This window comes from Kurthia sp. 11kri321, assembly GCF_001534765.1.
Lineage (GTDB): Bacteria > Bacillota > Bacilli > Bacillales_A > Planococcaceae > Kurthia > Kurthia gibsonii.
Genome location: NZ_CP013217.1, coordinates 2382647 through 2613332, shown reverse-complemented (window position 1 = coordinate 2613332; position 230686 = coordinate 2382647). Strand labels below are relative to the sequence as shown.

Annotated in this window: 214 protein-coding genes, 2 pseudogenes and 2 riboswitches (2 of these 218 cut by a window edge); of the genes and pseudogenes, 167 read left to right on the top strand and 49 right to left on the bottom strand. The window is 37.4% G+C overall.

Annotated features, from left to right (window positions below):
• The 3 genes from ASO14_RS13075 to ASO14_RS13065 form a co-directional block, all read left to right on the top strand.
• On the top strand, nucleotides 1–247 hold the end of the coding sequence (locus ASO14_RS13075; RefSeq protein WP_068456228.1) for an ABC transporter ATP-binding protein. 1571 nt of this gene lie to the left of the window's left edge; only the last 247 of its 1818 coding nucleotides appear in the window; its start codon lies beyond the left edge, outside the window; it ends in the stop codon at nucleotides 245–247.
• Nucleotides 248–362: 115 nt separating this feature from the next.
• Entirely contained in the window at nucleotides 363–1226 is an 864-nt protein-coding gene (locus ASO14_RS13070) for a GNAT family N-acetyltransferase (protein WP_068456225.1), read from the top strand.
• Nucleotides 1227–1246: 20 nt separating this feature from the next.
• On the top strand, nucleotides 1247–1852 hold the full coding sequence (locus ASO14_RS13065; protein ID WP_068456222.1) for a GDSL-type esterase/lipase family protein: 606 nt from the start codon (nucleotides 1247–1249) through the stop codon (nucleotides 1850–1852).
• A 60-nt stretch (nucleotides 1853–1912) separates the two neighbouring features.
• Here the strand turns inward: ASO14_RS13065 and helD are convergent, their stop codons facing one another.
• Nucleotides 1913–4135 carry an RNA polymerase recycling motor HelD gene (helD, locus tag ASO14_RS13060; RefSeq protein WP_068456219.1) on the bottom strand — a complete coding sequence of 741 codons (2223 nt, stop codon included), beginning with the start codon at nucleotides 4133–4135 and terminating at the stop codon, nucleotides 1913–1915.
• 205 nt (nucleotides 4136–4340) lie between these two features.
• Between helD and ASO14_RS13055 the strand changes: the two genes are divergently transcribed.
• Nucleotides 4341–5066 (top strand): glycerophosphodiester phosphodiesterase family protein, encoded by a 726-nt coding sequence (locus ASO14_RS13055; RefSeq protein WP_068456216.1) that lies wholly within the window; start codon nucleotides 4341–4343, stop codon nucleotides 5064–5066.
• Between the two features lie 48 nt (nucleotides 5067–5114).
• Here ASO14_RS13055 and ASO14_RS13050 read toward each other — a convergent pair whose 3' ends face one another.
• Nucleotides 5115–6143, bottom strand: a complete 1029-nt coding sequence (locus tag ASO14_RS13050) for a DUF2804 domain-containing protein (RefSeq protein ID WP_068456213.1) — start codon at nucleotides 6141–6143, stop codon at nucleotides 5115–5117.
• 115 nt (nucleotides 6144–6258) lie between these two features.
• Entirely contained in the window at nucleotides 6259–6882 is a 624-nt protein-coding gene (locus tag ASO14_RS13045) for a TetR/AcrR family transcriptional regulator (RefSeq protein WP_068456209.1), read from the bottom strand.
• 120 nt (nucleotides 6883–7002) lie between these two features.
• Between ASO14_RS13045 and ASO14_RS13040 the strand changes: the two genes are divergently transcribed.
• From ASO14_RS13040 to ASO14_RS13030, 3 genes are all read left to right on the top strand, one after another.
• Complete coding sequence (locus tag ASO14_RS13040) at nucleotides 7003–9204, top strand: MMPL family transporter (protein ID WP_068456206.1); 2202 nt, start codon at nucleotides 7003–7005, stop codon at nucleotides 9202–9204.
• A gap of 147 nt (nucleotides 9205–9351) precedes the next feature.
• Nucleotides 9352–9909, top strand: coding sequence for a nitroreductase family protein (locus ASO14_RS13035; RefSeq protein ID WP_231727011.1), 558 nt, complete (start codon nucleotides 9352–9354; stop codon nucleotides 9907–9909).
• Between the two features lie 178 nt (nucleotides 9910–10087).
• Nucleotides 10088–10489 carry a hypothetical protein gene (locus tag ASO14_RS13030; RefSeq protein ID WP_068456199.1) on the top strand — a complete coding sequence of 134 codons (402 nt, stop codon included), beginning with the start codon at nucleotides 10088–10090 and terminating at the stop codon, nucleotides 10487–10489.
• A gap of 48 nt (nucleotides 10490–10537) precedes the next feature.
• Here ASO14_RS13030 and ASO14_RS13025 read toward each other — a convergent pair whose 3' ends face one another.
• Nucleotides 10538–11920 carry a dipeptidase gene (locus tag ASO14_RS13025; protein WP_068456196.1) on the bottom strand — a complete coding sequence of 461 codons (1383 nt, stop codon included), beginning with the start codon at nucleotides 11918–11920 and terminating at the stop codon, nucleotides 10538–10540.
• A 155-nt stretch (nucleotides 11921–12075) separates the two neighbouring features.
• Here ASO14_RS13025 and ASO14_RS13020 point away from each other — a divergent pair, with 155 nt between their 5' ends.
• From ASO14_RS13020 to ASO14_RS12995, 6 genes are all read left to right on the top strand, one after another.
• The gene (locus tag ASO14_RS13020) at nucleotides 12076–13212 is read left to right on the top strand and encodes a PucR family transcriptional regulator (protein WP_165442643.1); all 1137 of its coding nucleotides are present in this window, start codon (nucleotides 12076–12078) and stop codon (nucleotides 13210–13212) included.
• A gap of 95 nt (nucleotides 13213–13307) precedes the next feature.
• Nucleotides 13308–14201: a DMT family transporter gene (locus ASO14_RS13015; RefSeq protein ID WP_068456190.1), complete on the top strand. Its 894-nt coding sequence runs from the start codon at nucleotides 13308–13310 to the stop codon at nucleotides 14199–14201.
• Between the two features lie 121 nt (nucleotides 14202–14322).
• Nucleotides 14323–15504, top strand: coding sequence for a phosphoenolpyruvate hydrolase family protein (locus ASO14_RS13010; RefSeq protein ID WP_068456187.1), 1182 nt, complete (start codon nucleotides 14323–14325; stop codon nucleotides 15502–15504).
• Nucleotides 15505–15593: 89 nt separating this feature from the next.
• Entirely contained in the window at nucleotides 15594–16802 is a 1209-nt protein-coding gene (locus ASO14_RS13005) for a Tm-1-like ATP-binding domain-containing protein (RefSeq protein ID WP_068456185.1), read from the top strand.
• A gap of 14 nt (nucleotides 16803–16816) precedes the next feature.
• The gene (locus ASO14_RS13000; protein ID WP_068456182.1) at nucleotides 16817–17641 is read left to right on the top strand and encodes a phosphoenolpyruvate hydrolase family protein; all 825 of its coding nucleotides are present in this window, start codon (nucleotides 16817–16819) and stop codon (nucleotides 17639–17641) included.
• A 215-nt stretch (nucleotides 17642–17856) separates the two neighbouring features.
• Nucleotides 17857–18405, top strand: coding sequence for an RNA polymerase sigma factor (locus tag ASO14_RS12995; RefSeq protein ID WP_068456179.1), 549 nt, complete (start codon nucleotides 17857–17859; stop codon nucleotides 18403–18405).
• A gap of 197 nt (nucleotides 18406–18602) precedes the next feature.
• Here ASO14_RS12995 and ASO14_RS12990 read toward each other — a convergent pair whose 3' ends face one another.
• Together ASO14_RS12990 and spx are read right to left on the bottom strand one after the other, a co-directional pair.
• Complete coding sequence (locus ASO14_RS12990; protein ID WP_068457568.1) at nucleotides 18603–19031, bottom strand: MarR family winged helix-turn-helix transcriptional regulator; 429 nt, start codon at nucleotides 19029–19031, stop codon at nucleotides 18603–18605.
• A 31-nt stretch (nucleotides 19032–19062) separates the two neighbouring features.
• Nucleotides 19063–19467, bottom strand: coding sequence for a transcriptional regulator Spx (gene spx / locus ASO14_RS12985; RefSeq protein WP_068456177.1), 405 nt, complete (start codon nucleotides 19465–19467; stop codon nucleotides 19063–19065).
• A 369-nt stretch (nucleotides 19468–19836) separates the two neighbouring features.
• Between spx and amaP the strand changes: the two genes are divergently transcribed.
• The 3 genes from amaP to ASO14_RS12970 are packed head-to-tail and all read left to right on the top strand — an operon-like array spanning nucleotide 19837 to nucleotide 21103.
• Complete coding sequence (gene amaP, locus ASO14_RS12980) at nucleotides 19837–20388, top strand: alkaline shock response membrane anchor protein AmaP (protein ID WP_068456175.1); 552 nt, start codon at nucleotides 19837–19839, stop codon at nucleotides 20386–20388.
• Nucleotides 20389–20399: 11 nt separating this feature from the next.
• A complete protein-coding gene (locus ASO14_RS12975; RefSeq protein WP_068456172.1) occupies nucleotides 20400–20612 on the top strand; it encodes a DUF2273 domain-containing protein in 213 nt (70 codons plus the stop codon).
• Between the two features lie 17 nt (nucleotides 20613–20629).
• On the top strand, nucleotides 20630–21103 hold the full coding sequence (locus ASO14_RS12970) for an Asp23/Gls24 family envelope stress response protein (RefSeq protein ID WP_068456169.1): 474 nt from the start codon (nucleotides 20630–20632) through the stop codon (nucleotides 21101–21103).
• 43 nt (nucleotides 21104–21146) lie between these two features.
• Here the strand turns inward: ASO14_RS12970 and ASO14_RS12965 are convergent, their stop codons facing one another.
• Both ASO14_RS12965 and ASO14_RS12960 read right to left on the bottom strand, forming a co-directional pair.
• Nucleotides 21147–22703, bottom strand: a complete 1557-nt coding sequence (locus tag ASO14_RS12965) for an ABC-F family ATP-binding cassette domain-containing protein (RefSeq protein WP_068456164.1) — start codon at nucleotides 22701–22703, stop codon at nucleotides 21147–21149.
• 60 nt (nucleotides 22704–22763) lie between these two features.
• The gene (locus ASO14_RS12960) at nucleotides 22764–22949 is read right to left on the bottom strand and encodes an SE1832 family protein (protein ID WP_068456161.1); all 186 of its coding nucleotides are present in this window, start codon (nucleotides 22947–22949) and stop codon (nucleotides 22764–22766) included.
• 214 nt (nucleotides 22950–23163) lie between these two features.
• Here ASO14_RS12960 and ASO14_RS12955 point away from each other — a divergent pair, with 214 nt between their 5' ends.
• The 11 genes from ASO14_RS12955 (at nucleotide 23164) to ASO14_RS12915 (ending at nucleotide 33563) form a co-directional block, all read left to right on the top strand.
• Nucleotides 23164–23721: an NADPH-dependent FMN reductase gene (locus ASO14_RS12955; protein WP_068456156.1), complete on the top strand. Its 558-nt coding sequence runs from the start codon at nucleotides 23164–23166 to the stop codon at nucleotides 23719–23721.
• Nucleotides 23722–24035: 314 nt separating this feature from the next.
• Nucleotides 24036–25043, top strand: a complete 1008-nt coding sequence (locus ASO14_RS12950; RefSeq protein ID WP_068456153.1) for a hypothetical protein — start codon at nucleotides 24036–24038, stop codon at nucleotides 25041–25043.
• Nucleotide 25044: 1 nt separating this feature from the next.
• A complete protein-coding gene (locus ASO14_RS15065) occupies nucleotides 25045–25203 on the top strand; it encodes a hypothetical protein (protein ID WP_156422377.1) in 159 nt (52 codons plus the stop codon).
• 137 nt (nucleotides 25204–25340) lie between these two features.
• Nucleotides 25341–25808: a hypothetical protein gene (locus tag ASO14_RS12945; RefSeq protein ID WP_068456150.1), complete on the top strand. Its 468-nt coding sequence runs from the start codon at nucleotides 25341–25343 to the stop codon at nucleotides 25806–25808.
• A gap of 122 nt (nucleotides 25809–25930) precedes the next feature.
• On the top strand, nucleotides 25931–26068 hold the full coding sequence (locus tag ASO14_RS15140; RefSeq protein ID WP_197409923.1) for an RAxF-45 family protein: 138 nt from the start codon (nucleotides 25931–25933) through the stop codon (nucleotides 26066–26068).
• Between the two features lie 93 nt (nucleotides 26069–26161).
• Entirely contained in the window at nucleotides 26162–27784 is a 1623-nt protein-coding gene (abc-f, locus tag ASO14_RS12940) for a ribosomal protection-like ABC-F family protein (protein ID WP_068456147.1), read from the top strand.
• Between the two features lie 61 nt (nucleotides 27785–27845).
• On the top strand, nucleotides 27846–30029 hold the full coding sequence (locus ASO14_RS12935) for a DNA topoisomerase III (protein WP_068456144.1): 2184 nt from the start codon (nucleotides 27846–27848) through the stop codon (nucleotides 30027–30029).
• Between the two features lie 421 nt (nucleotides 30030–30450).
• Nucleotides 30451–30918 carry a hypothetical protein gene (locus ASO14_RS12930; protein ID WP_068456141.1) on the top strand — a complete coding sequence of 156 codons (468 nt, stop codon included), beginning with the start codon at nucleotides 30451–30453 and terminating at the stop codon, nucleotides 30916–30918.
• A gap of 12 nt (nucleotides 30919–30930) precedes the next feature.
• Nucleotides 30931–31413 carry a Cys-tRNA(Pro) deacylase gene (gene ybaK / locus ASO14_RS12925; RefSeq protein WP_068456139.1) on the top strand — a complete coding sequence of 161 codons (483 nt, stop codon included), beginning with the start codon at nucleotides 30931–30933 and terminating at the stop codon, nucleotides 31411–31413.
• 135 nt (nucleotides 31414–31548) lie between these two features.
• Nucleotides 31549–32202, top strand: coding sequence for a YczE/YyaS/YitT family protein (locus ASO14_RS12920; RefSeq protein ID WP_068456136.1), 654 nt, complete (start codon nucleotides 31549–31551; stop codon nucleotides 32200–32202).
• Between the two features lie 161 nt (nucleotides 32203–32363).
• Nucleotides 32364–33563, top strand: coding sequence for a glycine C-acetyltransferase (locus tag ASO14_RS12915; RefSeq protein ID WP_197409961.1), 1200 nt, complete (start codon nucleotides 32364–32366; stop codon nucleotides 33561–33563).
• A 256-nt stretch (nucleotides 33564–33819) separates the two neighbouring features.
• Here the strand turns inward: ASO14_RS12915 and ASO14_RS12905 are convergent, their stop codons facing one another.
• From ASO14_RS12905 to ASO14_RS12890, 4 genes are all read right to left on the bottom strand, one after another.
• A complete protein-coding gene (locus tag ASO14_RS12905; RefSeq protein WP_197409922.1) occupies nucleotides 33820–34488 on the bottom strand; it encodes a methionine ABC transporter permease in 669 nt (222 codons plus the stop codon).
• Nucleotides 34475–35500 carry a methionine ABC transporter ATP-binding protein gene (locus tag ASO14_RS12900; RefSeq protein ID WP_068456123.1) on the bottom strand — a complete coding sequence of 342 codons (1026 nt, stop codon included), beginning with the start codon at nucleotides 35498–35500 and terminating at the stop codon, nucleotides 34475–34477. The genes ASO14_RS12905 and ASO14_RS12900 overlap by 14 nt, the downstream gene beginning before the upstream one ends.
• A gap of 29 nt (nucleotides 35501–35529) precedes the next feature.
• The gene (locus tag ASO14_RS12895) at nucleotides 35530–36351 is read right to left on the bottom strand and encodes a MetQ/NlpA family ABC transporter substrate-binding protein (protein ID WP_068456119.1); all 822 of its coding nucleotides are present in this window, start codon (nucleotides 36349–36351) and stop codon (nucleotides 35530–35532) included.
• 81 nt (nucleotides 36352–36432) lie between these two features.
• Nucleotides 36433–36547: riboswitch (SAM riboswitch) on the bottom strand.
• Nucleotides 36548–36635: 88 nt separating this feature from the next.
• A complete protein-coding gene (locus ASO14_RS12890) occupies nucleotides 36636–37826 on the bottom strand; it encodes a pyridoxal phosphate-dependent aminotransferase (protein WP_068456116.1) in 1191 nt (396 codons plus the stop codon).
• Between the two features lie 113 nt (nucleotides 37827–37939).
• Here ASO14_RS12890 and ASO14_RS12885 point away from each other — a divergent pair, with 113 nt between their 5' ends.
• Both ASO14_RS12885 and ASO14_RS12880 read left to right on the top strand, forming a co-directional pair.
• Nucleotides 37940–38728, top strand: a complete 789-nt coding sequence (locus tag ASO14_RS12885) for a carbon-nitrogen family hydrolase (protein WP_068456113.1) — start codon at nucleotides 37940–37942, stop codon at nucleotides 38726–38728.
• A gap of 59 nt (nucleotides 38729–38787) precedes the next feature.
• A complete protein-coding gene (locus ASO14_RS12880) occupies nucleotides 38788–39276 on the top strand; it encodes a tetratricopeptide repeat protein (protein WP_068456110.1) in 489 nt (162 codons plus the stop codon).
• A gap of 4 nt (nucleotides 39277–39280) precedes the next feature.
• On the opposite strand, the gene ASO14_RS12875 is transcribed toward ASO14_RS12880, so the two are convergent.
• Nucleotides 39281–39724: a hypothetical protein gene (locus ASO14_RS12875; RefSeq protein ID WP_068456107.1), complete on the bottom strand. Its 444-nt coding sequence runs from the start codon at nucleotides 39722–39724 to the stop codon at nucleotides 39281–39283.
• A 69-nt stretch (nucleotides 39725–39793) separates the two neighbouring features.
• A complete protein-coding gene (locus tag ASO14_RS12870; RefSeq protein WP_068456104.1) occupies nucleotides 39794–40456 on the bottom strand; it encodes a hypothetical protein in 663 nt (220 codons plus the stop codon).
• A 245-nt stretch (nucleotides 40457–40701) separates the two neighbouring features.
• Between ASO14_RS12870 and ASO14_RS12865 the strand changes: the two genes are divergently transcribed.
• From ASO14_RS12865 to ASO14_RS12850, 3 genes and pseudogenes are all read left to right on the top strand, one after another.
• Nucleotides 40702–41652: an L-threonine 3-dehydrogenase gene (locus ASO14_RS12865; RefSeq protein WP_068456101.1), complete on the top strand. Its 951-nt coding sequence runs from the start codon at nucleotides 40702–40704 to the stop codon at nucleotides 41650–41652.
• 147 nt (nucleotides 41653–41799) lie between these two features.
• Nucleotides 41800–43794 (top strand): TcaA NTF2-like domain-containing protein, encoded by a 1995-nt coding sequence (locus tag ASO14_RS12860; RefSeq protein ID WP_068456098.1) that lies wholly within the window; start codon nucleotides 41800–41802, stop codon nucleotides 43792–43794.
• Nucleotides 43795–44025: 231 nt separating this feature from the next.
• Nucleotides 44026–44936: pseudogene (locus ASO14_RS12850) on the top strand (AMP-binding protein).
• Nucleotides 44937–44985: 49 nt separating this feature from the next.
• On the opposite strand, the gene ASO14_RS12845 reads toward ASO14_RS12850, so the two are convergent.
• On the bottom strand, nucleotides 44986–45474 hold the full coding sequence (locus ASO14_RS12845) for a QueT transporter family protein (protein WP_411257889.1): 489 nt from the start codon (nucleotides 45472–45474) through the stop codon (nucleotides 44986–44988).
• Between the two features lie 6 nt (nucleotides 45475–45480).
• Nucleotides 45481–45525, bottom strand: a riboswitch (PreQ1 riboswitch).
• Between the two features lie 246 nt (nucleotides 45526–45771).
• Here ASO14_RS12845 and ASO14_RS12840 point away from each other — a divergent pair.
• From ASO14_RS12840 to ASO14_RS12830, 3 genes are read left to right on the top strand one after another with little or no spacing between them, the layout of a single operon-like run.
• A complete protein-coding gene (locus ASO14_RS12840) occupies nucleotides 45772–46761 on the top strand; it encodes an ABC transporter substrate-binding protein (RefSeq protein WP_068456086.1) in 990 nt (329 codons plus the stop codon).
• Between the two features lie 16 nt (nucleotides 46762–46777).
• On the top strand, nucleotides 46778–47809 hold the full coding sequence (locus ASO14_RS12835; protein ID WP_068456084.1) for an ABC transporter permease: 1032 nt from the start codon (nucleotides 46778–46780) through the stop codon (nucleotides 47807–47809).
• Nucleotides 47802–48599 (top strand): ABC transporter ATP-binding protein, encoded by a 798-nt coding sequence (locus tag ASO14_RS12830; RefSeq protein ID WP_068456081.1) that lies wholly within the window; start codon nucleotides 47802–47804, stop codon nucleotides 48597–48599. The genes ASO14_RS12835 and ASO14_RS12830 overlap by 8 nt, the downstream gene beginning before the upstream one ends.
• Nucleotides 48600–48735: 136 nt before the next feature.
• Here the strand turns inward: ASO14_RS12830 and ilvA are convergent, their stop codons facing one another.
• Complete coding sequence (ilvA, locus tag ASO14_RS12825) at nucleotides 48736–49998, bottom strand: threonine ammonia-lyase IlvA (protein ID WP_068456078.1); 1263 nt, start codon at nucleotides 49996–49998, stop codon at nucleotides 48736–48738.
• Between the two features lie 178 nt (nucleotides 49999–50176).
• Between ilvA and ASO14_RS12820 the strand changes: the two genes are divergently transcribed.
• The gene (locus ASO14_RS12820; RefSeq protein WP_068456075.1) at nucleotides 50177–52411 is read left to right on the top strand and encodes an ATP-dependent helicase; all 2235 of its coding nucleotides are present in this window, start codon (nucleotides 50177–50179) and stop codon (nucleotides 52409–52411) included.
• Nucleotides 52412–52467: 56 nt separating this feature from the next.
• Here the strand turns inward: ASO14_RS12820 and ASO14_RS12815 are convergent.
• The 4 genes and pseudogenes from ASO14_RS12815 to ASO14_RS15060 all read right to left on the bottom strand — a co-directional run bounded on the left by ASO14_RS12815 (nucleotide 52468) and on the right by ASO14_RS15060 (nucleotide 55254).
• Nucleotides 52468–53835 (bottom strand): annotated as a pseudogene (locus tag ASO14_RS12815) (DHA2 family efflux MFS transporter permease subunit).
• Nucleotides 53836–53960: 125 nt separating this feature from the next.
• On the bottom strand, nucleotides 53961–54656 hold the full coding sequence (bshB2, locus tag ASO14_RS12810; RefSeq protein WP_068456072.1) for a bacillithiol biosynthesis deacetylase BshB2: 696 nt from the start codon (nucleotides 54654–54656) through the stop codon (nucleotides 53961–53963).
• Between the two features lie 13 nt (nucleotides 54657–54669).
• Nucleotides 54670–55023 (bottom strand): YojF family protein, encoded by a 354-nt coding sequence (locus ASO14_RS12805; RefSeq protein ID WP_068456069.1) that lies wholly within the window; start codon nucleotides 55021–55023, stop codon nucleotides 54670–54672.
• A gap of 81 nt (nucleotides 55024–55104) precedes the next feature.
• A complete protein-coding gene (locus ASO14_RS15060; RefSeq protein ID WP_156422376.1) occupies nucleotides 55105–55254 on the bottom strand; it encodes a hypothetical protein in 150 nt (49 codons plus the stop codon).
• A gap of 145 nt (nucleotides 55255–55399) precedes the next feature.
• Here ASO14_RS15060 and ASO14_RS12800 point away from each other — a divergent pair, with 145 nt between their 5' ends.
• Complete coding sequence (locus tag ASO14_RS12800; protein ID WP_068456066.1) at nucleotides 55400–55618, top strand: hypothetical protein; 219 nt, start codon at nucleotides 55400–55402, stop codon at nucleotides 55616–55618.
• A gap of 59 nt (nucleotides 55619–55677) precedes the next feature.
• Here ASO14_RS12800 and thiD read toward each other — a convergent pair whose 3' ends face one another.
• Entirely contained in the window at nucleotides 55678–56529 is an 852-nt protein-coding gene (gene thiD, locus ASO14_RS12795) for a bifunctional hydroxymethylpyrimidine kinase/phosphomethylpyrimidine kinase (RefSeq protein WP_068456062.1), read from the bottom strand.
• A gap of 118 nt (nucleotides 56530–56647) precedes the next feature.
• Here thiD and ASO14_RS12790 point away from each other — a divergent pair, with 118 nt between their 5' ends.
• From ASO14_RS12790 to ASO14_RS12770, 5 genes are all read left to right on the top strand, one after another.
• Nucleotides 56648–57259, top strand: coding sequence for a DUF4230 domain-containing protein (locus ASO14_RS12790; RefSeq protein WP_068456059.1), 612 nt, complete (start codon nucleotides 56648–56650; stop codon nucleotides 57257–57259).
• A gap of 7 nt (nucleotides 57260–57266) precedes the next feature.
• Entirely contained in the window at nucleotides 57267–57974 is a 708-nt protein-coding gene (locus ASO14_RS12785) for a uracil-DNA glycosylase (RefSeq protein ID WP_068456056.1), read from the top strand.
• Nucleotides 57975–58189: 215 nt separating this feature from the next.
• The gene (locus tag ASO14_RS12780) at nucleotides 58190–58459 is read left to right on the top strand and encodes a DUF5327 family protein (protein ID WP_068456052.1); all 270 of its coding nucleotides are present in this window, start codon (nucleotides 58190–58192) and stop codon (nucleotides 58457–58459) included.
• Nucleotides 58460–58474: 15 nt separating this feature from the next.
• Nucleotides 58475–58858 (top strand): DUF423 domain-containing protein, encoded by a 384-nt coding sequence (locus ASO14_RS12775; protein WP_087680850.1) that lies wholly within the window; start codon nucleotides 58475–58477, stop codon nucleotides 58856–58858.
• A 793-nt stretch (nucleotides 58859–59651) separates the two neighbouring features.
• Nucleotides 59652–60419: an HAD hydrolase family protein gene (locus ASO14_RS12770; protein ID WP_068456049.1), complete on the top strand. Its 768-nt coding sequence runs from the start codon at nucleotides 59652–59654 to the stop codon at nucleotides 60417–60419.
• Nucleotides 60420–60460: 41 nt separating this feature from the next.
• Here ASO14_RS12770 and hemQ read toward each other — a convergent pair whose 3' ends face one another.
• Nucleotides 60461–61231 carry a hydrogen peroxide-dependent heme synthase gene (gene hemQ, locus ASO14_RS12765; RefSeq protein WP_068456045.1) on the bottom strand — a complete coding sequence of 257 codons (771 nt, stop codon included), beginning with the start codon at nucleotides 61229–61231 and terminating at the stop codon, nucleotides 60461–60463.
• A 202-nt stretch (nucleotides 61232–61433) separates the two neighbouring features.
• On the opposite strand from hemQ, the gene ASO14_RS12760 reads away from it, so the two are divergent.
• The 5 genes from ASO14_RS12760 to abc-f (ASO14_RS12740) all read left to right on the top strand — a co-directional run bounded on the left by ASO14_RS12760 (nucleotide 61434) and on the right by abc-f (ASO14_RS12740) (nucleotide 66417).
• Nucleotides 61434–62273, top strand: a complete 840-nt coding sequence (locus tag ASO14_RS12760) for an octanoyl-[GcvH]:protein N-octanoyltransferase (RefSeq protein WP_068456042.1) — start codon at nucleotides 61434–61436, stop codon at nucleotides 62271–62273.
• Between the two features lie 68 nt (nucleotides 62274–62341).
• Nucleotides 62342–62617 (top strand): YuzB family protein, encoded by a 276-nt coding sequence (locus ASO14_RS12755; protein ID WP_068456039.1) that lies wholly within the window; start codon nucleotides 62342–62344, stop codon nucleotides 62615–62617.
• A gap of 133 nt (nucleotides 62618–62750) precedes the next feature.
• Nucleotides 62751–64040, top strand: a complete 1290-nt coding sequence (locus ASO14_RS12750) for an HD domain-containing protein (protein WP_068456036.1) — start codon at nucleotides 62751–62753, stop codon at nucleotides 64038–64040.
• 14 nt (nucleotides 64041–64054) lie between these two features.
• On the top strand, nucleotides 64055–64549 hold the full coding sequence (locus tag ASO14_RS12745) for a YwgA family protein (protein ID WP_068456033.1): 495 nt from the start codon (nucleotides 64055–64057) through the stop codon (nucleotides 64547–64549).
• Nucleotides 64550–64821: 272 nt separating this feature from the next.
• Nucleotides 64822–66417, top strand: a complete 1596-nt coding sequence (gene abc-f, locus ASO14_RS12740) for a ribosomal protection-like ABC-F family protein (protein ID WP_068456029.1) — start codon at nucleotides 64822–64824, stop codon at nucleotides 66415–66417.
• Between the two features lie 51 nt (nucleotides 66418–66468).
• On the opposite strand, the gene ASO14_RS12735 is transcribed toward abc-f (ASO14_RS12740), so the two are convergent.
• The gene (locus ASO14_RS12735) at nucleotides 66469–66654 is read right to left on the bottom strand and encodes a 2-hydroxymuconate tautomerase (RefSeq protein ID WP_068456025.1); all 186 of its coding nucleotides are present in this window, start codon (nucleotides 66652–66654) and stop codon (nucleotides 66469–66471) included.
• A 67-nt stretch (nucleotides 66655–66721) separates the two neighbouring features.
• On the opposite strand from ASO14_RS12735, the gene ASO14_RS12730 reads away from it, so the two are divergent.
• Nucleotides 66722–67243 (top strand): YwhD family protein, encoded by a 522-nt coding sequence (locus ASO14_RS12730; protein WP_068456024.1) that lies wholly within the window; start codon nucleotides 66722–66724, stop codon nucleotides 67241–67243.
• A 268-nt stretch (nucleotides 67244–67511) separates the two neighbouring features.
• The gene (locus ASO14_RS12725; protein ID WP_068456022.1) at nucleotides 67512–67700 is read left to right on the top strand and encodes a hypothetical protein; all 189 of its coding nucleotides are present in this window, start codon (nucleotides 67512–67514) and stop codon (nucleotides 67698–67700) included.
• A 42-nt stretch (nucleotides 67701–67742) separates the two neighbouring features.
• Here the strand turns inward: ASO14_RS12725 and ASO14_RS12720 are convergent, their stop codons facing one another.
• Nucleotides 67743–68858 carry a diguanylate cyclase gene (locus tag ASO14_RS12720; RefSeq protein ID WP_068456020.1) on the bottom strand — a complete coding sequence of 372 codons (1116 nt, stop codon included), beginning with the start codon at nucleotides 68856–68858 and terminating at the stop codon, nucleotides 67743–67745.
• A 190-nt stretch (nucleotides 68859–69048) separates the two neighbouring features.
• Here ASO14_RS12720 and ASO14_RS12715 point away from each other — a divergent pair, with 190 nt between their 5' ends.
• The 25 genes from ASO14_RS12715 to ASO14_RS12600 all read left to right on the top strand — a co-directional run bounded on the left by ASO14_RS12715 (nucleotide 69049) and on the right by ASO14_RS12600 (nucleotide 96302).
• The gene (locus ASO14_RS12715; RefSeq protein WP_068456018.1) at nucleotides 69049–69492 is read left to right on the top strand and encodes a YwiB family protein; all 444 of its coding nucleotides are present in this window, start codon (nucleotides 69049–69051) and stop codon (nucleotides 69490–69492) included.
• On the top strand, nucleotides 69489–71156 hold the full coding sequence (argS, locus tag ASO14_RS12710; protein WP_068456016.1) for an arginine--tRNA ligase: 1668 nt from the start codon (nucleotides 69489–69491) through the stop codon (nucleotides 71154–71156). Before ASO14_RS12715 ends, argS begins: the two co-directional genes overlap by 4 nt.
• A gap of 709 nt (nucleotides 71157–71865) precedes the next feature.
• The gene (locus tag ASO14_RS12705) at nucleotides 71866–72543 is read left to right on the top strand and encodes an adenosylcobinamide amidohydrolase (protein WP_068456014.1); all 678 of its coding nucleotides are present in this window, start codon (nucleotides 71866–71868) and stop codon (nucleotides 72541–72543) included.
• The gene (cbiB, locus tag ASO14_RS12700; RefSeq protein WP_068456011.1) at nucleotides 72540–73514 is read left to right on the top strand and encodes an adenosylcobinamide-phosphate synthase CbiB; all 975 of its coding nucleotides are present in this window, start codon (nucleotides 72540–72542) and stop codon (nucleotides 73512–73514) included. Before ASO14_RS12705 ends, cbiB begins: the two co-directional genes overlap by 4 nt.
• Complete coding sequence (locus tag ASO14_RS12695; protein ID WP_068456008.1) at nucleotides 73492–74577, top strand: pyridoxal phosphate-dependent aminotransferase; 1086 nt, start codon at nucleotides 73492–73494, stop codon at nucleotides 74575–74577. The genes cbiB and ASO14_RS12695 overlap by 23 nt, the downstream gene beginning before the upstream one ends.
• Nucleotides 74550–75128 (top strand): bifunctional adenosylcobinamide kinase/adenosylcobinamide-phosphate guanylyltransferase, encoded by a 579-nt coding sequence (locus ASO14_RS12690; protein WP_068456006.1) that lies wholly within the window; start codon nucleotides 74550–74552, stop codon nucleotides 75126–75128. The genes ASO14_RS12695 and ASO14_RS12690 overlap by 28 nt, the downstream gene beginning before the upstream one ends.
• Entirely contained in the window at nucleotides 75129–75893 is a 765-nt protein-coding gene (cobS, locus tag ASO14_RS12685) for an adenosylcobinamide-GDP ribazoletransferase (protein ID WP_068456003.1), read from the top strand.
• Nucleotides 75866–76459, top strand: a complete 594-nt coding sequence (locus ASO14_RS12680) for a histidine phosphatase family protein (RefSeq protein ID WP_068456000.1) — start codon at nucleotides 75866–75868, stop codon at nucleotides 76457–76459. Before cobS ends, ASO14_RS12680 begins: the two co-directional genes overlap by 28 nt.
• The gene (locus tag ASO14_RS12675) at nucleotides 76411–76812 is read left to right on the top strand and encodes a bifunctional adenosylcobinamide kinase/adenosylcobinamide-phosphate guanylyltransferase (RefSeq protein ID WP_068455998.1); all 402 of its coding nucleotides are present in this window, start codon (nucleotides 76411–76413) and stop codon (nucleotides 76810–76812) included. Before ASO14_RS12680 ends, ASO14_RS12675 begins: the two co-directional genes overlap by 49 nt.
• 16 nt (nucleotides 76813–76828) lie before the next feature.
• Nucleotides 76829–77440: a cob(I)yrinic acid a,c-diamide adenosyltransferase gene (locus ASO14_RS12670; protein WP_068455995.1), complete on the top strand. Its 612-nt coding sequence runs from the start codon at nucleotides 76829–76831 to the stop codon at nucleotides 77438–77440.
• The gene (locus ASO14_RS12665) at nucleotides 77427–77918 is read left to right on the top strand and encodes an ECF transporter S component (protein WP_068455992.1); all 492 of its coding nucleotides are present in this window, start codon (nucleotides 77427–77429) and stop codon (nucleotides 77916–77918) included. Before ASO14_RS12670 ends, ASO14_RS12665 begins: the two co-directional genes overlap by 14 nt.
• Nucleotides 77915–78592: a hypothetical protein gene (locus tag ASO14_RS12660; RefSeq protein WP_068455988.1), complete on the top strand. Its 678-nt coding sequence runs from the start codon at nucleotides 77915–77917 to the stop codon at nucleotides 78590–78592. Before ASO14_RS12665 ends, ASO14_RS12660 begins: the two co-directional genes overlap by 4 nt.
• A gap of 234 nt (nucleotides 78593–78826) precedes the next feature.
• Complete coding sequence (locus ASO14_RS12655) at nucleotides 78827–80980, top strand: heterodisulfide reductase-related iron-sulfur binding cluster (RefSeq protein ID WP_068455986.1); 2154 nt, start codon at nucleotides 78827–78829, stop codon at nucleotides 80978–80980.
• A gap of 160 nt (nucleotides 80981–81140) precedes the next feature.
• Nucleotides 81141–82325 carry an acetyl-CoA C-acetyltransferase gene (locus ASO14_RS12650; protein WP_068455984.1) on the top strand — a complete coding sequence of 395 codons (1185 nt, stop codon included), beginning with the start codon at nucleotides 81141–81143 and terminating at the stop codon, nucleotides 82323–82325.
• A gap of 14 nt (nucleotides 82326–82339) precedes the next feature.
• Nucleotides 82340–83191 carry a 3-hydroxybutyryl-CoA dehydrogenase gene (locus ASO14_RS12645; RefSeq protein WP_068455981.1) on the top strand — a complete coding sequence of 284 codons (852 nt, stop codon included), beginning with the start codon at nucleotides 82340–82342 and terminating at the stop codon, nucleotides 83189–83191.
• An 88-nt stretch (nucleotides 83192–83279) separates the two neighbouring features.
• Complete coding sequence (locus tag ASO14_RS12640; RefSeq protein ID WP_068455978.1) at nucleotides 83280–84410, top strand: acyl-CoA dehydrogenase family protein; 1131 nt, start codon at nucleotides 83280–83282, stop codon at nucleotides 84408–84410.
• Between the two features lie 18 nt (nucleotides 84411–84428).
• Nucleotides 84429–85565 (top strand): acyl-CoA dehydrogenase, encoded by a 1137-nt coding sequence (locus ASO14_RS12635; RefSeq protein ID WP_068455975.1) that lies wholly within the window; start codon nucleotides 84429–84431, stop codon nucleotides 85563–85565.
• Nucleotides 85566–85666: 101 nt separating this feature from the next.
• Entirely contained in the window at nucleotides 85667–88897 is a 3231-nt protein-coding gene (icmF, locus tag ASO14_RS12630; RefSeq protein WP_068455972.1) for a fused isobutyryl-CoA mutase/GTPase IcmF, read from the top strand.
• Between the two features lie 124 nt (nucleotides 88898–89021).
• Nucleotides 89022–89180: a hypothetical protein gene (locus ASO14_RS15135; protein WP_165442706.1), complete on the top strand. Its 159-nt coding sequence runs from the start codon at nucleotides 89022–89024 to the stop codon at nucleotides 89178–89180.
• 76 nt (nucleotides 89181–89256) lie between these two features.
• The gene (gene rpoE / locus ASO14_RS12625) at nucleotides 89257–89826 is read left to right on the top strand and encodes a DNA-directed RNA polymerase subunit delta (RefSeq protein ID WP_068455969.1); all 570 of its coding nucleotides are present in this window, start codon (nucleotides 89257–89259) and stop codon (nucleotides 89824–89826) included.
• Between the two features lie 348 nt (nucleotides 89827–90174).
• On the top strand, nucleotides 90175–91767 hold the full coding sequence (locus ASO14_RS12620; protein WP_068455965.1) for a CTP synthase: 1593 nt from the start codon (nucleotides 90175–90177) through the stop codon (nucleotides 91765–91767).
• Between the two features lie 361 nt (nucleotides 91768–92128).
• Entirely contained in the window at nucleotides 92129–93598 is a 1470-nt protein-coding gene (locus tag ASO14_RS12615) for a DUF6583 family protein (RefSeq protein WP_068455962.1), read from the top strand.
• 18 nt (nucleotides 93599–93616) lie between these two features.
• A complete protein-coding gene (locus tag ASO14_RS12610) occupies nucleotides 93617–94756 on the top strand; it encodes an ABC transporter permease (protein ID WP_068455959.1) in 1140 nt (379 codons plus the stop codon).
• The gene (locus ASO14_RS12605) at nucleotides 94753–95637 is read left to right on the top strand and encodes an ABC transporter permease (RefSeq protein WP_068455956.1); all 885 of its coding nucleotides are present in this window, start codon (nucleotides 94753–94755) and stop codon (nucleotides 95635–95637) included. Before ASO14_RS12610 ends, ASO14_RS12605 begins: the two co-directional genes overlap by 4 nt.
• Nucleotides 95634–96302 (top strand): ABC transporter ATP-binding protein, encoded by a 669-nt coding sequence (locus tag ASO14_RS12600; RefSeq protein ID WP_068455953.1) that lies wholly within the window; start codon nucleotides 95634–95636, stop codon nucleotides 96300–96302. The genes ASO14_RS12605 and ASO14_RS12600 overlap by 4 nt, the downstream gene beginning before the upstream one ends.
• Before the next feature lie 50 nt (nucleotides 96303–96352).
• On the opposite strand, the gene ASO14_RS12595 is transcribed toward ASO14_RS12600, so the two are convergent.
• Nucleotides 96353–96871: a DUF2529 family protein gene (locus tag ASO14_RS12595; RefSeq protein WP_068455950.1), complete on the bottom strand. Its 519-nt coding sequence runs from the start codon at nucleotides 96869–96871 to the stop codon at nucleotides 96353–96355.
• Between the two features lie 110 nt (nucleotides 96872–96981).
• Here ASO14_RS12595 and ASO14_RS12590 point away from each other — a divergent pair, with 110 nt between their 5' ends.
• The 36 genes from ASO14_RS12590 to fabZ all read left to right on the top strand — a co-directional run bounded on the left by ASO14_RS12590 (nucleotide 96982) and on the right by fabZ (nucleotide 130782).
• Nucleotides 96982–97341 carry a response regulator gene (locus ASO14_RS12590; RefSeq protein ID WP_068455947.1) on the top strand — a complete coding sequence of 120 codons (360 nt, stop codon included), beginning with the start codon at nucleotides 96982–96984 and terminating at the stop codon, nucleotides 97339–97341.
• A 94-nt stretch (nucleotides 97342–97435) separates the two neighbouring features.
• On the top strand, nucleotides 97436–98290 hold the full coding sequence (locus ASO14_RS12585; RefSeq protein WP_068455944.1) for a class II fructose-bisphosphate aldolase: 855 nt from the start codon (nucleotides 97436–97438) through the stop codon (nucleotides 98288–98290).
• A 96-nt stretch (nucleotides 98291–98386) separates the two neighbouring features.
• Nucleotides 98387–99034: a fructose-6-phosphate aldolase gene (gene fsa / locus ASO14_RS12580; protein ID WP_068455941.1), complete on the top strand. Its 648-nt coding sequence runs from the start codon at nucleotides 98387–98389 to the stop codon at nucleotides 99032–99034.
• 16 nt (nucleotides 99035–99050) lie between these two features.
• Nucleotides 99051–100331, top strand: a complete 1281-nt coding sequence (locus tag ASO14_RS12575) for a UDP-N-acetylglucosamine 1-carboxyvinyltransferase (RefSeq protein WP_068455938.1) — start codon at nucleotides 99051–99053, stop codon at nucleotides 100329–100331.
• A 110-nt stretch (nucleotides 100332–100441) separates the two neighbouring features.
• A complete protein-coding gene (gene glpX / locus ASO14_RS12570) occupies nucleotides 100442–101410 on the top strand; it encodes a class II fructose-bisphosphatase (RefSeq protein ID WP_068455935.1) in 969 nt (322 codons plus the stop codon).
• A gap of 141 nt (nucleotides 101411–101551) precedes the next feature.
• Entirely contained in the window at nucleotides 101552–102835 is a 1284-nt protein-coding gene (gene rho / locus ASO14_RS12565) for a transcription termination factor Rho (protein WP_068455932.1), read from the top strand.
• 205 nt (nucleotides 102836–103040) lie between these two features.
• On the top strand, nucleotides 103041–103241 hold the full coding sequence (gene rpmE, locus ASO14_RS12560) for a 50S ribosomal protein L31 (RefSeq protein ID WP_068455929.1): 201 nt from the start codon (nucleotides 103041–103043) through the stop codon (nucleotides 103239–103241).
• Between the two features lie 964 nt (nucleotides 103242–104205).
• Complete coding sequence (locus tag ASO14_RS12545) at nucleotides 104206–104805, top strand: thymidine kinase (RefSeq protein ID WP_068455919.1); 600 nt, start codon at nucleotides 104206–104208, stop codon at nucleotides 104803–104805.
• A 148-nt stretch (nucleotides 104806–104953) separates the two neighbouring features.
• Nucleotides 104954–106033, top strand: coding sequence for a peptide chain release factor 1 (prfA, locus tag ASO14_RS12540; RefSeq protein WP_068455916.1), 1080 nt, complete (start codon nucleotides 104954–104956; stop codon nucleotides 106031–106033).
• A complete protein-coding gene (gene prmC, locus ASO14_RS12535) occupies nucleotides 106017–106877 on the top strand; it encodes a peptide chain release factor N(5)-glutamine methyltransferase (RefSeq protein ID WP_068455912.1) in 861 nt (286 codons plus the stop codon). The genes prfA and prmC overlap by 17 nt, the downstream gene beginning before the upstream one ends.
• Nucleotides 106878–107105: 228 nt before the next feature.
• Nucleotides 107106–108131 (top strand): L-threonylcarbamoyladenylate synthase, encoded by a 1026-nt coding sequence (locus ASO14_RS12530; protein ID WP_068455909.1) that lies wholly within the window; start codon nucleotides 107106–107108, stop codon nucleotides 108129–108131.
• 205 nt (nucleotides 108132–108336) lie between these two features.
• Nucleotides 108337–108774: a low molecular weight protein arginine phosphatase gene (locus ASO14_RS12525; protein ID WP_068455906.1), complete on the top strand. Its 438-nt coding sequence runs from the start codon at nucleotides 108337–108339 to the stop codon at nucleotides 108772–108774.
• 3 nt (nucleotides 108775–108777) lie between these two features.
• The gene (locus ASO14_RS12520; protein ID WP_068455903.1) at nucleotides 108778–110064 is read left to right on the top strand and encodes a methyl-accepting chemotaxis protein; all 1287 of its coding nucleotides are present in this window, start codon (nucleotides 108778–108780) and stop codon (nucleotides 110062–110064) included.
• Nucleotides 110065–110389: 325 nt separating this feature from the next.
• Nucleotides 110390–111559, top strand: coding sequence for a YhgE/Pip domain-containing protein (locus ASO14_RS12515; protein WP_068455891.1), 1170 nt, complete (start codon nucleotides 110390–110392; stop codon nucleotides 111557–111559).
• Between the two features lie 26 nt (nucleotides 111560–111585).
• Nucleotides 111586–112128, top strand: coding sequence for a PadR family transcriptional regulator (locus tag ASO14_RS12510; RefSeq protein ID WP_068455888.1), 543 nt, complete (start codon nucleotides 111586–111588; stop codon nucleotides 112126–112128).
• 362 nt (nucleotides 112129–112490) lie between these two features.
• Nucleotides 112491–112934 (top strand): ribose 5-phosphate isomerase B, encoded by a 444-nt coding sequence (gene rpiB / locus ASO14_RS12505; RefSeq protein WP_068455885.1) that lies wholly within the window; start codon nucleotides 112491–112493, stop codon nucleotides 112932–112934.
• A gap of 25 nt (nucleotides 112935–112959) precedes the next feature.
• Nucleotides 112960–113505, top strand: a complete 546-nt coding sequence (locus tag ASO14_RS12500) for a TIGR01440 family protein (protein WP_156422375.1) — start codon at nucleotides 112960–112962, stop codon at nucleotides 113503–113505.
• Between the two features lie 25 nt (nucleotides 113506–113530).
• Nucleotides 113531–114769, top strand: a complete 1239-nt coding sequence (gene glyA / locus ASO14_RS12495; protein WP_068455879.1) for a serine hydroxymethyltransferase — start codon at nucleotides 113531–113533, stop codon at nucleotides 114767–114769.
• Between the two features lie 732 nt (nucleotides 114770–115501).
• A complete protein-coding gene (gene upp, locus ASO14_RS12490; RefSeq protein WP_068455876.1) occupies nucleotides 115502–116131 on the top strand; it encodes a uracil phosphoribosyltransferase in 630 nt (209 codons plus the stop codon).
• A gap of 28 nt (nucleotides 116132–116159) precedes the next feature.
• Nucleotides 116160–117272: a non-hydrolyzing UDP-N-acetylglucosamine 2-epimerase gene (gene wecB / locus ASO14_RS12485; protein WP_068455873.1), complete on the top strand. Its 1113-nt coding sequence runs from the start codon at nucleotides 116160–116162 to the stop codon at nucleotides 117270–117272.
• 516 nt (nucleotides 117273–117788) lie between these two features.
• Nucleotides 117789–118157 carry an ATP synthase subunit I gene (locus ASO14_RS12480; protein ID WP_068455870.1) on the top strand — a complete coding sequence of 123 codons (369 nt, stop codon included), beginning with the start codon at nucleotides 117789–117791 and terminating at the stop codon, nucleotides 118155–118157.
• Nucleotides 118158–118195: 38 nt separating this feature from the next.
• Nucleotides 118196–118909 (top strand): F0F1 ATP synthase subunit A, encoded by a 714-nt coding sequence (gene atpB, locus ASO14_RS12475; protein WP_068455867.1) that lies wholly within the window; start codon nucleotides 118196–118198, stop codon nucleotides 118907–118909.
• Between the two features lie 85 nt (nucleotides 118910–118994).
• Nucleotides 118995–119213, top strand: coding sequence for a F0F1 ATP synthase subunit C (gene atpE / locus ASO14_RS12470; RefSeq protein WP_068455864.1), 219 nt, complete (start codon nucleotides 118995–118997; stop codon nucleotides 119211–119213).
• A 169-nt stretch (nucleotides 119214–119382) separates the two neighbouring features.
• Nucleotides 119383–119904: a F0F1 ATP synthase subunit B gene (gene atpF, locus ASO14_RS12465; protein ID WP_068455861.1), complete on the top strand. Its 522-nt coding sequence runs from the start codon at nucleotides 119383–119385 to the stop codon at nucleotides 119902–119904.
• Nucleotides 119901–120437, top strand: coding sequence for a F0F1 ATP synthase subunit delta (locus ASO14_RS12460; protein ID WP_068455859.1), 537 nt, complete (start codon nucleotides 119901–119903; stop codon nucleotides 120435–120437). Before atpF ends, ASO14_RS12460 begins: the two co-directional genes overlap by 4 nt.
• Nucleotides 120438–120471: 34 nt before the next feature.
• Complete coding sequence (gene atpA, locus ASO14_RS12455; RefSeq protein ID WP_068455854.1) at nucleotides 120472–121995, top strand: F0F1 ATP synthase subunit alpha; 1524 nt, start codon at nucleotides 120472–120474, stop codon at nucleotides 121993–121995.
• 48 nt (nucleotides 121996–122043) lie between these two features.
• A complete protein-coding gene (gene atpG, locus ASO14_RS12450) occupies nucleotides 122044–122901 on the top strand; it encodes an ATP synthase F1 subunit gamma (RefSeq protein ID WP_068455851.1) in 858 nt (285 codons plus the stop codon).
• 49 nt (nucleotides 122902–122950) lie between these two features.
• The gene (gene atpD / locus ASO14_RS12445; RefSeq protein ID WP_068455847.1) at nucleotides 122951–124375 is read left to right on the top strand and encodes a F0F1 ATP synthase subunit beta; all 1425 of its coding nucleotides are present in this window, start codon (nucleotides 122951–122953) and stop codon (nucleotides 124373–124375) included.
• 24 nt (nucleotides 124376–124399) lie between these two features.
• A complete protein-coding gene (locus ASO14_RS12440; RefSeq protein ID WP_068455844.1) occupies nucleotides 124400–124807 on the top strand; it encodes a F0F1 ATP synthase subunit epsilon in 408 nt (135 codons plus the stop codon).
• Nucleotides 124808–125118: 311 nt separating this feature from the next.
• Nucleotides 125119–125361 carry a DUF1146 family protein gene (locus ASO14_RS12435; protein WP_082701482.1) on the top strand — a complete coding sequence of 81 codons (243 nt, stop codon included), beginning with the start codon at nucleotides 125119–125121 and terminating at the stop codon, nucleotides 125359–125361.
• A gap of 395 nt (nucleotides 125362–125756) precedes the next feature.
• Entirely contained in the window at nucleotides 125757–127058 is a 1302-nt protein-coding gene (gene murA / locus ASO14_RS12430) for a UDP-N-acetylglucosamine 1-carboxyvinyltransferase (RefSeq protein ID WP_068455841.1), read from the top strand.
• Between the two features lie 243 nt (nucleotides 127059–127301).
• A complete protein-coding gene (locus ASO14_RS12425; protein ID WP_068455840.1) occupies nucleotides 127302–128294 on the top strand; it encodes a rod shape-determining protein in 993 nt (330 codons plus the stop codon).
• Between the two features lie 51 nt (nucleotides 128295–128345).
• The gene (locus ASO14_RS12420) at nucleotides 128346–129185 is read left to right on the top strand and encodes a flagellar hook-basal body protein (protein WP_068457562.1); all 840 of its coding nucleotides are present in this window, start codon (nucleotides 128346–128348) and stop codon (nucleotides 129183–129185) included.
• A 12-nt stretch (nucleotides 129186–129197) separates the two neighbouring features.
• The gene (locus ASO14_RS12415) at nucleotides 129198–130028 is read left to right on the top strand and encodes a flagellar hook-basal body protein (protein WP_068455837.1); all 831 of its coding nucleotides are present in this window, start codon (nucleotides 129198–129200) and stop codon (nucleotides 130026–130028) included.
• Nucleotides 130029–130052: 24 nt separating this feature from the next.
• Nucleotides 130053–130337, top strand: a complete 285-nt coding sequence (locus tag ASO14_RS12410; RefSeq protein ID WP_068455834.1) for a DNA-directed RNA polymerase subunit beta — start codon at nucleotides 130053–130055, stop codon at nucleotides 130335–130337.
• 10 nt (nucleotides 130338–130347) lie between these two features.
• On the top strand, nucleotides 130348–130782 hold the full coding sequence (fabZ, locus tag ASO14_RS12405; RefSeq protein ID WP_068455831.1) for a 3-hydroxyacyl-ACP dehydratase FabZ: 435 nt from the start codon (nucleotides 130348–130350) through the stop codon (nucleotides 130780–130782).
• A 623-nt stretch (nucleotides 130783–131405) separates the two neighbouring features.
• Here the strand turns inward: fabZ and ASO14_RS12395 are convergent.
• Nucleotides 131406–131837, bottom strand: a complete 432-nt coding sequence (locus tag ASO14_RS12395; protein WP_325921864.1) for a YwpF family protein — start codon at nucleotides 131835–131837, stop codon at nucleotides 131406–131408.
• Between the two features lie 191 nt (nucleotides 131838–132028).
• Between ASO14_RS12395 and ASO14_RS12390 the strand changes: the two genes are divergently transcribed.
• Complete coding sequence (locus ASO14_RS12390; RefSeq protein ID WP_082701481.1) at nucleotides 132029–132418, top strand: single-stranded DNA-binding protein; 390 nt, start codon at nucleotides 132029–132031, stop codon at nucleotides 132416–132418.
• 113 nt (nucleotides 132419–132531) lie between these two features.
• Here the strand turns inward: ASO14_RS12390 and ASO14_RS12385 are convergent, their stop codons facing one another.
• Together ASO14_RS12385 and ASO14_RS12380 are read right to left on the bottom strand one after the other, a co-directional pair.
• Nucleotides 132532–135291 (bottom strand): DEAD/DEAH box helicase, encoded by a 2760-nt coding sequence (locus ASO14_RS12385; protein ID WP_068455822.1) that lies wholly within the window; start codon nucleotides 135289–135291, stop codon nucleotides 132532–132534.
• Complete coding sequence (locus ASO14_RS12380) at nucleotides 135288–136868, bottom strand: hypothetical protein (RefSeq protein WP_068455820.1); 1581 nt, start codon at nucleotides 136866–136868, stop codon at nucleotides 135288–135290. Before ASO14_RS12380 ends, ASO14_RS12385 begins: the two co-directional genes overlap by 4 nt.
• A gap of 226 nt (nucleotides 136869–137094) precedes the next feature.
• On the opposite strand from ASO14_RS12380, the gene ASO14_RS12375 reads away from it, so the two are divergent.
• The 11 genes from ASO14_RS12375 (at nucleotide 137095) to ASO14_RS12325 (ending at nucleotide 149552) form a co-directional block, all read left to right on the top strand.
• The gene (locus ASO14_RS12375) at nucleotides 137095–137550 is read left to right on the top strand and encodes a transcriptional regulator (protein WP_068455817.1); all 456 of its coding nucleotides are present in this window, start codon (nucleotides 137095–137097) and stop codon (nucleotides 137548–137550) included.
• Between the two features lie 850 nt (nucleotides 137551–138400).
• Nucleotides 138401–139243 (top strand): flagellin N-terminal helical domain-containing protein, encoded by an 843-nt coding sequence (locus ASO14_RS12370; protein WP_068457559.1) that lies wholly within the window; start codon nucleotides 138401–138403, stop codon nucleotides 139241–139243.
• A gap of 156 nt (nucleotides 139244–139399) precedes the next feature.
• Entirely contained in the window at nucleotides 139400–140233 is an 834-nt protein-coding gene (locus tag ASO14_RS12365) for a transporter substrate-binding domain-containing protein (protein ID WP_068455814.1), read from the top strand.
• An 80-nt stretch (nucleotides 140234–140313) separates the two neighbouring features.
• Nucleotides 140314–140982: an amino acid ABC transporter permease gene (locus ASO14_RS12360; RefSeq protein ID WP_068455811.1), complete on the top strand. Its 669-nt coding sequence runs from the start codon at nucleotides 140314–140316 to the stop codon at nucleotides 140980–140982.
• 16 nt (nucleotides 140983–140998) lie between these two features.
• Nucleotides 140999–141727: an amino acid ABC transporter ATP-binding protein gene (locus ASO14_RS12355; RefSeq protein WP_068455808.1), complete on the top strand. Its 729-nt coding sequence runs from the start codon at nucleotides 140999–141001 to the stop codon at nucleotides 141725–141727.
• 1015 nt (nucleotides 141728–142742) lie between these two features.
• The gene (locus tag ASO14_RS12350) at nucleotides 142743–143900 is read left to right on the top strand and encodes an aminotransferase class I/II-fold pyridoxal phosphate-dependent enzyme (protein WP_068455805.1); all 1158 of its coding nucleotides are present in this window, start codon (nucleotides 142743–142745) and stop codon (nucleotides 143898–143900) included.
• Nucleotides 143901–143965: 65 nt separating this feature from the next.
• Nucleotides 143966–144679 carry an IspD/TarI family cytidylyltransferase gene (locus tag ASO14_RS12345; RefSeq protein WP_068455802.1) on the top strand — a complete coding sequence of 238 codons (714 nt, stop codon included), beginning with the start codon at nucleotides 143966–143968 and terminating at the stop codon, nucleotides 144677–144679.
• Nucleotides 144679–145704: a ribitol-5-phosphate dehydrogenase gene (locus ASO14_RS12340; RefSeq protein WP_068455799.1), complete on the top strand. Its 1026-nt coding sequence runs from the start codon at nucleotides 144679–144681 to the stop codon at nucleotides 145702–145704. The genes ASO14_RS12345 and ASO14_RS12340 overlap by 1 nt, the downstream gene beginning before the upstream one ends.
• A 1-nt stretch (nucleotide 145705) precedes the next feature.
• A complete protein-coding gene (locus tag ASO14_RS12335) occupies nucleotides 145706–146830 on the top strand; it encodes a CDP-glycerol glycerophosphotransferase family protein (RefSeq protein ID WP_082701480.1) in 1125 nt (374 codons plus the stop codon).
• Between the two features lie 10 nt (nucleotides 146831–146840).
• Nucleotides 146841–148004: a CDP-glycerol glycerophosphotransferase family protein gene (locus ASO14_RS12330; RefSeq protein ID WP_068455793.1), complete on the top strand. Its 1164-nt coding sequence runs from the start codon at nucleotides 146841–146843 to the stop codon at nucleotides 148002–148004.
• A gap of 15 nt (nucleotides 148005–148019) precedes the next feature.
• Complete coding sequence (locus tag ASO14_RS12325; RefSeq protein ID WP_068455789.1) at nucleotides 148020–149552, top strand: glycosyltransferase; 1533 nt, start codon at nucleotides 148020–148022, stop codon at nucleotides 149550–149552.
• A 1073-nt stretch (nucleotides 149553–150625) separates the two neighbouring features.
• Here the strand turns inward: ASO14_RS12325 and tagD are convergent.
• Both tagD and ASO14_RS12315 read right to left on the bottom strand, forming a co-directional pair.
• Nucleotides 150626–151021, bottom strand: a complete 396-nt coding sequence (gene tagD, locus ASO14_RS12320; protein WP_068455786.1) for a glycerol-3-phosphate cytidylyltransferase — start codon at nucleotides 151019–151021, stop codon at nucleotides 150626–150628.
• A gap of 64 nt (nucleotides 151022–151085) precedes the next feature.
• On the bottom strand, nucleotides 151086–152237 hold the full coding sequence (locus ASO14_RS12315; RefSeq protein ID WP_068455784.1) for a CDP-glycerol glycerophosphotransferase family protein: 1152 nt from the start codon (nucleotides 152235–152237) through the stop codon (nucleotides 151086–151088).
• Nucleotides 152238–152447: 210 nt separating this feature from the next.
• Here ASO14_RS12315 and ASO14_RS12310 point away from each other — a divergent pair, with 210 nt between their 5' ends.
• The 6 genes from ASO14_RS12310 to ASO14_RS12285 all read left to right on the top strand — a co-directional run bounded on the left by ASO14_RS12310 (nucleotide 152448) and on the right by ASO14_RS12285 (nucleotide 160402).
• Nucleotides 152448–153644 carry a CDP-glycerol glycerophosphotransferase family protein gene (locus ASO14_RS12310; protein ID WP_082701479.1) on the top strand — a complete coding sequence of 399 codons (1197 nt, stop codon included), beginning with the start codon at nucleotides 152448–152450 and terminating at the stop codon, nucleotides 153642–153644.
• A 187-nt stretch (nucleotides 153645–153831) separates the two neighbouring features.
• Complete coding sequence (locus tag ASO14_RS12305) at nucleotides 153832–154641, top strand: ABC transporter permease (protein WP_068455780.1); 810 nt, start codon at nucleotides 153832–153834, stop codon at nucleotides 154639–154641.
• 20 nt (nucleotides 154642–154661) lie between these two features.
• Nucleotides 154662–155453: a teichoic acids export ABC transporter ATP-binding subunit TagH gene (gene tagH / locus ASO14_RS12300; RefSeq protein WP_068455778.1), complete on the top strand. Its 792-nt coding sequence runs from the start codon at nucleotides 154662–154664 to the stop codon at nucleotides 155451–155453.
• An 18-nt stretch (nucleotides 155454–155471) separates the two neighbouring features.
• Nucleotides 155472–157019, top strand: a complete 1548-nt coding sequence (locus ASO14_RS12295) for a glycosyltransferase (RefSeq protein WP_068455775.1) — start codon at nucleotides 155472–155474, stop codon at nucleotides 157017–157019.
• Nucleotides 157020–157780: 761 nt separating this feature from the next.
• On the top strand, nucleotides 157781–158674 hold the full coding sequence (locus ASO14_RS12290) for an NERD domain-containing protein (RefSeq protein WP_068455772.1): 894 nt from the start codon (nucleotides 157781–157783) through the stop codon (nucleotides 158672–158674).
• Between the two features lie 177 nt (nucleotides 158675–158851).
• Entirely contained in the window at nucleotides 158852–160402 is a 1551-nt protein-coding gene (locus ASO14_RS12285; RefSeq protein ID WP_068455770.1) for a glucosaminidase domain-containing protein, read from the top strand.
• 991 nt (nucleotides 160403–161393) lie between these two features.
• Here the strand turns inward: ASO14_RS12285 and ASO14_RS12275 are convergent.
• On the bottom strand, nucleotides 161394–161864 hold the full coding sequence (locus tag ASO14_RS12275; RefSeq protein WP_068455764.1) for a GNAT family N-acetyltransferase: 471 nt from the start codon (nucleotides 161862–161864) through the stop codon (nucleotides 161394–161396).
• A 146-nt stretch (nucleotides 161865–162010) separates the two neighbouring features.
• Here ASO14_RS12275 and ASO14_RS12270 point away from each other — a divergent pair, with 146 nt between their 5' ends.
• The 11 genes from ASO14_RS12270 to ASO14_RS12220 all read left to right on the top strand — a co-directional run bounded on the left by ASO14_RS12270 (nucleotide 162011) and on the right by ASO14_RS12220 (nucleotide 177973).
• Nucleotides 162011–164557 carry a glucosaminidase domain-containing protein gene (locus ASO14_RS12270; protein WP_068455761.1) on the top strand — a complete coding sequence of 849 codons (2547 nt, stop codon included), beginning with the start codon at nucleotides 162011–162013 and terminating at the stop codon, nucleotides 164555–164557.
• A gap of 469 nt (nucleotides 164558–165026) precedes the next feature.
• Complete coding sequence (locus ASO14_RS12265) at nucleotides 165027–167762, top strand: hypothetical protein (RefSeq protein ID WP_068455759.1); 2736 nt, start codon at nucleotides 165027–165029, stop codon at nucleotides 167760–167762.
• Between the two features lie 572 nt (nucleotides 167763–168334).
• Nucleotides 168335–168664, top strand: coding sequence for a hypothetical protein (locus tag ASO14_RS12260; protein WP_068455757.1), 330 nt, complete (start codon nucleotides 168335–168337; stop codon nucleotides 168662–168664).
• Nucleotides 168651–168932: a hypothetical protein gene (locus ASO14_RS12255; protein ID WP_068455755.1), complete on the top strand. Its 282-nt coding sequence runs from the start codon at nucleotides 168651–168653 to the stop codon at nucleotides 168930–168932. The genes ASO14_RS12260 and ASO14_RS12255 overlap by 14 nt, the downstream gene beginning before the upstream one ends.
• Nucleotides 168933–169215: 283 nt before the next feature.
• Nucleotides 169216–170085, top strand: coding sequence for a tyrosine-type recombinase/integrase (locus ASO14_RS12250; RefSeq protein ID WP_068455753.1), 870 nt, complete (start codon nucleotides 169216–169218; stop codon nucleotides 170083–170085).
• Between the two features lie 385 nt (nucleotides 170086–170470).
• Nucleotides 170471–172402, top strand: coding sequence for a DUF927 domain-containing protein (locus ASO14_RS12245; RefSeq protein WP_068455751.1), 1932 nt, complete (start codon nucleotides 170471–170473; stop codon nucleotides 172400–172402).
• Nucleotides 172403–173341: a tyrosine-type recombinase/integrase gene (locus ASO14_RS12240; RefSeq protein WP_068455749.1), complete on the top strand. Its 939-nt coding sequence runs from the start codon at nucleotides 172403–172405 to the stop codon at nucleotides 173339–173341.
• A gap of 273 nt (nucleotides 173342–173614) precedes the next feature.
• Entirely contained in the window at nucleotides 173615–174499 is an 885-nt protein-coding gene (locus ASO14_RS12235; RefSeq protein ID WP_068455747.1) for a tyrosine-type recombinase/integrase, read from the top strand.
• Between the two features lie 12 nt (nucleotides 174500–174511).
• Nucleotides 174512–175237 carry a hypothetical protein gene (locus ASO14_RS12230; protein ID WP_068455745.1) on the top strand — a complete coding sequence of 242 codons (726 nt, stop codon included), beginning with the start codon at nucleotides 174512–174514 and terminating at the stop codon, nucleotides 175235–175237.
• Between the two features lie 234 nt (nucleotides 175238–175471).
• Nucleotides 175472–177457, top strand: a complete 1986-nt coding sequence (locus ASO14_RS12225; protein WP_068455742.1) for a hypothetical protein — start codon at nucleotides 175472–175474, stop codon at nucleotides 177455–177457.
• A 210-nt stretch (nucleotides 177458–177667) separates the two neighbouring features.
• Nucleotides 177668–177973, top strand: coding sequence for a hypothetical protein (locus ASO14_RS12220; RefSeq protein WP_068455739.1), 306 nt, complete (start codon nucleotides 177668–177670; stop codon nucleotides 177971–177973).
• Between the two features lie 456 nt (nucleotides 177974–178429).
• Here ASO14_RS12220 and ASO14_RS12215 read toward each other — a convergent pair whose 3' ends face one another.
• The gene (locus tag ASO14_RS12215; RefSeq protein ID WP_068455736.1) at nucleotides 178430–179044 is read right to left on the bottom strand and encodes a hypothetical protein; all 615 of its coding nucleotides are present in this window, start codon (nucleotides 179042–179044) and stop codon (nucleotides 178430–178432) included.
• Nucleotides 179045–179465: 421 nt separating this feature from the next.
• Between ASO14_RS12215 and ASO14_RS12210 the strand changes: the two genes are divergently transcribed.
• A complete protein-coding gene (locus ASO14_RS12210; RefSeq protein WP_068455733.1) occupies nucleotides 179466–180635 on the top strand; it encodes a hypothetical protein in 1170 nt (389 codons plus the stop codon).
• A gap of 245 nt (nucleotides 180636–180880) precedes the next feature.
• On the opposite strand, the gene ASO14_RS15260 is transcribed toward ASO14_RS12210, so the two are convergent.
• Complete coding sequence (locus ASO14_RS15260; RefSeq protein WP_257720776.1) at nucleotides 180881–181009, bottom strand: hypothetical protein; 129 nt, start codon at nucleotides 181007–181009, stop codon at nucleotides 180881–180883.
• Nucleotides 181010–181518: 509 nt separating this feature from the next.
• Between ASO14_RS15260 and ASO14_RS12200 the strand changes: the two genes are divergently transcribed.
• From ASO14_RS12200 to ASO14_RS12190, 3 genes are all read left to right on the top strand, one after another.
• The gene (locus tag ASO14_RS12200; RefSeq protein WP_068455727.1) at nucleotides 181519–181998 is read left to right on the top strand and encodes a sigma-70 family RNA polymerase sigma factor; all 480 of its coding nucleotides are present in this window, start codon (nucleotides 181519–181521) and stop codon (nucleotides 181996–181998) included.
• 192 nt (nucleotides 181999–182190) lie between these two features.
• Nucleotides 182191–183537 carry a pre-peptidase C-terminal domain-containing protein gene (locus tag ASO14_RS12195; protein WP_068455724.1) on the top strand — a complete coding sequence of 449 codons (1347 nt, stop codon included), beginning with the start codon at nucleotides 182191–182193 and terminating at the stop codon, nucleotides 183535–183537.
• Between the two features lie 709 nt (nucleotides 183538–184246).
• Complete coding sequence (locus tag ASO14_RS12190; protein ID WP_156422374.1) at nucleotides 184247–185611, top strand: Ig-like domain-containing protein; 1365 nt, start codon at nucleotides 184247–184249, stop codon at nucleotides 185609–185611.
• 864 nt (nucleotides 185612–186475) lie between these two features.
• On the opposite strand, the gene ASO14_RS12185 is transcribed toward ASO14_RS12190, so the two are convergent.
• Nucleotides 186476–187075, bottom strand: a complete 600-nt coding sequence (locus tag ASO14_RS12185; protein WP_068455718.1) for a hypothetical protein — start codon at nucleotides 187073–187075, stop codon at nucleotides 186476–186478.
• A gap of 253 nt (nucleotides 187076–187328) precedes the next feature.
• On the opposite strand from ASO14_RS12185, the gene ASO14_RS12180 reads away from it, so the two are divergent.
• On the top strand, nucleotides 187329–188261 hold the full coding sequence (locus ASO14_RS12180; RefSeq protein ID WP_068455714.1) for an IS30 family transposase: 933 nt from the start codon (nucleotides 187329–187331) through the stop codon (nucleotides 188259–188261).
• A 4-nt stretch (nucleotides 188262–188265) separates the two neighbouring features.
• Here the strand turns inward: ASO14_RS12180 and ASO14_RS14870 are convergent, their stop codons facing one another.
• Both ASO14_RS14870 and guaD read right to left on the bottom strand, forming a co-directional pair.
• Nucleotides 188266–188439, bottom strand: coding sequence for a DUF4017 family protein (locus ASO14_RS14870; protein ID WP_082701478.1), 174 nt, complete (start codon nucleotides 188437–188439; stop codon nucleotides 188266–188268).
• A gap of 279 nt (nucleotides 188440–188718) precedes the next feature.
• Nucleotides 188719–190050, bottom strand: a complete 1332-nt coding sequence (gene guaD, locus ASO14_RS12175; protein ID WP_068455711.1) for a guanine deaminase — start codon at nucleotides 190048–190050, stop codon at nucleotides 188719–188721.
• A 557-nt stretch (nucleotides 190051–190607) separates the two neighbouring features.
• Here guaD and ASO14_RS12170 point away from each other — a divergent pair.
• On the top strand, nucleotides 190608–191855 hold the full coding sequence (locus tag ASO14_RS12170; protein ID WP_068455708.1) for an MFS transporter: 1248 nt from the start codon (nucleotides 190608–190610) through the stop codon (nucleotides 191853–191855).
• A gap of 494 nt (nucleotides 191856–192349) precedes the next feature.
• Nucleotides 192350–192931, top strand: coding sequence for a DUF1643 domain-containing protein (locus ASO14_RS12165; protein WP_068455705.1), 582 nt, complete (start codon nucleotides 192350–192352; stop codon nucleotides 192929–192931).
• A 9-nt stretch (nucleotides 192932–192940) separates the two neighbouring features.
• Here ASO14_RS12165 and ASO14_RS12160 read toward each other — a convergent pair whose 3' ends face one another.
• A complete protein-coding gene (locus tag ASO14_RS12160) occupies nucleotides 192941–193420 on the bottom strand; it encodes a GreA/GreB family elongation factor (protein ID WP_068455702.1) in 480 nt (159 codons plus the stop codon).
• Nucleotides 193421–193506: 86 nt separating this feature from the next.
• Here ASO14_RS12160 and ASO14_RS12155 point away from each other — a divergent pair, with 86 nt between their 5' ends.
• Both ASO14_RS12155 and ASO14_RS12150 read left to right on the top strand, forming a co-directional pair.
• A complete protein-coding gene (locus ASO14_RS12155) occupies nucleotides 193507–194535 on the top strand; it encodes a helix-turn-helix transcriptional regulator (protein ID WP_068455699.1) in 1029 nt (342 codons plus the stop codon).
• A 60-nt stretch (nucleotides 194536–194595) separates the two neighbouring features.
• Nucleotides 194596–194781 carry a DUF3955 domain-containing protein gene (locus tag ASO14_RS12150; protein WP_068455695.1) on the top strand — a complete coding sequence of 62 codons (186 nt, stop codon included), beginning with the start codon at nucleotides 194596–194598 and terminating at the stop codon, nucleotides 194779–194781.
• 670 nt (nucleotides 194782–195451) lie between these two features.
• Here ASO14_RS12150 and ASO14_RS12145 read toward each other — a convergent pair.
• Nucleotides 195452–196384: a LysR family transcriptional regulator gene (locus ASO14_RS12145; protein ID WP_068455692.1), complete on the bottom strand. Its 933-nt coding sequence runs from the start codon at nucleotides 196382–196384 to the stop codon at nucleotides 195452–195454.
• A 129-nt stretch (nucleotides 196385–196513) separates the two neighbouring features.
• On the opposite strand from ASO14_RS12145, the gene ASO14_RS12140 reads away from it, so the two are divergent.
• The 6 genes from ASO14_RS12140 to ASO14_RS12115 all read left to right on the top strand — a co-directional run bounded on the left by ASO14_RS12140 (nucleotide 196514) and on the right by ASO14_RS12115 (nucleotide 202203).
• Nucleotides 196514–196771 carry a YhdT family protein gene (locus tag ASO14_RS12140; RefSeq protein WP_068455689.1) on the top strand — a complete coding sequence of 86 codons (258 nt, stop codon included), beginning with the start codon at nucleotides 196514–196516 and terminating at the stop codon, nucleotides 196769–196771.
• The gene (panF, locus tag ASO14_RS12135; RefSeq protein ID WP_068455686.1) at nucleotides 196771–198216 is read left to right on the top strand and encodes a sodium/pantothenate symporter; all 1446 of its coding nucleotides are present in this window, start codon (nucleotides 196771–196773) and stop codon (nucleotides 198214–198216) included. Before ASO14_RS12140 ends, panF begins: the two co-directional genes overlap by 1 nt.
• Before the next feature lie 1386 nt (nucleotides 198217–199602).
• Complete coding sequence (locus tag ASO14_RS12130) at nucleotides 199603–200220, top strand: LysE family translocator (protein WP_068455683.1); 618 nt, start codon at nucleotides 199603–199605, stop codon at nucleotides 200218–200220.
• A gap of 119 nt (nucleotides 200221–200339) precedes the next feature.
• The gene (locus ASO14_RS12125; protein WP_068455680.1) at nucleotides 200340–200951 is read left to right on the top strand and encodes a DUF1643 domain-containing protein; all 612 of its coding nucleotides are present in this window, start codon (nucleotides 200340–200342) and stop codon (nucleotides 200949–200951) included.
• A gap of 68 nt (nucleotides 200952–201019) precedes the next feature.
• Complete coding sequence (locus tag ASO14_RS12120; RefSeq protein ID WP_068457549.1) at nucleotides 201020–201451, top strand: universal stress protein; 432 nt, start codon at nucleotides 201020–201022, stop codon at nucleotides 201449–201451.
• Nucleotides 201452–201579: 128 nt separating this feature from the next.
• A complete protein-coding gene (locus ASO14_RS12115) occupies nucleotides 201580–202203 on the top strand; it encodes a hypothetical protein (protein WP_068455674.1) in 624 nt (207 codons plus the stop codon).
• A 69-nt stretch (nucleotides 202204–202272) separates the two neighbouring features.
• Here ASO14_RS12115 and ASO14_RS12110 read toward each other — a convergent pair whose 3' ends face one another.
• Nucleotides 202273–202602 (bottom strand): hypothetical protein, encoded by a 330-nt coding sequence (locus ASO14_RS12110; RefSeq protein ID WP_068455671.1) that lies wholly within the window; start codon nucleotides 202600–202602, stop codon nucleotides 202273–202275.
• Between the two features lie 108 nt (nucleotides 202603–202710).
• Between ASO14_RS12110 and ASO14_RS12105 the strand changes: the two genes are divergently transcribed.
• On the top strand, nucleotides 202711–204096 hold the full coding sequence (locus tag ASO14_RS12105; protein ID WP_068455668.1) for a S41 family peptidase: 1386 nt from the start codon (nucleotides 202711–202713) through the stop codon (nucleotides 204094–204096).
• Here the strand turns inward: ASO14_RS12105 and ASO14_RS12100 are convergent.
• Complete coding sequence (locus ASO14_RS12100) at nucleotides 204093–204500, bottom strand: PaaI family thioesterase (RefSeq protein ID WP_068455665.1); 408 nt, start codon at nucleotides 204498–204500, stop codon at nucleotides 204093–204095. The two genes, ASO14_RS12105 and ASO14_RS12100, sit on opposite strands and share 4 nt — an antisense overlap.
• A 78-nt stretch (nucleotides 204501–204578) precedes the next feature.
• A complete protein-coding gene (locus ASO14_RS12095) occupies nucleotides 204579–204980 on the bottom strand; it encodes a PaaI family thioesterase (protein WP_068455663.1) in 402 nt (133 codons plus the stop codon).
• 213 nt (nucleotides 204981–205193) lie between these two features.
• Here ASO14_RS12095 and ASO14_RS12090 point away from each other — a divergent pair, with 213 nt between their 5' ends.
• Both ASO14_RS12090 and ASO14_RS12085 read left to right on the top strand, forming a co-directional pair.
• Complete coding sequence (locus tag ASO14_RS12090) at nucleotides 205194–205646, top strand: hypothetical protein (protein ID WP_068455661.1); 453 nt, start codon at nucleotides 205194–205196, stop codon at nucleotides 205644–205646.
• Nucleotides 205634–205924, top strand: coding sequence for a DUF2653 family protein (locus ASO14_RS12085; protein WP_068455658.1), 291 nt, complete (start codon nucleotides 205634–205636; stop codon nucleotides 205922–205924). The genes ASO14_RS12090 and ASO14_RS12085 overlap by 13 nt, the downstream gene beginning before the upstream one ends.
• Before the next feature lie 40 nt (nucleotides 205925–205964).
• Here ASO14_RS12085 and ASO14_RS12080 read toward each other — a convergent pair whose 3' ends face one another.
• Nucleotides 205965–207566: a tetratricopeptide repeat protein gene (locus ASO14_RS12080; RefSeq protein ID WP_068455655.1), complete on the bottom strand. Its 1602-nt coding sequence runs from the start codon at nucleotides 207564–207566 to the stop codon at nucleotides 205965–205967.
• 719 nt (nucleotides 207567–208285) lie between these two features.
• Between ASO14_RS12080 and ASO14_RS12075 the strand changes: the two genes are divergently transcribed.
• Nucleotides 208286–210814 carry a hypothetical protein gene (locus tag ASO14_RS12075; protein ID WP_068455652.1) on the top strand — a complete coding sequence of 843 codons (2529 nt, stop codon included), beginning with the start codon at nucleotides 208286–208288 and terminating at the stop codon, nucleotides 210812–210814.
• Between the two features lie 260 nt (nucleotides 210815–211074).
• Here the strand turns inward: ASO14_RS12075 and ASO14_RS12070 are convergent, their stop codons facing one another.
• Nucleotides 211075–211803, bottom strand: coding sequence for a WecB/TagA/CpsF family glycosyltransferase (locus tag ASO14_RS12070; RefSeq protein WP_068455649.1), 729 nt, complete (start codon nucleotides 211801–211803; stop codon nucleotides 211075–211077).
• A 290-nt stretch (nucleotides 211804–212093) separates the two neighbouring features.
• Between ASO14_RS12070 and ASO14_RS12065 the strand changes: the two genes are divergently transcribed.
• Nucleotides 212094–213578: a S1C family serine protease gene (locus ASO14_RS12065; protein WP_068455646.1), complete on the top strand. Its 1485-nt coding sequence runs from the start codon at nucleotides 212094–212096 to the stop codon at nucleotides 213576–213578.
• Between the two features lie 217 nt (nucleotides 213579–213795).
• Here ASO14_RS12065 and ASO14_RS12060 read toward each other — a convergent pair whose 3' ends face one another.
• From ASO14_RS12060 to brnQ, 4 genes are all read right to left on the bottom strand, one after another.
• Nucleotides 213796–214488, bottom strand: coding sequence for a C40 family peptidase (locus tag ASO14_RS12060; protein ID WP_068455643.1), 693 nt, complete (start codon nucleotides 214486–214488; stop codon nucleotides 213796–213798).
• Nucleotides 214489–214840: 352 nt separating this feature from the next.
• Nucleotides 214841–215926, bottom strand: a complete 1086-nt coding sequence (locus tag ASO14_RS12055) for a C40 family peptidase (protein WP_068455640.1) — start codon at nucleotides 215924–215926, stop codon at nucleotides 214841–214843.
• A 535-nt stretch (nucleotides 215927–216461) separates the two neighbouring features.
• Nucleotides 216462–218060, bottom strand: coding sequence for an FMN-binding glutamate synthase family protein (locus tag ASO14_RS12050; RefSeq protein WP_068455637.1), 1599 nt, complete (start codon nucleotides 218058–218060; stop codon nucleotides 216462–216464).
• A gap of 199 nt (nucleotides 218061–218259) precedes the next feature.
• Nucleotides 218260–219582, bottom strand: coding sequence for a branched-chain amino acid transport system II carrier protein (brnQ, locus tag ASO14_RS12045; RefSeq protein ID WP_068455634.1), 1323 nt, complete (start codon nucleotides 219580–219582; stop codon nucleotides 218260–218262).
• Between the two features lie 310 nt (nucleotides 219583–219892).
• Here brnQ and ASO14_RS12040 point away from each other — a divergent pair, with 310 nt between their 5' ends.
• Together ASO14_RS12040 and ASO14_RS12035 are read left to right on the top strand one after the other, a co-directional pair.
• A complete protein-coding gene (locus ASO14_RS12040) occupies nucleotides 219893–221569 on the top strand; it encodes a methyl-accepting chemotaxis protein (protein ID WP_068455630.1) in 1677 nt (558 codons plus the stop codon).
• A 285-nt stretch (nucleotides 221570–221854) separates the two neighbouring features.
• Complete coding sequence (locus tag ASO14_RS12035) at nucleotides 221855–222892, top strand: glycosyltransferase family 4 protein (RefSeq protein WP_068455627.1); 1038 nt, start codon at nucleotides 221855–221857, stop codon at nucleotides 222890–222892.
• A gap of 263 nt (nucleotides 222893–223155) precedes the next feature.
• Here ASO14_RS12035 and ASO14_RS12030 read toward each other — a convergent pair whose 3' ends face one another.
• Nucleotides 223156–224358 (bottom strand): LCP family protein, encoded by a 1203-nt coding sequence (locus tag ASO14_RS12030; protein WP_082701474.1) that lies wholly within the window; start codon nucleotides 224356–224358, stop codon nucleotides 223156–223158.
• A gap of 133 nt (nucleotides 224359–224491) precedes the next feature.
• Nucleotides 224492–225118 (bottom strand): YigZ family protein, encoded by a 627-nt coding sequence (locus ASO14_RS12025; RefSeq protein WP_068455624.1) that lies wholly within the window; start codon nucleotides 225116–225118, stop codon nucleotides 224492–224494.
• Nucleotides 225119–225309: 191 nt separating this feature from the next.
• Between ASO14_RS12025 and ASO14_RS12020 the strand changes: the two genes are divergently transcribed.
• From ASO14_RS12020 to ASO14_RS11990, 6 genes are all read left to right on the top strand, one after another.
• Nucleotides 225310–226458 carry a sensor histidine kinase gene (locus ASO14_RS12020; protein ID WP_068455621.1) on the top strand — a complete coding sequence of 383 codons (1149 nt, stop codon included), beginning with the start codon at nucleotides 225310–225312 and terminating at the stop codon, nucleotides 226456–226458.
• Nucleotides 226459–226499: 41 nt separating this feature from the next.
• Complete coding sequence (locus tag ASO14_RS12015; RefSeq protein ID WP_068455618.1) at nucleotides 226500–227174, top strand: response regulator; 675 nt, start codon at nucleotides 226500–226502, stop codon at nucleotides 227172–227174.
• A 168-nt stretch (nucleotides 227175–227342) separates the two neighbouring features.
• Complete coding sequence (locus ASO14_RS12010; protein ID WP_068455615.1) at nucleotides 227343–228110, top strand: nuclear transport factor 2 family protein; 768 nt, start codon at nucleotides 227343–227345, stop codon at nucleotides 228108–228110.
• Nucleotides 228111–228211: 101 nt separating this feature from the next.
• The gene (locus ASO14_RS12005; protein ID WP_068455612.1) at nucleotides 228212–229054 is read left to right on the top strand and encodes a DegV family protein; all 843 of its coding nucleotides are present in this window, start codon (nucleotides 228212–228214) and stop codon (nucleotides 229052–229054) included.
• Between the two features lie 203 nt (nucleotides 229055–229257).
• Complete coding sequence (locus tag ASO14_RS11995; protein ID WP_068455606.1) at nucleotides 229258–230637, top strand: ATP-dependent helicase ComFA; 1380 nt, start codon at nucleotides 229258–229260, stop codon at nucleotides 230635–230637.
• A protein-coding gene (locus ASO14_RS11990) for a ComF family protein (protein WP_068455604.1) crosses the window boundary here: on the top strand, nucleotides 230637–230686 show its beginning. 535 nt of this gene lie beyond the right edge of the window; 50 of the gene's 585 nt are visible here — the first part of the coding sequence; the start codon lies at nucleotides 230637–230639; its stop codon lies off the right edge, out of view. Before ASO14_RS11995 ends, ASO14_RS11990 begins: the two co-directional genes overlap by 1 nt.

Sequence of the window (230686 nt, the reverse complement as noted above, 5' to 3'; positions counted from 1 at the left end):
GTTATTAGATGAGGCAACTTCAAGTATTGATACCGTAACGGAACTGCATATTCAACGTGCATTAAATCATTTAATGAAGGGCCGTACAAGCGTTGTTATTGCGCATCGTCTCAATACAGTGAAAAATGCAGATCGAATTTTTGTTATGGAAAAAGGACAATTAGTCGAACAAGGTACGCCGAAAGAGTTAATCGAGAAGCAGGGAATTTATTACGGTATGTTACAACAAGGGAAAGCAATTGAATAAAAGATATGAGGAGAATCGAAAATTATCCGATTCTCCTTTTCCATTTTCTTGAAAGTTGAACGAAAGGCGAATAGGACTTACAATAGGAGATATTCTATAAGGTAACGGTGATAAAATGAATGTATTTGCGATGAAGGCAACGTATCCACTCGATACATTGACACAACAAGAGCTAACTCAATTATGTGAAGATGCAGCGCTAACTGATGGTGTAAATTATTTGGAATGGATGCATGAACAAGATTGGAATGAGTGGGATACACGTGGTTTTTTTGTTTTTATCTATGACGAGGACCATGACCGCTTAGTAGCAGCATTGAGCGCTTTTGATGCATTTGGTTTACATGCATACGAATGGTCGATGGTCATTGAACCTTTATATCGTTCAATTGGTTTAGAAGAAGTATTAATTGATGGATTAAAACATGGACTAGAAGAAAGACAAGCGACAGGTGAAATGGCAGTTGTCGATCAGCGTCAAGAGATGAAACAAGTTCTTGAACAACAGGGGTATGTATATAGTTCATCAAAGCTTCAAATGATGACTGCCGCGCAACAAGAAAATGACGTGGAATTCAATGTACGTCCGTATCAACCAGATGATTTGCAAGTTGTTCAACAAATGATGTCAGATGGTTTTGGTGACTTACCTGAAGAAACAGAAGAATTTATTGCGCTCATGGATGAGGAATCGAGTAGTCACGTTTTTGTGGCAACACAACAAGATGAAGTCGTTGCGATGGTTACAACAGCAGTGTTGGAACGACAATTATGGATTACATCTTTTACAACACTAGCTTCCAAACGTCGTCAGGGCATCGCTTCAAATTTAGTGAAGTGGGTAAAGAATGAAGCATATAGACAACAACTTGAAAGTGTTAGATTAGAAGTAGAAACTGAAAATATCGAAGCACTTACTTTTTATAAACAAGCTGGTTTTGAAGTAGTGGAACAAGTCGATTATTACATTGTGAAATAAGCAGCAAAGAAGGGTGACATATGAAAATAGTTTGTTTTGGCGATAGTTTAACTGCTCGAAAAGAAGGTTATCCTAAGCCAATGTTGACGATGATGTTATCGGAAAAGGTAAAAGGGCATATATATGTGAATATCGGACTTCCTGGGAATACGACGGTGTCTGCGCGAGAGCATTTAAAGTCAGAAGTTTTGGAAGAGCATCCAGATGTCGTAACGATTCTTTTTGGGTCGAATGATTGTTCTGAAACGAAACAAATCCCTTTATCCATTTATGAAGAAAATCTCGCATTTTTTGTGAAAAAAATCGGTCCTAAAAAAGTCATTTTGATTACGCCACCTCCTGTAGACGAGCATAAACAAAAATATCGTACGAATGCACGCATTCACGAATATGCAGATGCGGTACAACGCGTAGCCGCACAGTATCAATGTACATGTATTGATTTTTTTGAACATGTTTATACACAACCGGATTATGAAAAATTACTCGTTGGAAAAAGTGACGATGGCTTACACTTCGGTGAAAAACTCTATGATCAACTCAGTGACTTAATTGCAGATGAGCTGAGAAAACGTGAACGTGAAGCAGAAAAATCACTTTGGCGAAAAATGATGGATAAGTTGTAAAAATAGATTACTAAAAGTAAAAGGAATCGTGCCACAAATAGCGCGATTCCTTCTTTTAATTTAATCCAATAAAAAATATTGTTTCGTCGGTGCTACAAGATGTAATTCGTGCATGGCACGTGTTAACGCAACATAGAGTAATTTACGTTCTAGTGGTGTATCTTCAAAAGGTTCTTCACTCGCTACGAGAATTACTGCATCGAATTCAAGTCCTTTTGCGAGATGACTTGGTACGACAAGTATAGCATCTTGGTCAATTTCCGATGTTTCATCTAATAGTAATGCAGGAACCTCAGCTTGTTGTAACTTCTGTGTTAGTATTTTTGCTTCTTTTGTCGATTTACAAATACATGCGATTGAGCGATGTCCATTGGCGCGAATTTGTTCATTTATTGTATGAATCAACTGTGGATCAATTCCATGCATTTCATGGAATTCAGGAATAAGTCCATGACGTACAACCGGTTCGACAAGTGGTAAATCTTCCTTCATTCCTTGAAGAATTGTATTCGCAACGTCCATAATTTCAATTGTTGTACGATAGCTTTTTTGAAGTGTCTTATAAGAGGCACGAGGGAATAGTTCACGGACAGGTCCCCAATTTGTGAGCGAACGGTAACTATGAATCCCTTGCGCTAAATCACCAACCATCGTGAATAAATCTGTATCGAGTCCATCTCTTAAAGCTGCTAATTGGAAAAGACTATAATCTTGTACTTCATCAATGAAGATAGCGCGCATTTTCCATTCATCTGAAATTCCTTTAATTTTCGCATGCAAGTAATAAAGTGCTGCTAAATCTTCTGTCGCATAACGCTCTTTTTGATGGAATGTTAAAAATGTATGACGTTCTTCTTCTGACCAATTGGGTGTTAATTTAGCTAGAAGTATGTCATCAGTTAAAAGTTGGCGATAGATTTTTTTAATATTTTGTTTTGAGAAAGGCTTCATGTAACGTGTAACAAGTGTTTTTGCTTCTTTTTCAATTGCGGGGATACGTATATCACGTTCATCAATCCAGCGCGTTACTTCTGCTTTTCGCTTTACTGGGTCAATGATGTTTAGCGCACGTCCTAAAATATCATCGTATTTACGATTCAAATCGTACAAAATCTTCTTCTTTTTCATCTGTACGGTACGTTGTACAACAGCTTTAATCTTTTGAATTCGTTTTTCAATTGGCAAGTAAGCATACTCCGTACGGAATAGTTTTAATAATTTTGTACCACGTAGTAGACGGTATTTTTCAAGAAAGACATCTGTAAAGTGTTGTTCATATTGCGCATTCATTTCAGCAATTAATCCGTCCATTAAATCACGATATTCGAGTGAACCTTTTAACTTGGTAATCCAGAGTACATCATCTTTTGCTTTTTGTTCGATAAGAGATTCAAGTAATTCATTCGGAGCAGTTAGTTTTAAAGAGAGTCCAATTGCTTTTTGTACATATTCTTCATATGTTGTTTGACAAATTGCGCCGACACCAAGTTCTGGAAGTACATCCGAGATATAATCGATAAAAAGTTTATTCGGTGCTAAAATCATTAATTTTTCTGCTTCGAAATGTTCACCCATTGTGTAAAGGAAGTAGGAGATTCTGTGAAGGGCAATCGTCGTCTTCCCAGATCCAGCCGCTCCTTGTACGATAATCGGTTGTTTTAAATGCGCACGAATAATTTCATTTTGTTCAGCTTGAATGGTTGAAACAATTTCAGTTAATCGAACGTCAGCTTTCCCAGCAAGTGCATCTTGTAGTAGCGCATCATTCGTCGTTAAGTCAATGTCTCGTACATCAAGTAATTCACCATCTTCAATTTTATATTGGCGTTTAGAATAGAGGTGACCTTTGTTTTCGACATCATTCACCATATACGTTAAGTCGCCTAAACGCCCATCATAATAAACATTTGCGACTGGTGAGCGCCAATCGACAATGACGGGTTCTTGCGTTTCTTTATCGAATAGTGAGGTTTTCCCGATATAGAGTTTTTCATCGGGCTCGCCTTCTTTTTCAAAGTGAATACGCGCAAAATAAGGCTTCGATTTAATTGCTTCGAGCCCTTCTTGTTGATTACTCGCCATATCAAAAAAGCGAGTATTCGTTAAAATATTTAAGTATCCTAAGCTGGAATCTAAGTAGTCGAGGTCTGCAATGGAGTTTCGAATGATTTCTTGTGCATTAGCTAAATCTTCTTCTGATTCATGCAGTAATTTTTCCATAAAGTTTTTCACATAGGTGAGATGTTGTGCTTCCTGTTGAAAATCAGGATGTTGTTCAGACATAAAAAAATCCTCCCATCGAAATATCGTTTTTGAAACGTAATGGAATGCTTGACACGGCCCTTCATACTGCTTCAATCCCTTTAATAAAAGGACAAAAACGGCTTTCTTTGGTAGAGTGACAAATACTATCATACGTTTTTTAAAAAAGATTTGCAAAAACGAGGAATACCTTTCATGATGTAATGGAAGATAGGAGAGAAAAGACATGAAAATTTTTGCCCATCGAGGTTTCTCAGGTGACTATCCTGAAAATACATTACCTGCTTTTGAAGCAGCATCAAAACTTCCGGTAGAAGGAATCGAATTTGACGTACAGCGTACAAAAGATGGTGTACTTGTTGTTCATCATGATGAAAAAATTCATCGTACATCGAATGGTAAAGGACATTTGAAAGACTATACATTTTCAGAGCTTCGTGAGCTTGATTTTGGTAGTTGGAAAGATAAAAAATTTAAAGGGATACAAATTCCGACACTTGGAGAAGTATTACGTGTATTCAAAGATACACATCATCTCTTAAATATTGAGATTAAAACAGATGTGGTGGATTATCCTGAAATTGAACAAGCGATTATGGAACAAGTCGATTACTTAGATATGACAGATCGTGTCATCTATTCATCATTTGACCATGTGATGGTCGAAAAATTATTGCGTGTGGCACCGAATAATACAACAGCTGCGCTATTTGAAAAAATTTTAGTGAACCTACATGAATATGGTGAAAAAATTGGCACGAAGCATTTACACATTTCATTGAATGCGGCTAAAAGAGGTGTAATTCGTGAAGATATTCAAAAGGGAAGTATATTCCGCGTATATACAGTGAATAAAATAGAAGACTACGATGCAATGGAGAAATTAGGGGTGGAGGCTGTATTTACAGATGTCCCAGATGTGTTATTAAAGCATCGGAAAAATAAATCATAATAAAAGAGTCACACTGTTTTTAAAATTCAGTGTGGCTCTTCATATATATTACCATTTCGCTTTATGCACTTCTGAAGCACCGAGCATTTGTCGAATCGGAAGAATTTGTCCGTTTTCAAACTTAACGAAGCCTTCAAAGTATCCGAATAGTTGGTGGACAGTTGATTGGACAAGTTTTGCATCGGATTTTGCAACACGTTCAAAAAACGGTTTGAACGTTAAGCGTACGTCATTTGAAAACTTGGTTTGAATCGTCCACGGCTTCATCAAGTCTTGCTCATCATATTTGAAAATGACATCTTCATGTATTTTAGTCATTTTTCCGTCAAAGAAAAAAGCATTCTCTGTCATACCTGTGCCATCTGTCCATTGTCCACCAAAGTTTAGCCCAACACGATGATTACGACAGCGCTGTGATGCCATCGCCCAGTTCCAAGTCGATTCTCTCGGCCATACACCGCGACCGTAGTCGAGTACAGCATAAGAATCGCGACGATCGAACGCATAGCGACGATCACCAATTTTCACATAACCTTCTGTTGGTAATGTATGATGTTTTGCGGTGAATTGGAATGTTTGGCGATTCCAAGGAATGACAACATTGAGTGATTCATCTTCCTCTAAATGGTGAATGGTCAAATCAGCATGCAGTAGCTCACCATCAAAATCAGGAATTGTAACGGTTACTTGTGTTTCTTGATAGCCATCATAGAGAAACTGAATTTTCATTTCACTATGATTGCAAATCGTTGTATCGAGTACGTGTTCAGACATCTTTGGTTTTTTACCGAGTGGTGACATCGTAATTGTTTTTTCGAAAAAACGTTGCGTTTCATAATCTAATACATAAACAAAGCAAACGGTTGCATAATCAAGATGACTAATAGCTGCTGAGAACATTAAATCATCCCCATACACACACCAATAATTCCACTTTTTCTTACGCATGAAGTGGCCCTTTAAATTACTTTGAATTAAAGGTTTTCGTGCATAACCAATCGCAGCAGGATTTAAATTTCCTTTTGCGTCACATAATTTAATTGTGTCTAAAATTTCATTCTCTGCATGCTGAACCACTTCATAACATCCTTTCCTAAAAAATTATTCCGTACAATTTAGTTGTTACTTGTATTGTATCAAAAATTAATTAAAAAAAATGATTTCGTGAAAAAAATAAAGGAATTTTTTTCAATTATTTGCTACTATGAACGCCATTCCAGAAAAATGTTGTAATTTCATGTGCAGTTTCTTCAAGAGTGTTGAAAAAACCTTGCCCATTTGAATCGGTAAACTTACTTAAATTAAGAAGTGATAAAAATAAATGTGCCATAAATTTCGTACTCTTATTCGGGAGAACACCATTTTCTACTTCTTTTGCAAAACAAGCTTCAATTGCGTCATGCATGGCATCTTCAGAGGCTTGAATTCTTTTTAATTGGTCTTCTGATAGGCTAGATGATGCTTCGCGAATAAATGTGTGAATATCGATATCGACAGTTGCGCGTGTAAAAACAATAATTAGTTGTTCAAGTCGCTCTTGAAAGGGTATATGTTGAGATAGAATCTTTACTGAACTTTGACGTACCGTCGTCATTAAAGATTCAACAGAAGCTGTAAATAATTCAGCTTTTGTTTTGAAATAATAGTAAACTGTCGCTTTTGTAATATTACATTTGAGTGCTACTTCATCCATTGATGTATTTTTATAACTATATTGTAAAAAAAGTTGGATTGCCGTATTTAAAATATGCGTTTTTGTAGGGATTACACGATCTTCTTGCTTAGGGCGACCTAAATTTTTAGGTGAAACTGACATAGTGAAGCCCTCACTTTCTAATAGAATTTAGAGGTTATTATATCATATTTTAAAATTTTATTTGATTAATTAACTCTCGAGTATATATAATGAGAGAGAATAAAAAAGGAGTGAGAAAATATGCGAAAGCATCCATTAGAACAATGGGGCGCGTTAGTAGCAGGTAAAAAAGGACGCTGGATTACATTAGCTTTTTGGGTTCTACTCGTAGCGGTATTATCATTTACACTTCCCCAAATTAATAGCGTAGAAAGCAACAACGCAGAAAATTTACCTTCAAACGCAGCTTCAAAAGAAGCGGAAAAAGTTATTAAAGAACAATTTCCAAATGATTCAGGTATTCCATTATTACTTGTTTGGCACCGCGAGGGTGGTTTAAATCAAGAGGATTACGCAAAAATTCAAAAATTATATAAAGATTTGGAGAGCAACCCTGTACCTCATCAGGCAACAATTCCTCCATTTGGTAAATTACCACCACAAGCTTTAATGAAATCAGCTTCAGAGAATGGGTCTACACTTGTTACACCTGTATTCTTTGATCAAAAATCAACAACGGAGCAATTACAAGTTGGTTTAGATGACATTAAAAAGCAAGTAAAAGATTTAGATGTTAAAACAACAGGTAGTTATGACAATAAAGACGAACTAAACCTTCGTTACTCAGGTCCTGTTGGAATTGCGATTGACGCAACAGGTCTATTCAAAAATGCAGACTTTAAATTATTAGCAGCAACTGTATTACTTGTATTAGTATTATTAATTTTAATTTATCGTTCACCATTATTAGCGATTATTCCATTAATTGCAGTAGGTCTAGCATATGGTGTGATTTCACCATTACTTGGACTGATGGCGGAGCAGGGATGGATTGATAAGGACGACCAAGCAGTGTCCATCATGACCGTTCTATTATTCGGGGCAGGAACCGATTACTGTTTATTCCTGATTTCAAAATATCGTGAAGTATTATTAAAAGTAGAAAATCGTTTTGAAGCGATGAAGATTTCGATGAAGGAATCGGGCGGCGCGATTATGATGAGTGCTTTAACAGTTGTAATCGGTCTTGCAACATTAGGTTTAGCACACTATGGTTCATTCCATCGATTCGCTGTACCATTTAGTTTCGGCGTTCTAATCATGGGAATTACAGCACTAGTTGTACTACCAGCCATCTTAGTAATCATTGGTCGTGTGGCATTCTTCCCATTCATTCCGCGTACAGAGAAAATGGCGCAGGAAGTAGCAGCGAAAAAAGGCAAAGCACCAAAGCAACATGCACCACAACACCGTATCGGTAAGAAGATTGCACATCTTGTAACAGGTAAACCATGGGCAATCATTATTATCACAGTTGTATTCTTAGGTGGTCTTGCAGCATTCACACCAAAGATTAACTATACGTTTGATTTACTATCATCATTCCCAGATGATACAAACTCACGTGAAGGCTTTAAATTAATTGAGGATAACTTCTCAGCTGGTGAACTTGCACCAATGAAAGTCGTTGTCGATACAAAAGGCAAAGATGTTAACTTAAAAGAGGATCTTGAAAAATTAAGTTACGTTGGTGAAGTAGCAGCACCACAACAAAGTGAAAAAGATAAAAACATTCAATTATATGAGGTAAGTTTAAAAGATAATCCTTACTCAGCAGAAGCTCTAGAAACTGTACCGAAGATTACAAAAGCAACAGAAGGTTTCTTGAAAGATGCAAAAGTAGAAGACGGTAAAGTATGGGTAGGCGGCGAAACAGCTTCACAATATGATGAGAAAGAAACAATCTCTCGCGATGAATCTGTGATTCTACCAACGATGATTGCATTAATCGCATTACTATTACTTGTATATCTTCGTTCGATTACAGCAACAATCTACCTTGTCGGAACCGTTGTATTATCATTCGTTGCAGCGCTTGGTGCAGGTTGGATTGTTCTACACTATGTTTTAGGTTTCGATGCAATCTCTGGTTCAATTCCGTTATATGCATTCGTATTCTTAGTAGCACTCGGGGAAGACTATAATATCTTTATGATTTCTGAAATTTGGAAGAATCGTAAAGAGGGTAAACCACATAAGTTGGCCATCCAAGAAGGTGTTATTCATACAGGAAGCGTTATTACATCAGCAGGTTTAATCTTAGCTGGTACGTTTGCGGTATTAGGGACACTACCAATTCAAGTACTTGTACAGTTTGGTATTGTAACAGCTATCGGTATTTTAATGGATACATTCATCATTCGTCCGTTACTTGTACCAGCACTAACAACAGTTATGGGACGTTACGCTTACTGGCCAGGAAAGTTATTTAAGAAACAATAAATAGTAGGGTAGCTAGGGGAAATATTATATTTGAACCTAGCTGCTTTTCTAATTTACAACGATTTTACATAATGGTTATCATATGCAACTTCTTATTTTTTTCAGCATATGATACAGTTAAATTACATGAAAGTGAAGGAGTTGGACATTATTCTTACTGTTAAAGAAGTTATTCGCAATCGTCGTTCAATTAAATTATTCAATGGTAAACCTGTTTCAAAAGAAGCACTATTAACCATTTTTGATGATGCTAAATGGGCTCCAAACCATGGTAACCGTCAACCGTGGCGTATTGTATTAGCTACAGAAGATGGATTACAACGATTAAATACGGTTATTCGTGATGTTGTTGTACCAAACTGGGAAGAACTATCTGTAGAAGAATTAGCGAAAAAGATGGTGAAGTTTACAACACCAGGTGCTGTCGCTTTTGTCATCATGCCAGAAGATTTGCGTCAAAAAGAACGCCTAGAGGATTTTGCGGCAGCAAGTAGCTTTATTCAAAACATTCAATTGCTTGCGTGGGATGAAGGAATTGGTTGTTGCTGGAAAACACCAGGTTGGTTAGAGAAACCGGAGTTCTTGAATAAATTAGATGTAGAAGCAGGCGAAAGACCGATTGCGATGTTGCAATTTGGTTACTTTGATACAATTCCTGCTGAAAAACCAAAAAAATCTATTGAGGAATTTGTGACATTCTTTTAATAAAAATCTTGTGAATTTGAAGTTATTTCTAAAGTAGAACGAATATTTTCCGAATGTATAAGTAGGAAGATACAACGTCTATGGAGGAAATAGCTTCCTTTTTTTATATCTATATACTCGTTTTCTACTTGTAAAAGAACATTTGTTCGTATAGTATAAAAATAAGGAGATGAGAAGGATGATTCAATTGAAGTCAATTTGCGAGATTCGTACGAATAATTTCCATGATCCGGATATGGCGATGAAGTTCGACCAATTATGGAATGAGGCTACACCTTACAAGCTAGATGGCACTGTTCTTTATGGTGTATATAGTCAATATGAGAGTAATTATAAAGGTGATTATACAGTAGGTGTATATCGCGAAAGCCAAATTGGTGACTTGAATATTGATGTCAATACAGCCTATAAAAGCTATGTAGTGGATCATCATGATCCGATGGGTGTATTCAAAACATGGCAAAAGATTTGGCAAGAAGAAGATGATGGCGTCATTAATCGTGCTTATACATACGACTTTGAAAAATACGAAGCAGATGGTACGATTACAATCCATATTGCGATTGATACATGTTTATAATGATAAAAAAGAAACAGCCCGTTAGAATCGAGCTGTTTCTTTTTTTATTTATTTTTTGTAATCTTTGATTTCGTGGAAGTAATCACTTACGACACGTAGACCTTTATCAAAGTTTTCTAAGTGGAAGTGTTCGTTAGGTGCGTGAATGTTTTCTGTTGATAGTGCGAAGCCCATCATAACAACAGGTGCGCCTAAAATTTCATCAAATGTTGAGACGATTGGAATCGAACCACCTTCACGTACATAAGCTGTTTTTGCGTCATATTGCGTTTCATATGAACGACCAGCTGCTTGAATGAGTGGGTGATCCATCGGTGTGATGAACGGTTTACCTTTATCAAATTCAGCTACTTCAACGTCTACACCAGCAGGTTTGTTCGCTTCAATATGTTTACGAAGAAGACGAACGATTTCGTCTGGATCTTGGTCTGGAACAAGACGACATGTAATTTTTGCGCCAGCTTGAGCAGGAAGAACTGTCTTAATTCCTTCACCTGAGAAGCCACCGAATACACCGTTTACTTCAAGTGTTGGACGTGCAGAAGTTTGTTCTAAATAGGAGAAGCCTTCCTCACCGAATAATTCTTTTACGCCTGTTTCTTCTTTAATATCTTCTTCAGAGAAGTCTAGTTCTGCATAAGTTGCGCGTTCTTCATCTGTTAATGGACGAACAGAATCGTAGAAACCTTCTACAGAAATCGTACCATGCTCATCATGGAATGAAGATAATAAATCAGCTAATGCATGGATTGGGTTTTGTACACCGCCACCATAAACACCAGAGTGTAAGTCGCGTTTTGAACCTTTTACTGTAATTTCGATACCTGCTAAACCACGAAGTGCATAACATACAGCTGGTTTACCAGGACCGTATAGTGCTGTATCTGAAATTAATACAACATCTGTTGCTAATTCTTCTTTATGGTCAGCGATGAATTGATCTAAATGAACGCTACCGATTTCTTCTTCACCTTCAAAGATGACTTTCACATTAACAGGTAATTTTCCTTCTGTTTGTAATAAAGCTTCAAGTACTTTGACATGCATGAATACTTGACCTTTATCATCACTTGAACCACGTGCATATATCTTGTTGTCACGAATTTCAGGCTTAAATGGTTCTGTATCCCATAGTTCAATTGGGTCAACAGGTTGTACGTCATAGTGACCGTAAACAAGAACGGTTGGACGACCTTCAGCGTGTAACCATTCAGCAGTTACAACAGGATGTCCTGGTGTTGGTTGTACTTGTACATTTTCCATACCTGCTTTTTCAAGCAAGTTTGCTAAATAATCAGCAGCTGTTTGCATATCTGGCTTATGCTCAGAAAGTGAACTAATACTTGGAATGGCTAAAAATTCTTTCATTTCTTCTAAATGCTTTTCACGATGATTTGTAAAATATTGATCGACTTGTTGTAATTGATCCATTTAAAATCCCTCATTTCTAACGTAATTAGCTCTAGTATAGCATATGTTTCGATAGACGGAATATTTTGAACGTTCATAGATATAATTGGAATACTGTTTAAGTTAAAAAGTATAATAAAAAAGGGAAAAGTTAGTTGGGGGTGGAAGAAATGGTCATGACCGTTCAGAATTTTTTAGAATTACCGATTACAAAGGATTTTGAGGTTGTAGCAGGGGAAGATTTTCTACACAAAAAGATGAAGAACGTTGAAATTTTAGACTTTGAGTTTATTAAGGGGTTTGAAGGAACGCGTGAAAAGATGTTCACAGAGGATAGTTTGGTGTTAACAAGTTTGCTATTTGCACAACATGAACCGGAACTACTGATGGATATGGTAGAACGATTTGCGGACCTACATATTAGTGCATTCGCTTATAAGCCAGTGATTTATAAAGATTTACCATCTGAAGTTTTAGAATTAGCAGTGGAAAAAGAGATTCCTGTTTTAAAATTCGGCGGGGATGAGTTTTTTGAAGATATTATTTTTCAGGCGATGAATTATCGTACACGTGCTTCACAAGTCGAATTTTTAGAGACAACGGTTGCTCGTTTAATTGAAGATGATTTAGACCGCGAAACACAATCTACACTTATGCGCCAATTGAACCGACCTTTTGAGACATATGCATATGTAGTGAGTATTTCAAGTCCGCACATTGCTTCATATAATTTATTTCGTTTAGAACCTTTTTTACGTACAGGATTAATTACCCGTTATAAACAGCAAATGATTATGGTCATGACGAATCATAGTTCATCAGCGCCTTTTCATGAACGGATGATGGAGATCTTACAAATTTGTAAAAAGGAATTAGCACCAATCCAAATTGGTATGAGTAATGTTCATGAAACAGAGCAAGATTTAGCGAAGGCATTACAAGAAGCGTGTTACGCTAATATTTTTGCGAATCTTTATAACCAAGCAATTTTTTCATACGATACATTGAAAACAGAGAAATTATTAATTGAATTAATGAAAAAACAGCCTTCTTTCGTCAAAAGATATATAGATGAATGGATTGAACCGTTAGAGGAATGGGATCACTTTTTAGAAACAGCTATCTCATATGTTTTACAAGAGGGGAATATTAAAGCTGTTGCGGAGTTACACTATTGCCACCCGAATACGATTCGTTATCGCATTACAAAGATGAAGACGATTTTATCGCCAGAAGTAAATGAAATGCAGTTTTTTGAGCAATTATCGGTTGCAATTAAGTTATATCTGTTAAAAAAACATTTAGATTTGTAAAAAATACAAAAATAATTTAATTTTTTTAGAAAGTACATGAAACATTTTGTTCTCTTTACATGATATGCTTACAAAAGCTAAAAGGAGGAGAACGAATGAAACAACATATAGGTGTACTTATGTTGATGGTAACAGCAGTTGTTTGGGGCAGTGGATTTGTTGTCACAGATATCGGTTTGGATTACCTCAACGCCTATCAATTAATGGCTGGGCGATTCATATTAGCCGCTATTCTACTAATTATTTTATTTGGTTATAAATTTAAAAAAATAACGAAACGTGTCATTTGGAAGGGAGCGATTTTAGGCGCTATTCTTTATACAGGTTTCGTGTTACAAACAGTGGGTCTTGAATATACAACACCGTCTAAAAATGCTTTTTTAACAGCTGTGAACGTATTAGTTGTTCCGTTAATTGCCTATGCAGTGTACAAGCGTAAAGTTGATCGTTTCGAAGTGATTGGGGCAGTTACAGCATTAATCGGGATTGCGCTACTCTCATTGCAAAGTTCATTCACAATGAATATTGGCGATATTTTAACGCTATTATGTGCGGTTGCTTTCGCGTTTGATATTTTTTATACGAATAAATTTGTTCAAAATGAAGATGCTATTTTATTAACGATTATTCAATTTATTTCAGCAGCAGTAATTAGTGCTTTATTCGTTCTAGTAAGAGGTGATATCCCAACAAGTATAGAAAGTATCGGAACAGGCGGTTTATTCTCGATTGTTTATCTCGCTGTATTCTCTACAATCGTGGCATACTTATTCCAAAACATTGCTTTCAAATATACGTCTGCAACACAGGGAGCCATCATTTTATCAATGGAATCATTCTTTGGTATGGTTTTCTCGGTCGTATTTTTGCATGAAGTATTAACAGGACGTATGGTAATGGGCGCTGCGCTTATTTTAGCAGCTATTATTTTCTCAGAAGTAAAACCGACATTCGGTAAAAGACAGCCAAAATTATTAAAGCCAGATTAGTTATGAAGAAATCTCGTTATACGGGATTTCTTTTTTTATTGTAAAAATAAGGGGCTTTGCATGGTGTAGTTCGTCACAATCTACTAAACTAAAAAGAGAGGAAAAGATAAGGGGCGATTGTATGCGTGATTTAGTCACACATTTAAAGCAAAAAGTAGCGCAACATGAACCGATTATTGCAGCGGCAGTTGGTGGTGGACTTGTTGCTAAAAGTGCAGTAAAAGGTGGCATTGACTTTTTATTAGCACTAAGTGCAGGGAAGTATCGGCAAATGGGTGTAGGTTCTCTTGGCAGTTTTTTAGCCTATGATAATAGCAATGAACTTGTCATGGAATTTGCGACGCGTGAGCTACAAAAAGTAGCGCAGAATATTCCGGTCGTTTTAGGTGTTCAAGCAACCGATCCTACAATTAATTTACATGCGTATATAGATAAAGTAGCGGCACGAGGCTTTCAAGGAATTAATAACTTTCCAAGTGTTGGCTTAATTGATGGGCAGTTTGCGGAAGCTTTAGAAGAAGCAGGTATGAGTTATGAACAAGAAGTTGAAGCGATTCGTTACGCACATGAGAAGGGGTTATTCACAGTCGCGTTCGTTTTTAATGAACAGCAAGCGATGGAGATGTTGGCTGTCGGTGCAGATATTATTTGTGTTCATCTTGGTTTAACGGTCGGTGGACATCTCGGCGCAAAACGTATTCAAAATTTACAAAGCGCTAAACAGATGGCACAGCGTATTTTTGAACGTGTAATCGAACAAAAACCACATGTGATTCGCATGATTTATGGAGGGATCATTAATAAGCCCATCGACGCGCAGTTTATGATGACAGACCACTTAATTCAAGGCTATATTGGCGGCTCTACATTTGAACGTATTCCAACCGAATACATTGTAGAGGAAATTACAACTTCTTTTAAACAGTTACAAGACTTCCAATATGATGATGTCACACAGAAAGTAATTGATGGTATTAATCATGCGCATGACTATGTAAATACAGCGAAGAAGTATATTGCACTCTACTATGCACAACCCATTACGCTCGAAAGAATGGCACAGCAATTGAACATTAGTAGCACGCATTTAAGTAAACAATTTAAAAAAGTGGTCGGCATCTCCTTTCAGCGATATTTAATCGAATACCGTATGAATCGTGCAGTTGATTTAATGAAAGACCCACAACTTCCGTTATTCTTAATTGCCGAAATGGTTGGTTATATGGATTATGCTCAATTTAGTAAAATGTTTAAAAAAGTAAAAGGAATAGCACCAAAGGAATATATAAAGACAACTTTGTGATTGATAAACACATGTAGTTGTCTTTTTTCTTTCGATATAATCAAGATAACAACAATGAAAGTGCTTACATCTCAAAGGGGGATATCCAAATGAAAACAATTGCTTTAATTGGAACATTTGATACAAAGGGAAAAGAATTTTTATTTGTCAAAGAGTTAATCGAGTCACTGGGTTTTAACACATATACGATTCATACAGGTGTTTTTGAACCTACATTTACACCGGATTGCTCCAATTGTACAGTGATGGAATATGCAGGAGAACAATTGGAAAAGGTTCAACAAAAGAATGACCGCGCATTTGCAACAGAGGTTTTAGCGAATGGAATGGAAAAGCTCTTACCACAATTATTTAAAGAAGGAAAATTCGATGGTGTTTTATCATTTGGTGGATCGGGTGGCACATCGATTGCAACACCAGGTATGCGTCAACTACCAATCGGTGTACCTAAAGTGATGGTATCAACCGTTGCATCAGGCAATACAGAGCCTTATGTCGGTACAAGCGATATTATGATGCTACCTTCTATTGTCGACGTAGCTGGATTAAATTCCATCTCAACAAAAATTTTCACGAATGCTGTTTTTGCGATTGCAGGTATGTTGCAATTTGAGAATAAAGTGGAATTAGAACAAAAATCATTAGTCGCGACAACGATGTTCGGTGTTACAACACCATGTGTACAATTTGCAACAAGTTACTTAGAGGAACGTGGCTATGAAGTATTAATTTTCCACGCAACAGGTGTCGGTGGTCGCACGATGGAACAATTAATTGAAGATGGTTACATTGAAGGGATATTAGATTTCACAACGACAGAATGGGCAGACGAACTCGTTGGTGGTGTCTTGAATGCAGGACCGAACCGACTTGAGGCAGCAGGTCGAAAAGGGGTTCCACAAGTTGTCTCATTAGGTGCGCTTGATATGGTGAACTTTGGACCAGTCGATCAAGTGCCAACGAAATTTAAAGGACGTAAATTTTATCGCCATAATCCAACGGTGACATTAATGCGTACAACAATTGAAGAAAATGAGCAGTTAGGTAAAATCATCGCAGAAAAATTGAATCTTGCAACAGGTCCAACAACTTTAATGATTCCATTACAAGGTGTTTCGGCACTCGACGCAGTCGGACAAGACTTCCATGGACCATGTGAAGACCGTACATTATTTGAGGCAGTGAAGCAGGGAGTCAATCCACAACAAGTTACCATCTATGAAGAAAACCTTCATATTAATGAACAAGCATTTGCAGAAAAAGCTGCAGAACAATTAATTCAAATCATGAAAAAATAAAAGGAGTGTTTCAAATGAATCAACAATCACGTCAAGAAATTATGGAACAATTCAAGCAAGAACTAGCAAACGGGAATGTGTTACTGGGGGTAGGTGCAGGCACAGGGATTACAGCGAAAAGTAGTGAAGCAGGCGGAGCAGATATGCTAATTGTCTACAATTCAGGTCGTTACCGCATGGCAGGTCGCGGTTCTTTAGCAGGCTTACTTTCTTACGGTGACGCGAATCAAATCGTTGTTGAGATGGGGCAAGAAGTGTTACCTGTCGTTAAAGACATTCCAGTATTAGCAGGTGTGAACGGTACAGATCCATTCCGCGTAATGGATATATTTTTAAAACAATTAAAAAATCAAGGCTTCAAAGGTGTGCAAAACTTCCCAACAGTAGGTCTAATTGATGGCGTCTTCCGTCAAAATTTAGAAGAGACAGGTATGGGGTATGATTTAGAAGTTGAGATGATTAAAAAAGCACACGAATTAGATTTACTCACAACACCCTATGTATTTAATGAAGAACAAGCGGCTGCGATGGCAAAAGCAGGGGCAGATATATTAGTAGCGCATATGGGACTTACAACAAAAGGTGCAATTGGCGCAAAGACAGCTTTAACATTAGACGACTGTGTTGAGCGTATTGAAAAAATTGTTCAAGCAGGTCGAAGTGTGAACCCGGACATTTTAGTTATTTGTCATGGTGGTCCAATTGCAGAACCTGAAGACGCAGCGTATGTTATTGAGCGTGTAGAAGGCGTATGTGGCTTCTTCGGAGCATCAAGTATCGAACGCTTTGCTGCTGAAGTAGGCATTCGCGAACAAGCGAAAGCATTTAAGTCAATTTAAAAATCGAATCGATTCTATAAAAATAAACGAACCTCTGATGTAAAATCGGGGGTTCGTTTTTTGGTTATACAAGGAGTAAGTTCTTATTCTTACATAAATTGCACAAAAACCTTACACGTTTGTAATGAAAGTGAAAGCAAAACCGATAGAGCGTAAGGTTGTTTTCACAGATAATAAGAGTATAACAAAGAAAGCAATATTTGGAGGTTTTAAAAATGACAATTCAACTTGAAGAAGTTTATGAAGAATATAATCGCTACATATATCATTTATGTTTAAAATTAACACGTAATAAAGCAGAAGCAGAAGACTTAATGCAAGAAGTATGGGTGAAAGTTGTCCGCTATGAATCATACGTTGCACAAGTCGACCACTTAAAAGCATGGTTAACAACAATTTGCATGAATACATTCCGCGACCGCTATCGCAAAAATGTACGTCGTAGCAAATACATGATGAACCAACCTGATACATTAGACGTACCTGTTTTAGATTTGGTTCCCAACAATGAACCAACAACAGAAGAATTAATTGAGCAAGAAGATGTAGCGCAATTAGTACAAGCAAAAATCAATCAACTAGACGGTATTTACCGCAATACACTACTTTACTTTTATGTAAAACAATACTCATTAGTTGAGATTGCAGAATTAATGAAAGTATCAATCGGTACAGTAAAATCACGTCTTTTCCGTGCAAAACAACGTCTAAAAGAAATGATGTTACAAGATGATACAACAGCTACCGCAATCCTACCAGCATAATTAATATAAAATATTGTATAAAACTGTCCCCCTAATCTCACAATCGTCATTGTGAGTTCATATAGATTGGAATCGTATATAAACAGATATACGATTCCTCTACATATAAAAAAAAAGCCATCTTAAACATGTAAAAACCCACATCTGAAAATGTGGAAGGCATGTAAAAGATGGCTTTTGAACATGACTGTGTTCAATTAACCAAGTAAGAGTTTAGAGAATATTTTGCGAAGTGTATCCACTTCATCTTCTGTAAGCATACCGAACATACGCTGAACCATTAACTCAATATGCGCATAGGCATTATCGAGCAACTCGATTCCTTCATCAGTAATTTCAATCTGATAAGCGCGTCGGTCGGCTGCATTCTTTGTTTTTTTGATATAACCTGCGTTGATGAGCTTCGTAGTTAGAACGGTTACACCGCCAGTCGTGACATGTAGCTTTTCAGCTAAATCAGATGGGCGAACAGGGCCATTCGATTCTAAAAGATCGAGTAATAAAATATGGGTTTTTGAAAGGCCCATATTATTATGGCTATTCCATTCGTTTGCCCATTTTCTTTCAAGAGCTGCAGCAATCTCGAAAAGAGACGAGATGCTGTGCTCTTTTTCTTTATTATTCATCATAGGGTAACTCATCTCCAACGTGATTCATTTAGAAATCATTTGATAAGCGTTGCATTTCAAATAATTCATATGCACGTACTTTACGCGGAATAAAACGACGAATATCCATCTCGTTATATCCAACTTGTAGGCGCTTGTCGTCAATTAAAATCGGGCTACGCAACATTTTTGGGTGGTCTTTAATAATACTATAAAGTTCTTGAATTGATAACTGATTAATATCGCAATTTAAGTTTTTATAGTCTTTTGAATTCGTTGAAATAATTTCATCTGTACCGTCTTCAGTCATACTTAGAACTTGTTTGAACTCAGCAAGTGTTAACGGATCGGATGTAATACGTTTTTCTACATATGGAATTTCGTTCTCCTCTAACCATTGTAGAGCCTTCTTAGATGATGTACAGCTAGTTTGTGTATAAATTGTAACAGTCATGTTCATTACCTCTTTCTCTCTTGTTAATATATTTATATCTTACCAATAAGATATTTATAAGTCAATTACATTTTCGTGACAAAAAGATGAAAAAACGAGCATTAAATAGAAATATTACACGATTGTAAGGTTTATTTACGAAACCATTAACTGTATTAATGCGTAATGCAATCTGTTTCATTTCTATTACAATGTATGACGAGAATGTAACGGGAAAGTTCGTTAATCAAGCAAGAAAAATATAAATTCGAACTATTTGTAAAACAATTTAAGTGTTTGTATGGAGAATAAGCTGGGTAAATAATTTAAGTAAGTCAATTTTTAAAGAATAAGTTTTAAATACCTTGGTTATAGGCTGGAGGTTAAAAAATGAATATGGGCTTGAGATGGATTTTTGGTATCTATGCTTTATTAACATTTTTACTATCACTTGGCATCATTCTTATGCTGACAGAAGTATATGATTCAGTAGCATATGTACTTGAATTCCCAAAGAATGACTCTTTCTTCATTGTAGTCATTTCACTTGTATCATTTCTTGCATTAGTGTCGCTTATTTTATTCTTTAGTAGTTTTAAGTCGTCACCTAGTACACGAAAAGATTTAAATATTGATACAAGTTTAGGTGAAATCAGTATCTCTAAAAAGTCAATTGAATCCATGGCGTATAATATTGCGAAAAAATTTGATGGCATTCGCTCACTTGAAGTTGAGGCTGATATTTTTTCAAAAGCTGAAAAAATTAAACTTATTGTTACATTTTCAGTTTTTAAAAATAGTGCCGTACAACAAACAGCGAAAGAGATGCAGCAGAGGTTGAAAGATGATTTAGAGAGAATGTTAGAAGTACAAGTAAGTGAAGTGCAGATTTATGTAATTGATTTAGAAGGCAAAACAAACAAAAAACAACGCGTCGTATAAGGAGGAGCGTCATGAATAATAAAGAAGTATTCATACGCTATCGTGGGCGTATAGTAGGCTTAATTGCAGCAATCATTTTTAGTGTGTTATTTTTAACAGTTGGTTTTGGATATGCAGTCATGGTTTTAGTATTTCTACTTATTGGGTATCTCATTGGTAAGTGGGCAGACCATGACTTGGATATTGCATCTTACATTGATGCACTATTTAATAGAAGATCATAAAAAATGGGAGTGATTTCATGTCAAATCAAAATGTACGTTCAACAGAAAAAACACCAGAGGAAGTAGAATTAGAAAAAAAAGAACAGGAAGAACAACATAAAAGTCATCTAACATATGATGATGAAGTAATTAAAAAAATTGCAGCACTTGCAACAACGGATGTAAAAGGGATTCTAGGAATGAGTGGTAACCTATTCCAAGGTCTACAAAAAACATTAACAGGCAATGAAAATTTAACAGCAGGTATTCAAGCCGATATTGGTGAGAAACAAGTTGCAATTGATGTTTCAGTCTATGTTGAATATGGATTGAGCGTACCAGAAATTTATCGCACTGCTTATCAAAATGTAAAAGCGAATATTTCGCAAATGACAGGACTTGATGTAGTAGAATTCAACATGCATGTAGACGATGTTTACACACGTGAGGAATTTGTTGAGTCTAACAAATCAAAAGCTAAAACAAGTTCATCAAATAGTCGTGTAGAGTAAATCGAAAAAAGAATCACGCCAACCGGCGTGATTCTTTTTTGTATTATTGTTGCCCTTTAGAGAACCATTCTGCAACGTCCCAAACTTTTGTTACAAGACCTTCGTAGAATTCAGGTTCGTGACTGACAAGAACGATTGTGCCTTTATATTCTTTCATTGCACGTTTTAACTCTTCTTTTGCATCCACATCTAAGTGGTTAGTCGGCTCATCGAATAGCATCCAGTTCGATTCATCCATCATTAGGCGACATAGACGTACTTTTGCTTGTTCGCCACCTGATAAATGAGCCATTGGACGTGAAATATGTTCATTCTTTAAGCCGGTTTTCGCTAGTAATGCACGAACAGTTGCTTGTTCTAATGAAGGGAACGCATTCCAAATGACATCGATTGGTGTTTCATTACCGCCTTTTACTTCTTGTTCGAAGTAAGAAGGGAATAGGAAGTCACCACGTTGTACATCGCCGCCAAGTGCAGGGATTTTACCAAGCATAGTTTTTAGAAGTGTTGATTTACCAACACCGTTCATTCCAACTAAAGCAATCTTTTCACCACGTTCAATTTCGAAAGTAAGCGGTGGTAGAAGTGGTTTGTCATAACCAATTAATAAATCTTTTGCTTCTACTACATAGCGACTTGAACTACGTGATTCTTTAAAGCTGAATTGTGGTTTCGCCGCTGTTTCAGGACGGTCAATTCGCTCCATACGATCCAATTGTTTTTGACGTGATTTCGCACGACCTGTTGTCGAGAAACGCGCCTTATTTTTTTGGATGAATGTCTCTTGTTTTTTAATGAACTCTTGTTGCTTTTCATACGCATCAATATGTTGGCGCTTATTAATTTCAGCTAACTCTAAAAACTTCTCATATGTTGCTGTATAGCGAGATAGTTTTGAGAATTCTAAGTGGAAGATAACGCCGACTACATCATTCATAAACTCTACATCATGTGAGATAAGAAGGAATGCGTGTGGGTAGTCTTTTAAATAGTTTTTCAACCATGTGATATGTTCTTCATCTAAATAGTTTGTCGGCTCATCTAGTAATAATACTTTTGGCTTTTCAAGTAATAGTTTTGCGAGTAAAAGCTTTGTACGTTGACCACCTGAAAGAGCGGTTACGTCACGATCTAAACCAATTGCATCTAGTCCAAGACCACGCGCTACTTCATCGATTTTCATATCGAGTGTGTAGAAATCACCTGCATCAAGTGCATCTTGAATTTCAGCCATTTCCTCAAGTAATTCTTCTAATTCTTCAGGTGACGCTTCCGCCATTTTCCCTGTAATTTCATTTAATTGTTCTTCTTTTTTATAAAGTGGAAGGAACGCATCACTTAATGTTTCACGCATTGAACGACCAGGTGTCAATACAGCGTGTTGATCTAAATAACCGTAATGTGTGTTTGGTAACCACTCTACGCGACCTTCATCATGGATGAGTTGACCTGTTAGAATGCTCATCATTGTTGATTTACCAACACCATTTGCACCTACAAGACCTACGTGTTCTCCCTCTACAATACGAAACGACACATCTTTGAAAAGGATACGGTCTCCGAAAGAATGACCGAGCTTTTCGACTGTTAAAATTGCCATAAAAATAGTTTCCTCCTGCTTAAAAATAAAAGGTTCTCAAAATAACCTTTTGCCAGATGATTAAAATTTCGCTAATTCTGCGTTCAATTGGGCAAGTTGTGTTTCCATATCTTTTAGACGCTGTTCAGCCTGTTCAATCTTTTGTGGATAGCCAGTTGCCTCTAACTTTTCGATATCACCTTGTTGACGGATATAGTCGCTTTTTAGCTCAAGGATTTGATACTCAATTTCTGCTTTTGTCGCCATTATATATACGCTCCTTTATTGAAAAATGCATTAGCATTTCATTTTAATACTCATAGAGAATATTGTAACATAGGAAGTCACTCCTAGAAAGAAAGCAAATTCCGCTTTCCGTCGAAAGACTGATTTGTCTAAAAATGAAGTAGAGTTGCTATTGAAAGGGTATGGTGTTTGTTACAATGAGTTTGTAGAAGTAGATAAATGGAGGTCACGTGAGATGAAGATTTTATTAGTAGATGGAACAGTTTTAGGTCGAAAAACAGGTGCGATTTTAGAAGAAATTCAAGGATACATTGAGCAGTTCGATGGTACGCTTGATTTAGAGCTTGTACGTTTTTCAGATTATGAACATCAAATTGTAGATGGTCGTCCATTCGATCAATATAATACAGGCATGCAAGAGTTAGTTCGTAAATTAGAATCTGCAGATGGCTATATTTTTGCAACACCTATTTTCCAAGGTTCGATTCCAGGCGTCTTAAAAAATGCGCTCGACTTTTTAAATCCGAAAGCATTACGTTATAAACCCGTATCAATTGTTGCAAACGGTGGAACACATCAACATCATTTAGTAGTAGAAAATCAATTCAAACCAATTTTAGATTATTTCCGTGCATTAGTGACACCAAACTATGTGTATACACATACAAGCCACTTTGACGACCAAAATAACATTATCGACGAAAATGTGCATGAACGCTTACAAGAATTAGCACGCGTCTTCGTAAAATATTGCGAGTTAAGCGCAAACTTACCGAAACAACCATTAGATTAAACACAAAAAAGCAAACGACTTTGGAGTTTATTTAAAAATCCAATATCGTTTGCTTTTATTTATTTTGGTATATGAATTTCAGAAATTAATCTGACCAACTAATCCAGTGGGCATGTTTTTGTAATAAAGGATAGATGGTCTGTTTACCAGCTTTAAAAATAACATTCTCGTTTTCATCTTCTATGATGGAGAGGAGTGGTGCGTCATTTAAATAACATTTTGTTTTCAATTATAACAATGGAAATGTTATAATTGAAAACAAATGTTATAAAAAACTATTAAATATTATTAAATCAATTTTTGGAGTTGATTATATGAATGATTTATTTAATTATATTGAGGTTGTAACTGGAAAAAAGCCAGAGATTTTACCTGAAGAACCTTTAAAAATTCCTAGACACCTATCCATGAGTTATAGATGGAAATTTGTGAAGATATTAAATTTTGAATGTATTTTATTAGAAGTGAATCTTGATAAGTTAGTAATCAATAATTTACTTAAACATTTAAATATATTTGAGTTAAAGACAGACAAAAAGATAGTCCTTCTTTTTAATTACTTAACACCTGAGCAAAGGGCTAGACTGATCTCTAATCAAATACCTTTTATTGTTACACAAATGCAAATGTACTTACCGTTTATATTATTAGATTTTAGAAAAGAAGTTACGGCAGAATCAGGGAAAAAGATAACTAAGTTTACACCATCAAACCAACTTATTTTTTTATATATTTTTTATTTAGATAAGGAGATATTTTATGCTAAGGAAATCGAGAATCGATGTAAAGTATCTGCTATGACTGTAAATCGCACTTTAAGAATCCTGACTAAATTGAAAATAATTCAAATGATTGGAACCACACACAGTGCTAAATATAAAGTTATTAAATCAAGAAGAGAAATGTTTGAAACTGTTTCAAAATTATTAATTAATCCTATTAGAAAAATTATTTACATTGACAAAAAATTAAATTCCTCTCATGAACTAGCAACTGGTGAATTTGCTTTATCAAAATTAGGGATGCTATCTTATAATAAAATACCTCAGTACGCTATAGATACCACTAAGTATAAAGAAATTAAAAAGAACAATAATCATTTTACTGACCAATATGATATAGATTCGTTTAACACAATGGAACTTCAGGTTTGGATATATAACCCTAAGTTAGTACTAGATAATATGCAAAATGTAGATTTTTGTAACATTAATACATTTACAGTAGATAGCCTCTCTTTATATATGTCGTTAACTGACATTGAGGATGAAAGACTTCAGATAGAATTGGAAATATTATTAAACAGAGTATTGGAGGAATAATATGTCACAAGATATTCAAATTTTTAAAGAACATTTTAAAGGATATGATTTAAATTATCGGTTAATAGGTGGGCAGGCTTGTAATATTTTATTAGATAATTTAGGGATTGAATTTAGAACTACAAAAGATTTCGATATAATTCTTCTCGTGGATAATTAAATGAAGAATTAAACGAAGAATTCATAAAAGTTTTTTGGGACTTTATCAAAAAAGGAAGATATGAAGGAATTGAACAAGGCGAAGTTTTCAGTAATTTTTACCGTTTTATAAAACCTCGTACAGAAAACTATCCAGCTATGATTGAATTATTTTCAAAATCACAATTACCAGAAGTTGAAGATTACCGCATAACGCCCATATATATAAGTGATGATGTTTCTAGCTTATCTGCTATTGTGTTAGATAATGAATATTATCAGCTTTTAAATGAAGGTGCACAAGTTGTTGATGGTATTTCAATTATTTCAGCACCTTACTTAATACTATTCAAAGCTAAAGCCTGGTTAGATTTAAAAAAGCGTAAAGAAGAAGGACATCAAGTAAATAGTAAAAGTATTGAAAAGCATCGGAAAGACGTTATCAGATTATGGACTACTCTTGAAACAGAGCAAGAAGTTACTATTAATGAAGTAATTAAAGGACACATTAATGAATTTTTAATAAAAATAGAACAAGAAGATAAAGATATCTCAAGTCTTGTTCCTGATATTTCATTATCTGAAATTATTGCTGATTTAAAACTATTATTTAAAATAAATGAATAAATTACGTCCCATATAATGAAATCTTTTTAGAAATATATCGAGGATGAGTATAAATATTTTTTGCGAAAAAACTGATAATTTGCTATAATAGTTATTAACCAATTTGAACGGAGGTGAAGGAAATGAAAAAATCAGTAACGGCGACAGGTGTACAACTTGATACAGCGATGTATTTAACACGTGTCATTACTTTCGATTTACAAGCTAACGGGACAGGTCTGTCTATTTTTAAGTCAATCGAAAATATGAACCGTAGCTGATTAACCATTCCTTCACAGAAGAATTTGTAGGGGACTGCTCGTTAATGAGTAGTCCTTTTTGTTTTCTCAGCTACTTAAATGGAGGAAACAACAATGTATATTAAAGCAGAAAAAATCACAAAAAATTTTGGTGGGCATCCACTATTTCAAGAGTTAACAGTCGATATTCACGCAGGCGAACATGTCGCAATTGTTGGAAATAATGGTTGTGGTAAGACGACATTACTAAAAATTATGGCGGAAGAAGGAGCAGTAGATACGGGAAGAATCATTAAGGCAAAGGGGAGCCGCGTTGGTTTTCTTCATCAGATTCCGAATTATCCTGATATGACTGTATATGATGTGATGTATGAAGCATTCGACAAGCTGAATCACATTCAAAAGAACATGAAGCAGCTGGAACAACAGATGGCGACAAGTGATGATTTGGAGTCACTGTTAAAAAAATACGGCACGCTACAAGAACAATTTGAAGCGAATGATGGCTATATTTTAGATTCGAAAATTTCGTACGTATCAACAGGTCTAGGTATTACCCATCTTGTAGAAGAAAATTTTGAACAACTGAGTGGTGGCGAAAAAACGAAGGTCACACTGTGCAAAATTCTCTTACAAGAGCCTGATATTTTACTACTAGATGAACCAACGAACCACCTCGATTTACACGCAATTGAGTGGCTCGAAAAATATTTACAGCAGTTTAAAGGAACGGTCATTGTTGTATCACATGATCGTCAGTTTATGAATCATGTCGTAACGAAAGTTATTGAAATTGAGGACGGACAAGCTTGGGTATCGCATGGAAATTACGATGCTTTCTTACAAGCAAAAGAAGATAAATATGCACGCGAGTTCTCACAATATCAAGAACAACAAAAGAAAATTAAAAAGATTCGAGATGCGATTCGTCGATTACGTCAATGGGCGAATGAGGCAAGTCCACCGAACCCTGATTTATACCGAAAAGCAAAAGTCATGGAGCGTATGTTAGAGCGCATGGAGAAAGTGAAAAAACCACGTGTTCAAAAGAAAATGAAGTTACAACTAACAGCTTCAGAGCGCAGCGGAAAAGAAGTCGCACAATTTTATGATGTGGCAAAGAGTTATGACCGTTTATTATTTAAAGAAGTAACATTTGATGTGTATTGGCAAGATACGCTTGCGATTATTGGCGAAAATGGAGCGGGTAAGTCAACATTATTGAAGATGTTATTAGGTGAGGAACAGCCAGACGAAGGCATTGTGGAGTTAGGGAGTTCTGTGAAAATCGGTTATTTAGCACAACATTTAATTGAAGCAGACCCAGAAGCCCGTTTAATTGATGTCTTTCGTTCAGAGTTGATGATGACAGAGCCTGAAGCACGCCATATTCTAGCACAGTTCTTATTTTACGGTGCAGATGTCTTTAAAAAATTTAAAAATATGAGTGGTGGCGAGCGTATGCGATTAAAACTCGCACAGCTCATGCAGCAAGAAATTAATCTGCTTATTTTAGATGAACCGACGAATCATTTAGACATAGAATCACGTGAAGTGTTAGAAGAAAACTTAGAACAGTTTGAAGGAACGATTATTGCGATTAGCCATGACCGTTATTTCTTACAAAAGTTATTTGACCGTATTGTATGGATTGAAAAACAGCGCGCGATTGTTCATGAGGGAGATTATGCTTTTGCAAAAGAGAAGCAGGCGATGATGATGGAGTTGTCACAATAGCGTATTTGTATGTCTGTTCATCTATCCCTTATAATAGAAGGAGATTGAGAGGAGCGGAATTATGTCAAAATCATTAGTTATTGCTGAAAAACCATCCGTTGCACGCGATATTGCGCGCGTTCTAAAATGTACGAAAAAAGGTAACGGATCTTTGGAAGGCGACAAATATATCGTGACGTGGGCGTTAGGTCATTTAGTCACACATGCAGATCCAGAACAATATGATGTGAAATATAAAGAATGGAAGATGGAAGATTTACCGATTATTCCAGAACCATTCAAGTTAGTACCAATTCGTCAAACGACGAAACAATTCAATGCGGTCAAAACATTATTGAATCGTCAAGATGTGAATGAAGTCATTATCGCGACAGATGCTGGGCGTGAGGGAGAACTTGTAGCACGTTGGATTTTAGCGAAAGCGAAGTCTCGTAAACCAATCAAACGTTTATGGATTTCTTCTGTAACAGACCAAGCGATTCGTGAAGGATTCAATAATTTAAAAGACGGTCGTAAATATGATCATTTATATGAAGCAGCAGTTGCACGTGCAGAAGCGGATTGGGTTGTCGGGATCAATGCGACGCGTGCATTAACAGTTAAATATAATGCGCAGTTATCGACAGGTCGTGTACAAACACCGACGCTTGCGATGATTGCGAATCGTGAACAACAAATTAAAAACTTCAAACCGAAGACGTATTATGGTTTGCAAGCTTTAACGAATACAGTGACCTTCACATGGCATGAAAAAGGAACGAATCAAACACAATCGTTCCAAAAAGAGAAGATGGAACAGTTATTAAAATCACTCGATTCGGTGAAAACAGGTGAAGTTATAGACGTGAAAACAACACCGAAACGTACGCCAGCACCACATCTATTCGATTTAACAGAACTACAAAAAGAGGCGCATAAACGCTATGGTTGGTCAGCGAAAGAAACACTTTCTACGCTGCAAAATCTATATGAACGCCATAAAATTGTGACGTACCCACGTACGGATTCAAAACATTTAACATCGGATATGAAGAGTACATTCACAGACCGTATTAAAGCATCGGCTGTTGGTGATTATCGTGTAGCTGCTAATAAAATTTTAAGTAAGGGAACACCGCAAGCTCAAAAAGGTGTTGTCAATGATGCGCTTGTATCGGATCACCATGCGATTATCCCAACAGAAGAAGTCGTAAATTTACGTGCATTATCGGATAAAGAATATAAATTGTATGATTTAATCGTTAAACGATTTTTAGCTGTATTTTACGGTGCATATGAGTATGACCAAACGGTTGTCACATTAAAAGTAGGGAATGAAACATTCACTGCAAAGGGAAATACAGTACGCGATGAAGGTTGGAAAGCTGTTTATTTACAAGAAGACGAGCAGTCGAATGAGCGTACACTGCCTGTATTTAAAAAAGGTGAACAAGTCAGTCTACGTGGCATTGCCTTAACAGAAGGTCAAACAAAACCACCAGCTCGTTTTAATGAAGGAACATTACTTGCAGCAATGGAAAATCCATCGCAATTTATGGGTGACGAGTCGAAAGAATTAGTTAAAACATTAAAAGAAACAGGCGGTATCGGTACAGTTGCGACACGCGCAGATATTATTGAAAAGCTATTCAAGTCATTTGTAATTGAGAAAAAAGGTAATGATTTATATACAACGTCAAAAGGTCGCCAATTATTAGATTTAGCACCAGCCGATTTAAAGTCACCAGCTCTAACAGCTGAATGGGAGACACAATTGACAAAGATTGCAAAAGGACAGGCGAAAAAAGCTGACTTCATGCATCAAATGATTGATTTTACACAAAAATCAATTTCAGATATTAAGAAAAGTGACCAGAAATTCAAACATGATAATATTTCTGGGAAAGTATGTAGCGAATGTGGCAAGCCAATGCTTGAAGTAAATGGTAAACGCGGCAAAATGCTCGTATGTTCAGATCGTACATGCGGCAACAAGAAAAAAGTATCTACAATTACAAATGCGCGCTGTCCAGTATGCCATAAAAAATTAGAATTACGTGGCGAAGGAGAAGGACGTATTTTCGCATGTAAATGTGGGCATCGTGAAAAACTCTCGGCTTTTGAAAAGCGTAAAAAACAATCAGGTAATCAAAAAGTTTCAAAACGTGACGTTCAAAAATATATGAAAACACAACAAAAAGAAGAACCTGAAAACACAGCGATGGCAGACGCTCTTGCGAAGTTATTTGGGAATAAAGAAGAATAAAGTGAAATGATAGGATATGAACCAATAGACTAGAACAAGTGTGATTTTGTTCTAGTCTATTCTTTTTGTCTTACTTTTATCATCTTTTTTTGAAAGACACCCATATCGAAAGACCTTTATAAGAAATATACTCTTTTACATCTTTTGATTCTTTCGTATGAATATTCTGATTATAAGAGCTATTTTCTAAATATAGGTAGATATTTACCGAAATAAAGGGTAAATAGTTCGAGGGAAAGTGTGTCAAAAAAGTAATATTTCGAACAGTGATTCTAGTTAATTCAGCGTTTATATGATAGGTTTTTTAGTCACAAAGAAGTGCTGAAATCCGAATTTTAAGATGTGTATTTAGTTGGTTTTGACTGAATTGGATACATGATACACTAAATATAACAATATCATGTGGAGAGGAGGAAGGAATATGAGATTAGCATCCTTATTAAATAATCGTTTTACAGAGTTTGAAGCACGCAAAAAATTAGTGACATTGAAAAATGTAGATGATGCGTATAAAAAACAAGCTAAATATTTCACACCAACGACAAACCCGAGTTTGGAAGAGTTGGTGAATTTATTGACAGGTAAAAAGGAAAAAGAGGATCATTCGAATTTACAGGAATCTTTACAGCATCTTCAACAACGTGCGACAATAGAAGAAAATCAAGGTACGACACAATCACCAACAGAGATGATGTTGCAAGATGATGTTACGGTTCACCTTCTTCCTGAAACAGGATTACCAAAACCGTTACCTGTCCAGTTAAAAGATGCAAGACAGATGACGAAAGAGCGTTTAACCGAAAAAGCACTTGCGACGTATCAGTTCCAAATGTCGATGGCACGCGGTGGCTTCAAAGTATTGGAACCGATGATTTATTGTACCGCATAAGGAAGTGGCGAAATGGCGAAGAAAGTTCAAAAGACGAATGCAGTTCGTTTGTTGGATCAACAAAAAATTCCGTACACATTAAAAGAGTATGATGTACATGAAGAACATTTAGATGGTGTTACAGCAGCACAAGAAATTGGCGAGCCTGTTGAGAAAGTCTTTAAAACGTTAGTTGCGACAACAGCGAAAAAGCAGCTCTATGTGTTTGTGATTCCTGTAGCAGAAGAGCTTGATTTAAAGGCAGCAGCGAAATTCGTAGGCGAGAAGAAAATCGACCTTTTACCTGTCAAAGAACTACTAGCACATACAGGATATATTCGTGGTGGTTGTTCACCGATCGGCATGAAAAAGCTATATCCAACAGTGATTGATGAAGCCGCAACAGTACAATCGGAAATTTTCGTAAGTGCAGGAAAACGCGGTATGCAAATTTGCATTCAACCACAATTATTAGCACAAGTCGTACAAGCAAAGTTTGGCACAATCACTTGTTAATAACTTAAATTGTTTGTTACAATGAATTTTGTCTGAACTCGGAAATATGCAATCATTTTAAATTCAAGCATATGGAAAAAAGAACCTGAACAGACGGGTTCTTTTTTTGCGTTGTGCTGATAGACGGAGGCAACAATGAAAAATCATTACACATTACGCTGGATGTTTTTTATCGGTGGACTTGCGATTTTAGCTTGTGGTGTCGCGCTAACGATTAAAGGACAGAGTTATGGTGTCGGTTCATGGGATGTTTTACATGTCGGATTATATCAAAGTCTCGGCTTAACAATTGGTACATGGTCAATTCTTTTAGGTTTACTCATTATTATTCTAAGCGCAATCGTATTAAAAGAGTTACCGAAGATTGGTACGATTATGAATATGGCATTAACAGGATTATTCATCGATTTTTTCAATGCGATTATTCCAGATGTACATACAGCAGTTGGTCAATTGATCTGCTTCGTATCGGGTGTCATTATTTTAGGGATTGGAGATGCGATTTATATTACTGCGAACTTAGGCGCTGGTCCTCGTGATAGCCTCATGCTCATTGCGGTAGAACGCCTGAAATTAAGTATTACTGTCGCAAGAACAGCGATGGAATTCTTAGTGGCAGTGACAGGTTATTTAATCGGCGGTCCAATTGGTCTTGGAACAGTCATCATGGTATTTGTACTCGGTCCTGTTATTCAAATTTCTTTCAAATATACAGAGCGCTTGTATCAATATCTTACAAAAGAAAAAGTAGTAGTCGTTGTAGAAGAAGAAGTGAAGCAGAATGTGTAAATCACATTCTGTTTTTTTATTGCATACAAACAAATGTGTTTTTGAGTTGTACAGTATGTTTGAAATACTTCTAAATCCTTTTAAATCAACGGTTTGCGTTCTTTTCCAATGCACAATATGAAACGACTTATGGTACAATGACAGTAACATCAATAGAGGGGATGATTCAATTGTCTAAAGTTTTAAATGCATTTGTAGATGAGAATTTACAACAACTTCGTACACAAGGTTTATATAATGAAATCGACTCAGTAGAAGGTCCTAATGGTCCAATCATTACAATCAGAGGACAACAACTGATTAATTTATCATCAAATAACTATTTAGGTTTAGCAACGAACGATACATTAAAAGAAGTAGCCAAAAAAGCAATCGACAAATACGGTGTTGGCGCAGGGGCTGTGCGTACAATTAACGGTACACTGGATTTGCATGTGAAGTTAGAAGAGAAATTAGCTGAGTTCAAAGGGACGGAAGCTGCTATTTCATATCAATCTGGCTTTAACTGTAATATGGCGGCGATTTCAGCTGTTATGGATAAAAATGATGCGATTCTTTCAGATCAACTGAATCATGCATCAATTATCGACGGTTGTCGCTTATCGAAAGCAAAAATTATCGCTTACAACCATTCAGATATGAATGATTTACGTGAAAAAGCAAAAGCCGCAAAAGAATCAGGCTTATATAATAAAATTATGGTCATTACAGACGGCGTATTTTCAATGGATGGTGATATTGCAAAATTACCTGAAATTGTGGAAATCGCAAAAGAATTTGATTTAATTACGTATGTAGATGACGCGCATGGTTCAGGCGTTACAGGTAAAGGGAAGGGAACGGTAAAACATTTTGGACTTCAAAATGAAATCGACTTCCAAATCGGTACATTATCAAAAGCAATCGGTGTTGTCGGTGGTTATGTAGCTGGTAAACAAAATGTCATTGACTGGTTAAAAGTGCGTTCACGTCCATTCTTATTCTCAACAGCGTTACCACCAGCAGATGTAGCAGCAATTACGGAAGCAGTACAAATGATTATGGATTCAACAGAATTACATGATCGCCTATGGGAAAACGGGGACTACTTAAAAGCAGGATTACAAAAGTTAGGCTTCAACATCGGTCATTCCGAAACACCAATTACACCATGTATTATTGGGGATGAAACATTAACACAACAATTCTCAAAACGCTTAATTGAAGAAGGCGTCTATGCAAAATCAATCGTCTTCCCAACCGTTCCTAAAGGTACAGGTCGCGTACGTAATATGCCAACTGCCGCACATACAAAAGAAATGTTAGATGATGCACTCGCAATCTACGAAAAAGTAGGAAAAGAGCTAGGCATTATTAAATAATAAATTGATTCATGAAGGCTTCGGATTTTTCGAAGCCTTTTTTGTTTGAGTGGGCGAGTGCCCCATTTTCGCCTTCGAATGTCCTGTTTGGACGGTTGAATGGCCCAAATCGAGCAGCGAGTGACCCAACACCTTCAGCGAATGTCCCAAATCGACACCCGAATGTCCCAAACTTCACTTTCTATCTTCGTCTCAAAACATACAAAAAGCCGAAATCAATTGATTTCGGCTTTGAACCCTTTGTAAAAATGAAGCGCTAATCTCTTTTTAAATGGGCTGACCATTTATTCCCGATAGTTTGTAATACTTGAACGAGTAAGATTAACAAGATAACGACAACATACATTAATGGTGTTTCATATTGTTGGAAACCATAGCGATAAGCGATGTCGCCTAAACCGCCGCCACCAACAAGACCAGCCATAGCTGTTGCGCCAATTAAGCTCACTGTCGCAAGTGTTAAACCTAAAATAATCGATGGACGTGCTTCACGTAGTAATACGTGCCAAATAATTTGTCCACGTTTCATACCCATAGCCTTATAAGCTTCAATGACACCATGATCCACCTCTAATAAAGCTGTTTCCATTAGACGTGCAATGTAAGGAGCTGTATAAAGAACAAGTGGTACGATAATTCCTTCTACACCAATCGTTGTACCAACAATGAATTTTGTAAATGGAATGATGAAGAATAATAAAATGATAAATGGAATTGAACGTACAATATTAATGATAATATTTAAAACTTGATAGAAAAAACGATTTGCCAGAAGTTGTCCAGGACGTGTTAACACAACTGCTACACCGAGTGGGATACCAATTAAGATAGCAATAATGAGTGAGATACTTGTCATTTGGAAGGTTTGAATCGCACCTTCCCATAAAATATCGCCCCATTGATCAATAAATTCACGCATAGACAAGACCTCCTAACTGTTCCACTTGAATTCCTGATTGCTCAAGGTATTGTAACGCCTGTTCTCGTGCTGCATCATCGCCTTCTAAATGCACTGTAATGTTACCGACAATGCCGTTTTTAAGTTCGATAATATTTGCAGCTAAAATGTTTGGTGTGACGGCAAAACGTTTACTAATCTCAGCAAGTGCAGGTTGCCCTGTGCTTGCTCCAACGAATGTAAGACGTGTTACATCACCTGTTACATGAAGGGAATCAATAAGTGAATCACTTAATTGACGTTGTGAAATTGTATTTAAAAATTTACGTGTTGTCACATGTTGTGGATTTGTGAACAATTCAATTGTCGAGCCTTGTTCCACAACTGAACCGTTCTCCATCACATAGACATGGTCGCAAATTTTTTGAATAACATTCATTTCATGTGTAATTAATAAAATCGTAATGCCAAGCTCACGATTGATTTTTAGGAGTAAATCTAAAATTGAATCCGTCGTTTCTGGGTCAAGTGCTGAAGTCGCTTCATCGCTTAATAAAATAGTCGGTTCAAGTGATAGGGCGCGTGCAATCGCGACACGTTGTTTCTGCCCGCCAGAAAGTTGAGCAGGATAGTTCGTTGCGCGGTCTTCTAAACCAACAATTTGTAGGTATTTTTGTACACGTGCATCTAATTCTTTTTTCGGTACACCCGCTAGCTTTAATGGAATCGCGATATTTTCATACACTGTGACTGTTTTTAATAAGTTAAAGTGTTGGAAAATCATACCGACTTTACTGCGTACTTTACGCAAACCAGATGCCGATAACTTCGTTAAATCTTTCCCATCGATTAGAACTTGTCCTTTTGATGGTTGTTCAAGTAGATTCACACAACGAATTAATGTACTTTTACCAGCACCACTATAGCCAATAACACCATGAATTTCTCCAGCAGGTACTGTAAGATTGACATCTCTTACAGCAGTTACGACTTTTTTATTTGAAACGAAATTTTTCTCAATATTTTTCAGCTCAATCATAGATGACTCCTCCTTTTCAATCTAACCGTTTACTTATCGAATACAGGGATTACTGCACCGTCAAATTCATCTTCAATGAATTTTTTCACTGTCTCTGAGTGATAAGCTTTAACGAATTTTTTCACATCTGCGTCATTTTTATGTGATTCTTCTACAACAATTGCGTTGATATGTGGTGAATCTGTATTTTCACGTAGTAGCGCTGTTTTTGGATCAATGCCTGCTTCTAAAACGAAGTTCGTATTAATCATTGCTGCATCTACTTCGTCTAATTGACGTGGTAATTGTGAAGCTTCTAGTTCTACAAATTTAAATTTATTTTTGTTTTCTGCAATATCTTTTGGTGTTGCCAATTTATCGCCAGTATCTTTTAGAGAAATAACTTTTTTGCTTGCTAGTACTTGTAAGGCACGATCACCATTCGCTGCATCATTTGGAATTGCGATTGTTGAACCCGCTTTTAAATCTTCTAATTTCTTCACTTTTTTCGAATATAAACCCATTGGCGTTAAAATTGTTGTACCAACTGATACAAGGTTTTCATTTTTCTCTTTGTTGAAGTTTGCTAAGAAAGTTAGTGTTTGGAAACTGTTTGCATCCAAGTCGCCTTCTACAAGAGAAGTATTCGGTAATACATAATCAGAGAATGCTTTAATCTCAACATCTAAACCATCTTTTTTCGCTACTTCCGCTGCTTTTTTTGCGATTTCTTCGTGTGGTCCGCCCGTTACACCTAATACTAATTTGTTATCTTCGGCTGCTGCTTGGCTATCTTCTGTTTTCTTCCCACATGCTGCTAATACTGATGCTGATAATACAAGTGATAATACGATTCCTGTTGCTTTTTTCATAAATAAAACGCTCCTTTTTGTATGTAGCATATAAAAAAACCTCTCTTAACAAAAAGAGAGGTGAAAGTGTTGGTTTTACCTCTCTTATCTATCAAGATTTTGTCATCTTGCTGGAATTAGCACCTTTCACAATACCGATGTATTGGAAGGTTGCCGAGCTTCATAGGGCCAGTCCCTCAGCTACTCTTGATAAGAGATTTTATATTTTTATATAACTATTTGATATATTCAATCTATAGTTAATTTTCAGTAAAGTCAAACATTATTTTCTTGAGAAAACAAAATTAATGCACTTTCGAGCGAAAAACAGTCGAAAATTCAGGTAGATGTGCAATACGTTCTACAGCTTCAACTAATCGTTCAGGCGATACGAGTAAACCAACGCGAACGTAACCCTCACCATGTAGACCGAATCCATTACCTGCTGCAACTGCAACAGAAGCGTTCTCTAAGAGAAGATCTGCAAAAGTTTCACTCGTATAACCCTCAGGCACTTTTAACCAAGCAAAAAAGCTACCCGCAGGTGCAGTGACAGACCATCCAACCTTTGAACATGCTTGAATCAATGCTTCACGACGAGCTTCATATACAGTTAATTGTTCTTCTACACAATCTTGTGGACCTGTTAATGCATGTGCTGCGGCAACTTGAATCGCTGGGAAAATGCTGCAATAAAGGTGATCTTGTAGCAAATTAAGTCCTGCAATCACTTCTTTATTTCCGACAGCAAAGCCAACACGCCATCCTGCCATATTATACGTTTTCGATAAGGTATAAAATTCAACACCGATCTCTTTTGCACCTTCTGTTTGTAAAAAGCTAGGTGGTTTTACATCATCAAAACCAAGCGCTCCATAAGCGAAGTCATGCATAACAACGAAGTCATGTTGTTTTGCAAGCTGTACCGTTTCTTCAAAAAATGCAGGTGTCGCTGTAGCACCTGTAGGATTATTCGGGTAATTCAAATACATCAATTTTGCACGTTCTAAAATATCAGGTGCAATTTCCGCATAATCAGGTAAAAACTGATTTTCAGCAAGAAGTGGCATCGTTTCAAAGTTTACATGACTAAGTGCGACACCTGATAAATAGTCGGGATAGCCAGGGTCAGGAAGTAACATGGTATCGCCAGCATTTAAGAGTGTCATCGGCAGTTCTACTAGACCAGCTTTCGCACCGAATAGCACAGCGACTTCTGTTTCAGCATCGAGTGTTACATCATATTCACGTTTATAAAATGTCACAATCGCCTCTTTTAATTCATCAATTCCACGAAACGGTGAATATTTATGATTCGCGACATCGGCTGTTGCCTCTTGCATCGCCTTGACGATATGAGGAGGTGTCGGGCGGTCTGGATTTCCCTGACCTAAATTAATAATATCGTGACCTTCTGCAACTTTTTCGGCTACACGTTTTGCGAGTTTCGCGAAAAATTGTTCAGGTAATTTTTTGAGTAAATCAGAATAAGGCATTTGGTTGCCTCCTTTGGCTTTTTTGTTATGATAGAGAAAGAAATATTCTGAATAGTAGAAGTTTTATCGTGAATCATAATACTTTTCAGAAAAAAAGTCTAGGTGGTGGAGAGATGAAATTAGGTTGTATTCAGCTACAAGTTGCTTTTGGCGATGTTGAAAAAAATTTTTCTCGTGTGGAAGAATTAATTCGAGAAGCTGCAAATAAAGGGGCGGAAATTGTCATTCTACCAGAGATGTGGAATACAAGTTACGCACTTGAAAAACTTGAAGGTCTTGCGGATGTTGACGGAGAAAGAACAAAAGCCTTTTTATCACAATTAGCAAAAGAATTGTATGTTCATATTGTGGGCGGTTCAGTCGCAACGAAAAAGGGCGACAAATTCTATAATACGATGCTCGTCTACAATAATGAGGGTGAGCTAGTAGGCGAATACGATAAAGCACACTTATTCCGCTTGATGGATGAACACTTGCATTTATCTTCTGGTAACACACAAAATAATTTCAAACTGGGTGATTTAGATGCGGCAGGTGTGATTTGCTACGATATTCGTTTCCCAGAATGGTTACGTCTACACGCATTAAACGGCGCAAAAGTATTATTCGTTTCAGCGCAGTGGCCAACTGCACGAATTGATCATTGGAAAACATTATTACAAGCACGTGCAATTGAAAATCAATGTTTTGTGGTAGCAGTCAATCGCATTAGTCGCAATAAAGATAACTTTAACGGACAGTCGATGGTAATCGAACCATGGGGTGAAATTTTATGGACTGGTGGAGAAGATGAGGAATTAGCGATTGTCGACGTTGATTTTTCAAAAGTTGATGAAGTGCGCACACGTATTCCAGTCTATGATGATCGCAGACCAGAATTGTATCAAGATGTATTGAAATAAAAAATGAAGCTAGGGCTGATACGTCCTAGCTTTTTCTTTTGAAAGAGGGAGATATGAACATGAAAGAAGCAAAGCTTTTAAAGGCGATTGAACTAAGGAAGTTAGGACAGAAAGAGGAGTCAAATCAGATTTTGCAAAAATTAGCTGATGAATACCCAGCAGATGCAATCATTCAATACCAGTGTGCATGGAGTTTTGATGTTCTGGGACAAGAAATAGCAGCAGTTCCTTTTTATGAAAAAGCGATTGCACTTGGATTACCCGAGGAAGATTTACAAGGTGCTTACATCGGTCTAGGTAGTACGTATCGTACACTCGGGGAATATGAAAAATCACATCATACTTTTTTAAAAGGATTACAGTTATTTCCACGAAATCAAGCAATTCATGTATTCCATGCGATGACTTTATATAATTTAGAACGCCATGAAGAAGCAATGAATCGCTTATTAACAAGTTTAGTAGAGACAACGAATGATGAAGAAATAAAAAGTTATGAAAAAGCGATTCGATTTTATAGCCAACAATTGAATCGCATATGGTCATAACGCGCTACTTAGAGATTCGATTTTGTTTATTTTCTTGTATTTTGTTCGTTACATCGAGTAGTCTTTTCGCTAGTTTTGGCTCGATAATCTCATAAACTGTATCAGTATCTTGTGTTGGGATTGTTATGTAGTTATTTTCATAAATGAAAAGTTGAAAAGAGCCACCAGCACCTGAGAATGAAATACTTGTGTAGTTTTTAGGGTCTTTGATTTTTGCTTTTTTTACAGACATTGATTCTACTAAAGAAAGTAGCGCGGAAGAATCATTTGAAGTAATTTGATAAATTTGATCTTCAGGTGAAATGAGTGTATTTGCTTTTACTTTAGAGAGTTGAATCTTAGTTAGAACATCGTGCTGTAAAGATTGTTCTTTCGGTGTTTTGGCTACGACCACATAGGCAGTTAAGCTAACACATAAAAGAATTAGGATGAAAAATATTTTTTTCATATTTTGACACCTCCTATTATAAAATACCATAAAAAGGAATCTCGCTGAAATTTCAGCGAGATTCCTTTTTTATACACTCAAACAAAATGGTAAATTAAATGTTTTGCTTGGCTTTAATTTTTCAAAGAGATGATAGAGCATATAGTATTCAATACCGCGCGTTCTTTTCAGTGCGTTGGAAGAGCGACGTGTAAATTCATCGAGTTGTTGTTTAGAGAATGCTTGCAATGCGAGAAGTGTATCTCTGCGCCATTTACTTTGAAGGCGATGGATATAATCATTCGCTTTCGCGTGATTCCCACGTTCGATTTCAATTTGTGCCAAAGTATAATAACGAATTTCTGCTTTTTGAATTTTCTCTGCTTCAAAAAAAGCTGCATCATAGCGTTTTTCTAACAGTAATAACAGTGATTTGAAATAAGGATATTCTTGTTCATACACAGGGTTTTGTAATAATTGTTCGAGGATTTTTTTCTGTTGAGGAGCGCCATCGTGAATAGCGATATAAAAATGTGAGTAGAGAGAAGAAGTTTGTTTTTGTGATAAAAAACGATCGATTTTTCGTATATTTCGCGTACCGAAAATAGTATATATTTGCGGTAGCATTGTAAATAAAAAAAGATAAAACATCATAATCAAGACGAGAACAAATGGATGTAATCCGAAATCATTTAAAAAACTACACAGTAAGAAAGCGCCTAAAAAAATAAAAATAAGGTGTAAACGTTGCATCGCTTTTTCCTCCTTTAATGTAGTAACTATAAAATACCCCTTCATGTAGAATGCAAACTGTTCTCTTGAAAAAAACAATTTGTTGAATTTTAGAAATAGAACGCTTATAATGATTTTACTAAGAAATATTGATTTTAAAGGGTTTTGGGAACGTGTTAAATGTCCTTTCTGAAAATTCAAATGTATGCTCAGAAAAGATGTCCTTTGGAAAAACACAAATGTAAACGCAACGAGGAGGAAAAAAGATGAAGAAAATAATGATTACAGGCGCGTGCGGTCAAATCGGCTCAGAGTTAGTGGAGAAATTACGAAAAGAATACGGACGTGATAATGTTTTAGCGACAGATATTCGTAAACCTGCACACTCGACAGGTCCTTTTGAAATATTAGATGTGATGGATGCGGAAAAGATGTTACAATTAGCAACTGATTTCCAAGCAGACACATTGATGCACATGGCAGCTTTATTATCAGCTACAGCTGAAAACAACCCCGTATTTGCATGGAACTTAAATATGGGTGGGCTAATGAATGCACTTGAAGTAGCACGTAAATTAGATCTTCAATTCTTTACTCCAAGTTCAATTGGTGCATTTGGTCCAACAACACAAAAAGAAAATACACCACAAGATACATTACAACGTCCAACAACGATGTATGGCGTAAATAAAGTAGCTGGGGAATTACTATGTGACTACTACTATACAAAGTTTGGTGTTGATACACGTGGTGTTCGTTTCCCAGGATTAATTTCAAATGTGACGCCTCCTGGTGGTGGTACGACAGATTACGCAGTGGATATTTACTATAAAGCAGTTACAGAAGGCAAGTACACATCATATATTGCAGAAGGAACATACATGGATATGATGTATATGCCAGATGCGCTTGATGCCATTGTTCAATTGATGGAAGCAGATGCAGACAAATTAGTACATCGTAATGCATTCAATATTACAGCGATGAGTTTTGAACCAAGCGAGATTGCGGCATCGATTAAAAAGTACATTCCTTCATTTGAAATGGACTATGATGTAGATCCTGCACGCCAAGCGATTGCAGATAGCTGGCCAGATTCACTCGATTGTTCAGCTGCAAAAGAAGAATGGAGTTTCCAAGCAAAATATGATTTAGACCGTATGACACAAGACATGCTGGAAAAACTAACGAAAAAATTACAAAATGAAGCTTCGTAAATAGAGAAAGAGATTGCTACTCAAGCAGTCTCTTTTTATTTATTATAAAAAATTACTATTTTTCTTTATAAATATTGCTCATAAGGTTGTTTCGTTAGTACATATTGCTTAAAATAAAACTTAATGGCTAAAATTTGGAGGAGAAATATGAAAAACAAATGGAAATTTTTCATTGCAAGTGGCGCATTTGCTTTATTGTTAGCTGGTTGTGGTAAAGAAAGTACAAATCAAAAAACACAAGTATCTGAAACAGCGGAACAAACATTTATGATGTACAAACAACAACATATGAATGAGGATAGTTTAGGTAGCGGAGATTTATATATACATAAAATAGGACAAAAAGAAGATGAAAAAATTGCAAGTGACGTATTAGAACAGAACTTCCACTATAACGTAGAAAAAGACTATGTTTTATACCTATCTGATGATTATGACTTATATAAGGTTGCTTCAGGAACGTCAAAAGAAAAATTAGCAAAAAATGTTGTGACATTTGAACAGCTAAATAATAGTGATATTATTTTTTACCGTGATCAAGACGAGAATCTATATAGTATCGATTTAGGTCAAAAAGAAGTAGTTACTGAAAAAATTGGGAACGGTGTGTCGCAGTATACACTAAAAGACAAACAAATTTATTATGTAAGTAAAGATCAGGACCTTCTTGTTTATAATTTAGAAACACGTGAAGAAAAAACTATAGCAGAACAAGTGAATGCTTTTAAATTTAATGGAGAAGAACTATTTTATACAAATGAAGATAACATGTTATTTTACAAAGAAAATGAAGATAAAGAGGGCGTAAAAATAACTGGTGACAGTGTCGGGCTGTATATGGTTGAAAAGGATGCAAATGATATTTATTTTGTTTCAAATGAAAATGAAGATAATAGTCTTAAAGTAAGCGATATGAAGGATCAAAATCGTACATCAAAAATTGCAGATGATGTAATTGATTATCAAGTGGTAGATCACGAGACAATTTATTTAACAGGTGATGGTGATTTATTCACAACAGCTAAGGATCGTGACACATCGAAAAAGTTAGCAACAGATATTTCGAATTTCTCTGTACACAATGGTGAAGTATATATGCAAGATGAAGACGAAACATTGTATGTGCTAAAAGATGAAAAACAGCAAAAAATTGCCTCAAATGTAGAAGAATCATATATTTCAAAAACAGGTGAAGTTGCTTATTTAACTAAAGATCATGATTTAATGGTAGACCATCAAAAAATTGAATCAGATGTACAGAGTATGGCGAATATGAATGATACAGTTGCGTATGCAACGGAGGAGAATAAATTATATTATATGAATTTGGGTAATGTTGACGATGTGAAATTAGTCTCAGATGAACTTAATCATTATTCAACAGTTAGTTATTTGAATAAAGAAATCTATCGTAATACGCTTTCTTTTAAAGACATCGCAGGCTATTGGAAAGCAACAGATAGTGAAGAACCAAATTATGTTGTCATAAAAGAAAATGGTGATTTTTCAACGATGTATAGCGAAAAGCCAATTCGTTTGAAAATCGAAAAAGATAGTGCTTCATTTATGAACTTTGTAGCAGTTGGTAAGACAAGTGGCGAAGATTTGGCTGCAGATTTTACATTAGAAGACGATAAATTGACAATTCATTATTCATCATCAGAAGATGGACAGAAATTTGAACGTGTAGCAGAAGCTTCTGTTAAAGCAGCTATGAAACAATATCAACAAGAACAAACAGCGCAAGAAAAACGTGAGCAAGAACACGAATTAGCAATTGAAGAAGAAGAGATTACAAATGAGATGGATCAAACGGTTAGAAGTTATCTATCAGAATTTAGTTATGCAATGAATTCTGGTGATACAAGTAGTTTATCAAGCTATATTTCACCAAGTTCTAGTTTTTATAAAAGCCAAAAACAATATATTGAAAATAGCTTCGATAAAGGTAATGGTGTAAATGAAAATAATACAACAATTGTGAATCATGAGAAAATAAATGACAGTAAGTATCATGTAAGTGTTGATGAAGATTACACAATTTATAAAGAAGATGGTTCTTCGAAAGATGCTGTATATACAAATGTTTATACGGTAGAACGATTTGATAATGGTTGGTATATTACAGGGTTAAATGAATAAAAATAAAAACGAGGGTGGACGAAAATCCATACCTCGTTTTTAAAGTTGTTAAAACTGAATTACCATTCATAAAAATACAATTCAATTCTTTAAAAGGTTAAAATATTCTCTATAATAATCAATTATTTTCTCTTAAAAAGCTGTTTTTGTCAGATTTTACTTTTCCTTTTTTTGTACAATGACATGTAGTAATACCAAAAATAGAATTCGACGAAGGGGAGAATGATTCGTATGATGGGTACACCTTTAGTATTGACGAGTTTTTTTCAAAAGGGCAGAAACGTATTTTAAGCGCAAGCCGATTATTTCGTGCACATCGGATACAAAGATTAACGTACGCTGATTTTGCAGTTCGTACAAAAAAGTTAGCTGCTGTACTCGAAGATTTTGGTTTACAGAGAGGAATAAAAATCGGTTCATTCGTTTGGAATCATCATCGTCATTTAGAAGCATATTTTGCGGTTCCTTGTTCAGGTGTGGTGCTTCATATGGTGAATATTCATTTAGCACCAGAGCATCTCCTTTATATTATCAACCATGCAAAAGATGAGATTCTATTAGTGGATGACGATTTATTACCGATTATCGAAGAAATCTATATATCACTCATCGACCATGGGATGCGCATCATTAATGAAAATGGTGAAGTTCCGTGGGACGGTAAAACAATGGGTGAACTTATGATACGTGGTCCATGGGTGGCAGATGAATATTACGAAGATGAGCGTACAGCAGATGCCTTTCGAGATGGCTGGTTATACACAGGTGATATCGCAGTTCGTACACCACAGGGCTATATTAAGATTACCGATCGTACAAAAGATTTAATTAAGAGTGGCGGGGAATGGATTTCTTCTGTTGATTTAGAGAATGCGCTCATGACACATGATGCCGTATTTGAAGCAGCAGTGATTGCAGTTCCTCATCCGAAATGGCAAGAACGACCACTTGCTTGTGTTGTAACGCATGAAAAACCAGCAGATGAAGCGGCTTTAAAAGCCCAGTTGTTGGCTTATTTAGAACAAGATTTTGCGAAATGGTGGCTTCCAGATGATGTTTTATTCTTAGATGAAATTCCAAAAACATCGGTAGGTAAATTCCTAAAAGCAAAATTACGTGACGAAATTAACGAATATATTTAAGCATGAAAAAATACCACGCTGTCTTATAGACACTGTGGTATTTTTTCATTTACGCATCCATTAACTTTTTAAAATGAACGCGTTTGTTTATAAGTAACATGATTGGAATCGCGATCAGCATAACGATAGCTTCACCAATTGCGACTGTTAACCAAGTATAGCCGAATGGTAAATCGAAAATGATGTTTAATTCCCATGCGATGAGCCACATCATGAATGAGAAGACAACCGTATTAAAAATCATACGTGCCACAATTGATTTGATGAATTTTGCGGATAGGATTGTAATACCTAATGATAAAGCAGTCTGCCCTACGCCGAATAATAAATCAATCGGTCCATTCGGTGAAAAGAGGTTAGTAATAAACACACCAATCACGATGGCATAAAAATATTTTTTATTAAACACAATTAATTGATTTAAAATCTCACTAAAGCGTAATTGAATCGCTCCAAATGAGAGTGGTGCAAGAAGAAGTGATACCGCAATGTAGACAGCTGCGATAATACCACTTGTCGCAAAAAATTTCGTTTTCATATTCATTTCTCCTTAGTTTTTTTTCGTGGGATGGTTACGAACCACGTTGAACATACTTCATCATAAACACATCAAAAAACAATGTAAAGAATTATTTCATAGGCAAATAATTCAGAAAAATTAATTTTGGACAAATTCTTTCAAACATTGATGCACCAACGCTTTAACGCATTAAACCTCAACGATTTAGTGTATAAAATTTTCGAAACATTCATAATCTTATTGACTATTCAATTTTACGACTGTAATATAACAATAATTAAGGTAGAAAGCTACATATATTAGGAGGGTTTATAGATGAAGAAAAAGAGTATGTTGTTGTTACTCGTAACAGCAGCCATCATGCTAGTCTTAGCTGCTTGCGGTAAAAAGGACGAAACGCAAGACGAAAAGGCAAATGCAGATGAGAAAACGTATAAAGTTGGTATTTTACAATATGTAGAACATCCATCTTTGAATGAAGCAACAAAGGGTTTCAAAGCGGCACTGAAAGAATCAGGGTTAAAGGTAGAATATGACGAACAAAATGCACAAGGTGATCCAGCGAACAATACAACAGCTGCGAATAATTTAGTTGGTGCAGGAAATGACCTAATTTTCGCTAATGCGACACCTTCAGCACAAGCAGTTCAAACAGCAACAGCTGATATTCCTGTGCTATTTACATCTGTAACAGATGCAGTGGGTGCAGAATTGATTCAATCAATGGAAAAACCAGGAGCGAACGTAACAGGAACAGTAGATACACATCCTGAAGCGATTCCGAACACAGTGAAGTTCATTGCAAATGAATTAAAAGCAAAAAAATTAGGTATGGTGTATAACGCAGGTGAGCAAAACTCACGCGCACAAGTTGATATCGTGAAAAAAGAAGCGAAAAAATATGGTGTAGAAGTAGTAGAAGCTTCTGCGAATACATCAGCAGACGTAAAACAAGCAACAGAATCATTAGTAAGTAAAGTAGATGCTTATTACATCATTACAGATAACACAGTGGTTTCAGCACTTGATTCTGTATTAGATGTAGCAACAGATAAAAAGATTCCAGTTATGGTTGGGGAACTTGATTCAGTGAAACGTGGCGGTTTTGGCGCATACGGTTTCAGCTATTATGATATCGGTTATGAAGCAGGTCAAATGGCTGTTCAAATCTTAAAAGATGGTAAGAAGCCAGCTGATATTCCAGCAGCATACCCAGCTAACTTAAAATTCGAAGTAAATAAAGAAACTGCTGATAAATTAGGCATTAAAATCAACAAAGAGTGGAACGCAGAAGAAGTAAAATAAGAGGAGATGATTCTACATGTTTGTAGCGGTATTTGGCTCTGTAGAGCAGGGAATCATCTATGCAATTATGGCGCTCGGAGTGTATCTTACATTCCGAGTTTTAGATTTTCCCGACTTAACAGTAGACGGTAGCTTTGTAACAGGGGGCGCGACAGCTGCGACGATGATTACACTTGGATATGATCCAATCATCGCAACACTGTGTGCAATTTTAGCAGGTTTTATTGCAGGAAGTATTACAGGTATTTTGCATACAAAAGCAAAAATCAATGCACTATTAGCAGGGATTTTAATGATGATTGCATTGTATTCGATTAACTTGCGTATTATGGGTTCGACACTTGAAAATGGAATTGGGCGACCAAATATTCCATTATCAAATGCGACAACACTTTTCACAGAGATTAGTGCATTTTGGAAGAGCTTAGGTATTGATGATGCCATTAATAATATGTTGCGTGGAATTGGATTTGAACAAACACCGAATACATGGGGGACAGTATTCTTCATGGTGATTGTGACCTTTGCGATTAAATTTGCGGCAGATTGGTTCTTGAAAACTGAAAGTGGTCTCGCATTACGTGCTACAGGTGATAATAAGAAGATGATTCGTAGTTTTTCAGCGAATACAGATACATTGATTATTTTAGGTTTAGGGCTATCAAATGCTTTAGTTGCGCTATCAGGTGCATTAATTGCACAGTATAGTCGTTTTGCAGACGTACAAGCAGGTGTTGGGATGATTGTGAGTGGTCTCGCTTCTGTTATTATCGGTGAAGCGATTTTTGGTACAAAGAGTGTTATGCGTACAACATTAGCTGTTGTATGTGGTGCAGTCATTTACCGTATTGTGATTGCACTTGCCATGCAAATCAAAATCTTCGATACAGGAGATTTAAAATTATTAACAGCTGTCATTGTAATTATCGCACTTGTATTACCACGCGTAATTGATAAGCGTAAAGAACAGAAACGAAAAGCAAAACGAAAAGCCGAGAAGTTGGCGATGCTAGCGCAGGCGAAAAAGGAAGGTGAGACCATTGCTTAAATTAGAGCACATTAATAAGATTTTTAATGAAGGTACACCAGATGAAAAAGTAGCACTACAAGATATTCAATTAAGTTTAGAACCAGGTGATTTCGTAACGATTATTGGGAGTAATGGGGCAGGTAAGTCGACAATGATGAACATGATTTCAGGGGCATTAACACCCGATTTAGGTTCGATTCATATTAATCATCAAGATGTGACGCGTTTACCAGAATATAAGCGCTCACGCTATATTGGGCGTGTCTTCCAAGATCCAATGGCGGGTACTGCACCGAATATGACGATTGAAGAAAACTTGGCGATTGCCTATTCACGTAATAAATCGCGTGGTTTACGCATTGGCGTAAATCGTAAAAGAAAACAACTGTTTAAAGAAGCACTTGCTTCACTTGGACTTAATTTAGAAAATCGTCTATCTGCAAAAGTAGGTTTATTATCAGGTGGGGAGCGACAGGCACTATCATTATTAATGGCGACCTTTACAAAACCAGATATTCTCTTGTTAGATGAACATACAGCGGCACTTGATCCATCACGTGCGGCACTTATTACGAACTTAACAAAAGAACTAGTTCATAAAGATAACTTAACGACATTGATGATTACACATGATATGCAGCAAGCCATTGATTTAGGGAATCGACTTATTATGATGGATAAGGGACAAATTATTTTAGAAGTGAGTCCAGAAGATAAAGTGAATTTAACGATTCCAGATTTAATGGAACAGTTCCAAAAGATTCGCGGCGAAAAGATGGTATCAGACCGCGTACTGTTGGCGACTTAAATCCATATATAAAAGGAGGATGGGACAGAACATCTCATTTTCCTTTTTTAGAGTTCACAACGAAAAACTGGAACCGCACAATAGCGCGATTCCAGTTTTTTTATACTTATATTCCAGCTTGTACTTTTGTCTAGCGTTAGACCAACAACGAAAATAATGTACTATCATTATTGACTTCCATATATTCAAAACCGTTCGATTGGAAGCGTTCAATGAGTGCAGCGTAATCGTTCGGGCGTTTTAGTTCGATGCCGACAAGTGCAGGCCCACTCTCTTTATTGTTCTTCTTCGTATATTCAAAGGTCGTGATATCATCTTCAGGCCCTAATACTTCTGTTAGGAATTGACGTAATGCCCCTGCTCGTTGAGGGAAGCTGACGATAAAGTAGTAGAGTAATCCTTCATGAATTAACGACTTTTCTTTAATTTCTTGCATACGACTAATATCATTATTTCCGCCACTAATAATGCATACAACTGATTTTCCTTTGATTTCATCTTTATAGAAATCAAGCGCAGCAACCGATAATGCGCCAGCAGGTTCAGCGACAACTGCTAATTTATTATATAGTTCTAAAATATGTGTACATACTTTTCCTTCAGGCACTGCTACGATATCATCCATGAATTGTTGGCAAATCTGATAGGTGAACTGACCAACACACTGAACAGCCGCACCGTCTACAAACTTATCAATTTTCGGCAAGTGAACAGGATTCGCCTCTTTGAAAGCAGCCTTCATGCTCGCAGCTCCAGCAGGTTCAACACCGATGACTTTTGTATTCGGCGATAAGTTTTTAATGTAAGTAGATACGCCAGCCATTAAGCCACCGCCACCAATACTCCCGAAAATATAATCAATTGGACGTTCAATATCATTCATAATCTCAACGGCAACGGTGCCTTGTCCAGCGATAATGTCAACATCATCGAATGGGTGAATGAAGATATGGTTCTCTGTTTCTGAAAAAGCTTGTGCGCTTTTCGCAGAGTCGTCAAATGTATCGCCAGATAAAATAACCTCGACAAATTCGCGGCCAAACATTTTCACCTGGTTAATTTTCTGTTTTGGAGTCGTTGTCGGCATGAAAATATGCCCGAAGATGCCTAATTGCGCACAGGCGTAAGCAACACCTTGTGCATGATTCCCTGCACTCGCACAGACCACACCGAATTCGCGTGCTTCTTCTTCGATGGATTTAATCTTATAGTACGCACCGCGTAATTTGAACGAGCGAACATGTTGTAAGTCTTCTCGTTTTAAATAGACGGTAGCTCCATATTTTTCGGATAGATAATCATTTTTTTGTAGTGGTGTGTGTGCGACGACATCCTTTAAAAATTGATGGGCGATCAACACATTTTCCACTGTGACGGTTTTTGCTTCTGATACAGTCATATTATTTTTCCTCCTAATGTCTAAAATATATTGTTTCATTGTAACATAAGAAAGTCTAAAATAATCAGTCAATTCAAAAGATTTAGCTTATTCCGAAAATGTAAGCGTTTTTATTTTAAACAAAGAAAAAACAAGAAATGTTACAATAGAAGAAGTGAATAAAAAAGGAGAATGACGAATGAACTTTTTCGAACGTATGAAGCAGCTGACAGGCGTCAGTCTCAATAATGTACAAAAACAAGCAGTGCGCTTTCATGAAGGGCCACTATTATTATTAGCATCACCTGGATCCGGTAAAACGACTACTTTGAATATGAAAATTGGTTATTTAATGCTCGTTAAAAAAGTGCCAGCCAAGCGTATTTTAGCGATTACGTTTAGTAAAGCATCGGCACGTGATATGGAAGAACGCTTTGAGCAATTTTTCGGACGTTTGACGAATGAGCGCGTAGCTTTTTCAACGATTCATAGTTTCGCTTATAAGGTTGTACGCGAATATTTTTATAAACATCAAATAGACTATACATTAATTGAAGGAAATGTGAGTGAAAACTTGCATAAGAAAGTCATCTTGCGGAATCTATTTTCAGAACAGGTCAAACAAGCACCGACTGAAGATGAGATGGATGAATTAGTGACATATATTAGTTTTGTGAAAAATCGTATGGTGGCGACAGATGAGGCACTTAAAAAAGTAAACTGCTCCATCGGTAGCGCCGCGAAAATCTTTCGAGCATATGAAGATTTTAAAAAGCAAAACGCTAAGCATGTCTTACTCGATTTTGATGATATGCTAACGTATTGCCTCGATATTTTACAGCGAGATGAAGAAATTCGCACGAAGTATCAACATTTATATGAATATGTTCTAACAGATGAATCACAAGATAATTCCGTCGTCCAACATGAGATTGTAACGATTCTAGCCGCTCCACAAAATAATTTATGTGTTGTCGCAGATGATGACCAATCGATTTTCATGTGGCGTGGTGCAGATGTAACGAAGCTCTTATCTTTCCAACAAACATATCCGAACGGGAAAGTTTTAACGATGGCTCAAAATTATCGTTCGACACCTGAAATTGTAGATACAGCGAATACATTCATAAAACGAAATCGCAATCGCTATGATAAGAAGATGTTTACGGAGAATCCAAAAGGTGAACCGATTACAATTCATAATATGCGACGTTATGATTTACAACTCAACTATGTCGTACAGGAAATTCAAAAATCACCAAATCCAAAAGAAGTTGTTGTCCTCTACCGTAATAATGCATCTGCCATTCGTCTCATTGATTTACTTGAGAAAAAAGACATTCCATTTTATATGAAAGATGTCGACGTAAAATTCTTTAAGCATTGGATTGTAGAAGATATTTTAAACTTTATGCGCCTTTCGTATAATGATCGTCGCGCAGATATTTTAGAGAAAATTTATACAAAAATGAATGCATATATTAAAAAAGCACAGATGCAAGTATTACTAAGAGATGGCGAAGATACTTCTTGTTTTGACCGCTTACAAAAAAATACTCATGCGCCGTATCAAGAACAAGCTTTAAGAAAAGCTAAAAAGAATATTCAGAAGATGAATACACTCCCGCCAGATGAAGCGATTCAGCTTATTAGACGCGATTTAGGATATGATAAAACGCTGAAAAATCGTGCAGAGCATTTAGGTTTTAATGAAGAAAATCTATTGAGTATCGTTAGTCAGCTAGAGCATATTGCTGAAGGACTGCCAACACTTGAAGCATTCGCAAAACGATTAAAAGAGTTAGAAGAAATTATGAAAACATCTCGTTTTAATAAAAATGAAAATGTCGCTACGCTATCAACGATGCATAGCTCAAAAGGACTCGAATTTGATACTGTCTACATGCTAGATTTAGTAGATGGTGTCATTCCGTCGAAAGATGATGTGAAGGCTTATAAAGCAGGCGACGTTGAAAAGATGGAAGAAGCTGTTCGATTATTCTATGTAGGTATGACACGTGCTAGAAAACATTTGGAATTACTTACGTATAATCAGAAAGACGAAGAAACAACACGTCCTTCAGCTTTCTTAGAAGATGTTAAAAAAATTCTTCTTGGTGAAGAAGTAGGCGAATTACAATTGAGTGATGTTGTGGAGAAAAGTGAGAATAAACGTCCAAAAGAAATCATCACGAATAAAAAGTTTCAAAAGAAGGTGGTACGTGAACTACCAAAAGATGCGATTCAACAACAGCAAGATTTACAACGTGGCTTAAAAGTTTTGCATCAAGTCTACGATTTAGGTTATATAAAAAAAGTGACTGACGATGAAATCGAGATTGTATTCGATCATTATGGTTCTAAAAAGTTCATGGTGGACTATTGTTTAACGAATGGTATGCTTCGTTTCGCAGAAGGTATATCACAAACATAAATAAAAAGCCGAAATTATGCTCTCTGGCGCAATTTCGGTTCTTTTTATTTTTTTACTTAATCTCGTCGTATATGTTGTTCTAATTCGAGTTCTTTTTTCCGCCCTGGAACGAAGAATACAACAATGAGAGCGAGTAGTGAGATTATAAACATCAGTTTATATGCATCATTTGTTGCAAGAACAGTTGCATCATGCTCATGGTAGTGCGCTTTTGTTTGAATGGAGTATACTGTAATAACAACTGCAGTTCCCATAGCACCAGCTAATTGACGAATTGTATTATTAACAGCAGAACCATGTGAACCTAATTCGAGTGGCAATGAATTGAGTGCAGCTGCGTTGAGCGGCATCGTAATAAAGCTTAAGCCAATTCGTAAGACCACAGTGCGCAATAATAAATAGAGGTAAGTGGTCGCCTCTGTTAAATTTGTTACTGCAAGCATAGAAACAGCGACAAGCGAGATACCAATGAAAAATAGTGGTTTAGGTCCATATTTATCTTGTAAAATCCCTGTTACAGGTGATAGTGCAGCATTAATCGCTGCTCCAGGGAATAATAGAATCCCTGCTTGTAAAGCTGTAAATCCACGTGAGTCTTGTAAAAACATCGGTAATAAAATTAAATCTGCATACATTAGAATGGTTACGACAACATTAATAATGGTTGTGATTGAAAACATCCGATAATGAAATACATTTAAATTAAGTAGAGGATTATTTGAACGAATTTGGACACGACAGAAGATGCTAACAATGATGAGTCCAATTAATGTGGTTGACCAGACAATAGGATCGCTCCACCCTTTACTTCCAGCGCTACTAAATCCAAAGAGTAATAAGGCAAAACCGGTTGTTGAGAGTAGCATACTACCAATATCTAATTTGGCGTTTTCGGTTTCTGTTACATTCACAAGAAGTTTTCAAGCTAAAAAGATAATGAGAATAGAAATGGGAATCATGCCAATAAATAACCAACGCCAAGAAGTATAATCAATAACTAAGCCTGATAATGTAGGGGCAATAGCAGGGGCAAAAATAATGGCAAAACCAATTTTCCCCATCACTGAGCCACGTTCTTCTGATGGATATAAATAAAGAATAACGGTCATTATAAGTGGTAAAATAATCGCTGCTCCAGCAGCCTGAATCATACGTCCAATTAAAAGTACGTTAAAAGAAGGAGCAGCTGCGCAGATAATAGAGCCAACTAATAAAAGAGTAATGGAACAAATAAATAAATCGCGTGTTGTAAAACGTTTCATTAAGTAAGCGGTTAAGGGAATGAGGACACCATTCACAAGCATAAATCCTGTTGTAAGCCATTGAATAGTGTCCGGGGAAACATCGAATACTTTCATTAGATGAGGCAATGCGACATTTAGTAGTGTTTGATTGAGTGCAGAAAAAAAGCAACCTACAATCATAACGAAAACAATTAGGTTTTTAGTTTTTTTAGAGAGTTCCTTTACTTATATACCCAGAGTAGGAGGAAGTTACTTCAAATAAAAAAGAACTCTAACAAAAAAATGTCAAAGTTCCTTTAAATCAATTAAAATGTTTCTTCAAAATCTTTATTCCAGCGATAATTGTAGAATGATTCATCTGTGAACCAATTACTCTCCTCTGTATCGCCTTCTTCTTGGCGTTTTGCTTCTTCTTGAAGCATCCAGCCTGTTTGCGAATTATGTGCTTTCATCGCGTTCATTTTTTGTTCTTTTACATCACGAATATCATTGACGATATCAGGTTCACCTAATTCATCTAATGTATTATTCGCAAATGCTACACCATATAAGCGTGGACGCTGTTCTTCATCTATACGACGAACAGCACGTACAACTGCACGAGCAGTAGCTTCGTGGTCAGGGTGTACCGCATAGTTCGGATAGAACGTAATGATAAGTGATGGATTGACTTCGTTAATTAAAGAAGTCATCATTTGTACCATTTTTTCATCATCTTCAAATTCAACAGTTTTATCACGTAACCCCATCATACGTAAATCTTGAATACCAATCGCTTCCGCTGCTTTTTTCAATTCTTCACGACGAATCTCGGGCAGACTCTCACGTGTTGCAAAAGGTGGGTTCCCTAAATTACGACCCATTTCACCTAATGTTAAACAAGCATACGTAATGGGTACACCTGCATTAGCATATTGAGCTAATGTACCTGAAACACCGAATGCTTCATCATCAGGATGTGGGAATACAACTAAAATATGACGTTCTTCTTGTGCTAACATGTATTCTTCCTCCTTAATAAGTAAACGGTGTTTCACTAATTTCAAGTGCAACCGCTAATTTTCCATCATAGTCATGACCAGCCATTAATAAGCGACCTTTGTCATCTAATTCAAAATGTGTAATCCCTTGTGCGTAAATCCAACCGCCGTTTGCAAGTTTTAAACCAACGCGATGTGGTACATCAGGTGTGATTTTTCCAAGTTCATATTGAACGAGTACATTACGAATGAATGCACCTGCATTGAATACTTTCTCATCAAAATGGTTTGCATAAGCGCCATTTGTCGTTTCTAGGTGGATGTAAACGTCTTTATGCGCAAATGAATCAATCAATTGCTGCAGGCGTTCTAAGTTTACTGTTTCCATTATTTTTTCGCTTCCTCTCAAAAAAAACATCTATTATTCATTATAATGCTGTTTTTCGAGAAATGCGATTCGTTTGCTTACTTAAATTGAACGACGTAAGCTGATGAAATTTAAAATATAGAAAATGAATGCAAAGAGTAGGAAAACGAGTAAAACAATATAAATCGCTTTAAAACCAAGTCCTTTATACATAATGCTATTCAGTGCATCAGCAGCATAGTAGAGTGGCATCACTTTCCCGACGTTTTGTAACGCGTAAAAAGAGAAATATAAAAAAGCATCGGAACCTTTTAGTTATAGAGAAAAAATTAAAAAGAAATATGAAATTTCGTATTATTCACCAACCAAAAATAAAAAAGGAAAGACAACGGTCATTATGTGGCATTATCAAGGCGCGATTGATCCGACACTACTTTATCGCACATTTCCAAGAGATTACAAAAGCGATGTGTATATTATGGATTATTTAACAATTCCCGTTTTTAAAGTAGGTAAAAAAAGATTAGGCATTTATTTAGAGGGCAATAGCGTATCACTTTATTTAGCAGAAAATAAGAAGGCTTGGGATTATTTTGTTGATAGGACATCAAGTTAAAAAGTTCAAGCAAAAAAGGAATTGCATGTTAGAGCAATTCCTCTTTGTTTTAAAATCTATTAATTTGATGAAACAGGTGCTAACTCTTTAATTGTAACTGTTGGCGCACCGTAAATATTTTTCGCTGCGTGAAGTACAGGCCCTACGAATTGGTTTAATTTCCAACCATGTTGAATACCTGCTGCAACGAATTCTTTCGCTTCAAGAACAGCCTCTTTTACAGTAAGTCCTTTTGCAAGGTTCGCTGTAACGGAAGCAGCAAATGTACAACCAGCACCATGGTTATAGTTTGTATCTACTTTCGCTGTTTCAAGTAGGTAGTGTGTTGAACCATCATAGAATAAGTCAAATGCTTGTTCATGGTCAATACCACGACCACCTTTAATCACAACGTTCTTTGCACCAAGCACATGAATTTTTTCAGCAGCCACTTGCATTTCTTCAATTGATTTTGGCGTTTTCACACCAGCTAATTGACCGGCTTCAAATAAGTTTGGTGTCGTTACTTTTGCTAACGGTAATAAATATTGAATCATTGCATCTACGTTCCCAGGATTCAATACTTCATCTTCACCTTTACACACCATAACTGGATCGATGACTACATTTTCAACACCTGAAGCTTTAATCGCTTCACCTGAAACTTGAATCACTTCTTCAGTTGATAACATACCTGTTTTTAATGCATCCACACCTGTTGAAAAAGTTGTTTTTAATTGTGCTTGTAATACATCTGTTGGTAAAGTGTACACCCCATGTGACCAATTATTATCTGGATCCATTGTAGCGATGACTGTTACAGCCGCTAAACCATATGTGCCATGTGCTTCAAAAGCTTTTAAATCTGCTTCTAAACCTGCGCCACCTGAAGCGTCCGAACCAGCAATTGTTAATGTTTTGCGTAAAGACATGAAAATCTCTCCCTTTGTATAAATGTCATAGTTTCATTGTAAAATGGGACTGGCTCGAATAAAATAGTCAAAAATGAAGTTTTTTATAAGGTCAGTTTTGTAAAAAGGAGGAAAATACATGAAAAAAAAGCTAAAATGGTCACTTTTCGCTATACTATTACTCGTTATTGTCATTATCGCAACCGTTCTCATCACAAAATATGTATCGAATCATACGAATAAGCAGACTGAAGACGCAGTTGTTGAAAAAATTACAGAATTGAATGAGTTAGCAACAGCAGAAGCTTATTTAAAAGTCATTGTAGAACGTGAAAATAATGCCTTATTCGGTGAAGAAATTGGTTTAGATATCCCCGGAACAAAGCAAAAATTATTAGTAGTCATGCCAGGAACTGTACGTGCAGGTGTTGATTTGAGTAAAATAACAAAAGAAGATGTACAAGTAGATGAGGAGAAAAAGACAATTCAAGTTACGGCGCCAGAACCGCAGATTCAGGGGAAAGCAACGTTAGATTTAGAAAAAGTACAAGTTTTCTCAACGAATGGTCTATTTCGAGATGAAGCAACGGTGAAAGATGGTTATAGTCTAGCGAATGATGCGCAAAAATTAATGATCAAAGAAGCAGAAACAGCTGGATTACTGAAACATGCAAAAACAAATGCAGAGCAAGCCATTCGTAATCTTTTCTCAGCACTCAATTATAATACAACAGTTGAATTTAAGGAGTAGAGCATATATGAACTTACCAAATGATTGGCAACCTATTATGCAAGCAGAAATTGTAAAACCGTATTTTACGAATCTAATGCAATTTGTAGAACAAGCTTATGAAACAACACAAGTTTTCCCGCCAAAAGATGAGATTTGGACAGCGTTTGAAAAAACACCCTTTCACGATGTAAAAGTCGTCATCTTAGGACAAGATCCGTATCACGATGATGGACAGGCACATGGATTAAGTTTTTCAGTTAAATCAGGTGTGAAAATTCCACCAAGTTTACGTAATATGTATAAAGAATTAGCAGACGATTTAGATGTTTCAGAGCCAACAACAGGTAATTTGAATTGTTGGGCAGAACAAGGTATTTTATTATTAAACACGGTATTAACAGTAGAAGCTCATAAGGCACATTCGCATAAAAATAAAGGGTGGGAGCAGTTTACAGATGCAGTCATTCAACGATTAAATGAGCGCGCAGAACCAATGATTTTTGTACTTTGGGGCAAACCAGCTCAACAAAAGAAAAAATTCATTGATACAACAAAACATATTGTAATTGAAGGAGCGCATCCAAGCCCATTGAGTGCCTATCGTGGATTTTTTGGTAGTAAGCCATTTTCACAAATTAACCATCAATTAATTGCGTGGGGGCATGTTCCAATTCAATTTAATTGTCAAAATGATGAACAACTACAATTTGAGCTTGAAAATGAACACACATGAAAATGAATATGATAAAGTGAAAGAGAAAGGTGGTCATACGGAGTGAAACCTAACTGCTTTTCTTGTCGCCATTTCATCGTGACATGGGACCCAGCAAATCCACGTGGTTGTCGTGCATACGGATTTAAGACACGTGAGCTACCCATCGCAGTCGTTAAAAGATCATCAGGCATGGACTGTCTGAAATTTGAAGAGAAACAGCGAGGAACAAACAGATGATTTCATATGATGCCATTATTAAAGAATTACAAAAGCAAATCGCACAAGCACAACAGGCTGCTTCAACAGCAGAAAAAAGAGAAGCCTTTTCGGCAATGCGTGCTTTATGTGATGTCGCATTGCAAACGAATGAACCGTCAGTTCAACCATCGTCATTTACAGCGCCATCACAACCAACACAAGTGGTTCCAACACCACCTGTTCCGACACAAGCGAATAAATTACACGAACCCGATGCCAATGGGGATTCGCTTTTTGATTTTTAAAAGGAGAGACAAACTGTGAAAAAATTTATTATTACAGGTGCTATTATGGCATTCTTATCAGTCGCACTTGGTGCATTCGGTGCTCATGCACTTGAAGATTTCTTAGAAGCAAAAGACTATACAAGTGTATGGGAAAAAGCCGTAACGTATCAAATGTCGCATGCACTCGGATTAATTGCCATTGGTATTCTAATGGCTCCAAGTATTTTAGGACCTGTTAAAGAGCTAAAATGGGCAGGTAACTTACTAACAATCGGTATTATTCTATTCTCTGGTAGTTTATATGTACTCGCACTATCAGGAATTAAAGTCATTGGTGCAATTACACCAATTGGTGGCGTAAGCTTCTTAGCAGGCTGGATTTTTGTAATCCTTGCCGCTAAAAAATTCGCAAAATAAATATTTGAAATCTCGCCATCTATTAGATGGCGGGATTTTTTGTTGAAAGGGACAAATGGTCGGTCGAAAGGGAATCGCTGCGATTGAAAGGGACAAACTCGCGCGCGAAAGGGAATCTTGGCATTTGAAAGGGACAAACTCGCGCGCGAAAGGGAATCTTGGCATTTGAAAGGGACAAACTCACGCGCGAAAGGGAATCGCTGCATTTGAAAGGGACAAACCCGCGCGCGAAAGAGAATCCCCGCCGTTGAAAGGGACAAATCCGCGCGCGAAAGGGAATCCCCGTCGTTGAAAGGGACAAAACCGCGCGCGAAAGGGAATCGCTGCATTTGAAAGGGACAAATCCGCGCGCGAAAGGGAATCGCTGCATTTGAAAGGGACAAAACCGCGCGCGAAAGGGAATCGCTGCATTTGAAAGGGACAAATCCGCGCGCGAAAGGGAATCGCTGCATTTGAAAGGGACAAATCCGCGCGCGAAAGGGAATCGCTGCATTTGAAAGGGACAAATGGTCGGTCGAAAGGGAATCGCTGCATTTGAAAGGGACAAATGGTCGGTCGAAAGGGAATCGATGCGATTGAAAGGGACAAACTCGCGCGCGAAAGGGAATCGCTGCCGTTGAAAGGGACAAATGAGTGGTCGAAAGGAAATCGCTGCGTTTGAAAGGAAATTATAAACTCTAAAATAAATCCACTATTTTACTTGAAAATGACCTTAGATAGAGTGTTAGGAGTGGAAATTTAAGGGTATAATGAACAAAAGAAACTCGTTGAGAGTGAAGAAAGAAGTGATTTTGTGCGATTTGTTTTTGATTTGGAGGGAACCATTTCTTTTCATGATGAAAAAGTGAGTGATTATTTAACGGATATGTTAGCTTTTTTATGTGAAAGAGGGCATGAGCCGATTTTTGTTTCATCTAAATCGATTCGCCATATGCTGACCTTACTCGACAAACAATTTCACAATAGTAAAATGGTGGGTGGCAATGGAGCTGTCATATGCTATCGTGGAAACATTGAGCAAATTGTTGCATTCTCAACATCCATGTTCTCCAAATTAAAAGAGTTAATTCAATTATTTGATGCGACTTATCTGGTTGAGAGTGATTGGGACTATGCATATACAGGTGGCGTATATCATCGCGTTGTGAACGATGTAGACCCTTATAAATTAGCGGAAAATCATCATTTGGAAGATTTATCAACCATATGGAAAATTACGATTCTCAGTGCATCAAATCGAAAAGAGATAATTGAAAAACTGCGCAAATTAAATGTGGCAGTACATTTGATTGATGATGGGGAAATGATTGAAATTACACCCCTTGGATTGAGCAAATGGAATGCACTCCGCACATTAGGAATTCAAAAGCGAAATTACATTGCTTTTGGAAAAGATGAAGAAGATGTGAACGTCTTTGATTTTGCGCAATATACAATTTTAATCGGAAATAATCCTGCTCTTGTAGCTTTTGCAGATGAGCAATTAATTGTAGACGATCGAATTGAAATGAAAATTGTCGAATCGTGCAAGCGATTGAGTGAACGATTTAAATTAACGTAAACAAAAAATCGCGCTGTGGCGCGATTTTTTTATGTTACGAACTAAACTGCTAACATTTTGCGTAATTTATCTGCATCTAAAATATTACCAACGAAGAATGAGCCGAAGTCAGCGTAACGTGCTGATACTTCATCAAAACGCATTTCGTAAATTAATTTTTTGAATTGTAGTACGTCATCCGCAAATAGTGTAACGCCCCATTCATGATCATCGAAACCGATTGAACCTGAGATGATTTGTTTTACTTTTCCAGCATAGCTACGTCCGATTAAACCATGAGAACGCATCATTTCTTGACGTTCATTCATTTCAAGCATGTACCAGTTTGCGCCTTTTTGACGACGTTTATCCATTGGATAGAAACAAACATGATCCATACGAGGTAGCTCAGGGTATAGACGAGCACGTACATGTGGATTTTGGTATGGATCTTCAGCAGGAGCATCGCTATCTGCATTCTTTTTACCAGCTAGGTAATTTGATAATTCCACAACCGATACATATGAATATGTAGGAACTGTAAAATCAGCAATCGCTAATTTATTGAAATCTGTTTCAATTTCATTTAGTTCTTCCATTGTTTCACGTAATGTCATAATCATGAAGTCGGCTTTTTGACCAACAATCGAGTAGAAAGCATGTGCGCCTGTTTTTGCGACATCTGCTTCATTTAATTTTTCTAAATACGCGATGAATTCTTCAACTGCTTCTGTGCGTTCTTTCTCAGAAACTAATTTCCAAGAAGCCCAGTCCATTGAACGGAATTCGTGTAATACGTACCAACCATCAAGCGTTTGTGCTGCTTCAATCATGTTAAAACACTCCTTCTAAGGCTTATTCAAACGTATTATACCATTTTTAAACTGAATATTCGTCCTACTTTACTTGCGTTCACCAATTCGCCACGCAGAAAAATGAAAAACTAGATTTTTGCGAAAACCACTTTTCACTCCTTTTTCGTCGTTTTTCAATCTATGTTAAACTGTAAGAAAAAAAGATGTAGGAGTTACGTATATGAAAGATTATTTAACGCAACCTGTTTGGCGTTTATGGGATCAATCAACAAGTGGCTTAACACAATCACCACTTGAATCATTTGCGGCGGATGATACGCTCTGTCACCTAGTTGGGCAAGGAATGAGTGCTCCGACGATTCGTACATGGGTACATGACGCTTCCGTTGTTCTCGGTATTCAAGATCATCGACTTCCGTTTGTACAAGCTGGAATGGATTTGTTAGAGGAAAAAGGATATAAACCGATTGTGCGAAATTCTGGTGGACTGGCAGTTGTACTTGATCCAGGTGTTCTTAATATTTCGATTGTGCTATCAGAAGAAAACGAAAAAATCGATATTAATACAGCTTACGAAGTGATGGTGTCGCTTATTCGGGCGTTATTCCCACAAGCAGCCGAACGTATCGAAGCATATGAAATTGTCGGTTCATATTGTCCGGGTACATATGATTTGAGTATTGACGGTAAAAAGTTTGCAGGTATTTCACAACGTCGTTTACGTCAAGGAATTGCGGTGCAAATTTATTTATCAATTGAAGGAAGTGGCTCTGAGCGCGCAAAACTTATTCGTTCATTTTACGAAGTCGCTTTACAACATGAACCAACAAAATTTCAATATCCAGAAGTGAAACCAGAAGTCATGGCTTCCTTATCTGAATTATTAGAGGAAGAATTAACAGTTTCACAAACTGTTCAAAATCTACAGCAACTACTTTATGAAAAGTCGGAACAACTGTTAATGGGTGGCTTACAAGCCGAAGAATTAGAACATTATCAATTCTATTTACAGCGCGTATTTGAGCGTAATCAGAAGATGTTGGCAAGAAATGACGGTTGATTCTTTTGTGAAAAGTCGATACACTTAGCGATAGTGAAATTTTGAAATAAGAAGGGACTGTCGGCACTATGGCAAACGAATTTCGAGTTTGTGACGAATGTCAAGCAGTGAATCTCAAGACATTAATTCCGAAGTTGAAAGCAATCGATCCTGATGCAGAAATCGATATCAAATGCCATTCTTATTGTGGTCCTGGTTTACGAAAAACTTTTACCTTTGTTAATAATCGTCCATGCGCTGCACATACGGAAGATGAGTTAATTCCAAAGGTAATCAAAAAGTTAAAATCACAAAAAAGATTACCAGAAGGTTTTGTAGAACCAGAAGACATGAAAGAATCATAAATTGCGTGTTTAATGCACGAAGGATAGAAAAAGGAGAAATCGCGCTTCATGTGATTTCTCCTTTTCTCTCGAAATAGTTGGTGTTCGTTTTCAAATTCGATACAATAAAGGAAAGAAATGTTGGAGGTGTAAAATGGCATACGCAACACAAAAGTTAGCAGAAGAAAAAGTATTTAAAGACCCCGTTCATCGTTACATACATGTGCAAGACCAAGTGATTTGGGATTTAATCGCAACGAAAGAATTCCAGCGTTTGCGCCGCATTCGACAACTCGGTACGACGTATTTAGTATTCCACGGGGCAGAACATAGCCGTTTTAGCCATTCGCTCGGTGTTTACGAAATCGTTCGTCGCATGGTAGATGATGTCTTTGCTAATCGTCCTGAGTGGAATAAACGAGAACGTCTTGTAGCCCTTTGTGCAGGTTTATTACACGATTTAGGTCATGGTCCTTTTTCGCATGCTTTTGAACATGTTTTCGATTTAGATCATGAATATTTTACACGTGTCATCATTTTAGGGAATACAGAAGTTAACGAAGTGCTTCGTCGCGTCTCAAAAGATTTTCCAAAGAAAGTATCTGAAGTGATTGAAAAAACCTATCACAATAAACAAGTGGTAAGTCTTATCTCAAGTCAAATTGACGCTGATCGAATGGATTACTTACAGCGCGATGCGTACTTTACAGGTGTAAGTTATGGTCATTTTGATATGGAACGTATTTTACGTGTCATGCGACCTCAACCCGATCAAATTGTGATCAAATCAACAGGTATGCATGCGATTGAAGACTATATTATGAGTCGTTATCAGATGTATTGGCAAGTGTACTTCCATCCAGTATCACGCAGTGCAGAAGTCATTTTGAGAAAGACATTGGAACGTGCAAAAGAGTTATATCATGCAGGCTATACATTTAAGCATGACATCGCGCACTTCCATAGCTTTTTTGAAAATGATGTCCAATTAGATGCCTATATTGCGATGGATGAAAGTATTATTTTAGCTTACTTCCAGTTTTGGATGAGTGAAGAAGATGCAATTTTAAGCGACTTAAGTCAACGCTTTTTAAATCGAAAATTATTTAAATTCGTAGAAGTCGATCCATCAAAAGATTGGGAAAAGCTCATTCGCTTGGAAAAGCTATTTGACCAAGCAGGAATTGATCCAAACTATTATTTAGTGATGGACTCGTCATCTGACTTACCTTACGACTTCTATCGTCCGGGTGAAGAAGGAGAACGACTACCGATTTATCTTCAAATGCCAAACAAAGAATTAAGTGAATTATCACGTTCATCGGATATTGTCGATGCAATCTCAGGTAAACGTCGAACAGATCATAAATTATATTATCCAAAAGATTTACTACACGAAGAACATCCATTACATGAACAAATTATTGAAATCATGCACGCTTAGAAAGGAGACTCCTATTGCTACAAGATCACGCGAAAATCGTACAGTTTGTGTCGCTTGCTGGAGAAGTTACGGGGAGAAAGAAGTTACAAAAGATGATTTTTATTGCGAAGAAGATGGATTTCGCATTTCAAGAAAAGTATAACTTCCATATTTATGGACCGTATTCAGAAGAATTAACGGTGCGTATGGAGGAATTATGTAACTTAGGTTTTATGACGGAGAGAAAAGAAGATAAGGGATCTTATGTGCAGTATTGTTATGCACCGACAGAAAAAGGTCGTGAGTTTGCAACGATTGTAGAGACACATGATACACGCCTAAGCGAAATCGTTCAGCAAATGAATGGTAAAAGTTCGCGCTTTTTAGAGTTGGTTGCGACACTACTTTATTTTGATGATTTACAACCAGAAGAACAAATTGAAAAGGTGAATGTGGTCAAAGCAAAGTTGCATTTTACAACAGAAGAATTTGAGGCTGCCTTCCAGTTTATTCAACAACTGCAATCATAAATAATTGATTTTAATAAATTGAATATGCTATATTTTAGATAGATTCTTGAACGAAAGGAATGAGGATGGCCGATGAAGTAATCTTATTTTTTACACGCGAAGTGAAAGAAACTTTGTATAAAAAATAGGATTAGTCTGTCCACATTCCATTTATTTTATAAAAATAACCCGTTTTTTCGGTATGTTTTTTAGACTAATCCTTCCAAAAATTTTTGGAGGGATTTTTTAATAGAAGAATATAAAAGGTCCCTCTGTAGTAGGAGGAATTTAGCATGACTGAATTATGTAAATGTCACAATCTTTCATATGAAGAAATTTTGACGGATATGAATGTATCTGTAAAAGTAGGCGCTCGTATAGGAATTACAGGAATTAATGGAGCAGGAAAGTCTACATTGTTAAAGTTATTAGCCAACCAAATTCAGCCGACAACTGGACACATTGAGTGGTTTCGAAAAGCTTCTACTTTTTTGGTAGAGCAAGAAAAGGAAGATTTCAATCGAGAGATTCCAAGAGGGCTAACAGCTATATGGCAAGTCCCAGAACGTCCCTACGCATTATTAAGTGGTGGTGAAAAATTAAAAATCCGTTTAGCAGAAGCTTTTGCTGAAAAACCACAATTATTACTACTAGATGAACCGACAAATCATTTAGATCAAGAAGCACTCCAATTTTTAAAGAAACAATTAAAAAAATATCGAGGAACAGTTATTTTTGTATCACATAACCGTACTTTTTTAAATGAAGTAGCTACAGAAATTTGGCATATTGAAGACAAAAAAGTAACAGCTTATAAGGGGAATTACGAGGCTTATCGTACACAATATGAAGCGCATCGACTACATCAACAAAGAGAATATGAAAAACAGCAACAAGAAATCGTACGCATCGAACAACAGATGTCGAAGATTACATCATGGAGTGAACAGGCACATGCTGATTCGACGAAACACGAATTCGCTAAAGAATTTTACCGAGTAAAAGCGAAAAGAATGGATGCGCAAGTAAAGTCCAAACAAAAAAGATTAGAAAAAGAATTACGTAAACATCAATTAGACCAACCTAAAAAAGAACATCAAGTTCATTTCGAATTTCAAAGTACACATTCAACAGGTAAACATTTAATCGAATTAAAACATGTTTTAAAAGTATTTGGTGAGAAGGTTATTTTAGAAGGTGTGAACTTAACGATTAATTACGGAGAACGTATTGCGTTGAGTGGTAAAAATGGTGCTGGAAAAACAACATTTTTACAAATGTTACTTGGAAAAGAGCATTATGAAGGTGAAATCTGGCTTTCACCTGCTGCCAAGATAGGCTATCTCACACAACAAGTATTCGATCTTCCTGAGGAAAGTACACCAAGTGAACTATTTGAGCAAACGACATTTGAACAACGTGGTTTAGTTCAAACATTAATGATTCATCTTGGATTTACAAATGAACAATGGAATGAACCAATTGCATTGATGAGCATGGGCGAACGAGTGAAATGCAAATTAATGCAACTCGTTTTAGATGAAAACAATGTACTCATCTTGGATGAACCGACGAACCATCTTGATTTAGAATCGCGTGAACAACTGGAAAAAGTACTAGAGGAGTACGATGGAACGTTAATCGTTGTTTCGCATGATTCGTATTTTGTTGAAAAAATAACAACACGCAAGTTAATCATCGAAAATCAACGGATGGTGACACCAACAGTTGTCATAGAAACACCTGTAGAAAAAGAACGTATGCAGCTGGAGACACGACTACAAGAAGTGCTTGGTAAGTTAAGCTTTCTAACACCAAAAGATGCACAATATGAGGTGTTAGATGAAGAATTTAATGAAATAACAAAACGATTGCAACAATTGAGGTAAATAAAAAGAGCCTCTAGTAAGGATACTAAAGTCTCTTTCCGATTATTCACACTATTTATCAGATGCGCGTACGCCGCCTGTTGCATAATGTTCTTTCTTCATTTCTTCGATGATGATTGATACGTTCTCTTTTGGTGCATTCACTGTTTCTGAAACAGCTGTTGTTACTTGTTCTACTAGGTTACGCTTTTGCTCGTCTGTGCGACCTTCAATCATTTTAATTGTTACGATAGGCATAAATCATTCTCCTTCGGTATAATATAGTGTATATTCGTAATGATAACAGAACGGAGGCAGATAGCGAATGGAAAATGAAAAAAAAGAAACGAAAAAAATGGAATTTACGATTATTAAAAATAATCCAACGGACGGTCATAAAGGATTTGGCATTGGTTCGCTTTCATTAGAGAATGTATCACCACTATTTATTGATGTACAAGAAAAGACAGCAGAAGTGGATATCGGTGGTATGCACGCACGAAGCGCAGTAGAGCGTGGTGTGAAATTTACAACGAATCGTGAAGATTCAGAGGGTGGTAAACCATACTGGCTTGTATGGGTAACAATTGACCAAAAACCAGAAGGTGGCTACTATGCAGGTGTAACAGCTTGTGAAATGGTTGTAAACAAAGAAAAACGTCGCGGTTATAAAATTTTAGCTGACCACGTAAATAAAATGGATAAGTCGATGAAACGTCATATTATTGTCGATCATATGGACGAAGAATCAAAACGTGTTTTACATGATTATTTAAAAGGTTTTGATGAAGGTATGTGGAGTCGTTCAGAGCCTGCATTACATGAAGCATTATCATTTGAAAACTAATTAAATGAACAATATGTGAATAATCACATATGGCAAAATAACATGGTTGTATATCCATTCGAAAGGAAGTACACTTGATGTAAGGCTTGTTTTCACAAGCTAAGACATTGAATGAAATTGCAGTGAGCAGGATGAGGCAGATGAACCCAAAACCCAAGCCATTTGCTTCATCATACTTAAGCGATTTCAAATGAATAGGGCTTTCGTGATTATGGAACTAACGGACTCCGTATGAACGAAGCCCTTTTCTTTTATTGAGGAGGATTTTATGGCAGCACCTAAAAAAGGGAAAATTCCGAATCCGATTACAGGAGCCATCTTTTTTATTGTGGTTCTCGTTGTTTTATTTAAAACGCAAGGTGAACTTGAATTATGGCAGGGAATCTTGTTGATCATTGGTTTAACGGTTGTATATGTACTATTAACGATGTTATTTCCGAAAAAAGAACAAAAGTAAAACAACCCGTATGATGAGTTAAACGTCATACGGGTTGTTTCGTTAAAGGTTTTGTTTCTTTAGAGTACTTTGTTTTTTATGACAAACTTGGTTCAAGTGCACAACATGCGAGCGGCCGAGTACACTTGCTGCATTCATTGCCTCATCTACTGCATTTGTTAATTCTTTCACTGTTTCGCCATTATCGGGGTAAGAAGCTACACCAATAGATACGGACAGTTGAACACTTACACCATTTGATATCATAAAAGGCTCATCTCGAATCATAAGCATAAGTTCTGTAGCGTAATGAACACCAACAGCAGGAGCAGCATCGTAACACAGAAGTGAAAATTCTTCTCCACTAATACGTGCAGGAAAGGCAAGGTGTGTTTTTGAAAAACTTTTAAGTCGTTCTGCTAGTTCACGTAATAATTCATCCCCTGCTTCATGACCATAGCGTAAGTTCAGCATTTTAAATTGATCGATATCAATGAGTAATAGTGAAAAAGGTTGTTGAGTTTTAATTGCGCGCTCAAGCATACTATCAAACTTACGATTATTAGGTAAATCTGTTGTGTAATCTGTTTCGGATAATTTTTCAATGACACGAATTCGTTCAAATTGGCGTTTGAATAATTTTAAAACAAAGTAAATTAAATAAAAGCCTGTTACATTCATAATTACAAAAATAATTGAAACGAATAATGGATTTTTATAACCTTCTAAGAAAAACAATAAAATCGCTGTCACAATCGTTTGAATCGCTAAATAAAAATGGCTATTTTTATAATTAATTGGTTTTTTAAATGATAAAAAGAAGAAAATAAAACCAAGTACAATCGTTGTTCCACCAGCCATAAAGCTTGTTGGATTGACTTCAAAAAAGAACATACGAAAGAAGCCAACGAGTATAGAAGATAGCAGAATAGCAGCAGGCCCACCTAATAATCCAGAAATTAAAATACTAATATTACGTGTATCAACAAAAATATTTTTTTCAAAATTAAGAGCTGTTTGCATTAATACTAATGAAATACCTGTTGCGACAACGCCGATAATGAAAGGGCGTAAATCTGAAAAGTCTGGTCGTTTCTCTTGATAATATTCCAAGACAAAATACGAGAAAATGATGAAGGTAAACATTACGGAAAGATTGATAATTATATCTAAAATCATTGTCGTACCCCTATTACATAATAATTAGTATCCATTATAGCATTACTTCGAACCAAAAAATAAAATCGATTTGATAAATATTTGGAAATTCGTATATTCATAATGAAATCAATGATTCATACCTTGAAATCTAGTGAGAAAATAACCTATAATAAAAAGGTTATAGAATAAAAAGCGGAGGTGTGGATGTATGGCACAACCACCAACTGCACCAGTCAAGCTGAAACTGATTACAACGATCACGCATAAAGGTCAAAAACCCGAAAAGATTGAACTGTGGTCAACCGGTACAATCATGCGAAAGCGTGACCAGGTGTATTTACAATACGAAGAAATTCTTGAAGACAAGAAGATGAAAACGACATTACGTTTTGGCGAAAACGATGCCATTATTATGCGCAATGGCGATATAAAGATGCGTTTACCATTTACGTTACACGCATTTCAACGAGGTCACTATGAAGCAGCATTTGGAACAATGCCTATCATGACTTTAACCAAGAAAATAGCATTCGACGAAGCGGAAGATGGCTCAAATAGTGGACGATTTTTTGTGCATTATGAGCTATTGGCAGGCGATGAATCTGTCGGTGATTATGTATTAGAACTTACGTATACGGAGGGAACAGAATGAACGCAGTAGAACAAGCACAACAAGCGGTCAAAGAGGCTTTTTTAAACGCTATTAAAAAAGCAGAATTAGTAGAAGAACCAGAGGCATTAAATATTCACTTAGAAACACCTAAAAATAAAGAAAACGGTGACTACGCAACAAACATTGCGATGCAATTAACAAAAATCGCACGTAAAGCACCACGCGCAATCGCTGAAGCTATCGTAGAAAACTTAGATCAAGCATCAGCAAACATTGAAAAAGTTGAAATCGCAGGTCCTGGTTTCATCAACATCACATTAGCAAAAGACTACTTAACAAAAGTCGTACCAACTGTTTTAGAGCAAGGAGATGCATACGGTCGCTCAAACGCTGGTAATGCACAGAAAGTACAAGTGGAGTTCGTATCAGCAAACCCAACAGGTGACTTACACTTAGGTCACGCACGCGGTGCATCAGTTGGTGACGCATTATGTAACGTATTTGATTTTGCAGGTTATGATGTATCACGTGAATACTACATCAACGATGCAGGTAATCAAATTACAAAATTAGCGTCATCTCTTGAAGCACGTTACCGCCAAGCATTAGGTCTTGAAGCAGAGATGCCTGCAGATGGTTATCACGGTAAAGACATCATTATCATTGCAGAAGAATTATCAAAAGAATTCGGCCCAGAGATTTTAGAAAAATCACCAGAAGAACGCTATGAATTCTTCCGTACACATGGTTTAAAGCATGAGTTTGGTAAACTACAAAAAGACTTAAAAGATTTCCGCGTTGATTTCGACGTATGGTTCTCTGAAACGTCACTTTATCAAGATGGCAAAGTAGAAGTAGCAATCGATAAATTAAAAGAAAATGGTCACGTATTTGAAGAAGACGGTGCAACTTGGTTCCGTTCAACAACATTCGGTGATGATAAAGACCGCGTTCTTGTAAAATCAGACGGTTCTTACACATATTTAACACCAGATATCGCATACCATGAAGATAAATTACAACGTGGTTTCGATCAGTTAATCAATATTTGGGGCGCTGACCACCACGGTTACATTCCACGTATGAAAGCTGCAATCGAAGCGCTTGGATATGACCGCGATAAATTAGAAGTAGAAGTCATCCAAATGGTCAACTTACTACGTAACGGTGAAAAAGTAAAAATGTCAAAACGTACAGGTAACGCTGTGACATTACGCGAATTAGTAGAAGAAGTAGGCTTAGATGCTGTACGTTACAACTTTGCGATGCGTGCTGGCGATACACACTTAGACTTCGATTTAGATTTAGCAATTAAACAATCGAATGAAAACCCTGTGTACTATGCACAATATGCACACGCACGTATTTGCTCAATCTTACGTCAAGCTGAAGAAAAAGGCTTTAAACCTTCTACAGATGGTTTAGATACTTTATCAACTGAAAAAGATATCGAAGTACTGAAAAAAGTGGGCGATTTCCCACAAGTAGTAGCAGATGCAGCAAAAGCACGCGCGCCACACCGTATTACAAACTACATTCAAGAGTTAGCAGCGACATTCCACAGCTTCTACAATGCTGAAAAGGTATTAGATGCTGACCAACCAGAACGCTCAGCAGCACGTCTTGCATTAATTACAGCTGTTGCACAAACACTGAAAAACGCATTAAAATTAGTGGGCGTAGCAGCACCAGAAAAAATGTAATCTTTTATATGAAGCTAAAAAGAACCGCGATGATGCGGTTCTTTTTTTGTATTTGAAAGGGACAAACTCGCGCGCGAAAGGGAATCGCCGCCATCGAAAGGGACAAAAGCACGCGCGAAAGGGAATCATCGCCATTGAAAGGGACAAATCCGTGCGCGAAAGGGAAACGCCGCCATCGAAAGGGACAAATCCACGCGCGAAAGGGAAACGTCACCGTTGAAAGGGACAAATCCGCGCGCGAAAGGGAAACATCACCGTTGAAAGGGACAAATCCGCGCGCGAAAGGGAAACATCACCGTTGAAAGGGACAAATCCACGCGCGAAAGGGAATCGCCGGCGTTGAAAGGGAATCTTGGTATTTGAAAGGGACAAACTCGCGCGCGAAAGGGAATCACTGCCATCGAAAGGGACAAATCCGCGCGCGAAAGGGAATCATCGCCATCGAAAGGGACAAATCCGCGCGCGAAAGGGAAACGCCGCCATCGAAAGGGACAAATCCGCGCGCGAAAGGGAAACGCCGCCATCGAAAGGGACAAATCCACGCGCGAAAGGGAAACATCATCATTCGAAAATCCGAATATAAAACTTCTTTTTATATAAAAGTGAAAAAGGTCTTTTGTTTTGCACACTTTTTTAGCATATAATTTAAAAGAGATTTAAAATTATTTGATTTTTCAAGCAATATATTGAGAGAGGAACGACTTATTTTATGACCATTTCAAAAGAACAGATTCAGATTCGCCCCTCTTATGTTGTGTTCGAATCGAATCAACCGTTGAAAATTCTCTCATCTGCTTTACATAATGCAGGTTTTGGATGGTATAACACATGTATGAATCGTGCAGTAGATGCTAATTATATGTGTGAAGATGCACATACAGAAATGAAGGAATACATTGAAAAACAGGGGTTTCAACCAGATCAAACAGTAGCGATGATGACAGCAGTAGCAGCTAGATATGCCATCATTCGAGAATTTGAAGCAGATGCTATTCATGTGGTCATTATGGTGACAGCTGGTGTCGGTAATGCAGTAGATGTGTCAAAATCCTATTTAAGAAAACCTTTTTACGAAGTAGGGACGATTAATATTTGGGCGTTCATTGATGCGACATTAACAGAAGAAGCTTTTGTACAAGCGATGATGACTGCTACAGAAGCAAAGGTAAAAGCACTCGCAGATGAAAAAATTACAGACCGTATATCGAACACCATTGCGACAGGTACATCAACAGATAGCATTCTAATTGGGGCAACACAACAAGGAACAACTCAAAACTATGCAGGGACCGTTACGCCAGTTGGTCGTATTTTAGGAAGAGGCGTATATGAAACGGTTGTAGATGCTTTACACGATTACAAGCGTGCAAAGGGGATGATGGAATGATAATCGTTTTACATATAATTTCGTGTACACTAGCATTCTGGTTGGATCGTCTAATTGGCGACCCACCTAAACTTCCCCATCCGATCATCTGGATTGGGAATTGGATTTCCTTTGCGACGAAAAAGTGGAATCATGGTAAACAGCGCATCGCAAAAGGCTTCATGCTAACACTCTCCACACTTTTATTAACCGGAAGTATTGTATTTGCTCTTAGCTATGTAGCGTATCAAATTCATTGGGGTGTCTATCTAATCGTTCAAACCGTATTCATGACAATTGCATTAGCGCAAAAGTCATTAAAACAAGCAGCACTCGATGTTTATACGCCACTTGTTTCAGGTGATTTACAAGAAGCACGTAAAAAGTTATCGTGGATTGTTGGTCGTGATACAGAACATTTAGATGAAGCGAATATTACGCGTGGTGTGATTGAAACGGTATCTGAAAATACGAGTGACGGGATTACAGCCCCGCTGTTTTATGGATTTTTATTTGGAGCGACAGGAATGTGGGTGTATAAAGCGATTAATACACTCGACTCAATGGTAGGCTATCGAAATGAACGATTTGCGCAGTTTGGCTATTGTTCTGCGAAGTTAGATGACATTGTCAATTGGCTACCAAGCCGTATCACAGGATTTCTCATCATCACTTGTACAAATAATGAAACGAGTTATACATATCGCGAGCGACTACAAGCATGGCTACAAGATGCGAAAAAGCACCCAAGTCCGAATAGTGGTTATTTAGAGGCGGCAACTGCATATCAATTTGGTATTCAACTAGGTGGCCTAAACTACTATGAAGGTGTTGCTTCACATCGTGCAGAGATGGGGTACTCTACGAAATCATTACAAGCGCAAGATATTCAAAAAACGATTCGACAAATGCAGCAAGCGAGTATCTACTTTTGGCTACTTTGTTCGGTTTTAGGAGGTGTCATCTACTATGCTACCCAGTCATGGAGCTAATCCACATAAACTATTTCAACAACTTGGGATCCCACAACCTGAACACATGATTGATTTAAGTGAAAATGTGAATGTAGCGGGGATTCCGCAATCTATCCGAAATTCATGGACGGAATATGTCCAAGTAATAGAGAAGTATCCGGATCCACAGGGAGAACCTTTTTTAAGTGCGATAGCGAACAAGCATCACATATCAAAAGAATGTGTACTTGTAGGTAATGGTGCAGCTGAGCTATTTACTTTTTTAGCAATGTTTTTAGCGAAACAACGTATCATTCTTGTTCATCCAACCTTTTCAGAGTATGAAGCAACTTTATCCGTTCATGAAGCACAATTGATTCATGTAGAGGTTGAAGATGTATGTACATGGTCTTTACCAATGGAACAAATTCAACAAGAGATGAAGCAGGCGAAGGCAATCTATCTCTGTACACCGAATAATCCAACAGGTGTATTACCACCACAAGAACAGCTTCAGACGATTATGGAATGGGGAGAACAATTCAACTGCTACGTCATTTTAGACGAAGCATTTATGGATTGGTTAGAACCAGAGCCAACGATGATTCCATGTAGCGAGCAATTTTTGCATACCATCATTGTGCGTTCGATGACGAAAATGTACGGATTAGCAGGTATTCGATTGGGCTATCTGATTGCGCAGCCACAATTGATTCAAAAATTAGCTTCTTATGCAGCACATTGGCATGTGAATGGCTTAGCCGCAACGATTGGAACACAATGTTTGCAAGAGGAAGAATATCGTAAGCAGACAATCGACACTACAATTGAACAGCGTGAAAATTGGCGTCAATACTTAAGAAATCAAGGTTGTGTCGTTGCTAATAGTCAGACGAACTATCTCTGTTTTCAATTACCAAATCCACAGCACACCAAGCAGTTTTATCGCTACTTTTTAGAAAAGGGCATCGTATTCCGTCATACTGAAAATTATCGCGTGCTACAAGGTGAGTGGCTTCGCATGGGTTTGAAAACAGCTGAGGAAATGAAAATCGTAGAACAGGAGATGACGCGGTGGTTTCAACAAACAGTCATTTTATAACAGGTGGCGTTCGAAGTGGTAAAAGTGCATTTGCAGAACAACTTGTTCGACAAACTGCACAACAGACGAATCGCAAGATGTATTATATTGCTTCGGGTGTTGCATTCGATGATGAGATGAAGCAGCGCATTGCATGGCATCAAGCAGATCGAACATCACTAAAATGGGAGACCATTGAACAGCCGACGCATTTTGCGACACTCGTAAATCGAATTCCAAAAGATGCAGTTGTGCTATGGGATTGTGTCACGACATGGCTGACGAATGAGATGTATGTACAGTTGGACGACAAATCTATGCAGTGGCAACATGCAGAGCGTTTTCAACAGCGAGTAGAAGAAGCGAAAGCATGGTGTCGTCATTTGAACGAACAGCACATTCCATTTTTCATTGTATCGAATGAAGTGCTTGATGAGAGTAAATATGAGAGTGAAGAAGTGGAGTTTTATCGCCAGCAAATCGGTCTGTTTCATCAATGGCTTGTCTCTTTTTGTGCCGTAGCAATCGAGATGGATTATGGTATTCCTCACTACTGGAAAGGAGGAAAGTAAATGACAGGTTTTTTACTCGCAGTTCAGTTCTTTTCGGTCATTCCCGTCAATAAGGAACTTCCGATGACAAAACGTCATGTGACAATGATGTTTAGTATGCTTCCTTTTGTCGGCGCATGTATGGGTGCAATCATGTACGGTGTCTATCAACTGCTGATGCATTATACGAATTGGTCGTCTCTATTAATCGCGTTTTTAGTCATTTTAACGGGTTTGATTTTAACAGGTGGACTACATTTAGATGGTTTTGTGGATACGAGTGATGCGTATTTTTCATATCGTGACCGAGAAAAACGTCATGCGATTTTAGATGATCCACGTATCGGTGCTTTTGGTGCAATGGCACTCGTGATTTTCTTAGCAGCTAAAGTTTTATTTTTTGCACAACTCGTTGCGACAGATGCCATCTCTATCTATTGGTTTTTATTTATTCCCTTTTTAGCACGCTTAGGAATGGCATACTACCTCGTTCAAACACCGACGAATAAAGAAACAGGACTGGGCGCCTTTTTTAAGTCACATATTTTAATGAAGCCATTTATTTATACGATTTTTGGTAGTTTATTAGTCGTAGCAATTCTTGTCGGAATATTTACACAGGCATGGTTAATTATCGCTGTGTTTGTCCTTTTTATATTAGGTATGTCACGTCTCTATCGTAGTTGGACAATCAAACATTTTGGCGGTAGTTCAGGTGACTTATACGGTGCTTTCATCGAAGGAATGGAGTTGATGTTATGGATTCTACTTTTACTCTTACATTAGTGCGCCATGCGAAAACACAGGGGAATGTAGAGAGAAAATATGTGGGGTGGACGGATGAAGGGATTATAGAGAGTGAGCTTCCAATCATTGATTCAACTGTACAAATCGTCTACGGTAGTGATTTAAAGCGCTGTGAACAAACAGCCAAGCAGTATTATCCACATGCCACTTTTCATAGAATTCCTGCTTTTCGCGAAACGAATTTCGGTGATTTTGAAATGAAAACGTATGAAGATTTAAAAGAAGATGAAGTATATCGTGCATGGATTTATGATCCGCTTCAAGTCGCACCGCCTAATGGAGAGAGCTTTCAAACATTTCAACAGCGTGTAGAAATGGGCATCTCTGAAATAACTGAAGCAGAGAAATGTGCGATGGTGTTACATGGTGGCACGATTCGTATTCTCCTTATGAAATATGCGCCGACACCGACCGTATTTTGGGATTGGTCGATTTCACATGATGAAATGTATGAACTCACTTTTACGTCATTTCAAGATTTTAAGGAGGGAAAGCGATGCATATCATTATCGGTGGCGCATATAACGGAAAAAGAAAATATGTAACGGAACAATTAAAAACGCAAGCAGTTGAATGGTGTAATGATTTACAACACAGTAATATAGAAAATGAATATGCTGAAATACTTGTTATTACTGACTTAGAGAAACAAATTGAACCTTTTCTAAATGAACCTGAAAAAGAAGTAGCGGAAACTTTTTTTAACAAAATTGTAAAAAATGGTTTTAAATACAAATCAATCTATGTCATTATAGAAGACATTGGTAGAGGTATCGTTCCAATTGTTTCTGAAAAAAGAAAATTACGCGATGTTTTAGGTAGGTTGTATCAACTTTTATTTGCAGAAAGTCAAACAATTACACGGATTTGGTATGGAATTCCACAAAAGATTAAATAGAAAGAAGGATGACACAATGAATTTATATACACGTACAGGCGATAAAGGTAAAACAAGCTTAATTGGAGGACGCGTTGATAAAGATGATGTGCGCGTAGAAGTTTATGGAACGATTGATGAATTAAATTCATTTATTGGTAAGGCTGTATCAGAATTAGATCCAGCGTTATTTGAAGATGTATTACAAGATTTAGAAAATATTCAAAACGAATTATTTGATTGCGGTGGCGATTTGGCGAATGTCATGAAAGAACGTCGTTACAAAATGACAGATGAACCAATCGAAGTGATGGAACAACGTATTGATATTTTAATGGATGAGCCTCCATTATTAGAGAAATTCATCTTACCAGGGGGCGCACCAGCAGCGGCAACTTTACACATCGCACGTACGATTACACGCCGTGCAGAACGTCAAATGGTGACATTATTAAAACAATCAGAAGAAGGAGATGTACCTCTTGTTGTACAGCGTTATTTAAATCGTTTATCAGATTACTTATTCGCTGTAGCGCGCGTTGTCAATTCACGTCTAAATGTACCAGATGTTGAATACGCAAGAAGTGCGAAAGTATTTAAGGACGGAGGTCGCGCCAAGAAGGGAGGTGACAAACGTGAAAAAGACTAGACTTTTAGTTTTAACTGCAATGTTTGCGGCACTTTCCGTAATTGGTTCTTTTATTAAAATTCCTGTACCGCCGGGGACACCAGCATTGGATTCAGTTCCAGCGTTCATTAGTATTGCATTTATTCCAGCACCACTTGCAGCAGCAGCGGGAGCACTTGGACATATGGCTACAGCTTTATCTTCAGGTTTCCCGTTAACATTGCCATTTCATATCTTCATTGCGCTTGAGATGGCAGTTGTTGTGGGTGTAGCAGCCATTATTTATCGTAAAGGAATGAAGAAGTTAGCATGGGCATGGATTATTTTATCAAATGGTGTACTATCACCACTCCCATTCTACTTCTTATTATCACCAGCGATGTATTTTGCAGTAGCACCAGGCATTTTAGTCGCGACATTAATTAATGTTGTAGTTGGTTTAATACTCTTGCCACTGCTTAAAAAAGCATTCGTTCGAACAGGTGTGGAAGTTTCATGAGGAATGCAAGACAGATTGGGAATTTAGTAATTACAAGTGATAATTCTGGCGCAATCGGCGAAAAAGAATTAGATGTCGTTCATGTGCCAGATGATGTTACGAGTTACTACTCTACACGCGTTACACTACTTGAACAATTAGCGAATCAGGCTATTCCAAAAGAAATCATCTTGTTAAACTTTACGAGTGAAGAAGCATGGGGCAAGTATATTACGGGAATCAATCGCGTTTTTGAAGAAGTGCAAATACCTGTTCCAGCGATTAGTGGAAGTACCGAAACGAACATGCCAACTCTACAGTCTGGATTTGGCATTACGATGCTTGGTGAAAAGCAGCGACCACTTCCAAATCTATCTGAACTCCATTGGTTTACATATGGTCGACCGCTTGTTGGCGAACAGCTATTACAAAACGTTCATCAAATTGCCAATCTACAAATCATTGTAGAAGCATTAAAAAATCAGCATATTACACAAGTGATTCCCCTTGGTTCGAAAGGCTTACAAAAAGAGCTAGAGCAATTGGAGTTAATCGATGTGGTAGATGTAGAAAATGTACCCTACGACTCCACTGCTTCAGCAGGACCTTCAACGATGGTTTTGATTGGCGTAACAGCCGAACAAGTAGCAAATATTTCAAAAATTTTACAACATGACTTACATAGACTGAAATAATATAAGTATAGAAAAGGCATTAGAAGTGAGAATTCTAATGTCTTTTCTTATTTTTATTTTTAAATAAAATCAGCATTTACGAGCATATTTGCGATTAAAAACAGCATAATGCATGAAATTTGTTGACTGAATATCCATTCATAACCTACAATAGAAGTATATATATCGTTTCAAATATATGAAAAAGGTGGTAACAAAGGGGAAATAATAGGTTATCACAGGGGGGGAAGTACAATGAATGGTCTACTCGTTTTAAACTGGGTACTCTTTTTAGTAGTTGTTCTTTATGCAGTGTACCTATTTAGCTATCTTTTAAAAACAAGATACGATTTCATTAAGCTCGGTAAGAAAACAGAATTTGATCAGAACGTAAAAGCTCGATTACATAAAATCTGGGTGATGGTTTTTGGTCAAAAAAAGTTATTGAAGGATAAGAAAAGCGGTATTATGCACGTCATGTTCTTCTATGGCTTCATCTTAGTACAACTTGGCGCAATCGACTTCATTTGGAAGGGATTAAAACCAGGCTCACATTTGCCGCTTGGACCACTCTATCCATATTTCACATTCTTCCAAGAAATTGTAGCACTTTTAATTTTAGTTGCAGTCGTTTGGGCATTCTATCGTCGTTATGTTGAGAAGCTTGTCCGTTTAAAACGTAACTTCAAATCAGGCTTAGTATTAATCTTCATCGGTGGCCTAATGATTTCTGTATTAGTGGGTAATGGTATGGGGTTAATTTGGAACGGAGAAGACACAACATGGTCAGAGCCAGTCGCATCTGGAGTCGCTACAATCTTTAGTTTCTTCTCACCTGTTGCAGCAGCAGCTGGTTTCTATGCGATGTGGTGGGTTCACTTACTATTCTTACTCATTTTCTTAGTGTATATTCCACAATCAAAACATGCGCATCTAATTGTTGGTCCAGTCAACGTATATCTCAACCGTCTAGGTCCTGTTGGTAAATTAACACCAATTGACTTCAATATGGATGAGGAATCAGAAGATGAAGAAGAGATGCCTACATTCGGTGTAGGAAAAATTGAAGATTTTACACAACTGCAATTAGTCGATTTATATGCTTGTGTAGAATGTGGTCGTTGTACAAATATGTGTCCTGCAAGTGGTACAGGAAAAATGCTGTCACCAATGGACTTAATGTTGAAACTACGTGACCACTTAACGAATAAAGGTGCTGTTCAAACATCTCAAAGACCGTGGGTTCCAAGCTTCCTATTCAACCAGTCAAAAGGAAATCAATTGGCGATGGCAGGTGGAGTAGAAGGAGCAGTAGTAGAAGATATTTATAACCCATCATTAATTGGGGATGTCATCACAGAAGAAGAAATTTGGGCATGTACAACATGTCGTAACTGTGAAGATCAATGCCCTGTAATGAATGAACACGTAGAAAAAATTATCGACCTTCGTCGTTATTTAACGATGACAGAAGGTAAGGTCAACCCAGATGCACAACGCGCGATGTCAAATATCGAACGTCAAGGAAATCCATGGGGACTAAATCGTAAAGAAAAAGAAAACTGGCGCGACCAACGCCCAGAATTACACATTCCAACCGTAAAAGAAGCACAAAAAGCAGGCGAAGAATTCGAATACTTATTATGGGTTGGTTCAATGGGTTCATTCGATAGTCGCTCACAAAAAATTGCACTTTCTTTTGCTCACTTATTAAATGAAGCAAGCATTCCATTTGCGATTCTTGGTAATAAAGAGAAAAACTCAGGTGACACACCGCGTCGTCTAGGAAATGAATTCTTATTCCAAGAATTAGCAGAAGCGAATATTAAAGAATTTGAAAAAGCAGGCGTTACAAAAATCATTACGATTGATCCGCATGCTTATAATATCTTCAAAAATGAATACAGTGATTTCGGTTGGTCAGGTGAAGTGTATCACCATACAGAGCTACTAGCGAAATTAGTGAAAGAGAAGAAAATTGTTCCACAATATGAAGTGAATGAAAAAATCACCTTCCATGATTCATGTTATTTAGGGCGTTACAACGAAGTGTACGATGCACCACGTGACATTTTAAAAGCCATTCCAGGTGTGATATTACTGGAGATGGAACGTAATCGTGAAAACGCGATGTGCTGTGGCGCAGGTGGCGGTCTCATGTGGATGGAAGAACATGTAGGAAATCGCATCAATGTTGCGAGAACAGAACAAGCATTGGCAGTTGGACCTTCGATGATTTCAGCAGGCTGTCCATATTGCTTAACGATGTTATCGGATGGTACGAAGGCGAAAGAAGTGGAAGAATCAGTTGGCACATATGATGTAGCAGAAATTCTTGAGCGTTCTGTTTTCGGTGAACATACACCACCTCCGACAGAAAAAGAGGATGAAATAGAAGAAACTGTGTAAATCGCACAAAAAAACTTTCCTTAAAAATACATTTATTATATAATAAGGAAAAACAAACCTATTTTATTCGTAGGTTTTACAAGAGAGTGCGGAAATTCCCACTCTCTTTCTTTTGACAAGAACTTGAAAGCGCATACTTACAAAGAGAGAGGTTATGAACATGAATCAATCAGTTATTGTTAGCGGTGCTCGAACAGCTTTTGGCAAGTTTGGAGGCTCTTTAAGTTCATTATCCGCAAGTGATTTAGGCGGCATTGCGATTAAAGGTGCTTTAGAGGAAATTCACTTAGCTCCTGAAGAAATCGATCAAGTCATTATGGGAAATGTATTACAAGCAGGGCAAGGACAAATTCCATCAAGACAAGCAGCAGCAAAAGCAGGTATTCCTTGGTCGGTAAAAACAGAAACAATTAATAAAGTATGTGCCTCTGGTTTACGCAGTATTACATTGGCAGACCAGCTCATTCGTTTAGGTGATGAGAACATCATCGTAGCAGGTGGTATGGAATCTATGTCGAATGCACCGTACTATGTACCGAATGCACGCTTTGGCTTACGTATGAATAATGCAACATTAGTAGATGGTATGGTTTATGACGGTCTATCTTGCGCATTTGACCCAGCGCATGTTCACATGGGTACTTACGGAAATAAGACAGCGAAGGAATTAAACATCTCAAGAGAAGAACAAGATCGCTTTGCGGCACGCAGTCAAGAACGTGCAGTGGCTTCAATTGAAAATGGTGTATTTGAACAAGAAATTGTCGACGTCGTTGTACCGCAACGAAAAGGTGAAGACCTTGTCATTCGTGTGGACGAAGCGCCGCGTAAAGGAACTACAGTAGAAGTATTAGCGAACTTAAAGCCAGCATTCGGTAAAGACGGAACGGTGACAGCAGGGAATGCACCAGGTATTAATGACGGTGCATGTGCAGTCGTTGTGATGAATGAAGAAGAAGCAAACAAGCGTGGTTTAACACCACTTGCGAAAATTATTGGTCACGCTGAAGTTGGCGTAGAACCAGCAGATTTCCCACAAACACCAGGGTTAGTTATTGAAAAATTACTCGAAAAAACAGGGAAATCCGTAGATGAAATTGATTTATTCGAAATCAATGAAGCTTTTGCAGTTGTAGCTTTAGCGAGTAAGCAAATTGCAGGTTTAGATGAAGAAAAAATTAATGTAAATGGTGGAGCAGTAGCTCTTGGACATCCAATCGGTGCATCAGGTGCTCGAATTGTTCTTACATTAGCACATGAGCTAAAACGTCGTGGCGGTGGCATTGGAATTGCGGCAATTTGTTCAGGTGGCGGTCAAGGCGACGCGATTATGATTGAAGTATAAGGGGGAAGCGAGAGATGGAAATCAACAAAATTATGGTCATTGGTGCAGGGCAAATGGGTGCAGGGATTGCTGAAGTTTGTGCAACAGCAGGGTATGAAGTTCTTCTTTGTGATACATCAGAACAATCGTTACAAGCAGGTATTGCACGCATTACAAAAAACTTAGAAAAGAACGTATTAAAAGAGCGCATTACTATTGAAGAAAAAGATGCAATCTTAGCTCGTTTTTCACTTGAAACAACAATGGAACGCGCAAAGGAAATTGATTTAGCCATTGAAGCTGCAACAGAAAATATGGCGATTAAGAAATTAATTTTCAAAGACTTAGATGCGTTAGCACCAGAACATGCGATTCTCGCAACAAATACGTCGTCATTACCAATTACAGAGCTTGCAGCTGTAACTAAGCGACCAGAGCAAGTGATTGGCATGCACTTTATGAACCCAGTTCCAGTGATGAAGTTAGTTGAAATCATTCGTGGACTTGCTACAAAAGATGAAGTGTATGAAGCGATTGAAACATTAACGCATGCACTAAAAAAGACACCTGTAGAAGTAAATGACTATCCTGGTTTCGTTGCCAATCGTATCTTAATGCCGATGATTAACGAAGCGATTTACACACTGTATGAAGGAGTTGCTAGTGTAGAGGCCATTGATGATGTGATGAAGATGGGGATGAATCACCCAATGGGGCCATTAACACTTGCTGATTTCATCGGTTTAGATACATGTCTTTATATTATGGAAACATTGTATGAAGGGTTTGGAGATAGTAAATACCGTCCATGTCCGCTACTGCGTAAATATGTAGCAGCAGGTTGGTATGGTAAGAAGAGCGGTCGCGGCTTCTATGTGTACGAATAAGAAACCATCATCATCTAGAGATGTTTGGGGAACCAGATTCAAGCCATGAACAGCACGACTTGAAAAATTATGGAGGGAGAGTTCCATTATGGCGATCCAATTAACAGAAGAACAAGCAATGCTACAAAAAATGGTCCGCAATTTTGCACAAACGGAGGTTGCGGCATTCGTACCGAATATGGAAAAAGATGAATTTCCAACAGCCGTTTTAACGAAGATGGGCGAATTAGGACTAATGGGGATGACGACACCTGAAAAATACGGTGGTTCGGATATGGACTTTATCTCTTATATTTTGGCAATTCATGAATTATCTAAAGTAAGTGGAACAGTAGGCGTTATTTTATCAGTGCATACATCGGTTGCAACGAATCCTATTTTAAAATTTGGTACAGAGGCACAGATTGAAAAGTATGTTCCAAAATTAGCGAGTGGTGAATATTTAGGTTCGTTTTGTTTAACAGAGCCAGCAGCAGGTTCAGATGCGGCTTCTATTAAAACTTCTGCAAAAAAAGTAGAAGGTGGCTACGAACTAAACGGTTCAAAAGTATTCATTACAAATGGTGGTTATGCAGATGTCTATATCGTATTTGCAGTAACAGATTCAACTCAAAAGACAAAAGGAATTACAGCCTTTATTGTGGAGCGCACGATGGAAGGACTTGTAATTGGTAAAAATGAGGAGAAGATGGGGCTGCATGGTTCAAGTACGGTACAACTGACATTCGAAAACTTATTTGTTCCAGAAGAAAATATACTAGGTCAACTAGGCGAAGGCTTTACAATCGCGATGGCAAACTTAAATGTTGGACGAATTGGGATTGCAGCACAGGCTTTAGGGATTGCAGAAGCAGCACTTGAAGCGGCGATTGGTTATGCGAAAGAGCGACAACAATTTAATCAGCCGATTATTAAACATCAAGGAATTGCATTCAAATTAGCTGATATGGCGACATCTGTAGAAGCTGCGAAACAACTAGTTTATAGTGCAGCAGCATTATACGAACGTGGTGAAGACTGTAAAAAAGAAGCTTCAATGGCGAAATTATTTGCTTCGAAAATTGCAGTTGAAGTAGCAACTGAAGCTATCCAAGTTTACGGAGGCTATGGTTATTCAAAAGAATATCCTGTGGAACGCTATTTCCGCGACGCCAAAGTAACAGAGATTTATGAAGGTACGAGTGAAATTCAACGTTTAGTTATTTCAAAAGAACTTTAAAATCGGGAGGAAATGAATATGCAATTTAAATTATCAGAAGAACATGAGATGTTAAAGAAAATGGTTCGTGATTTTGCAGAGGAAGTAATCGCACCTTCAGCAGCAGAGCGTGATGAAGAAGCACGATTTGATCGTACGCATTTCGAACAAATGGCTGAACTTGGTTTAACAGGTGTTCCGTGGCCAGAAGAATACGGCGGCGCAGGAATGGATTATTTAGCGTACTGTATCGTTGTAGAAGAATTATCGCGTGTAGATGCTTCAGTGGGTGTCACAATTTCCGCTCATACGTCTTTAGCAGGTTGGCCGCTTTATAAATTCGGTACAGAAGAACAAAAGCAAAAATACTTACGCCCGATGGCAGAAGGTAAGAAGATTGGTGCTTATGGTTTAACAGAACCTGCTTCTGGTTCGGATGCAGGGGGTATGAAAACTGTTGCGAAAGAAGACGGTGACCATTACATCATTAATGGCTCGAAAATTTTCATTACAAATGGTGGTTTAGCTGATATTTATGTTGTATTTGCATTAACGGACCCGAATGACCGTCGTAGTACGACAGCATTCATCGTAGAATCTGACTTTGAAGGATTCTCTGTTGGGAAGAAAGAAGATAAGATGGGGATTCGTTCTTCACCAACAACGGAGATTATTTTTGAAAATTGCCGCGTTCCAAAAGAGAATATCTTAGGTGAAGTTGGTGATGGTTTTAAAATCGCGATGAAGACATTAGATGGTGGTCGTAACGGAATTGCAGCACAGGCAGTTGGTATTGCACAAGGCGCACTAGATGCGGCAGTTGCATATGCAAGTGAGCGTGTTCAATTCGGTAAGCCAATCATTGAAAATCAAGGTGTCGGTTTTACACTAGCAGATATGGCGACAGCAACAGAAGCATCACGTCTTTTAACATATCAAGCAGCGTGGTTAGAAGGAGAAGGTCTACCATATGGTAAAGCATCTGCAATGGCGAAACTCATGGCTGGTGATACGGCGATGAAAGTAACAACAGATGCTGTACAAGTATTTGGTGGTTATGGTTATACGAAAGACTATCCAGTAGAACGCTTCATGCGCGATGCGAAAATCACACAAATTTATGAAGGTACACAAGAAATTCAGCGTATGGTTATTTCACGTATGCTACAAAAATAATGAAGCAAACTGTATGATGTTGGGGCATTTATAGTGGGTGGTAGAAATTGAACAAGCATCAATCTCTACTGCCCTTCTTTTATATAAGGGGAGGTCATAGAATGGGAAAAGTGAAAAGTAAAAGTCCAGTTCGTTTTGTAACGGCATCAAGTTTATTTGATGGACATGATGTGTCCGTTAATATTATGCGTCGTATTTTACAAGCACAGGGTGCAGAGGTTATTCATCTTGGGCATAACCGTTCTGTAGAAGAAGTCGTCAATGCAGCGATTCAAGAAGATGCACATGGTGTAGCAGTATCTTCTTATCAAGGTGGACATGTCGAGTACTTTAAATACATGTACGATTTACTCAAAGAGAAGGGCGCACCACATATTAAAATTTGGGGCGGCGGTGGAGGTGTTATTCTCCCAGCCGAATTAAAAGATTTACATGCATATGGTGTTGCAGGATTATTCTCGCCAGAAGATGGCCGCCGTCTTGGACTAGATGGCATGGTGGCAAAGATGATTAATGATTCTGACAAGCCATTACCAGAAGATGATGTCATCGATTTAATACCAGAAGTTACAACTGAGAATGTACCGACACTTGCGAAGTTAATCACGTATGCAGAAAATGGCGCAAATGAAGCCTTTTTAGAGCAGGCGAGAAAGGCTTCAAAACATACACCTGTTTTAGGGATTACAGGAACAGGTGGTGCAGGGAAAAGTTCATTAACAGATGAATTAATTCGTCGTTTCCTTTCTGAATTCCCAGATAAAAAAATTGCGATTTTGTCAATTGACCCAACGAAGCAAAAAACGGGCGGTGCGCTACTTGGTGATCGTATTCGTATGAATGCGATTTTCGACCAGCGCATCTATATGCGTTCGCTTGCGACACGTGATTCACGTACAGAACTATCGCATGCTATTCGTGATGTACTTGATGTTGTGAAAGTCGCTGGGTTCGATTTAATCATCATTGAAACATCTGGTATTGGACAGGGTGATAATGAAATTACGACGATTTCAGATGTCGCAATGTACGTCATGACAAGTGAGTTTGGTGCGCCAACACAACTTGAAAAGATTGATATGATTGACTATGCCGACTTAATCGTTATTAATAAATTTGAACGTAAAGGTTCAGAAGATGCACTACGTCAAGTGCAAAAGCAGTATCAGCGTAGTCATATGCGTTTTGATGAGCCAATTGATCACATGCCTGTTTACGGTACAATTGCGAGTCAATTTAACGATAAAGGTACAAACGCATTATTTGCGGCACTTATTCGTACATTTAATGAGAAGATGGATTTAGATTGGCAAACAAGCTATGAAGAATTCGTTAAGACACAAAAACAAAATGTCATTATTCCAAATGACCGTCGTTATTATTTACGAGAGATTTCAGATACGGTGCGTAACTACCATAAAACAGCAGCAGAACAAGTAGATATCGCACGTCGACTATTTACATTACATGGCTCAATTGAAGCAGTGAAAGCAAATGGTGGAGATGAGGCGACAATCCAAGTTTTAGAGCAATTAGCTTTCCAAACAGAAGAACAACTAACAGCTGAATCACGTACGATTTTACGAAACTGGGAGCAGTTAAAAACGGATTATTCAGGGGATGAATATGTAACAAAAGTACGTGATAAAGAGATTCGCACAATTCTACGCACAGAAAGTTTATCAGGTACAAAAATTCCGAAAGTAGCCTTACCAAAGTATAAAGACTACGGTGAGATTTTAAACTTTGTCTATCGTGAAAATGTTCCAGGACAGTTCCCATTCACAGCAGGCGTATTCCCGTTCAAACGTGAAGGTGAAGATCCAAAGCGTCAATTTGCTGGAGAAGGAACACCAGAACGTACGAATCGTCGTTTCCACTATGTATCAAAAGATGATGATGCCAAACGTTTATCAACAGCTTTTGACTCCGTAACATTATACGGTGAAGATCCAGCAGAACGTCCTGATATTTATGGTAAGGTTGGGGAATCTGGCGTGAGTATTTGTACATTAGATGATATGAAAAAACTCTATGATGGATTCGATTTATGCGCACCATCTACATCGGTGTCGATGACGATTAACGGACCAGCACCGATTATTTTAGCGATGTTTATGAATGCAGCAATCGACCAACAAGTGCAAAAACGTGAAGAAGAGTTAGACAGAACACTGACCGTCGAAGAATTTATGGAGACGAAAGAACATACGTTGAATGTTGTGCGTGGGACGGTTCAAGCAGATATTCTAAAAGAAGATCAAGGGCAAAATACATGTATCTTTTCTACGGAATTTGCGCTACGTATGATGGGTGACATTCAGCAGTACTTCATCGACCATAAAGTTCGCAACTACTATTCTGTATCGATTTCTGGCTATCATATTGCAGAAGCGGGCGCAAATCCAATTTCACAATTAGCATTCACGCTGGCAAATGGTTTCACATATGTTGAGTACTATTTAAGTCGAGGTATGCATATTGATGATTTTGCACCGAACCTATCGTTCTTCTTTTCGAATGGTTTAGACCCAGAATATACGGTGATTGGTCGTGTTGCACGTCGTATTTGGGCGACAGCAATGCGTAATAAGTACGGTGCAAATGAGCGTAGTCAAAAGTTAAAATATCATGTTCAAACGTCTGGACGAAGCTTACATGCGCAAGAGATTAACTTTAACGATATTCGTACAACACTACAAGCATTAATGGCGCTACAAGATAACTGTAACTCGCTGCATACAAATGCATATGACGAAGCGATTACAACACCAACAGAAGGTTCTGTACGTCGTGCGATGGCGATTCAGATGATTATTACAAAAGAGTATGGCTTAGCGAAGAATGAAAATCCATTACAAGGTTCATTCATCATTGAAGAATTAACGGATTTAGTCGAACAAGCTGTATTAGAAGAATTCGATCGTATTAACGACCGTGGCGGTGTACTTGGTGCGATGGAAACACAGTATCAACGTGGTAAAATTCAAGAAGAATCCATGTTATATGAACATCTAAAACATTCAGGTGAATTACCGATTATCGGTGTGAATACGTACTTGAACCCAAATGAAGAGTCAGACGAATCGATTGATTCAATGGAAGTAGCACGTGCAACGAAAGAAGAAAAAGAGTTACAATTAAAAAATCTACGCACTTTCCAAGAAAAACATCGTAATGAAGCAGAAGAACAACTTAAAAAATTAAAGCATGTTGCGAAAACAAATGGCAATATTTTCGAACAGTTAATGGAAACAGTTCGTTATGTGAGTCTAGGACAGATTACAAATGCATTATATGAAGTGGGCGGACAATACCGTCGTAATATGTAGTAGAATGACACAACACCTCTTGCGTATTTCGATACAAAAGAGGTGCTTTCTTTTGTATAAGGACAAAATCATTATTTTTTTGTATAATGACAGGTAAAGAGTTTTTTTAAGGAGCGTTAAATTGATGAAGAAATTCGTTCCAGGTATCATTTTAATAGGACTATTGATTGCGACTTATTTCATGTATAATAAGCAACTGGGCGCAATTCCAATCTTATTGCTCTCATTTTATTTATTCTATATTGTTTACACGCGCATAAAAGTCAACAAAACAACTAAATGATTGTGGTACAATGTAGTACACTGCGTTTATAATAGTAACATCATACTTTATGTATTTAGGAAAGGACGTGCACGAATTGAACCTTCGTGAATTAACTGAAGAAGAATTATTAGAAGAATCGCTAGTCAACCTAGCTTATGGCTTATTAACTGAACAAAAGCAACCACTTGCTTTCACAGAAATCATTGCAGAACTTGAAAAATTAAATGCACGTACACCAGAACAAATGGATGCGTATTTAAACCAATTCTACACAGACATGAACATCGATGGACGCTTCATGGTATTAGCTGAAAATCGTTGGGGCTTAAGAGAATGGTATGCAATTGATCAAGTAGAAGAAGAGATTGCACCAACTGTTAAAACACATAAGAAAAAAGTAAAAGCGGCATTATTAAATGACGATTTATTATTAGATGATGAAGAAATCGAAATCGACTTAGACTTAGTTGAAGAATTCGACGCATATGATGATGACGATGACGACGAAGATGATGACGATTTAGCAGTTCTAGATGTCATTGATGAAGATAAAGATTTAGATGAAGACGAAGAAGAATTAGAAATCGACATCGAAATTGATTTAGATGAAGATGAAGATGAAGATGATTTAGAAGAAGACGAGGAAGAAGAAGGTTTTAAATAATCTCGTTTTAAAAAAGTGCGAATTTCTTATAAGGAATTCGTACTTTTTTTCTATATGAATTGATAAAAAAAGCAACTTTCCGAAAAAAATAATTATCATCTTTAAAAATTTTTTCTGTCAGCGAAATACGGTACAAAAGGAATGAAAGCCCTTCCTAAAATAGCACTTTTACGTCATAACGACAAAATTCTTGACTTACAACTGCAAAAGTAATACTCTTTTATTTGGGCTCCCTTAAAAAGGAGATTGACCGTGTAAATACGACGCTCCCCCTGCAAAATTGCAGGATGGGGGCGTTTTTTCATTTTACAAAATGATTGGAATCACATTACTAAGGAGGTAGTCAATTTGACTAAATATATTTTCGTAACAGGTGGCGTCGTATCATCTTTGGGTAAAGGGATCACAGCAGCATCACTCGGTCGTTTATTAAAAAATCGAGGTTTAGAAGTAACTACACAAAAATTTGATCCTTACATCAACATCGACCCAGGCACAATGAGTCCGTATCAACATGGTGAGGTATTCGTAACGGATGATGGTGCAGAAACAGATTTAGACTTAGGTCACTATGAACGTTTTATTGATATTAACCTTGGTAAACATTCGACTGTTACGTCAGGTCGTGTCTATGCAACTGTGTTGAAAAAAGAGCGTCGCGGTGATTATGAAGGTGGAACAGTGCAAGTTATTCCACATATCACAAATGAAATTAAAGACCGTATTCAACGTGCAGGGCGCGAAACGAATGCAGATATTGTCATTACAGAGATTGGCGGCACAGTAGGTGATATCGAATCATTACCGTTCCTAGAAGCGATTCGTCAGTTAAAACGTGATTTAGGTAGTGAAAATGTATTGTATTTACACTGTACATTAGTACCGTATATCGCAGCTTCAGGAGAATTAAAAACAAAACCAACACAGCACTCTGTAAAAGAGTTACGTTCATTAGGTATTCAACCAAATATTTTAGTCGTACGTTCAGATCGTTCTGTTCCACAAAGTATGAAAGAAAAAATTGCGCTATTCTGTGATGTACATGCACATGAAGTAGTAGAGTGTGTAGATGCAGAAAGCTTATATGATATTCCACTAGCACTATTAGAACAAAATTTAGATGGCATTGTATTAGACCATTTTGGTATGGAAGCGCCAGCAGCAGATATGATGGAGTGGACAGCTTTAGTTAATCGTGTGAAAAATCTATCTAAAACAACAACAGTGGCATTAGTCGGTAAGTATGTCGAATTACAAGACGCTTATATCTCAGTAGCAGAGGCATTAAAACATGCTGGTTATGCACATGATGCTGACATTAACATTCAGTGGATTAATGCAGAAGATGTAAATGCTGAAAATGTAGCATCTTTATTATCAAAAGTTGATGGTATTCTTGTACCGGGTGGTTTTGGAGATCGCGGCGTAGAAGGTAAGATTGAAGCGATTAAATATGCACGTGAGAACGATGTACCATTCTTAGGTATTTGTTTGGGTATGCAAATGGCAGCTGTTGAATTTGCACGTAATGTTTTAGGATTAGATGATGCGCATTCTGCTGAATTAGATGCAGATACAGCACATCCAATTATTGACTTATTACCAGACCAAGAAGATGTAGAAGATTTAGGCGGTACATTACGTCTTGGTTTATATCCATGTAAATTAAAAGAAGGTTCACGAGCAGAAGCAATCTACGGAGAGTCGTTAGTATATGAACGTCATCGTCACCGCTATGAATTTAACAATGCGTATCGTGAGGCGATGGAAGCAGCAGGTCTTGTATTCTCAGGTTTATCACCAGATGGTCGACTAGTAGAAATTTTAGAATTACCTGAGAAGAAATTCTTTGTGGCAGCACAATTCCACCCAGAATTTATCTCACGTCCACAACGTCCACAACCTTTATTCCGCGACTTTATTGGCGCAACAATGAAATAATAATGAAGAAATAGTTGCTAGAACATCTGTGTATAAACATCATTTTCTATAGGTATCAGAAAAAAACGGAATCGTGCTGTGGCGCGGTTCTGTTTTTTCGTTGCGAACTCTAAAAAGAAACATGAATATTTTGTTCCGAACACTATTTTAGCGGGAGAAATATCTCAGTCAAAAAAATATTAAAATTAAAACATTTGAATTCGAAATAAGGGTATAGAGAAAATAAGATTGTGCATTAGAAGGTATTTTAAGTATAGAAATGCTCGTTTAAGTAATAAAATTCTATATTTATGATAAAATCTATTTCTAAAAAAAGGGATATTAGGTATGATGAGTATATTAAAAATGTGAGGTGGAAGTTTTGACAAAAAAAGCAATCGCCATCGTCGTTGCGTTAGTCGTACTAGTTGCAGCTGGTGGTTTTGGCGTATATTACTATTTTACAAATACGCCAAAGAATAAATATTTATTAAGTGAAAAGAAAAGTTATGAAGATGTAAGCAATTATCTTTCTGAACGATACAAAGATGAAATGGCGTTATCAAATAAAATGCCAAATGAGTCTTACAAATCGAGTATTACATTAGGTGCTGAATTACCTGAAACACTTACAAGTGGTCTTGGTATTCCGGCAGATTTAATTAAATCATCAAAAATTGAATTAAGTGCAGCACATGATCCGAAAAATAGTGCATCTCAATTGGCAATTAATCCGACAATTGGAGATAGCAAGATGGATGCATTCATTTGGAGTGCAGACGCTAAATATCAATATTTACAAGGTCCAATTCTAAAGAACCCGCTACAATTCAATAATGATCAATTTATTGAAGGACTTGAAAAATTAACAGGGGAAAAAATGAGTACTGAAGATGGTTTAACGAATGATACATTAAACCTAAACAGCATCATGAGTACACCGATTTCACAAGATGAGCTAAATGACTTAGTAAATCGTTATATGAAATTCACAATCGACCAATTAAATGATGACTTATTCAAAAAAGGTAGCGAAGAGGTCGACGTATTCGGTAAAAAGCAAAAGCTTGATACAATTACATTAGACATGAAAAATACAGATGTGAAGAATTTAACAATTGCAGTTGTGGAAGAAGCATCGAATGATAAAGATTTACAAAAGCTATTAAAGCAATCAGATGCAACAATTGATGTGAAAAAAGAATTACAGACAGCTTTAAAAAGTTTAAAAGAAACAAAAGCAGCAGATTTCCCAGCGATTAAGTCAACAATTTATGTCGATGGTAAAACAATTTTAAAACGTGATATCGTAATTGGTATTGATGAAGAAAAATTACACATCGTCGCTGATACAAAAGTAGACAAAGAAGTACAATTAAAAGTTGTTGGAACAGACAAAGAACAAACAGGTACATTAACAATTGAAGGTTCATCAACAGGTTCAAAAGACTTTAAAGATGACTACACAATTAAATTATCAGACCAAGATACACCGATGTTTGAAATTCAACTGACAAATGATGAAAAAGTTGATGGTAAGAAGCGTACGAATGCGATGGCTCTGAACTTTACAGCTCCAGATGAAGATCCATTCAAAATTACGTACGATCAAGAGATGACAACAGATGTTAAGAATAATAGCCAAGACTCAAAAGGAACAGTTGCTTTTGATGTACAAGGTGAAAATATTAAACTATTTGTAGATACAAAAACAAAATTAAAAGAACCACTTAAACTAGACGTTCCAAACGCGAAAAATGTGAACGACATGACGGAAGATGAAGTAATCAAATTACGTGAAGAAGTAACAAACGTATTTGCTTCGTTATTTATGGGTTTAGGCGGACTATAAAATAGGAGGAGTGTGTAAATGTCAATCATGAACTTAATGGGCATTTACCACTCTTTTTTATTGAAAAAGTGGTATGTGCTTCTCTATGTTTTAGCGCTTATTGGACTCATTTTAGCTGCACTTTTATGGTTCAACACCCATCAACAAAAGGAGACAATCCTACAACTTGGTATTGTTGACCAAGATCAAACTACCGAAACGAATATGATTTTACAAGCAGTCGGTAAGGGGGAGGAGTTCTCAAATCAATTTAAGCTCAAACCCTTTACGAATGAAGAAGCAAAACAAGCTTTAGAAAATCATAAGATTGACGGTTATATTGTTTTAAAAGAAGGAATGACGAAAGCTTTTTATAAGAATGGAGAACTACCAATTCACGTCTATACATATGACGAAACATCTGTTCAAAGTATTGTGATTCAGCAATTGGCAGATTCCGTATATAGTCGCTTGATGTTAGCAGAGAGTGGGATTCTAACTTTCGCAGAATTCCAGAAAAAAGCGACAGATGAAGAATTCGTTTCGATGATGATTCGCTTACTCGTGACGGGATTAGACCGTCAAGGTGCATTTGAAGTGGAAGAAGTGAAGACGTATCAACTATCGACTTATGTACTCGTAAGTGCGTACTTCTTATCAATTCTGATTATCTATTGGACGGTTTCGACATTACTGCATATGAATACATCGCAAGCATTACAACAGCGTCTACGCCTCTACCCATTCGTTCAAGAACGTTTGATTTTATCAAGAGGATTATTTGCGACAACCGTGACAGTTCTTTTTTCAATCATTATGACAATCTGCATTGTTCCATTTACGGCATTCGAAGCCTATAATAGCTTGTATTTAATAACGACATTACTTAGTTATATTTTATCAATTTTCTTCTTATTTACGCTATGTGAATGGGTTCGCTTTTCGATTGGAAAATGGCTTATCTTACTCTACCTACTCGTGTTCTCAGGTGCAGTTATTCCAACACTTTATACACAGCAGTGGCATATGAAAGAAAATCTATTTGCCCAAGTATTTCAACGCATATTAGATTTACTACATGAAAATTACATTACCGACTTTACATTTGTTTTTTATATACAGATTAGCAGTATTGTTCTCATATGGTGTGTTGTGTTAGTTTGGAGGAAATACCGATGAAAAAACAATGGATTTTATATGGATTAACTTGTATCGCAGTCGTTTGCCTTATTGTCTTATTTGAAAAAAGCCAACAGCAAGTATTTAAAATTCCGATACTCATACAAGACGAAGACAAGTCTAAACAGTCAAAAGAGTGGGTCAAGTCAATTCAACAATCGGATTACATCGCTGTTCAATCCTTATCAAACGCGGAAGAAGCGACTGAAAAAATTCGTTTGAATGAAGCGAGCGTGGCACTCATCATTCCAAAAGGCTTTTCGACAAATTTAGCTTCGCAAAGTACGAAAGGAACAGTTCGCCTTGTGCAAGCAGATGGTTTAGTCGCGTCCATTGCAACAGAATTAATCAGTCAGGCACTCTATAAACAGCAAATTCCATATATGATTAAAGATGAACTGAAGAACAAAGAACCGATTGAGAAAATTGAACAAGCCTATGAAAAGAACGAACCAAAGAATCAACTGCAAAAAGCGACATCTACTACACGAACGACAACAGGAAGCTTATTCAATACATTCTTTATGTGCGGGCTCATTTTCTTGTTGAGTTTACAAGTGATCTTTTTACGAAGTATGCGACAATTTAATGTATTCAATCGACTGAAATTATATCGTTTCGCTTGGTTGAAATTAATTAGTAGATATAGCGTATATTCACTCCTCTTTGTGTACATACTCGGAAGTGTGAGTGTATGGATTCTACAAGTACAATCGCCACTCATCGTAAATCTACTCTGGTTAATACCGAGCCAAATCGTACTCGCATGGCTTTTCTTTTTTGTTAGAACGAACAGTCATATGCTTTGGATGACGACGCTCTGGACGATTGTGTATAGTGTCATTTATATCGGAACACAGTTGATGGGAGGGATTATATGATTGCAATTGAACAGGCTACAAAAGCATTTGGTAAAAAGACATTGTTTCACGACCTTAACTTAATGTTTGAGGAGCAAAAAGTAACCGTTCTGCTCGGAGAAAATGGTGCAGGGAAGTCAACATTACTGCATATTCTTGCGGGACTTGAACACTTGAATACAGGGCGTATTTTATATCAAAATAGTCCGATCACTTCGAAACAAATACATGAAATCATCGGTTTTGTACCACAAGAAATTGCGCTTTGGGACCATCTGACAGTACAGCAAAACATTCAATTTTTCAAAAAGCAAAAAAAAGGCGCCATCTCTGACGAACAAATTAAGCGTTATTGTGAGCAATTACATCTCGTTGATTTACATCAGCCTATTTCAAAACTCTCGGGCGGTACGAAGCGTAAAGCTAATCTTTTAATCGGCTTATTACACCAACCGAAGTTTCTCATTTTAGATGAACCAACTGTAGGGATTGATTTAAAATCACGTTATGAAATTCAAGCACTCATTCGACAATTAAAGTCGACTTGTACAATTGTCATGACGACACATCATTTAGACGAAGTAGAAGCAGTAGCTGATTACATTATCACGATAGGAAAAGATCCTTTTTACAAACAAGTCTTGCAAGAAAAAGGTTTGCCATTCATAGAAGCAAATGAAGTATAGTAAATAAAAAAGGGGCTGGATTTACATCCAAGCCTCTTTCTTCATTTAAATTATTCCCCGTCAACCATTTCATCATAGGCAATTTTTATCGCTTCATAAATGAATGAGGCAGCGAGTGTATGCGGTACGACAATACGCTCACCCAAGTCATTCGGTAGTAAACCTTTTCGAATGCCCATTGAGATATACGTATAGGCATAATCCGCCATTGCACCAGCGTCTTCTGCTTTTTCGGATGTCACGACACCGAAAGGAATGAATTGTTCATACAGTTTTTTTGCAAAAGCAAGTGCTTCAGGGTGATCTGCATGACGTGTAAAGATACATACACGATCTTGCTCGGTAAGTGTAATGGAATCATTCCATGCATGTAAATTCGTAAACTTCTCCTCTGCATGTAGTGCATTCATCTCAATCGCATGTAATTCATCATAACAAACAAAGAATACGCGACCATGTCCAAACGTCGCTTGCGCAAGAAGGCGTGCTGTCTCTTCAATTGCTTCTTCTTCCGAGCCACTAATTCTTTGGAATAAACCATTTAACTGCGTTGTTAACATTTTTAACATTCTTTTTTCACCTCATAAGTTATATTATAATATGGTTGAAATAGAATGTAAAAATAGGACTGAATCATAGATTTTGGGGAATATATAAGTAGAGCTGTTAGGAGAAAAAAATGAAGAAAATATTAATTGTAGATGACCAAGCAGGAATTCGCCTTTTATTAAACGAAGTATTTAAAAAAGCCGGCTATGAAACCTATTTAGCCGCAAACGGTTTGGAAGCGATTCGTTTTTTAGAAAATATCATCATGGATTGTATGTTGTTAGATATGCGTATTCCCGGAGCCAATGGTATTCAAATCTTGAAACATTTGCAAAAGTTAGGTCAAAAGATGCCCATTATTATGATGACAGCTTATGGTGAGCAGGATTTATTAGATCAAGCAAAAGAACTTGGTGCTACACATTACTTTACAAAGCCATTTGATATTAAAGAATTGCAAAATACCGTCAATAATTTGTTGGAAGATTAGGGTGACGAGGTAGAATTAGGGATTTTTTTTTGATAAAATAATAATACAATGTGCTGACTGATATGGCACGCATCCTGAAGGAGGATTTTATATTATGGCTTTAGTATCGATGACAGAAATGTTAAACAAGGCAAAAGAAGAAAAGTATGCAGTAGGACAATTTAACATCAACAACTTAGAGTGGACACAAGCAATTCTTCAAGCAGCAGAAGAAGAAAAATCACCTGTAATTTTAGGCGTATCTGAAGGCGCTGGTAAATACATGGGCGGTTTTGTAGCAGTTGTGCACATGGTTAAAGGGTTAATGGAATCTTACGGTACAACTGTGCCTGTAGCCATTCATTTAGACCACGGCTCAAGCTTCGAAAAATGTAAAGAAGCTGTAGATGCAGGTTTCACGTCTGTAATGATCGATGCATCGCACCACCCATTTGAAGAAAATATTGAAATTACACATAAAGTAGTGGAATATGCACATTCAAAAGGTGTTTCTGTAGAAGCAGAATTAGGCACTGTTGGCGGTGACGAAGATGGCGTAATCGGTGGTATCATGTACGCTGATCCTGAAGAATGCCGTAAGATGGTAGAAGCAACAGACATCGACTGTCTTGCACCAGCACTTGGTTCAGTACACGGACCATACAAAGGTGAGCCAAACTTAGGTTTCAAAGAAATGGAAGAAATCTCGAAATTAACGCATTTACCACTAGTATTACATGGTGGTACTGGAATTCCAACTAAGGATATCCAACGTTCAATTTCATTAGGAACAGCTAAAATTAACGTGAATACAGAAAACCAAATTGCTGCTACAAAAGCAATACGTGAAATTTTAGAAAACGATAAAGTTGTCTACGATCCACGTAAATTCTTAGGTCCAGCACGCGAAGCAATCAAAACAACAGTGATTGGTAAAATGCGTGAATTTGGTAGTTCACAAAAAGCATAATTCCTATTCAATTTAATATGAAGTATAATGTAGGAGAAGTGTGGATTTTTAAAATTCATGCTTCTCCATTTGTCATATTTTCAGGGGGAAAACATAATGAAATTTTTTATTGATACAGCAAACTTTGATGAGATTAAAGAAGCACATTCATGGGGGATTATTTCAGGTGTAACAACAAACCCATCACTTGTAGCAAAAGAAAAAAACATCTCATTCCACGATCGTTTAAAAGAGATCGCAGAATTAGTTGATGGTTCAGTATCTGGTGAAGTAATCTCACTTGATGCAGAAGGTATGATTAAAGAAGGTCTAGAACTTTCAAAAATTCACCCGAACATCACAGTAAAATTACCGATGACACCAGCTGGTTTAACAGCTTGTTCAACTTTAACAAAAGAAGGCATTAAAACAAATGTAACGCTTATTTTCTCTGCAAACCAAGCTTTATTAGCTGCACGCGCAGGCGCAACATATGTATCACCATTCATTGGACGTTTAGATGATATTGGTCAAGACGGTGTAGAATTAATTCGTGAAATCGCAGAAATCTTTGCCATCCACGAAATTCCTTCTCAAATCATCGCAGCATCAATCCGTCATCCCCAACACGTAACACAAGCTGCATTAGCAGGTGCACATATTGCAACAACGCCATACAATGTGTTAGCACAATTATTTAACCACCCGTTAACAAACAAAGGTATTGAAGGATTCATGAAAGATTGGGCAAATAAAGATCAATAAGCAAGGAGATTTCTAAATGGACGTTTATAAAATTCAAGGTCAAAAACGTCTGCAAGGAACCATTAAAGTGAGCGGCGCTAAAAATAGCGCTGTCGCTTTAATCCCTGCATCGATTTTGGCTAGTTCTCCAGTAACAATTGAAGGATTACCAGAAATTTTAGATGTGTGGACGTTGAAATCTTTACTCGAAGAAATCGGTGGACAAGTCACATTTGAAGATGGCGTGATGTCAATTAATCCTGAGACCATGATTGATATGCCGCTACCAAACGGTAATGTGAAAAAGCTACGCGCTTCATATTACTTGATGGGTGCGATGTTAGGTCGCTTTAAACAAGCAGTCATTGGACTTCCAGGTGGTTGTTACTTAGGACCACGTCCAATTGACCAACATATTAAAGGATTTGAAGCACTTGGCGCAAAAGTGACCAATGAGCATGGCGCTATTTATCTACGTGCAGATGAATTAAAAGGTGCAAAAATTTATCTAGATGTAAGCAGTGTAGGTGCAACAATTAATATTATGTTGGCAGCTGTGCTTGCAAAAGGACAAACAATTATTGAAAATGCTGCAAAAGAACCAGAGATTATTGATGTGGCTACGCTTTTAACGAGCATGGGCGCAAAAATTAAAGGTGCTGGCACGAATGTGATTCGTATTGACGGTGTTGAAAGTTTAAGTGGTACAAAACATACGATTATTCCAGACCGTATTGAGGCAGGTACATATATGATTATGGCCGCAGCAATTGGTGATGGAATTACAATCGATAATGTTATCCCGCTTCACTTAGAACCCATCACAGCAAAATTACGTGAAATGGGCGTAGAGGTACAAGAATATGAAGAAAAAATTCATATTCCAAAAGTAGAGAAGTTAAAATCAGTAGACATTAAAACACTTGTTTACCCAGGCTTCCCAACAGACTTACAACAACCATTCTCCGTTTTACAAACACAAGCACATGGTACATCTGTTGTAACAGATACGGTGTACTCTGCGCGCTTTAAACACATTGCAGAATTGAAGCGTATGGGAGCTACAGGTCAAGTAGAGGGTCGTTCATCTATTATTAAAGGAGCAACACCTTTGACTGCGGCATCTGTAACAGCGACAGATTTACGAGCAGGCGCAGCGCTTGTTATTGCAGGTTTACTGGCTTCAGGTGAAACAGAAATTCACGACATTTATCATATTGAGAGAGGCTATAGTGGCCTCATTGAAAAATTGCGTGGTTTAGGTGCTGTTATTGACAAAGTTACATTAACAAGTGCCGCTGTAACAGAAGAAAAATAGTGAACAATTTGTTGAAAACAGCACTATAATTTTCTCACTGTGCTACAATAGATTTGGTTTAAACCATTCCACTATTAAGAAAAAGTGGCAAACGGGAGGAACAGTAAAAGATGAAACGCAGTTTATCAATGGAAGTAGTACGTGTAACAGAAGCAGCGGCAATCGCATCAGCAAGATGGATGGGCCGAGGATTAAAAATCGAAGCAGATGATGCAGCAACAACAGCGATGCGTCAAGTATTCGACTCAATTCCAATGGACGCAGTAGTAGTAATCGGTGAAGGTGAAATGGACGAAGCGCCAATGCTATACATCGGTGAAAAATTAGGTTCAGATCCAAATGGACCACAAGTAGATATCGCAGTAGACCCACTTGAAGGTACGAATATCGTAGCAGCTGGTAGCGGTAATGCGTTAACAGTACTTGCAATTGCAGATAGAGGAAATCTACTTCATGCACCAGATATGTATATGGACAAAATTGCGGTTGGACCAGAAGCAGCTGGAAAAATCGACATTAATGCATCTGTAACAGATAACTTAAAAGCTGTAGCAGAAGCAAAAGGCAAGCATATCGAGGATGTTGTAGCAACGTTGTTAAAACGTGATCGACACCAAGCAATCGTAGACGAAATCCGTGCAGCGGGAGCTCGTATTAAATTCATTAATGACGGCGACGTAGCAGCAGCTATTAATACAGCATTTGATGAAACAGGTGTAGATATTTTATTCGGTACAGGCGGTGCACCAGAAGGCGTAATCGCAGCAGTAGCTTTAAAATGTCTAGGCGGAGAATTCCAAGGTCGTTTAGTTGCATCGAACGATGAAGAAATCGCTCGTTGTGAAAAAATGGGAATTGAAGTAAACACAGTTTTATACATGGATGATTTAGTAAAAGGTGATGACGCAATCTTTGCAGCGACAGGTGTAACAGATGGCGAATTACTAAAAGGTGTTCAGTTCAAAGGTGGACACTGTACAACAGAATCAGTTGTAATGCGTGCAAAATCTGGTACTGTCCGTTTTGTAGAAGGTCGCCATAGTTTAACGAAAAAACCAAACTTATACATGGAAGACTAAACAAAACTTTCTCATTCTACTTATATAATTGCTCGGCAGCGCAAGCTGTCGAGCCCTTTCTTTCTATACATCTCTTTTAAATTCCCATGCATTGCATATAAAATAAATAAAAAAATAATATAAGAGTGGTGTTGAATAAATATGCCGGCATTAACAATTTCACAACTTGAGGATATGAAACTCAAGGATCTTTATGCGCTCGCAAAAGAGTATAAAGTATCTTATTATAGTAAATTAACGAAAAAAGAATTAATCTTTGCTATTTTAAAATCAAGAGCTGAACAGGAAGGATACTTCTTCATGGAAGGGATTTTAGAAATCGTCTCACAAGAAGGTTTCGGATTCTTACGTCCAATTAACTATTCGCCAAGTTCTGAAGATATTTATATCTCTGCATCTCAAATTCGTCGTTTTAGCTTACGTAATGGAGATAAAGTAACGGGTAAAGTACGTCCACCAAAAGAAAACGAACGTTATTATGGTTTACTACACGTAGAAGCAGTAAATGGTGAGAATCCTGAGACTGCAAAAGAACGTGTTCATTTTCCGGCTTTAACACCACTATATCCAGATCGACAAATCAAACTAGAAACAACACCGACGAAATTATCAACACGAATTATGGATTTAGTTGCACCGGTTGGTTTTGGACAACGTGGGTTGATTGTAGCGCCACCAAAAGCAGGTAAAACGCTATTATTAAAAGAAATAGCGAATGCCATTACAGAAAAGTATCCTGAAGCTGAATTAATTGTTTTATTAATCGATGAACGTCCTGAGGAAGTAACAGATATTGAGCGTTCTGTTCAAGCGGATGTTGTCAGCTCGACATTCGATGAATTACCTGAAAATCATGTAAAGGTAGCAGAATTAGTATTAGAGCGTGCGATGCGCCTTGTGGAACATAAACGTGATGTCATTATTTTAATGGACTCGATTACACGTTTAGCACGTGCTTATAACTTGGTTATTCCACCAAGTGGACGTACACTTTCAGGTGGTATTGACCCAGCTGCCTTCCATCGTCCAAAACGATTCTTCGGTGCTGCACGTAATATCGAAGAGGGCGGAAGTCTAACAATTTTAGCAACTGCTCTAGTTGATACGGGTTCACGCATGGATGAAGTGATTTATGAAGAGTTCAAAGGTACAGGGAACTTAGAATTGCACTTAGATCGAAATTTAGCAGAGCGTCGTATTTTCCCAGCGATTGATATTCGTCGTTCAGGAACACGAAAAGAAGAATTACTCATTCCAAAAGAACAATTGAATAAGTTGTGGGGAATTCGTAAAACATTTGCGGATGCACCTGACTTTACAGAGAAGTTCTTGAAAAAACTACGTACATGTAAAACGAATGAAGAATTTTTTGAAAAGCTTGATTCAAGTATGAAAAAAGCAACGAATGGTAAAGGGCTTATTTAATCTTACATAATAGAGGCTCAAAACATTTTATTTATGTCATATCGAGAAAAATAAATTGCATTCAAATAAGGTCTTTGTTATAATTTGATTCATGATGCAATCATTACGTGTTGCATATGCGACAGATGATTCTGGGTCGTGTAAGGCAACAGTTTGATATTAACTACTCTGTTCCAGATGGTTCAGGGCGAGAGGAGAAACAAACATGAAACAAGGTATTCACCCAGATTACAAAGAAGCAACAGTAACTTGCTCTTGTGGTAACACTTTCAAAACTGGTTCAGTAAAAGAAAACATCGTTGTCGAATTCTGCAACGAATGTCACCCATTCTACACTGGCCGTCAAAAATTCGCGTCTGCTGATGGACGTGTTGATCGTTTCAACAAAAAATACGGTCTTAAATAATTCAACTCGAATTATTAAAATACCTGCTAGGCGCTTCGTCGCTTAGCAGGTATTTTTCGTTTTATATAGGTGTGGATTCCCATTCGCGCGTGGAATAGTCCCTTTCGTCGGAGGAGATTCCCTTTGGCGCGCGGATTTGTCCCTTTCGATGGTGGTGTTTCCCTTTCGCGCGTGGAATAGTCCCTTTCGCAGGCGGCGTTTCCCTTTGGCGCGTGGATTTGTCCCTTTCGTCGAAGGAGATTCCCTTTGGCGCGCGGATTAGTCCCTTTCGATGGCGGTGTTTCCCTTTCGCGCGTGGATTTGTCCCTTTCGGCGGAGGAGAGTCCCTTTCGATGGCGGTGTTTCCCATTCGCGCGTGGATTTGTCCCTTTCAAAGGCGAAGACTCCCATTCGCGCGCAAATTTGTCCCTTTCAAAGGCGAAGACTCCCATTCACGCGTGGATTTGTCCCTTTCAACGGCGAAGATTCCCTTTCGTGCGTGGATTTGTCCCTTTCGGCGGAGGAGATTCCCTTTGGCGCGTGGATTTGTCCCTTTCGTCGAAGGAGATTCCCTTTGGCGCGTGGAATAGTCCCTTTCAACGGTGAAGATTCCCTTTGGCGCGCAGATTTGTCCCTTTCGATGGTGGTGTTTCCCATTCGCGCGCGGATTTGTCCCTTTCAACGGCGGAGATTCCCTTTGGCGCGCAGATTTGTCCCTTTCGATGGTGGTGTTTCCCATTCGCGCGCGGATTTGTCCCTTTCGTCGGAGGAGATTCCCTTTCGTAAGCGAATCAGTCCCTTTCAACGCCAAACTCCTTTTAAAAAAAGTGCGAAAATGACCATGTATTTAACCTTGATAAAAAGGGTAGATTCCTGTAGTATAAAGCACGTTGTTTAAAATAAAATCATCGTTTTACATCATATAAAATTTTGAATTTACATATAAATAATGCCATAATTATAGAATGAAGAAAGGGGTATTCCAATGTATGTAACGCAGCAAAATGGCTGGATTGAAGTAATTTGCGGTAGTATGTTCTCTGGGAAGTCGGAGGAGTTAATTCGTCGTGTACGTCGTGCACAATTTGCGAAACAACGCATTGCAGTATTCAAGCCACAAATTGATAATCGTTATAGTGAAGAAGCCGTTGTATCACATAATGGCACAACCGTTATTGCTTATCCGATTCAAGAACCATCAGAAATGTGGGATTATATCTCAGACGAGTACGATGTTATAGCAATTGATGAAGCCCAATTCTTTGGTCACGATATTATCGAAACGGTACAAAAATTAGCAGATCATGGCTATCGCGTGATTTTAGCTGGACTTGACCAAGATTTTAAAGGCGTTCCATTTGGACCGATGCCATTTTTAATGGCGATTGCGGAACAAGTCACGAAATTACAAGCTGTATGTAGCGAATGTGGCTCACCAGCTAGTCGCACACAGCGTTTAATTAACGGAGAACCTGCAAAAGCGGACGATCCTGTTATTTTAGTAGGTGCATCTGAAGCATACGAGCCAAGATGTCGTCATCATCACTTTGTACCAGAAGGTAAGACATCTGTTGTAGAAAAGTGATGAAAAAAGTCGTTTTTTAGGGTAAAATATATAGGATGATTTTTAAAAGAGTAGCAAGAGTTACTCTTTTTCTTTATACTATTATAGGGACAATAAATAGATAAAACATGATATAGATTAGGAATAAGAAAGGAAAAGGTGAAAATATATGTTTGATCGCCTTCAAGCAGTTGAGGACCGTTATGAACGTTTAAATGAGTTATTAAGTGACCCGGACGTTGTATCGGATAATAAAAAATTAGCACAATATTCAAAAGAACAATCAGATATTCAAGAAACAGTTGAAGTGTATCGTGAGTATAAATCAATTAAAGAGCAAATCGCTGACGCAAAAGAGATGTTAGACGAAAAGCTTGATCCAGATATGAAAGAAATGGTTAAAGAAGAATTAAAAGAACTAGAAGTACAAGTACCGGGCTTAGAAGAACGCCTAAAAGTACTGTTAATTCCAAAAGACCCGAACGACAGTAAAAACGTAATCATGGAGATTCGTGGGGCAGCAGGTGGAGACGAAGCAGCCTTATTCGCAAACTCTCTATTCCGTATGTACAGTAAATATGCGGAAACACAAGGCTGGAAAATCGAAGTTATGAACGCGAACCCAACAGAACTTGGTGGGTATAAAGAGATTGTCTTCATGATTAATGGACAAGGCGCTTACTCAAAATTCAAGTATGAAAGTGGCGCACACCGTGTACAACGTGTTCCAGAAACAGAATCACAAGGTCGTGTACACACATCTACATCAACAGTAGTGGTTATGCCAGAAGCAGAAGAAGTAGAATTAGACTTACAAGAAAAAGATATTCGTGTCGATATTTACCACGCATCAGGCGCAGGTGGTCAGCACGTCAACAAAACAGCATCAGCTGTACGTATGACGCATATTCCAACAGGCGTTGTTGTAGCGATGCAAGATGAACGTTCACAATTAAAAAACCGCGAAAAAGCGATGAAAATTTTACGTGCGCGTGTATATGATAAATTACAACAAGAAGCGCAAAGTGAATACGATGCGGAACGTAAATCAGCTGTTGGTACAGGTGACCGTTCGGAGCGTATTCGCACATACAACTATCCACAAAACCGTGTAACGGATCACCGTATTGGCTTAACAATTCAAAAATTAGACCAAATCATCGAAGGTAAGCTCGATGAAGTATTCGATGCATTAATTATGGAAGAACAAGCGAAAAAATTGGACCAACTAAATGAACCAAGAATGTAAGCAAGTTTTCGAGGCCCTTCAATGGGCTTCTTCTTTTTTAGAGGAAAAAAATCGTGAGGCGAATGCAGCCCGCTTACTACTTCAGCATGTTTTAGCTGTTGATTATACAGGTCTCATGTTGAACATGCGCGAGCCTTTAACGGAAGAACAGCAACAACAATTTGAGGAGCTAATCCACGCTCATATCGCTGGTAAACCAGTTCAATATTTAATTGGAACAGAACAATTTTATGGTCGTACATTCCAAGTGAATGAAGCTGTATTAATTCCAAGACCAGAAACGGAAGAATTAGTAGAGCAAGCACTAGATCGGATGACAGCGAAGTTCGGTGATGCATCATTATCACTTGTGGATATTGGAACAGGCAGTGGTGCAATTGCAGTTACGCTAAAAAAAGAGCGCCCGAGTCTGCAAGTAACAGCTACTGACCTAAGTGAAGATGCACTTCAAACTGCAAAACAAAATGCACAACTGTTAGAAGCAGATGTCACTTTTTTGCAGGGTGATTTAACAGCACCTGTTCAACATCAAAAATTCGATGTTGTACTATCAAACCCACCGTACATTGCGTTCGACGAAGTGAATGTGATGAATGAAGTAGTATTAGAACATGAACCGCATACAGCTCTATTCGCTGAAGAAAATGGTCTTCAGTTGTATCGTCGACTTTGTGAGGAGTTACCGCATATTGTGCATAACCAAGCAATTATTGGCTTTGAAATAGGTTATCAACAAGGTGAAGCTGTGTATAACTTATTGAAAAAAAGTTTTCCACAGGGAAAAGTAGAAGTTTTAAAAGATTTATTTGGACAAGATCGTATGGTTTTTTGTGAAATCGGATAGTTATCCACAACTGTAAAGTATAAAACCTTTACATTTATAAAATAATTAAAAAATGGTGCGAAATGCGTAGTATCAATACTTATAAGAAGTCTAAAGCACCTATTTTCAAATAAATTCGTATATTTCTGAAAAAGTTATGCACAGAATTTCACGAAATATCCACAATTTCAATCGAAAAATCAAAAATGTGCATAACTTTCTGAAAAATTGTGTGGGAGGAAGAACAAAATGGAGACAAAACGAGTAGTCGTCAATCCAGATGGTACATTTACTTCTGCCTATGATGAAGCAGTTCAATTATTAAAAGCAGGTGAGGTTGTCGCGTTTCCTACCGAAACAGTTTATGGACTAGGTGGCGTTGCAACAAGTAATGCGGCAGTTGCTAAGATTTATGAAGCAAAAGGTCGACCATCTGACAATCCATTAATCGTTCACATTGGAACAATTGAAGAAATTGATCGCTATGTAATCGATGTAAATGATAAGGCAAAAAAATGTATGGATGCATTTTGGCCAGGCCCTCTAACTGTTATTTGTAAAGTGAAGCCGAATATACTATCTGAAAAAGTAACAGCTGGTTTGGATACAGTTGGTTTACGCATGCCAAGCCACCCCGTATCACTACAATTGTTACGACATCTAGGGGAACCAGTTGCTGCGCCAAGTGCGAACCGAAGTGGTAAGCCAAGTCCAACAGAAGGTATTCACGTAGAAGAAGACTTAGCAGCTAGAATTCCGATGATTGTAGATGGTGGCGCAACAGGAATCGGTGTGGAATCAACAGTAATTGATTGCACATTGGATATACCCACCATTCTACGTCCGGGTGGTGTCACAAAAGAAATGTTGGAAGCTGTCATTGGAGAAGTTCATCAACCAACACACTTAGAACAAAAAGAAGGTGCCCCAAAAGCGCCCGGTATGAAATATACACATTATGCACCGAATGCGCCTGTTTATATGATTGAAAAAGATGAAGAGAAAATCCAGTCTGCAATTCAAGCGCTGCATAAAGAAAATAAAAAAGTGGCTTTACTCGCGCCAGAAAATTATGCGTGTGAGCAAGCGGATTATTTCTTCTCATTTGGACAAGATACACAAGAAGAGATGGCGTTACATCTGTATCATGCATTACGTGCTTGTGACGCAACGGATGCAGATATTGTACTCGCAACTGCGACAACGACAGATGGTGTGGGTTCAGCTATTATGAACCGACTTGAAAAATCAGCAGGCGGTAATTGGTATAAATAAAAGTTTTCAAAGAGAATCACGCAATCAAGTGATTCTCTTTTTTCTTTTCTCTAGATGGTATGTGTTAAGATGAATATAATAAAAATAGATGGAAATAAATAATGTACGAAGTCATAGTTGATACTTTAGGCATAATATTTTTTTGGTAAAATGTATCATTTTTCCTTCTATTTAAGGTATAATTTAACTATAAGAGAGGTGCGCCATGCAAATTTATTTTATTTGTACAGGTAATACATGTCGAAGCCCAATGGCAGAAGCAATTTTGAAACATAAGAAATTAGAAAATGTGGATGTATATTCAGCAGGTGTTTATGCACAATCAGGTGTTCCAATGTCTACAAATGCGCAAATTGTATTACAAGAACATGGAATTGAAGCGCAACATCAATCTTCACCAGTAGATGTAAATCGATTAAATCAGTCAGATTTAATTTTGACGATGACAGGATCGCATTTACATGCATTATTGCAAGTATACCCACACATTGCGGATAAAGCATTTACATTACATGAATACGTATATAATCTGCAAAAAGATGTATCGGATCCATACGGTGGAAGTGTAGATGTCTATCGTCGTACATTTGAAGAACTACAACGTTTGATTGACGCACTTCAATCGAAAATAGTGGAGGATTAATACATGGAAAAAGAAAATAAGCACGCATTTAGTTTACGTAAAAAGTTAGTCTTATTTGTAGTAGCATTAGCAGTCATTACATACGGGACGAGCTTAGTATTTATACAATATATTCAGCCTACGTTCTTTCCCGATTCCAATGTATTAGTATTTGAGATTGTAACGTTTAGTTTAGGAGTTATGTGGTCTGGTATTTTAGCAGCAATTTTAGCATTCTTTATTATTAAGCCGTTACAACAACTTGAAAAAGTAGCGCTAGAAGCAGCAAAAGGGAATATTCATCAAGAAATTGAGGTTCGTAAATCAAAAGATGAAATCGAATCTTTAGCGAAGGCTTTTCAAACGATGCTTGTCAACTTGCGTCAAATGGTCAGTAGTATTGAAGATAATTTTCAACAAACGAATCAAACGGTTCGCGCTTTATCAGTAGAATCAAAAGAAGCTTTAGAACAGTCGGATGCCATTGCCCAAACAATCGCACAGATTTCAGAAGGCGCTGTAGATTCAGCCATCTCGATTCAAAATACAGCTGAAGCGATGGAAGATGTACGTTCACTAGCAGATGAAGTGAATAATCACGCAGTAACTTCTTCAGAGTATTCTCGAAAAATGATTGGTGAACTGAATCGCACAACAACAGCCATTGAACAACTTGTGAAGGGGATTCAAGATATGGCTGAGGGGAATCGTCTTGCGTTACAAGATATCCACCAATTAGAACGCAATGCTAATGAAGTTGAAAAGATTATTTTATTAGTCGGTTCAATTGCAGAGCAAACGAATTTACTGGCATTGAATGCGTCAATTGAAGCAGCGCGTGCTGGTGAGCATGGTAAAGGATTTGCAGTTGTAGCAGAAGAAGTACGTAAACTTGCGGATGGTAGCGCAGAAGCAGCAAAAGGTGTTGCGAAATTAATTCAAGTGATGCAAGCAGACGTTGTACAAGTTGTAGGCAAGATGACGTCACAAGTTGAAATTGCAGAACATGAAATGGCACGTGTCAACGAAACAACAGACGCTGTTTCAAGTATGAATCAGATTGTGAATAAGATGGCATCTTCAGTAGATGAGATTTCAACATTTGTTGGAAAACAGTTACACAATATTGAACAAACAGCACAACAGTCACAAGAAGTAGCAGCGATTGCTGAGGAGACAAGTGCAGGAGCGCAGGAAGTTCGTAGTGCGACAGAAGAACAAGCTCGTTCGATTTCGCAAATGGATGACCTATCACGCAACTTACAAGTACAATCAGAAGAACTGCATAAAACCATTCAGCAATTTAAGTAATATAATAGTAGAAAAGAGAAATCACTTGGGGAAAGTGGTTTCTTTTTTTATTTCAGAGATGGATTTAATCCATAGAACATTTAAAAAAGAGTGTTCTCTTCACCTTCAATTTTGAAGTTTATAGAAAAGGTGAATTATTTGGTCAAGACTTTTAAAACATACTTGTCACGCTTTCGTCATATTTTGATATTTTTTTAAAATCGACTTCATTTTCTCATTGCGCGAATGGATGTTTTTATTATATAGTATTCAATACTTCAATTGAAATACTCTAATTAAAGTATTTTAATTCAAAATGAAAACAAAAAGGGGAACATCATAGAATATGAAATTCAAAGATTTTATTAAAGGTAAAAGTATTGGTTCAGCTATGTTCATGGCGATTTTTTATGTCGTAGTTATGCTTGGTATTTTTTTAGCTGGTTACTCGGCACTTCCGGGAAACATCGACCGCTTACATGTAGCCATCGTAAACGAAGACGAAGGTGCATATGGTAAACAAATCGCAAAAAGTCTTGAAAAAGAATTACCATTTAAACATATTGAAAAAGATTTAACGAATAAAGAAGCAATGAAAGAATTGAACGACAACGAAGTAGCGATGGTTGTTCGTATTCCAAAAACATTCTCAAAAGATTTACAAGATGGTAAAACAAGTTCATCAATTGACTTTAGTGTGAACGAAGCATCTGCCACAGCAGTATCTTCAACAATGACACAAGTAGCAAGTCAAATTAATGCACAACTAAGTAAGCAATTCTCAACGCAAACAGCTGAAGGAATTTTAGCGCAGTTACAAGTTCCAAAAGAACAAGCAAAAGAGATGGCTGAAGCAATTCAAACAAGCTATCAAGGTAACATTAAAATTATCAACGATGTACCGGCAGGCATGCAAAATAACATGCTACCAATGTTCTTAACGATGTCACTATATATTGGTGCCATGATTGGTTCAATGATGTTAGTAGGTGCATTCAAATTAAATCGTGGTAAAGCGACAAAAACACGTCTCTTCACGTATATGCAATTAGCATCAATCATCATTGGTGTGATTGCAGGTATTGCTTCAACAATTATTTCATTCTTATTAATCGACCATTTAGAAGGATCAAAAGCATTCTTCGAAATGTGGGGACAACAAGCATTAAACTACTGGGTATGCTTCAACTTCACAGCTATGTTCATCTTCTTATTAGGCGATGCAGGTATGATTGTGAATATTCCAGTACTGCTTTACCAAACAATTTCAAATGGTGCAACAATCTCTTACGATATGATGTACGCACCATTCCAATGGGGTAGCCACATTACGCCAATGTTCTATTCAGTTCAAGCGTACTTTGCAAACATCTTTGGTAATACATCTGCCGCACCATTTATTTGGGGACTAGTAGCAGTAGGCTTAGTCGCAATGTTATTTAACATCATCATTGCTTGGTTATTACACCGTCCACTACCACTCGACAAACCAGAGGCAGAAGCAACAGCTAAATAATGTAGCAACATATAGGAGCTGAAGAAGTGAGTATTCAAATATTTATTTTAAGTAACTTAATAGAACAGAGCGCCTATCCATATCAACTCAAGAAAAAATTAGCTGACTTTAAAATTCTCGATTTGAATAACTCACTATCAGAAAGTCGGCTATACTATAATTTTGAATCGCTAAAAAAACAAGGTTTGATTGCAGTAGAAGAAGTACTGCATGAAGAACATCGTCCAGATAAGCAGATGTTCACGATTACAGAAAAAGGTCGTGAACAGCTCGCTGGAAAAATCTATAAAGTGTTCGAACAAGCGATTGGCATTGATGATATGATGGTTGGTTTGGGCAATCTTGAATATGTCGATTGTTATCGCGTACTTGCGATACTTGAGAAAAAGCTCGACAAGTATAAAAAGAATTGGGCGATGATTACGACATTTGATAGCGAAAAATATGTAACGACACGCTATGCGGATCTACGTACGATGATGGATGCCTATACGACGGAACGATATGAACAATTAATTCGTTATATGGAACAAATCATTGAATATGTAGAACAATACGAAAAAAAATGAGAGATGGGCGATTCAGTCCATCTCTTTTTGTTGAAAGAAATTCAGGTTTGAAATAGGTTTTGATTCACTAAAGAAGTAAAAATGGAAAAAAGATAACATTTTTTGTCCATATAGTAAGAATTATCAGAAAAATTAACGTATTGTATAAATCTGCAAAGTTCGGTATTATGGATTTAAAGAGATGTTTTATTTATTTTAAAGCTCTGATTACTATCTATAACTTAACTATATAATCTTTTTAAGTTTTAAATGTTCGTCTTATGGGCGTGGAAGGACCTTAAATTTTGAAAATATATGTCTTTCTCAATGTAAAAATGGTAATATTGTAGTGAACCTTAAACATAATGAAAAGAGGGATTAAATTGAAAATCGCAATTTCATCTGACCATGGCGGAAACAATTTACGTAAGGAGATTATGGCCTTACTAGATGAGCTAGGATTCAGTTATGAAGATTTTGGACCTCAAGACGACAGCTCTGTAGATTACCCTGATTATGCAAAACCAGTATCAGAAGGTGTTGCTTCAGGTAATTTCGATAAAGGTATTTTAATTTGTGGTACAGGCATTGGTATGTCAATCGCTGCAAATAAAGTAAAAGGAATTCGTTGTGCATTAGTACATGACGTATTCTCAGCAAAAGCTACACGTTGCCATAATGATTCAAACATTATCGCAATGGGTGAACGTGTAATCGGCCCTGGCCTTGCACGTGAAATTGTCGCAACTTGGTTACAAACAGATTTTGAAGGTGGTCGTCATGAACGCCGCATCGAAAAAATCACTGCACTTGAAGAACAAAAATAAGCGCAATTCGTAAGGAGACATGATCATGTTAGACACAATCTCGCAAGATCTAACCATCTTATTAAATGAATTAGCAGAACAAACCACTTTTAAAAAGGGGCAATTATTTGTTGTCGGATGTTCCACATCTGAAGTCAAAGGTGCAAAAATCGGTACAGCAGGTGGGTTGGAAATTGCAGAAGCACTGTATCAACCACTTGAACAATTTGCAAAACAGCATGGACTCTATTTAGTATTCCAAGGCTGTGAACATATTAATCGTGCTTTAACAATGGAGAGAGAAGCAGCAGAACGCTATCAATTAGAAGAGGTTGCTGTTATTCCAGTCGTCAAAGCAGGAGGATCGATGTCAGCATATGCTTATCGTCATTTACAAGACCCCGTCGTTGTAGAGACTGTACAAGCTCATGCAGGAATTGATATCGGCCAAACATTAATCGGTATGCATTTAAAGAGGGTGGCAGTTCCTGTTAGAACATCTGTCCAACGTATTGGTGAAGCTGTTGTAACAGTTGCAAAAACTCGTTTAAAACTAGTCGGTGGAGAACGAGCAGTATATACATTAGATTAATTAATTATTTAGGGGGCAAAGAGAAATGGAAAAACTTGCAGCAAAAGATAAGGCGGTATTTAACGCAATTGAATTAGAATTTGCACGCCAACAAGAAAACATCGAGTTAATCGCTTCAGAAAATATCGTAACAAAAGCAGTAATGGAAGCACAGGGTTCTGTATTAACAAACAAATATGCAGAAGGTTATCCTGGGAAACGCTACTACGGTGGTTGTGAATTCGTAGATATCGTAGAAGATATCGCGCGTGATCGTGCAAAAGAATTATTCGGTGCAGAATACGTTAACGTACAGCCTCACTCGGGTGCACAAGCAAACATGGCAGTTTATTTCACAATTCTTGAGCAGGGCGATACAGTGCTGGGTATGAACTTAGCACATGGTGGTCACTTAACACATGGTAGCCCAGTGAACTTCTCTGGCGTTCAATACAATTTCGTAGAATATGGTGTTACAGAAGATACAAACGTAATCGACTATAACGATGTTCGCGAAAAAGCATTAGCGCACAAACCAAAATTAATCGTAGCAGGTGCTTCAGCTTACCCACGTGAAATCGACTTCGCTAAATTCCGCGAAATCGCAGACGAAGTAGGCGCGCTATTCATGGTGGATATGGCACATATCGCAGGTCTTGTAGCAGCTGGTCTTCACCAAAACCCAGTACCATATGCTGATTTTGTAACAACAACAACACACAAAACATTACGTGGTCCACGTGGCGGTATGATTCTTTGTAAAGAAGAATGGGGTAAAAAGATTGACAAATCAATCTTCCCAGGAATTCAAGGTGGTCCATTAATGCACGTAATCGCAGCGAAAGCAGTAGCATTCGGTGAAGCATTACAACCAGAATTCAAAGCATACGCACAACAAGTCATCACAAACGCAAAAGTATTAGGTGAAGCACTAGAAGCTGAAGGCATCAAAACAGTTTCAGGCGGTACAGATAACCACCTATTACTATTAGATGTACGCTCACTAAACCTAACTGGTAAAGAAGCAGAAGCTTTATTAGATGAGGTACACATCACAGCGAACAAAAACGCAATTCCATTCGACCCAGAAAAACCATTCGTAACTTCAGGCGTACGTATCGGTACACCAGCGATTACATCTCGTGGTTTCAAGGAAGAAGATATGAAAGAAGTTGCTTCAATCATCGCACTTGTATTGAAAAATCCAAACGATGCAGCAATCAAAGCAGAAGCAATTACACGCGTAAAATCATTAACAGATGCACACCCAATCTACGCAGACTAATTTATAAAATGGAGAAATCGCCTGAGGGCGGTTTCTTTTTTTTGTTAGGATTTTGAATGAGTGCCCCTTTCAAAGAGCGAGATTCCCTTTGGCGCGTAGAATAGTCCCTTTCAAAGAGTCGAATTCCCTTTCGCATGCAAAAAAGTCCCTTTCGGAGAGCGAGATTCCCTTTGGCACGTAGAATAGTCCCTTTCAAAGAGCGAGATTCCCTTTGGTGTGTAGAATAGTCCCTTTTAAAGAGTCGAATTCCCTTTCGCGCGTAGAATAGTCCCTTTCAGATGAGAAGATTCCCTTTGGTGCGCAGAATAGTCCCTTTCAGATGAGAAGATTCCCTTTGGTGCGCAGAATAGTCCCTTTCGAAGAGTCGAATTCCCTTTCGGAAGAATAATTCCCTTTGGCACGCGAACCAGTCCCTTTTAAAAAATCTTCGTTATTCAATAGTAAGCTTCTAAAAGATATAAATTTTCGCTTTAGATTCACTCCTATTAAATAAAAGTAAATAGAATGGGGAATAGAATCATGTAGGAAGTCACGCTTTTTTGACTAAAATTCACTTTTTTATTGGAGTTTCTTCTATTATATAGATGAATTTTCAGAAATCTTATTTCGCTCTAATCCGTCACATGAAAACTTAAAATGTGTCAAAAAGAGAAATGAAAATATTGACATTTGTATGCCGTTTTATTTCTGTTATAATAGTCAAGATAAACAAAAGTAGGGAGAGAACTAAAAATGGGAAAAGTATATGTATTCGACCATCCATTAATTCAACACAAATTATCATACATCCGTGATATCAATACAGGAACAAAGGAGTTTCGTGAACTAGTTGACGAAGTAGCTACATTAATGGCATTCGAAATCACACGTGATTTACAAACAGAAGAAATCGAAATTCAAACACCTGTTACAAAAACAAAAACAAAAGTATTATCAGGTAAAAAGATGGCAATCGTGCCAATCCTACGTGCTGGTTTAGGCATGGTAGATGGTATGTTAAAACTAATTCCAGCTGCAAAAGTAGCACACATTGGTTTATACCGCGATCCAGAAACTTTACAACCGGTAGAATACTACGCAAAATTCCCAGCTGATATTGAAGAACGTGAATTCATCATCGTTGATCCAATGTTAGCTACAGGTGGTTCTGCAATTGAAGCAATGAACTCACTGAAAAAACGCGGCGCGAAAAACATTCGCTTCATGTGCTTAATTGCGGCTCCAGAAGGCGTAAAAGCAATTCAAGAAGCACACCCAGAAATCGATATTTACATTGCGGCATTAGATGAAAAATTAAATGACCATGGCTATATCGTACCTGGACTAGGTGATGCAGGCGATCGTTTATTCGGTACAAAATAATACGTTGTACAGGGATGGTGCAAAAAACATGAAAAAGTGGAAAGTAATGACTGTGTTTGGTACAAGGCCGGAAGCCATTAAGATGGCGCCTCTTGTAAAAGCGTTGCAGCAAAATACAGAGCAAATTGATACAGTTGTGACGGTAACGGCGCAACACCGCGAAATGCTTGATCAAGTATTAGAAACTTTTAAGATTGTTCCAGATTATGATTTGAATATTATGAAAGAACGCCAAACACTTCTTGATGTTGCGACACGCGGTTTAGAAGGTCTCGATCAAATTATGAAAGAGGCGAAACCCGATGTTGTACTTGTACATGGCGATACAGCAACTACATTTGTGGCTAGTTTAGCTGCCTTCTATAATCAAGTAGCGATTGGTCACGTAGAAGCAGGTCTTCGTACATGGAATAAATATTCACCATATCCAGAAGAGATGAATCGTCAACTGACAGGTGTGTTAGCTGACATTCACTTTGCACCAACTGAACAAGCGAAAGAAAATCTTCTAAAAGAAAATAAAGAGCCGAACTCAATTATTGTGACAGGAAATACAGCGATTGATGCATTAGCGACAACTGTTGCAGATGACTATACACATCCTGTACTTGAAGCAATTGGTGACAATCGAATGGTTCTATTAACCGCACACCGACGTGAAAACTTAGGTGAACCGATGGAAAATATGTTCCGAGCGATTTATCGTATTTTAGAAGAACATCCAGATGTACAAGTAGTCTATCCGATGCATTTGAATCCAGCAGTTCGTGACACAGCGCGTGCAATTTTAGGATCGCATGAACGCGTTCATCTAATTGAACCGCTTGAAGTATTTGACTTCCATAATTTTGCGTCACGTTCTTACATGATTTTAACGGATTCAGGTGGTATTCAAGAGGAAGCGCCGTCACTAGGAAAACCAGTACTCGTATTACGAGACACGACGGAACGACCAGAAGGAATTGAAGCGGGGACACTCAAGCTTGCTGGAGTGGAAGAAGAGACCATTTATGATTTAACAAAAGAATTATTGACGGATAGTGCATTATACAATCAAATGGCGCAAGCATCGAATCCGTATGGTGACGGGCATGCATCAGAGCGTATTGTAGAGGCATTAATCTCTTTTCTAGAAAAATAAAAAACAAAAACTACTCGAACAGCTAGAATACGAATATTCTTAGTCGAGTAGTCTTTGTTTTTAAAGTTAAATCGAGAAATAAAGAACATTTCCAAGTTTTTTCTTAAATTTGTCGACTATTTGACAAAAGTGTACAGGTTGTGAAGTTTTTATGCAGAACCAATTGACATGAAATATTCACTATTGTATGCTAACAAAGGGTAAGAATGATAAGGGTTTCTATGTCTGAATATCAAGCCGTACCTCTTTTTTTTATGGAGTTTGGCTATTGACGTATAAGGCAAATCCCTAGCTTTTGACTCTTTTAACGTTTTCGGACGTGTAAAGGTTCTTATATGGAGCGATGGTACTTCATTAAATGTTAGCTAATAATACATAATAAGTTTCCGATTAAGTTAAGCAATGCTTACTTTGGTAACGGTTACCCTTAATATGTTCCACAATTAGCTACGTTCCATCCGGTGGTCAGCTTTATATCCATCATTCGAAAAAAAGATTCAGGAGACTAAAGACCAAATGGTAGAAATGCATCGGATTTTTAAAAAGCAGGTAATAGGTTTTATTATTTTGCTAATCGTTTGTGCAATCGGCTGGGGCTTTACATCGTACCACGCGTTATTCGCAGGTCTCGCATTAGGTGCCCTTTGTGGTCTATTTAATTTTTGGAACCTGGTCCGAAGAATGGAAAGCTTTGATCGTAAGACACGTCAGGGACAAAAGGTTAAGTCCTTAGGTACCCTTATTCGCTACGGATCAGCTTTACTTGCGGCAGCAGTTGCAATAACTTGGTCTGAGTATTTTAACGTAGCTAGTACTGTCGTTGGATTAATGATTCCGTACATTCTACTTTTTGTAGATAGGATCATAGTTCAGTTGAAAAACTAAATAAGCAAAGCGCATGTGAAAGAGAGGTGAACGAACAAGTGGAACATAAAAATCCTTATTTTGAAATAGCTGGTTTAGGCTTCAATACAGCAGACGTCATGATGTTATTAATCACAGCAGTGATTGTATTCATTATTGCGGTTGTATCAACACGTAAACTTCAGTTAAAGCCAACTGGTATGCAAAACTTCATGGAGTGGGTTATGGACTTCGTGAAAGGCATCATCTCAAACAACATGGACTGGAAGACAGGTGGTCAATTCCACATCTTAGGTATTACATTAATCATGTTTATCTTTGTAGCGAACATGCTAGGTCTACCATTCTCAATTTCTGTAGATGGTTACTTATGGTGGAAATCACCAACAGCAGATCCGGTTGTTACACTAACATTAGCTGTTATGATTCTTGTCTTAACAAACTACTATGGTGTAAAAGCACAAGGTATGAAAGGATACTTGAAGACATTCGTGTCTCCAATGAGCTTCTTACTACCAATTAAGATTATTGAAGAACTTGCAAATACATTAACTCTTGGTCTACGACTTTACGGTAACATTTTTGCCGGGGAGGTATTATTAGGATTATTGGCAGGTCTGGCTACAGCGTGGTCAGGTGCTGGTTTCTTAGCAGCTTTCATTCCAATGATGGCATGGCAAGCATTCTCAGTATTTATTGGAGCAATCCAATCATTCATCTTCGTTATGTTAACAATGGTTTACATGTCTCACAAAGTGAGCAAAGACCATTAATTAATTATAAACCAGTTAATTCGTATTCATTAGGGATTAGCTAAACAACAAAAAAATATCATATTTCCAAGGAGGAAAATTTACAATGGGTTTAGGTTTAATCGCAGCAGCAATCGCAGTTGGTCTAGGTGCACTAGGTGCAGGTATTGGTAACGGTCTTATCGTAGGTCGTACAGTTGAAGGGATCGCTCGTCAACCAGAATTACGTGGAGTATTACAAACAACAATGTTCATCGGTGTCGCTTTAGTAGAAGCATTACCAATCATCGCAGTAGTTATCGCGTTCATCGTAATGAACAAATAATTTGTCTTCAATGTTTCTTGGCGAAGTCTTAATTAGTTGAGTCACTTCGCCTTTCATTTATATCGGTTTCATTACCGATATAAATTCCTTTAGACTACAAATCTTAAACAAGATTCAATTATAAAAAAATTTCAATTGACTCTAAGCTCTTGAAGGGAGTGAAACAATCGTGTTATTAGATTATTTAGTGCTAGGTTCCGCAGCGGGCCAAAACCAATACGGTACAATTTTAGCAACATTAGTAGTATTCGTAGTATTAATGCTTCTTCTTAAAAAATTCGCATGGGGTCCACTTATGGGAATTATGCAACAACGTGAAGAATTAGTTGCATACGAAATCGAATCAGCTGAAAAAAGTCGTAAAGAAGCACATGAATTATTAGAAGAACAACGTAGCCTTCTTAAAGAAGCTCGTACAGAAGCGCAAGCGATTGTGGAGAACGCTAAACAACAAGCAATTCTTCAAAAAGAAGAAATTGTTTCATCAGCTAAAGCTGAAGCAGTTCGTTTACAAGAATCAGCGAAACGTGATATTGAGAGCGAAAAAGAAAAAGCTATCGCAGCTGTTCGTGAAGAAGTGGTTTCACTATCTGTACTGGCAGCAACTAAAGTTCTTAACAAAGAAGTTTCTACAGAAGATAATCGTACGCTTATCGAAGAAACGATTGCGAAGGCAGGGGAAGCTCGATGAGTCAATCCATTGCAGCGAATCGCTATGCTAAAGCCTTATATGAATTGGCAAAGGAAAAAAACGTAGTTGCTGAAACAGTAGCTGACTTACGTGAAGTAAGAATCGTTTTTACAGAGTCTAAAGATTTATTCAATCTTTTAGTAGCTCCTAACCTAACAACAGAGAAAAAATTTGAACTAATTGATTCAATTTTTTCATCTGTACAACCAATTATTGTCGATGCACTAAAAGTTATCTTAGTTAATAACCGAATCGACGAAACTGTAAGTGTGATTGATTCGTTTATCCGCATTGCGAATGATGAGTCAGGTGTAGAAGATGCAATTGTGTATTCTACAGAAGCGCTTACTGAAGATCAACTTGAACGAATCTCAACAACTTTTGCTAAGCAAGTTGGTAAAGATTCATTAAATATTACAAACGAAATTGATTCATCATTAATTGGTGGAATCAAATTAATCATTGGAAACCGAATTTACGATAATACAATCGTAAGCAAAGTGAACGGTTTACGTCGTGCATTACTAGGTTAATCCAAAATTATTGTGAGAGGTAGAGGTGACAAACGTGGGCATCAAAGCTGAAGAAATCAGTGTTCTTATTAAACAGCAGATGGAAAATTTCCAATCTGAGATGCAAGTTAGCGAAGTTGGTACAGTCATCAGTGTCGGTGATGGTATCGCTCGTGCTCATGGTCTTGACAATGCCATGTCTGGGGAATTATTAGAATTCTCTAATGGTGTTCTTGGGTTGGCTCAAAACCTAGAAGAAAATAACGTAGGTATCGTTATTTTAGGTCCAACACAAGGCATTACAGAAGGCGACGAAGTTCGTCGTACAGGTCGTATTATGGAAGTACCAGTTGGTGAAGAACTAATTGGTCGTGTAGTAAATACATTAGGTTTACCAGTTGATGGATTAGGTCCAATCAACACTACTAAAACTCGTCCAATCGAAAGCCCAGCTTTCGGTGTAATGGCTCGTAAATCAGTAGACCAACCTTTACAAACAGGAATCAAAGCGATTGACGCACTTGTTCCAATCGGTCGTGGTCAACGTGAGTTAATCATCGGTGACCGTCAAGTTGGTAAAACTTCAATCGCAATCGATACAATTTTAAACCAAGCAGACCAAGATATGATTTGTATCTACGTTGCAATTGGTCAAAAAGAATCTACTGTACGTAACGTTGTAGAAACTCTACGCGCACACGGTGCATTAGATTACACTATCGTACTTACTGCGTCAGCATCTTCTCCATCTCCAATGTTATACCTAGCTCCTTATGCTGGTGTATCAATGGCTGAAGAATTAATGCTACAAGGTAAAGACGTATTAATCGTATATGATGATCTTTCTAAGCAAGCAGCATCTTACCGTGAGCTTTCATTATTATTACGTCGTCCTCCAGGTCGTGAAGCTTACCCTGGTGATGTATTCTACCTACACAGTCGTTTATTAGAACGTGCAGCTCGTCTTAACGAAAGATACGGTGGTGGTTCAATCACTGCATTACCATTCGTTGAAACTCAAGCTGGTGATATCGGTGCGTACATCCCAACAAACGTAATCTCAATTACGGATGGACAAATCTTCTTACAAGCTAACTTATTCAACTCTGGTGTACGCCCTGCGATCAACCCAGGTTTATCAGTATCTCGTGTTGGTGGTTCTGCACAAATTAAAGCAATGAAAAAAGTTGCCGGTACGCTACGTCTTGACTTAGCTACATTCCGTGAACTTGAGTCATTCGCTCAATTCGGTTCAGACCTAGATGCAGCTACAACTGCTAAACTTGAGCGTGGTAAACGTACAGTAGAAGTTCTAAAACAAGATCTAAACAAACCATTAAAAGTTGAGCGTCAAGTTGCAATCATCTACGCTTTAACAAAAGGTTTCTTAGATGATATCCCTGTACATGACATCGTACGTTTCGAAAACGAATTTAACTTATGGTTAGATGCTAACGATGCAAACCACAAAAACGTTTTAGGTACAATTCGTGAAACTAAAGGCCTTCCAGCTGATGAAGATATGAAATCAACTATTGAAGCATTCAAGAAAACTTTCGCAATCTCAGAAGAAGCTTAATTTAGTGAAAACGAACTTTTAAAAAAACGGTAAGGTGGTGAAATACCAGTGGCAACATTACGTGAGGTAAAACAACGTATTAACTCTACAAAATCTACAAGTAAAATCACATCAGCGATGCACTTAGTATCATCTTCTAAGATGTCACGTGCAGAGCGAAATGCGAAAAAGTACGTACCTTATATGGCTAAAATTCAAGAAGTAGTAGCTGCAATCGCTCAAGGAACATCGAATGCTTCTCACCCGATGCTAGTTGAACGCCCAGTTAAGAAAAGCGCATATTTAATTATCGCTTCTGACCGTGGTTTAGCAGGTGCTTACAACACGAATGTAATCCGTACTGCATTAAACGGTATGGAAAAACGTGGCCAAAAGAAAGAAGACGTAGTCATCTTTGCAATAGGTCGTACAGTAGCTGATTTCTTTAAGAAAACAGGCTACACAGTTGTGGACGCGGAGATTGGTCTTCCAGATCAACCTGCATTTGCAGATATTAAAGCGATTGCTCGTAAAGCTGTTGGTATGTTCACAGATGGCACATATGATGAAATCTACATGTGTTATAGCCATTTTGTAAGTGCTATTTCTAGCGAATTAGTTGAGAAAAAGTTACTTCCAATCACTGATATCGCGCCAGCTACTTCTACTGCATCTTATGAATTCGAACCATCAGGTGACGAAATTCTAGAAGTATTGCTTCCACAATACGCAGAAAGTTTAGTATATGGTGCGTTACTAGATGCTAAAGCTAGTGAACATGCTGCACGTATGACAGCAATGAAAAACGCTACAGATAACGCTAAAGAATTAATTGATGACTTAACAGTCTTGTATAACCGTGCACGTCAAGCGGCTATTACACAGGAAATTACAGAAATCGTAGGTGGAGCTGCAGCCTTAGAATAGGCTAAGCTTCATCTCAAACTGTAATAGTTTGATAGGAGGGAAAAAGTATATGAACACAGGACACGTTCTTCAAGTAATGGGTGCTGTTGTCGACGTTAAGTTCGAAAACAACGCATTACCTGAAATTTATAACGCTTTAACTGTAGAAATTAAAAAGCCTAATCAAGAGCCTCAAGTTCTTACACTTGAAGTTGCACTTCATTTAGGCGACAATACTGTTCGTACAATCGCTATGTCATCTACTGATGGCTTACAACGTGGAGCAGTAGTAACTGACAAAGGTATGGCAATCTCAGTACCAGTCGGTGAAAACACTTTAGGTCGTGTATTCAACGTACTTGGTGAACCAATCGACTTAGAAATCGGTAAACCAGAAATTCCAGCTTCTGATCGTCGTGATCCAATTCACCGTGAAGCTCCAACATTCGATGAGCTTTCAACTTCAGTTGAAGTTCTTGAAACAGGAATTAAAGTAGTAGACTTATTAGCACCTTACATCAAAGGTGGTAAAGTTGGTTTATTCGGTGGTGCCGGTGTAGGTAAAACGGTATTAATCCAAGAATTAATCAACAACATCGCAAAAGGCCACGGCGGTATCTCAGTATTCGCTGGTGTTGGTGAGCGTACTCGTGAAGGTAATGACCTTTACTACGAAATGACTGACGCAGGCGTTATCACTAAAACTGCGATGGTATTCGGTCAAATGAACGAGCCACCAGGCGCACGTATGCGTGTAGCACTTTCTGGTCTTACAATGGCAGAATACTTCCGTGATGAAATGGGACAAGACGTTCTATTATTCATCGATAACATCTTCCGTTTCACTCAAGCAGGTTCTGAGGTTTCTGCATTATTAGGTCGTATGCCTTCTGCTGTAGGTTACCAACCAACTCTTGCTACTGAAATGGGTAAATTACAAGAACGTATCACTTCTACTAAAAAAGGTTCTGTTACTTCTATCCAAGCGGTATATGTACCAGCCGATGACTACACTGACCCGGCTCCAGCTACAACATTCGCTCACTTAGACTCAACAACTAACCTTGAACGTAAATTATCTGAGATGGGTATCTACCCAGCGGTTGATCCACTTGCTTCAACTTCTCGTGCATTAGCACCTGAAATCGTTGGACAAGAGCACTACGATATCGCTCGTCGTGTACAATCAACTTTACAACGTAACAACGAATTACAAGATATCATCGCTATCTTAGGTATGGATGAATTATCTGATGAAGATAAATTAACTGTAAACCGCGCTCGTCGTATTCAGTTCTTCTTATCTCAAAACTTCCACGTTGCGGAACAGTTCACTGGTCAACCAGGATCATTCGTACACGTAAAAGATACTATTAAAGGTTTCTCTGAAATCCTTGAAGGTAAATACGATAAATTCCCTGAAGAAGCATTCCACTTAGTGGGCGGCATCGATGATGTTATTGCTAAAGCAAAAAGTTTAGGCGTAACACTTTAATATTAGGGACGAGGAGGAAAAAATATGAAGACCACTGTAGTCAACATTGTCACTCCCGACGGCCCAGTATACGATTCTGAAGTCTCAATGGTAAGTGTGCGTACAACAGGCGGGGAAATGGGGATCTTACCAGGTCACATTCCAACTGTTGCGCCACTTGAAGTTGGGGTTGTTCGTCTGAAAAAAGATAAAACAACTGATTTTGTAGCAGTAAGCGGCGGTTTCGTTGAAATCCGTGGCGATAAAGTTTCGATTTTATCTCCTTCTGCTGAACCTGCTGATTCAATTGATCTTGCTCGTGCGAAAGAAGCACTTCAACGTGCAGAAAAGCACTTAGCAGCAAAACAAGACAAAAACACAGATTTCAAGCGTGCTGAAGCAGCGCTAAAACGCGCAATGAATCGTATCAACGTTAAAGAGGGTAACATCTAATTTAATAAAAGACTGTCTTAATGACCAACTTTTGTTGGCTTGTTAAGACAGTTTTTTGTTTATACATAAAAAATACCCATTTCAAATCATGAAAAACCTTTATTTTCCTTTTAAATAAATCATCTGTATGTTTTAATAGAGAGTGGGTTGCATAAAAAATGTATTCACTCGATTTTCTTTTGGAAATATGATAAAAATTTGACTGGTAAATGGGACGATTTTTAACCTATACTTCACTTTTTTGTAGCAATATGCTTCATTTATTGAGATAATGAACCTATGTGTATTTTTACTGAAAGGGGAAATGGAATTTGGATTCGATTAATGCAACAATTGGAACGAGTGCACTTTTAGGATTGATCTCGCATATCTTTTTTATTGGTATCGCATTTTACTCATTGCAGAGTTTGATGTATGAGCAGATCTTCAAAAAAGGGAGAGTATTTCAAATCCAACTTCTATTGATCTTAGTGAGTATTGCACTAGGAACAGCTGTGTCGAATTTCTTTTTACAGTTTTTAAACTGGTCGCGTCAATTACAATATTTGTTTTAATTGTTAAAGGCGTAATTTTAAAGGGTTTGCACATAAAGCATCCAATATTATATTGCTATTGAAATGAGAGAGAGAAATAATTGCCTGGGAAATAGTCAGGTAATACATAGATGTTTTGCGTTTTATGTCCTGATTTCGAGGGTACTGTTCTTACAGTGGTTCATTTACCTATAAAGAGATGAAAGTCTGTGTTCTAGCGTCTTCTCAGTATCTATAGTAATACAAAATACATTTTGAAAATAGTTTAAAGGGTGCTTGAAATACATCTGGAAAAAAGGTAATATTGTACTTGTTTTGTTACTAATAAATGACATCATACATTTAGAATTTTATGAACGAATAATAGATAAAATAAATACTGAGATGACAGAATATGAGTTCGGAGGGACAGATTAATGGATAAAATTATCGTCAAAGGCGGTCGTGTATTAAAAGGAAATGTACGTGTAGAGGGTGCCAAAAATGCCGTTTTACCTGTATTAGCCGCTACGCTTTTAGCATCAGAAGGAAAGAATACAATTAAAAACGTTCCGAACTTAGCAGATGTATATACAATTGATGAAGTATTAAAAAGTTTAAATGTTGACGTATCTTTTTCACCTGAAACAAATACAGTTGAAATTGATGCTTCTAAAACACTTTCATCAGAAGCGCAGTTTGAATACGTTCGTAAAATGCGCGCCTCAATTCTTGTTATGGGGCCATTATTAGCACGTAACGGTTATGCACGAGTTGCAATGCCAGGTGGATGTGCAATCGGTTCACGTCCAATTGACCAACATCTAAAAGGTTTTGAATTAATGGGTGCAACAATCTCAAATGGACATGGTTATGTTGAAGCAAGAACAGAAGGTCGTTTAAAAGGTGCAACAATCTATTTAGATTTCCCAAGTGTGGGCGCAACAGAAAATATTTTAACTGCTGCAGCACTTGCAGAAGGTACAACAATTATCGAAAATGCAGCAAAAGAACCTGAAATCGTAGACTTAGCAAACTTTATTAACGAAATGGGTGGCCGTGTTGTCGGTGCAGGTACAGATAAAATTCGTATCGAAGGTGTGGAACGACTAACAGGAACAACACATCATATTATTCCAGACCGTATTGAAGCAGGTACATTTATGGTAGCTGCAGCGATTACTGGTGGCGATGTTGTCATTGAAAACGCCGAAGCAGAGCATATGACAGCGTTGATTTCGAAAATGGTTGAAATGGGCGTAGAAATCACTGAAGAGGCTTCAGGACTTCGTGTACGCGCTACACAGCCATTGAAAGCAGTAGATGTGAAAACGATTCCTCACCCTGGCTTCCCAACAGATATGCAATCGCAAATGATGGCGTTAATGTTAGTGACACAAGGTACGAGTGTCATTACGGAGACTGTATTCGAAAATCGCTTTATGCACGTTGAAGAATTCCGTCGTATGAATGCGACAGCAAAAATTGATGGTCGTTCAGTAATTATCGAAGGTCCTTCATCTTTACAAGGTGCAGAAGTAGCAGCAACAGATTTACGTGCAGCAGCAGCACTTATTTTAGCAGGTCTTGTAGCAGACGGTATTACACGTGTTTCTGAATTAAAACACTTAGATCGTGGTTATGTTGATTTCCACAAAAAACTAGCTTCTCTTGGTGCTGACATCGAGCGTGTATCAAACACAGAAGAAGTTGTCGAAAGAGAATTCCAAGTAAATTAATTTCAAAACGAAGAAGTCCATTTTTCTAGACATGAATTGTCTGTGAAAAATGGACTTTTTATATTTAAATAAAAAGATCGCCTTAATTAATTTATAAGAGCCTTAATTAATTTATAAGAGCCTTAATTAATTTATAAGAGCCTTAATTAATTTATAAGAGCCTTAATGTAATTAATAGACAGCTATGATAAAATAGTACCTAATAATAGGAAAAAATAAGATAAACTGAGAGGGGCACTCATGATGTTTTCAAAAGACGTAGGCATTGATTTAGGTACGGCGAACGTCCTCATATATTTAAAAGGAAAAGGGGTTATTTTAAACGAACCTTCTGTTGTAGCGATTGATCGAAATACGAAAAAGGTACTAGCTGTTGGGGAAGAAGCGCGTCAAATGATTGGACGTACTCCAGAAAATATTGTTGCGATTCGACCATTAAAAGACGGTGTCATTCATGATTTCGATATTACGGAAGCCATGTTAAAATACTTCATTCAAAAATTAAAATTAAGAGGATTTATGTCGAAGCCACGTGTGCTTGTGTGTTGTCCTTCCAATATTACACCAGTAGAGCAAAAAGCGATTCGTGATGCGGTAGTTCGTGCAGGTGGTGGTGAAGTCTATTTAGAAGAAGAACCAAAAGTAGCTGCGATTGGAGCAGGCATGGATATCTTCCAACCTTCAGGTAATATGGTCATCGACATCGGTGGCGGTACGACGGATGTAGCAGTTCTATCCATGGGTGAAGTTGTCACAGCACAGTCACTACGTGTAGCAGGTGATCAATTTGATCAAGATATTGCGGCTTACATAAAAAAGAAGTATAAATTATTAGTAGGAGAACGTACAGCAGAGTCCTTAAAAATGTCAATTGGGTCCATGATATTAGCAGATAAAAATGATACAATGGACATTCGAGGACGCGATATGGTGACAGGTTTACCAAAAGTGATTTCTTTTACTTCTGAGGAGCTGTTAGAAGCAATCTCAGATTCTATTGAGATGATTATTAAAGCTGCAAAGAATGTGCTTGAAAAAACACCACCAGAGCTTTCAGCGGATATTATTGATCGTGGAATTATGCTGACGGGTGGTGGCGCATTAATTAGTGGTTTAGACCGTCGTTTAACAGAAGAATTATTGGTGCCAGTATATGTAGCTGAAAACCCAATGGATTGTGTCGTTCTTGGAACAGGTATGATTTTAGATAACCTAAATAACATTTCAAAAAAGTAACTTTTAGCCGATAAATAGATTAGTGAATTTTTTAAGAAGGGATGAATGCTTGTGTTTAGAGGATTTTATACAGCAGCTACAGGTATGATTGCGCAGCAACGTCGTACAGAGATGCTTTCAAATAACATTGCCAATGCGAATACACCAGGATATAAAGCGGACCAATCGACGATTCGATCATTTCCAAATATGCTGATGTCTAGTATTCAAAAAACGGGGGCAGCCTCGCTTCAGAACGGCTTTAATCCTAGTAATATGCAGCAAATCGGTGATTTAGGAACAGGCGTTTATATGCAAGAAACATTGCCGAACTTTTTGCAGGGTTCGATTGTGGAAACAGAGAGTAATACGGATGTGGCACTATTAGATGGAGATTTACCAGTGAATCCACAGACGGGTAAACAAGGAGCAGTATTCTTTAAAGTGCAAACAGCCGATAATCGTCAAGCTTATACACGTAACGGTAACTTTACAATTGATGGGCAGGGCTTTTTAACAACTGCACGCGGTGAATATGTACTTGATGAAAACAACAACCGTATTGCGTTACAAAATAACGAATTTACGTTGAAGTCAACTGGTGAGATTACTGTAGATGGACAGCAAGTAGGGCGTTTAGGTGTTGCATATTCTAATCAACCAGATGCACTTGAAAAACAAGAGAACGGTTTATACTTTACTGCAAACAATCAAGATTTACCGAATGCATATAATGCAAATGGTGTTACATTTACGATGCAGCAAGGATTTACAGAGAGTTCAAATGTCGACTCAGCACAGACGATGACAACGATGATGGAAGCGTACCGTGTCTTTGAAGCGAATCAAAAAGTTTTGCAAGCTTATGACCGTAGTATGGATAAAGCAGTAAATGAAATCGGTAAGGTATAGGAGGATTTTTAAATGTTACGCACAATGCTAACAGCAACAAATACAATGTCGCAACTACAACAAAAACTCGATACTGTATCAAGTAATATTGCGAATAGCAATACGGTAGGTTATAAAGCACGTAATGCGACATTTGGTGAAATGTTGTATCAACAATTTAATAATGACACAGGAGACCGCGCACCACGTCAATCACCAGCTGGTATTCGAATCGGTGTAGGTGCTCAAATTGCGCAAACAAAATTAAATACGAAAGTCGGAAATGTTACACAGACGAATCGTAAATTAGACTTTGCTCTAACGAAAGAGAATCAATATTTCACTTTTTTATCCCCTTCTTCTGATCGACTTGTATTATCGCGTCAAGGGAATTTTTACTTATCGCCGAATGCGAATGGCAGTACGAGTTTAGTGAATTCGGATGGTTATGACGTAGCAGATTCAAATGGACGTTCAATTCGATTCGATAAAGATGTATCAGACATTACTGTAACACCAGATGGTACAATGAACGTAACATTTGCAGATGGTAGTCGAGAAAATGTAGAGCTTGGGATTGCACAAGTAAGTAAACCCAACTTGTTAAAACAAGATGAAGATAAATACTTACGTTATTCAGATGATATCGCAGCGCAATATCCAAATGAAGGTGATATTGCAAACTTGATTGTTGGTAATGATCGTGCGCAAATTTCAGTTGAAGGTGGCGCATTGGAATCTTCTAATGTAGACTTATCTAAAGAAATGTCTGAGTTAATTAATACACAGCGTTCTTATCAAATGAATGCACGTACTATTACAATGGCTGACCAAATGTTAGGTCTTATTAATGGTATGCGTTAATAAACACTAGAAGGAGAACAATCGATGGAAGATAGACGAGCTGAAAAGAAGGTAACGCCTACGGTATCAAGACAGGCGCGTAAAGAGCAACAAGAGATAGTAGAGGAACTTTCGAGTAAAAGTTACGCGAAAAAATCTATTAAATTTATGCTATTACGCTTATTAGTAATCATCGTACTCCTATTCATCGCAACCTTCGTTGGGTTAATGATTGGTTATGGCGTAATTGGCGATGGTGATATGTTAGATGTATTTAAACCATCGACATGGACGCATGTATTCGATATTATGGATGGTACAGAGAAATAGGAGGATTTATATGTTAACAGCGAATCAAATTCAAGAAATTTTACCACACCGTTATCCATTTTTATTAGTGGATCGCATTACAGAATTAGAAGTAGGAAAGCGCGCGAAAGGCTTCAAAAACGTAACAGTGAATGAAGAATTCTTCCAAGGGCATTTCCCTGGCTATTCCGTTATGCCAGGTGTATTAATCATTGAAGCAATGGCACAAGTAGGTGGCGTAGCACTATTAAGTTCAGATGATTTTAAAGGTCGTATCGTATTCTTAACAGGTGTCGATAACGCACGCTTTAAACGCCAAGTAATCCCAGGAGACGTACTAACAATGGAAGTAGAATTTGTGAAGTTACGTGGCACAATGGGTAAAGGTCATGGTCGAGTGACTGTTGGCGATGAGTTAGTATGTGAAGCAGACATCCTATTTGCAATTGGACCAAAAGCTGAATAAATGATGTATGTAAGAACCGCTGAGATGCGGTTCTTTTTTTGTGCGTGAGAGTATTCCACTTTCGATTGTCGAAATTCCCTTTCGATTGTCGGAATTCCCTTTCGTGTGTGAAAAAGTCCCTTTCAAAAGTCGAGAATCCCTTTCATGTGTGAAGTAGTCCCATTCAAAAGTTGAGAATCCCTTTCGTGTGTGAAAAAGTCCCATTCAAAAGTTGAGAATCCCTTTCGCATGTGAAAAAGTCCCTTTCAAAAGTTGAGATTCCCTTTCGCGTGTGAAAAAGTCCCATTCAAAAGTCGAGATTCCCTTTCGCGTGTGAAAAAGTCCCTTTCCAAAGTCGAAATTCCCTTTCGCGTATGAAAAAGTCCCTTTCAAAAGTCGAGATTCCCTTTCGCATATGAAGTAGTCCCTTTCCAAAGTCGAGATTCCCTTTCGCGCGCAGAAAAGTCCCTTTCAAAAGTCGAGATTCCCTTTCGCGCGCAGAAAAGTCCCTTTCCAAAGTCGAAATTCCCTTTCGCGTATGAAAAAGTCCCATTCGACAGTCGAAATTCCCTTTCATAAAATTAGTAGTCCATTTTATAAAAAAACACCCCTATCTCATTTAGAGTAGGAGTGTTCTTACTATATTAAGGTTGAAGGCGTGGACGTGTCATCATGTCGGAACGGAATCGTGCTAACAGTTCGTCACCTGTTAAACCTTCTTCGACTAATTTATCGAGTAGTTGCTCGGCATATTGGCGACGATGTGTTTTGAGTGTTCCTTTCATGAGGATGGATACTTCATTTTCAAAGTACTTAATACCTTGAACGAGTACACGAAATCCTGCAGGTTCATTATCAGGATATGAAATAACCGCACGTACCTCAATCACTTCATCTGTATCTATAAGTGGTAGAAAATCTTCTGCATATTTGTGATCAACGTACATCTCGAGAATCCAAGTATGATGGCTATTTTCTTGGTTGATGATAATACCATCAATGAGTGGATAGGAAATAAATGTGTCTTCTTTAAAGCGTTCAATTGACAGCATTTTGAATGTTTTCAGATGAACCACCTACCTTTTTTTAATGTTATAAGTATAACATATGAAAACATGCCGTATTCATAACTTGCATGTAATAATTGCTCGATTCGTGTCTATTTTTTGAAAATATTATGTTGAACCATATAGGAAATACGAAAACGCCGTTTTGCGTAAAATCTCGGCATCCTTTAGTATAGCGGTAATAGAAGGGGGGTGAAATATTGAATAACGTTTCAATTGTTGGGAGATTAACGAAAGCACCAGAAGTAAGGACAGTAGCAGACGGTAAAAGTGTCGGGCGTTTTACACTTGCGGTCAATCGGAATTTTAAAAATCAGCAAGGAGAGAACGACGTCGATTTTATTCTTTGTACAGCATGGGGGAAGTTAGCTGAACACATGGTGAAATATTGTGGCAAAGGATCACAAGTCGGGGTAATCGGACGATTGCAGTCGCGTAACTACACGAATGATGAAGGAAAGAGAATTTATATTACAGATGTGCTAGCTTTAGAAGTGCGATTTTTACAATTGAAAAATCCAGAACCAACTGTAAAAGTAGAGGATTTTCAATTACCAGCTGCTTTTACAGCGCAACAACCAATGCAATAGTGAGGGCTCTATGAGGGAGTATGTAGGCGAAAGAGAGAGCTGGGGGGCTCTTTCTTTCCATTTATACATAAGAAAAGAAGGAACCACACCTTCATGCGATTCCTTCTCTCTATTTAAAATGAAAAACTCAGTAAATCTTTAATTTGCGTATCATCAAGTTCTGTAATCCATTGACTTGATTGGATGAGTTCTTCCGATAAAGCTTGTTTTTCTGTTAATAAGGCATCAATTTTTTCTTCAATCGTACCTGTTGTAATAAATTTATGCACATGGACAAATTGTGTCTGTCCAATACGGTATGCGCGGTCTGTTGCTTGATTTTCGACTGCTGGATTCCACCAACGGTCTGCATGTAATACATGATTCGCTGCAGTTAAGTTTAACCCTGTACCGCCAGCTTTTAATGACAGAATGAAAATCGGGAATTCACCTTTTTGGAATGATTCAACGAAATAATCGCGCTGTTGTTTTGGCATACTTCCTGTTAAGAATGGTACATCCACGTCGTATAATTCCGAGAAGCAATGCTGCAGTAAATGGCCCATACCAATATACTGTGTGAAAATCAGACATTGTTCACCGTTATCAATAATTTCAGCACCTTTTGACACGATATGTTTCAACTTTTCAGAGCGTTTTATCATCGTAGGTGCTTCATCGAATGCCTCTTTTAAATATAATGCAGGATGGTTACATAACTGCTTTAATTTATTCAGCATTTTCAAAATTAACCCTTTACGTTCAAAACCACTCAATGTCTCAATTTTATGCAATGTCTCTTGAATAAAGCTCTCGTATAATACTGCCTGTTCTTCCGTCAAAGCACAGTATTCACGCTGCTCTAGCTTCTCAGGTAAATTTAGCTGAAGTGCAGGGTCTTGTTTTGTACGACGCAGTAGGAATGGTTGAATCTTTTTGCGAAGCCTCTCTTTGACATCATTTGAGTCATCACGCTCAATCGGCGCAATAAACGACTCTTGGAATCGAGAGAAGCTGCCCAAGTAACTGCGGTAAATGAAATCAAAAATCGCCCATAGTTCAGATAGACGATTCTCAACAGGTGTACCTGTTAAGGCGATATGATGTGAACCATTCAAACGACGAATCGCTTTCGATTGCTTCGTATTCATATTTTTAATATTTTGCGCCTCATCCAGCGTAATATTCGTAAAATGAAGCAGTGATAGTTCCTCAATATCCTGTGTTACCGTACCATACGTTGTTAAGATGATTTGGATTCCATTGTCTTGTAAGTAATCTGTAAATTGCTCACCTTTTAAACGTTTCGCACCGTAGTGTAAATACGTCGTCAGTGAAGGCGCAAATCGCTCAATCTCTTTTTGCCAGTTTCCAAGTACGGAAGTCGGACAAATAATAATCGTCGGCTCTGTCGGTTGTTCTTCTTCATAGACGCGCAGTAGATAAGAGATTAACTGAATCGTTTTACCAAGTCCCATGTCATCTGCAAGTACAGCCCCAAATCCTTGTTCACGCATGAATGATAACCAGTTGTAACCTTCTTGCTGATAAGGGCGCAATGTTGCTTGTAGAGAAGGGGATACCGGTAAATCAGGAAGTCCTTGTTTCTCCATCATTTTCTGCACGTAGTCCTTTAAAGATGCTTGAAGTTCGAGCTGCAACATCGGATCATCGCGGTCGTCATCATCATCTAGTTCTAGCGGGATGTCGAGTGAACTGGATAACTCTTGGAATAATAAATCTTTCACCGTCCAGTTCTCTGTTTCAGTTTGACTCATCAAGCGCTGAATTTCTTGCATCCATGCTGCATCTACACGCACCCATTCTGTACCTGCACGAATAAATTCACGCTGGTCTTCTACCATACGTTTGAATTCGTCCATCGGAATATCGTGACCATTCAATGAGACCTTCCAATCGAATGTTAGAATCTCTTGCAGACCAGCAGCAGATTTGAAGTTCGATGAAGTACTTGCATTGGCACGTACTTTGAACTTAGACTCTTTTAATTCTTTCAACCAAGCAGGTAAGACAATTTCAAACCCAAGTGCTTGTAAACGAACGAAGTCACCACGTAAAAATTGGCGCACATCCGTATCCGTTAAATTCACACATAGGAATGGCTCATCTGGAATTCCTACCATATAAGGTTGGTCACCTAAAAGATGCATCATTTGCTGTTGTAGTTGATGAATCGAAGCAGCATAATCCGCCCACTTTGCTGGTAAGACATGTTCAATCTTTAAGTGTCTTTTACGTACAGGTGGTGTCCAATAAGTTGTTTTTGTTGTCGGACGAAGAACCGTTTCAAGTTGCCACAGTTGTTCGCCTTCCTCTGGTTCACGTAATCGAAGTCCAATCATGACTTCATCATCAATTTGTTTTTCGCGAATTGGCCAACCGCCATTACGGAAAAATGGTACAAGTGCAGGTAAATCGTCTTCTGTTAAAGCAGCTTCTGTGAGTGTCATCTGAAGTGCTTGCAGAAGTAAATCTTTTGCATCTTGTGAGATGGGAAGGTGGAATGATACTTGCTCGTCTATTTCAACATGTTGCCATAAGTCTTTTTTAAACCAGTAATCAGCGGCTTCTTGTACTGTTTTGAGAAATTGCTCGTCCTGTTCATTTAGTCCCTTATACTGAACAAATGGATGACGATAATAAGACGAAAATAATTCAATTAATTCGAGTGTCGTTAAAAAGACTTGTTCATTTTTAGTTGTAATCGCTAATCCGAAAAAGCTTTTTTCGTGTTTATAGTAAAGTTGTGTCACCCATTCTTCTAAACGAAGCGGGCGACCAACATTTGCATCATATCCTGTAAGATGAAACTGTCCATTCGGTAATGTATCAATAGAAAGGCCGATTGTTTTTGTAAAAGCTGTTGTTGTCATAGCATCAGATTTCCTTTCTCAATTTCTTCTTGCAATGCACGCATACGCTTATAGTTTTGGCGAACGGTTGTGACATATTGATTCCAAAATTCATGTTTTCCACTTTTCTTCGCGACTGCCTTCATTTTTTTCATAAGGCGAACAGCAGACTTATAGTGTTGACGTGATTTTTGATTAATCTCTTCCATAATTAATGAGTGGTAGAGTGATAAAAGAACCGATGGACGTTCTTCTACAACCGTCTTCAAACCACAAATCTCTAAAAAAGCGAGAGAAGTTGGGTAGAGTTGGTGTAGCGCAGACCAATCATCGAAGCGCTTCTTTCGAATTAAAAACTGAGAATAAGGCTGCAAACCATATTTTCCATACGCTGCAAACAATGTTTCTTCTAATTCTTCCGATAGCTCTACACCCTGTCTTTCTTCATCAAAGCGTTTAACAAAAGACATGCGATGAGGTGGCGCAAGATATTCCTGAATAAATGTACCCATAAATGGAATGATTGTTTCGATAATTTTTTTGCGAACAGCTTCTTGTTGATTCAAACCAGCTGTTCTAGCCAATTCAATCCATGATAGTAAATCTTTTGCTTCAATTTCATCTAAATAGGGTTGAAGTGCTTCTGTTTGGTCGAGCATTACTAAAAATATGGATTTCATATATGGAATAGATAGGTCATCTTCATATTGACGAGCAGTTGATAACTTTTCAAGTTCAACTTCACGATCTCTTTTATTCGTAAAAATATGATTCCATATTAATAGGTAGATTTCGATACGATTTTCGACATACCCGCCTTGATTTAATAGGAAGTAATGACTCATCTCTTTTAGTGAATTATAGAAAGGATCAAATGCAAACAGACGTGACTTTTTCGACATTGCCAGCACATTCACTTCAAGACGTTCAATTTCATCTTGAATAAAGCGACGATAAAAACTTTGTGCTGCTTCCGTATTAGCAAGTGATAGATGTTTCCACGTATGCGATAGTAATGCAACATGTGTAAATACATCAAAAAGTGGCTGCCATTCACGTTCTAAAGGACGCTGTTTACGAATTTGTTCCATCATGTCATTAAAAATACCATCGAGCAGATAGGGATTCATCTGTTGTTGATGATATAAGTTTCTTTTATAAACATTTTGTACAAAACGCAACCAATTTTCAGGCGTTCGTTCTTCTTTAAATAAGGTCATTTGTTCTTGTTGTGCACGAGAACGGAATTGCTCCAACCAATTTGATAAAGAGTCAATGTATTGGTAGAGGGCAAAAAGCGCCGCAACACGATGGCGGCATAGGCTTTCTTTCATAGCGCATGAGCAGTTAAGTGAATGGTCTTTCAAATTTAATGTTACCGTAGCGAGACTTGCATCTTGGACTACAAAAAGGGCTTTATGCAATTTGTAATCATAATCAATGATTTTGACGTAGTTATGACGTACAAGAAAAGCTGCACGGCGCACTAATTCTTCCGACTCTTGTTTTGTAGGGGGCAACATTTTTGAAATTTGCCCCATATACTTTCGAATTATATCTTCTTCTGCTTTTGCAATTTCTGCAATATTCATGTTCATTCATCATCCGCTCCCGAAAAAAATCGTTCTTTCTATTATATCGCTTTTAAGGACGAACGTGAATGAATAAAGAAAAAAACTTTATGTATTTAAAAGTGTTGTTGTAACAACTGTCACAGTTGATTCCCATAATAAGGTTGGTTTGTTTCAAAAAGAATGGTGGTAAAGTTCTACGCAAAGACATTAATATTCAGACATCTTAAGCTTTATTACAGGAGGGGTGAACATGTTAAAAATCAGAAGAATTGAACCTTTCTACACCAAGAGAGATGGCGACCATTTAAAACTCGTATTTGCGTATCAATACTTTTCGATTTTAAAAGATGATGAGCTATTCCATTTCATACCTGTTGAAGGAAAAGAAATCATCATCAATCTACAAACATTGCAAATCGAAAATTTATCCGATGTCTTTGTATTCCAAAAAAGCAGTCGTTTTATTCGTTTACCGCTATATCAACTACTACTTGTATCAAACATTCATGATCATTTGCAAAAGATTCTAGAAGACTTAGAACTAAGCACTGAAACTAAAAGAGCTCAAAATAATATCAATGAAGAAACAGCTCAACTTGTAAGTGAAATGGAAGATATGAATAGATTACGGATGATTGATTATGCTTTAGATCATAAGGATCAACAAATGTTTGAACAGCTAATGGATGATGGCAATGGAACCTAATACAATCGAGATGAAACGACAATTTAGAAGACAAGGGAGTGACTCACTTACATGAGAACACTCCTTTTTTTGCGTTTAAAAATGGAGAGGATATGTGTCACTAAGGAGTTTGATTCGAGACATTCACTCCGCCAAATAGAACATTCGAACTCAAAAACGGGACACTCGCCCCCAAAACCTAAATTGCTCCCTCATCGCACCTTCTTCAAGGCATTTGAGTAATCAAAGGGAACTTGAATTGACTAGATTTTTGTGAAATCGAACATTCGAGTGGCGAAACGGGCCATTCGTCGAAGTAGTTGGGTCACTCGCCGTTTGATTCGGGACATTCACTCCGCTAAATGGAACATTCGAACTCAAAAATGGGACACTCGCCCCCAAAACCTAAATTGCTCCCTTTCTGCACCTTCTTCAAGGCATTTGAGTAATCAAAGAGAACTTGAATTAACTATTCTTGTGTGAATTCGAACATTCGCGCATCAAAACGGGATACTCGCTGAGGGGTTTGGGTCACTCGCCACCGAAGTTAGGCACTCATCCCAAAACTATTCAAAATTCTATGTAGTGCTTGCTGTACGAATAGAATTCATTCATACGCCGCGCAAGCACTCAATTGGCGAGCCACCATTTCATAAAAAATAGAAAAATTGCGACACATAGAACGACAAGACTAAAAATTAAGGTCACGCGATCATATACATCCGATTTCCGTTTTTTACGCTCGGTCATACGATGAATTCACTCCCATCCCGTACTATTTAGTATTTATCCCATATAAATCTGCGTTAAACTTTACAAAAACTGTTTATTTTCCGATAATTGCTATAAGAGTGAGAAGGAGGTGTTTCAAATAATCGGCAAATGGTATGCGCAAGGATTATCGATTTGGCGTTCGATGAATACGCAATTCAATGCGGCGAACAAGGCGCTTGAGAGAATTGCGACGGGGTATCGAATCAATCGAGCAGCAGATGATCCAGCAGGACTTGCAATTTCAGAGAAGATGCGCGCGCAAATTAGTGGTTTGAATCAAGCAGGGAAAAATATTCAAGATGGTATGTCTATGCTTCAAACAGCAGAAGGTGCTTTAAACGAAACACACGCCATTCTTCAACGGATGCGAGATTTAGCTGTTCAGTCTGCGAGTGATACGCTGACAGATGACGACCGCGCATTAATTCAAACGGAATATGAGGAACTCAAAAAAGAGATTCAACGTATTTCAAAAGATACACAATTTAATCAAAAGAATTTGATTAATGGAGATTACAAAGATCAGCCTTTTAAAATTCAGGCTGGTGCAAATGCAGGACAGACGATTGATTTGTATTTAGGGGATGCAAGTCTATCTGGGATGGGACTGCCAGATACGTCGTCCATTGGCACAAGGGAAGATGCGGAGAAAGCGATTTCAGAAGTAGATGATGCGATTAATCAAGTGTCGAAACAGCGCTCTAAGTTGGGTGCGTATATGAATCGCCTAGAACATGCTTATAATGTCACGATGAATACGCATGAAAATTTAGTTTCAGCAGAGTCACGTATTCGAGATGCGGATATTGCAAAAGAGATGATGAATTTCACAAAGGCATCGATTTTACAGCAAGCTGCACAGTATGCGATGGCGATGCACATGCAACAAGGACAATCTATTCTACAATTATTAAAACCAGTACCTATAATGAATAAATAATGAAGTCATATGCATAAAATATTCATTATAAATGTATAATTGGCTATTTTAATGAATTTATATGAATAAATATTAATTTTACATCTAGACAGTTGCATAAAAATGAAATATAATTCATATATAAACAAAATAAATCAAACCAAAGGGGTTTTGAATATGAAAAAATGGTTAATCGCAATGGTGGCAATCGTCATGGTTGTACTTGCAGGATGTGGAGCAAAGGATGATTCATCAAAAGATGGTGGTAGTAACGATGATTCAACAATTTCAAAAGTAGAAAAAGATAAAAAGTTAATCATTGGTACGAATGCAGGTTACTACCCATTCGAAATGATTGATAAAGACGGCAAAATGGTTGGTTACGATATTGATGTAGCAACAGCACTAGCAAAATCAATGGGTGCAACAGTTGAAGTGAAGCAATTCGGCTTTGACGCACTAATCCCAGCTTTACAAACAGGTAAAATTGATATGATTTTTGCAGGTATGACCATTACAAAAGAACGTGAAAATGCTGTAAGCTTTGCGGATGCATATTATGAAACAGGTCAAGGCGTTATGGTAAAAAGCGATAGCAAAATTAAAGATTTAAAAGAAGTAGATGAAAAAGGTAAAACAGTCGTTGTTCAAATCGGTACAACAGGTTCAATCGTAGCGAAAAAAGAACTGAAGAATGCGGAAATTAAAGAATACGAAGATTTCCCATCAGCAGCGCTTGCAGTACAACAAGGTCAAGCAGATGCACTTGTATATGATGAGCCAGCGATTAAAGTATATGCACTACAAAACGAAGGTAAAGTAAAAGCTTTAGACGGCTTACTTGCAACAGATAAATTAGGAATCGCGATTAAAAAAGGCGATGAGAAAACAGTAAAATACGTGAATGACTTCTTAAAAGAATATTTAGGTTCTAAAGAGGAAGAAGAAACGAAGAAAAAATGGTTTGAAGATAGCAACTGGTTAAACCAAGTAGAAAGCCCAAAACAATAATAGAATCGTTCTGATTTTATTAGACAGAGAGAGGGAAACCTCTTTTTTGTCATTTCAAGCGGTATTTAGGAGGAGTATATATGTTTAATAACTACGAGTTCGATTGGAGCGTCATCCCTGATAATATCGACGTCTTCCTCGAAGGGGCTTTACTAACACTAGAAATTTCAGCAATCTCCCTGTTGCTTAGCTTACCAATTGGTATCATCTTCGGTTTTGGTCGTATTTCACGTAATATCGGTGTTCGTTTGATTGCAAGCACGTATGTTGAAATCATGCGTGGCGTGCCATTACTTGTACTATTAATGTTCGTGTACTTCGGTCTAGGTGCGATTTTCGGTCTTAGCTCATATTGGAGTGCGATTGTCAGTTTAGCGGTATTTGAAGGGGCATTCTTAGCAGAAATTTTCCGTTCAGGTATTCAATCTGTACCAAAAGGACAGATGGAAGCAGCACGTTCATCGGGTATGTCGAATTTTCAAGCGATGCGTTATATTATTTTACCGCAAGCCATTCGTCGTACATTACCACCAGCAGCGTCTCAATTTATTATGTTAATTAAAGATTCGTCGTTAGTGTCGGTTATTGCAGGTGTTGACTTAACATTAAAAGCGAAAAACCTTGTATCGAGTTCGTTTCGTGCACTAGAGATATGGGCATTCGTTGCGGTGATTTACTTCATCATGACATTCTCATTATCGTTACTCATTCGCTATTTTGAAAAACGCATGTTAAAGAACGAGCAGTAAGAGGGGGCTAACGCAGATGATTTCAATTAAAAATGTTAATAAAAGTTTCGGTACACATCATGTATTAACGGACATCTCATTAGAAGTACCAAAATCCAATGTCATCGCATTGATTGGTCCTTCTGGTGCGGGGAAGTCTACACTCATTCGTACAATTAATGCACTTGAGCCGATTGATTCAGGTGAGATTATTGTAAATGGTATTTCGATTCACGATAAAAAGACGAATATTAATAAAGCGCGTACGAATATTGGTTTCGTATTCCAAAGCTTTAATCTATATCCGTTCTTAAGTGTTTTAGATAACGTAACGATTTCACCAATTAAGGTGAAAAAACAGTCAAAAGAACAAGCTGAAAAGCGAGCAGTCGAATTATTAACGTCACTTGGGCTAGGAGATAAAGTACATGCTTTCCCTGGGCGTTTATCAGGTGGACAACAGCAGCGTGTTGCTATTGCGCGTGCGCTTGCGATGGATCCAGAAGTCATGCTATTTGACGAACCAACATCAGCACTCGACCCAGAGATGGTAAAAGAGGTACTCGATGCGATTCGTAAACTTGCACATGAAGGTATGACGATGGTCGTTGTAACACATGAAATGGGCTTCGCAAAAGAAATTTGTGATGAGATTGTTTTCATGGCAGAAGGAAAAATCGTCGAAGTCGCACCACCGAGCGAATTCTTCTCGAACCCGAAAACAGAACGCGCACAAAACTTCTTAAAAGCAGTATTAAATCATTAATATTTGTAGGGCACGACGTAGATGCGTCGTGCTTTTTTTGTGGAGAACGAATCTGGAGCGAGTGGCCCATTTTCGCCTTCGAATGTCCCGTTTGACGGGTGAATGGCCCGAAACGAGGTGCGAGTGACCCAGTTTCTTCAGCGAGTGACCCAAAATACGGGTCGAATGCTCGAATTCACACTAACATAAACAATTCAAGTCCCTTTGAATTACTCAAAAGCCTTGAAGAAAGTGCAAAGAGGGAGCAACTTAGGTCTTGAAGCGTGTGGCCTATTTTCGCCCTCGGATCAGTCCCTTTCAGAGAGTGAGATTCCCTTTCACGCGTGGATCAGTCCCTTTCGGCGAGCAGGATTCCCTTTCGCGCGCGGATCAGTCCCTTTCGGAGGCGTGGATTCCCTTTCGCGCGCGGATCAGTCCCTTTCGGAGGCGAGGATTCCCTTTCGCGCGCGAGTTTGTCCCTTTCGAAGGCGAGGATTCTCTTTCGCGCGCGAGTTTGTCCCTTTCGGAGGCGAGGATTCTCTTTCGCGCGCGAGTTTGTCCCTTTCGGAGGCGAGGATTCCCTTTCGCGCGCGAGTTTGTCCCTTTCGGAGGCGAGGATTCCCTTTCACGCGTGGATCAGTCCCTTTCGGCGAGCAGGATTCCCTTTCGCGCGCGGGTCAGTCCCTTTCGGAGGCGTGGATTCCCTTTCGCGCGCGGATCAGTCCCTTTCGGAGGCGTGGATTCCCTTTCGCGCGCGGATCAGTCCCTTTCGGAGGCGAGGATTCCCTTTCGCGCGCGAGTTTGTCCCTTTCGGAGGCGTAGATTCCCTTTCACGCGCGAGTTTGTCCCTTTCGCGCGTGGATCAGTCCCTTTCAACAAAATTCGACACTCATTCATCCACGCCCCTAATATTAAATCTATGTAAAAATCACCTAAAAAATAACAAAAAAGCATGATGTTAACGTATGATATTTATAGAGAAAAGGCGTATAATATGGCTACTAATAAATGTATATTTGAAAGAAGGATTTTACCCATGGCGTTAGATATGAATTCACGCATTACCAACTTAGAAATTTCAGGCATTCGTCGTTTTGCCAATCAATTAGCAAATTATCCAGAAGCACTCAATTTGACGATTGGTCAACCCGATTTTCATGCTCCAGAGGTAGTAAAAGAAGCAGCAGCACAGGCGATTTTGCAAGATCGTACGGGCTATTCAAGCAATGCAGGATTACTAGAGCTTCGTGAAGTAGTAGCAGCATTTTTCAAAGAGAAGTATCAGTGTTCATATAATCCAAAAACGGAAGTAATGGTGACGAATGGAGCAAGTCAAGCGCTCGATGCCGTATTACGTACGATTTTATTACCTGGTGATGAATTGATTGTGCCAGCACCGATGTATGCAGGTTACGTTCCTGTGATTGAGAGTGTAGGAGCAAAAGTAGTCTATTTAGATACAACAGATACGCATTTTCAGCCATCACTCGAGCGTTTAAAAGCATGTGTGACATCAAAAACAAAAGCGATTTTATTTAACTATCCGACAAATCCGACAGGTGCTACATTAAGTCATGATGTGATGGATGAGATTGTTGACTATTTAAAAGATCAACAGCTTTATATTATTTCAGATGAAATTTATAGTGAAAATACATTTGACCATGCACATCGCTCATTTGGTTCATATCCAGAAATAAAAGATCGTCTTTTCTTAATTCATGGGTTATCAAAATCACATGCGATGACAGGATATCGAATTGGTTTCATCATGGGGCATGAACATCTCATTCAACAGACATTAAAAGTGTCAGCCTTCAACATCTTATGTGCAGCTGTTCCAAGTCAGTATGGAGCTATTGCGGCACTAACAATAGCTAAAGATGCACCAGAAGTGATGAATGTATCCTATCGTCAACGTCGCGATTATGTGTATGAACGATTAATCAAAATGGGAATTGAAGTACAAAAGCCAGAAGGTGCATTTTATATTTTCCCATCGATTCAGCAGTTCGGTATGACATCTGAAGAATTTGCGACACGCTTAATGATTGAAGGCGGCGTGGGCGTTGTGCCGGGTTCTGCGTTTTCAAAATTGGGAGAAGGGTATGTAAGGATTACGTATGCTTATGCGATGGAAACGCTTGTTGAAGCGATGAATCGCATGGAACAATTCATTCAAACACTCAAGTAGCCTTGTGCTACATACATAATTGGATGTTCCGAGCATATGAAAACAATGAATAAGGGGTTGTTATAGTGATTTATGCAGGAATTTTAGCAGGCGGTAAAGGGACACGAATGGGGAATGTTCCGATGCCTAAACAGTTTTTGTCGTTACAAAATAAACCGATTATTATTCATACAGTTGAAAAATTTGTTCTAAATCCACGAATCCAAAAGATTTTTATCGCCGTGCCACGTGATTGGGTACAACATACGCGAGATTTACTAAAAAAGTATGGACTTTCAATCCCACGAATTGAAGTAGTAAGTGGTGGACGTGATCGAAATGATACAATTATGAAAGTTATTGATGCCATTGAAAAAAATGCAGGAGTTCAAACAGATGATATTTTAATTACTCATGATGCGGTGCGTCCATTTTTGACGCATCGTATTATTGAGCAAAATATTGAAAAAGGGTTAGAAGTAGGAGCAGTTGATACTGTGATTAATGCGATTGATACGATTGTTGCATCAGAGGATGGTGAATTTATTTCGGATATTCCGAGACGCGATTTTATGTATCAAGGTCAAACGCCACAAACATTTAATATAGCCGAGTTACGTGAGCTATATCAAGCACTAAGCGATGATGAAAAAGAAATTTTAACCGACGCAGCCAAAATTTTCGTTATGAAAGGTAAGAAAGTGGGAATCGTTAAAGGAGAGACGTTTAATATCAAAGTAACGACACCTTACGATTTAAACGTAGCAAACTCAATTTTGAAAGGGAGTTTGGATAAATAATGATTAATCAAATTTATCGACTCGTATCTGCTAGACAATTTGAGTTAAGTTACAAAGACCGTTCCTTACAAGGCGAGGAAATCATTGTGCGTCCGACACATCTATCCATTTGTGCAGCCGACCAGCGTTATTACACAGGTCGACGTGGCGCAAAAGCGATGCGTCAAAAGTTACCAATGGCGCTAATACATGAAGGAATTGGTGAAGTAGCATATGACCCAAAACACGAAATTCCAGTAGGTACGCGTGTTGTGATGGTGCCAAATACACCAACAGAAGATGATCCTTATGTCGCTGAAAACTATTTACGTTCAAGCCGCTTCCGTTCAAGTGGGTATGATGGCTTTATGCAAGATTATGTCTTTTTAAAGCGTGACCGCATTGTTCCGTTACCTGAACATGTTTGCCCAAACGTCGCATCTTTTACAGAATTAGTTACAATTACAACACATGCTCTCAGTCGTTTCGAACAGAAGGCGATTAAGCGTCGTGGACATTTTGGTGTTTGGGGGGATGGTAATTTAGGTTATATTACTTGTTTGATTTTAAAGTACATGTATCCAGATTGCCATGTAACGATTTTCGGGAAAACGCAATATAAACTAGATCATTTTACATTTGTGGATGAGGCTATTTTTATTAATGAAATTCCAGAGAATTACGAAATCGATCATGCGATTGAATGTGCAGGTGGTAAAGGAAGCCAGTATGCGATTGATCAAATGATTGATATTATTAAGCCAGAAGGTGCAATTTGCTTACTTGGTGTGAGTGAATTTCCTGTAGAAATTAATACACGTATGGTACTTGAAAAGGGCTTAACATTGATTGGTAGCAGTCGAAGTGGCTCACTCGATTTTCAACGTACTGTAAATCTGTATAAAAAGTATCCTGAAATTCCTGAATATTTATCAACACTTGTAGGTAATGTCACAAGAGTGGAGTCTGTGCAAGATATTACACGCGCTTTTGAAGAAGATTTATCACGATCTTGGGGCAAAAGTGTGATGGAATGGAAGATCTAATATGTCGATAAAATATACTATTTTAAAATGGTATAAACAAATAGTGAATAGTTATTATCAACTCATCACGCTCTTTTCGCCTATTCGAAAAGAGAAAGTGGTGTTCTTTCTCTATAGAGGTTCAAAATTAGAAGGTAATCTACAAATGGTTTTTGAAGAATTAAAAAAACAATTTCCATCAAAAGAAATCTATATTCAAACATCTGCTAAAAAAGTAGGTCTCACTATTTTAAAAGATTTATGGTTAATACGCGATGCAGAAACCATATTGATTGATGATTATTTTTTAGCCGGATATCTTGTTACGCCGAGAAAAGGTACACGCATTATTCAACTTTGGCATGCTACAGGCGCGTTTAAAAAATTTGGACTTAGCACACGTAATACGCAGTTTGGACCTTCGGAAAAGTATCTTGAAATATTACCAATTCACCAACATTATACCGCTGCATATGTCTCAACTGATATTTCCGCCAAATATTTTTCCGAAGCTTTTGGTATGTCGCCTACACAAATTTTTGCGATGGGTTCGCCGCGTGCAGAACAGTTAATGTGCCATGTTGCGCCACCGCCTGTTAAATTTTCGCATCAAAAGAAAAATATGACGAAAATTTTAATTGCACCTACGTATCGAGCAGGTAAAGTTCACCAAGAATCATTACTTAGATGGACAGATGAAGTCCAAGAAATAGTGAAGCAATTACCGAAAAATACACTACTTATTATCGTATTACACCCATATGAAAATACACGGGATTGGACACCTTTAATGAATCACCCACAAATATATGTGGATCTACAATCGAGTGCAAATGCTTGGATGCCACATGTAGATGCTTTTATTACAGATTATTCTTCTGCTATTTTTGAATTTGCTTTATTTGAAAAACCGCTAGCGCACTATATTCCAGACTTAGAGGAATATACAAAAAATAGAGGTTTCTATCGTCCAATCAAAGAAATCACAGATGGTGACTTGTTGCATAGTCGTAAGCAATTAATCGAATGGATTAATCAACGCCATCAGCATGAGCATTTAAATACAGAGCGTATGGTACGCGAAAATATTGGTGTTGTATCGGGAGTTACGGAAAAAATTGTTCAACACATCTTTGAACCGAAGTGAGGGAAGTTACATGGCGAAAAAATTGACGTTCAAGCAAAAAGTTGATCGGCGATTTAAAAAAGAAGTCTTTCAGACGCTTTATAAAATGTTTTCATTACTACCAATTAACAAAAATCGCATTTCGATTTTATCAGACAGTCGTAAAACAATGAGTGATAACTTCCAATTCGTTTACGATGAGTTGCAAAGAAAGAAAAATTATAGTTACTACTTTTTATTAAAGCCATCCGTTAAAACACGCAAACGCTATATTGAAATTATTCAATTAGCGTATAATTTAGCGCGCTCAAAAGTTATTTTACTCGATGATTTTTATCCGATGATTTATCCATTGAAAATTCGAAAAGGTGCCGATTTAATTCAAATCTGGCATGCGGTAGGTGCTTTTAAAACATTTGGCTTTAGTCGAATTGGTAAACCAGGTGGCCCAAAACCTGATTCGAATGCGCATCGCAATTATACAAAGGCGATTGTTAGCTCGAAATACGTAGCTCCTTTCTATGCGGAAGGCTTTGGCATCGATGAATCCTGTGTTGTTGCAACAGGAGTACCAAGAACCGACGTCTTTTTTGACGAATCTTATAAACAGCAAAAAACAAAAGAAGTTTATGAAAAATACCCACAGTTTATTGGGAAGCGCGTAGCTTTATATGCACCGACCTTCAGAGGAAATGGTCAATCAAGTGCTAAGTTTCCAAAAGAACAACTTGATTTAGACCAGATTTATGAAGGACTGGGTGAAGAAGATGTCTTTATTATTAAAATGCATCCATTTGTTAAAAAGAAAATCTCAATTCCAGAAGCATATCGGGATAAAATTTTTGATTTAACAAAATACCCAAGTGTTAATAATCTATTATTTATTACAGATGTACTCATTACAGATTATTCATCTGTTTGTTTTGAATATGCTTTATTAAATAAACCGATGATTTTTTATTGTTTTGATTTAGAAGAATATATTTCAGCACGTGATTTTTATGTCCCATATGAAGAGTTTACACCTGGAGAGATCGTTCGAGATACCGATCAAATGGTGCGTGTACTACAAAATCAATTTAATCATCCACATGTTGACTACAAAGATTTCACAGATAAATTTTTTGATGATTTAGATGGAAAATCAACAGAACGTGTCGCTGATTTAGTTATATCTTGTATGGAACGAAAATAGGAGGGAACAAAATTAATGAAAAGAAAAATTTTTATGGCTGTGAATGATGTCAACATCAATAAAGGCGGTATTAATAGCGTGATGTTTTCACGTACGCATTTATTCGATAATGATAAATATAGTACAGCACTTGTCACATTGGATGACAAAACAAACTATCCTGAAATTGAAAAACAGCTGAAATATGAAGGACGCATTGCAGAAACATCAGAAGTTATTAATATTTTTGAATACTATCGTAATAAATTTACCCGTGGTGAAGTGAATGAAGAAATACGTGCACAGTATGAGCGTAATTTACAACGAGAAGAAGAAGGTTACCATTACCAACTAGATGGTAAAGTAGCACGCTATTTCGATAATGGTCGCTATGTAAAGTATAAGCGATGGGATGACGAAGGACGTTTACGCGTTGTCGATTATTTCTCAGAAATACGTGTACGCATTGAACGCGAAATTTATCATATTGACGGTTATTTACTACAAAAAGAAACATATCACCCATCTAACAATAAAGTAACGCAAATTCATTATTATACAAAAGAAGGTTTTTGCTACTTATCACGCTGGTTTAATCATAATACAGGTAAGCCGCAGCGAATTGTATTATTTAGCCCAGATCGCCAAGAAGCAAAAGTATTCCCTTCTAACTTAGAATTTCATGCGAGTTTTTTAGAGGAATTATGTGATTTAGAAGAAGTAAAACCAATCATTATTTGTGATGGACCGGGCACAAGTCCGAAAGTACAACACATTCCAGCTGAAAAAGCGATTCGCATTTATACAATCCATACGAATCATTTATTAGAACCATATACAATCGGTAGTGAAGTAAAACCGGATATCAAACATGTACTTAATAATAAAGATGAAGATGCACCAATCGTTGTTTTAACAAATCGTCAAAAAATTGATATCGAGACACAATTCTCAGATCGAAAATGGAATATCCATGTTATTTCGAATGTAGCAGAAAGTGAACTACAAGTGACGAAAAAACATCTAAATCGCGTTGTGACAATCAGTCGTTATAACTCAGAGAAGCGTCTTGATTTATTAATCCAAGCATTCAAAAAAACAGTAGAAGTAGTACCAGATGCCGAGTTACATATTTACGGTGATGGTCCACAAAAAGATGCTTTGAAAAAATTAATTGCTGACTTAAAATTACGTAAATCAGTAAAACTACTACCTTATACAAACGATGTTTTCACAAAATTAAGCGAAGGCTTATTCACAGTCATCACATCAATTTACGAAGGACAAAGTTTAGTTATTTTAGAAGCGATGACACAAAAAGTACCAGCAATCAGCTTCAAAGTGAACTACCTTGTACGTGAATTAACAGATGGCACAACAGGAAAAGTTGTACCAAACGGTGACATCGATGCATTGGCAGAAGCGATGACAGACTGGTTATACACACCAGAAAAAGCTCTAGAAGTAGGCGAACATGCATACCAAGTCGTCAATGAAAAATATACACGCGAACGCCAATACCAAGAATGGGATGAACTATTCGAACAAGAAATCGCTAAACAAAACTAATATGTGAAAAAGCGCTCATGGATGTGAGTGCTTTTTGTTTGGGGTGAATTTTTGATTATGAAAGGGACAAACTCGCGCGCGAAAGGGAATCTTGGCATTTGAAAGGGAATCGGCGCCGTTGAAAGGGACAAAACCGCGCGCGAAAGGGAATCCCCGCCGTTGAAAGGGACAAAACCGCGCGCGAAAGGGAATCGGCGCCACTGAAAGGGACAAAACCGCGCGCGAAAGGGAATCCCCGCCGTTGAAAGGGACAAAACCGCGCGCGAAAGGGAATCGGCGCCACTGAAAGGGACAAATCCGCGCGCGAAAGGGAATCTTGGTATTTGAAAGGGACAAATGGTCGCGCGAAAGGGAAACGGTGCCGTCGAAAGGGACAAAACCGCGCGCGAAAGGGAATCTTGGCATTTGAAAGGGACAAATCCGCGCGCGAAAGGGAATCGGCGCCGTTGAAAGGGACAAAACCGCGCGCGAAAGGGAATCGGCGCCGTTGAAAGGGACAAATGGTCGCGCGAAAGGGAAACTCCGCCGTTGAAAGGGACAAATGGTCGCGCGAAAGGGAATCGGCGCCGTTGAAAGGGACAAATGGTCGCGCGAAAGGGAAACTCCGCCGTTGAAAGGGACAAATGGTCGCGCGAAAGGGAATCGGCGCCGTTGAAAGGGACAAATCCGCGCGCGAAAGGGACTCCCCGCAATTGAAAGGGACAAACTCGCGCGCGAAAGGGAATCCCCGCCGTTGAAAGGGACAAATCCGCGCGCGAAAGGGAAACTCCGCCGTTGAAAGGGACAAACTCGCGCGCGAAAGGGAATCGCCGCCATTGAAAGGGACAAAACCGCGCGCGAAAGGGAATTCTGCTCGCCGAAAGGGACTGATTCACGCGCGAAAGGGAATCCCCGCCACTGAAAGGGACAAATCCGCGCGCGAAAGGGAATCGCCGCCGTTGAAAGGGACAAACTCGCGCGCGAAAGGGAATTCTGCTCGCCGAAAGGGACTGATCCACGCGCGAAAGGGAATCCCTACCACTCAAAAACCGAAAACTCTCTGTAATCTCAGAGAGTTTTCGGTTTCAATCGTTTCAGCGTTGGACTTGTTTTAAGTCTTCTTTAATTTTTGTTGTTGAGATGCCTTCTGTACGTGGCAGGTAGCATACTTCGCAGTAGTCAGATAGGAAGTCGAATTTGCCTTCCCAATCATGTCCCATTACGAATAAGTCTACATTGTATTTTTGTACATCTTCAATTTTTTGTTCCCAGTTATCTTCAGGAATGACTTTGTCTACATATTTAATCGCTTCCAAAATCATTTTGCGATCTTCGAAACTATAGTAAGCTTTTTTGCCTTTTAGTGCATTGAATTCATCCGACGAAATGGCAACGATTAGGTAGTCGCCCATTTCTTTAGCACGGCGAAGAATGTTGATGTGGCCAGCGTGTAGTAAATCAAACGTGCCATACGTAATAACGGTTTTCATAATTTGCCTCCAAAATCATACTTTTGGTTATTATAGTACACCCATTTAAAAAAAGAAAGATGTGTTATAAGTGAGTTAGTAAGTATTCTGCTAAGTTTTTAGAAGATTGACCTGTAGAATACGTATTCCAATGGCTCGAGTAGTCTTGTATAACAGTTGCATCAAAATCGAGATGAAGAATTGCGTGTACTAATTCTTCGTCGCTATCCACAACAGGTCCGGGAACCATTGTTGGATAGTCACTCCAAAATCCACGACTCATACGGTATTGATCTAAATCATATGGATAGAAGATTTGTGGCTTTTTAAAGAACGCATACTCAAACGGAATTGACGAATAATCACTGATTAAACAGTCAGTTACCGTTAGTACTTCATGAATTGGTACTTGATTGTCGAGTACGATAATTTGAGGGTTTACTAAATTTTCCACTGTATGTTGAACAGCAGGATGTAATTTAATAATCAATACATATTCATCGCCGACATCTTGCATCAATTTTGTAAAGTGAATCGGAATTTGCTGTGTAGTTAATTCTAAATCACGAAAAGTTGGTGCGTATAATAGAACTTTCTTTTCACGCAAGATTGGATATTTTTCAAATAAGCGTGTGCGTACCTCAGTAACACGCGACTCGTCAAAATAAAAATCTGTGCGCGGAATCCCTGTGCGTAAAAACGCATCCGGATCCTTATGAAATGCTAGACGGAAAATCTTCGCCATTTGTTCCGAACCGACAACCACTTTATCCATACGTTTATAAACTTTTCGAAAGCGACGAACTGCTGCTGGTGTACGATATGCGATACTCGGATCAGAAAGTGCGAATTTTTTAATTGCACCTGCTGCATGCCAAAGTTGAATACATTCGATATGTTTCGGCAGCACATTTAAAAGCGGTACATAATTGTCGATTAATAGCGTTTTACAAGTAGAGATATGGTACAAACCACCTATATATTGACGTAAGTCTTTCATCTCAAATAAAATAATCTTTTTTACGTTAAGATTTGAAAAATTTTCGTTGCAACGAGACGTTTTTAGTACGATAATATCTGAGTAGCCTTGTTCGTTTAGTGCTTGTATTGTATAAGCGGCGTTATCGCCAAAATCGCATAAGAAAACCATCTTTTTACGTGTCGGAAAGATGGAAAAAAGTGCGAAGAAAAATTTATTTATAAGTAAAAACAGTTGAATTAACAATTCTTTTGTCATAGATTCACCCAAGTTAGTTTAATTTTTTACTACTTTTTTTATTATAGCATATTCTCTTGAAGGCGAAATATTGAAAGTTTAAAAAAATAGAAAGATTCATCATAGGAATATGGTATGATGTATGTTGAAAAATTATTAAAATTGAAAGAGTGAACAACTTTGTCTATTAAAAATATATTAACAAAAGTCTTGAAGAAGGCTTATCGTTATATGGCAAAAAAGCCACGCATCGAGAATTTAGTTGTCTTCGAAAGTTTTCATGGTAAACGTTATAGTGATAATCCACGTGCGATTTATGAATATATGAAAGAAAATTGTCCAGAATTTGATTTGATTTGGTCTGTAAATAAAGAGAGTATCCCGATGTTTAAAGAAATGAATGTTCCTTATATGAAGCGTTTTTCTTTAAAATGGTTGCTGACATTCCCGAGAGCACAGTATTGGGTGAATAATGTACGTCTTGCGAAATGGATGAAAAAACCTAAAGGTACAACTTATTTGCAAACATGGCACGGTACACCGCTGAAGCGATTAGGGACAGATATTGAGGAAGTACATATGCCAGGCACAGTTACTTCGAAATATCGTAAAAATATTATCTCAGAATCGAAAAACTGGAGCTATTTAGTAGGTCCAAACGCATACTCAACAGAGATTTTATCACGTGCATTCCATTTTAAAGGGCCTGTAATTGAGTCAGGCTATCCGAGAAATGATGTCTTACATAACCCATCTGAGGCACGTATGCAGCAAATTCGTCAGTCATTGAATATCGATCCGAAGAAAAAAGTGGTATTATACGCACCGACGTGGCGTGATGATCAATTTTTCGAAAAAGGTAAATATCGTTTTGAGTTCCAATTTGATATTAATCGTATGAAAGAAAAATATGGCGATGATTTTGTCTTATTAGCGCGCATGCACTATCTTGTATCAGAGAGCTTCGATTTTACGCCATATAAAGATTTCATTATTGATGTATCAGATTATTATGATATTGCCGATTTATATTTAATTAGTGACTTATTGATTACGGATTATTCATCTGTGTTCTTCGATTACGCTACATTAGATCGCCCGATTATTTTCTATATGTATGATTTAGAAGATTATCGTGATCGACTGCGTGGCTTTTATATTGATATTGAAGCGGATGCGCCAGGTAAGATTGTCAAAACAGAAGATGAGCTCATCGCTGAAATTGATCGTGCGTTAACAGAAGGTCATGCAGATCCTGCTCGTTACGAACGTTTCAAAAATCGCTTCTGTGAATGGGAAGATGGACGTTCTTCGGAGCGTGTTGTGAAGCGCGTATTCTATAAACAAACACTCGCACCGGCCTACATTCCACCAGTAGAAGATGAAACAACTGTTGAAACAGAACCATGTGAAACCGTATTAAATTAATAAAAGTAATCCGAAAAGAGGAGTCGTCCGCAAGGCGATTTCTCTTTTTCAATCGCATGGACATTGTGTCTTAAATTGGGTGCGAATATGCTATAATAAGCAATGAATATTCGGAGCGTTTTGGAACTAATTTTCGCAGCATTTCGTTCTAATTATTTGAAATACATGGAATAGAGGAAAATACAATATGAAAGCAATGATTAATATCATTAAAGAACAGGTGAATTCATTTTATCTGGTTCAGCGTTTAGCGAAATTCCAACTGCGCATTGATAATCAGGGGAACTATCTTGGATTCATATGGGAAATTTTAAATCCTGCCATCCAAATGGCGATGTATTGGTTCATCTTCGGCTATGTGATGCGTCGAAACGCAGAAGTCGACGGTATTCCGTATGTATACTGGATGTTAGCGGGGATTTCTTTCTGGTTCTTTATTAATAAAGCTATTTTACAAGGTTCAAAATCAATCTATCAAAAATACTCCATGGTCGCAAAGATGAATTTTCCACTTTCGAGCATACCGAGTTATATTATTATGGGAAAATATTATGGTCACTTGGCGCTACTCGCTGTCATTATGGTCATCTTCTGGATTGGCGGATACTATCCGACATGGCACTATTTCGAACTCATCATTTTCGTATTATGGTCATATGTATTAGCCTTTTCAATTACACTACTTACATCAACGCTGACAGTCGTTGTACGTGATTTACAAATGGTCATTCAATCGGTTCTACAAGGGATGTTCTTCATCTCACCAATTCTGTGGGATCGCTCAAAAGATATGCCCGAATTATTACAAAATATTTTAATGTTGAATCCATTCTATTTCTTAGCACAAGGTTACCGTGCTGGGTTACTAACACATGAATGGTATATCATCAATCATTGGGAACTCGCATTATACAACTTAGCACTTATACTGATCTTCTTGTACTTCGGTGCAAAAGCACATTATAAATTCCGTGCGCGCTTCTCAGACTTTGTCTAAACTTTATGGAGGATGCTCAAATGGCAGAATCAGTTATTTTAAAAAATATTACAAAAAAATATCGTATGTATGAAACGAAGGGCCAGCAAATTGCTGACCTGATCTTTCCAGGTAAAAAAGGTTCATCTTTTAATGCGATTGAAAATATCACTTTTTCAGTAGAAGAAGGCGATGTCGTCGGACTTGTTGGTATTAATGGTTCAGGGAAGTCGACTTTATCCAATATCATTGGCGGACTCGTTCCACCAACATCTGGAGAATTAATCGTCAATGGTGAAGTGAATGTCATTGCGATTCAGTCAGGTCTGAACAATGCCTTAACAGGTGCTGAAAATATCGAATTCAAATGTCTACTTATGGGCTATTCAAAAGAAAAGATTAAAGAAGTCATGCCAGAAATCATTGAGTTTTCAGAGCTTGGAGACTTCATTTATCAACCTGTTAAACAATATTCAAGTGGTATGAAGTCGAAACTTGGCTTTGCGATTAGTGTAACAGCGAATCCTGATATCCTCGTAATCGACGAAGCATTATCTGTTGGAGACCAGACGTTTACAGATAAGTCACTCGCAAAAATGCTCGAATATAAAAAACAAGGAAAGACGATTTTCTTCGTCAGTCATAACCTTTCTCAAGTACGTAATTTCTGTACAAAAATTGCATGGATTGAGGGTGGGCGTTTACGTGAATTCGGCCCAACAAATGTGGTCATGCGTAATTACATGGCGTTCCTAAAAGACTATAATAAGCTGACACCAGCCAAGCAAAAAGAATTCCGCGACCAATTGGCGAAGCAGCGTAAGCATAAATAAGAATAGGAGTGACAAGCGGTGAGAAAAACATTATTTCTGGTAAGCAATGACCTCAATACGGAACAAAGAGGCTTGCATAAAGCAGTATTAAAACAAGCGCGTCTGCTCAATCAGCCAGATTACCAACCTGTTCTTGTAACATTAGACTACAAACCAAACTATGCGGAAATCGAACGTGAACTTCATGTCACAGGTCATCTTCCACATGATGTGCATATTGTGAATTTGTACGACTACTATCGTGATCGCTTTGCAGTGGTGGAAGTATCGGCTGTTTCAAAAGCACATTACGAAAAGAACCGTCATAAATTCGAAGACGAATTCTTTGTAGAAGATGCTGGCAATCACGCACGCTATTTTGAAAATGGTCGCTATGCAAAATATAAGCGCTGGGACGAAGATGGTCGCTTACAATTCGTCGACTACTTCAATGACAATCGCGTACGTATTTCGCGTGAGGAGTTCCATCCAGCAGGATATAAAGCACGCGAAATTTTATATCATCCAGCAAACAACAAGAAGAATCAAGAGAGTTACTTTACACCAGATGGCTTCTGTTACTTAACAATCTGGTTCAACTATTTAACAGGCGGACAACAACGTGTCTTCCTATTTGATCCGAAAATTCAAAAAGCCTTCGATTTTAAAAATCGTTTAGAGTTTCAAACTTTCTGGGTGAATGAATTATGTCGTTTAGAATCGGTTCGTCCGATTATTGTAGCTGAAACTGAACGTGTAGCAGATCGCGTACTCGGTGTGGAAGATCAGTATGCGGATAAAATTTTCGTTGTCGAACATAACCATTTAGAAGAACCTTATACAGTTGGTAGTTCGATGCCAAAGTTTATGAAATCTGTTGTCAACGCGATTCCAAAAGGATATGCAACTGTTGTTTCAACAGAAGAACAGCAGCGTGATTTACACAGTGATGTCGGCAATCGTGGCAATATTCACGTCATTCCACCAACAGTTGAAGCGATGCCAAGCGAAGCATTACGCGATCCGAATCGCTTCGTCATGGTGACACGCCTGATTGAAGATAAGCAAGTACAACATGCAATAAAAGCGATGAAACAAGTGATTGCAGAAGAACCTGATGCACGCTTAGACATCTATGGTGTCGGAAACGAAGAAGCGAATCTACAAGAATTAATTGCAGAAGAAAAGCTTGAAAAAGTTGTCACATTAAAAGGCTACCATCCGAATGTAGCAGACATCTATCAACAAGCACTCGCTTCCATCATTACAGCGAAAACAGAAGGACTTAATTATGCGTATGCGGAAGCAGCGATTCAAGGCACACCAACCATCTCTTATGCGATTACATACGGTCCAACGACATATATTGAGCATAATGAAAATGGTATCCTTGTTGAACCTGACAATATCGAACAACTCGCAACCAGCATGATTGAAGCAATCCAAAACCCAGATCACATGCTAAAACTCGGTGCAGCTGCAAAACAACACGCAACAGAACACTTTGCAGAAGCCACATACAAAGAACGCTGGCAACATGTCTTACACCAAGCTGTTCACCACAGCCCGAAAATCAATATGATCTAACTCTTAACTCTCGCTTAGGCGAGAGTTTTTTTGTTGTGAGTAGATGGAGGTGGTGGGTGTAGGAGGTAGAGTGGGGACTTAAGTTAACTAGTTTAAATTGAATTTTATTTGTTGAAAGGGACAAACTTGGGGTCGAAAGGGAAACGATGCGATTGAAAGGGACAAATCCGCGCGCGAAAGGGAAACGATGCGATTGAAAAGGACAAATCCGCGCGCGAAAGGGAAACGATGTCGTTGAAAGGGACAAATCCACGTGCGAAAGGGAATCGATGCCATTGAAAGGGACAAATTCACGCGCGAAAGGGAAACGTTGCCATTGAAAGGGACAAATCCATGCGCGAAAGGAAATCGATGCAGTTGAAAGGGACAAATGGTCGCGCGAAAGGGAATCGATGCAGTTGAAAGGGACAAATGGTCGCGCGAAAGGGAAACGGTGTGATTGAAAGGGACAAATCCCCGCGCGAAAGGGAAACGATGCGATTGAAAGGGACAAAAGGTCGCGCGAAAGGGAAACGATGCGATTGAAAGGGACAAATCCACGTGCGAAAGGGAATCGCGCGCTTTGAAAGGGACAAATCCACGCGCGAAAGGGAATCCCAACTTCTGAAAAGGAAAACTCGAGTCTTTTTATGATAAACAAGTTTTCTAATCTATAATCCAATAACTGAATAAAAAAACACGCCTTTTTTAAAATAAGAAGTATAAACAAAAATCCCTAAAATATGCATAGTGTATAGTGAATAAAAAAGGAGAATTTCGAAATGATTCAAAAAGAATTTCGTTCTAATCCCAAAACGCAAATTTTAAAAAGGCTTTATGCACGTTTACATTCTGAAGAAATAAAAGTACGTATTCAACAAGATATAGCGAAAATTGAAGCTGGAGACTTTGGAGAAGAAATTGTTGCAAAACGCTTAAATACTTATAAAAACGCAATAGATATTCATATTTTTCACGATGTCATGCTCTATCAAAATGGGCTATTTCAAATGGATTTTCTTATTGCGACATCGAGTTGCATCATCATTTTAGAAGTGAAAAATATTTCGGGACATATTTATTTTACACAGAATCCACAACAACTGATTCGAAAAATAAAAGGACAACCTGATCAGAAATTTAGAAGTCCCGAAACTCAAATTCAAAAATATATTAAACAATTAGAAATATGGAATTATAGTCATCAATATAATATTCCGATATATGGAGCAGTAGTTTTTCCTACGCTCTCAAGTATTGTAAATAGTGATAATACCATGACACATATTTTAGATTTAGATGAAATCGAGCAGTTTATTTATAAGCAAAATCAGGAGAATACTGAAAATACAGATGTACAAAAATTTATTAACAGAATAAAAGAAAAAGCGATTGATTATCGGATAAATACTTTAGGAGAATATTATAATTTTAAATTGTATCACTTGAATAGTGACTTTCTCTGTCCAAAATGTCATTCGAAAATGCTGAAAAAAAGTCGGAGGAAATGGAACTGTTCCAATTGTACTTATACAGGTCAGCGAATAATTAAAGAAGAATTAGATGAATATTTGAGTTATTTTCATCAAGATATGCTAAAACAAGACTTACAAAAATTTATGAAAGATGTTTCTAAAAGTACGTTTTATCGAGAATGGAAGAAAACACAAAAATAGAAATATTACACACATCACAATTCTATAACAACTTTGTCATATACGTTTATTTCTATTTCAAAAAGGAAGGAAATAGTATATAAATATTTCAATTATATTAAGAAATCCAATTATTTGTATAAATATAAGGTAATTGGACGAAGGTATAATTAGGACAAAAGAAAGGTGTGTTTAAATTTGAAGTGGAAATGGATGATTGCGGGGGTACTGAGTTTACTATGTGTGTTTGCATTTACGAGTACACAAAGTCAGGCGGCGAGTGAGTATAAGGTAGCTGAAATCAAAACGACGAAAGCGAAATTTTACAAAACACCATCTAAAAAAGCAAAAGCGACAGCAGTGAAAAGTACGGATTTAAAACGTACATACTATGTTCGCGAATCGAAAAAAGCAGATGGAACAACGTATTATCGCCTTGAAAAAGGTGTAACATCGATGGGGTGGATTGATGGAAAAGTATTAAAAATTAACAATCGTACACTTCTTTCAAAAAAGAAACAAACAATGTATTTATTAGGTCGCAATAATGCTTATACAATGCCTGCGACAACATCGAGTAATCGATCATACAATTTAGAAATTCGTCGCGGTTTATCATTTGCGGCAGAGCGTTATGAAAAAGTAGGTACAACTTATTGGTATAAAGGGAAGATTGAAGGGACAACAAAATTACGTTGGATTCGTTCAGATTTATTAACAACGAATGGCTTTGTAGGTGTTGATTTACGCAAACCTTCGAATGTTACAGCGAAAGATTTACAGGCACTTATCTTATCGAAAGGGCGTACACCGGATAATATTCTATACAAGTTAGCGCCTGAATTTATTAAAGCGCAAAGTAGTACAGGTGTGAGTGCGCAATTCATGTTTGCGCATGCGGCACTCGAAACAGGTTGGGGTGGCTCGACGATTTCGCAGTATAAAAACAACCTATTCGGCTACCAAGCATATGATACTTGTCCGATTACATGTTCAAAATATTTCCCTAAAGGTGAAGATGGACTGAAATTATATGCTTCACGTATTGTGAATAATTATTTAACAGTTGGTGGACCTTATTATTATGGTAAAAATGTATTAGCGATGAATGTAAAATACGCTACAGATCCAACATGGGGCGAAAAAATCGCAAATATCATGCAACAGATTAAACCATATAATAGCTCATATTATAAAGGTGTAAAGGCATCGACGAAAAAAGTATCGATTGCACAAGATTTCGGCAGTGAGATTCCATCGACGAAACCACAGCCAAGTGCATTTGTAGCTTTACCTTCAAGTATTTCGGCAACAATTAATTCTTCAGGTGCATCAGTTTATTCAATTCCATATGTATATGCACCACGCGTAGGAAGTTATGCAAAAGGCAAAAAAATTACGTTAAAAGCATATCATACAGACGTAAAAGACTTTAAAAATGCAAAAGGTGCTCAGTCGCGCTGGTACAGAATTAGTTATCAAAATAAACAAGCATGGGTGCGCAGCGATCAGATTACAACAACGAACTTAGCGTTTACAACAGTCGATGCGACACTTCGTTCAAATGCAGGTACAAACTATTCTAAAGTAACAACAGTAAAGAAAAATACAGCGCTAAAACTTGTAACATCTTCAAGCAAACCTGTTACAAAAAAAGACTCTAAAAAAGCAACTTGGTACCAAGTCTACCAACCAGGCTCAACGAAAAAAGTTTGGATTCGTTCAGACCTAATGAAAATCTATCGATAAATTAAAGGAGGAATCACGTTATCATAACGTGATTCCTCTTTTTTATCACAAATATTAGGCGATTCCCTTTGGCGCGTGGAATAGTCCCTTTCGGAGAGCGAGATTCCCTTTGGCGTGTGGAATAGTCCCTTTCGGAGAGCGAGATTCCCTTTGGCGCGCGGAATAGTCCCTTTCGGAGAGCGAGATTCCCTTTGGCACGCGGAATAGTCCCTTTCGAGGAACAGGATTCCCTTTGGCGCGTGGATTAGTCCCTTTCGGAGAGCGAGATTCCCTTTGGCGTGTGGAATAGTCCCTTTCGGAGAGCGAGATTCCCTTTCGCGCGCGGAATAGTCCCTTTCGGAGGCGAGGATTCCCTTTCGCGCGCGAGTTTGTCCCTTTCGGAGGCGAGGATTCCCTTTCGCGCGCGGAATAGTCCCTTTCAGTGGCGGGGATTCCCTTTCGCGCGCGAGTTTGTCCCTTTCGGAGGCGAGGATTCCCTTTCGCGCGCGGAATAGTCCCTTTCGGAGGCGAGGATTCCCTTTCGCGCGCGAGTTTGTCCCTTTCGGAGGCGAGGATTCCCTTTCGCGCGCGAGTTTGTCCCTTTCGGAGACGGGGATTCCCTTTCGCGCGCAGATTTGTCCCTTTCGAGGAACAGGATTCCCTTTCGCGCGCGAGTTTGTCCCTTTCGGAGACGGTGATTCCCTTTCGCGCGCAGATTTGTCCCTTTCGAGGAACAGGATTCCCTTTCGCGCGCGAGTTTTTCCCTTTCGGAGACGGTGATTCCCTTTCGCGCGCGGAATAGTCCCTTTCGGAGAGCGAGATTCCCTTTCGCGCGACCATTAGTCCCTTTCAGCCTCTAATTAGTCCCTTTCAGCCTCTGATCAGTCCCTTTCGACAAATATTATGTCCATAAGAATAGAGTTGTCATAGAAAATTTAAGTCTCTACTGAAAGTCCAGCCCTATCGAAACACTATTCCACAAAAAAAACGAGTCACTCCACTGAGTCACTCGTCATAATTCCTTACGCATATGAAAGTTTTGTAGGGCAATCTGGTTGCGTATCGCGATTTCTTCGCTCACGATGTCGTAGCCTTCGTGTTGGAAGAAGGGGACTGCTGTGGTGCTCGCCATTGTGTCGAGATGAATCAAGCCGAGTTGGTAAGCTTCTTCTTCGAGTTCAAATAGTAATTTTTTTGCAATGCCTCGATTTTGGTAGTCTTTGTGAACATAGATGCGGTTGATCTGTCCATCAAGTGTTAAATCAGCAAATCCGACAATTTTATGTTCGCAGCGTGCCACGTAGGAGATGTGTTCACGCAATGTTTTTTGCCAAGATTCGATGATCTCTTGGCGTCGTTCGTAAGGAGCCCATGCATTAAGCTGTGCGAGGCTGTAGTCTTTACGATTAATTTCATGTACGGTATCTAAGAATAAGTCGACAATCTCCTCTAAATCCGATTCACGATATTTTGAAATCTCCATGCCAACATCCTTTCTAACAACTATCCTCTTTTCAACTTACATGAAAAGGAAAAAAAGTACAATACTAACGTAAATAGCAATTTGAAAAATAGGACGTACCCCATGTTAAAAATATGATATGATAACTTACAAAAGGAGGAGAACAAATGAAAAAACAGTCAATCGTTATAGGACTTTTAGCTTCTACTTTTGTACTATCTTCGGCAACACAACTTCTGGAGCCGCCGACAGTACAAGCCGCGACACAAGCTACCTATAAACAGAGTAACACAAGCCAATTGGGACAACTCAAATCACAAAAATCACGCATTTATACAGCACCTGGCTCGAAAAAGAGTGTGGTGGCATCAACTAAATACACGAATGAAATCTTCTATATTTCAAAAGTCGCAACGAAGACAGGTGACGAAACTTATTACCAAGTAAGTCGCCAAGCTGATCCGAAAAAAGCAGCACTCGGTTGGGTGAAGTCGAAGTCAATCACACGTAAAAGTTATAAGGTGATGACGAATACGAAAAAGACGCGCTACATTAAAGGAATAGGAACTGGTTACACGCGTCCGGGCGGTTTAGCACGTAATGTTATTTTTCCGTCAATGGCTCCCTATAAACATAAAACCTTCCTTAATGCCGAAACGGTGAAGGTAGGAACGGCAACATGGTATCGTGGTACAGTGAATAATCAGACGACATGGCTTCCAGCAACGTCACTAAGCGATCAAAAGCTCACAACTGCGACAGAAAAGCCTGTCGTGACGAAAGTATCACTTATTGCGCAACTAAACGATAAAAATACAATACTACAAACGGACTTAACGAATGACAAAACGAAGCAAACGGCTGGCGCGAAAGCACCTCATACATATGTGGTAAAAGAGCAAGCAAGCTACAAGAAAAAAGTTTACTACAATCTAGGGATAATCGGTTGGGTGGAAAAAGACGCCGTTAAAACGCATCCTTATGGCGTAGAAAGCACACTCAATCAAAAAGCATACCTAACAGGCGGTGGATACGGTTATGCGATGCCATGGGGCGCAGCAGACGATATTGTGACGAAGACGCTCACGAAGGGCAAACCGTTCATCATTTCAAAACAAGTGAAGATTGGCACAGGTCTGTGGTATTACGGAAAAACAGAAGATAACAAACTGATGTGGGTGCTATCGTCTCGTACAACAATGACGAATCCGACACCTGAACCAACACCACCACCAGTGGAAGCACCTGTCTATCAAAAGATTTCAAAACAAGGGACAATCAAGTCGACAGCTGTACTCTATACGGACCTTGTGAAGCAGACGACACGCACATGGACGACTGCAGAGAAAACAGAGAAATTTACAATGAATCGTTCAGCAAAATTAGGCAACACGACCTACTATGAGCTATCACGCCTATCAACAGCAGGGAAGGACACTGTAGTAGGTTGGGTGAAGTCGACAGAGCTTACGTCGGCAAATGTTCAAGCGCCGACAGCCTCATCAGAAGTCCTATACCTAACTGGACTGGGGAATGCGACGACCGTAGCAGGTACGACGAATGCGAGTAACATTCGCTTTAAAGATTTAAAATCATATCCAGCAACGAAGTTCACTGCAACAAAACAACAAGTCATTAATGACACAACATACTATCTGGGCAAAATCGGTTCGAAATTTGCATGGGTGCGTGCAGACTACTTCGGTAACCCGTACCAATACATGAACCTTCGAAAAGTATCGAATATCACGCAAGCAGAGATGGAACAATTCCTTGTGAATGTGAAAGGTACGACAATCAAAAATAATAATCTATACAAAGCTGTTCCTGTATTTTTAGATATGCAAAAACGCTATGGCATTAACGCACAGTTCATGTTGGCGCATGCGATTGTTGAAACAGGTTGGGGCGGTTCAAAAATCTCACAATATAAAAATAACTTTTTCGGTTATCAAGCCTATGATAAATGTGCGATGAGTTGCGCGCTTTACTTCCCAACAGGAAATGACGGCGTACAGTATTATGCAGATGCCATCTATCGTAAATATTTACGAGCAGGAGCCATCTACAATAACGGACCATCAGCAGCAGGTATGAATGTGAAGTATGCTTCGGATAAATCATGGGCGACGAGTATCGGACGCATCATGGGGAATATGAAACCATATGACGCAGCTTATTATGACAAGGCGAAAGTCTCAACACTCGATCCAGCACAACCGGTATTCAATTACACGAATGTTATTCCAGCAGGTAAGCCACTACCGCCAACTTATCAATTCTTTGATGCAGGTGTAACAGCGACAGTGACGAAATTTACAACGGTTCGCCTACTGCCATCGGAATACGGTAAAGTTCTAATGAATTACAACATCGGTACAAAAGTGACAATTGATGGAACGAATGACGATGTCGCAAGTACGTGGATGCGCGTGAAGATTCAAGGGCAGGAAGCATGGGTGCTAAAATCAGATTTACAATTTACAAACTTAGCACGCACGACAACAGAAGCGAATGTCCGAGATGATGCGAGTACGACAGGTACAAAAGTTATCAAAGTATTAGACGAGGGAAAATTCGTTAAACTTGTACAAGATACTTCAGGCAAAATCGTAACGAAGAAAGATGCAAAAGGTACCGTATGGAATCAAGTTTACGTACCAACAACTAAAACAAAGGGCTGGATCAGCTCAACTATCTTAAAAGTTCAATAAATGACAGAGGAGATCGTTCTAAAAAAAGGACGGTCTTTTCTTTTTGTAACAAATCCGTTACAATCGTAAATTCAAAAATATGTAAAAAAAAGATAGGATACAATCGCTATATAATAGGAAGAAACATCATGTGAAAAGTGTAAAAAGTGATATGACAATTGTTACATGGTTAAAAAATATTGGAAAATATATCCTAAAAATCAAAAATGAATCAAAAGGTATTAATGGAAGAATAAAGTGGTAATAAACCGTTCTTTATAATAAGAATATTTCTTTTAGTTAAAATGTAACTAATAATTAAATGATAAAAATGACATTATAATGATATAGTCCTTTATAAGTGCAATATTTTGGAATAAAAAAAGGTGGAAAATCTTATCCTATTAGATGATAATTAGGCTAAGCATGGTTAGCTGACGATTTCAAACAGCAAATGCTAATCATATCCAATAAGGGAGGATTTTCATTCATGAGTAATTTCAAATTAGTCAAAACTGCAGCAGCCCTAGCTCTAGGTGCTTCAGTTGTAACATCAGCAGTAGCAACTACGGATGCATCTGCAGCAAGCAAATACAAAATCAAGTCTGGTAAATTAGTTTACGCTAAATCAGGTAAAGTAGTTAAAGGTTATGTAACTTACAAATCAACTGTTTACAAAAACGGTTCTAAACTTACAGGCTTAAAAGGCAAAACTTACTACAAAGCTGGTAAAAAAGCGACTGGTACTTACAAAGGCGCTTACTACGTAAAAGGCGCTAAAAAAGTAACTACTGGTACTTATAACAAAGCTTACTACGTAAAAGGTGTTAAAAAAGTATCTACAGGTCTTTACGCTTCTAAATACTACAAAGATGGTAAATTAGCTACTGGTACTTACAAAGGCGCTTACTACGTAAAAGGACTTAAAAAAGTAACTACTGGTACTTATAACGGTGCTTATTACGTAAAAGGTAAAAAAGTTGTATCTACAGGTCTTTACGCTGATAAATTATATGTAGCTGGTAAATTAAACAAAGGCTACAAATTATACAAAGAAGATCTTTACAAAGATGCAGTATTAAACAAAGGTTTAGTAGTATTCGAAGGTAAATTATACGATGGCGCTAAATTAAACGAAGGTCACAAAATCTTCAAAGACGAACTTTACAACGGTTCTGAACTTAACACAAAATTAGCACTATTCGAAGGTAAATTATACGATGGCGCTAAATTAAACGAAGGCATCAGAAAATTCGAAGATAAATGGTACAACAACGCTGAACTAGCTGACGGTACTTTCACTATCGACGGTAAAGAAGTTGCGATCGAAAACGGTGTTGAAGTAGGCGCTAAAGTTAAATCTGTTGAGGCGATTAACGGTAGTGAAATTAAAGTTACTTTCAACAAAGCTATCAAAAAATCATCAGTTATTTCAACTGGAAATACTTTAGTAACTAATATTTTTGCTGCAACAGCTTTAACAACTGATGGTGTTCTTGCTGCACCACCTGGAACAATGACTGCAGTATTATCTGAAAATGGTAGAGAACTTACTCTAACAGCAGCAGCAGGAAATAAATTTGACGGTCGTTATGATTTCACTGTAGCAGCCGACAAAATTGAAACTGTTGGTGGAGAAAAATTAGAAAACTATTCAACAGTATTAAACGTAAAAGATACAGTTAAACCTACTTTATCTTCAGTAACTTATGAGGATTCAGCAACAGCGTATGCTAATTTCTCAGAGATTATTGCTGGTAAAGGAACTGTAACAGCTAAGTATGCAGATGGAACAGACGCAAATGTTGCAGTTACACATACTTCAGGTAGTTCTAAACTTAAATTAGACCTTTCTAATGTAACTGCTGATAAACCAGTAACAGTTACATTCGTAGGTATTACAGATGTTACTGGGAATATTTTAGACCCTAACCCATTAACAATTACGGTTACAAAAGATAGCTCTGATAAAACAGCACCAACAGTTACTTCAGTAACACCAACATCTACTACAACTTTTGATATTAAATTATCTGAAAAAGTTAAAGTTGTAAATGCAACAGATATTAAATTAGATACTACTTCGGTAACAAGTGCAGAAGTTGATGCTAATGATCCAACGATTGTACATGTAGAGGCTGCAACAGCAGTAGCAGCAGATCTTGCAACATTAACAATTACTGCAGGTGCTTTAACAGACTACAGCAATAATCCAATTGCAGCTTACACTAAAGTAGTTAACTTCAAATCTGATACAACAGCACCAACGGTTACTTCTTCTGTTGAAACTATTAATAATATTAAATATTTAGTTTTAAACTTTAATGAAGATACTACAATTGTAGATGGTAAAAAAGTTACATTAACTTACAAAAATTCAGCAGGTGAAAAAGTATCATCTGATATTACTGTAGCTACAACAGGTACACCAAACACTTCTTATTATAATAATGATACGAAAAAAGCAGTTAAAATTGTTTTAACTGGATATACTGCTGCATCATATGACGTAACTTTAGAAGCAGGATTATTTAAAGATAACTTCAATAATGTTAATAAAGAAGTAACTGGTTTAACAGCAGTACTTTCTTCAGATACTGTTCAGCAATCAATTAAAACTACAGAAGATGGTAATGGTATTAAACGTATTGACTCTAATACATTACGTGTTTACTTTACAAAACCATTAGATGTAGCTTCAGCAGAAACAGTTGCAAATTATTCTGTTCAAGGTGCAAAAATTGCTAAAGCAGAAATTAACAAAAATAATTCAACAGATGGTTATAGTGTAGACTTAACTCTAGAAGCTGGTACAGTAAAATTAGATGGTTCTTACGAAGTAAAAGTTTCTGGTGTAAAAGCACTTAATGGCGAAGCTTTAGCTTCAACATACACTACAACTGAAGCTTTATTAGAGAATGTTGCTCCAGTATTATCTAAAGTAACTCTTACTGGTGGTCATGAAATCACTTTAACATTCAATGAAGATGTAAAAGTAACAGCTAATGCATTTGATGTATATGTAGGTGGAACAAAACTTGTAACTGCTACTAACAGTGTAGTATCTGCTACAGGTACAAAATCTGTTGTGCTTACAGTAGGTTCTACAGACTTCACTGCAGCTCAACTAGCAGCAGGTTTAACAATCAAATCTGTTGATAGTTCATTATTAACAGATATTAATGACAATAAATTAGTTGTTCCTTCAACAACTGTTGCACAATAATCTAACCGATTATTAAATCCAACATTCCCTTACCTTATTGGGCAAACGGATTCAAAGACTCCTATCTTCTTCGGAAGATGGGAGTTTTTTTGTGTTTCAATCTATACTTTAATGAGGTTTTTAGAATTCGATCAGTTGCTCTCTACGCTTGTATTTGCCATTTAAACAGCGATTTTTCATTAGGCTGTTCTTTCATCGTTTCGTTTCTTACATCCTGTATTTTAGGGAAATCTGCTGCTTGTGTGCGTTCCTTCCTTCTTTCCTTCCTTTCCTCCATTTAAGAACCGTATCTACTTCCTTTTTTAAATAGATATTATTTCTTTGATGTTTTAGCTCTTCTTTTTGAACCAGCTGTACATCTAATTTGATGAGTTCATTTGGTTGTTTATTTATTCTCATATTGTACGAAACATCTACTTTTAAACGAGTAGGTGTTTTTCTATGGAAGAAAGGGCTGTAAACGCGGTATTAGGCAATTATTCAAGGATATTTAAAAAAGCCTCTACTTTATACCTTCCTTCCAAATGATAAGGGATTAACCACCAATCTGCTCGTTCTAGGGGGATTATACAATGGTTCGACCAATTATTTATGCATTTGTTTTAAAACGTATTCATCAAAGCTTTTACATGTCCACACCTATTGTAGAAGTAGCGGTAAATACATTACCTGTTCATCATCCAGATGTAGCACGCTATCAGTATCTTTTACCATCTATCGCTATATTAGCGAATTGTCCACATGCTTATCATTGTCAGTTAAAGAATGAAAGTGGTGAAGTGTGGACGGTCTATTTAGTCGGAACAGATAAGTCCGTCATGTTTGAATTGTGGAAGAAAGAAGATGAGGTCATTGCATATGAATATTATGAAATGGGAGGTTGTTTGTATGAAAACGTGTAAAGCCTACTTAATGAATTATTTACAGAAAGAATGTGCTCTCGAGGTGAATGAGAAAGAGATAGGAATCGAAACAGTGGAACTGGAGAAAGAAGAGTTAGATAAGCGCTATTTTACAGAAGAAGAGTGGTCGTCTTTACCTGCTTCTTGTTTGATTACATCCGTAAATTACGACAATGGAAGAGACATGTACACACTTAATTGTGTCCATCAATACAAAATTCTTTTAAAAAATGATGAGCGAATCGAATGGAACTCACGAGAAAACTAACAAAGAACTCACGAAAAAAGTAGGGTGTATCAGGTGAAATGAATTGAAAGGGAGATACATCAACGAATTGTTGGTGATTTCTGAAAGAAAAACTCACGACATTATTATAAAACTGTCGTGAGTTAACATAGAAAGGAGTAATTGGATGAAGTCTAAAATGATTTTAAGTATTGTGTTAGTGGTGTTAGTAGAAGTGGTTAAACAGTTACAAGATCAAATGAATGAATCTTAGACCAATATGGTTTAAGATTCATTTTTTTTTATAAAGAAAGGATGATACGAAATGTTAGTAGAAGAGTTTAAACAGTGGTTAATAGAAGAAGGAAAAGCACCAAAGACTATTACTTCATACGTGACAGATATTCGTAAATTTGAAGTGTACCGTTTAGAGCATATGAGTGAAACCAGTGAAGTATTAAGTCGCTTTTTACTAATGCGTTACAAACAGTATCTTCAAAGTAAAGAATACAAAATTACCACAATTAATAAAAAGCTAAATAGTTTAAAAGTGTACAATGATTTCTTGAATAGAAAAAACATCGTTTCAGAAATATTTATCCAGTTAAAAAAAGATCAGATACAAATTGCACATGGTAGTGAAAAAGAAGTAACAGTAATGACAGAGGAACAGATTGAAAAATTTTTGTTTTACATTGAGGATAAAAATAAAGTAAATCAACGAAATCGTTTAATTGGTTATCTTTTACTTTACACAGGTATTCGAGTAAACGAGTTGGTGAATATTCGCACAGAGGACATTTGTTTGTTAACAGGTATTTTAAAAGTTAAGGGAAAAGGTGGGAAAATCAGAGAGGTTAGTTTAAGAGCTGATGTAGTGGAACATATAAAACTATACTTGAAAGATAGAGTAAACAGTCCTTTTACAGAAAGTCCGTATCTATTGTTAAGTCAAAGAAGGGGCTTCATGCATCAAGATGCAGTTCGAAATTGGCTAAAGGTATTATCAAAAGCATTAGAATTTCACCTACATCCCCATCTATTTCGTCATACATTTGCGACTAGATTAATCGAGAAGGGAGTCAATATTGTAACGGTGAGTAAATTAACAGGTCATGCTAATGTAAACACGACAATTAAGTATTACATTCATACTTCTAAAGAGGAAAAACAGTCAGCTGTTGAGAGGTTGTAAAGTGCCTTTTTTTAAAATGATTCATAAGTATCGATAATAAGGTAATTAAAGTTAAAAAAGGTAAAATAATGATTTTTCGGCGTATAAGAGTAAGCCGGGGAAACGTTTCGTTGCTAGATGTTACTAGGGGAAAGGGGTTATTAAATTTTATAGGAAGTTAGCGCTTTCATAACATTTATTTGATGATTTTGTGTATTATAAGAATTTGCTAGTTTTATTGGAATCTGCTAAGTTATATCCACAAGTAAAACACACTTGTTTTTTGTAATCAAAAACAGAGATACAGTGTTCAATCATTGCATTTAATCTGATACGGATTACAAAAAAAGAGAAGTAGCTGCAACTACTTCTCTACTATCATCATTTTCAAAGGAGACTGAAAACAATGTTAAATGAAACCAATCCTATTGTAACAAAAAAACCTAAAGATAAGATAGCTGAAATTCCTAGAATAGCTCTAGGTGGTTTTCACATAGCCAATGGCTATCTGTACAAAAGAATGAAAGATAAATCACAACAAATTTGTCGAGCCATTTGGATTGAAGAGACAAAATACAATACAGATACAAAAGAAATTGACGTTGTTATTGGTTTTGTGTATCGAGATAGAGTTGAGAAAAAACAAGTATCACGTGACATCTTAATGGATAACAAAATTCAAACATTAACGAAGTACGGGGCGGATATTCCTAAACTTTCTGTTCCCTATATTGTGAATTTTTTAACTCTTACAGAGGAAGAGAGTAAAGAATCACAGGAACACATTCGACTCGGTTGGAATGAGGAGAGAGATGGTTACTATCACAATGAATACCTTTCTCTTAATATGGAATATCAATCGAAATACAAAGGTGATTTTAAATTAGTTAGTGATGGAACAAAACAGACCTTCTTGTCTGCTGTTAAGCAACACATCAGTGGAAGAACACCACTAGAGTTCATGCTAGCTTGTGGTTTTTCGGCTGTCGTGAATGGTTACATCTCAAAACATGTTAAACAAGATACATTGATTGTACATTTAGCAGGTGAAAGCTCGACTGGTAAAACAACAGCGGCTGTAACAGCGATTGCACCATTTGGTAAGCCCGATACAGACGGTCTAATGAAAACGTGGAACTCTACGATGAATGCTTTACTAAAAGAGTTTGCAAATAACCATGGTGTCCCGTTGGTGCTAGATGAATCAAGTAGTAAAGAAGGTGAAAGCTTTACAACAGTGCTGTATCAATTAGCAGAAGGTAAAGAACGATCTAGACTTACAAAAGAAGCTGAAAAGCGCCAAGTAGCTACATGGAATACAACGGTTATTGCGACGGGTGAGCACAAACTGACAGAGAAGTCTGCTAAAAATAATGGTTTAGTTGTCCGAGTGCTAGAGTTTGAAAGTATAAAGTGGACAGAATCAGCAGAACATTCTCAGAAAATCAAAGAAGCTTTTAGTACACATTACGGAACACTTTTTGAAGAATACGTGCAACATATTTTACAACACTACACACCAGAAGAACTGTATCACAAGCTAGAACAAGCAGCTAAAACAATGCATGACAACTTTAAAGTACAAGACAAATTCAGTGAACGAATTTCAATGAAGTATGGTGTAATCTTGTTAGCAGCACAGCTCTTTAACGATTGCTTTACATTACAATTGAATACAGAAGAAATGATTGAGTTCATGGCGAAGAATGACCTTCGTCAAGTAGGTAAACGTACAATGGACCAAAAAGCACTTTCCGTTATTGAACAATTCATCTTAAAAAATCGACATCATTTTGAAGTAGCTGGTACAACAGTAAACTATACCGATTTCTATGGAAAAGTAACGTATAAAAAAGACTATACAGAAGTCATCATCATTAAAAAAGTATTAGATGATGAATTAAAAAAATGTGGCTTTGCTAGTACGGAAGTAGTCATGAGTGAACTGAAAAGTAGTAACTACTTGAATGCTGAAGCAGGGAAGAATACGAGAAAACGTACTGTACCTACAAGTGAAGATAAGAAAGTTCCACAAAATGTGTATGTACTTCGATTACCTAAAACGTTTAAATTAGAGTTAACAAAATCACTTCCTAATTTAAATGATAATCTAGTAGAAACAATGGGAAATCATCCATTTGTAAATTTACCAATCACACCATTGGAAAAGACAAGTGAAGCAAAAGACATGAATTCTCTATTTGTACAAAGTAATGTAAATGCAGAAGTATATCCAAAACTACCACCGAGAAAGTTGTTAAACAAATTAGAGAACAATCCAGAGAGCAATTCTTTTCTTGAGCTATTTTGTGAGGATAGTATAGAGGGGGAATTGTAAATGAAGGTAGATACAAAGTCTATTAAAAATACTGAAAATTCAGTCTTTTCAATCGATAATGAAGTGACACAGATTTACCAAGAGTTCCTAGAAACGCTTCTAAACGAAAAGAAAAGTGCTTCAACGTACAAAAGCTATCGTTTTACGATTCAAGACTTTTTACAGTGGATTGCAACTCGAAAAAAGAAGCCTGTAAGTAAGTGTGACATGACACACTATCACATTGAGCAGTACATGCACTACTTACAAGTTGAAAAAGGACATAAGCCATCGACTGTACACGTAAAACTGACTCTGATTCAAAAGTTTGTTCGCTTCTTTTTTCAACAGCAAAAAGAGATTCCAGCGTATGCGATACAGGTTCAACTAACACAAGTTGAACCAGCGCAGCCGTCTGAACCTTGTGTACTGACATTGAATGAAATTACCTTACTACTGAAACAGGTCAAACGATTGAATGATGTGACCTTACTAACATGTTTAGCCTACACAGGTATGCGAATTCACGAGTGTATTCAACTCACACACCAAAACGTTGACATGGATCGGCGAGTCATTCGTATTTGGTCTTGTAAAACAAAAACACACCGTACCATACAGATGAATACGTTACTTCACAAACAATTCCAAACGTATTTACAGCAAGTAGAGACAAAAAAAGATACAGATTACTTCTTTTTGAATCACCTTCACAAGCCTTACAATGCAACAACGATTAATCGACTACTCAAAAGAGTGACAAAGCAATTAGGTTGGAACAAGCATGTTACATGCCACACGTTCCGCCACAGCTTTGCAACGAACTTAATTCTTAAAGATGTGAATCTACCGACAGTTGCCAGCCTACTAGGACACAAAGACTATCGTGTAATTACTAAGAGATACATTCACTTGAATGAGCAGATTGAAAGAAATGCAGTAGAGCAGTTAATCTGTTAATTTCTTAACTTGTTAACAAGTTAACAGCTAAGTTACCCGAATACCCGAATTTACTTGCTACAGAGCAATACAGATTAAAGAATTGAATAGTATGCAGTGAATACAGGAGAAGTTTTGCTACCCGAATACCCGAATTTTCAAGTTACAGAGTAGCAGATGCAAAGCTTACTTTGAATGATTTGTACACTTATCGTACAAAAATCTTTTTAAAGTTTCTTTACTAAAAAAATTTGGGTATTTGGGTATTTTTTATTTAGGAAGGAGTTCGCAAAGATGACAAAAAATATGATGATTCAACAAGCACTTAAAAAATATAGTAATTATTTAAACCAAAGAGGAATGAGCAAAGAAACCATTCGAGGCTACCAAGTAGACTTACAACAATTTCAGGTGTACATGTCGAATAAGTTAAATGGTCCAGTCGTTATGCAGTTAGTCACACAAGAAGATGTAGAAGATTTTATTCAAGTATCACGCAAAGAAAAAGAATGGTCAGCTAAGACAGTGAACCGAAAAATCAATTCATTGGCGAGTTTCTTTAAATACTTGTACAAGCAGAAACAAGTGACAACAAACATTATGGAAGATGTTGAACGTGTTAAAGTACCACACAAAGAGCGTTCTTTTTTAACAAGTGAAGAAGTAATGAAGATTTTAGAACATGTACACCACCAAACGATTCGAGCCTTTTTGTACACAATGGCAAATACAGGTTTACGAATTACAGAATGTATTCATCTTCGCTTAAAAGATGTAGATTTTGACAAAAAGATGATTCATGTGATTAACGGTAAAGGTGGTAAGGATCGGAATGTACCAATGAGTCAAAATTTGTACGATATGCTACAAAAATATCGAAAAGAAGTACGACCAGATACACAATCACTATATTTCTTTGCGCTAAAAAAGACAGGTACAATTAGTCGTCAATTAATTAATATGACGTTAAAAGAAGCGTGTCAGCAAGCAGGAATTAACAAGGTAGTCACCAGTCATGCTTTCCGTCATGCGTTTGCAAGTGCATTGGTACAAAATGATGTTCACATTGCAGTGATTCAGCAACTTTTAGGTCATGCAGATTTACGCACGACAACGGTTTACTTACATGTTCAAACAGATGATATGCAAGAAGCAGTCAATACATTGAGATTATCTTAAGGAGAGAAGCAGATGGATATTCAAAGAGATGAAAAAATTGAAACAGTTTTAGCAATGTTAGAAGAAGGTTATACACAAGACGAAATTGTTCAACACTATGGCAACAAAAATTGGAAATCAATTGATATGTACTTTAGAAGGAGAGGTTATCGTTGGAAAGACGGTACATTCATTCCTTTTGATGAGAAGAAAGAACAAGAGCGAAAAGAAGTATTGGCAAGTGTGCAAACCGAATTAACGAAAGCAGCCAAAATTATACGTTCTTTAGGCAAAGAATATGCAGATATTATGGAAGTTGCAACAAAGAATGGTTTTGAATCTACAGAGGAACTAGGGCAATACATGATGAGTAAAGGTTACAAGTGGAATCAAGAGATTGAAAACTATGTAGAATTTACGCAAGAGGAAGAAGAAGAATTACCTACAGGAGAACATACGCTATCAACATTCAATCTTGAACGAAATCAACAAGTTGATGCACTCCTTACCTACCTTTTACAAAATGAAGAGCAGCTAAAAGATTTACTTGATACAACAAATCGACAGTTACCTACTTTTCAATTAAGAGGTGGGAATGCTAACAAAACACTCACAATGAACACAAAACTTACAGCACTTCTAGTGGACTACAGTGACGAATACAATTTGACACAAAAATCAATTATTGAAACAGCACTTGTCGAGTTCTTTGAAAAGTACAATTACAAGGAGGAAGTGAACAAACTCTTTCTTAATTAAAAAGAAGCTGAGTAGGCTTCTTTTTTTTGTGTAGAACGGATCTATTTTGTAAGAGGATATGGAATACTATTTAAATAGTAGAAACTCTATGTATTTTGTAGACTCGAGTATCTATCTACTTTTATTTGACTGAATGAAAATAGACTAGAAACTAAATAGATTTTCACTCGAATGGGAAAAGTAAATGCTCGCAAACCTATGCGTAGCAAGGGATTCTCTTAATGACTTAAAAAGATGGAATTATCTGAGAAAAAGGCGATTAACGGTAAACAACTTAAAGTAACATTTAACAAAACTGTTGAAGAAGATTCAGTAATTGAATCAAATGGAACTTTAGTAGATGGTGCATTCAAACTTGAAAAAGTTGCTGCAACTTCACCAGCTGTAGCTTTAGATTCTGCAGAAGCAGTATTATCTGAAGATGGACGTACTTTAACAATTACTTATACTGGTGCTGAGTACGCAAATGGAGATTATGTATTCTCAGTAGTTAAAAATAAAGTACAAACTACTAATAAAGCAACTGTTGAATACATCCCAGCATACACTTCTTCTACAATTAATGTAAAAGACACTGTTGCTCCAACTTTAGAATCAACAGCAAAAATTAATGCTACTCAATATAAATTAACATTCTCTAAACCGGTTAGTGGTCTAGGCTCAATTTCTGCAAAATATGCTGATGGTACTGATTTAGGTGCAACAGCTACAGTTTCAAGTGCACCTGCAAGTGCAGATGCAGACAATAATGCTATTATTGTAACTTTAGCTAATACAACAGTGAACAAAGATGTAAATGTTCAAATCGTTGGTATTACAGACTACAATGGCAATATCGTTTCACCTAACCCAGTAACATTCACAACTAATGCTGGAGCTAAAGATGGAGTAGCACCAACATTCACAGTTACTCCTGAAAGTGCTTCAACTTTAACAGTTAAATTTAGTGAAGAAGTTCAAGCATTCCCTAAAGCTGCATTCAAGATTGATGGAACAGCTTTAACTGCTTCAGATAAAGTTGTACAAGACGAAACTGACAAAACAAAATATACTGTGAAACTAGCAACTCCATTAACTTCTGGTTTCCATAACATTGCAGTAGCTGCTACTTCATTTAAAGATTTATCAGGTGAAGATAATACAGCTCATGCATCAACAATCCAAATTAAAGCTGACCAAGTAGCACCAGTTCTTTCTTCTTCAAAAGTTGTTAAAGAACGTGATGGTAAAGAATATTTATATGTTACTTTTGACAAAGATGTACAATTAGATGCTCTTAATGGTGCATTAACTGGTTTAACAGGTAAATCAGTTAAAAACTATGTAACTGATAAAGCTGTAACATTTAACACAGCTGCATTTACATCTGTTGACGGAAGTAAAAAAGAATATAAACTTGATTTAGCTTCTATTACTACTGGTGCTGGTGCAACAGCTTTGGAAAATGGCGTAACTTATACAATCGATTTACCAGCAAGTGCTGTTAAAACATTAACAGGTACACCAAGTGTAGCTCAAACAGGTGCAATCACATTTACAAAAGGTACTGATTCAGCAATTACACCTTTAGCTGTAGCAGAAGTAAAAACTAACCAAGCTTCATTAACTACTGGTGCTGCTGGTAAAGATGCTACATTAGCTAATAATCAAGTAACTGTTGAATTCTCTCAAATTGTTGATGGCGCTTCAGCAACTAAAGCTGCTAACTATACAATTGATGGAGCTGTAGTTAAATCTGCTGAACTAGGAACAGATAAGAAAACTGTTACTTTAACTCTTGAAGATGGTAAAACACCTTATTCAGGTGCTCGTTACTTAACAATTAATAACGTAACTACTGCATCTGGTGTAGCATTAGAAGAAGCATTTAAAAAAGCTATTACATTAAATGAAAATATTGCTCCTACAGTAACAGGTGCAGTAATTAAATCTGTAGATAACTCAACTAAAGTTGCAACAGTTGAACTTTCATTCTCTGAAGCAATTTCAACAGCTGACTTAGATACTTTAGCAGTATATGTTGATGGTCAAGTTGATGCAGGTGTAACAGTAGCTAACCTTGCTGCAACAACTAGCAAAACTCTTACAGTTAATATTACTTTAGATGATGTTTCTAAATTAACTAATAAAACTGTTACATTAAAAGCTAACGGTACTGACAATACAATCGTTGATGCTGCTGGTAACACAGCTTCAATCGGTACTGTTACAGTAAAATAATCTAACCGATTATTAAATCCAACATTCCCTTACCTTATTGGGCAAACGGATTCAAAGACTCCTATCTTCTTCGGAAGATGGGAGTTTTTTTGTGTTCCTTGTTCATGTAGGTGTATCGAAGCCATCTTTCACATAGATATTATCTTTATGTCTAAAAAGCAGTTTAACGGGCATTTTAGGCATGTATCTAGAGGAGAGGTGGAGGTTCATATGGAATTTGTAAAGACAGCGTTTCAAACGGTTATTCAGCGCTATGTCGATGAACAGGTGAACATCGAGGATATGGGATGTGAAACGATTGAAATGGAGAGAGAGGCAGTGGATCCGCAGTACGTTCCTTCGGATGTCCTAGTGACACTACCGAATTCATTCCTTGTGACGTGTTTGAATTACACAGTGACATCAGGAGAGACGTACTTGTTCATGGGTATCTGGGGAGATTCTGTAGAAAATATGCTTTTTCAAGTCGTCCTGAGAGAGAATGAAGTCTTGGAACAGACGACAAAAGTAACGTGAAACTCACGACAAATCTATAATTTGAAACAGCTACATGAGAGAAGTGGATGGGCGGCATGCTATCTGCTTCTCTTTTGATTTTTAGATTTCACGACATCATTATAAAACTGTCGTGAGTATGTGAAAGTGAAGCGAGCTGAACATGATTAAAAAATTACTCATTGCCGCAACGATTGCGGTTTTAACTACACTGATTACGGAATTGAAAGAAGAAATGTAAGAGATACACATGGGGACAAGATGGCTACAATATCACCTTGTTCTTTTTTTTGTGGAGAAGGAGGACAACATCATGACATGTGAACAGTGGTTAGTGGAAGATAGAAAAATATCTTTGCGCACATATTTAACAAGCCCACTATATCAATAGTGGACTTGTTAATAAAAAAGACTATACATTTTCAACCTAAAATCTAAAAGCATCGATATTATTCAACAATCTTCTCACAAGTTACACTAATCTTTCTTATCATGGTTAGTGATAAATAAAAAGAGTATTGTCCCCAAAGTAATACTCGAAATAGACTGAATGAAGGATACGTTTCCTTTTTCTTCGGAGCTATTTTTATTATTAGTAGAAGATGTATTTATCTCTTCTTTTTCAGTATCCTTTTTTTGAAAGGGGATAAAAAGATAATAGCTTGCCAATACATAAACTATCATTGTAAGTAACAGATAGTAGTAATCATTTAATGATTGAATATCATAGGGTGAAAAAATTGAAATCTTATTTTTATTAGAAAAGTATATAAAAGAAGAACTCTCATTTGATAAAAGGTAATTTTCAATATTTTGAACCCTTTTAGCTAATTCTGAATGTTCCGTTTTAATATCTATTTTTGAAATTTTAATGTTGTTATTTTTGATATATTCTGCAAAAGATAATTTATTTTGATCTGTGTATTTTTCTTTCTCAATAATATATTCTTCAATTACTAAAATGTGTTCTTCAATCTCTGAATTGTTTTTTGAGAGATTATCGTTAGTATTTTTTGAAAAAATATTTGCATCTATTGAACATATATTTAACGCTGGTAAATCGAGTAAATCCTTGATAGAATGTGAATCCATCTGTATACCTCGTTCTGTTGTTTGGTCGCACTTTCAACATTAACGGATACAGATGTTTTTTTGTATACTTTTTTAAATCAAGAACAGATTTTGGCATTGAGCTACAATTTAAATATTTTTTATAATAATTATTCAATTAGTCTTTTCCTCTTATAGTTAAAATTGGTAAAAATAATGATATTTTCATCCTTTTCCGTCTTTTTAATTTCATATATAAGGTAAAAAAGTATTGTTTTTGCAAAAAAAATACCGATATGTGCAGTTTAATGTTATCTTGATTAATGTATTAAAAATTAATACAAAGTAAAAGCTAAAATTGATTTAGATAAAGACCGTGGTTTAGGCGTTTACCCTAGAGATATTCGTGATGCAAAACAAACAAATAAAGTCATGTCACTTTAATTTATTAGGAGTAGTTTAAATGAAAAGTAAAAAATGGATTATAGTAATAAGTGTTATTATAATCGCGGTTATCATCTTTGCAATCGTGATGATGACGAAACAATCAAATGATACGATTTCCGATGAAGATCTTTTGTACAGTGATAGTAAAGCGGTTATTTATTATTCAACAACGGTTGATAATACTTTTAATAGTGTAGCTGCTTTTGTTTCGAAAGATAATACCGTTAAAGGTTATGCTATGGACGGATTAGAGCTTGGTTCTTCAACATACAGTGAAAAAACAAAAACTATTTTATTAGAAGATAAAAATTCATTGAAATTTGTAACAGATGATGGGATTCAAACAGCTAAATTTGATAATCCTGAATATACAGCGACTTCTAAAGGGTTTTTATCAAAAAATAATACCTTTTATAGTGTAAATAATACAGGGGTTCAAGAACAAAATGGTGAAGGGTATTATTCAACCATTCGTTATGGAAATAAGGATTATACAGATTCGCAACTTGTAGACGACTGGATACAAGCAGTTGGTAATAATGGCGAAGATACCATTTATTCATTCGTAAATTACGTTTCTATTAAAGGTGAAGATGCAACTGATAATTATCGTTTAATACAATCCAAGTTAAATGATAAAAAAGAATTTGAAACTACAACGATTGATGAGCTTACATCATTAAATAAGTTAAAAGATATTAGTATATTCAATGATTTTGTTTATAAAGATGGTGTTTTATATAACCTGCTGAATTATAAAGATGACAACAATGAAGTAAAGACCGATTTATTTGTGTATGATTTGAAAACGAAAAAACTAGATTTAAAACCGATTGCAGATTATGATGGTGCTGAATTCGGATTGTTAAATCCTACTGAAAACATCGAAATGGAAGGCGATAATCTGTATTTTGTTGAAGATACAGGAGCTGTACATCAAATCAATATGAAAACACAAACTACGAAAGTTCTTTATACAATCGATAAAGGAACAAACAAAGATCCGTTACTTCAGATAAAAAACAACAAACTATACTTATACATTTTAAAAGATAAAGCGTATTATTTAGATGTACTGGACTTACAAACAGGTAAACAATTAACATCTGATAAATTACAAGGAATGGATGAAGCTTTGAATTTAGGCGAGGGTACAAATCCTTATGATTTACTAATATTAGAATAAAAAGGTCTGTTTTTGGTTTTGTATAATTAAAAAAGAGGGAGAATTTTAATGTTCTCCCTCTTTTTATATTTATATTAAAAAAACCCTTTTTACTTAGTCTTATCGATAAAATTCTTTTTATATAAACAATGTTATAAAAAAAGCAAAATTATGTGCTATAAATCATCTTTTAAGATGATTTATAGCACATAATTTTGAAAATCAAATGGAATGATATATAAAAAAATTACTATCTTTTTATTTCTTTATTCCCTCATCCACCCTTGAATCGTCGCTTTCGGTACGTCAAACTGGTTTGCGGCGTGTCCAAGCGAGTGTTCTGTCGCCACGGTTTTCACAAGTTTTCGGTAGTTCGCTGTTGTCTTATGGATCACGTCGAGTCCACCGTCATGTCGCGTTGTTACGTGGCATGTCTGGCAGCGCTCGTAGTACATGGTCAATCTGATTGTAATCGTTCCGTACTCATATGTGTACGAGTGGCGAATGTCCTGCTCCTTTTTATGATGAAGATGTCGTTTTCCACCACATGGACATATTTTGTCTCTTTTTGGTGTCGCATAGAGTATGTCGTCGATGAAGTCCAATTGAATTGTCCGTGGTATATTAAAAAATGTATGCATTAAAAAACTCCCCTTTTTTCGAAAATAAGCTCTTTTTTCTTTCTATTTTCCTTCATTTTCAGAAAAAGACCTATTCAAAAAAAGTGTGTACGAAAAGTATGGGGAATTGGTAGAAAAATAGAGGTTTTTCAAGGATTTCCTCATTATATACATATGAAAAAATTCATTCGGAAAACGTCGTTTCGCCAACATTCGCACATTTTAGTAAGCTAGGTGTACCCAAGGGAATACAAGCATGGTCGACTGTGAGAAGCGAGTATGAGATGACGTTTGAAGCGATGTTAGAGAAGTTGGAGCCGATGATTTCCGCGCACATGCGCAAACTGCATATTTATAAGGAGCATGAGCAATTTCGCCAGTCCGCACGCGTAGCCATCTGGCATGCGTGGCAACGTTTCGATGCGGAAAAGGGTGATTTTGAACCGTATGCGTTCCAGACAATTCGCGGTGCATTACTCGACGAATTGAAGATGAGCGCGCGTTACGAGGAACGATTCGTGCCAACAGAAGATGATGCCCTGTATGAGCAAATTCAAGGGGAAGGGTGCCAGCGTACACGCGACTTCGTGGAATTCCTAGCACCCCACACGACACCCGAGGAATGTATGATTCTCCACGCCTATTATATCGAGGGGTACGATCACACCGAGATTGCGGCGATGCTCGGCATGAGTCGCGCCGCCCTACAAAAGAAGAAAAGCCGTCTATTACTACGCCTTCGAAAAGAGATGAGCCGACCATAAGAAAAAGCCGCGATTTGCGGTTTTTTTGTTTGGAATCGCATAAAAATACAATCATCTCTTACAGAATTCCTTAAATAAAAAATATAAATAATAGATTTTTAATAGAATAATATAACTTTGCATCTATTTTGCTATTTCTAAGGAATAATTTTACTCTATAATGGTATAATTAGTAAAAAAAGGAGTGTTAAAATGAAAAAGTTTTTCTTCACATGTTTTATAGCGTTTGCACTATATTTCATTGTCGCAAGCCCACAAGCACAAGCAGCAGACTACCCAGTGATTCAATCAGGACAAACAATTGAAGGTACTTTAGCTGAGGAAGATCGAGTACTATATCAAGTGAATGTAACGAAGCCAGGCTATGTTAAATTCCAAGGAACTTCTTATTCACGTGATTTGTATTTGTCTTTATTAGATGAAAATCATAATAAAATTGTCGGTCTTCATGATAGTTTTAGTAACGCAACAGCTACGGCACCTGTTACACGAACTACTGGGGAATATGTAGAGCCAGGAATTTATTATATTGAGGCTTACAGTAGTGGATGGCATGATGAATATTTTAAATATCGTTTTACGATGACAGTCGTAGACAGTAAGACTACAGAAATTGAGCCGAATGATGGTTCTGAACTTGCGATGGCGATTAAACCAACACAAAAACCCGTCACAGCACAGTTTAGTTGGAGTGACAGTACGGATTATTATAAAGTAAAATTAGACCAAGCAGGTTTACTAAATATTAAAATGACAGCGTACATGGATAGGATGTATGTACAAGTTTTTGATTCTGACTTATATGAAGTCGAAGGTTGGAGTGATTATTATGGTGGTTCTGAGCTTTCAGGTAAGGTGAGACAAGATGGATACTATTTAGAAAAAGGAACGTATTATATAAAAGTTTCACAATGGCATTCCTACACTGGTAAATATAAAATCGAAACAAAGTTTTCTAAAACATCTAATAATGAAAAAGAACCGAATAATGGGCTTGAACAAGCACAGAAAATCAAGCCGAATGTACAATCTGTGACGGGTTTAATTAGTTGGAATGATTCGTCTGATTTTTATAAAGTAGATGTTTCAAAAACAGGTGTATTGAATGTTCATATGACAGTTTATCAAAATAAGGATATCAAAATTTATGATCGAGATGGTGATACACTACTGGATCGTTGGATTTTTAAATCGAGTAATACAAGTTCTGATAAATGGTCTACATCTTTAAATGTCAAAAAAGGAACGTACTATATTCAAATTTATGGTAGTACAGGTCTTTATAAATTAAATGTAAAAGTACCCGAAATGTTGCCAAAATCTCCAAAAGCCAAAGCCACGAAAACAAAAGTGACAGGCACAACGTATGCGAACAGCAAAGTCACAGCGAAAATCGGAAGCAAAAAATATACAGGCAAAAGTAACAGCAAAGGTGCATTCAGCATCAAAATACCAACACAAAAAGTAAAAACAAAAGTCTATGTATCTGTTACAACGGGTACAGGAACGAGTAAATCAACTAAAGTACAAGTAAAATGAGCCGCGCATGCGGTTCTTTTTTTTATGGTAGTGGGCGAGATTCCCTTTCGCGTGTGGAGTAGTCCCTTTCAAATGCCAAGATTCCCTTTCGTGAGTGGAATAGTCCCTTTCAAATGTCAAGATTCCCTTTCGCGCGTCGATTAGTCCCTTTCAGAGTGAGAAATTCCCTTTCGTGAGTGGAATAGTCCCTTTCAGAAGCGATGATTCCCTTTCGTGAGTCGAATAGTCCCTTTCAGAAGCGATGATTCCCTTTCGCGTGTGGATTAGTCCCTTTCGGAAGCCGAGATTCCCTTTCGTGCGCGGAATAGTCCCTTTCAAAGTGAGAAATTCCCTTTCGCGCGTGAATTAGTCCCTTTCGGAAGCCGAGATTCCCTTTCGCGCGTGGAACAGTCCCTTTCAAATGCCAAGATTCCCTTTCGCGTGTGGATTAGTCCCTTTCGGAAGCCGAGATTCCCTTTCGTGCGCGTATTTGTCCCTTTCGGAAGACGAGATTCCCTTTGGCGCGCGGAATAGTCCCTTTCGGAGTGAGAAATTCCCTTTCGCGTGTGGATTTGTCCCTTTCAAAGTGAGAGATTCCCTTTCGTGCGCGGAATAGTCCCTTTCAAAAGCCAAGATTCCCTTTCGCACACGAATCAGTCTCTCACCATTGTTTATTTCACCGCTTAGTGAGATAATAATATGGAATAATTAGACATTAAAGGGGATTGACATGAAACGATTATATATAGTAGGAATTCTTTTGTTGGCCGCTATCTTTTTTATACCGCAACAAGCTTCAGCTGCAACAACTCTTACATCGGGAAAGTGGGTAACCGGTGAAATTACCGATACAACCACAAAGCAAACATATCAATTTAAGTTGACGAAACCGAGTAAGGTGACGGTGGAAGTGAAGTCGTATATGAATGAATTGGAGGCATTCGTCTACAATTCGAAAGAGACAAATATGGTGAAGCCGATGCATTTCTTCGCGGCAGATCCAACAAATCCAATTACACAAAAAGAGACGGTCTATTTGCAGGCTGGGACATACACAATTCATACGAATCGTGTAGCATTCTCTGGTCAGACAGGGAAATATCAAGTGAAAGCGACTTGGAAAACGAATGGTTCGAATGAGGTAGAGCCGAATGATGAGCCGAACCAAGCGCAACCAATCGAAGTAAACAAAACGAAGATTAAAGGACAACTCGGACTCGACGATTTGGCAGACTATTATATGGTGGAGGTAGACCGAGCGGGGAAATTAACAGTTCAAACAAAATCATACATGCCTTTTTTACAAGTTGAACTATACAATTTAGCACAAGTTCAAATGACGAAAGTGAATGATTTTCAACAAGCAACAAATACAAAAGCGGTAACAAGAAGCGGCTCTATGTACGTGGAAAAAGGACAGTATCTCATTAAAATATCAAATACAGGTGTCCTCGATAGTATGGGATTATACGAGATGCAGGCGAAATTTGTAGGGGCAAGTAATAATGAAAAAGAACCGAATAATAGCCCAGAAAAAGCACAAACACTCAAGCCGAATGTTGCGCCAATTACAGGACTAATTAGTTTTGGTGATCGACTCGATTATTATAAATTGAATGTACCAAAGACAGCGGAAGTAAAGGTGCAAGTAAAGTCGCATATGAAGTGGCTTGAAGTTTCGATTTATAACCAATCATTTAAAAGAATCGACACGCACAATTACTTCACAGGTGCGAGCGATCAATTACTCGTATCGAAAACACTAAAAAATAAATTGAAAACAGGCGTCTATTATATCGGTGTGAAAGAAATGGGCTACTTTGGCACATATCAAATTAATGCAAGTATTCCAACCATTGTGCCGAAAGCGCCAACTGTAAAAGCAGTGAAAAAAGGTGCGACGCGTGTCACGGGGACAACCTATAAAAAGAGCCAAGTGACTGTGAAAATTGGCAAGAAAGAATATAAGGGCAAGAGTAACACAAAAGGTGCATTTAGTATTAAAGTACCGAAGCAAAAAGCCAAAACGAATATTTATGTATCAGTCACAACAGATAGTGGAACAAGCAACTATAAAAAAGTACAAGTAAAATGAGTCGTGTATGCGGCTCTTTTTTTATTTGGAGGTTTGTTTGTGCGAGTGGCCCAATTTCGCCCTCGAATGTTCCGTTTGGATGGGCGAATGACCCGAATCGAGCAGTGAGTGACCCAACTACTTATTCGAATGCCCCGTTTCGCCGGTCGAATGTTCGAATTCACCCAAACCTAGTCAATTCAAGTCCCTCTGAATTACTCAAAAGACTTGAAGAAAGTGCGGAAAGGGAGTAATTTAGTGTTTTGGGCGAATGCCTCATTTTCGCCCTCGAATGTCCCGATTTGACAGGTGAGTGACCCGAAACGAGGAGCGAATGACCCAACTACTTATTCGAATGGCCCGTTTTGTCGGTCGAATGTTCGAATTCACACCAGAATAGTCAATTCAAGTCCCTCTGAATTACTCAAAAGCCTTGAAGAAAGTGCGGAAAGGGAGCAATTTAGTCTTTTGTGCGAGTGCCCCATTTTCGTCCTCGAATGTGCCGTTTGGATGGGCGAATGACCCGAATCGAGGAGCGAGTGACCCAACTACTTATTCGAATGGCCCGTTTCGCCGGTCGAATGTTCGAATTCACCCAAACCTAGTCAATTCAAGTCCCTCTGAATTACTCAAAAGCCTTGAAGAAAGTGCGGAAAGGGAGTAATTTAGTCTTTTGTGCGAGTGCCCCATTTTCGTCTTCGAATGCCCCGTTTGGACGAGCGAGTGACCCGAATCGAGCAGTGAGTGACCCAACAGCTTTAGAGAATGTCCCATTTCCACCCCCGAATGTCCCAATCCGCACCTCGAATGTCCCGTTTGGACGGGCGAATGGCCCGAAACGCTCACCCCACCTCCACCCAACAAAAAAACCTCGAATCCTCGAGGTTAGCCTTCGTTTGGTGTTTGTTTTTCAATCGTTCCGCCAAATAATACGATGGCTTTCGTTACACCGCCGCCGACATTGGCAAATTCATGGATACCGAGTGGGATGCCAACGACTTGGAGTGAGTCGTCCAGTGCGATGTTGCCGAGTGGTTCATATGTGATGTAGAGGTAGGATTGTCCGTCCTCTGCATAGAGATGAATGAAGCGGTAGGGTAGCGCACCTTCTTCTTTTTCATGGAAGGAGACGACATCGCCTTTGAAGGAGACGACGGTTTCAAAGTAGTCTTCGACGTTGTCCGTTAGTTGTTGCGGGGTGATGGTCGAATCGACTTTTTCTTTGATGCCAACGCCTGCAAAGAGTTTTTCTTGTTGGTCGATGTATTCGCGTGAGCGTAATCGTAAATTGAGTGTATTTTCTGTTATTTCTGGTAAATCGACTGCTAATTGATTGCTTAATCCGAGTGTAGCTGCTTCGACTTCGATTTCTTGTGCTTCTGTTTTTCCGTCTTGAATGGTGTTTTCTGGCGCTTTTTCATCGCCACACGCTGCAAGAAATAGTGTCAGACAAAGACCTGTGCTAAGCAGGAACTTTTTTTTCATGTATGCCCCCCCTCCTTTTCCTTTATTATATAACTTTTTAAGGTTTTAATGGATAAAATTATCATTTTAAATATTAACAAAATCCCCATCGAATATACTTCAATGAGGATTTTATTTACTAATAAATTTTCTTTTTACTTCCGACGAATTGTAATATTAAGTGCACCACTCAAAATAAATAAAAAAAGACCCATTCAATATGAGCCTGTATAATTAAAGTTCCTACACCAAAATCAACAGGGGGCCATATTAAATGAGCTATTATCATCTTACCACATCTGAACGTGCGAAAATAGAGGTTTTAAAAGGATTAGGGTACTCTTGTCGTGCCATTGCGCGTCATCTCAACCGTTCTCATACAACGATTTCTCGTGAATTAAAGCGATTGAATGAATGGTCAGCTGAAAAGGCGCAATGGCACGCAGCTGCGCAGAAGAAAAAATGTGGTGTGCGTTCAAAGTGTACCGATGAATTGCGTAAAGTTATCGAAGAAAAACTAAAAGCGACATGGTCTCCTGAACAGATTGTCGGTTCCTTGTTTCAAGGCAAATTATCTTTTAAAACGATTTATCGCTGGCTTTATTCAGGAAAACTTCACGTGACGCTTCAAGTACTTCGCCAAAAAGGAAAACGTCAGGCACCACGCGAAACACGTGGGCGTTTCAACGTTGGAACTTCTATTCAGCAGCGCCCAAAAGAAGTCAAAACGCGTGAAACGTTTGGCCATTGGGAATTAGATACCGTCGTTTCAGCGCGTGGTACGAAAGGATGTATCGCGACATTCGCCGAGCGAAAAACACGTTTTTATGTCGGCATTCAAATACCGAATCGCTCGGCGCAATCGATGAAGTGGGCCATTGAACAGCTCATTTCGCGTTATCCAAGACCCTGTTTTCAAACGTTTACGACGGATCGAGGGAAAGAATTTAGCTGTTACGCCGAACTTGAAAAACAGTACAGTATCCCATTTTACTTCGCTGATCCGTACGCGCCATGGCAACGTGGCACGAATGAAAATAGTAACGGTCTTTTACGTGAATTTTTCCCAAAACGAATGGATTTGGGGCAACTCACACCATCGAAAATAGAAAAAGCACTTTTTTTGATTAACAATCGACCAAGAAAGTGCCTCAACTGGAATACCACACAGGATGCATTTGAATATCAGGTGGTGCAGTTAATTTGACAATCTATCTTCCCAAAAAATAAAGAATCAGCAACGTGACAATGAAGGCGGGAATCGCATAAACTTGTCCAACGAGCAGTTTCCAACTCCAAACATCATAACCAGGTGAAGCAGGTAGCAAAATCGTAATCCCGCAAACAATCACGTAGACAACGAGTGCATAACCAAGTTTTTTCATCATAACGACCTCCTTATTTTTTCCATTATAACATAATGAAAGAATAAGGGGTTTAGATTCACCCTATAAGACTGTTAATAATATTCATTATCACGATGAAGAAAAGTCGTTGATGAGAATATAGAAAAATACCTAGTCTCCTATTATATTTTTATCAATTTGATTACAGTCTATAGTTATTTATAAATGTAAAAAATAGCTTATTAGTCTTTTTATAGGAATAAAAAATATATTTTAGAATATAAAAAACGCCCAATCTGAATCGATTGAGCGTTCAATTTATTTCTTGTGTACACATTCACCTTGAACAAATACTTGTTGAATATGTTCAGGTCGTGTTAAGTAGAGAATCTTTTGGAAGATGTCTTCGAGTGGTTCTGTCGCATCGAAAATTGGCAGTGACGTTGTATCAATCACCTGTGCGTCAAAACAGTAGCCTTCTTCTAGGCGTCCAATCGGCAGGCTTAATGATTCGCCGCCACCAGCTGTCGCGAGGTAGAACGCTTCATTCACTGTAATGCGGCTATCTTGTCGTCCGCGTACATGCGGCGCAAGGTCAGGGTTCACACCGTCCTCTAGCATACGTGAAGCCATAACAGCTTGACGAATATTATCATATAAGCTCGGTGAGAAGCCGCCCGATACGTCTGTTCCAAGACCAATCTCCACATTCTTCTCATGAAGATGTGCAACAGGTAGAACAGAATTCGCAAAGTACGCATTTGAAATCGGACAGTGTGCAATCGCCGTCCCTGTCTCAGCAAATAGGTCTGCATCTGCATCCTCTAAAAAGTTACTATGTGCCATAACCGACTTGTCGCGTAGTAGACCGAAGTCGTGCAGCGCGAACGCATCATTTTTTTGGAAACGATCTTTTACAAAACCATGCGCCCAGTCACTCTCGCTACAGTGCGATTGTACATGCGTATCATATTTTTTCGCGAGTTCGCCAAGTCCTTGAAGTGCCTCATCTGTACAGCTCGGAATAAAGCGTGGTGTCACAACAGGGTAAACGCCTTGTTTGACTGACTTCGCCAATTCTTTCACCGCGATAATGAATTCCTCCGTATCTTGTAGGGCCTCAGCAGTGGAAGCGTCACGATAAAAATCAGGATTTTCCTGTGCATCATCCATAACCACTTTCCCAACCAATCCACGTTGACCACGCTTTGCACAAATCTCAGCTAATTTATAGCTCGCCTCTTTATGAATTGACGCAAAATAGAGAACGGTCGTTGTCCCATTCGCTAAAAGCGTATCGACAAGATGTGTATACACCTTTTCTGCAAAATCAACATCTGAAAACTTCGCTTCAAGCGGGAATGTATATGTATTCAACCAATCATAAAGCGGCAAGTCGAGTGCTGTACCCGACTGTGCCCACTGCGGTGCATGCACATGCAAATCAATAAAGCCAGGAAGTAAAAATTGTCCTTCTGGTAATGTCGTAACAGGTATGCTTGCGTCTACTAAATGCGCTTCTTCAGGACGTAATACCTTCGCAATCATTCCTTGTTCATCAATGCAAAACAGATGATCTTTTAGTACCGCTACCTCCTTCAGTGAACGACTTGTAAATGCAGTCCCACGTACAATATGCGTATAATTCAATGTAAAAATCTCCTTAATGTTCGTAAATTAATAGATTTATTATATATTTTATTAGATAAGATGTCTATAGAATGTGAAAGACGGATGAAAAGAGGAGTGAGGTTGTGGGGGTGGTTTTGGGCCATTCGAGTGGTGAAAAGGGACATTCGTTGCTTGATTCGGGCCATTCATCCGATCAAACGGGCTATTCGAGGGCGGAAACAGTCCACTCGCTACTCGTTTTGGGCCATTCATCCGATCAAACGGGCCATTCGAGGACGGAAACGGTCCACTCGCCCAAAAGCCCTTAATTGCTCGCTTTTCGCACCTTCTTCAAGGCATTAGAGTAATAGAAAGGGACTTGAATTGACTAGGTTTGGGTGAATTCGAACATTCGGTTGGCGAAATGGGTCATTCGAATAAGTAGTTGGGTCATTCGCCCGATCAAACGGGACATTCGAGGGCGAAAACGGGTCACTCGCCCTAGAACCTCTCTAAATCAAACACTTTTTGACAATTTTTAACGATTTCAATATACTAATAGGGGTATGTAACTTAGAGAAAAAGAAGGTGCTGCTTTGAATAGTCAACAATACATAGAACACCCTGAAAAAGTAGAGAAGTTATATAAACGGACACTTTGGATTGTCGTATGTTCACAAATTTTCGGTGGGGCAGGTCTTGCGGCGGGAATTACAGTCGGTGCATTGCTCGCGCAAGATTTACTACAGACGAACGCTTTTGCTGGTCTACCGTCTGCTTTATTCACACTTGGTTCGGCGCTCGCAGCATTATGGGTGGGGCGTTTTTCAAATCGCTTCGGTCGTCGCATGGGGCTATCAACAGGCTTCATTGTCGGCGGACTAGGGGCAGTCGGAGTTGTCATTGCCGCGATTTTCGCAAATGTTTGGCTCTTATTCATCTCTTTATTCATTTACGGTGCAGGAACAGCGACGAATTTACAAGCGCGTTATGCGGGAACAGATTTAGCAACACCGAAGCAGCGAGGCACAGCAGTCAGTATCGCGATGGTATCGACAACGCTCGGTGCAGTAGCAGGACCAAACCTTGTTGAAGTGATGGGGGATTTTGCGACATCTATCGGTATTCCACCGCTCGCGGGTCCATTCATCTTATCGGCAGCAGCATTTTTAACAGCGGGGATTATTCTTTTTATTTTTTTACGTCCAGATCCATTTGTTATTGCGCTCCATTTAAATAAGAACAAACAAAAAACACAGACGATGGATGCGACTGAGCGAACAGAGAATAATCGGAAGGGTATTCGAATGGGTGCAGCGATTATGGTCATTAGCCAAATTATCATGGTAGCTATCATGACGATGACGCCGGTTCATATGGGACATCATGGACATAGTTTGCGTGCGATTGGTCTCGTGATTGGTTTTCATGTAGGCTCGATGTATTTACCATCTCTTTTTACAGGAGTACTAGTCGATAAAATCGGGCGTCCAGCAATGGCTGTAGCATCTGGTGTTACGCTATTAGTAGCAGGCATCGTTGCCGCCACGACTTCAGGTGATTCCATCGTCGTCTTAATTATTGCACTATCATTACTCGGTATTGGTTGGAACTTTGGTCTAATCAGTGGTACAGCGCTTATTGTTGATTCAACAGAGCCGATGACGCGAGCGAAAGTACAGGGATCAGTCGATGTTTTAATCGCCTTATCTGGTGCAGCAGGTGGTATGTTGTCGGGAATGGTTGTTGCAGGTACAAGTTATACTGTCCTAGCATTAAGTGGTGGATTATTAGCATTACTACTCATCCCCATCGTTATCTCTACGCGTACTTTAAAAGCATAGATGATTTTAGACTGAACTCATTTTGATGGGTTCGGTTTTTTGAGTTTGAATTGACTAGTCTGGTGTGAATTCGAACATTCGGTTGGCAAAATGGGTCACTCGGAGAAGGAGTTGGGTCACTCGCTACTCGTTTTGGGGCATTCGCCCGATCAAATTGGCCATTCGAGGACGAAAACGGTTCATTCGCCCCAAAGTCTAAATTGCTCGCTTTTCGCACCTTCTTCAAGGCATTAGAGTAATAGAAAGGGACTTGAGTTGACTAGGTTTGTGTGAATTCGAACATTTGGTTGGCAAAATGGGTCACTCGTAGAAGTGTTTGGGTCACTCGCTGTTCGTTTCGGGGCATTCGCCCGATCAAATGGGCCATTCGAGGACGAAAACGGTTCATTCATCCAAAGAAACAGGTCATCTGTTGAAGGAACATTTAGAGAAAGTTGTCTACCCATAGTATTCCATATATTTGATATAATAAATAGAAAAAGGAGTGTGTGGAAATGGCGAGGTATCCCCAAAATACATTTGTAGATTCAATTGAGCGTGATGTCATTCGGATTGATGGAGAGCGGCATCTGCTTCGTTATGTTTTAACATTGGATAATATGGAGAGTGAATCAGAAAAGACAGCGACAGTTGTGCATTTGCATCCGATGGGAGCGGAGCAGCAATATTCCGATGCGATGACGAATCAGATGGTACGATTTTTAAGTAAAGAGGACTTTCAAAGTATATCGTTTGTGACGCTTTTTCCCTATCATGTGCCGACTGCTACACAGCTACGAGAATTAATTGTTGATCCGAGGTTGGAAGAAGTGATGGAGAAAAATCGACGTTTTATTCATGAGCGATTGATGAATAGCGACGTATTTGTACTTGCGTGGGGGGATCGTCCATATTACATCCCGAATCGCCAATTTGATGAGGCTTTTCAATATGTGATGCATCTCATTCAAATGTGGCAAAAAGAAAAGAATGTTTATGTTTTTCGCTATAGCCATGCACCTTCATTTACGAAAAACGGACAGCCCGATACACCGCAAAAAAAAGTAATTGAAGGTATATTACCTATTCATACATAAAAAAATCTATTAGTTTAATTGAGGTCTAATATCGAGAATTTTTACGCGATGTTCAAATCCGTTCTGTACAAAAATGAAACGCTCATTTATTTTTCGTTTTAAAATCGCCTGTGCAAGTTCTGTCGTATAGGAAAGATGATTCTTCTGTAAATCACCTTCACCATATCCGACGATTGTATATTGATATAATTCTTCTTCGTTAAATTGAAGTGTGACAATCGTGCCCACGTGGACTTCGTTCGGTAGTCGCTTTTGATAGGCAGGAGAATCTTCGATGATTTTAGCTCGCTGTATGACTTCTTCAATTTGTTGAAGCGTTTTTTGAATTTCTTTATATTTTAAAAACTCCTCTGTTAAATTATCTGAACTATGATCCATTTGAATCGCTTGATTTAACAAATCATATTGCTCTTTTTTAGAAAATTGTAGGGTTTCATATTTTACTTGAAGTTGTTCAAATGTTTTTTTAGAAAACCAATACGTATCCATTTCGCCACATCCTTATTCGCTTTGTTACACTCATCATATAAAATAGCATGTGCATTTTTTTACACACTTGAAAGGAATTTAGAAAAATGTTACCAACTAAAAATAAATTATTTCTGACATACTATGTATTAAAGCAGTATTCTAATAAAGAAAATCCTATGAATGCAACGGAAGTAGCTAAAAAAGTTCAGGAAGTATTCGAACTTGAAAAAGCACCAAATCGACGTACAATTTACGATCATTTCGAGGATTTAGAGTTAATTTCAGAGGTATATGAACAGACTGTCTCGTTTCGTTTAGTACGAACGCCGAATCGAAAAGTGTATATAGAATCAACGATTTCATCTGGTGAGGCGCATTTACTGAGTGATGCCGTTGCGACTTCACGCTTTATCGATTTAGAGCAGAGTCGAAGTTTAATTCAAAAGCTTGGAGTCGTTGTCGGACAGAATTTGAAGAACTTTTTTGAACCGCGTCTTCATTTTAAAGCAACAGATAAAAAAGAGTATAATGAACAATTATTTCAAAATATCGACGTCTTAACAGAAGCGATTAAAAAAGGAAAAAAAGTGACGTTACAATATTTAAAATATGACGTGAATAAACAGCTTGTACCAAGTCGACCAGACGAAAATAATGGCTATAAAAAAATTCGTCCATACTATTTAATCTGGCAAATCAATAAATACTATCTCATGTATTATTATGATGATAGTACATCGCCGCGTTTCATGCGCGTGGATAAAATGCGTGATGTAACGATGATTGATGAAGCAGTTGGTGAGTTGAAAGATATTCCGAATTTATCAGACTACACGCGAAATCAAGCATACATGTTTGGTGGAATGCCTGAATATATTCGATTCCGCTGCAAGATGTATAGCATCGGTCAAGTAATCGACTTCTTCGGTGAAGATGTCACAATCAAACCAATTGATGAAGAATATTTCCAAGTCGAAGTGTATACGTCATGCGAGAGTATTAAGTTTTGGCTCATGCAATATATTTCTTCAATCGATCAAATCGAACCATTAAAGTTAGCTGTGGAAATCGAAGAAATGTTAGAAGATGGGCTACGCCGCAACCGTGTAAAACAGAAAGAAACTTTTCTATAAAATAGAAGTCTATATAGAGGAATAACAAAATACATTGGAGCAATCTCTATATGAAAAAATATGCATTACCTTTTAGGTGCATTAAGTTTTTTAACTTTCAATTTAATCGGATCACGAGTAGCGACTGATGGACCATTACAAGAGCCGTTCTTTTTGATTCCAATCGGTTTTATGCTTTTATTCATCGGCATTATTTGGATAGCATTGCGCTTCATTATGAGTAAAAATCAAAAAGTAAATATATAAATTTAAAATGAGACTTCGTATCAAAGGCGAGGTCTCATTTTTGATTAGTCTGGTTGAAAGGGACAAAACCGCGCGCGAAAGGGAATCCCCGCCATTGAAAGGGACAAATGGTCGCGCGAAAGGGAATCGCCGCCACTGAAAGGGACAAATGGTCGCGCGAAAGGGAATTCCGGTCGTTGAAAGGGACAAATGGTCGCGCGAAAGGGAATTCCGGTCGTTGAAAGGGACAAATCGACGCGCGAAAGGGAATCCCGGCAATTGAAAGGGACAAATCCGCGCGCGAAAGGGAATCCCGGCAATTGAAAGGGACAACTTCACGCGCGAAAGGGAATCCCGGAAATTGAAAGGGACAAATCCGCGCGCAAAAGGGAATCATCGCCGTTGAAAGGGACAAATCTACGCGCGAAAGGGAATCATCGCTATTGAAAGGGACAAAACCACGCGCGAAAGGGAATCCCGGCAATTGAAAGGGACAAAACCACGCGCGAAAGGGAATCTCAGCAATTGAAAGGGACAAAACCACGCGCGAAAGGGAATCTCAGCAATTGAAAGGGACAAATCCACGCGCGAAAGGGAAACCTCGCCGTTGAAAGGGAAACGTCGCCCTCGAATGTACCAACTTCCAATCTCACCTGCCACCTTGGAAAACTTTTACTTAACCGAAACTTAACTACAATGAAGTTTCGGTTAAGTTGGGTTGTTGTTCTTGGAAATCTTTCTTCAAACGATAAGCAAATTCTTTCATCAACTGTGTTTCATGGCGATTGGATTTTGTCACAATCCCGAATGAATGCGTTGTTGGAATCTCTGTTAAAAAGTCGATTTTCACAGAAGACATATCTTGCATGAATCGTTGTGAATGATTAAAGGTTAAGTCGAGTCCGATTGTGTATGCTTTATTCTCTTCCACATATTGCTGAACGATATGCGGATTGTTCACACTAATGACGATATCATTTCGTCCGAAGACGCGCTTCATCTCATTCATCGTCGCAATCACGATTTTATCGTCGAATAGAATGACAGGCTGTTCACCAAGTTCTTCCGTCACAACCTTGCCTCCTTGAATGACAGGGGAATCTTTATGTGCGACAATGAACACCTCACAGTCTTGAATCTTCGTGAAGGCGAGGTCAGGGTATTTTTCTAAGTCTTCATGGTTGTAAACAGCGAGTGCAATATCGACTTTTTCGCTTTTCAATTCTTCCAACATCGTCTGTGAGTTTTGTTCACGAATTTGAATGTTGATGTCAGGATAGATGGATTTCATCTGCTGCGCTGTCGCAAAAAGTTGGAAGAACGGTCCTGGAATGGATGCGACCTTTAATGTGCCCGTCAATTTATTTTGTAACACTTCAGCAGATTCATATAAATCGTCGAGTGCGAATAAGATTTTTTTTGCCTGCGCCACAATAATGCGCCCTTCTTTTGTGATCGTCGAACCTGTACGATTGCGCTGAAATAATGTAAGTCCAAGTTCCGCTTCAATCTTGTTCAAACCTTGACTGAGTGCAGACAAGGTAATATGTAGATGTTCGGCTGCGTCCTTTAACGTTCCGAATTTTTCTACGGTTACAATGTATTTTAATTGTTCAAATGTCATTGAAAACCACCCCTTAGTTTAAGAATACTGAATTAATGTTAATTATAATGAAATTTACATTAACTAAAAAGTTATTTACACTAAATTGAGAGAAAACGTTTTCCATTTTCAAAAAAGGAGTGTTTCCACATGAAAAATAATCGATATCGCATTGCGAATCGAGAAGCATTAATGGGGATTGGACTTGTGATCGTCAACTTCGCTATCTGGTACGGTTTTGCGTATGGGCTTGGTAGTGGCGATCCAGAAAAATATACATATGTTCTCGGTTTCCCAGCATGGTTCTTCTATAGTTGTATCGCAGGAACTGTGTTTATGATTATCCTAATTTATTTTGTAATCAAGTTCTTCTTTAAAGAGGTTGATTTTGAGGAGGAAGAAGAATAATGCAGTGGTCGGTCATTCTACCATTAGCCATTTTCGTTATTATCATTTTTGGAATTGGTTTTTGGTCAAATAAATTTGTTACAAAATCAGATTCGTTCCTATCTGAATATTTCTTAGGTGGACGTGAAATGGGCGGGTTCCTACTAGCCATGACGATGATGGCGACATATGGAAGTGCTTCATCTTTCATTAGTGGTCCAGGTGTTGCCTATAATACAGGACTTGGTTGGGTGTTGCTTGCACTTGCACAACTGCCAGCAGGTTATTTTGTTTTAATGATTTTAGGGAAAAAATTTGCGATTGTTACACGCAAATTCAAATCAATTACACTCATCGACTTTTTACGTGCACGCTACAACAGTAACGCCGTCGTTATTTTATCAGCAATCAGCATTATTATTTTCTTATTCGCTTCGATGGTCGCACAGTGGGTAGGGGGCGCACGTCTAATTGAGTCGCTAACTGGTATGAAATATACAACAGCGCTATTCATTTTCGCAGTTGTCGTGTTAGTCTATGTGGTCATCGGTGGTTTCCGAGCAGTTGCATTAACGGATGCATTACAAGGAACGATCATGGTCATTGGTACAATCATTCTATTAGTCGGCGTAGTCATCGCAGGCGGCGGGATTGACAATATTATGAGTGATTTAGTAAAAGAAAATGCGGAACTCGTATCGCCATTCGGTGTCGGTCATGCCTACTCACCAGCCTACGTGTCGTCCTTCTGGATACTTGTCGGTGTCGGTGTTATTGGTCTACCGCAAATCGCTGTACGTGCGATGAGTTATAAAAATTCACGCGGTATGCATCGTGCCATCTTAATTGGTACAATTGGAATCGCAACCATCATGTTCGGCATGCACTTAGTTGGGATTTTCGGTCGCGCTGTTTTACCAGGAATCGAGCTAGGCGATAAAGTGATGCCAGCTTTAACGATGAATGTCTTACCGCCATTCGTCGCAGGAATTGTACTTGCTGCACCAATGGCAGCGATTATGTCGACGGTCAATGCACTACTCATGATGGTTAGTTCGACAATCGTAAAAGATATTTATCTACATTACATTAAGCCTGATTCAAGTGATGAACATGTGAAAAAGACGAGTTTCATCATTACAGCAGTTGTAGGGATTTTAGTCGTGATTATGTCACTAAATCCACCAGAAATTATTGTCTGGTTAAATCTATTCGCATTCGGTGGACTGGAAGCTGTATTCGTATGGCCAATCGTTCTCGGTCTCTATTGGAAAAAGGCGAATAAGTTCGGTGCGATGGCTTCCATGCTTGTCGGAGTCGTTCTCTATATCGCCATTACCCAATTCTCACCAAATATCTTTGGCGTACACAGCATTACATTCCCAATTGTATGTGGTCTGATTACATTCGTAATTGTCAGCCTACTTACACATCACAAAATCAAAGAAGCACCACAATATATTTAATAGTTGAAGCAGTATGCGATTTTGCATGCTGCTTTTTTGCGCGAGTGCTCCGTTTTCGCCCTTGAATGTCCCGTTTGGACGAGCGAGTGCCCCAACAGCTTCATCGAATGCCCCGTTTTGCCGGTCGAATGTTCGAATTCACCCTAGTTTAGTCAATTGAAGTCCTTTTGAATCACTCAAAAGCCTTGAAGAAAGTACGGAGAGGGAGCAATTTAGTCTTTTTGCGCGAGTGACCCATTTTCGCCCTCGAATGTCCCATTTGGACGGGCGAATGACCCGAATTGAATAGCGAGTGACCCAAGTTCTTCAGCGAGTGCCCCGTTTTGTCGGTCGAATGTTCGAATTCACCCTAGTCTAGTCAATTGAAGTCCCTCTTAGATTACTCAAAAGCCTTGAAGAAAGTACGGAGAGGGAGCAATTTAGTCTTTTTGCGCGAATGACCCATTTTCGCCCTTGAATGTCCCGTTTGGACGGGTGAATGTCCCGAATCAGATAGCGAGTGCCCTAATTTCATCACCGCTGAAAGGGAATCGCCGCCGAAAGGGACAAATCCACGCGCGAAAGGGAATCGCCGCCATTGAAAGGGACAAATCCACGCGCGAAAGGGAATCCCCGCCATTGAAAGGGACAAATCCACGCGCGAAAGGGAATCCCCGCCATTGAAAGGGACAAATCCACGCGCGAAAGGGAATCGCCGCCATTGAAAGGGACAAATCCACGCGCGAAAGGGAATCGCCGCCATTGAAAGGGACAAATCCACGCGCGAAAGGGAATCGCCGCCATTGAAAGGGACAAATCCACGCGCGAAAGGGAATCCCCGCCATTGAAAGGGACAAAACCGCGCGCGAAAGGGAATCGCTGTCGTTGAAAGGGACAAATGCACGCGCGAAAGGGAATCGCCACCGTTGAAAGGGACAAATGCACGCGCGAAAGGGAATTGCCACCGTTGAAAGGGAATTGCCACCGTTGAAAGGGAATCGCCACCGTTGAAAGGGACAAATCCGTGCGCGAAAGGGAATCGTCGCCGTTGAAAGAGACAAATGCACGCGCGAAAGGGAATCGCCACCGTTGAAAGGGACAAATCCGTGCGCGAAAGGGAATCGTCGCCATTGAAAGGGACAAACTCGCGCGCGAAAGGGAATCGCTGTCGTTGAAAGGGACAAATGCACGCGCGAAAGGGAATCGCTGTCGTTGAAAGGGACAAATGCACGCGCGAAAGGGAATCGCTGCCGTTGAAAGGGAATCACCGCTCTCCGAAAGGAGCATATTTCACGTTTTACCATGCTAAAACGTTATCAAACTAACAAGTGAACTACTTTTCTCAAATAGCGTTTTGCTCGAAAAATATATGGTATGATGATGAAAAAAAAAGAAGGAGTGTTGGAAATGGCGATCCTTGGGACATTTTTATTGATGTCTTTTTTACTCATAATTTTGCCGGGACCAGACTCTAGTTTGGTCATTCAAAATTCGATTATGTATGGACAAAAAGCAGGTTTTAAGACCGTTATGGGATCAGTTTCGGGTTTACTTATTCATACAAGTGCTGCAGTTCTTGGATTATCGGCTCTACTAATGCAGTCGGCAACATTATTTACTATATTAAAATACATAGGTGCAGCTTATTTAATTTATATCGGTTTTAGCGCTCTACGCACATTAAAAAATCCGCCGACAGAGGAAGAAATCGTCGTAAAAGGGAAAGAAAAATCCTTTTTCTTACAAGGCTTCATTACATGTGCATCTAACCCGAAAGTAGCTGTATTCTTTTTAACGTTCTTGCCACAATTTGTGCAGCCAAATTATAACCATATGTTACAGTTTGCAGTGATGGGAATCATCTATGCGATGATGACGATTATTTGGTTTTTATTATATGTTTATTTAATTGATGTGTTTTCGAAATGGCTCAAAAGACCAACTGTACAAAAGTCAATTCAAGGCTGTACAGGCATCGTCTTATTACTATTTGGTCTTCGCTTAGCATTAGAAAAAACAAATTAAGTCCTCAAATAACTATTGAGGTCTTTTTTTTATGGGTATAGGAAAGAGATGTAGTAAAAAAGTAAGTAGTGTTTTGGCGAATATTGTATAATTCATTTTATAAAGGGGGAATGCTCTATATGAAGAAAGTGGCGTTGAATGTGGGAGAATATCAAGGGGTTACGTATTATTCAGATAATGAAGAAGAACGATATCTTTTAAAAGCTATTCGTGATCCAGAAGTGGATAAGTCTGTTACAGTTATTATGTTAAATCCAACAACGACAGAAGAAGCATTAGCAGATCCTGTTGTACAAAAAGTTATCCACTATTTTCCTAATAAAGCAGGTAAAGTTAATATTGTTAATTTATTCCCTTTTCAAGAAAATCATATTCATCAACTAGATGAACACATGAAGGGGCAGAATATGCGCGATTTTAGTATTATTAAACAAAATTTGCATATGATTAAATTAGCAATTAAAGACGCCGATGAAATTATTTTAGCCTGGGGGAGCTTACCAGATGGTTTTTCTGAGGCACACTATCATACATGTATTCGTGATATTGTTCATCTAATTCGTGTGTTTCATAAGACTAATCACTGTTATGTTTTTGAGATTGAGGGACAGAAATCTTTACTGACATGGGACAATCATCCGCATCATCCAAGAGAAGGAAAAATTAAAGGTTTACAACATGTGTCTGAACTTTGGATAGAAGATGGTTACTTAGTACTTCGTTTTCAATAGAATAGCTGTTTTTCGTGGTAAAAAATGTTAAAATGAATACATTAATTTAAGGAGGAGATCGTGTGACTATGTATAAAAATATTATTATCGCAATGGATGGCTCCGAAAATGCAAAGAAAGCACTAGATCGTGCAGTAGTACTTGCCAAAATGAATAAAGCAAAACTGTATATCGTGAATATAATTGATACACGTACATGGGCGAACATTGAAGCGCATAATGCAGAGAAGCTTCAACAAGAGGCAGAGGTATTCTCAAAAAGTTTAATGGATAGTTATAATGAAGCAGAACTAGCAGACATTGAAGATGTAAATATTATTGTGGAAGCAGGTTCTCCAAGAACAATGATTACACATGAGATTTCTCGTCGTGTAAACGCAGATTTAATTATTTGTGGAGCATCTGGACTTAGCAAGACAGCTCGTTTTCTTTTAGGAAGCGTTTCAGAAAATATTGTTCGCACAGCAGAATGTGACGTATTAGTTATACGTCATCAGTGAAGAAAGAGGCCATTAATCAGCCTCTTTTTTTTGAACCTTAACGCTCATTTTATTCCATAAATTAGTTGTTTTAATATGAATTAAGTACTATAATATGGAAAAAAGATCTATTCCGAAGGGGTGTTTAGATGAAGAAAACGTGGTTTATTGGTTTTGAATCGTATGATGTAATATTTCAAAAAGATTTGTATAAAAGAGAACTTGATTTATCGAATATACTATGTAGATTAGGTAATTTATTAGAAGTTTCATACATGAGTGAAAATTATACAGATGAATATCAATTATATACGTATGAAAAAGAACAAGAATGTTTTCTAAAACTCTATACACAATTTAAACAAGGAATTATTCACATTGAGCAGAAGATTATAGATGAAAAGGAAAGACGAAAAAATTTTTTGATTCAACATCAAGTCCAAGAATGGATTACAATGTTACCAGATGTATTCGACATGCATAAACAGCTATCTACATTTGAACATGGCGAATGGAAGATGTGGCTAGGTTTTTGTCTAAAGCAACATCAAATTACACCTTTAAAAGCACATACATATCAAAAATTAGTTGAATTAGCCTGTCTTTTTTATGCATGGTATTTTCTTAATCATGTAATAGATTGGGAGCGATTTGATATAGATCCAATTTATCGTGCAAATCAACAATATTATTTAAAAAAACATTATGATGAAGCTACTTTTTATCGCTTAGAACACCTGATGATTTTTCAAAAAATATATCTACTTTTTTAAAAGAAAACAATCTAAATTGGTTCGCTGTAAAGAAAAAGGGAAGAACCTATTTAGATCGTTTTTTATGTTTTATTTCTTTTGTAATGTATAAGACACTTCGTCGCTAATAGTTCCATCCTCTTGAATTCGATAGAGTTCATATGTATTAGCATTTGTTTCAACAATTGTATAAGTCGGTTTGTCATTTAACAGAAGTTGTCCTTCTTTAATGGTGTATTCGCTAATCGTTTCATGTTGTCCATCTTTTAATGTAAGAAGATTAGCATCTTCATTGAAGTCCATTTCAATTGAGTGGTCATCAGTTCTTGCTGTATACTTTCCATTTAAAGAAATAGAACCACAAGCAGCAAGTAGGGTTGTTAGGACAAAAATAGCCCCTAAATTTGAAAGTTTTCTCATCGATTCAAACCTTTCATACTAGCATTCTATACTATCATAGCATAGGAATAGCTATTACTAAGTAAATTTTTTGTCAAAATCGTTACATGAAAAGAGCGGAGGGATTGAATGAAAAAGAAATTTTTAACTAGCTTTACAACGGTATTCTTGGGGGTTGGGTTCATCATAATGCCAATAGCACAAGCAGCTGAACCACTAACAGAGGTCAAAAATATTGTCAAACAAGTCTACTATCCTGGTGTATCAGACAAAACGCTACAACAAGCAAAAACAATTAAACAATTAATGAGTAAACTCGATCCATACTCAGAATATTTAACATCTGCGCAAATGAAACAATTCATCAATAGTATAGAAATGAATTATGTCGGAGTAGGCGTTACAGTGCTAGCCCATACAAAAGGATTAAAAATTACAGAAGTCGTTGCCAATTCGCCAGCTAAAAAACAGGGGATTCAAAAAGGGCATATTATCACAAAGGTAAATAACAAAAATTTAAAAGGAATGAAGTATGAACAAGCTATTGCCTTATTAACAGGTAAGGTGAACACGAATGTAACGATAACAGTTTTGAACCCAAAAACGAATCACACGAAGTCGTACACAATGAAACGCCAAAAACTAAATGTACCAAATGTTGAAACGAAGCGACTGGCAGGAGGTGTTGGTTACATTCGTCTTAATAGTTTTGCATCGAATAGTGCGCGTGACTTACAAAACCATATGGCGAAATTAAAAGATGTGAATAGCTGGATTCTCGATTTACGTGGTAATCCTGGAGGCGATGTAGAAGCAGCTGAAAAAGTAATTGGTATGTTTAAAAAGGCAAAATACGCATACTATATTAAATTCGCAAAGGACAAAACCTATTACTATCAGCCACCTGTTAAACAAAAAAAGCAATTTAATGGTTCTGTGGCAGTTCTTGTAGATCAGCATTCAGCAAGTGCTTCAGAAATGACAGCTGCAGCTGTAAAGGGGCAAAAATTAGGGACAGTTTACGGACAAAAAACCTATGGAAAAGGCGTGCAACAAGGCTTATTCCCACTTAAAAATAATAAGGGCTATTTAAAATTAACAATGGCAGAATTTTTCGGTCCAACAACCGGAACAGGATTTACAAAGATTAATCGCGTTGGTGTTACACCAAATGTTAAAACAGTAGCTGGAGCAGAAGTACAGACGAGTCATAAAGCATTACTTCAAAAGGCTCTCGCGAAAAATAGTGTAAAAACGAATAGCTATGTCATGTCTTACAACAAGCAAACGATGACTGTTAAACCGTCTAAAACACTGTCATGGTCGAAATTGAAAAATGCCAAAGTCTATGTCATGCAAATTGGTGGCACGACACAAAAAGTAACCATCAAAAAAGCCTCTCAACAACTCGTTATTCAACCGAAAACGACATTGAAAAAAGGCTCAACATATTATGTGAAAATAAAGCCAACAACAGGTAAATCGACGTACACCTATATGCGTGTGGGAAGTTAAGATGCTTTAATAAGCATCAGTGATGAAGTAATCGTCGCAATGACACGATTACGCTGATATACCTCTGCTTCCACGTAGGCAATCGTCTTGCCTAACTTCTTAACTACTGTACGAATTTCTGCTTCACCAACTGTCCCAGGGCGATGATAGGTTGATTGAATGGATATACTTGTGAAGGCGATATCGGGTTTTACGACACTGAGTAAAGCATAAGCCATACCGATATCGGCAGCTGCAGTAATAAAGCCGCCAAGTACCGTACCATTGCCGTTCAGTTGTTCAGGTGTAATGTGCCAATGACAGATTGACTGTCCTTTATTCGCTTCTTTAAATGTGACGTTCAGTAAACTTTCAGAAGGTGATGCTTTGATTCCTTGTTCTAATAAAAAGTCGAGTCGATTCATCTTTAAAACCTCCAATTTTTGTATAATTATATAGTAAAAGGAGAAATCTCGCTCAGATTTCTCCTTTTTTCATGGTATTTATTTTTCGATAATACCTTTGAATGTAGCTGTACAAAGTGCTACCAATTCACCTGCTGGGTTGTGAATACGCCCTTCCACAATAACAGTTGAACGTGTTTTTTCAATCACATGTCCTGTAATTTTTTGAACACCTTCGTCTCCTTGACGAATAAAGCGCGTTTCCATCTGAATCGTTAGGACGTTATCAAAACCAACAGACATCGTTGCCATTCCCATTACATTATCGAGTGCCATCATGATAATACCACCATGTAATGTTCCGCTTGTATTTTCAATTTCTTTTTTAAATGGTAAATGAATCTCAGCGTAACCGTTTTCAGCTTTGACGAATTGAAAACCAACTTTATGCCAAAGATCAAGTGCTTCAAAACGTTGTTGAATTGAAAGTTTCGTTGTCAAAAGAATTCCTCCTGAATAAATAAGCTTACTATTAATCATAGTAAACAATGCATTAAATTGCTATATAAAAATGATTTTTTCCATTAAATTGGGATAAAAAGTGTTTTGACAAAATTTCGACAATTATTGAAAACGGAACCATACATATTATTTCGGAAAGTATATATTTCATGATATGATAGTGTTAAACATATTATAGGAGGTTTTTTTCAATTGAAAAAAATAATTGCAGCACTTTTTGTAGCGACATTAACATTCGCTGCGGTAGGACCAGTTCTATCATCAACTCAACCATTAACAGCAGATGCGCGTGGCTATAAATCAGGCAAAAGCGGCTTTAATGTCAGCAAAAGTCCATCAAATAACAACACAAACTCAAACGTACAAAATAAATCAAATACAACAAACAACAAAACAACAAACCAATCAGCAGCGCAAAAAAGTAACAAAGGCGGCCTAATGAAAGGCTTAATGCTTGGTGGTTTAGCAGGTTTACTATTCGGTGGTTTATTATCAGGTATGGGTGCTATGGGTAATATTTTAGGATTATTAGTAAACGTAATCGCGATTTTAGTCGTTATTATGTTAATCGCTAAAATCGTATCAATGTTCCGTAACAACAAACGTGATAAAGAAGAAGAGGATCGTAAAGCATGGAAATCGTAATCCCAGAACAAGACGTAATTAACTCAATTTGTTTATATCATGCACGCGAGAAAAATATCATTCCTGAAGATGTTGAAGTAGAGTTAATGTATGACGACGAATTAGGTTTTGAAGCAGAAGCATTCTCAAATGGCATGTCAACACTGTATAAAGAAGGTAATATGATTTCAGCACTTCGTGTTTGGGTAGAAGATTACTTAAACATGAATCCATTCTCAACAAGTATTCGACTTGAACTGGATGACGAGCAAGGAATCATTGCATACGCAGCAGAATAGACAGTAAAGAACCTCAGATTTTAAAATCTGAGGTTCTTTTTTATACGGGAATAAGATCTTTTTTTAATCTACTTAACATTTTTTTAACTTTTGCAACTTGTTTACGTGAACTGAATTCTTCTAATACGCTAATGGCAGCCTCGCGATTCTCATTTGCTATATAAGCTTCTGCTAATAGAATCGCAAATTTATATTCTTTAGGGAATTTATCGTAAGCCTCTTTTGAAAATTTAATTGCTTCATTGAATCTTTTAAGAGCTACTAAAGCTTTACTGATTGATACATAAGGACGGTCGAAATCAGGCATCATCTCTTTTGCATGTTGCGCAAAATCAAGTGCCCATTTGGCATGATTTTTTTGTAAGCAATAATCAGAAACGACCCAATAGTACTCAGACGATTTTTTACGCAATGCGCCACGTTCGATTTCTTTTAACGGTTTCTTTTGTAAAAAGTTCATAACAAGTGGCTTTAATTGTTTCGTTTGTGCTAAAAAACGAGGTACGCGATGTCCAGCATACGGAATCTTTAAAATACGTGCTTTTGGATAAGACGGAAAAATTTCATGTTTGATATATGGTTCATCTACTAAATTTTGCGGATCATATACAATCGTAATATTTGGGTTATGTGAAACAGGATGTGGAGAAATATGTTTAAAAGGCTCTTTTACAACGATGGTACGCGCACCATAATCTGGATTAGCAGAGTTTCTAGGAGCCATCGCTAAAATACGAATATCTGATATAAGGGAACCAAAGTATAATGCAGCATAGCCACCTAAACTCGTTCCATAAGCAAACTTATCTTCATATGTAGAGAAAACAGGTGAAGTAGAGTCGATATAATCTTCTCGAGATAAATCTTGGTGAAAGTTACGCACGTGGTCGCGGCGTAAGGCAACTAAGTCCATGTCATTCTTTTTAATTAAGTTAAATGAGAACGGTATATCATGCCATGTTTTATCAATCGTATCAAATGTTGCGACAACACGTTCATTAGGTATTTGGTGTTTGTATAGTTCGATACGTGATTTACCATTATTAAAAATAATATACTTTCGGTAGGAGTCTTTAAATAACTTACTATATTCTTCAGGATTCTCATTTCTTATCGTTTCAATGAGTTGTTTTGATTCTTCCTTTTGTCCGAGTAATTGTAAACAAACGGAATAATCATATAATGATGTGGTAGTTACTTCTTGATCATGTAACAAGGGGAATAATTGTGAAGCCCATTTCCAATCAAAGATTTGCATAGCTTTTTTCGTAACAAAACGAAGATAAGGGCTATTTTTTTTGTTCTGCTCAATTCCAAGCATGGCAATTTTTTTAGCTAATTCCTTTTCTTCTATATTTAACAAGTAATTGATACAGCTTTCATAGAAAAAACGAGACGCGGCTTTTTTACCAATCATTTTTTTTATCATTTTACGAAGTACAAAAGTCTTTTCATTTTTAGCCTTTAATAAGGAACGAATTTCATGGTTACACGGATAATGTTGTAAACCTTCCTTTAAAAGGCGTGAATAATTTTTTCCTTTTATTTGTTTAGCCAATTCTATGTATTGATGTGCAGATGGTTTTACAGGGTCTTGCTGAATCATGCTACATAATTCTGCTTGTAATGCTTTTGAATCCATGAAGGATTCACTCCTTTCAAAATACAGTCAATACAATTAAAACATAATTCCCAGTAACATTTTTACAGAATAGTGAATTGTAATAAATTTTAAGGAACCTGTAACTAATAGGTAATGTTAAGTGTTTTTGTTAAAAGAATGTAATAGCTTTTTTGATAAATTTCTGAAGTAAGCTATAAAATTGTAATTAAATGGATATATTGCGAAATCATTAAAAAACAATGACTTGATTCAGAAGTGAAAAAATACAATTTCAAGTCGAAGTTTGTCGAATAATGACTGGTTCATTAGTCCTTATTTGATTATTTTGTAAATAAAGCGCTTTATTTATCATAAATTTTAATAAAATATACCAATTATAAGATTCCAAAGTACTTGTTATAGGTAATAATTATGTTGAATGTTATTTTTTTGATAAAAAGTAGAAAAGTATCGTAATTTTATGATTAATTTTTAGGAAATAGTAAAATAAATTATAAAAAACAAATAAAATAGTAATTTGATGATAATTATCATCAAATTACTAGGTAAAATAAATTATTATTCTATATTTTAGTAATAAATTTAGAAAAAGGCTAAAAAAATAAGAAATGATGTGATATAGTAGTCAATAAGTGATACATGAAGGACTTATGTAGGATATTGTTTAGGATTATTCTCATGCACTCGAGTGTATTACGAATAAATAACATTTGTGACTAAAAAGGAGATTTTCAATTATGCGTAACTTTAAATTAATTAAAACTGCAGCAGCCCTAGCATTAGGTGCTTCAGTAGTAACATCAGCTGTAGTAACAACAGACGCTTCAGCAGCAAGCAAGTACAAAATCAAATCTGGTAAACTAGTTGTTGCCAAAACTGGTAAAGTAGCTAAAGGTTACGTTACTTACAACAAAGTAGTTTATAAAGACGGTAAAAAATTCACTGGTTTAAAATCAGGTGTTTATTACAAATCAGGTAAAAAAGCGACTGGTACTTACAAAGGTGCTTATTACGTAAAAGGCGCTAAAAAAGTAACAACTGGTACTTATAACAAAGCTTACTACGTAAAAGGTGTTAAAAAAGTATCTACAGGTCTTTATGCTTCTAAATACTACAAAGATGGTAAAGTAGCAACTGGAACATATAAAGGTGCTTACTACGTAAACGGTGTTAAAAAAGTAACAACTGGTACTTATAACGGTGCTTACTACGTAGCAGGTAAAAAAGTTGTAACAACAGGTCTTTACAAAAATCAATTATATGTAGCTGGTAAATTAAACAAAGGTTACAAATTATACAACGAGAACCTTTACAAAGATGCAGCTTTAAACGCTGAATTAGTAATCTTTGAAGAAAAATTATACGATGGTGCTAAAGTAAACGAAGGCATCAAAGAATTCGATGGTAAATGGTACAACAATGCAGCAATCGCTAACGGCGTTGTAACAGTAGATGGTGAAAAACACGCATTCAAAGAGGGCGTTAAATTACCTTTAGTTGTTGAAGGTATCACAGCAATCAACACATCTGTAGTAGAAGTAGCAATCGCTGCTCCAAAAGCTGACGTATTAAAAGCAACTGTAGAAGTTAAAGACGGTAAAGGTAACATCGTACCAGTTAAAACTGTAGATGTATCTGCTGGCGATAAAACAGTAGCATTCACATTCGATAAAACAATCACAGATGCAGACTTCACAGGTGTTTGGACAATTGATGGCGTTGAATACAACTTTGACGTATTAAACCAATTTAAAGCAATTAAAGATGCTTCAACAGATATCGCTCTATATGATGCATTAAAGGATGCAGGTATCACTTCAGTTAACCCTGATTTAGTTGGCGATTACAAAACAGCAATCCAAGCTGCAATCTCAGCTGATAAAGCAACAAAAGTAAGTGATATTCAACCAATCATTGATCAAGTAAACAAAGAAAAAGTTGACGCAGTAAAAGAAAAAGAATTAGTAAAAGCTTTAAACGATGCAAAAACAAGCGATATTAAATTCTTAGCTGCATTACAAGCTAACTTCACACAAGTAAACAAAGAATGGTTTACAGAATACAAAACAGCACTTTCAGCTGAAATTACAGCATCTAAAGATGTACAAGATAAAATCAACCAAGTAAACGAAACTAAAATTGGTGCTGCATACGATAAAGCATTCAAATCATTAGCAACAGCTGATATCCAAGCTGCTCGTGAACTATTAACAACTTACGGCGCTACAGCTGGTAAAGATGAATTTAATAAAAAAGGTTACGCAAATGATTCATTAGATGTACTAGCAGCACTTGCAAAAGTAGATGCAGCAACTACAAATAACACATTAAAAACAGCTTTAGTAGAATTAGATGCTTTAGAAACTAAACTTGTTGAAAAATACAAAAACGAATCAGCAGTAACTGTTAAAGATGAATTTGATGTAAAAGAAGTAAAAGAAGAATTCTTAGCAGATTACCGTGCAGCAGTAAAAGTTGCAGTTGTAGGTTCTAAAAACCAACGTAAAGACATCGCAACAATTATTACAACAGTGAACTCTGAAAAATTAGCAGGTCAAAAAACTGCAACAGTTGATGCTGTAAAAGCTATTACAGAAAAAACAACTGAAGCAGAAGTTGTGAAATTATTACAAGATGTACAAACAGCACACCGTACTGCAAACCAAGAGCCAGCTCTTAACAAAGTAAACGAAGCATACGCTAAAGCTTACAAAACAGAAATTACAACAGTAGGTGCAACAACTTTAACTACAGCTGATGCAATTAACACTTTAATTGGTAAAGTAAATGGTGAGCAAGATGCGGCAGCACAACTTTTAGCTGTAAATGAAGCAAAAACTGTAGCAGAAATGACTTCAGCATTAACAGTAATTTCATTAACTAACGGTACATCTGCAGCTTACATTAACTTATCAGCAGCAAATAAAGCAGAAGTAGCTGAATTAGTATTAGCTGCTAAAAAAGCAAACTTTGTAGATGCAACAAAAGTTTCAGAAGCAGTAGATGCAGCAGTTGCAAATCGTTCAGATTTAATTTCAGAGGTAAATAAAGTAGCAAAAGCTGACTTTGATTACACAACAGTAGACACAGCATTAAAAGCATTAAATGTTGAAGCTTACAACAACTTAGATGCAGTTGCTAAATTAGCAGCAGCACAAAAATTCCACGCTAACGTACCAACAACAACTGTTGAAGGTAAAAAAGTGGTTGTAGAATTCGTAAACATTACTGCAATTAAAGAAGCTTTAGTAGCAGCAACAAAATAATTCAAACGCAAGTTAATAACCCAAACTTTATGTGTTCACACATAACAAGAGTAGGAATCGCCACGTGCGATTCCTACTTTTTGGTTTTTGGAAAAAACGACTTCAGAGTATGGGGGAGGAGCGAATGACCCATTTTCGTCCTCGAATGCCCCGTTTCGCCAACCGAATGTTCGAATTCACGCTAATCTAGTCAATTCAAGTCCCAAACAACCAACTCAAATAAAAAACCAGAACAGTCCGGTCACTGTTCTGGTTCCAAATTACTTTCTTTTTTCACGTTGTATGGCGAGTAAAAATTGTGGGATTTTCAACATACGTTTAGCACGAGTTGGTTGTGTGATCAGGCGATAAAACCACTCTAAATTAAGGCGTATAAAGAGTTCTGGCGCACGATTGACTTGTCCTGATAGAACATCAAAGCTACCGCCTACACCCATCATAATGGCGTGCTGGAAGCGTTGAGCATGCTCTGCAATCCATTCTTCTTGTTTGGGTGCACCAAGCGCAACAAAGATGTGAGTTGGTTTTAATTTAGCAATTTTTTCAGCTACTTGACCGCCGTCGCCATCGCCACCATAGCCGTCAGAAACACCGACAATTTTGGCGTTTGGAAAACGTTTTTTTGCTTCTTCAGCTGCTTTTTGAGCAACCCCTGGTTTACCACCGTAAAAATAAAAGCGGTGTTTTTCAACATCTGCTAGCGATAAAAATTCAAGTAATAATTCATAACCGGCAATGCGTTCTTGGAGAGGTGTGCCGAGCATCTTTGCACCCATAACAACGCCAATTCCGTCTGCTACAACATGATCGCTCGCACGTAAATAGCCCTCATATGTAGGATTTTCTTTGGCTAGCATAATAATTTCAGGGTTGGCTGTGACGATTTGAATCGGACGTTTTTGTTTTTCTAACAAAATCATCATTTTTTTGGAAAATTGTGCTTTTGTTGTATTTGTAATGGGTATATTTAAAATGTTTACTTTATTCACGAGTTGTTCATTCCTTCGAGTTTAGTCCATTTCATTATATAAGAAAATGTAAAGAAAAGAATGTAAAAACCGATAAAATAATTAGGAATAATATGGATTTTAAGGGATGATTATTAAATTCACACTATAGACATAGTCCGTGTTAAAAATTTCATTACATTGTCACATTAATTTTCTAAAAAGAATGTGATATGATATGCTTTGTGAAAACAGCCATATATCGATGAAACTTTTTAATATGTTCATCCGTTAATATGGTAGACAATATAATAAGATTGGAAGTGGATGTTATGAGTGAAAACAGACGTTTTAAACCGAAGAAGGCTGCGTTTAAGCGTTTAGTAGTAGCTTTCATCCTCATTGCAGTTGTTGCAGCTGGCATCTATGCTTTAGTAACTAAGACAGATGACCAGGCGAAAGACAACAACATTCGTGTTCAAAATGAAGAAAAAGAAGCGAAAAAAGAGCCAAAAGATGAGGGCGAAAAAGATGCAAAAGGTACGGTAACGAAAGAAACCTCGAATGAAGAAACTTCTTCAAAAGACACAACAAACCAAGATGAAACACCAGTCAACATGCCGACCTATAATAAAGATGCGATTATTGCTAATGCAAAAACGCAAATTTATACAGTTTATACTGATCTACAACAAGGTTCTGGCTTCTTAATTAATAATAAAGGTGACATTTTAACAAATGCGCACGTAGCAAAAGACGCAGGGTTTGTTGTGGTGAAAAATGAATTGGGTCAAGAATTCCAAGGGAAAGTCATTGGTATTTCTGATAAAACAGATGTTGCATTAATTCGAGTACCTGATTTAGAAGGAAAAAATCCACTTGTACTTGATACAGCTACTGCAAAAGTGGGGACGAAAGTTGTTGCAATTGGTAGTCCAAAAGATCAATACGGTACTACTACAGAAGGTGTTATCCAAAGTATCGGTGCTGAATTCGTGGACGATTATACATACAAAAACTTGTATGAGATTACGGCACGCTTAAATAAAGGTTCAAGTGGTGGGCCACTAATTAATGCTGAGACAGGTAATGTCATCGGTATTAACTCCATTATTTTAGAAGATCACCCGGAGATTGGTTATGCAATTCCTCTAGCCTCTGTGATGGGACTAGTGAATAAGTGGTCAGCGCAAGATATTAAAATTGATTTCAATGAAGATACAGAGTTTGATAATAACCATGCAGATGAAGCTTACTTTGATGAGAACTTCTTAAAAGAAAGTATGGAAAGTTATTATGTATTATTAATTCAATCTATTAAAAATGGAGAGCACAAATACTATGATACGTTCATCGGAAACCGTCCAGCAATGAAAGAAGCAGACGCGATGGTATCACGTTATACAAAAGATAAGCAGTTTAAATCACTTGATTACAATGTAACAGGTGTCACAATTAACAAAGATTATGCAACAGTAACAATGAATACTGTAGCGAAGTATGTAGATCCAAAAACGAAAAAGACACATACGATTACAGAAAATGTGGCGTATACAATTATTATCAATGATATTGGAGAGTATGAGATTTCAAGTATTATTGTAAACAGTTCTGTAGATACAGGTAAACAAGTAGAAGAAAAACCTGTAGAAAAACCGACAACTCCTGTTGAAAAACCAGAAGTAGATGAGCCAGAAACAGAAGAACCTCCAACTACAGATGGTAAAGATGATACAAAAACAGATACTGAAAAAGAAGATGTGCCAGCAGATACATCTAGCGTAGATAGTCCGGTAGATAGTACAACAGAAGAATAGTGAAACAGATTGGGGTATAAATGTAAAAACTACTATCCCACATAAGCATAAGAAAAACTGGAATCGCGCTGTGTCGTGGTTCCAGTTTTTCGTTGCAAACACTAAAAAAGAAAGTAGTATGTTTACCCCAGCTTGTTTCTATACAAAAAAAGAGTAGCTTTACATGAGCTACTCTTTTATCACGAATTTAATTAGACAACTTGAATTAATTTAAGAATTAGAAACGGCCGTAACCTACTACATAACGATCCCAATAACCAGAAAGAGATTGGTACTGAACACGGTTACCAGCAGCGTGTAATAATTGACCATTACCAGCATACATTGCTACGTGTGTAATACGGCTGCTACCTACAGAGAAGAATACTAAATCGCCAGCTTGTAATTGGCTGCGAGATACCTTCTTAGAAGCTGCGTATTGAGCGCCACTTGTACGTGGGATAGATTTGCCAGCTTTGTTTTTGTAAACATAGCTAGTGAATCCAGAACAGTCGAAACCGCGTGGTGTTGTACCACCCCATACATATGGAGTACCTAAAAACTGAGAACCATAAGAAATTAATGCTGAACCGTTGTTAGATGCTTTTTTAACTTTTTTAGATGAAAGATACTTTGCATTCATCCAACCAGATTTACCAGTATATGTACCATAAACCCAAGTTGTACCGTTTACAACTTTTTTAGATGATAATTTAACTTTGTTACCGTTTTTAAGTGTTTTTACAACTTTAGAGTTTACTGTAGCGCTAGAGCGCATATTTAGTGATCCGTCACCTGAGTAAACATATTTTGTAGCTGAGTATTGAACTGCTTTAGAAGTAGCAGCAGAAGCATCCGTAGTTGCTCCAAATAAAGATGATAGTGCGATTGCGCCCGTGGCGATTGTTGAGATAACTAATTTCTTAAACATGTGAGTCCTCCAATAAATTCGTTTTTTATGTAATCGTTTTGTTTAAATTCGTAAGTAAAAATTAACTACACTAACTTTATAAAAAATCAACACATCAAACAAGGCTAATTCAGTTACAGTTATATTACAGTTATATTACAAAAACTTAGTTTAAAGATATTAATATTCAGATAATATAAGTTTTATAGGGTGGTTTTCATGTTTTTTTGAGAATTTATGCTTTTTTTTATTATATGTATATAGAAATAGAAAAAATACTACTGACGTATATTACACTATGTAATATATGTCGAAGAAAAACAGCCTAATACGAAAAAAGAGAAACCGCTTTTTAGCGATTCCTCAGCTTTTATTATAAGCGACCATAACCTGCAAAATGTTCTTTCCAATAACTTTGATAAATACTAGAAATTTCTACGCCGTTATCACCAGAATGAATGAATTGACCGTTACCCATATAGATGCCTAAATGCGTAATACCTGCTGCGTACGTATTTTTAAAGTACACGATATCTCCAACCTTTGGAGAACTTACTTTAGTGGACATATTATAATATCCTGCTGCACTGGTACGTACAATTTGTTTACCAGATTGGTTGAATGTGTAATAAATAAAACCAGAACAGTCGAAGCCTCTTGGAGTTGTTCCACCCCAAGCATATGGTGTTCCAATAAAACTTTTAGCAATGTTAATGAGGCCATTTTTGTTCGTTGGGTTGCTAACTGGTTTTGTATTACTATTCGAACCAGACCCCGTACTTGGTTTTGTTACAGTTACTTTGCCTTTGACTTTAAGTTTTTGTCCAACATAAATGATGTTAGTTTTCAGATTATTCAGTTGACGAATATTTTCAACTGTTGTGTTATATTGTGCTGCAATCTTCGCAAGATAATCTCCATTTTTCACAATATATACAGATGTATTTGTAGAAGATGAAGGTTTCGAGTTCGATACAGGCTTTTTATTAGGTGTTGTAGTTGATGGTTTTGAAATAGTTGTTACTTTGCCTTTGACTTTAAGTTTTTGTCCAACGTAGATGATATTAGTCTTTAGATTATTCAGTTGACGAATTGAATCGACTGTTGTGTTATATTTCATGGCAATGGCGTATAAGTAATCTCCATTTTTCACAGTATAGACGCTACTAGAAGTACTTGATGTATTCAATTTTTTATTCGTAGTTGAACTTGATTTTTTTGGCGTTGTTACTTTTGATGAAGATGAAACTTTTAATTTTTGATTAACAAAGATTAAGTCAGACTTTAGATTATTTAGCTGTTTTAACTTTGCTACCGTTGTATTATGCTTCATTGCAATGACATATAAACTGTCTCCACTTTTAACTGTATAAGTTTTTGAACTGGCTTCTGCATCAGTGTGACCTGCGACCATAACGGCAGCTCCTACCGCTACAGCTGCATAGAGTGACTTTTTCATTCTAATTTCACGCTCCTTCGAATCAATACCATCTTTAGTCAATTACCTTTTAATAAAATTAACTAAACAAGTTTTTTATGTAATAAAGTATTAAAACATTCAAATGTTTGGTTCAATAGCCTTATATTTGTATTTATTCTAACATAGTCTAAAAGTATTGGAAATGCTATTTTTTTTAGGTAAAATGAATTTTTCAAAAATATTTCAACTCAAAACAAGTTTGATAGTATGCATATTTGATAGTGAAGGTGAAAATTAACAATTATAATAAAAATATATCAAGAATGAGGTCTTTTGAACCTACTTTTGAAATATTTGTCACGTACAGTATTTCACATAAAAGTCACATAAAATGGATGGGGAAATACTAGATGACTGTAGAGTTTCTTCTATATTAAATGTTATTAAGGTTATAAAGAGTAGGGCGAATTCAATGATTGATTTGGACACGCGCCTAGCTACTCGCTTCATTCACTCAAAATCATTCCACATAAAAATACCCTCTCAGAAATCTTCCGAGAGGGTATTTTCTTATTTATACAAGTGAGTGTTGCGCTACACTTTTCTTTTGTAGTTCATCAATTGAGTACACGCGTCCAAGTTCATCTTTATAAACGATATGTTCTTTTGAGAATTTAGTTGGTGAGTCAATACCTGCAGCAGCAGCAACACGGTATAAACCTTCACGTAAGTTTAGAATGTAGTTCGATACGCGATATTTCTTTTCGTCTACAATTAAACCATTTTGTAGTTTCGGATTTGTTGTTGCTACACCAGCTGGACACTCATTTGTATGACATTTTTGAGCCATGATACAACCTACTGAAATCATAAAGCCACGTGCGATGTTAATTAAATCAGCACCTAATGCTAGAATAATGGCTGCTTTATCAGCTGTAATGACTTTACCTGATGCGATAATTTTAACGCGATCACGGACGCCATAACGTACAAGTGCATCTTGTAATAATGGTAAAGCTGTATGAAGTGGTAAACCAACGCTATCAGCTAGTTCTTGATATGTTGCACCTGTACCACCTTCACCACCATCAATTGTGATGAAGTCAGGACTTTGACCAGATTCAGCCATATAACGTGCTAACGAATCGGCATCTTCAGGGCTACCTAGAACAATTTTAATACCAACTGGAAGACCACCAGCTTCACGAATATCATCAACAAAGTTGAATAGTGTAGGGAAGTCATCAAATTGACGGAAACGGTTTGGTGAGTTGATTGTTTTACCAACTTCTACACCACGAATTTCAGCAATCTCAGGTGTTACTTTTTCACCTTCAACGTGACCACCACGTGTTTTTGCGCCTTGTGCTAATTTTAATTCAAATGCTTTTACTTGTGGAATTGCAGCTTTTTCTTTTACTTTTTCAATGTTGAATTCGCCTTCAGGAGTACGGAAACCGAATAAACCCGAACCAATTTGAACGATTAAATCTGCGCCACCTTTTAAATGGTGTGGTGATACGCCACCTTCGCCTGTGTTCATCCAAGAACCAGGAACTTGACCGATACCAGTTGATAATGCTGTGATCGCATTTCGACCTAATGCACCGTAACTCATTGCTGATTGGCCGAACATGCCTTTTACATGGAATGGTTCGCGGCAGTTTGGACCTAACACAACTGCGTTTTCATCTGTTAATAACCAAGGTTTCGCATCTACAGGAACAGTATGTTCTTTACGAGAGAATAACTCGTCATGATCGATTACATATTTTTGTGTTTTAACAGGATTACTTTGATCTGCTTGCATCTCTTCAACTTGTTTTGTAAATGTGGCGTTACGAATATAAAAACCTGCTTCTTCAAAGTTACGTTTTGAACCGAAGCCAATTACACTACCTAAGTATTTCCCAGGCAATACGATGTGTAAGAATTCTTCACGAGAAAATGGTTTCCCTTTATTGTCATCATCGAAAAGGTACTGACGAAGCTCAGGCCCGATTTTTTCAGTTAAGTAACGTACACGTCCTAATACAGGGAAGTTACGTAAGATAGAGTGTTGTTTTTGTTTGCGGTCTAATAAATAGAAAGCGATTGCAAAAATGATTGGAATAAAAATTACCAAGCCAATAATAACTAATAATACAGTTGTCAACAGATTTTGCGAATCCATTGTGTCACGTCCTTTTCATGTTTTGATTATGTCTATTTTGTGAATGTATATCAATAATGGATTAAATATATCACAATTCGAGATAGATACAACCCCTTTTTCATAAAAACTATATAAAAAGAAAAGTCAGTTTATTTAAGTCTTTAATGTTTAAAGAAAAAGAGCGGAAAGTAGATTTCACGCTCTTTTCATTTATAGATTATTTTTTCTTCATTATAAGAGAAATAATATAACCGATAATGGCACCAATTAATGCTGGAATGAACCAACCAAGACCATATTCAGCTAGTGGAATTGCATTTACAAAGTCAGTGTATGCTTTAAATGTAATACCAGCAGCGCCTAAACCATCATATATACTGATGAAAGCAGTGAAGATCATCGCTGTAATATAGACAGGGCGTGCATCATTAAACCATTTTGAAGCAAGAACTAATAGCATTAAAACGATTGCTAATGGGTAAATCGCGAATAGAACGGGCAATGAAATTTTGATTAGTGATGCTAATCCAAAGTTTGCAATACCTGTACTGAAAACAGCAAATATAATAACCCATGTATTATAGCTAAATTGTGGGAAGATTTTATAGAAAAACTCAGATGAAGCTGTCATCAAGCCAATTGAAGTTGTTAAACAAGCTAAAATGATAACGATTGTTAATAGTACATTCCCGAATGAACCATATAATTCATAAGCCGACTTTGTAATAATCTCTGTACCTGAACCGATGAAACCAATTGTTTGAACAGAAGAAGAGCCGATGTAACCAAGTGATACATATACAAGTGCTAAACCAATTGCCGCAACAAAAGCAGCGAAGATTGTGATTTTTACAACAGCAGGACGATGTGTAATATTCTTACCCTTTAATGCTTGAACAATAACAATACCGAAAATTAAAGCGGCTAAAAAGTCCATTGTTAAGTAACCTTGTTTAAAGCCTTCACCGAAAGGACTTGATATATAACCTTCAACAGCTTTACCAGGACCAGCCATTGGTGTAACGATTGCTTTAATAGCTAATGTCGCAATAACGATTAATAAAGCAGGTGTTAATACACGTCCAACCGAGTCAATTAATTTACTTGGCTTCAATGCAAAGAACATTGTAACAGTAAAGAAAACAATTGTGAAAATTAGTAATGGCCAATAAGCATTTGCTGTTGCTTCTGATAAATATGGTTTTACACCTAATTCGTAAGAAACTGTACCTGTACGCGGCATCGCGAAGAATGGGCCAATTGCTAAATAGACAATCGCTGTAAAGATGATACCGAATTTTGGACTGATACGGCTTGCCATATCTTGCAGCTCACCGCCTGATTTTGCAACCGTGATTACACCAAGTAATGGAAGACCTACACCTGTTACTAGAAAGGCAATCATCGCGATGACAAAGTGGTCACCCGATTTTTGACCTAATTCTGGTGGGAAGATGATATTACCCGCACCTAAGAATAGTGCGAATAACATGAAACCTACTGAGATTTTTCCCCAAAGGGACAATGTTTGATTTTGCATATACAGAACTCCTTTTCCGAAAAAATACTTAAATAATTTATAATTACGAAATATTTGTTTTTATCTGAAAATTCAAATTACAGATGGAAAACTAACTTCAATATAGTAACATGAAAATGACCTAAAAGAAATGAAAAATTTATCTTACAAACATATTTTATGTTTTAAAGAAGTAATTGTGTATGTTAAATAGAAAAAAGAAGTATTTTAAAGGCTTGTAACGTTGATGTAAAAGGTATGTTAAGGTCTTGTAATTCTCCACTTAATTCCAAATACCTATGGTAATGTAGTGAATATGGAGGTGTGCGAGATGCACGTGTGGAAAAAACTACCCATTTATAAAAAATATTTATTTGCAGTAAGTGTAACAATTCTTTTATTCGCGATTATGACGATTCTGTTAGTTGGTCAAATTATCGAAAATCGAAAATGGTCCAATGAGTTAAATGAATTATCAACAGAAGTAAATCATTTAGAAAGTCTCTCAAAAGGATATGCGACGTTGTACATCGCCATCAATCATTATGTGGGTGATCCGTTACCAGGTTTTGAAGAAGATTATCAGAAAGCAAAAGAAAAAGTACAGCAAAAAATCAAAAATGTACAGTCTATAAGACAAGAGGAAATGCAATCGGTGTTACAGACAATGGATGATTTATACGAAAATCGTTTAAAAAAATCCGTTGAGAAAAAAGATAACATTGCAAAAAGAAGACAATTGAATTCAGTATATTATACATATAATCAGTTTGATGAAAAAATTATGAAGGAAACAGAAGCTTTATCGAAAGAACGTGTTTACATTGTAAAGCAAATGCAAACTTCCCAACAAAGTACGCTTGTATTATTAATCGGCTCCTTTCTAGTTGCAATTTGCGTATCATTCCTTCTTTTATTTATAACAAATCGACAAATTAAATTGCAATTGAAAAGTTTGTCAAATTCTGCTAAAAATGTAGCGAAAGGTAATTTACGTATTACAGATGTGCCGGTTGAAACACAAGATGAACTAGGTGACGTAACAGCCGCTATGAATCATATGAAAGAACAATTGAAGGATACACTTCGAATGATTCAATTCGGTGCTGTGGAGATTTCGCAGCATACAAGAGAGTTGAAAGACACAACGCGAGCGTCTTATGATGGTTCTGAGAATATGGAACTTCGTTTAAGTGAAGTGCTTGCAGAATCGCAAGAACAGCAAGCAACTTCAGAGGCAATTATTCATTTTGTTACGCATTTTTCAGAGAGTTTAGAAGATATGATTGGGCGTTTAGATGAATTGACGACAAGTGCTGTTACAACTGTGAAACATGCAAGAGTAAGTAATGAGTCGATGCACCATTCAGTTCAGACGATGTTTAAGTTGCAACATTTAGTCGGTGAAGCAGACGAAGAACGCCGCATATTAGAAGAAAGAATGACGGATATCGTACGCGTATCAAATAGTGTAAAAGAGATTTCACGTCAAACACATTTATTAGCATTGAATGCAGAAATTGAAGCAGCGCGTGCTGGTGAAAGTGGAAAAGGTTTTGCTGTAGTGGCGACTGAGGTACGAAATTTAGCAGAACAGGTGAATGTAGCAGCACAACATATTCAAAATGTATCTCAAGAAATTCATGCGCAAGGTGCACGCATGGCAGAAACATTCGAGAAAAGTTTAGAGTGTTCGCATGATACATTGGGAGCTGTAGAGAAAACATCTAATAATATGAAGAAAATTATGGAAGGGTTAGAGACATCACAATATCATTTCACTGCAATAGAAGAAAATGTTCAAACAATTGAGAGAGAAAAAGAACAGGCAGTCGAATTAATTGAGCAATTAGGTGATACGTTAAAACGTAGTACGCAGCAAATTGAAGAAACAAATCAGCTCGTACAAGAGAATAAGCAACAACATTCAACCGTTCTATATGAAGTGGGACAAGTTTATGAAAAGGTACAGGAGATGCAAAAATCAACTGAACGTTTTTCAATATAAGGTTTCATTTTTAAAAAAAGTAGGTATTGAAAGGAAATAAGGGAATTTATGAGTGCTTCTAAGTAGTTTTTAGGCTTTATATAAAATGATGCGAAGAAGCACTTCTTTTATTGCAACCTCTTCAAAAATGTAAGCGTCTTATTAAATAGGACATACTATAGTTAGAAATAAATAGTAGACACTATTCTCTTTTTAAAATTTCATGCTATAATACAGTGTATTTAGAATTACATTAAAATGAACTGTTGGTATAGAACAGTTTTTCATTATATAAGGAGGAAGAGTATGAGCTACCTCGCGTTGATTGCAGCTTTTGTTGCATCTGTATTACTAACTCCACTCGTTAAAAAGCTTGCATATCGCGTTGGTGCCGTTGATCGACCAAACTATCGTAAAGTGCATGCTAAAATTATGCCACGATTGGGTGGTCTTGCAATATTCCTCGCGTTTTTAATAGGTGTATTAATTTATCGACCTGAAAATGATGCGATGATTCCAATCTTAATTGCAAGTTTCATTATCATTTTAACGGGTGTTTTAGATGATATGCTCGAAATTTCAGCGAAGTCAAAATTCTTAGGTCAGACGATTGCAGCAGCAATTGTCATTTTCTTTGGAGATATTCAACTCGCATCAATTAACTTGCCATTCGGTGGCGAATTAGATTTTGGTTATTTAAGTATTCCGTTAACATTAATTTGGATTGTTGGGATTACGAATGCGATTAACTTAATTGATGGGCTAGATGGTCTAGCAGCTGGTGTGTCAACGATTGCATTATTAACACTCGCTGCCATGGCATTCATTATGAATGATGTATTCGTTCTTATGATGGCGCTAATTTTAGCAGCTAGTTCATTCGGATTCTTATTTTATAATTTCCATCCAGCGAAGATTTTCATGGGGGACACAGGTGCATTATTCCTTGGTTTTATCATTTCTGTATTAGCCTTACTTGGATTTAAAAATGTTACATTCGTTTCTTTAATCATTCCAATTATTATGTTAGGCGTACCGATTTCTGATACATTCTTTGCTATTGTGCGTCGTTTATTAAATAAACAACCACCTTTCCAGCCTGATAAATCACATTTACATCATCGATTATTAAGCATTGGTTTTACACATCGCCAAACGGTCTTAATTATCTATGGAATTGCTGCGATGTTCGGTTTAGCAGCCATTATCTTCTCTATGGCTAAGTTATGGGGAGCAATCTTACTCGGTATTATTTTATTACTTGTAATTGAATTATTTGTAGAAGTAATTGGACTGGCAGGAGCGAAATATCGCCCGCTACTCAATCTCGTTAAAAAAAAATAAAAAAATGAGTAACTAAAGGTTTTCAGCAGAATGCTTCTGTTGGAAGCCTTTTTTGGTGACTTAAATTAACTATTCCAGTGTGAATTCGAACATTGGTGTGGCGAAAATGGGTCACTCGAAGAAGTGGTTGGGACACTCGTCGTTCGATTCGGGACATTCACCCGTCGAAACGGGACATTGGAGGGCGAAACGGGTCACTCGCCCGACCTTTAAAACCCATAAAAAAGCGTGTGTACAAAATGTACACACGCCAATCATTTCATTTAGTTGTTATCACTATAAGAGTTTGAGCTATAGTCTTGTCCACCATTACTATTCCCACTATAGTTTGAATAACTACCATCTGATGGATTTTCACTCTGTTCTTTCGTTCCGGCTACGCCGTTATCCGTAGTGGTAGATTCATCATCAGTCGCATTCGTTGTTGTTGAATTGCTTGCATTCCCACCTTTATTACTATGAGAATCTAAACTTTGATCAGGTGTTAAACCAAGTTGTTTTTGAAGTTGTTGACGTACATTTAATACGCTTTCGTCATTCAATTTAAAATAGTAAACACCAGTTGACATATCATTTGTTCCTTCTAATTTAAGTGATGTAATTTTAGGCATCCCATCTTTTAAATAAGAGAAGAATGACTTCATCTCATCGAATTTCATATTCGTTGTCATATTGTCACCAATTGCTGTTAGTAAAGCATCATATTTTGTGAAAGATGAAACAGAAGTTGCTTTTTTCGCAATTGCTTCTAAAATCATTTGTTGACGTTCACCACGCTTAAAATCATCGTCATAGTGACGTGTACGTGCTAAAGCAAGTGCTTCACGACCATTTAATGTTTGAACACCTGGTTGTAAATGAACTGTACGTTTATCATTTTCATCTAACTCGTCTAATTTGTAAGGTACATCGACTTCAATACCATCTAGTGCATCAACGATTTGAATAAATGCATCAAAATTCAATTCAAAATAATAATCGACAGGAATATTTAATAAATTCTCGACAGAATCAATCGTTGAAAGGATACCTGTTGAATCTGTATGCGCATGTGTAATTTTATCTTGGTATTTAAACGCAGGAATATACACATAAGAATCACGAGGAATACTCAATAGTTTTACGCTATGATCCTTATTGTTGAGTGTAGCAAGCATCAATGAGTCTGAGCGTGAATGGGTATTTCCTTGTCCACGTTTTTCACTATCATCTACACCTGCAAATAGAATTGAAATATTATCTTCAAGCGGTTTTACTTGTTCTGTTCGTAATTCAGATTTCACGCGACCGTTATTATCATAAGCTTTATCTGCCGCTTTTTTACCTACATAATATAAATAGGCAAGGTAAGAGCCTGCAACGAGTAAGGCAATCAATAAAATAATTAAGGTTACTTTTAAAATCCCGCCACTCTTTTTTTGTTTCTTTTTGACGTGACTTTTGTAAACCTGTCTTTTTCTTGGCATAAAAGTTCTCCTTTAAAAATAGTCTTCATCGTACTCATGTCTTCTAGGTTGTAAGACGCTATTGTTTTTTAAATGGTTGCTTGCCAAATAAAATCAGACAATGATTTTTATTATACTATGTTTTTGCTGAAAATTAAAATTCTAAAAAGCGCTCTTCTATAACGGAGATAGTACATTGTCCACTTGTTAAATTTGTCATCCATTCTCTAAATGTATCTTCTTGAAAACGATCAACGAATACAAAGAAATCGACGCCTTCCATATAGACAATATCATCTAATATATAATCAGATTGTCTAATTTCATTTTCGATTTTACCTAGTAATGTGTAATCAACTGATACCTTCATTTTTTTGTGTAATTTTCGTTCGACAATTTGAGCTGCTTCTAATCCTTGTGAAGTCGCTTTACCATATGCACGAACTAATCCACCCGCACCTAATTTTATACCACCATAGTATCTAGTCACGACAACAACACAATCTTTTAATCCTTGTTTTTTCAAAACATCAAGCATTGGAACACCAGCTGTACCACTCGGCTCACCATCATCGTTTGCTTTTTGAATTTGATCATGTTCACCAATTAAGTAAGCAGAACAGTTGTGTGTAGCACTACTATGCTCTTTTTTTATGTGTTGAATGAACGATAAAGCTTCTTCTTCTGTCTCAACTCTGGTACAATGTGCTATAAATCTTGACTTCGAAATGATAAGTTCTTTAGTCCCTAAAGACTTAAGTGTTCTATAATTTTCTCTCATTTTGTTTTCTCCTTGTTAAAAAAATAGTAAGACCCTTAAAAATGTCACTGATTTGAAAAATATTTTATATATAGTTTTGACACAAAAATGTTATAATTGAATAGACAGTGCGAATTATTATAAATATAATTAACTAATTCAACCTTAAGACTAAGAATTGTAATGTAGCATGATTTATAAGGAGTATGGATATGGCACAAGACAAATTCGATATAAAGTCACTTGATTTAGTATTTAATCGAATGGTAAAAACGATTGATGAATCAAAACACGATATTTTCACAATTAGCGAACAAAGCCGTCGCTCATTTGAAGAAATGAAACTCGAGCTAGATGATATTCGTCATAAAATAAAGAATATCATAGAAGAGAACGATTTATTAGAAGAAAGATCAAAACATGCGCGTCAATATTTAGCAGAAGTATCAAGAAACTTTAATTCCTATACGGAAGAACAAGTACGAGTTGCGTATGAGGAAGCTAACAAGATTCAAATTCGTCATTCAGTGGTACAAGCTGAAGAAAAGACGTTACGAGAACGTCGAGATGACTTGGAACGACGTATGCGTAGTCTTCTTGACACAATTGAAAAAGCAGATCATCTAGTAAATCAAGTGAATGTTGTGTTAAATTACTTAACGTATGATTTAAAACACGTAGGTCCAGCTTTGGAAAATGCTAAGTTGAAAGAAGACTTTTCAATTAAGATTATTGAAGCAACAGAAGAAGAACGTAAGCGAATCTCACGTGAAATTCATGATGGTCCCGCTCAAATGCTTGCAAATGTACTTTTACGAACAGATTTGATCAATCGTACATATGATGAAAAAGGTGTAGAAAAAGCATTAGAAGAGATTCTTTCGTTAAAAGGGATGGTTCGCGATGCATTACACGAAGTAAGACGAATTATTTACGACTTACGCCCAATGGCATTAGATGATTTAGGCATCGTGCCAACACTAAAAAAATATTTGCACTCCGTAGAAGAGTATAATCCAAGCACTAAAGTTCATTTTTCTTCAATTGGTGAGGCGATTCGTTTAAAAACCAATTATGAAGTGGCTGTATTCCGTCTTGTACAAGAATGTGTAAATAATGCAATGAAGCATGGTCAGGCTACAGAAATTTTAGTTACGTTTATTTGGAAAAAAGATCATGTTGTCATGTCAATTAAAGATAACGGCACAGGATTCAATCCAGAAGAAAGTAAAGAAGGTTCATTTGGAATTATCGGTATGCGTGAGCGTGTAGAGCTATTAAGTGGTAAAATGGAATTAAACTCCGCACCACAACAAGGAACCGTTGTATTAGTAACGATTCCGCTTGATAAAAAGAAGTAAATATAAATATATGATTTCGTTTCTATAGGAGGAACAGTAACATGACAAAAATAGTTATTATAGACGATCACCAACTATTCCGTGAGGGAGTAAAAAGAATACTTGATTTCGAAAGTACTTTTGATGTGATTGCAGAAGGTGACGATGGTGTCGATGCACTTCGTTTATACGAAGAATATTCACCAGATGTCATTCTAATGGATATTAACATGCCTCAAATGAACGGTATTGAAGCAACAGAGCAACTAATTGCGAAATATCCAGAAGCAAAAGTAATTATGCTGTCTATTCATGATGATGAATCATACGTATCACACGCATTAAAATCAGGTGCATTGGGTTATATGTTAAAAGAAATGGATGCCGATGAGATTGTTGGTGCGATTAAAATCGTAGCTAAGGGTGGTTCATATCTACATCCAAAAGTAACACGTAACTTAGTAGCAGAATACCGTCGTTTAAGTGAACGTGAAAATAAAGGTAACTTCCATCAAACAGAAATTCGTCGTCCATTCCACTTACTAACAAAACGTGAGTGTGAAGTACTACAATTATTAACAGATGGTCAAAGTAACCGTGCAATCGGAGAATCATTATACATCTCTGAAAAAACAGTTAAAAACCACGTATCAAGTATTTTACAAAAAATGAACGTAAATGACCGTACACAAGCTGTTGTAACAGCAATCAAAAATGGTTGGGTAGAAGTGCGTTAATTATTAGATGAAAACTCGAAGCAGTGATTTGCTGTTTCGAGTTTTTTTATTTGCAGTTTAAAGGGCAACTTTTTTGACAAGAAATCGTTCTATAAAGTACATTAATCGGAGTGAAAAATATAAGATTGTGTGTAAGTTCCATGCTACAATAACCTGGGGGGTTAGGAAATGTCATTTAAGCATATTACATTAGCGATATTTTGTGTCTTATTGCTTTCTGCATGCAGTAGCGAATCTTCAAAGCAGACAGAGTCGTCTTCAACAGCAGTAGATACAACACAAGAAAATCGTAATGAAGATATGACAGTTTCACAAAACGATCAAACGTCTGAAGAACAACAGTCACCTGTTGTTTCACATAAAGAACAAGCTAGTCAAAAACAAGAGCCTGTAAAAGAAAAAACAGAAACACCTGAAAATACATCACCAACACAAGAAGAAGTAAAGCAACCTGTTCAGCAAAAAGAACCTTCTAAAAAAGATGACACTGAAGGGCATGATGAAAATGTTGAAACTGTAGGGTATTCGGTTGTAGAAGGGGATGTAGATGAAGCAGAAGATATTCCGAAGCAAGACCAGATGAATATCTTAGCAGCTTTTAATGAATATATTGATGCATTTAACGATCAAGATTTAAACCGTTATAAACGGGTGTTAGCACGAAATCCTGAAGGCTTTGACCTTCAAGAAGACTTAATGAATACAAACAATATTTTCGAAAACTTTGATATGAAGCGTACAGCATCAAATATTACAATTACCGATTACACTGGGAATCGTGCAAATGTGTATGCAGATATTTTAGTCGAAGTCACACAGAATGATAGTGAAGTAAGAGATGAAGGTAAGCAACTAACACAATTTGTAAAAGAGAGTTCAGGTTGGAAAATCACTTCATTACAAGCAATTGGAAGTGCAGCAAACCAAGGGCAATAATGGACTTTGGGACCATTTATTTCAATGATGGTCTCTTTTTTTTATTTCCATTTACGTCATAAATCTTATAAAATAGATTGAGTAGGAGAGTGAACGGAACTATGACAACAGCAATCGTAACAGATAGCACGGCCTATCTGACGAAGGAAGAACAAGAAGCATACAACATTCATATGGTGCCACTTAGTGTCATCATTGATGATACAAGTTATGAAGAAGAAGTAACGATTACGATGAGCGAGTTTTATGATCGTGTACGTAATGAAAAGAAATTACCAAAAACAACGCAACCACCAATCGGGAAATTTGTTGCTAAATTTGAAGAGCTTGCAAAAGACTATGATGAAGTCGTAACGATTCATCTATCAAGCGGGATTAGTGGTACATATCAAGGCGCGTTACAAGCAGGTGAAATGGTTGAAGGAATCGATGTTTACGGTTTTGATAGCGAAATCGCTTGTGCTGTGCAAGGATTCTTTGTTATTCATGCAGCAAAATTAGCGGCAGAAGGTAAAAATGCGAAAGAAATTATTGCTGAATTAGAGAAAATGCGTGCTTCTATGCAAGCATACTTCATTGTAGATGATTTAGCGCATTTGCAGCGCGGTGGTCGTTTATCAGCAGGAGCTGCTTTAATCGGCGGTTTACTACAAATTAAACCCGTATTACATTTTGAAAATAAAGTCATTGTGCCATTTGAAAAAATTCGTACGCGTAAAAAAGCCGTGAAACGTGCAGAAACGATGCTAGATGAAGCCATTCAAAAACATGGAGTTTTAGATGTAGCGATTATTCACGGGAATTGTGAAGAAGAGGCAACAGCGTGGATGCATGATTTAGCTGCACGTTATCCAGATTCTTCATTTAAGATGAGTTATTTCGGTCCTGTAATTGGGACCCATTTAGGTGAAGGATCGATTGGTATAGGTTGGTTCAAAAAATAATGAATGGGTAAAAAATCACTTCATTTTTCCAAAATAATGGGTAAACGAGGGCATAAATATGGCTTTCCAAATATATTTGTCGAATGATACTATAGTATTCGACAATCATCCATGTTAAGATTAACTTACTAAACAATATTCTACATGAAGCACCTAGACAACTCGTTCTAGGTGTTTTTTTTAGTGCCATAAGGAGGCTAGCCATGCGTAAATTACGTCGCTGCCTACATACAAAAACCCCCCTTAAAATCCCTCTTTACGATTTGAAAATACAACAATTTTTACAAGGAAGAATTTGGATTGAAGAAGAACTACCTTTTTTACAAGATATAATTCGCTACCATAATACACAACGATGGATCATCAAAACCCCTGGAATTCAACAAAAACAGTGTATGCGTTGTCATAGTAAAAGACTACACGAATTTTGGTGTAAACAGTGTAAAGGGCATTGCGCGTATTGTTTAAACTGCTTAAAAATGGGCAGAGTAAGTAATTGTACAAATTTAATAAGATGGTGTGGTCCAACTTATAAAAATTATATAGCTGAACTATGCATGACGTGGACTGGAACGCTAACAGATTCGCAACAGCGAGTTGTGAAAGAATGTACAGTCCATGAAAAAGACCATTTAATTCACGCTGTCACAGGCGCGGGCAAAACAGAGATGCTTTTCCCGATTATAGAAGATGCACTAAAGAAGGGGAAGCGAGTTTGCATCGCGACACCTAGAACGGATGTCGTATTGGAACTTATGCCGCGAATACAACAAGCTTTTTTAACTATTCCTGTACAGGCTTTCTACGGTGGAAGTGGCTTTTCACTCATGTATAGTCCGTTAATCATCGCAACAACACATCAACTTTTACGCTTTCAACAAGCTTTTGATTTAATTTTAGTCGATGAAGCAGATGCGTTCCCTTACACCTATGATGAAGCGTTGCAATTCGCTGTCAAAAAGGCATTAAAGGATACGGGAAGAACGATTTTAGTAACGGCGACACCTACTAAAAATGAACGACAAAAATATGAAAAACAGCAAACCTATTCTTTTTTATCGCGACGTTTTCATGGTTTTGATTTGCCTATACCGCGTTTTGTTGCTTTATTCTCGTATAAAAAGTCTTTTCGTAAGAACCACATTCCAAAACGATTGAGCGATTGGGTGGAGTCGTGCATTACTAAACAGCAACCATTCCTACTATTTTTTCCTACAATCGAATTAATGGAGAGAGCAGCGCCACTCTTTCAACAACTACATGAGAATCTGCATGCTGTTCATGCGAGCGATGATTATCGAAAAGAACGCGTACAAGCTTTAAGAAAAGGAGATGTGCCAGGACTTTTAACGACGACGATTTTAGAAAGAGGTATTACGATTGCAAATTTACAAGTAGCAGTGCTAGGAGCAGATGAGACTATTTTTAATGCAAGTGCGCTCATTCAAATTAGCGGTCGTGCAGGGCGATCGAAAGAGTATCCTACAGGAGACGTCTGTTTTTTTCACGCAGGCATCACACGACAGATGGATTTAGCTCGAAACGAAATCATCCGTTTGAATCGTGAGGAGGTGCGTGTATAATGCATTGTTTATTTTGTGATCAAATCATCCAGCAACCAAGTTCTTTCAC

What these genes read in the sequence shown, in the direction of transcription:
- ASO14_RS13070 (WP_068456225.1), top strand. Translation starts at nt 363, where the DNA reads ATGAATGTATTTGCGATGAAGGCAACGTATCCACTCGATACATTGACA.
- ASO14_RS13065 (WP_068456222.1), top strand. Translation starts at nt 1,247, where the DNA reads ATGAAAATAGTTTGTTTTGGCGATAGTTTAACTGCTCGAAAAGAAGGT.
- helD (WP_068456219.1), bottom strand. Translation starts at nt 4,135, where the DNA reads ATGTCTGAACAACATCCTGATTTTCAACAGGAAGCACAACATCTCACC.
- ASO14_RS13055 (WP_068456216.1), top strand. Translation starts at nt 4,341, where the DNA reads ATGAAAATTTTTGCCCATCGAGGTTTCTCAGGTGACTATCCTGAAAAT.
- ASO14_RS13045 (WP_068456209.1), bottom strand. Translation starts at nt 6,882, where the DNA reads ATGTCAGTTTCACCTAAAAATTTAGGTCGCCCTAAGCAAGAAGATCGT.
- ASO14_RS13040 (WP_068456206.1), top strand. Translation starts at nt 7,003, where the DNA reads ATGCGAAAGCATCCATTAGAACAATGGGGCGCGTTAGTAGCAGGTAAA.
- ASO14_RS13030 (WP_068456199.1), top strand. Translation starts at nt 10,088, where the DNA reads ATGATTCAATTGAAGTCAATTTGCGAGATTCGTACGAATAATTTCCAT.
- ASO14_RS13025 (WP_068456196.1), bottom strand. Translation starts at nt 11,920, where the DNA reads ATGGATCAATTACAACAAGTCGATCAATATTTTACAAATCATCGTGAA.
- ASO14_RS13020 (WP_165442643.1), top strand. Translation starts at nt 12,076, where the DNA reads ATGACCGTTCAGAATTTTTTAGAATTACCGATTACAAAGGATTTTGAG.
- ASO14_RS13015 (WP_068456190.1), top strand. Translation starts at nt 13,308, where the DNA reads ATGAAACAACATATAGGTGTACTTATGTTGATGGTAACAGCAGTTGTT.
- ASO14_RS13010 (WP_068456187.1), top strand. Translation starts at nt 14,323, where the DNA reads ATGCGTGATTTAGTCACACATTTAAAGCAAAAAGTAGCGCAACATGAA.
- ASO14_RS13005 (WP_068456185.1), top strand. Translation starts at nt 15,594, where the DNA reads ATGAAAACAATTGCTTTAATTGGAACATTTGATACAAAGGGAAAAGAA.
- ASO14_RS13000 (WP_068456182.1), top strand. Translation starts at nt 16,817, where the DNA reads ATGAATCAACAATCACGTCAAGAAATTATGGAACAATTCAAGCAAGAA.
- ASO14_RS12995 (WP_068456179.1), top strand. Translation starts at nt 17,857, where the DNA reads ATGACAATTCAACTTGAAGAAGTTTATGAAGAATATAATCGCTACATA.
- ASO14_RS12990 (WP_068457568.1), bottom strand. Translation starts at nt 19,031, where the DNA reads ATGAATAATAAAGAAAAAGAGCACAGCATCTCGTCTCTTTTCGAGATT.
- spx (WP_068456177.1), bottom strand. Translation starts at nt 19,467, where the DNA reads ATGACTGTTACAATTTATACACAAACTAGCTGTACATCATCTAAGAAG.
- amaP (WP_068456175.1), top strand. Translation starts at nt 19,837, where the DNA reads ATGAATATGGGCTTGAGATGGATTTTTGGTATCTATGCTTTATTAACA.
- ASO14_RS12975 (WP_068456172.1), top strand. Translation starts at nt 20,400, where the DNA reads ATGAATAATAAAGAAGTATTCATACGCTATCGTGGGCGTATAGTAGGC.
- ASO14_RS12970 (WP_068456169.1), top strand. Translation starts at nt 20,630, where the DNA reads ATGTCAAATCAAAATGTACGTTCAACAGAAAAAACACCAGAGGAAGTA.
- ASO14_RS12965 (WP_068456164.1), bottom strand. Translation starts at nt 22,703, where the DNA reads ATGGCAATTTTAACAGTCGAAAAGCTCGGTCATTCTTTCGGAGACCGT.
- ASO14_RS12960 (WP_068456161.1), bottom strand. Translation starts at nt 22,949, where the DNA reads ATGGCGACAAAAGCAGAAATTGAGTATCAAATCCTTGAGCTAAAAAGC.
- ASO14_RS12955 (WP_068456156.1), top strand. Translation starts at nt 23,164, where the DNA reads ATGAAGATTTTATTAGTAGATGGAACAGTTTTAGGTCGAAAAACAGGT.
- ASO14_RS12950 (WP_068456153.1), top strand. Translation starts at nt 24,036, where the DNA reads ATGAATGATTTATTTAATTATATTGAGGTTGTAACTGGAAAAAAGCCA.
- ASO14_RS15065 (WP_156422377.1), top strand. Translation starts at nt 25,045, where the DNA reads ATGTCACAAGATATTCAAATTTTTAAAGAACATTTTAAAGGATATGAT.
- ASO14_RS12945 (WP_068456150.1), top strand. Translation starts at nt 25,341, where the DNA reads ATGATTGAATTATTTTCAAAATCACAATTACCAGAAGTTGAAGATTAC.
- ASO14_RS15140 (WP_197409923.1), top strand. Translation starts at nt 25,931, where the DNA reads ATGAAAAAATCAGTAACGGCGACAGGTGTACAACTTGATACAGCGATG.
- abc-f (WP_068456147.1), top strand. Translation starts at nt 26,162, where the DNA reads ATGTATATTAAAGCAGAAAAAATCACAAAAAATTTTGGTGGGCATCCA.
- ASO14_RS12935 (WP_068456144.1), top strand. Translation starts at nt 27,846, where the DNA reads ATGTCAAAATCATTAGTTATTGCTGAAAAACCATCCGTTGCACGCGAT.
- ASO14_RS12930 (WP_068456141.1), top strand. Translation starts at nt 30,451, where the DNA reads ATGAGATTAGCATCCTTATTAAATAATCGTTTTACAGAGTTTGAAGCA.
- ybaK (WP_068456139.1), top strand. Translation starts at nt 30,931, where the DNA reads ATGGCGAAGAAAGTTCAAAAGACGAATGCAGTTCGTTTGTTGGATCAA.
- ASO14_RS12920 (WP_068456136.1), top strand. Translation starts at nt 31,549, where the DNA reads ATGAAAAATCATTACACATTACGCTGGATGTTTTTTATCGGTGGACTT.
- ASO14_RS12915 (WP_197409961.1), top strand. Translation starts at nt 32,364, where the DNA reads ATGATTCAATTGTCTAAAGTTTTAAATGCATTTGTAGATGAGAATTTA.
- ASO14_RS12900 (WP_068456123.1), bottom strand. Translation starts at nt 35,500, where the DNA reads ATGATTGAGCTGAAAAATATTGAGAAAAATTTCGTTTCAAATAAAAAA.
- ASO14_RS12895 (WP_068456119.1), bottom strand. Translation starts at nt 36,351, where the DNA reads ATGAAAAAAGCAACAGGAATCGTATTATCACTTGTATTATCAGCATCA.
- ASO14_RS12890 (WP_068456116.1), bottom strand. Translation starts at nt 37,826, where the DNA reads ATGCCTTATTCTGATTTACTCAAAAAATTACCTGAACAATTTTTCGCG.
- ASO14_RS12885 (WP_068456113.1), top strand. Translation starts at nt 37,940, where the DNA reads ATGAAATTAGGTTGTATTCAGCTACAAGTTGCTTTTGGCGATGTTGAA.
- ASO14_RS12880 (WP_068456110.1), top strand. Translation starts at nt 38,788, where the DNA reads ATGAAAGAAGCAAAGCTTTTAAAGGCGATTGAACTAAGGAAGTTAGGA.
- ASO14_RS12875 (WP_068456107.1), bottom strand. Translation starts at nt 39,724, where the DNA reads ATGAAAAAAATATTTTTCATCCTAATTCTTTTATGTGTTAGCTTAACT.
- ASO14_RS12870 (WP_068456104.1), bottom strand. Translation starts at nt 40,456, where the DNA reads ATGCAACGTTTACACCTTATTTTTATTTTTTTAGGCGCTTTCTTACTG.
- ASO14_RS12865 (WP_068456101.1), top strand. Translation starts at nt 40,702, where the DNA reads ATGAAGAAAATAATGATTACAGGCGCGTGCGGTCAAATCGGCTCAGAG.
- ASO14_RS12860 (WP_068456098.1), top strand. Translation starts at nt 41,800, where the DNA reads ATGAAAAACAAATGGAAATTTTTCATTGCAAGTGGCGCATTTGCTTTA.
- ASO14_RS12845 (WP_411257889.1), bottom strand. Translation starts at nt 45,474, where the DNA reads ATGAAAACGAAATTTTTTGCGACAAGTGGTATTATCGCAGCTGTCTAC.
- ASO14_RS12840 (WP_068456086.1), top strand. Translation starts at nt 45,772, where the DNA reads ATGAAGAAAAAGAGTATGTTGTTGTTACTCGTAACAGCAGCCATCATG.
- ASO14_RS12835 (WP_068456084.1), top strand. Translation starts at nt 46,778, where the DNA reads ATGTTTGTAGCGGTATTTGGCTCTGTAGAGCAGGGAATCATCTATGCA.
- ilvA (WP_068456078.1), bottom strand. Translation starts at nt 49,998, where the DNA reads ATGACTGTATCAGAAGCAAAAACCGTCACAGTGGAAAATGTGTTGATC.
- ASO14_RS12820 (WP_068456075.1), top strand. Translation starts at nt 50,177, where the DNA reads ATGAACTTTTTCGAACGTATGAAGCAGCTGACAGGCGTCAGTCTCAAT.
- bshB2 (WP_068456072.1), bottom strand. Translation starts at nt 54,656, where the DNA reads ATGTTAGCACAAGAAGAACGTCATATTTTAGTTGTATTCCCACATCCT.
- ASO14_RS12805 (WP_068456069.1), bottom strand. Translation starts at nt 55,023, where the DNA reads ATGGAAACAGTAAACTTAGAACGCCTGCAGCAATTGATTGATTCATTT.
- ASO14_RS15060 (WP_156422376.1), bottom strand. Translation starts at nt 55,254, where the DNA reads ATGCCACTCTACTATGCTGCTGATGCACTGAATAGCATTATGTATAAA.
- ASO14_RS12800 (WP_068456066.1), top strand. Translation starts at nt 55,400, where the DNA reads ATGTGGCATTATCAAGGCGCGATTGATCCGACACTACTTTATCGCACA.
- thiD (WP_068456062.1), bottom strand. Translation starts at nt 56,529, where the DNA reads ATGTCTTTACGCAAAACATTAACAATTGCTGGTTCGGACGCTTCAGGT.
- ASO14_RS12790 (WP_068456059.1), top strand. Translation starts at nt 56,648, where the DNA reads ATGAAAAAAAAGCTAAAATGGTCACTTTTCGCTATACTATTACTCGTT.
- ASO14_RS12785 (WP_068456056.1), top strand. Translation starts at nt 57,267, where the DNA reads ATGAACTTACCAAATGATTGGCAACCTATTATGCAAGCAGAAATTGTA.
- ASO14_RS12780 (WP_068456052.1), top strand. Translation starts at nt 58,190, where the DNA reads ATGATTTCATATGATGCCATTATTAAAGAATTACAAAAGCAAATCGCA.
- hemQ (WP_068456045.1), bottom strand. Translation starts at nt 61,231, where the DNA reads ATGATTGAAGCAGCACAAACGCTTGATGGTTGGTACGTATTACACGAA.
- ASO14_RS12760 (WP_068456042.1), top strand. Translation starts at nt 61,434, where the DNA reads ATGAAAGATTATTTAACGCAACCTGTTTGGCGTTTATGGGATCAATCA.
- ASO14_RS12755 (WP_068456039.1), top strand. Translation starts at nt 62,342, where the DNA reads ATGGCAAACGAATTTCGAGTTTGTGACGAATGTCAAGCAGTGAATCTC.
- ASO14_RS12750 (WP_068456036.1), top strand. Translation starts at nt 62,751, where the DNA reads ATGGCATACGCAACACAAAAGTTAGCAGAAGAAAAAGTATTTAAAGAC.
- abc-f (WP_068456029.1), top strand. Translation starts at nt 64,822, where the DNA reads ATGACTGAATTATGTAAATGTCACAATCTTTCATATGAAGAAATTTTG.
- ASO14_RS12735 (WP_068456025.1), bottom strand. Translation starts at nt 66,654, where the DNA reads ATGCCTATCGTAACAATTAAAATGATTGAAGGTCGCACAGACGAGCAA.
- ASO14_RS12730 (WP_068456024.1), top strand. Translation starts at nt 66,722, where the DNA reads ATGGAAAATGAAAAAAAAGAAACGAAAAAAATGGAATTTACGATTATT.
- ASO14_RS12725 (WP_068456022.1), top strand. Translation starts at nt 67,512, where the DNA reads ATGGCAGCACCTAAAAAAGGGAAAATTCCGAATCCGATTACAGGAGCC.
- ASO14_RS12720 (WP_068456020.1), bottom strand. Translation starts at nt 68,858, where the DNA reads ATGATTTTAGATATAATTATCAATCTTTCCGTAATGTTTACCTTCATC.
- ASO14_RS12715 (WP_068456018.1), top strand. Translation starts at nt 69,049, where the DNA reads ATGGCACAACCACCAACTGCACCAGTCAAGCTGAAACTGATTACAACG.
- argS (WP_068456016.1), top strand. Translation starts at nt 69,489, where the DNA reads ATGAACGCAGTAGAACAAGCACAACAAGCGGTCAAAGAGGCTTTTTTA.
- ASO14_RS12705 (WP_068456014.1), top strand. Translation starts at nt 71,866, where the DNA reads ATGACCATTTCAAAAGAACAGATTCAGATTCGCCCCTCTTATGTTGTG.
- cbiB (WP_068456011.1), top strand. Translation starts at nt 72,540, where the DNA reads ATGATAATCGTTTTACATATAATTTCGTGTACACTAGCATTCTGGTTG.
- ASO14_RS12695 (WP_068456008.1), top strand. Translation starts at nt 73,492, where the DNA reads ATGCTACCCAGTCATGGAGCTAATCCACATAAACTATTTCAACAACTT.
- cobS (WP_068456003.1), top strand. Translation starts at nt 75,129, where the DNA reads ATGACAGGTTTTTTACTCGCAGTTCAGTTCTTTTCGGTCATTCCCGTC.
- ASO14_RS12680 (WP_068456000.1), top strand. Translation starts at nt 75,866, where the DNA reads ATGGATTCTACTTTTACTCTTACATTAGTGCGCCATGCGAAAACACAG.
- ASO14_RS12675 (WP_068455998.1), top strand. Translation starts at nt 76,411, where the DNA reads ATGCATATCATTATCGGTGGCGCATATAACGGAAAAAGAAAATATGTA.
- ASO14_RS12670 (WP_068455995.1), top strand. Translation starts at nt 76,829, where the DNA reads ATGAATTTATATACACGTACAGGCGATAAAGGTAAAACAAGCTTAATT.
- ASO14_RS12660 (WP_068455988.1), top strand. Translation starts at nt 77,915, where the DNA reads ATGAGGAATGCAAGACAGATTGGGAATTTAGTAATTACAAGTGATAAT.
- ASO14_RS12655 (WP_068455986.1), top strand. Translation starts at nt 78,827, where the DNA reads ATGAATGGTCTACTCGTTTTAAACTGGGTACTCTTTTTAGTAGTTGTT.
- ASO14_RS12650 (WP_068455984.1), top strand. Translation starts at nt 81,141, where the DNA reads ATGAATCAATCAGTTATTGTTAGCGGTGCTCGAACAGCTTTTGGCAAG.
- ASO14_RS12645 (WP_068455981.1), top strand. Translation starts at nt 82,340, where the DNA reads ATGGAAATCAACAAAATTATGGTCATTGGTGCAGGGCAAATGGGTGCA.
- ASO14_RS12640 (WP_068455978.1), top strand. Translation starts at nt 83,280, where the DNA reads ATGGCGATCCAATTAACAGAAGAACAAGCAATGCTACAAAAAATGGTC.
- ASO14_RS12635 (WP_068455975.1), top strand. Translation starts at nt 84,429, where the DNA reads ATGCAATTTAAATTATCAGAAGAACATGAGATGTTAAAGAAAATGGTT.
- icmF (WP_068455972.1), top strand. Translation starts at nt 85,667, where the DNA reads ATGGGAAAAGTGAAAAGTAAAAGTCCAGTTCGTTTTGTAACGGCATCA.
- ASO14_RS15135 (WP_165442706.1), top strand. Translation starts at nt 89,022, where the DNA reads ATGAAGAAATTCGTTCCAGGTATCATTTTAATAGGACTATTGATTGCG.
- ASO14_RS12610 (WP_068455959.1), top strand. Translation starts at nt 93,617, where the DNA reads ATGTCAATCATGAACTTAATGGGCATTTACCACTCTTTTTTATTGAAA.
- ASO14_RS12605 (WP_068455956.1), top strand. Translation starts at nt 94,753, where the DNA reads ATGAAAAAACAATGGATTTTATATGGATTAACTTGTATCGCAGTCGTT.
- ASO14_RS12600 (WP_068455953.1), top strand. Translation starts at nt 95,634, where the DNA reads ATGATTGCAATTGAACAGGCTACAAAAGCATTTGGTAAAAAGACATTG.
- ASO14_RS12595 (WP_068455950.1), bottom strand. Translation starts at nt 96,871, where the DNA reads ATGTTAAAAATGTTAACAACGCAGTTAAATGGTTTATTCCAAAGAATT.
- ASO14_RS12590 (WP_068455947.1), top strand. Translation starts at nt 96,982, where the DNA reads ATGAAGAAAATATTAATTGTAGATGACCAAGCAGGAATTCGCCTTTTA.
- ASO14_RS12585 (WP_068455944.1), top strand. Translation starts at nt 97,436, where the DNA reads ATGGCTTTAGTATCGATGACAGAAATGTTAAACAAGGCAAAAGAAGAA.
- fsa (WP_068455941.1), top strand. Translation starts at nt 98,387, where the DNA reads ATGAAATTTTTTATTGATACAGCAAACTTTGATGAGATTAAAGAAGCA.
- ASO14_RS12575 (WP_068455938.1), top strand. Translation starts at nt 99,051, where the DNA reads ATGGACGTTTATAAAATTCAAGGTCAAAAACGTCTGCAAGGAACCATT.
- glpX (WP_068455935.1), top strand. Translation starts at nt 100,442, where the DNA reads ATGAAACGCAGTTTATCAATGGAAGTAGTACGTGTAACAGAAGCAGCG.
- rho (WP_068455932.1), top strand. Translation starts at nt 101,552, where the DNA reads ATGCCGGCATTAACAATTTCACAACTTGAGGATATGAAACTCAAGGAT.
- rpmE (WP_068455929.1), top strand. Translation starts at nt 103,041, where the DNA reads ATGAAACAAGGTATTCACCCAGATTACAAAGAAGCAACAGTAACTTGC.
- ASO14_RS12545 (WP_068455919.1), top strand. Translation starts at nt 104,206, where the DNA reads ATGTATGTAACGCAGCAAAATGGCTGGATTGAAGTAATTTGCGGTAGT.
- prfA (WP_068455916.1), top strand. Translation starts at nt 104,954, where the DNA reads ATGTTTGATCGCCTTCAAGCAGTTGAGGACCGTTATGAACGTTTAAAT.
- prmC (WP_068455912.1), top strand. Translation starts at nt 106,017, where the DNA reads ATGAACCAAGAATGTAAGCAAGTTTTCGAGGCCCTTCAATGGGCTTCT.
- ASO14_RS12530 (WP_068455909.1), top strand. Translation starts at nt 107,106, where the DNA reads ATGGAGACAAAACGAGTAGTCGTCAATCCAGATGGTACATTTACTTCT.
- ASO14_RS12525 (WP_068455906.1), top strand. Translation starts at nt 108,337, where the DNA reads ATGCAAATTTATTTTATTTGTACAGGTAATACATGTCGAAGCCCAATG.
- ASO14_RS12520 (WP_068455903.1), top strand. Translation starts at nt 108,778, where the DNA reads ATGGAAAAAGAAAATAAGCACGCATTTAGTTTACGTAAAAAGTTAGTC.
- ASO14_RS12515 (WP_068455891.1), top strand. Translation starts at nt 110,390, where the DNA reads ATGAAATTCAAAGATTTTATTAAAGGTAAAAGTATTGGTTCAGCTATG.
- ASO14_RS12500 (WP_156422375.1), top strand. Translation starts at nt 112,960, where the DNA reads ATGTTAGACACAATCTCGCAAGATCTAACCATCTTATTAAATGAATTA.
- glyA (WP_068455879.1), top strand. Translation starts at nt 113,531, where the DNA reads ATGGAAAAACTTGCAGCAAAAGATAAGGCGGTATTTAACGCAATTGAA.
- upp (WP_068455876.1), top strand. Translation starts at nt 115,502, where the DNA reads ATGGGAAAAGTATATGTATTCGACCATCCATTAATTCAACACAAATTA.
- wecB (WP_068455873.1), top strand. Translation starts at nt 116,160, where the DNA reads ATGAAAAAGTGGAAAGTAATGACTGTGTTTGGTACAAGGCCGGAAGCC.
- ASO14_RS12480 (WP_068455870.1), top strand. Translation starts at nt 117,789, where the DNA reads ATGGTAGAAATGCATCGGATTTTTAAAAAGCAGGTAATAGGTTTTATT.
- atpE (WP_068455864.1), top strand. Translation starts at nt 118,995, where the DNA reads ATGGGTTTAGGTTTAATCGCAGCAGCAATCGCAGTTGGTCTAGGTGCA.
- ASO14_RS12460 (WP_068455859.1), top strand. Translation starts at nt 119,901, where the DNA reads ATGAGTCAATCCATTGCAGCGAATCGCTATGCTAAAGCCTTATATGAA.
- atpD (WP_068455847.1), top strand. Translation starts at nt 122,951, where the DNA reads ATGAACACAGGACACGTTCTTCAAGTAATGGGTGCTGTTGTCGACGTT.
- ASO14_RS12440 (WP_068455844.1), top strand. Translation starts at nt 124,400, where the DNA reads ATGAAGACCACTGTAGTCAACATTGTCACTCCCGACGGCCCAGTATAC.
- murA (WP_068455841.1), top strand. Translation starts at nt 125,757, where the DNA reads ATGGATAAAATTATCGTCAAAGGCGGTCGTGTATTAAAAGGAAATGTA.
- ASO14_RS12425 (WP_068455840.1), top strand. Translation starts at nt 127,302, where the DNA reads ATGTTTTCAAAAGACGTAGGCATTGATTTAGGTACGGCGAACGTCCTC.
- ASO14_RS12415 (WP_068455837.1), top strand. Translation starts at nt 129,198, where the DNA reads ATGTTACGCACAATGCTAACAGCAACAAATACAATGTCGCAACTACAA.
- ASO14_RS12410 (WP_068455834.1), top strand. Translation starts at nt 130,053, where the DNA reads ATGGAAGATAGACGAGCTGAAAAGAAGGTAACGCCTACGGTATCAAGA.
- fabZ (WP_068455831.1), top strand. Translation starts at nt 130,348, where the DNA reads ATGTTAACAGCGAATCAAATTCAAGAAATTTTACCACACCGTTATCCA.
- ASO14_RS12385 (WP_068455822.1), bottom strand. Translation starts at nt 135,291, where the DNA reads ATGACAACAACAGCTTTTACAAAAACAATCGGCCTTTCTATTGATACA.
- ASO14_RS12380 (WP_068455820.1), bottom strand. Translation starts at nt 136,868, where the DNA reads ATGAACATGAATATTGCAGAAATTGCAAAAGCAGAAGAAGATATAATT.
- ASO14_RS12375 (WP_068455817.1), top strand. Translation starts at nt 137,095, where the DNA reads ATGTTAAAAATCAGAAGAATTGAACCTTTCTACACCAAGAGAGATGGC.
- ASO14_RS12365 (WP_068455814.1), top strand. Translation starts at nt 139,400, where the DNA reads ATGAAAAAATGGTTAATCGCAATGGTGGCAATCGTCATGGTTGTACTT.
- ASO14_RS12360 (WP_068455811.1), top strand. Translation starts at nt 140,314, where the DNA reads ATGTTTAATAACTACGAGTTCGATTGGAGCGTCATCCCTGATAATATC.
- ASO14_RS12355 (WP_068455808.1), top strand. Translation starts at nt 140,999, where the DNA reads ATGATTTCAATTAAAAATGTTAATAAAAGTTTCGGTACACATCATGTA.
- ASO14_RS12350 (WP_068455805.1), top strand. Translation starts at nt 142,743, where the DNA reads ATGGCGTTAGATATGAATTCACGCATTACCAACTTAGAAATTTCAGGC.
- ASO14_RS12340 (WP_068455799.1), top strand. Translation starts at nt 144,679, where the DNA reads ATGATTAATCAAATTTATCGACTCGTATCTGCTAGACAATTTGAGTTA.
- ASO14_RS12335 (WP_082701480.1), top strand. Translation starts at nt 145,706, where the DNA reads ATGTCGATAAAATATACTATTTTAAAATGGTATAAACAAATAGTGAAT.
- ASO14_RS12330 (WP_068455793.1), top strand. Translation starts at nt 146,841, where the DNA reads ATGGCGAAAAAATTGACGTTCAAGCAAAAAGTTGATCGGCGATTTAAA.
- ASO14_RS12325 (WP_068455789.1), top strand. Translation starts at nt 148,020, where the DNA reads ATGAAAAGAAAAATTTTTATGGCTGTGAATGATGTCAACATCAATAAA.
- tagD (WP_068455786.1), bottom strand. Translation starts at nt 151,021, where the DNA reads ATGAAAACCGTTATTACGTATGGCACGTTTGATTTACTACACGCTGGC.
- ASO14_RS12315 (WP_068455784.1), bottom strand. Translation starts at nt 152,237, where the DNA reads ATGACAAAAGAATTGTTAATTCAACTGTTTTTACTTATAAATAAATTT.
- ASO14_RS12310 (WP_082701479.1), top strand. Translation starts at nt 152,448, where the DNA reads ATGGCAAAAAAGCCACGCATCGAGAATTTAGTTGTCTTCGAAAGTTTT.
- ASO14_RS12305 (WP_068455780.1), top strand. Translation starts at nt 153,832, where the DNA reads ATGAAAGCAATGATTAATATCATTAAAGAACAGGTGAATTCATTTTAT.
- tagH (WP_068455778.1), top strand. Translation starts at nt 154,662, where the DNA reads ATGGCAGAATCAGTTATTTTAAAAAATATTACAAAAAAATATCGTATG.
- ASO14_RS12290 (WP_068455772.1), top strand. Translation starts at nt 157,781, where the DNA reads ATGATTCAAAAAGAATTTCGTTCTAATCCCAAAACGCAAATTTTAAAA.
- ASO14_RS12275 (WP_068455764.1), bottom strand. Translation starts at nt 161,864, where the DNA reads ATGGAGATTTCAAAATATCGTGAATCGGATTTAGAGGAGATTGTCGAC.
- ASO14_RS12270 (WP_068455761.1), top strand. Translation starts at nt 162,011, where the DNA reads ATGAAAAAACAGTCAATCGTTATAGGACTTTTAGCTTCTACTTTTGTA.
- ASO14_RS12265 (WP_068455759.1), top strand. Translation starts at nt 165,027, where the DNA reads ATGAGTAATTTCAAATTAGTCAAAACTGCAGCAGCCCTAGCTCTAGGT.
- ASO14_RS12260 (WP_068455757.1), top strand. Translation starts at nt 168,335, where the DNA reads ATGGTTCGACCAATTATTTATGCATTTGTTTTAAAACGTATTCATCAA.
- ASO14_RS12255 (WP_068455755.1), top strand. Translation starts at nt 168,651, where the DNA reads ATGAAAACGTGTAAAGCCTACTTAATGAATTATTTACAGAAAGAATGT.
- ASO14_RS12250 (WP_068455753.1), top strand. Translation starts at nt 169,216, where the DNA reads ATGTTAGTAGAAGAGTTTAAACAGTGGTTAATAGAAGAAGGAAAAGCA.
- ASO14_RS12245 (WP_068455751.1), top strand. Translation starts at nt 170,471, where the DNA reads ATGTTAAATGAAACCAATCCTATTGTAACAAAAAAACCTAAAGATAAG.
- ASO14_RS12240 (WP_068455749.1), top strand. Translation starts at nt 172,403, where the DNA reads ATGAAGGTAGATACAAAGTCTATTAAAAATACTGAAAATTCAGTCTTT.
- ASO14_RS12235 (WP_068455747.1), top strand. Translation starts at nt 173,615, where the DNA reads ATGACAAAAAATATGATGATTCAACAAGCACTTAAAAAATATAGTAAT.
- ASO14_RS12230 (WP_068455745.1), top strand. Translation starts at nt 174,512, where the DNA reads ATGGATATTCAAAGAGATGAAAAAATTGAAACAGTTTTAGCAATGTTA.
- ASO14_RS12225 (WP_068455742.1), top strand. Translation starts at nt 175,472, where the DNA reads ATGGAATTATCTGAGAAAAAGGCGATTAACGGTAAACAACTTAAAGTA.
- ASO14_RS12220 (WP_068455739.1), top strand. Translation starts at nt 177,668, where the DNA reads ATGGAATTTGTAAAGACAGCGTTTCAAACGGTTATTCAGCGCTATGTC.
- ASO14_RS12215 (WP_068455736.1), bottom strand. Translation starts at nt 179,044, where the DNA reads ATGGATTCACATTCTATCAAGGATTTACTCGATTTACCAGCGTTAAAT.
- ASO14_RS12210 (WP_068455733.1), top strand. Translation starts at nt 179,466, where the DNA reads ATGAAAAGTAAAAAATGGATTATAGTAATAAGTGTTATTATAATCGCG.
- ASO14_RS12200 (WP_068455727.1), top strand. Translation starts at nt 181,519, where the DNA reads ATGACGTTTGAAGCGATGTTAGAGAAGTTGGAGCCGATGATTTCCGCG.
- ASO14_RS12195 (WP_068455724.1), top strand. Translation starts at nt 182,191, where the DNA reads ATGAAAAAGTTTTTCTTCACATGTTTTATAGCGTTTGCACTATATTTC.
- ASO14_RS12190 (WP_156422374.1), top strand. Translation starts at nt 184,247, where the DNA reads ATGAAACGATTATATATAGTAGGAATTCTTTTGTTGGCCGCTATCTTT.
- ASO14_RS12185 (WP_068455718.1), bottom strand. Translation starts at nt 187,075, where the DNA reads ATGAAAAAAAAGTTCCTGCTTAGCACAGGTCTTTGTCTGACACTATTT.
- ASO14_RS12180 (WP_068455714.1), top strand. Translation starts at nt 187,329, where the DNA reads ATGAGCTATTATCATCTTACCACATCTGAACGTGCGAAAATAGAGGTT.
- ASO14_RS14870 (WP_082701478.1), bottom strand. Translation starts at nt 188,439, where the DNA reads ATGAAAAAACTTGGTTATGCACTCGTTGTCTACGTGATTGTTTGCGGG.
- ASO14_RS12165 (WP_068455705.1), top strand. Translation starts at nt 192,350, where the DNA reads ATGGCGAGGTATCCCCAAAATACATTTGTAGATTCAATTGAGCGTGAT.
- ASO14_RS12160 (WP_068455702.1), bottom strand. Translation starts at nt 193,420, where the DNA reads ATGGATACGTATTGGTTTTCTAAAAAAACATTTGAACAACTTCAAGTA.
- ASO14_RS12155 (WP_068455699.1), top strand. Translation starts at nt 193,507, where the DNA reads ATGTTACCAACTAAAAATAAATTATTTCTGACATACTATGTATTAAAG.
- ASO14_RS12150 (WP_068455695.1), top strand. Translation starts at nt 194,596, where the DNA reads ATGCATTACCTTTTAGGTGCATTAAGTTTTTTAACTTTCAATTTAATC.
- ASO14_RS12145 (WP_068455692.1), bottom strand. Translation starts at nt 196,384, where the DNA reads ATGACATTTGAACAATTAAAATACATTGTAACCGTAGAAAAATTCGGA.
- ASO14_RS12140 (WP_068455689.1), top strand. Translation starts at nt 196,514, where the DNA reads ATGAAAAATAATCGATATCGCATTGCGAATCGAGAAGCATTAATGGGG.
- panF (WP_068455686.1), top strand. Translation starts at nt 196,771, where the DNA reads ATGCAGTGGTCGGTCATTCTACCATTAGCCATTTTCGTTATTATCATT.
- ASO14_RS12130 (WP_068455683.1), top strand. Translation starts at nt 199,603, where the DNA reads ATGGCGATCCTTGGGACATTTTTATTGATGTCTTTTTTACTCATAATT.
- ASO14_RS12125 (WP_068455680.1), top strand. Translation starts at nt 200,340, where the DNA reads ATGAAGAAAGTGGCGTTGAATGTGGGAGAATATCAAGGGGTTACGTAT.
- ASO14_RS12120 (WP_068457549.1), top strand. Translation starts at nt 201,020, where the DNA reads ATGTATAAAAATATTATTATCGCAATGGATGGCTCCGAAAATGCAAAG.
- ASO14_RS12115 (WP_068455674.1), top strand. Translation starts at nt 201,580, where the DNA reads ATGAAGAAAACGTGGTTTATTGGTTTTGAATCGTATGATGTAATATTT.
- ASO14_RS12110 (WP_068455671.1), bottom strand. Translation starts at nt 202,602, where the DNA reads ATGAGAAAACTTTCAAATTTAGGGGCTATTTTTGTCCTAACAACCCTA.
- ASO14_RS12105 (WP_068455668.1), top strand. Translation starts at nt 202,711, where the DNA reads ATGAAAAAGAAATTTTTAACTAGCTTTACAACGGTATTCTTGGGGGTT.
- ASO14_RS12100 (WP_068455665.1), bottom strand. Translation starts at nt 204,500, where the DNA reads ATGAATCGACTCGACTTTTTATTAGAACAAGGAATCAAAGCATCACCT.
- ASO14_RS12085 (WP_068455658.1), top strand. Translation starts at nt 205,634, where the DNA reads ATGGAAATCGTAATCCCAGAACAAGACGTAATTAACTCAATTTGTTTA.
- ASO14_RS12080 (WP_068455655.1), bottom strand. Translation starts at nt 207,566, where the DNA reads ATGGATTCAAAAGCATTACAAGCAGAATTATGTAGCATGATTCAGCAA.
- ASO14_RS12075 (WP_068455652.1), top strand. Translation starts at nt 208,286, where the DNA reads ATGCGTAACTTTAAATTAATTAAAACTGCAGCAGCCCTAGCATTAGGT.
- ASO14_RS12065 (WP_068455646.1), top strand. Translation starts at nt 212,094, where the DNA reads ATGAGTGAAAACAGACGTTTTAAACCGAAGAAGGCTGCGTTTAAGCGT.
- ASO14_RS12060 (WP_068455643.1), bottom strand. Translation starts at nt 214,488, where the DNA reads ATGTTTAAGAAATTAGTTATCTCAACAATCGCCACGGGCGCAATCGCA.
- ASO14_RS12055 (WP_068455640.1), bottom strand. Translation starts at nt 215,926, where the DNA reads ATGAAAAAGTCACTCTATGCAGCTGTAGCGGTAGGAGCTGCCGTTATG.
- ASO14_RS12050 (WP_068455637.1), bottom strand. Translation starts at nt 218,060, where the DNA reads ATGGATTCGCAAAATCTGTTGACAACTGTATTATTAGTTATTATTGGC.
- brnQ (WP_068455634.1), bottom strand. Translation starts at nt 219,582, where the DNA reads ATGCAAAATCAAACATTGTCCCTTTGGGGAAAAATCTCAGTAGGTTTC.
- ASO14_RS12040 (WP_068455630.1), top strand. Translation starts at nt 219,893, where the DNA reads ATGCACGTGTGGAAAAAACTACCCATTTATAAAAAATATTTATTTGCA.
- ASO14_RS12035 (WP_068455627.1), top strand. Translation starts at nt 221,855, where the DNA reads ATGAGCTACCTCGCGTTGATTGCAGCTTTTGTTGCATCTGTATTACTA.
- ASO14_RS12030 (WP_082701474.1), bottom strand. Translation starts at nt 224,358, where the DNA reads ATGCCAAGAAAAAGACAGGTTTACAAAAGTCACGTCAAAAAGAAACAA.
- ASO14_RS12025 (WP_068455624.1), bottom strand. Translation starts at nt 225,118, where the DNA reads ATGAGAGAAAATTATAGAACACTTAAGTCTTTAGGGACTAAAGAACTT.
- ASO14_RS12020 (WP_068455621.1), top strand. Translation starts at nt 225,310, where the DNA reads ATGGCACAAGACAAATTCGATATAAAGTCACTTGATTTAGTATTTAAT.
- ASO14_RS12015 (WP_068455618.1), top strand. Translation starts at nt 226,500, where the DNA reads ATGACAAAAATAGTTATTATAGACGATCACCAACTATTCCGTGAGGGA.
- ASO14_RS12010 (WP_068455615.1), top strand. Translation starts at nt 227,343, where the DNA reads ATGTCATTTAAGCATATTACATTAGCGATATTTTGTGTCTTATTGCTT.
- ASO14_RS12005 (WP_068455612.1), top strand. Translation starts at nt 228,212, where the DNA reads ATGACAACAGCAATCGTAACAGATAGCACGGCCTATCTGACGAAGGAA.
- ASO14_RS11995 (WP_068455606.1), top strand. Translation starts at nt 229,258, where the DNA reads ATGCGTAAATTACGTCGCTGCCTACATACAAAAACCCCCCTTAAAATC.